The 226,672-nt window shown below is 60.0% G+C and carries 226 protein-coding genes, 2 tRNA genes and 1 pseudogene (1 of these 229 cut by a window edge); 118 read left to right on the plus strand and 111 right to left on the minus strand.

The genetic code is table 11. The features are described from left to right. Positions 1–53: 53 nt before the first annotated feature. The 7 genes from OOZ53_RS10880 to OOZ53_RS10910 all read left to right on the plus strand — a co-directional run bounded on the left by OOZ53_RS10880 (position 54) and on the right by OOZ53_RS10910 (position 12,446). Positions 54–407 (plus strand): nitrile hydratase subunit alpha, encoded by a 354-nt coding sequence (locus OOZ53_RS10880; RefSeq protein ID WP_271089547.1) that lies wholly within the window; start codon positions 54–56, stop codon positions 405–407. A 33-nt stretch (positions 408–440) separates the two neighbouring features. Continuing rightward, complete coding sequence (locus OOZ53_RS10885; RefSeq protein WP_271089548.1) at positions 441–794, plus strand: nitrile hydratase subunit alpha; 354 nt, start codon at positions 441–443, stop codon at positions 792–794. Between the two features lie 659 nt (positions 795–1,453). Then, positions 1,454–4,795, plus strand: coding sequence for a type 2 lanthipeptide synthetase LanM (gene lanM, locus OOZ53_RS10890; RefSeq protein ID WP_271089549.1), 3,342 nt, complete (start codon positions 1,454–1,456; stop codon positions 4,793–4,795). Positions 4,796–4,827: 32 nt separating this feature from the next. Continuing rightward, positions 4,828–6,003 carry a quinone oxidoreductase family protein gene (locus OOZ53_RS10895; protein WP_271089551.1) on the plus strand — a complete coding sequence of 392 codons (1,176 nt, stop codon included), beginning with the start codon at positions 4,828–4,830 and terminating at the stop codon, positions 6,001–6,003. A 152-nt stretch (positions 6,004–6,155) separates the two neighbouring features. Beyond that, positions 6,156–7,397, plus strand: a complete 1,242-nt coding sequence (locus OOZ53_RS10900) for an NHLP bacteriocin system secretion protein (RefSeq protein WP_271089552.1) — start codon at positions 6,156–6,158, stop codon at positions 7,395–7,397. Beyond that, entirely contained in the window at positions 7,394–9,535 is a 2,142-nt protein-coding gene (locus OOZ53_RS10905) for an NHLP family bacteriocin export ABC transporter peptidase/permease/ATPase subunit (protein WP_271089554.1), read from the plus strand. The genes OOZ53_RS10900 and OOZ53_RS10905 overlap by 4 nt, the downstream gene beginning before the upstream one ends. 151 nt (positions 9,536–9,686) lie before the next feature. Next, positions 9,687–12,446: an NHLP bacteriocin export ABC transporter permease/ATPase subunit gene (locus OOZ53_RS10910; RefSeq protein WP_271089556.1), complete on the plus strand. Its 2,760-nt coding sequence runs from the start codon at positions 9,687–9,689 to the stop codon at positions 12,444–12,446. A 108-nt stretch (positions 12,447–12,554) separates the two neighbouring features. Here OOZ53_RS10910 and OOZ53_RS10915 read toward each other — a convergent pair whose 3' ends face one another. The 3 genes from OOZ53_RS10915 to OOZ53_RS10925 form a co-directional block, all read right to left on the minus strand. Next, positions 12,555–13,466: a LysR family transcriptional regulator gene (locus tag OOZ53_RS10915; protein ID WP_271089557.1), complete on the minus strand. Its 912-nt coding sequence runs from the start codon at positions 13,464–13,466 to the stop codon at positions 12,555–12,557. Positions 13,467–14,401: 935 nt separating this feature from the next. Continuing rightward, positions 14,402–14,896 carry an invasion associated locus B family protein gene (locus OOZ53_RS10920; RefSeq protein WP_271089558.1) on the minus strand — a complete coding sequence of 165 codons (495 nt, stop codon included), beginning with the start codon at positions 14,894–14,896 and terminating at the stop codon, positions 14,402–14,404. A gap of 97 nt (positions 14,897–14,993) precedes the next feature. Beyond that, complete coding sequence (locus OOZ53_RS10925) at positions 14,994–25,751, minus strand: autotransporter outer membrane beta-barrel domain-containing protein (RefSeq protein WP_271089559.1); 10,758 nt, start codon at positions 25,749–25,751, stop codon at positions 14,994–14,996. Positions 25,752–25,988: 237 nt separating this feature from the next. Between OOZ53_RS10925 and OOZ53_RS10930 the strand changes: the two genes are divergently transcribed. Then, a complete protein-coding gene (locus OOZ53_RS10930) occupies positions 25,989–27,674 on the plus strand; it encodes a bifunctional helix-turn-helix transcriptional regulator/alpha/beta hydrolase (RefSeq protein WP_271089561.1) in 1,686 nt (561 codons plus the stop codon). A gap of 1,000 nt (positions 27,675–28,674) precedes the next feature. On the opposite strand, the gene OOZ53_RS10935 is transcribed toward OOZ53_RS10930, so the two are convergent. The 11 genes from OOZ53_RS10935 to OOZ53_RS10985 all read right to left on the minus strand — a co-directional run bounded on the left by OOZ53_RS10935 (position 28,675) and on the right by OOZ53_RS10985 (position 41,305). Further along, positions 28,675–28,854: a hypothetical protein gene (locus tag OOZ53_RS10935; protein ID WP_271089562.1), complete on the minus strand. Its 180-nt coding sequence runs from the start codon at positions 28,852–28,854 to the stop codon at positions 28,675–28,677. A gap of 13 nt (positions 28,855–28,867) precedes the next feature. After that, positions 28,868–29,746 carry an SMP-30/gluconolactonase/LRE family protein gene (locus OOZ53_RS10940; RefSeq protein ID WP_271089563.1) on the minus strand — a complete coding sequence of 293 codons (879 nt, stop codon included), beginning with the start codon at positions 29,744–29,746 and terminating at the stop codon, positions 28,868–28,870. 14 nt (positions 29,747–29,760) lie between these two features. After that, positions 29,761–31,266 carry an aldehyde dehydrogenase (NADP(+)) gene (locus tag OOZ53_RS10945; RefSeq protein ID WP_271089566.1) on the minus strand — a complete coding sequence of 502 codons (1,506 nt, stop codon included), beginning with the start codon at positions 31,264–31,266 and terminating at the stop codon, positions 29,761–29,763. A 10-nt stretch (positions 31,267–31,276) separates the two neighbouring features. Further along, complete coding sequence (locus OOZ53_RS10950; protein ID WP_271089568.1) at positions 31,277–32,431, minus strand: fumarylacetoacetate hydrolase family protein; 1,155 nt, start codon at positions 32,429–32,431, stop codon at positions 31,277–31,279. A 2-nt stretch (positions 32,432–32,433) separates the two neighbouring features. Beyond that, positions 32,434–33,921, minus strand: coding sequence for an aldehyde dehydrogenase family protein (locus OOZ53_RS10955; protein ID WP_271089570.1), 1,488 nt, complete (start codon positions 33,919–33,921; stop codon positions 32,434–32,436). Between the two features lie 3 nt (positions 33,922–33,924). Further along, a complete protein-coding gene (locus tag OOZ53_RS10960) occupies positions 33,925–34,890 on the minus strand; it encodes an ABC transporter permease (protein ID WP_271089572.1) in 966 nt (321 codons plus the stop codon). 2 nt (positions 34,891–34,892) lie between these two features. After that, positions 34,893–36,755 (minus strand): ABC transporter permease subunit, encoded by a 1,863-nt coding sequence (locus tag OOZ53_RS10965; RefSeq protein ID WP_271089573.1) that lies wholly within the window; start codon positions 36,753–36,755, stop codon positions 34,893–34,895. Then, a complete protein-coding gene (locus OOZ53_RS10970) occupies positions 36,752–38,260 on the minus strand; it encodes a sugar ABC transporter ATP-binding protein (protein ID WP_271089575.1) in 1,509 nt (502 codons plus the stop codon). Before OOZ53_RS10970 ends, OOZ53_RS10965 begins: the two co-directional genes overlap by 4 nt. 6 nt (positions 38,261–38,266) lie before the next feature. Further along, positions 38,267–39,454, minus strand: a complete 1,188-nt coding sequence (locus OOZ53_RS10975; RefSeq protein ID WP_271089576.1) for a CaiB/BaiF CoA transferase family protein — start codon at positions 39,452–39,454, stop codon at positions 38,267–38,269. Between the two features lie 56 nt (positions 39,455–39,510). After that, positions 39,511–40,296 carry an enoyl-CoA hydratase-related protein gene (locus OOZ53_RS10980; RefSeq protein WP_271089577.1) on the minus strand — a complete coding sequence of 262 codons (786 nt, stop codon included), beginning with the start codon at positions 40,294–40,296 and terminating at the stop codon, positions 39,511–39,513. Positions 40,297–40,369: 73 nt separating this feature from the next. Beyond that, a complete protein-coding gene (locus OOZ53_RS10985) occupies positions 40,370–41,305 on the minus strand; it encodes a substrate-binding domain-containing protein (protein WP_271089578.1) in 936 nt (311 codons plus the stop codon). 369 nt (positions 41,306–41,674) lie between these two features. Between OOZ53_RS10985 and OOZ53_RS10990 the strand changes: the two genes are divergently transcribed. Genes OOZ53_RS10990 through OOZ53_RS11005 form a run of 4 tightly spaced genes read left to right on the plus strand, consistent with a single transcriptional unit; the run spans position 41,675 to position 46,129 of the window. Continuing rightward, on the plus strand, positions 41,675–43,306 hold the full coding sequence (locus OOZ53_RS10990; protein ID WP_271089579.1) for a GMC family oxidoreductase: 1,632 nt from the start codon (positions 41,675–41,677) through the stop codon (positions 43,304–43,306). 8 nt (positions 43,307–43,314) lie between these two features. Continuing rightward, positions 43,315–44,373, plus strand: coding sequence for a LacI family DNA-binding transcriptional regulator (locus tag OOZ53_RS10995; protein WP_271089580.1), 1,059 nt, complete (start codon positions 43,315–43,317; stop codon positions 44,371–44,373). After that, on the plus strand, positions 44,354–44,926 hold the full coding sequence (locus tag OOZ53_RS11000) for a DUF1349 domain-containing protein (protein WP_271089581.1): 573 nt from the start codon (positions 44,354–44,356) through the stop codon (positions 44,924–44,926). Before OOZ53_RS10995 ends, OOZ53_RS11000 begins: the two co-directional genes overlap by 20 nt. 18 nt (positions 44,927–44,944) lie before the next feature. Further along, positions 44,945–46,129, plus strand: coding sequence for a glycoside hydrolase family 88 protein (locus OOZ53_RS11005; RefSeq protein WP_271089583.1), 1,185 nt, complete (start codon positions 44,945–44,947; stop codon positions 46,127–46,129). Between the two features lie 1,140 nt (positions 46,130–47,269). On the opposite strand, the gene OOZ53_RS11010 is transcribed toward OOZ53_RS11005, so the two are convergent. From OOZ53_RS11010 to OOZ53_RS11035, 6 genes are all read right to left on the minus strand, one after another. Then, positions 47,270–47,521 carry a hypothetical protein gene (locus OOZ53_RS11010; RefSeq protein ID WP_271089585.1) on the minus strand — a complete coding sequence of 84 codons (252 nt, stop codon included), beginning with the start codon at positions 47,519–47,521 and terminating at the stop codon, positions 47,270–47,272. Between the two features lie 112 nt (positions 47,522–47,633). Beyond that, positions 47,634–48,059, minus strand: coding sequence for a beta-barrel domain-containing protein (locus tag OOZ53_RS11015; RefSeq protein ID WP_484477144.1), 426 nt, complete (start codon positions 48,057–48,059; stop codon positions 47,634–47,636). 64 nt (positions 48,060–48,123) lie between these two features. Beyond that, positions 48,124–49,914 carry an NAD-dependent malic enzyme gene (locus tag OOZ53_RS11020; protein ID WP_271089587.1) on the minus strand — a complete coding sequence of 597 codons (1,791 nt, stop codon included), beginning with the start codon at positions 49,912–49,914 and terminating at the stop codon, positions 48,124–48,126. A 16-nt stretch (positions 49,915–49,930) separates the two neighbouring features. Then, the gene (locus tag OOZ53_RS11025; RefSeq protein WP_271089588.1) at positions 49,931–50,497 is read right to left on the minus strand and encodes an urea transporter; all 567 of its coding nucleotides are present in this window, start codon (positions 50,495–50,497) and stop codon (positions 49,931–49,933) included. A 25-nt stretch (positions 50,498–50,522) separates the two neighbouring features. Beyond that, positions 50,523–51,191 carry a cysteine hydrolase family protein gene (locus OOZ53_RS11030; protein ID WP_271089589.1) on the minus strand — a complete coding sequence of 223 codons (669 nt, stop codon included), beginning with the start codon at positions 51,189–51,191 and terminating at the stop codon, positions 50,523–50,525. 577 nt (positions 51,192–51,768) lie between these two features. Next, positions 51,769–52,440 (minus strand): response regulator, encoded by a 672-nt coding sequence (locus OOZ53_RS11035; RefSeq protein ID WP_271089591.1) that lies wholly within the window; start codon positions 52,438–52,440, stop codon positions 51,769–51,771. 608 nt (positions 52,441–53,048) lie between these two features. On the opposite strand from OOZ53_RS11035, the gene OOZ53_RS11040 reads away from it, so the two are divergent. Continuing rightward, a complete protein-coding gene (locus OOZ53_RS11040) occupies positions 53,049–54,701 on the plus strand; it encodes an acetolactate synthase large subunit (RefSeq protein WP_271089593.1) in 1,653 nt (550 codons plus the stop codon). 418 nt (positions 54,702–55,119) lie between these two features. On the opposite strand, the gene OOZ53_RS11045 is transcribed toward OOZ53_RS11040, so the two are convergent. Further along, positions 55,120–55,470: a hypothetical protein gene (locus OOZ53_RS11045; protein ID WP_271089594.1), complete on the minus strand. Its 351-nt coding sequence runs from the start codon at positions 55,468–55,470 to the stop codon at positions 55,120–55,122. On the opposite strand from OOZ53_RS11045, the gene OOZ53_RS11050 reads away from it, so the two are divergent. Further along, positions 55,457–56,488, plus strand: a complete 1,032-nt coding sequence (locus OOZ53_RS11050; RefSeq protein WP_271089595.1) for a helix-turn-helix domain-containing protein — start codon at positions 55,457–55,459, stop codon at positions 56,486–56,488. The genes OOZ53_RS11045 and OOZ53_RS11050 overlap by 14 nt on opposite strands. A 594-nt stretch (positions 56,489–57,082) precedes the next feature. Next, a complete protein-coding gene (locus OOZ53_RS11055) occupies positions 57,083–58,102 on the plus strand; it encodes a helix-turn-helix domain-containing protein (protein WP_271089596.1) in 1,020 nt (339 codons plus the stop codon). Between the two features lie 15 nt (positions 58,103–58,117). On the opposite strand, the gene OOZ53_RS11060 is transcribed toward OOZ53_RS11055, so the two are convergent. After that, the gene (locus OOZ53_RS11060; RefSeq protein WP_271089597.1) at positions 58,118–59,707 is read right to left on the minus strand and encodes an ATP-binding protein; all 1,590 of its coding nucleotides are present in this window, start codon (positions 59,705–59,707) and stop codon (positions 58,118–58,120) included. Positions 59,708–60,017: 310 nt separating this feature from the next. Between OOZ53_RS11060 and OOZ53_RS11065 the strand changes: the two genes are divergently transcribed. After that, positions 60,018–60,698, plus strand: a complete 681-nt coding sequence (locus OOZ53_RS11065; protein WP_271089598.1) for a TetR/AcrR family transcriptional regulator — start codon at positions 60,018–60,020, stop codon at positions 60,696–60,698. Between the two features lie 453 nt (positions 60,699–61,151). On the opposite strand, the gene guaA is transcribed toward OOZ53_RS11065, so the two are convergent. The 4 genes from guaA to OOZ53_RS11085 all read right to left on the minus strand — a co-directional run bounded on the left by guaA (position 61,152) and on the right by OOZ53_RS11085 (position 65,157). Then, the gene (gene guaA / locus OOZ53_RS11070) at positions 61,152–62,714 is read right to left on the minus strand and encodes a glutamine-hydrolyzing GMP synthase (protein ID WP_271089599.1); all 1,563 of its coding nucleotides are present in this window, start codon (positions 62,712–62,714) and stop codon (positions 61,152–61,154) included. A gap of 48 nt (positions 62,715–62,762) precedes the next feature. Beyond that, positions 62,763–63,401, minus strand: a complete 639-nt coding sequence (locus OOZ53_RS11075; protein WP_271089600.1) for a 5'-methylthioadenosine/S-adenosylhomocysteine nucleosidase — start codon at positions 63,399–63,401, stop codon at positions 62,763–62,765. Continuing rightward, complete coding sequence (locus tag OOZ53_RS11080) at positions 63,398–63,784, minus strand: PaaI family thioesterase (protein WP_271089874.1); 387 nt, start codon at positions 63,782–63,784, stop codon at positions 63,398–63,400. Before OOZ53_RS11080 ends, OOZ53_RS11075 begins: the two co-directional genes overlap by 4 nt. Positions 63,785–63,867: 83 nt before the next feature. Further along, on the minus strand, positions 63,868–65,157 hold the full coding sequence (locus tag OOZ53_RS11085) for an RsmB/NOP family class I SAM-dependent RNA methyltransferase (RefSeq protein ID WP_271089602.1): 1,290 nt from the start codon (positions 65,155–65,157) through the stop codon (positions 63,868–63,870). A 256-nt stretch (positions 65,158–65,413) separates the two neighbouring features. Between OOZ53_RS11085 and OOZ53_RS11090 the strand changes: the two genes are divergently transcribed. Next, on the plus strand, positions 65,414–65,764 hold the full coding sequence (locus OOZ53_RS11090; protein WP_271089603.1) for a hypothetical protein: 351 nt from the start codon (positions 65,414–65,416) through the stop codon (positions 65,762–65,764). A gap of 11 nt (positions 65,765–65,775) precedes the next feature. Here OOZ53_RS11090 and OOZ53_RS11095 read toward each other — a convergent pair whose 3' ends face one another. After that, entirely contained in the window at positions 65,776–66,192 is a 417-nt protein-coding gene (locus tag OOZ53_RS11095; protein WP_271089604.1) for an MAPEG family protein, read from the minus strand. 213 nt (positions 66,193–66,405) lie between these two features. Between OOZ53_RS11095 and OOZ53_RS11100 the strand changes: the two genes are divergently transcribed. The 7 genes from OOZ53_RS11100 (at position 66,406) to OOZ53_RS11130 (ending at position 73,730) form a co-directional block, all read left to right on the plus strand. After that, on the plus strand, positions 66,406–66,876 hold the full coding sequence (locus tag OOZ53_RS11100) for a hypothetical protein (protein WP_271089605.1): 471 nt from the start codon (positions 66,406–66,408) through the stop codon (positions 66,874–66,876). Between the two features lie 108 nt (positions 66,877–66,984). Continuing rightward, positions 66,985–67,749, plus strand: coding sequence for a helix-turn-helix transcriptional regulator (locus OOZ53_RS11105; RefSeq protein WP_271089606.1), 765 nt, complete (start codon positions 66,985–66,987; stop codon positions 67,747–67,749). 106 nt (positions 67,750–67,855) lie between these two features. After that, a complete protein-coding gene (gene iaaH / locus OOZ53_RS11110) occupies positions 67,856–69,265 on the plus strand; it encodes an indoleacetamide hydrolase (RefSeq protein ID WP_271089607.1) in 1,410 nt (469 codons plus the stop codon). A gap of 22 nt (positions 69,266–69,287) precedes the next feature. Then, positions 69,288–70,445, plus strand: a complete 1,158-nt coding sequence (locus OOZ53_RS11115; protein WP_271089608.1) for a substrate-binding domain-containing protein — start codon at positions 69,288–69,290, stop codon at positions 70,443–70,445. 21 nt (positions 70,446–70,466) lie between these two features. Next, positions 70,467–71,318 carry a branched-chain amino acid ABC transporter permease gene (locus tag OOZ53_RS11120; RefSeq protein WP_271089609.1) on the plus strand — a complete coding sequence of 284 codons (852 nt, stop codon included), beginning with the start codon at positions 70,467–70,469 and terminating at the stop codon, positions 71,316–71,318. After that, the gene (locus OOZ53_RS11125; RefSeq protein WP_271089610.1) at positions 71,296–73,041 is read left to right on the plus strand and encodes an ABC transporter permease subunit; all 1,746 of its coding nucleotides are present in this window, start codon (positions 71,296–71,298) and stop codon (positions 73,039–73,041) included. The genes OOZ53_RS11120 and OOZ53_RS11125 overlap by 23 nt, the downstream gene beginning before the upstream one ends. After that, complete coding sequence (locus OOZ53_RS11130; RefSeq protein WP_271089611.1) at positions 73,038–73,730, plus strand: ABC transporter ATP-binding protein; 693 nt, start codon at positions 73,038–73,040, stop codon at positions 73,728–73,730. Before OOZ53_RS11125 ends, OOZ53_RS11130 begins: the two co-directional genes overlap by 4 nt. On the opposite strand, the gene OOZ53_RS11135 is transcribed toward OOZ53_RS11130, so the two are convergent. Then, on the minus strand, positions 73,727–75,121 hold the full coding sequence (locus tag OOZ53_RS11135) for an MFS transporter (protein ID WP_271089613.1): 1,395 nt from the start codon (positions 75,119–75,121) through the stop codon (positions 73,727–73,729). The two genes, OOZ53_RS11130 and OOZ53_RS11135, sit on opposite strands and share 4 nt — an antisense overlap. Before the next feature lie 3 nt (positions 75,122–75,124). Further along, positions 75,125–76,627, minus strand: a complete 1,503-nt coding sequence (gene guaB / locus OOZ53_RS11140) for an IMP dehydrogenase (protein ID WP_271089615.1) — start codon at positions 76,625–76,627, stop codon at positions 75,125–75,127. Positions 76,628–76,969: 342 nt separating this feature from the next. Here guaB and OOZ53_RS11145 point away from each other — a divergent pair, with 342 nt between their 5' ends. Beyond that, complete coding sequence (locus OOZ53_RS11145; RefSeq protein WP_271089616.1) at positions 76,970–77,224, plus strand: FitA-like ribbon-helix-helix domain-containing protein; 255 nt, start codon at positions 76,970–76,972, stop codon at positions 77,222–77,224. Beyond that, on the plus strand, positions 77,221–77,634 hold the full coding sequence (locus tag OOZ53_RS11150; protein ID WP_271089618.1) for a type II toxin-antitoxin system VapC family toxin: 414 nt from the start codon (positions 77,221–77,223) through the stop codon (positions 77,632–77,634). Before OOZ53_RS11145 ends, OOZ53_RS11150 begins: the two co-directional genes overlap by 4 nt. A gap of 4 nt (positions 77,635–77,638) precedes the next feature. Here OOZ53_RS11150 and OOZ53_RS11155 read toward each other — a convergent pair whose 3' ends face one another. Together OOZ53_RS11155 and OOZ53_RS11160 are read right to left on the minus strand one after the other, a co-directional pair. Next, positions 77,639–78,334 carry an RlmE family RNA methyltransferase gene (locus tag OOZ53_RS11155; protein ID WP_271089619.1) on the minus strand — a complete coding sequence of 232 codons (696 nt, stop codon included), beginning with the start codon at positions 78,332–78,334 and terminating at the stop codon, positions 77,639–77,641. Continuing rightward, positions 78,331–79,869: a Ppx/GppA phosphatase family protein gene (locus OOZ53_RS11160; protein ID WP_271089620.1), complete on the minus strand. Its 1,539-nt coding sequence runs from the start codon at positions 79,867–79,869 to the stop codon at positions 78,331–78,333. Before OOZ53_RS11160 ends, OOZ53_RS11155 begins: the two co-directional genes overlap by 4 nt. 204 nt (positions 79,870–80,073) lie before the next feature. Between OOZ53_RS11160 and OOZ53_RS11165 the strand changes: the two genes are divergently transcribed. Continuing rightward, positions 80,074–80,147: transfer RNA gene (locus tag OOZ53_RS11165), tRNA-Gln, on the plus strand. 91 nt (positions 80,148–80,238) lie between these two features. Here the strand turns inward: OOZ53_RS11165 and OOZ53_RS11170 are convergent. The 8 genes from OOZ53_RS11170 to OOZ53_RS11205 all read right to left on the minus strand — a co-directional run bounded on the left by OOZ53_RS11170 (position 80,239) and on the right by OOZ53_RS11205 (position 86,680). Next, positions 80,239–81,312, minus strand: a complete 1,074-nt coding sequence (locus OOZ53_RS11170) for a tyrosine-type recombinase/integrase (RefSeq protein WP_271089621.1) — start codon at positions 81,310–81,312, stop codon at positions 80,239–80,241. Continuing rightward, positions 81,312–81,548, minus strand: a complete 237-nt coding sequence (locus tag OOZ53_RS11175) for a hypothetical protein (protein ID WP_271089623.1) — start codon at positions 81,546–81,548, stop codon at positions 81,312–81,314. Before OOZ53_RS11175 ends, OOZ53_RS11170 begins: the two co-directional genes overlap by 1 nt. After that, positions 81,549–82,409, minus strand: a complete 861-nt coding sequence (locus tag OOZ53_RS11180) for a DNA adenine methylase (RefSeq protein WP_271089624.1) — start codon at positions 82,407–82,409, stop codon at positions 81,549–81,551. It lies immediately after the preceding gene. After that, entirely contained in the window at positions 82,406–84,733 is a 2,328-nt protein-coding gene (locus OOZ53_RS11185; RefSeq protein ID WP_271089625.1) for a DNA cytosine methyltransferase, read from the minus strand. The genes OOZ53_RS11180 and OOZ53_RS11185 overlap by 4 nt, the downstream gene beginning before the upstream one ends. After that, entirely contained in the window at positions 84,724–85,338 is a 615-nt protein-coding gene (locus tag OOZ53_RS11190) for an MT-A70 family methyltransferase (protein ID WP_271089626.1), read from the minus strand. Before OOZ53_RS11190 ends, OOZ53_RS11185 begins: the two co-directional genes overlap by 10 nt. Continuing rightward, on the minus strand, positions 85,338–85,688 hold the full coding sequence (locus OOZ53_RS11195) for a helix-turn-helix domain-containing protein (protein ID WP_271089627.1): 351 nt from the start codon (positions 85,686–85,688) through the stop codon (positions 85,338–85,340). The genes OOZ53_RS11190 and OOZ53_RS11195 overlap by 1 nt, the downstream gene beginning before the upstream one ends. Before the next feature lie 29 nt (positions 85,689–85,717). Further along, complete coding sequence (locus tag OOZ53_RS11200) at positions 85,718–86,242, minus strand: hypothetical protein (RefSeq protein WP_271089628.1); 525 nt, start codon at positions 86,240–86,242, stop codon at positions 85,718–85,720. A gap of 66 nt (positions 86,243–86,308) precedes the next feature. After that, positions 86,309–86,680, minus strand: a complete 372-nt coding sequence (locus OOZ53_RS11205) for a hypothetical protein (protein WP_271089629.1) — start codon at positions 86,678–86,680, stop codon at positions 86,309–86,311. 164 nt (positions 86,681–86,844) lie between these two features. Here OOZ53_RS11205 and OOZ53_RS11210 point away from each other — a divergent pair, with 164 nt between their 5' ends. Further along, the gene (locus OOZ53_RS11210; protein WP_271089630.1) at positions 86,845–87,063 is read left to right on the plus strand and encodes a hypothetical protein; all 219 of its coding nucleotides are present in this window, start codon (positions 86,845–86,847) and stop codon (positions 87,061–87,063) included. Here OOZ53_RS11210 and OOZ53_RS11215 read toward each other — a convergent pair. Next, a complete protein-coding gene (locus tag OOZ53_RS11215) occupies positions 87,035–87,364 on the minus strand; it encodes a helix-turn-helix domain-containing protein (RefSeq protein WP_271089631.1) in 330 nt (109 codons plus the stop codon). The two genes, OOZ53_RS11210 and OOZ53_RS11215, sit on opposite strands and share 29 nt — an antisense overlap. A gap of 91 nt (positions 87,365–87,455) precedes the next feature. On the opposite strand from OOZ53_RS11215, the gene OOZ53_RS11220 reads away from it, so the two are divergent. The 6 genes from OOZ53_RS11220 (at position 87,456) to OOZ53_RS11245 (ending at position 90,515) form a co-directional block, all read left to right on the plus strand. Then, complete coding sequence (locus OOZ53_RS11220) at positions 87,456–87,716, plus strand: hypothetical protein (protein WP_271089633.1); 261 nt, start codon at positions 87,456–87,458, stop codon at positions 87,714–87,716. Positions 87,717–87,831: 115 nt separating this feature from the next. Continuing rightward, positions 87,832–88,698, plus strand: a complete 867-nt coding sequence (locus OOZ53_RS11225) for a hypothetical protein (protein ID WP_271089635.1) — start codon at positions 87,832–87,834, stop codon at positions 88,696–88,698. 86 nt (positions 88,699–88,784) lie between these two features. Next, positions 88,785–89,066, plus strand: coding sequence for a DUF2312 domain-containing protein (locus tag OOZ53_RS11230; protein ID WP_271089875.1), 282 nt, complete (start codon positions 88,785–88,787; stop codon positions 89,064–89,066). Between the two features lie 2 nt (positions 89,067–89,068). Further along, entirely contained in the window at positions 89,069–89,602 is a 534-nt protein-coding gene (locus tag OOZ53_RS11235; RefSeq protein WP_271089636.1) for a GcrA family cell cycle regulator, read from the plus strand. Next, complete coding sequence (locus OOZ53_RS11240; RefSeq protein WP_271089638.1) at positions 89,602–90,192, plus strand: terminase small subunit; 591 nt, start codon at positions 89,602–89,604, stop codon at positions 90,190–90,192. Before OOZ53_RS11235 ends, OOZ53_RS11240 begins: the two co-directional genes overlap by 1 nt. Positions 90,193–90,278: 86 nt before the next feature. Then, positions 90,279–90,515: a hypothetical protein gene (locus tag OOZ53_RS11245; protein ID WP_271089639.1), complete on the plus strand. Its 237-nt coding sequence runs from the start codon at positions 90,279–90,281 to the stop codon at positions 90,513–90,515. A 106-nt stretch (positions 90,516–90,621) separates the two neighbouring features. On the opposite strand, the gene OOZ53_RS11250 is transcribed toward OOZ53_RS11245, so the two are convergent. Beyond that, complete coding sequence (locus OOZ53_RS11250; protein ID WP_271089640.1) at positions 90,622–91,041, minus strand: hypothetical protein; 420 nt, start codon at positions 91,039–91,041, stop codon at positions 90,622–90,624. A 64-nt stretch (positions 91,042–91,105) separates the two neighbouring features. Here OOZ53_RS11250 and OOZ53_RS11255 point away from each other — a divergent pair, with 64 nt between their 5' ends. From OOZ53_RS11255 to OOZ53_RS11395, 29 genes are all read left to right on the plus strand, one after another. Next, a complete protein-coding gene (locus OOZ53_RS11255) occupies positions 91,106–91,540 on the plus strand; it encodes a hypothetical protein (RefSeq protein ID WP_271089641.1) in 435 nt (144 codons plus the stop codon). Continuing rightward, positions 91,537–91,752: a hypothetical protein gene (locus OOZ53_RS11260; RefSeq protein WP_271089642.1), complete on the plus strand. Its 216-nt coding sequence runs from the start codon at positions 91,537–91,539 to the stop codon at positions 91,750–91,752. Before OOZ53_RS11255 ends, OOZ53_RS11260 begins: the two co-directional genes overlap by 4 nt. Then, complete coding sequence (locus OOZ53_RS11265) at positions 91,745–91,933, plus strand: hypothetical protein (RefSeq protein WP_271089643.1); 189 nt, start codon at positions 91,745–91,747, stop codon at positions 91,931–91,933. Before OOZ53_RS11260 ends, OOZ53_RS11265 begins: the two co-directional genes overlap by 8 nt. A 20-nt stretch (positions 91,934–91,953) precedes the next feature. Beyond that, entirely contained in the window at positions 91,954–93,015 is a 1,062-nt protein-coding gene (locus tag OOZ53_RS11270) for a phosphoadenosine phosphosulfate reductase family protein (protein WP_271089644.1), read from the plus strand. 25 nt (positions 93,016–93,040) lie between these two features. Beyond that, a complete protein-coding gene (locus OOZ53_RS11275) occupies positions 93,041–93,274 on the plus strand; it encodes a hypothetical protein (RefSeq protein WP_271089645.1) in 234 nt (77 codons plus the stop codon). Next, on the plus strand, positions 93,271–93,633 hold the full coding sequence (locus OOZ53_RS11280) for a hypothetical protein (protein ID WP_271089646.1): 363 nt from the start codon (positions 93,271–93,273) through the stop codon (positions 93,631–93,633). Before OOZ53_RS11275 ends, OOZ53_RS11280 begins: the two co-directional genes overlap by 4 nt. A gap of 43 nt (positions 93,634–93,676) precedes the next feature. Continuing rightward, positions 93,677–95,227: a hypothetical protein gene (locus tag OOZ53_RS11285; protein WP_271089647.1), complete on the plus strand. Its 1,551-nt coding sequence runs from the start codon at positions 93,677–93,679 to the stop codon at positions 95,225–95,227. Next, positions 95,224–95,652, plus strand: a complete 429-nt coding sequence (locus OOZ53_RS11290; RefSeq protein WP_271089648.1) for a hypothetical protein — start codon at positions 95,224–95,226, stop codon at positions 95,650–95,652. Before OOZ53_RS11285 ends, OOZ53_RS11290 begins: the two co-directional genes overlap by 4 nt. Continuing rightward, a complete protein-coding gene (locus tag OOZ53_RS11295; RefSeq protein ID WP_271089649.1) occupies positions 95,645–97,861 on the plus strand; it encodes a portal protein in 2,217 nt (738 codons plus the stop codon). Before OOZ53_RS11290 ends, OOZ53_RS11295 begins: the two co-directional genes overlap by 8 nt. A 15-nt stretch (positions 97,862–97,876) precedes the next feature. Continuing rightward, positions 97,877–98,908 (plus strand): hypothetical protein, encoded by a 1,032-nt coding sequence (locus tag OOZ53_RS11300; RefSeq protein ID WP_271089650.1) that lies wholly within the window; start codon positions 97,877–97,879, stop codon positions 98,906–98,908. 3 nt (positions 98,909–98,911) lie between these two features. After that, the gene (locus OOZ53_RS11305) at positions 98,912–99,127 is read left to right on the plus strand and encodes a hypothetical protein (RefSeq protein WP_271089651.1); all 216 of its coding nucleotides are present in this window, start codon (positions 98,912–98,914) and stop codon (positions 99,125–99,127) included. A gap of 86 nt (positions 99,128–99,213) precedes the next feature. Next, positions 99,214–100,329 (plus strand): N4-gp56 family major capsid protein, encoded by a 1,116-nt coding sequence (locus OOZ53_RS11310; RefSeq protein ID WP_271089652.1) that lies wholly within the window; start codon positions 99,214–99,216, stop codon positions 100,327–100,329. A gap of 60 nt (positions 100,330–100,389) precedes the next feature. After that, complete coding sequence (locus OOZ53_RS11315; RefSeq protein ID WP_271089653.1) at positions 100,390–100,848, plus strand: hypothetical protein; 459 nt, start codon at positions 100,390–100,392, stop codon at positions 100,846–100,848. A 170-nt stretch (positions 100,849–101,018) separates the two neighbouring features. Continuing rightward, positions 101,019–101,621, plus strand: a complete 603-nt coding sequence (locus OOZ53_RS11320; protein WP_271089654.1) for a Rho termination factor N-terminal domain-containing protein — start codon at positions 101,019–101,021, stop codon at positions 101,619–101,621. 3 nt (positions 101,622–101,624) lie between these two features. Continuing rightward, positions 101,625–102,311 carry a phage adaptor protein gene (locus OOZ53_RS11325; protein WP_271089655.1) on the plus strand — a complete coding sequence of 229 codons (687 nt, stop codon included), beginning with the start codon at positions 101,625–101,627 and terminating at the stop codon, positions 102,309–102,311. Next, a complete protein-coding gene (locus tag OOZ53_RS11330; RefSeq protein ID WP_271089656.1) occupies positions 102,308–102,940 on the plus strand; it encodes a phage adaptor protein in 633 nt (210 codons plus the stop codon). Before OOZ53_RS11325 ends, OOZ53_RS11330 begins: the two co-directional genes overlap by 4 nt. Further along, positions 102,940–103,356 carry a phage tail fiber protein gene (locus OOZ53_RS11335; protein WP_271089657.1) on the plus strand — a complete coding sequence of 139 codons (417 nt, stop codon included), beginning with the start codon at positions 102,940–102,942 and terminating at the stop codon, positions 103,354–103,356. The genes OOZ53_RS11330 and OOZ53_RS11335 overlap by 1 nt, the downstream gene beginning before the upstream one ends. Continuing rightward, a complete protein-coding gene (locus tag OOZ53_RS11340) occupies positions 103,356–103,940 on the plus strand; it encodes a hypothetical protein (RefSeq protein WP_271089658.1) in 585 nt (194 codons plus the stop codon). The genes OOZ53_RS11335 and OOZ53_RS11340 overlap by 1 nt, the downstream gene beginning before the upstream one ends. Continuing rightward, a complete protein-coding gene (locus OOZ53_RS11345; RefSeq protein WP_271089659.1) occupies positions 103,937–104,224 on the plus strand; it encodes a phage fiber-tail adaptor protein in 288 nt (95 codons plus the stop codon). Before OOZ53_RS11340 ends, OOZ53_RS11345 begins: the two co-directional genes overlap by 4 nt. A gap of 10 nt (positions 104,225–104,234) precedes the next feature. Then, positions 104,235–105,608 carry a hypothetical protein gene (locus OOZ53_RS11350; RefSeq protein WP_271089660.1) on the plus strand — a complete coding sequence of 458 codons (1,374 nt, stop codon included), beginning with the start codon at positions 104,235–104,237 and terminating at the stop codon, positions 105,606–105,608. Between the two features lie 28 nt (positions 105,609–105,636). Further along, positions 105,637–106,647, plus strand: coding sequence for a hypothetical protein (locus OOZ53_RS11355; protein ID WP_271089661.1), 1,011 nt, complete (start codon positions 105,637–105,639; stop codon positions 106,645–106,647). Next, a complete protein-coding gene (locus tag OOZ53_RS11360; protein WP_271089662.1) occupies positions 106,647–107,234 on the plus strand; it encodes a DUF4376 domain-containing protein in 588 nt (195 codons plus the stop codon). Before OOZ53_RS11355 ends, OOZ53_RS11360 begins: the two co-directional genes overlap by 1 nt. 24 nt (positions 107,235–107,258) lie before the next feature. Further along, entirely contained in the window at positions 107,259–109,013 is a 1,755-nt protein-coding gene (locus tag OOZ53_RS11365) for a hypothetical protein (protein ID WP_271089663.1), read from the plus strand. Continuing rightward, positions 109,010–109,267 (plus strand): hypothetical protein, encoded by a 258-nt coding sequence (locus OOZ53_RS11370; protein WP_271089664.1) that lies wholly within the window; start codon positions 109,010–109,012, stop codon positions 109,265–109,267. Before OOZ53_RS11365 ends, OOZ53_RS11370 begins: the two co-directional genes overlap by 4 nt. 50 nt (positions 109,268–109,317) lie before the next feature. Continuing rightward, on the plus strand, positions 109,318–109,719 hold the full coding sequence (locus OOZ53_RS11375) for a GNAT family N-acetyltransferase (RefSeq protein WP_271089665.1): 402 nt from the start codon (positions 109,318–109,320) through the stop codon (positions 109,717–109,719). Between the two features lie 51 nt (positions 109,720–109,770). Beyond that, complete coding sequence (locus OOZ53_RS11380) at positions 109,771–110,940, plus strand: tail fiber domain-containing protein (protein WP_271089666.1); 1,170 nt, start codon at positions 109,771–109,773, stop codon at positions 110,938–110,940. Further along, the gene (locus OOZ53_RS11385; RefSeq protein ID WP_271089667.1) at positions 110,937–112,136 is read left to right on the plus strand and encodes a hypothetical protein; all 1,200 of its coding nucleotides are present in this window, start codon (positions 110,937–110,939) and stop codon (positions 112,134–112,136) included. The genes OOZ53_RS11380 and OOZ53_RS11385 overlap by 4 nt, the downstream gene beginning before the upstream one ends. Before the next feature lie 75 nt (positions 112,137–112,211). After that, positions 112,212–123,164, plus strand: coding sequence for a PLxRFG domain-containing protein (locus tag OOZ53_RS11390; protein ID WP_271089668.1), 10,953 nt, complete (start codon positions 112,212–112,214; stop codon positions 123,162–123,164). Between the two features lie 191 nt (positions 123,165–123,355). After that, positions 123,356–124,120, plus strand: a complete 765-nt coding sequence (locus OOZ53_RS11395) for a hypothetical protein (protein WP_271089669.1) — start codon at positions 123,356–123,358, stop codon at positions 124,118–124,120. Positions 124,121–124,452: 332 nt separating this feature from the next. On the opposite strand, the gene OOZ53_RS11400 is transcribed toward OOZ53_RS11395, so the two are convergent. Both OOZ53_RS11400 and OOZ53_RS11405 read right to left on the minus strand, forming a co-directional pair. Then, positions 124,453–124,725, minus strand: a complete 273-nt coding sequence (locus tag OOZ53_RS11400; RefSeq protein ID WP_271089670.1) for a hypothetical protein — start codon at positions 124,723–124,725, stop codon at positions 124,453–124,455. Positions 124,726–124,803: 78 nt separating this feature from the next. After that, the gene (locus OOZ53_RS11405) at positions 124,804–125,238 is read right to left on the minus strand and encodes a helix-turn-helix domain-containing protein (protein WP_271089671.1); all 435 of its coding nucleotides are present in this window, start codon (positions 125,236–125,238) and stop codon (positions 124,804–124,806) included. Positions 125,239–125,413: 175 nt separating this feature from the next. On the opposite strand from OOZ53_RS11405, the gene OOZ53_RS11410 reads away from it, so the two are divergent. After that, complete coding sequence (locus OOZ53_RS11410; RefSeq protein WP_271089672.1) at positions 125,414–125,752, plus strand: hypothetical protein; 339 nt, start codon at positions 125,414–125,416, stop codon at positions 125,750–125,752. On the opposite strand, the gene OOZ53_RS11415 is transcribed toward OOZ53_RS11410, so the two are convergent. Further along, the gene (locus OOZ53_RS11415) at positions 125,734–126,399 is read right to left on the minus strand and encodes a COG3904 family protein (RefSeq protein WP_271089673.1); all 666 of its coding nucleotides are present in this window, start codon (positions 126,397–126,399) and stop codon (positions 125,734–125,736) included. The two genes, OOZ53_RS11410 and OOZ53_RS11415, sit on opposite strands and share 19 nt — an antisense overlap. A gap of 249 nt (positions 126,400–126,648) precedes the next feature. On the opposite strand from OOZ53_RS11415, the gene OOZ53_RS11420 reads away from it, so the two are divergent. Together OOZ53_RS11420 and OOZ53_RS11425 are read left to right on the plus strand one after the other, a co-directional pair. Then, positions 126,649–126,725, plus strand: a tRNA-Met gene (locus OOZ53_RS11420). Positions 126,726–126,915: 190 nt separating this feature from the next. Further along, a complete protein-coding gene (locus OOZ53_RS11425) occupies positions 126,916–127,461 on the plus strand; it encodes a DUF7338 family protein (RefSeq protein ID WP_271089674.1) in 546 nt (181 codons plus the stop codon). A 2-nt stretch (positions 127,462–127,463) separates the two neighbouring features. On the opposite strand, the gene OOZ53_RS11430 is transcribed toward OOZ53_RS11425, so the two are convergent. The 5 genes from OOZ53_RS11430 to OOZ53_RS11450 form a co-directional block, all read right to left on the minus strand. Further along, the gene (locus OOZ53_RS11430; protein WP_271089675.1) at positions 127,464–127,787 is read right to left on the minus strand and encodes a hypothetical protein; all 324 of its coding nucleotides are present in this window, start codon (positions 127,785–127,787) and stop codon (positions 127,464–127,466) included. Between the two features lie 240 nt (positions 127,788–128,027). Then, on the minus strand, positions 128,028–128,672 hold the full coding sequence (locus OOZ53_RS11435; protein WP_271089676.1) for a hypothetical protein: 645 nt from the start codon (positions 128,670–128,672) through the stop codon (positions 128,028–128,030). A gap of 4 nt (positions 128,673–128,676) precedes the next feature. After that, positions 128,677–128,880: a hypothetical protein gene (locus OOZ53_RS11440; protein WP_271089678.1), complete on the minus strand. Its 204-nt coding sequence runs from the start codon at positions 128,878–128,880 to the stop codon at positions 128,677–128,679. A 10-nt stretch (positions 128,881–128,890) separates the two neighbouring features. Continuing rightward, complete coding sequence (locus OOZ53_RS11445; RefSeq protein ID WP_271089679.1) at positions 128,891–129,109, minus strand: hypothetical protein; 219 nt, start codon at positions 129,107–129,109, stop codon at positions 128,891–128,893. Beyond that, positions 129,109–129,495, minus strand: coding sequence for an HNH endonuclease (locus OOZ53_RS11450; RefSeq protein WP_271089680.1), 387 nt, complete (start codon positions 129,493–129,495; stop codon positions 129,109–129,111). The genes OOZ53_RS11445 and OOZ53_RS11450 overlap by 1 nt, the downstream gene beginning before the upstream one ends. A 150-nt stretch (positions 129,496–129,645) precedes the next feature. On the opposite strand from OOZ53_RS11450, the gene OOZ53_RS11455 reads away from it, so the two are divergent. The 7 genes from OOZ53_RS11455 (at position 129,646) to OOZ53_RS11485 (ending at position 132,941) form a co-directional block, all read left to right on the plus strand. Next, on the plus strand, positions 129,646–130,386 hold the full coding sequence (locus OOZ53_RS11455) for a peptidoglycan-binding protein (RefSeq protein ID WP_271089681.1): 741 nt from the start codon (positions 129,646–129,648) through the stop codon (positions 130,384–130,386). Next, positions 130,386–130,691: a ubiquitination-like system serine protease family protein gene (locus tag OOZ53_RS11460; protein ID WP_271089682.1), complete on the plus strand. Its 306-nt coding sequence runs from the start codon at positions 130,386–130,388 to the stop codon at positions 130,689–130,691. The genes OOZ53_RS11455 and OOZ53_RS11460 overlap by 1 nt, the downstream gene beginning before the upstream one ends. Next, the gene (locus OOZ53_RS11465; protein WP_271089683.1) at positions 130,691–130,942 is read left to right on the plus strand and encodes a hypothetical protein; all 252 of its coding nucleotides are present in this window, start codon (positions 130,691–130,693) and stop codon (positions 130,940–130,942) included. Before OOZ53_RS11460 ends, OOZ53_RS11465 begins: the two co-directional genes overlap by 1 nt. Continuing rightward, the gene (locus OOZ53_RS11470; RefSeq protein ID WP_271089684.1) at positions 130,942–131,382 is read left to right on the plus strand and encodes a hypothetical protein; all 441 of its coding nucleotides are present in this window, start codon (positions 130,942–130,944) and stop codon (positions 131,380–131,382) included. The genes OOZ53_RS11465 and OOZ53_RS11470 overlap by 1 nt, the downstream gene beginning before the upstream one ends. 243 nt (positions 131,383–131,625) lie before the next feature. Then, positions 131,626–131,961: a hypothetical protein gene (locus tag OOZ53_RS11475; RefSeq protein ID WP_271089685.1), complete on the plus strand. Its 336-nt coding sequence runs from the start codon at positions 131,626–131,628 to the stop codon at positions 131,959–131,961. Continuing rightward, the gene (locus OOZ53_RS11480; protein ID WP_271089686.1) at positions 131,961–132,251 is read left to right on the plus strand and encodes a hypothetical protein; all 291 of its coding nucleotides are present in this window, start codon (positions 131,961–131,963) and stop codon (positions 132,249–132,251) included. The genes OOZ53_RS11475 and OOZ53_RS11480 overlap by 1 nt, the downstream gene beginning before the upstream one ends. 228 nt (positions 132,252–132,479) lie before the next feature. After that, positions 132,480–132,941: a hypothetical protein gene (locus OOZ53_RS11485; protein WP_271089688.1), complete on the plus strand. Its 462-nt coding sequence runs from the start codon at positions 132,480–132,482 to the stop codon at positions 132,939–132,941. A 275-nt stretch (positions 132,942–133,216) separates the two neighbouring features. Here OOZ53_RS11485 and OOZ53_RS11490 read toward each other — a convergent pair whose 3' ends face one another. From OOZ53_RS11490 to OOZ53_RS11575, 18 genes are all read right to left on the minus strand, one after another. Beyond that, positions 133,217–133,564, minus strand: coding sequence for a hypothetical protein (locus OOZ53_RS11490; RefSeq protein WP_271089689.1), 348 nt, complete (start codon positions 133,562–133,564; stop codon positions 133,217–133,219). A gap of 3 nt (positions 133,565–133,567) precedes the next feature. Further along, positions 133,568–133,840: a hypothetical protein gene (locus OOZ53_RS11495; protein WP_271089690.1), complete on the minus strand. Its 273-nt coding sequence runs from the start codon at positions 133,838–133,840 to the stop codon at positions 133,568–133,570. Positions 133,841–134,286: 446 nt separating this feature from the next. Continuing rightward, positions 134,287–134,538, minus strand: a complete 252-nt coding sequence (locus OOZ53_RS11500) for a hypothetical protein (protein WP_271089691.1) — start codon at positions 134,536–134,538, stop codon at positions 134,287–134,289. Positions 134,539–134,550: 12 nt separating this feature from the next. Continuing rightward, on the minus strand, positions 134,551–134,889 hold the full coding sequence (locus OOZ53_RS11505; RefSeq protein ID WP_271089692.1) for a crAss001_48 related protein: 339 nt from the start codon (positions 134,887–134,889) through the stop codon (positions 134,551–134,553). Between the two features lie 13 nt (positions 134,890–134,902). Continuing rightward, positions 134,903–136,567, minus strand: a complete 1,665-nt coding sequence (locus OOZ53_RS11510; protein ID WP_271089693.1) for an SNF2-related protein — start codon at positions 136,565–136,567, stop codon at positions 134,903–134,905. Further along, the gene (locus OOZ53_RS11515) at positions 136,558–136,902 is read right to left on the minus strand and encodes a hypothetical protein (protein WP_271089695.1); all 345 of its coding nucleotides are present in this window, start codon (positions 136,900–136,902) and stop codon (positions 136,558–136,560) included. Before OOZ53_RS11515 ends, OOZ53_RS11510 begins: the two co-directional genes overlap by 10 nt. Then, positions 136,899–137,621, minus strand: coding sequence for a DNA N-6-adenine-methyltransferase (locus tag OOZ53_RS11520; protein ID WP_271089697.1), 723 nt, complete (start codon positions 137,619–137,621; stop codon positions 136,899–136,901). The genes OOZ53_RS11515 and OOZ53_RS11520 overlap by 4 nt, the downstream gene beginning before the upstream one ends. Next, positions 137,618–138,013 carry a hypothetical protein gene (locus OOZ53_RS11525; protein ID WP_271089699.1) on the minus strand — a complete coding sequence of 132 codons (396 nt, stop codon included), beginning with the start codon at positions 138,011–138,013 and terminating at the stop codon, positions 137,618–137,620. Before OOZ53_RS11525 ends, OOZ53_RS11520 begins: the two co-directional genes overlap by 4 nt. Positions 138,014–138,034: 21 nt before the next feature. After that, entirely contained in the window at positions 138,035–138,946 is a 912-nt protein-coding gene (locus OOZ53_RS11530) for a DUF5131 family protein (RefSeq protein WP_271089700.1), read from the minus strand. Continuing rightward, a complete protein-coding gene (locus tag OOZ53_RS11535; protein ID WP_271089701.1) occupies positions 138,924–139,166 on the minus strand; it encodes a hypothetical protein in 243 nt (80 codons plus the stop codon). Before OOZ53_RS11535 ends, OOZ53_RS11530 begins: the two co-directional genes overlap by 23 nt. Further along, on the minus strand, positions 139,163–139,762 hold the full coding sequence (locus tag OOZ53_RS11540) for a J domain-containing protein (RefSeq protein ID WP_271089702.1): 600 nt from the start codon (positions 139,760–139,762) through the stop codon (positions 139,163–139,165). The genes OOZ53_RS11535 and OOZ53_RS11540 overlap by 4 nt, the downstream gene beginning before the upstream one ends. Further along, positions 139,759–140,481: a hypothetical protein gene (locus OOZ53_RS11545; protein WP_271089704.1), complete on the minus strand. Its 723-nt coding sequence runs from the start codon at positions 140,479–140,481 to the stop codon at positions 139,759–139,761. The genes OOZ53_RS11540 and OOZ53_RS11545 overlap by 4 nt, the downstream gene beginning before the upstream one ends. After that, entirely contained in the window at positions 140,474–140,935 is a 462-nt protein-coding gene (locus OOZ53_RS11550; RefSeq protein ID WP_271089705.1) for a hypothetical protein, read from the minus strand. The genes OOZ53_RS11545 and OOZ53_RS11550 overlap by 8 nt, the downstream gene beginning before the upstream one ends. Further along, a complete protein-coding gene (locus tag OOZ53_RS11555; RefSeq protein WP_271089706.1) occupies positions 140,935–141,219 on the minus strand; it encodes a hypothetical protein in 285 nt (94 codons plus the stop codon). Before OOZ53_RS11555 ends, OOZ53_RS11550 begins: the two co-directional genes overlap by 1 nt. Beyond that, complete coding sequence (locus OOZ53_RS11560; protein ID WP_271089707.1) at positions 141,216–141,728, minus strand: hypothetical protein; 513 nt, start codon at positions 141,726–141,728, stop codon at positions 141,216–141,218. The genes OOZ53_RS11555 and OOZ53_RS11560 overlap by 4 nt, the downstream gene beginning before the upstream one ends. A gap of 32 nt (positions 141,729–141,760) precedes the next feature. Beyond that, on the minus strand, positions 141,761–141,988 hold the full coding sequence (locus OOZ53_RS11565) for a hypothetical protein (protein WP_271089708.1): 228 nt from the start codon (positions 141,986–141,988) through the stop codon (positions 141,761–141,763). After that, entirely contained in the window at positions 141,975–142,163 is a 189-nt protein-coding gene (locus tag OOZ53_RS11570; RefSeq protein ID WP_271089709.1) for a hypothetical protein, read from the minus strand. The genes OOZ53_RS11565 and OOZ53_RS11570 overlap by 14 nt, the downstream gene beginning before the upstream one ends. 253 nt (positions 142,164–142,416) lie before the next feature. Further along, entirely contained in the window at positions 142,417–142,788 is a 372-nt protein-coding gene (locus tag OOZ53_RS11575; RefSeq protein WP_271089710.1) for a hypothetical protein, read from the minus strand. A gap of 378 nt (positions 142,789–143,166) precedes the next feature. Between OOZ53_RS11575 and OOZ53_RS11580 the strand changes: the two genes are divergently transcribed. Beyond that, positions 143,167–143,535 (plus strand): hypothetical protein, encoded by a 369-nt coding sequence (locus OOZ53_RS11580; RefSeq protein WP_271089712.1) that lies wholly within the window; start codon positions 143,167–143,169, stop codon positions 143,533–143,535. A gap of 15 nt (positions 143,536–143,550) precedes the next feature. Here OOZ53_RS11580 and OOZ53_RS11585 read toward each other — a convergent pair whose 3' ends face one another. From OOZ53_RS11585 to OOZ53_RS11595, 3 genes are read right to left on the minus strand one after another with little or no spacing between them, the layout of a single operon-like run. Next, a complete protein-coding gene (locus tag OOZ53_RS11585; protein WP_271089714.1) occupies positions 143,551–143,898 on the minus strand; it encodes a hypothetical protein in 348 nt (115 codons plus the stop codon). Next, positions 143,895–144,455, minus strand: coding sequence for an RNA polymerase sigma factor (locus tag OOZ53_RS11590; protein ID WP_271089716.1), 561 nt, complete (start codon positions 144,453–144,455; stop codon positions 143,895–143,897). Before OOZ53_RS11590 ends, OOZ53_RS11585 begins: the two co-directional genes overlap by 4 nt. Positions 144,456–144,464: 9 nt before the next feature. Continuing rightward, a complete protein-coding gene (locus OOZ53_RS11595) occupies positions 144,465–144,908 on the minus strand; it encodes a hypothetical protein (RefSeq protein ID WP_271089718.1) in 444 nt (147 codons plus the stop codon). 125 nt (positions 144,909–145,033) lie between these two features. Between OOZ53_RS11595 and OOZ53_RS11600 the strand changes: the two genes are divergently transcribed. The 11 genes from OOZ53_RS11600 (at position 145,034) to OOZ53_RS11650 (ending at position 156,388) form a co-directional block, all read left to right on the plus strand. Beyond that, complete coding sequence (locus OOZ53_RS11600) at positions 145,034–145,966, plus strand: DMT family transporter (RefSeq protein ID WP_271089719.1); 933 nt, start codon at positions 145,034–145,036, stop codon at positions 145,964–145,966. A gap of 344 nt (positions 145,967–146,310) precedes the next feature. Further along, a complete protein-coding gene (locus OOZ53_RS11605) occupies positions 146,311–147,276 on the plus strand; it encodes a PDR/VanB family oxidoreductase (RefSeq protein WP_271089721.1) in 966 nt (321 codons plus the stop codon). Positions 147,277–147,293: 17 nt separating this feature from the next. Next, positions 147,294–148,625 carry an aromatic ring-hydroxylating dioxygenase subunit alpha gene (locus tag OOZ53_RS11610; RefSeq protein ID WP_271089722.1) on the plus strand — a complete coding sequence of 444 codons (1,332 nt, stop codon included), beginning with the start codon at positions 147,294–147,296 and terminating at the stop codon, positions 148,623–148,625. Then, positions 148,622–149,104, plus strand: coding sequence for an aromatic-ring-hydroxylating dioxygenase subunit beta (locus OOZ53_RS11615; RefSeq protein ID WP_271089723.1), 483 nt, complete (start codon positions 148,622–148,624; stop codon positions 149,102–149,104). The genes OOZ53_RS11610 and OOZ53_RS11615 overlap by 4 nt, the downstream gene beginning before the upstream one ends. A 9-nt stretch (positions 149,105–149,113) precedes the next feature. Next, a complete protein-coding gene (locus OOZ53_RS11620) occupies positions 149,114–150,745 on the plus strand; it encodes an AMP-binding protein (protein WP_271089724.1) in 1,632 nt (543 codons plus the stop codon). Continuing rightward, positions 150,742–151,917: a thiolase family protein gene (locus OOZ53_RS11625; protein WP_271089725.1), complete on the plus strand. Its 1,176-nt coding sequence runs from the start codon at positions 150,742–150,744 to the stop codon at positions 151,915–151,917. The genes OOZ53_RS11620 and OOZ53_RS11625 overlap by 4 nt, the downstream gene beginning before the upstream one ends. Continuing rightward, entirely contained in the window at positions 151,914–153,170 is a 1,257-nt protein-coding gene (locus tag OOZ53_RS11630) for an SDR family NAD(P)-dependent oxidoreductase (protein WP_271089726.1), read from the plus strand. Before OOZ53_RS11625 ends, OOZ53_RS11630 begins: the two co-directional genes overlap by 4 nt. After that, positions 153,167–153,976 carry a cyclase family protein gene (locus OOZ53_RS11635; RefSeq protein WP_271089727.1) on the plus strand — a complete coding sequence of 270 codons (810 nt, stop codon included), beginning with the start codon at positions 153,167–153,169 and terminating at the stop codon, positions 153,974–153,976. Before OOZ53_RS11630 ends, OOZ53_RS11635 begins: the two co-directional genes overlap by 4 nt. Beyond that, entirely contained in the window at positions 153,973–154,701 is a 729-nt protein-coding gene (locus OOZ53_RS11640) for an SDR family NAD(P)-dependent oxidoreductase (protein WP_271089728.1), read from the plus strand. Before OOZ53_RS11635 ends, OOZ53_RS11640 begins: the two co-directional genes overlap by 4 nt. 48 nt (positions 154,702–154,749) lie before the next feature. Continuing rightward, positions 154,750–155,508, plus strand: coding sequence for a L,D-transpeptidase family protein (locus tag OOZ53_RS11645; RefSeq protein ID WP_271089729.1), 759 nt, complete (start codon positions 154,750–154,752; stop codon positions 155,506–155,508). Positions 155,509–155,602: 94 nt separating this feature from the next. Then, positions 155,603–156,388 carry an SDR family oxidoreductase gene (locus OOZ53_RS11650; RefSeq protein ID WP_271089730.1) on the plus strand — a complete coding sequence of 262 codons (786 nt, stop codon included), beginning with the start codon at positions 155,603–155,605 and terminating at the stop codon, positions 156,386–156,388. Between the two features lie 28 nt (positions 156,389–156,416). Here OOZ53_RS11650 and OOZ53_RS11655 read toward each other — a convergent pair whose 3' ends face one another. Next, positions 156,417–157,340, minus strand: coding sequence for a sugar kinase (locus OOZ53_RS11655; protein ID WP_271089731.1), 924 nt, complete (start codon positions 157,338–157,340; stop codon positions 156,417–156,419). 146 nt (positions 157,341–157,486) lie between these two features. Here OOZ53_RS11655 and OOZ53_RS11660 point away from each other — a divergent pair, with 146 nt between their 5' ends. Continuing rightward, a complete protein-coding gene (locus OOZ53_RS11660) occupies positions 157,487–157,669 on the plus strand; it encodes a hypothetical protein (protein WP_271089732.1) in 183 nt (60 codons plus the stop codon). Between the two features lie 290 nt (positions 157,670–157,959). After that, complete coding sequence (locus OOZ53_RS11665; RefSeq protein WP_271089733.1) at positions 157,960–159,129, plus strand: M20 aminoacylase family protein; 1,170 nt, start codon at positions 157,960–157,962, stop codon at positions 159,127–159,129. 5 nt (positions 159,130–159,134) lie between these two features. On the opposite strand, the gene OOZ53_RS11670 is transcribed toward OOZ53_RS11665, so the two are convergent. Together OOZ53_RS11670 and OOZ53_RS11675 are read right to left on the minus strand one after the other, a co-directional pair. Continuing rightward, entirely contained in the window at positions 159,135–159,602 is a 468-nt protein-coding gene (locus tag OOZ53_RS11670) for a group III truncated hemoglobin (RefSeq protein WP_333780594.1), read from the minus strand. Positions 159,603–159,683: 81 nt separating this feature from the next. Beyond that, positions 159,684–160,874 carry a glycosyltransferase family 4 protein gene (locus tag OOZ53_RS11675; protein WP_271089735.1) on the minus strand — a complete coding sequence of 397 codons (1,191 nt, stop codon included), beginning with the start codon at positions 160,872–160,874 and terminating at the stop codon, positions 159,684–159,686. Between OOZ53_RS11675 and OOZ53_RS11680 the strand changes: the two genes are divergently transcribed. The 4 genes from OOZ53_RS11680 (at position 160,873) to OOZ53_RS11695 (ending at position 165,445) form a co-directional block, all read left to right on the plus strand. Beyond that, complete coding sequence (locus OOZ53_RS11680) at positions 160,873–162,468, plus strand: glycosyltransferase (protein ID WP_271089736.1); 1,596 nt, start codon at positions 160,873–160,875, stop codon at positions 162,466–162,468. The two genes, OOZ53_RS11675 and OOZ53_RS11680, sit on opposite strands and share 2 nt — an antisense overlap. A gap of 56 nt (positions 162,469–162,524) precedes the next feature. After that, positions 162,525–163,253: a glycosyltransferase family 25 protein gene (locus OOZ53_RS11685; protein WP_271089737.1), complete on the plus strand. Its 729-nt coding sequence runs from the start codon at positions 162,525–162,527 to the stop codon at positions 163,251–163,253. Positions 163,254–163,344: 91 nt separating this feature from the next. Next, the gene (locus OOZ53_RS11690; protein ID WP_271089738.1) at positions 163,345–164,136 is read left to right on the plus strand and encodes a 3D domain-containing protein; all 792 of its coding nucleotides are present in this window, start codon (positions 163,345–163,347) and stop codon (positions 164,134–164,136) included. A gap of 151 nt (positions 164,137–164,287) precedes the next feature. Then, positions 164,288–165,445 (plus strand): alpha-hydroxy acid oxidase, encoded by a 1,158-nt coding sequence (locus OOZ53_RS11695; RefSeq protein WP_271089739.1) that lies wholly within the window; start codon positions 164,288–164,290, stop codon positions 165,443–165,445. A gap of 3 nt (positions 165,446–165,448) precedes the next feature. On the opposite strand, the gene fumC is transcribed toward OOZ53_RS11695, so the two are convergent. After that, positions 165,449–166,852, minus strand: coding sequence for a class II fumarate hydratase (fumC, locus tag OOZ53_RS11700; RefSeq protein WP_271089740.1), 1,404 nt, complete (start codon positions 166,850–166,852; stop codon positions 165,449–165,451). A 231-nt stretch (positions 166,853–167,083) separates the two neighbouring features. Here fumC and OOZ53_RS11705 point away from each other — a divergent pair, with 231 nt between their 5' ends. Then, the gene (locus OOZ53_RS11705; RefSeq protein ID WP_271089741.1) at positions 167,084–168,136 is read left to right on the plus strand and encodes an MBL fold metallo-hydrolase; all 1,053 of its coding nucleotides are present in this window, start codon (positions 167,084–167,086) and stop codon (positions 168,134–168,136) included. 90 nt (positions 168,137–168,226) lie between these two features. Here OOZ53_RS11705 and OOZ53_RS11710 read toward each other — a convergent pair whose 3' ends face one another. The 8 genes from OOZ53_RS11710 to OOZ53_RS11745 form a co-directional block, all read right to left on the minus strand. Continuing rightward, positions 168,227–168,931, minus strand: a complete 705-nt coding sequence (locus OOZ53_RS11710; RefSeq protein WP_271089742.1) for a GntR family transcriptional regulator — start codon at positions 168,929–168,931, stop codon at positions 168,227–168,229. Positions 168,932–169,076: 145 nt separating this feature from the next. Beyond that, on the minus strand, positions 169,077–169,955 hold the full coding sequence (locus OOZ53_RS11715) for a dioxygenase family protein (protein ID WP_271089743.1): 879 nt from the start codon (positions 169,953–169,955) through the stop codon (positions 169,077–169,079). A gap of 12 nt (positions 169,956–169,967) precedes the next feature. Then, positions 169,968–171,281 carry a TRAP transporter large permease gene (locus OOZ53_RS11720; RefSeq protein ID WP_271089744.1) on the minus strand — a complete coding sequence of 438 codons (1,314 nt, stop codon included), beginning with the start codon at positions 171,279–171,281 and terminating at the stop codon, positions 169,968–169,970. Then, entirely contained in the window at positions 171,281–171,949 is a 669-nt protein-coding gene (locus OOZ53_RS11725) for a TRAP transporter small permease subunit (protein ID WP_271089745.1), read from the minus strand. Before OOZ53_RS11725 ends, OOZ53_RS11720 begins: the two co-directional genes overlap by 1 nt. An 18-nt stretch (positions 171,950–171,967) precedes the next feature. After that, the gene (locus OOZ53_RS11730) at positions 171,968–173,059 is read right to left on the minus strand and encodes a C4-dicarboxylate TRAP transporter substrate-binding protein (RefSeq protein ID WP_271089746.1); all 1,092 of its coding nucleotides are present in this window, start codon (positions 173,057–173,059) and stop codon (positions 171,968–171,970) included. Positions 173,060–173,113: 54 nt separating this feature from the next. Beyond that, the gene (locus tag OOZ53_RS11735) at positions 173,114–173,572 is read right to left on the minus strand and encodes an OsmC family protein (protein ID WP_271089747.1); all 459 of its coding nucleotides are present in this window, start codon (positions 173,570–173,572) and stop codon (positions 173,114–173,116) included. 11 nt (positions 173,573–173,583) lie between these two features. Beyond that, positions 173,584–174,216 carry a malonic semialdehyde reductase gene (locus OOZ53_RS11740; RefSeq protein ID WP_425499139.1) on the minus strand — a complete coding sequence of 211 codons (633 nt, stop codon included), beginning with the start codon at positions 174,214–174,216 and terminating at the stop codon, positions 173,584–173,586. Between the two features lie 44 nt (positions 174,217–174,260). Continuing rightward, on the minus strand, positions 174,261–175,145 hold the full coding sequence (locus OOZ53_RS11745; protein WP_271089749.1) for a fumarylacetoacetate hydrolase family protein: 885 nt from the start codon (positions 175,143–175,145) through the stop codon (positions 174,261–174,263). Between the two features lie 103 nt (positions 175,146–175,248). Between OOZ53_RS11745 and OOZ53_RS11750 the strand changes: the two genes are divergently transcribed. Next, on the plus strand, positions 175,249–175,623 hold the full coding sequence (locus OOZ53_RS11750; protein WP_271089750.1) for a YciI family protein: 375 nt from the start codon (positions 175,249–175,251) through the stop codon (positions 175,621–175,623). 463 nt (positions 175,624–176,086) lie between these two features. Then, entirely contained in the window at positions 176,087–177,370 is a 1,284-nt protein-coding gene (locus tag OOZ53_RS11755; protein ID WP_271089751.1) for an outer membrane protein, read from the plus strand. 146 nt (positions 177,371–177,516) lie between these two features. Here OOZ53_RS11755 and OOZ53_RS11760 read toward each other — a convergent pair whose 3' ends face one another. From OOZ53_RS11760 to OOZ53_RS11795, 8 genes are all read right to left on the minus strand, one after another. Beyond that, the gene (locus OOZ53_RS11760) at positions 177,517–177,828 is read right to left on the minus strand and encodes a (2Fe-2S)-binding protein (RefSeq protein WP_271089752.1); all 312 of its coding nucleotides are present in this window, start codon (positions 177,826–177,828) and stop codon (positions 177,517–177,519) included. 283 nt (positions 177,829–178,111) lie between these two features. After that, complete coding sequence (hmuQ, locus tag OOZ53_RS11765) at positions 178,112–178,444, minus strand: heme-degrading protein HmuQ (protein WP_271089753.1); 333 nt, start codon at positions 178,442–178,444, stop codon at positions 178,112–178,114. Between the two features lie 10 nt (positions 178,445–178,454). After that, positions 178,455–179,513, minus strand: coding sequence for an energy transducer TonB family protein (locus OOZ53_RS11770; protein WP_271089754.1), 1,059 nt, complete (start codon positions 179,511–179,513; stop codon positions 178,455–178,457). Positions 179,514–179,818: 305 nt separating this feature from the next. Further along, positions 179,819–180,259 carry an ExbD/TolR family protein gene (locus tag OOZ53_RS11775; RefSeq protein ID WP_271089755.1) on the minus strand — a complete coding sequence of 147 codons (441 nt, stop codon included), beginning with the start codon at positions 180,257–180,259 and terminating at the stop codon, positions 179,819–179,821. A 4-nt stretch (positions 180,260–180,263) separates the two neighbouring features. Then, positions 180,264–180,653 carry a biopolymer transporter ExbD gene (locus OOZ53_RS11780; protein WP_271089756.1) on the minus strand — a complete coding sequence of 130 codons (390 nt, stop codon included), beginning with the start codon at positions 180,651–180,653 and terminating at the stop codon, positions 180,264–180,266. Next, a complete protein-coding gene (locus tag OOZ53_RS11785) occupies positions 180,643–181,344 on the minus strand; it encodes a MotA/TolQ/ExbB proton channel family protein (protein ID WP_271089757.1) in 702 nt (233 codons plus the stop codon). The genes OOZ53_RS11780 and OOZ53_RS11785 overlap by 11 nt, the downstream gene beginning before the upstream one ends. Positions 181,345–181,361: 17 nt before the next feature. Further along, positions 181,362–181,799 (minus strand): hypothetical protein, encoded by a 438-nt coding sequence (locus OOZ53_RS11790; RefSeq protein WP_271089758.1) that lies wholly within the window; start codon positions 181,797–181,799, stop codon positions 181,362–181,364. Between the two features lie 5 nt (positions 181,800–181,804). After that, positions 181,805–183,895 (minus strand): TonB-dependent receptor domain-containing protein, encoded by a 2,091-nt coding sequence (locus OOZ53_RS11795; RefSeq protein WP_271089759.1) that lies wholly within the window; start codon positions 183,893–183,895, stop codon positions 181,805–181,807. A gap of 229 nt (positions 183,896–184,124) precedes the next feature. On the opposite strand from OOZ53_RS11795, the gene hemP reads away from it, so the two are divergent. The 6 genes from hemP to OOZ53_RS11825 all read left to right on the plus strand — a co-directional run bounded on the left by hemP (position 184,125) and on the right by OOZ53_RS11825 (position 189,051). Next, positions 184,125–184,310 (plus strand): hemin uptake protein HemP, encoded by a 186-nt coding sequence (gene hemP, locus OOZ53_RS11800; protein ID WP_271089760.1) that lies wholly within the window; start codon positions 184,125–184,127, stop codon positions 184,308–184,310. Between the two features lie 8 nt (positions 184,311–184,318). Beyond that, positions 184,319–185,413 carry a hemin-degrading factor gene (locus tag OOZ53_RS11805; protein WP_271089761.1) on the plus strand — a complete coding sequence of 365 codons (1,095 nt, stop codon included), beginning with the start codon at positions 184,319–184,321 and terminating at the stop codon, positions 185,411–185,413. 32 nt (positions 185,414–185,445) lie between these two features. After that, on the plus strand, positions 185,446–186,312 hold the full coding sequence (locus OOZ53_RS11810; RefSeq protein ID WP_271089762.1) for a heme/hemin ABC transporter substrate-binding protein: 867 nt from the start codon (positions 185,446–185,448) through the stop codon (positions 186,310–186,312). Between the two features lie 17 nt (positions 186,313–186,329). Beyond that, positions 186,330–187,424 carry a FecCD family ABC transporter permease gene (locus OOZ53_RS11815; protein WP_271089876.1) on the plus strand — a complete coding sequence of 365 codons (1,095 nt, stop codon included), beginning with the start codon at positions 186,330–186,332 and terminating at the stop codon, positions 187,422–187,424. Between the two features lie 12 nt (positions 187,425–187,436). After that, positions 187,437–188,234: a heme ABC transporter ATP-binding protein gene (locus tag OOZ53_RS11820; protein WP_271089763.1), complete on the plus strand. Its 798-nt coding sequence runs from the start codon at positions 187,437–187,439 to the stop codon at positions 188,232–188,234. A 145-nt stretch (positions 188,235–188,379) separates the two neighbouring features. Then, the gene (locus OOZ53_RS11825) at positions 188,380–189,051 is read left to right on the plus strand and encodes a GntR family transcriptional regulator (protein WP_271089764.1); all 672 of its coding nucleotides are present in this window, start codon (positions 188,380–188,382) and stop codon (positions 189,049–189,051) included. Positions 189,052–189,057: 6 nt separating this feature from the next. Here the strand turns inward: OOZ53_RS11825 and OOZ53_RS11830 are convergent, their stop codons facing one another. From OOZ53_RS11830 to OOZ53_RS11845, 4 genes are all read right to left on the minus strand, one after another. Continuing rightward, on the minus strand, positions 189,058–191,484 hold the full coding sequence (locus OOZ53_RS11830; protein WP_271089765.1) for a GcvT family protein: 2,427 nt from the start codon (positions 191,482–191,484) through the stop codon (positions 189,058–189,060). Between the two features lie 25 nt (positions 191,485–191,509). Then, entirely contained in the window at positions 191,510–191,743 is a 234-nt protein-coding gene (locus OOZ53_RS11835; protein WP_271089766.1) for a hypothetical protein, read from the minus strand. Positions 191,744–191,754: 11 nt separating this feature from the next. Continuing rightward, a complete protein-coding gene (locus tag OOZ53_RS11840; RefSeq protein ID WP_271089767.1) occupies positions 191,755–192,915 on the minus strand; it encodes an aromatic ring-hydroxylating oxygenase subunit alpha in 1,161 nt (386 codons plus the stop codon). Between the two features lie 113 nt (positions 192,916–193,028). Further along, positions 193,029–193,922: a LysR substrate-binding domain-containing protein gene (locus tag OOZ53_RS11845; protein WP_271089768.1), complete on the minus strand. Its 894-nt coding sequence runs from the start codon at positions 193,920–193,922 to the stop codon at positions 193,029–193,031. Positions 193,923–194,132: 210 nt separating this feature from the next. Here OOZ53_RS11845 and OOZ53_RS11850 point away from each other — a divergent pair, with 210 nt between their 5' ends. Then, positions 194,133–195,269 (plus strand): NADH:flavin oxidoreductase/NADH oxidase, encoded by a 1,137-nt coding sequence (locus tag OOZ53_RS11850; protein ID WP_271089769.1) that lies wholly within the window; start codon positions 194,133–194,135, stop codon positions 195,267–195,269. Between the two features lie 12 nt (positions 195,270–195,281). Here the strand turns inward: OOZ53_RS11850 and OOZ53_RS11855 are convergent, their stop codons facing one another. Continuing rightward, complete coding sequence (locus tag OOZ53_RS11855) at positions 195,282–195,989, minus strand: histidine utilization transcriptional repressor HutC (RefSeq protein ID WP_271089770.1); 708 nt, start codon at positions 195,987–195,989, stop codon at positions 195,282–195,284. Continuing rightward, entirely contained in the window at positions 195,990–197,366 is a 1,377-nt protein-coding gene (locus OOZ53_RS11860) for a formimidoylglutamate deiminase (RefSeq protein WP_271089771.1), read from the minus strand. It lies immediately after the preceding gene. A gap of 81 nt (positions 197,367–197,447) precedes the next feature. On the opposite strand from OOZ53_RS11860, the gene hutI reads away from it, so the two are divergent. From hutI to hutU, 4 genes are all read left to right on the plus strand, one after another. Beyond that, positions 197,448–198,644 carry an imidazolonepropionase gene (gene hutI / locus OOZ53_RS11865; RefSeq protein WP_271089772.1) on the plus strand — a complete coding sequence of 399 codons (1,197 nt, stop codon included), beginning with the start codon at positions 197,448–197,450 and terminating at the stop codon, positions 198,642–198,644. Continuing rightward, positions 198,641–200,191 carry a histidine ammonia-lyase gene (hutH, locus tag OOZ53_RS11870; RefSeq protein ID WP_271089773.1) on the plus strand — a complete coding sequence of 517 codons (1,551 nt, stop codon included), beginning with the start codon at positions 198,641–198,643 and terminating at the stop codon, positions 200,189–200,191. Before hutI ends, hutH begins: the two co-directional genes overlap by 4 nt. Beyond that, positions 200,191–200,994 carry an N-formylglutamate deformylase gene (gene hutG / locus OOZ53_RS11875; RefSeq protein WP_271089774.1) on the plus strand — a complete coding sequence of 268 codons (804 nt, stop codon included), beginning with the start codon at positions 200,191–200,193 and terminating at the stop codon, positions 200,992–200,994. The genes hutH and hutG overlap by 1 nt, the downstream gene beginning before the upstream one ends. 79 nt (positions 200,995–201,073) lie before the next feature. Next, on the plus strand, positions 201,074–202,747 hold the full coding sequence (gene hutU, locus OOZ53_RS11880) for a urocanate hydratase (RefSeq protein ID WP_271089775.1): 1,674 nt from the start codon (positions 201,074–201,076) through the stop codon (positions 202,745–202,747). A gap of 56 nt (positions 202,748–202,803) precedes the next feature. Here the strand turns inward: hutU and OOZ53_RS11885 are convergent, their stop codons facing one another. The 3 genes and pseudogenes from OOZ53_RS11885 to OOZ53_RS26540 form a co-directional block, all read right to left on the minus strand. Next, positions 202,804–203,625 carry a hypothetical protein gene (locus OOZ53_RS11885; protein ID WP_271089776.1) on the minus strand — a complete coding sequence of 274 codons (822 nt, stop codon included), beginning with the start codon at positions 203,623–203,625 and terminating at the stop codon, positions 202,804–202,806. A gap of 143 nt (positions 203,626–203,768) precedes the next feature. Continuing rightward, the gene (locus tag OOZ53_RS11890; protein ID WP_271089777.1) at positions 203,769–204,197 is read right to left on the minus strand and encodes a hypothetical protein; all 429 of its coding nucleotides are present in this window, start codon (positions 204,195–204,197) and stop codon (positions 203,769–203,771) included. Further along, positions 204,198–204,377, minus strand: a pseudogene (locus tag OOZ53_RS26540) (hypothetical protein); the annotation flags it as partial. It abuts the gene before it with no gap. Positions 204,378–204,671: 294 nt separating this feature from the next. Here OOZ53_RS26540 and OOZ53_RS11895 point away from each other — a divergent pair. Both OOZ53_RS11895 and OOZ53_RS11900 read left to right on the plus strand, forming a co-directional pair. Next, positions 204,672–205,310: an SRPBCC family protein gene (locus tag OOZ53_RS11895; RefSeq protein ID WP_271089778.1), complete on the plus strand. Its 639-nt coding sequence runs from the start codon at positions 204,672–204,674 to the stop codon at positions 205,308–205,310. Next, positions 205,307–205,639: an ArsR/SmtB family transcription factor gene (locus tag OOZ53_RS11900; protein WP_271089779.1), complete on the plus strand. Its 333-nt coding sequence runs from the start codon at positions 205,307–205,309 to the stop codon at positions 205,637–205,639. The genes OOZ53_RS11895 and OOZ53_RS11900 overlap by 4 nt, the downstream gene beginning before the upstream one ends. 281 nt (positions 205,640–205,920) lie before the next feature. Here OOZ53_RS11900 and OOZ53_RS11905 read toward each other — a convergent pair whose 3' ends face one another. Then, positions 205,921–206,490 (minus strand): DUF2087 domain-containing protein, encoded by a 570-nt coding sequence (locus OOZ53_RS11905; protein ID WP_271089780.1) that lies wholly within the window; start codon positions 206,488–206,490, stop codon positions 205,921–205,923. A 335-nt stretch (positions 206,491–206,825) separates the two neighbouring features. Next, positions 206,826–207,752 (minus strand): LysR family transcriptional regulator, encoded by a 927-nt coding sequence (locus OOZ53_RS11910; RefSeq protein WP_271089781.1) that lies wholly within the window; start codon positions 207,750–207,752, stop codon positions 206,826–206,828. Positions 207,753–207,870: 118 nt separating this feature from the next. On the opposite strand from OOZ53_RS11910, the gene OOZ53_RS11915 reads away from it, so the two are divergent. The 3 genes from OOZ53_RS11915 (at position 207,871) to OOZ53_RS11925 (ending at position 209,859) form a co-directional block, all read left to right on the plus strand. Then, positions 207,871–208,794 (plus strand): SDR family NAD(P)-dependent oxidoreductase, encoded by a 924-nt coding sequence (locus OOZ53_RS11915; protein ID WP_271089782.1) that lies wholly within the window; start codon positions 207,871–207,873, stop codon positions 208,792–208,794. 36 nt (positions 208,795–208,830) lie between these two features. Further along, positions 208,831–209,205 (plus strand): DUF4345 family protein, encoded by a 375-nt coding sequence (locus OOZ53_RS11920; RefSeq protein WP_271089783.1) that lies wholly within the window; start codon positions 208,831–208,833, stop codon positions 209,203–209,205. A gap of 264 nt (positions 209,206–209,469) precedes the next feature. Further along, positions 209,470–209,859: a nuclear transport factor 2 family protein gene (locus OOZ53_RS11925; RefSeq protein ID WP_271089784.1), complete on the plus strand. Its 390-nt coding sequence runs from the start codon at positions 209,470–209,472 to the stop codon at positions 209,857–209,859. Between the two features lie 167 nt (positions 209,860–210,026). Here the strand turns inward: OOZ53_RS11925 and OOZ53_RS11930 are convergent, their stop codons facing one another. From OOZ53_RS11930 to OOZ53_RS11945, 4 genes are all read right to left on the minus strand, one after another. After that, a complete protein-coding gene (locus OOZ53_RS11930; protein WP_271089785.1) occupies positions 210,027–210,236 on the minus strand; it encodes a cold-shock protein in 210 nt (69 codons plus the stop codon). Between the two features lie 198 nt (positions 210,237–210,434). Then, positions 210,435–211,466, minus strand: coding sequence for a DMT family transporter (locus OOZ53_RS11935; protein ID WP_271089786.1), 1,032 nt, complete (start codon positions 211,464–211,466; stop codon positions 210,435–210,437). Between the two features lie 146 nt (positions 211,467–211,612). Continuing rightward, entirely contained in the window at positions 211,613–213,796 is a 2,184-nt protein-coding gene (locus tag OOZ53_RS11940; protein WP_271089787.1) for a xanthine dehydrogenase family protein molybdopterin-binding subunit, read from the minus strand. 1 nt (position 213,797) lies between these two features. Further along, positions 213,798–214,259, minus strand: a complete 462-nt coding sequence (locus tag OOZ53_RS11945; RefSeq protein ID WP_271089788.1) for a (2Fe-2S)-binding protein — start codon at positions 214,257–214,259, stop codon at positions 213,798–213,800. Positions 214,260–214,306: 47 nt separating this feature from the next. Here OOZ53_RS11945 and OOZ53_RS11950 point away from each other — a divergent pair, with 47 nt between their 5' ends. The 5 genes from OOZ53_RS11950 (at position 214,307) to OOZ53_RS11970 (ending at position 220,203) form a co-directional block, all read left to right on the plus strand. After that, positions 214,307–215,020 carry a TetR/AcrR family transcriptional regulator gene (locus tag OOZ53_RS11950; protein WP_271089789.1) on the plus strand — a complete coding sequence of 238 codons (714 nt, stop codon included), beginning with the start codon at positions 214,307–214,309 and terminating at the stop codon, positions 215,018–215,020. A 188-nt stretch (positions 215,021–215,208) separates the two neighbouring features. Then, entirely contained in the window at positions 215,209–216,690 is a 1,482-nt protein-coding gene (gene xdhA / locus OOZ53_RS11955) for a xanthine dehydrogenase small subunit (protein ID WP_271089790.1), read from the plus strand. 2 nt (positions 216,691–216,692) lie between these two features. Continuing rightward, complete coding sequence (xdhB, locus tag OOZ53_RS11960; RefSeq protein WP_271089791.1) at positions 216,693–219,023, plus strand: xanthine dehydrogenase molybdopterin binding subunit; 2,331 nt, start codon at positions 216,693–216,695, stop codon at positions 219,021–219,023. A 3-nt stretch (positions 219,024–219,026) separates the two neighbouring features. Next, positions 219,027–219,830: a xanthine dehydrogenase accessory protein XdhC gene (gene xdhC, locus OOZ53_RS11965; RefSeq protein ID WP_271089792.1), complete on the plus strand. Its 804-nt coding sequence runs from the start codon at positions 219,027–219,029 to the stop codon at positions 219,828–219,830. Between the two features lie 217 nt (positions 219,831–220,047). Then, complete coding sequence (locus OOZ53_RS11970; protein WP_271089793.1) at positions 220,048–220,203, plus strand: hypothetical protein; 156 nt, start codon at positions 220,048–220,050, stop codon at positions 220,201–220,203. Positions 220,204–220,331: 128 nt separating this feature from the next. Here OOZ53_RS11970 and OOZ53_RS11975 read toward each other — a convergent pair whose 3' ends face one another. Further along, positions 220,332–220,601, minus strand: coding sequence for an usg protein (locus tag OOZ53_RS11975; RefSeq protein WP_271089794.1), 270 nt, complete (start codon positions 220,599–220,601; stop codon positions 220,332–220,334). A 329-nt stretch (positions 220,602–220,930) separates the two neighbouring features. Between OOZ53_RS11975 and OOZ53_RS11980 the strand changes: the two genes are divergently transcribed. After that, positions 220,931–221,593, plus strand: coding sequence for a hypothetical protein (locus OOZ53_RS11980; protein ID WP_271089795.1), 663 nt, complete (start codon positions 220,931–220,933; stop codon positions 221,591–221,593). Further along, positions 221,583–222,143 (plus strand): hypothetical protein, encoded by a 561-nt coding sequence (locus OOZ53_RS11985; RefSeq protein WP_271089796.1) that lies wholly within the window; start codon positions 221,583–221,585, stop codon positions 222,141–222,143. The genes OOZ53_RS11980 and OOZ53_RS11985 overlap by 11 nt, the downstream gene beginning before the upstream one ends. Before the next feature lie 116 nt (positions 222,144–222,259). Here the strand turns inward: OOZ53_RS11985 and OOZ53_RS26545 are convergent, their stop codons facing one another. Next, complete coding sequence (locus tag OOZ53_RS26545) at positions 222,260–222,472, minus strand: CDGSH iron-sulfur domain-containing protein (protein ID WP_425499137.1); 213 nt, start codon at positions 222,470–222,472, stop codon at positions 222,260–222,262. Positions 222,473–222,593: 121 nt separating this feature from the next. Continuing rightward, positions 222,594–223,226, minus strand: coding sequence for a CDGSH iron-sulfur domain-containing protein (locus OOZ53_RS11990; RefSeq protein ID WP_271089797.1), 633 nt, complete (start codon positions 223,224–223,226; stop codon positions 222,594–222,596). Positions 223,227–223,481: 255 nt separating this feature from the next. On the opposite strand from OOZ53_RS11990, the gene OOZ53_RS11995 reads away from it, so the two are divergent. Next, positions 223,482–224,903, plus strand: coding sequence for an amidase family protein (locus OOZ53_RS11995; protein ID WP_271089798.1), 1,422 nt, complete (start codon positions 223,482–223,484; stop codon positions 224,901–224,903). A gap of 185 nt (positions 224,904–225,088) precedes the next feature. Here OOZ53_RS11995 and OOZ53_RS12000 read toward each other — a convergent pair whose 3' ends face one another. From OOZ53_RS12000 to OOZ53_RS12010, 3 genes are all read right to left on the minus strand, one after another. Beyond that, the gene (locus tag OOZ53_RS12000; protein WP_271089799.1) at positions 225,089–225,751 is read right to left on the minus strand and encodes an HAD family hydrolase; all 663 of its coding nucleotides are present in this window, start codon (positions 225,749–225,751) and stop codon (positions 225,089–225,091) included. A 14-nt stretch (positions 225,752–225,765) separates the two neighbouring features. Then, a complete protein-coding gene (gene bluB, locus OOZ53_RS12005; RefSeq protein WP_271089800.1) occupies positions 225,766–226,389 on the minus strand; it encodes a 5,6-dimethylbenzimidazole synthase in 624 nt (207 codons plus the stop codon). A 114-nt stretch (positions 226,390–226,503) separates the two neighbouring features. After that, positions 226,504–226,672, minus strand: the 3' end of a protein-coding gene (locus OOZ53_RS12010) for a LysR family transcriptional regulator (protein ID WP_271089801.1). 746 nt of this gene lie beyond the right edge of the window; 169 of the gene's 915 nt are visible here — the last part of the coding sequence; its start codon lies off the right edge, out of view — the gene reads right to left on this strand; the stop codon is at positions 226,504–226,506.

The raw sequence follows: 226,672 nt of genomic DNA on the forward strand, positions 1-226,672 counted from the left end.
TCAGCGCCTTGACGAAGTAATCTGTAACCGCATTCCAGAAATGGAGAAATACCATGTCCAAATTGAATATCAATCCGAGAGAAGCCCACGCCGCACAGGCGGACTTCCTCAAAAGAGTCTGGACCGACGATGCCTTTGCAGACCGTCTGCAGAGCGACCCGAAAGCCGTCTTTGCCGAAATGGGCAGCCAGGTCGGTGACGATGTCGAGATCCGGGTCGTGCGCGACACCGAAAAGGTCAAGCACTTGCACATCCCGGCAGCGCCCTGGGAGGGCGAAATCGCTGACGGCGACCTTCTTAGTGCCCAGGGCGGCACATCAGGCCCCTTGTGCTACATCACCGTTGTCACCGTGCTCGCCACCATTGGTGCTGGTGCTTCGGCCGGTATCAGCGCCTTGACGAAGTAATCTGTAACCGCATTCCAGAAATGGAGAAATACCATGTCCAAATTGAATATCAATCCGAGAGAAGCCTCGGACGCACGTGTGGAACTGCTCAACAAGGTCTGGACCGACGATGCGTTCGCGGACCGTCTGCAGAGCGACCCGAAAGCCGTCTTTGCCGAGATGGGCGGACAGATCCCCGATGATGTCGAGATCCGGGTTGTCCGCGACACCGAGAACGTGAAGCACGTTTACATTCCGGCAGCGCCGTCGGAAGGTGAAATCGCAGACACAGACCTCCTCGGCGCCCAGGGTGGCACATCGTTCGTTTGTATTACGACCGCAACGTTGCCGCTCAGCTACGTCTTGTCGGGATCGGTATCTGCACTAACAGTACTCACGCCTAAGTGAACGAACTGAGACGTGTTTTCAGGACATTCGTTGGAATGGCCTCCTATCGGAGGGTTTGGGCGCATCCGTCCCAATCTCTGTCTGCAGGCCACACCGCCAGCGCCGCCGCCAGGCAGAGTTCATGGCGGCGGCATATCTGTGAGCGCATGCAATGTGCCCGCCAACCAATCAAACAATGATGGCCTCCACCAGCTTCGTGTCTTCTGCCGTAGTGTCGGCCCACCACTCGGCGAAAACTGCCTAATTCGGCGAAGCTGTCAGCGGCAGCCCGCCGGCGCAGCGGGTAACCATCACAAGGGCAGGCCAACGATGTCCCAGGCCGAAACCGCCTCGCCCGACGGGTGGGGCAAATGATCCAACCCAATCACATCCAGGCTGCCTGAACGCCCGTGACAAATGGCAATACCGCCGGCCCGCAGAGCCGGTGGTTTCACTGTGCGCAATGGCCTGTGGCAATGCGGCGCCGGAACAGCCCGGACGATAGCATTTCTTCTATCGGGTAGATCGGAACAAAAGATTGGTGCCACCTGCCTGCCCCACTTACATCCAGATTCATCCAGGGGACGCCAGCGTGCGGTAGACAACACCCCGCAGACACGACGGCGTCCACTAAAAAACACGCGGTTCACACCGCGACGCAATAACGCCGGAGACACGAAATGGCCAACCAAGCGAAAATGCCCGATCAGCTACAGGTTCTCGATAATACGCCGCACGCTGAAGCGTTCAGCGATGAGGAATTGCTGGCTCTCGCCGCGCGCGCCAGCACACTCGACGAACGCCTGTCAGGCAATTATGTGCCGATCGCGCCGGATCAATCCGACGCCAGAGCGGACGCGTCTTTTAATGCCTGGAGTTCGTCGGCGTCCGGCGGCGACCCGGGGCTGTTGGACAAGATCTGCGCGCATCGAGGACTTGATGCCGGTCGGATCAAACCCTTGTTCGGCGACGTTGCTCTGGCGCCGGCTCAACCACGGCCCGATTGGATCGATACCTTTGCATGGCTGTTTCCCGCCCTTCAGGCGGAACCTGCGCCACAGGACAGTGTCACGCCGGACGGTGAACCGCTGCAGCCTTTCGAGCAGCTGTTCTACCCGCTGGTCGCCGCAGCGCGACAACGGCGCGATGAGCAGGCCGACGACCGGTGGCTGTCGCTCTTCCATGAACAGGCGCTCCGCGATCTGGACCGCGCCCTGCTCAAGCCGTTGACTGATATTTGTGTGCGGGCATTAAACGACAGGTTCAGTCTGACACTTCACGCGGCCGAAGGCGGTCTCGGCCTCATGGCTTTTGCGGGCAACCATACATCGGCCAGCCTCGAGGAACGGGTCGCGGATTTCGCCGCGGACCTGCGAAAACAAGGACTCAAGGCCTTCTTTTCGGATCGTCCGGTGCTTGCCCGGCTGTTGTCGAGCGTCGTCGGGCAGTGGCAGTCGGTAACCCTGGAATTCATGGAGCGGCTGTATGGCGATCTGACCACGGAGATCGCCGCCATCAGCGGTGGAGCGGCGACTGACCGGGTCGCCCGCATCGGAGCGGGTCTTTCGGATCTGCACAATGGCGGCCGATCGGTTTACAAGGTCACATTCGAAAGCGGCCTTCGCATCGGTTACAAGCCGAAGGATCTCAGCATCGATCTGGCCTGGGCCGATCTTTTGGACTGGCTTGACAGCAACCAGGCGCCGGCATCGGCCGGCAGGCCGAAGGCCCGAGCCTGCGACGGCTATGGCTGGGTCGAGTGGCTGTCGCCGAAAGACTGTGCGAGCCTTGACGAGGCACGACGCTTCTTCCACCGCTCCGGCGCGACTCTGTGCCTTATCCGGATGCTGCAGGGTAACGATTTTCACTTCGAGAACGTAATCGCCTGCGGATCCGTACCGGTTCCGGTTGATCTGGAGACGATCATGGTGGCGCGAACGAAGGACGTGCCGGTGATCGACGACTCGGAACGGGCCCTGCTGGACGCCTTCAAACGCCTTGACGACTCCGTCTATTCGACCGGCTACCTGCCGGGTTGGATAGGCATTCCAGGCGGCGCAGCGGTTCTCATGGGCGGGCTCGATATCCATGAACCGCCGGCCACGGTGAAAGCCGCCAACGCCGCTGGAGAACAGGGCAAGTCGGGCAAGCCCGGCGCCGGCGGTTCGGATGCTCCGAGCAACGTGCCGAGCCTGGACGGCACACCCCTGCGGGTGAAGGATTTCGAGGGCGATTTGATTGCCGGCTACGAGGCGATGTTCGATTTCCTGTGTCGGCGCGGGGCCGACATCGCGGCGCCCGGCGGTCCCCTGGACAGCTTCGAGAATGTGACGTTCCGGCCGGTGTTAAGGCCGACCCGGATCTACGCCATGCTGCAGCAGCGCGCACTGGGGCGCAACTCGGTCTGCGACGGCGCCGCCTGGAGCCAGAACTTCGATTTCCTCTACCGCTCGTCGCTGACGCAGGATGTCGTGCTGCCTATCGCTCAAGTCTGCGCCTATGAGCGCACCTCAATGTCGGAGTTCAACATTCCCTTCTTTGAGGCACGCACCACGTCGAAGGATCTCATCTGTGGCGATGGTACCGTGGTCCGCGACTACTTCCGGGCGCCATGTCTCGACGAAGTGCGCCTGCGCCTGCGCTCTCCGGAGCGAGATCTTCTGCGTCGCGACCGCCTGATAATCGAGCAGGCGCTGAATGCCACCGCAACGGTCGCCAACGCCAGCGGACCGCAGATCGCGGCAGCGGACATTCCGTTGAGGTCGGCCTCGAAGGAACGACTGGTGGGCGCCGCGCTGGACCTTGCGGATTCTATCGAACAGGCGTCGATCTGCGCCGGCAAGGGTGTCACGTGGCTGGGCCTCGCACCGATTTCGTCGGATGAGCGAACGCTGCAGCTTCAGGCCCTTGGACCATCGCTCTTTACCGGAACCATGGGTATCTCCTTGTTCTATGCAGCGCTCTACCGCGCCACGGAAGATGACATCTACCGAACCCGTTCGCTTTCAACGATTGCCTCCTTGCTCGACGCCGCTGCTGACGATCCGCACAGGCTGCAGGCGGCGATGCGCATCGCACCGCTCGGGCTCGACGGTGGTGTCGGCGGACTGATTTACGGTCTCGTGAATCTCGCGACTTTGCTGGACGAACCACGACTGCTTGACACGGCCCTGACCTATGCCGGAAAGCTGACTGATGAGATCATCAAGGACAGCAAGGAATACGGGCTGTTCTCAGGAGTGGCCGGCGCGTTGATCGGCCTCGCGACCTTATACCGCCAGCACCCCCATGCGGCTATCGAAAGCCACATCCGAACCTGCGCTGACCTGATTGTGGCGCGCCGCACCAGCACCATGTTTGGCGGTCAGGCATGGCGGGACCGGACGTGGATGCTGCCGCAGGCGGGGCTGATGCACGGCGCAAGCGGGATTGCCCTGGCGCTCGGGCGGGCCGGGCAGCTTCTTGGCACATGCGCCTATAACGAGGCTGCGCGGCAGGGGCTCGATTACGAGCACGACCTGCTTGAACGCTGCGGTGGCTGGCCGGACCTGCGAAATGTTGCCGACAAGGAGATGGTTTCCGACGCCCCGTGCGTTCCCGACTACGCCAACGGTGCGGCCGGGGTGGGCATGGCAAGGCTGGAGCTCGCAAAGATCGACGGATTGTCGGACGGCTGTGCGAGGGATGTGGAGCGGGCGGTACGAACCGTACGTGATGCACCGATAACGCAAGTCGACGAACTGTTCTGCGGCAACATGGGCCGCGCCAGCTTTTTAATGGAAGCAGCACGGACGGCACAGGACAACGCTCTTCAGCGTGACGCCGACGCCCTGGTCGCCAAGGTTCTGTCGATAGCCGAAGACAATGGCACCTTCCAGTGGCGCGCCGGAAAGGACGGCGACAATCCGTGCTTCTTCAATGGAGCTGCTGGCATTGGTTGGGCACTGCTGCGGCTCGCCGATCCGAGCCTTGTACCGAATGTGCTGGCCGTGACGGCCAGCGACAGAAGCCTCGCAACGTAATCAGCAACGGCTTGATCAGAAAGGAAAGTCCAATGAGACAGCTTTGCATCATCGGCCCAGACTACACCGGCGGCCAAATTGTGGAAGGCACCGAGAGTATCTTCGAGCTGGAGGGCGTTCCTCTACGCAACGCCATCATCGAAACCGAAGCACTCCGTTTTGATCCGGATGCGGCGGAGAATGCGGACAGGGTGTTTTTCAAGGTTCACGCCTTTTCCTGCAACTACCGCGACCGGGCCCTGGCGCTTCATATGGCGAAACCGCAACACCGAAAGAACTACTATGTGATCGGGTCGGAATTCGTCGGCGAGGTTCTGGCCACGGGCCGTCAGGTGACGGACTTGAAACCCGGTGACCGTGTCATCGGTGATGGCGCCTATCCCGACAGCGGTGTTCAGGGAGTGATGCCCGGGCTGCCGACCAATCAGGGCTCGCGCGAACTGCAAATCATGCATCGGCGCAAGCTGATCCGGCTCCCCGAAGGCATCCCTGACCATATTGCAGCAGGTTTTACAATTGGAGGTCAGACGGCCTACAGCATGATCCGCCGCCTAAACCTTCAAGATGGCGACAAGGTGCTGGTGACCAGTGCAAAATCGAGCACCTCCCTGTTCGCCATCTGTGCATTGCAGAACCACCCGGTCGAGGTCTACGGCCTGTCCACGTCAGAATGCCATCGTGATGAACTTTTGGCGCTCGGCTTGCGCGAACTGATCGTCGTTGACCCCAGCCAGCGGGGATGGTCCGACAGCCCGGATCTCATGAAGCGCATCGGCGCATTCGGTGGCTTCAATGCGGTGATTGACCCGTTCTCCGACGTCTATGTCCCGGAAATCACCAACCTGATGGCCATGGGCGGACGCTATACCACCTGCGGCATCGCCGACCAGCACTCCTCGCTGATTGGCCGGGACTCCGATATTGCACCCATCAACCCGACTAATCTCATGGCCGGTCTTATGATGAAGAACATCACGATCATCGGTAACTGCCTTGGGCAAACCGGCGATCTGCAGGCCGCCTTGGACGACTGCGCGGCGGGCCGGCTGCCCGTTCCGGTCCACTCCCGCATTGCGCCAAGCGACACGGGAGCATTCCTGACGGACACCTATCTCAACAAGGACCGTTTCGGAAAAGTGATCTTCGAGTACGACCGCTCGCCCATGGTCTCCGCCGTTCAAGAAACGCGAACAATGGAGCCCGTGTAGAGGTCGAGAGGTCTGGTCCGGCGTCGGCAAGCCCGGGTGGTCGGTTTCAGCCGCAATGCGCAGACGCCGAGCCATCTCCCATCCTGGTCGGCCCGGTGAACAGTGTGACGTCAGAATTCGGCCGCCCGTGCGCCACCACAGTGGAGTGAACAATGTTGTATCGCCCTGAAGCACTCAAAAGGCTTTCATCGCCCGAGGAACTGAGAGAAGCCATCAAAGTCACGTCTCCCATGACATGGCTGCTTGTTGTGGTGCTGTTCTTCGGGTTTGGTGTCGTTCTTGCCTGGAGCGTTATGGGCACCATCCACACAAGCGTGCGCGGGCCGGCATTCATTATTTACGAGGACACCGAACTCACAGAGGTAGTGGCGGAGGGCAGCGGCACACTTGCCCGGCTCAATGTGCAGCAGGGCGACGTGGTCGCCGCCGGCGACGTCGTGGGCATCGTTTCGAACCCGGGACTGGCTGGTCGCCTGGAGGAGGCCCGGCGCCTCGCCGATGAAGCTCACAACGCGATCGACGACAACCTGACAACGAAAAGGACCGAGCTTGCCGAATATGACCGGCTGCAACGATTGCGCCGGACGGCGTTGGAAAGCCGCCTCGCCCAGGCAACCGAAATGGCCGAAGCCTATGAAAAGCGCCTGGCTGGCCAGGAGGAACTCCTGGAGCGCGGATATACGGTCGTCGCCAGGGTCGACGAGATCAGAACCGAGTACTTTCAGTCACAACAGGAAATGGAGGCTGTCCGGAACGAAATCGCTCAACTTTCGCTGGAGCGCGAAGAAAGGGTTACACAGTGGAACCAAAAAATCCTGGAGTTGGAGACTCGGCACTCCGAACGGCTTGCAAATGTTCATGAACTTGAAGATGAGCTTGAGCGGACCGGGACAATCCGAACTCCTGTCTCGGGCGAAGTGTCCACGATCATCGCAATCGAAGGCACGTACCTGAACGCCGGCAATCCGGTTCTGACGGTCATCATGCCCAGCGCGCACCTGGACACCCTGGCTTTCCTCAACGCAACGGATGCAAAACTGGTTGAACCGGGGATGCCAGTATGGATTTCACCTGCGACGTTCAAGCAGGAGGAGTATGGCACGATCATCGGCTCGGTGACCGAAGTCTCACGGTTTCCGATGTCGGCGGAAGCTTTGTTCGCAACCCTGCGGAACCGTGAGCTGGTTGACCAGTTCATGCAAGGGGGTGCGCCTCTTCTTGCGCATGTGGCAATGAAGCGCACGCCGGATGGAAAGCTCGTCTGGACCTCGGATAAGCCGACACCGGCTGCCGTTACAGCGGGAACGCTGGCCAGCGTGTCTGTGGTCGTCCGTGAGCAGTCACCGATCACCCTCGTACTGCCAACCCTCAAACGGTGGAGCGGTTTACAATGAGCCGCGTGCACACACCCACCGTCATCCAGATGGAGGCTGTCGAGTGCGGCGCAGCCTCGCTTGCGATCATATTGGAGTATTTCGGCAAATGGGTTCCACTGGATGAGCTGAGAGCCGTTTGCAATGTCTCCAGGGACGGCTGCAATGCAGCGGACATCGTTCGGGCAGCGCGTGGCTACGGGCTTGAAGCCAAGGGTTATCGCTACGACCTGGCGAAGACCTCCCGGCTTCGCGCACCGTTCATCGTCTTTTGGGAATTCCGGCATTTTCTTGTCGTCGAAGGTTTTGGCAGGGGATGTGTGCATCTGAATGACCCGGAATCCGGCCCGCGCACGGTCACGCTGGACGAGTTCAGCGGCTCCTACACCGGATTGGCGCTAGCCTTCGAGCCCACTACGTCATTTGAACGCTCAGGAAGACGTCCAGGAGTCACCCGCGATATCCTCTCGCGATTGCAGCAGGCCCGCGGCGGCGTGATCATGCTTATTCTGGTCAGCCTGCTTCTGATCGTCCCCGGTCTGGCGGTTCCCACCTTCTCAAAGATTTTCATCGACAACATCCTGATACAGGATGTCGACCAGATGCTGCGTCCATTGCTGTTGGCGATGATTGTCGCCGTGATCGCTTACGCGACAATGGCCTGGCTGCAAGAATGGTGCCTGATGCGCATCGAGAGCAAGCTCTCATTGACCGGGTCCGCGGATTTCATCATCCGGTTGCTGAAGCTACCGATTCGGTTCTTCACCCAACGCAATCCCGGCGACCTGGTGGCCAGGCTCCTGGCCAATGACTCGATCGCTCAATCGCTCGGCGGCCAGGTTGGGCGCATCTTTGCAAACTTCCTGAGCGTCGCTTTCTTTGCCGCAGTCATGCTGGCCTACGATGTCCGGCTCACGGTCATTGGTATTGGCATCAACGTGATTGCTGCGATCGCAAGCATCAAGGCAAGGCGCATATTGCGAAACACCAGCCTGAAACTCGAAACTGAGAATGGAATGCTGCTGGGTCTGGGGCTGCTTGGCATTCGCTCAATGGACACGGTCAAGGCCAGCGGCGGCGAGGATCAGGTTTTTTCGCGTTGGGCCGGCAACCATGCGAAAACGGTCAATACCGAGCAAAAACTGGGTCGGATCACAAACCTGATCGGCATCCTGCCAAGCATGGCTTTGACGTTGACGACTGCGATCATACTGGGCTTTGGCAGCTTCCGAATTGTCGAAGGCGCCCTTACGATTGGCGGTCTCGTCGCCTTTCTGGCGCTGATGACCGCCTTTTCCCGGCCTTTCGAAGGGCTGGTTCAGTTCATAAGTGAGTTGCAGAGCGTGAGCGCGTCACTCACCCGGGTCAATGACATCTTGAAACATGATGCTGCCCCGCGGTTCACGCGTCCGACTGTAAAAATGGCGGCGGACAAAACCAAATTGTCAGGCCGCGTCGAGCTGAGAAATGTGACTTTCGGCTTTTCGCAGTCAGGGCCTCCCCTCATAGAAAACCTGGACATGGTCATCGAGCCCGGCACGCGGGTCGCGCTCGTCGGCACCACGGGCAGCGGAAAATCAACGGTCGGACAACTTGTCGCCGGCCTTTACAGGCCGCTTGACGGTGAGATTTTGTATGACGGTATTCCCATTCATGAAATCCGACCGTCGCTTCGCGAGAGTTCAATTGGCTGGGTCTCGCAGGACATCTTCCTGATTGAGGGATCCGTCTACGACAATCTGACCCTCTGGGATTCGACGATCTCCCTGGAAACCGTCATCCGGGCGGCGAAGGATGCCGAAATCCACGATGTCATTGATCGCCGGCCGGGCGGTTATGGAGACCATCTCCTGGAGGGCGGATCCAATCTCAGCGGAGGCGAGGCACAGAGGCTTGAGATTGCGAGAACCCTGGCTTTGGAGCCGAGCCTCGTGATTCTTGACGAGGCCACCAGTTCGCTTGACGCGTTGGTCGAGCAAAGGATTGATCGAAACATACAAAGGCGGGGTTGCAGTTGCCTGATCATCGCCCATCGGCTGTCGACCATTCGCGACGCCGAAGAGATTCTGGTGCTTGATCAGGGCAATGTTGTCGAGCGGGGGACACACCGTTCATTGATGAAGGCAGGAGGCCGTTATCGCAACCTTGTTGAATACTGAGCGGCCGAAGATCGGTCTTCCGGAGACTGTCAGCTTGCGCTCGCTATGCATGCGCGAGGGGGTTCCGGTTTCGTCTTGTGGTGCCGGTCCCGTCTCCCTGATCGGTCCTTCGACTTGCTGGTATGTGGCTGAGGGCACGGTCGATCTTTTCGTGACAAAACTGAATGAGAACGGCAATCCAACCGGGCTGCGGACCTACGTCCTGACAGCGGAGACTGGCGATTTGCTATTCGGCATCGAACCGGGTGAAAACTGCGCCACAGGCGGCCTTATTGTACGCGGTCACGCGGATACGTCGCTCGTCACGCTGCCTCTCGCCAGGCTCGAAAGGGAAACGGGCATCACACCGGCACTCGTCAACGGCATTAATGGCTGGGTCGACGGCCTGACCGCGGCCATGTGCGCCTGCGCCTCACCAAAGCCGGTGATGGGTGAACATCTTTCGAGAAACCGCGCCGTCGTTGCCAAGCCTCAAAACCGCTACGCACCGGATGGAGAAACCCTGTGGATCCATGGCCTGGACAGATTTGTCTATTGCGACACGGTTGAGGTGACCCCTGGCGTTGATGTGTTTCCGGTATCCGGGAACGCCTGGATAATGCCGGAGACAGGAGGGCCGCTGGCGATCTTCACGACCAGGCAAGTGGTTGATGAGGGGCTGCTATGGCCGGCCCTCGCACAGTTTCACAGCAGCGTCCTCAAGGGCATTGCCAGGGGCATCGACCTGAACCGGGCTGACACGCTGGAACGCCAGCGCCGCCGTGAGCAACGGGACGATGAACTGCTCGGCAATGCCTTCAGCGACGCCCTTGTCGTCAACCGGCAAGCGAAATCGGTCGCACATGAACTCAGCTCGGCAGACGATCTGACAAAGGCTGTCGCGCATCTGGCGGCAATCCTCAACACCGGCGCGCCAAAAGGCGACATCAGTGCCGGCGCGACAGACGCACCACCGCGCTTGAGTCAATTGTTTGCATCCGCCAATCTGGCAAGCCGTGTAGTCCAATTGTCCGGTCAGTGGTGGAAATCAGCCGGTGCTCCCATGATCGCGTGGACCAAGACCGGGCAACCTTTGGCAATGTGGTCGGCAGACCGCAGCGGCTATTCCTGTTTCGACCCCGCAACCGGACAAACCGTTCGCGTCGACGGCAGGCTGGCCGAAGAGGTGTCGGAGTTGGCACGTGCCGTATATCCGACGCTTCTGAAAGACAGGATCGGGTTCCGCGATCTGGTCAAAACGGGAATGCGCGGTAGCAAGCGGGACCTTGCGTTCCTTTTGCTGTTTGGCGTGACCGGCGCGCTGGTTGGTCTCATAACCCCTTCTGTTACGGCGTTCCTGATCAATAGCGCGATACCACAAAGCGCTCAGCGGCTGGTCGTTGAGATGTCCGCGGTCCTAGTCTCCGTCGCGATCGTCGTGGCCATTTTCCAGTTCCTCCAGGCGACGGCCCTGCTGAGGATGGAAACGATCTTCGAGGCGCAGACACAGGCGGCGCTGTGGCATCGGCTCATGCACTTGCCCACAAGTTTCTTCCGAAGGTTCAATTCCGGTAATCTGGCGATGCGCGCCATGGGACTGTCGCAGATGCGGATGGTTTTGTCGCAGGGCGTGGTAACAGCCGCGCTGGGCGGCGTCTTCTCGTCATTGAATTTCGTGGTCATGATCGTTTATGGCGGCTGGCTGACCATCGCCGCCGTGTTGATAACCGTGTTGACAGTTACGGTGGCAGTTGTCGCGAACCTGCTGAAACTGCGGCAGTTACGCAAGGCGATCGCGGTGCAGGACAACCTCGCCGGGTTGTCGGCACAGGTCCTAGCGACGATAAAAAAACTCCGCGTGGCAGGCGCCGAAAATCGCATCGCATCCAAACTGATCAGCCTGCACAACCAGCAGCGCATACATGACTACAATGCACGCTCGATCGAGAACGTGCTGCGTGCCTTCAACATCGTTATCCCGTTGTTTGCAAGTGCGGTCTTTTTTGCCGTTGTTGAATTCCTGTTCAATGAACTGCCCGCGACGGGGCATTTTGTTGCCTTCACTACCGCTTTCGGCAGTTTTCTCGTCGGTATTACCGGGATGCTGAACAGCGTTCCATTAGGATTGATCGCCGTTGTTCTCTTTGAGCGATTGAAACCGATCCTGGACACACAGCCGGAAACCTCGGCCGAATCCCTACCGCCGGGCGAACTCCTCGGCCGCATTGAGTTAAATGGCGTCACCTCCGGCTATCTCGAGGAAGGCCCTGCCATCATCAACAACGTGTCATTGAAAATCGAACCCGGTCAGTTCGTCGCTATTGTCGGCCCTTCGGGCTCCGGCAAATCGACATTGCTTCGGCTGCTGCTCGGATTCGAGCAACCGCAGAGCGGAAGTGTCCTTTACGATGGCAAGGATCTCTTCAAACTTGATATCGGCGCTGTCCGGCAGCAATTCGGAGCCGTCCTGCAAAATGCAGAGGTTTTGGGTGGAACGATCTTTGAGAACATCGCCGGCTCGCGCCCGCTTAGCATGGAGGCCGCCTGGGAGGCCGCGAGGAAGGCTGGCCTCGATCAGACGATCAAGGCCATGCCGATGCAGATGCACACCGTTCTCAACGATAGCGGGACTATATCGGGTGGGGAGAGACAGCGATTGATGCTCGCGCGGGCCCTGGCCGGCAATCCGCGTATTCTATTCATGGACGAAGCGACCAGCGCTTTGGACAATGCCACACAGGCCATAGTTGCCGACTCGCTTGCGAGACTGGACCTGACGCGGGTGGTCATCGCGCACCGCCTTTCCACGATAAAGGATGCGGACGTGATCCTGGTCATGCAAAACGGCAGTATCGTCGAGTCCGGGAATGCCGAGACCCTGCTCAAGAAGGGCGGCCTGTTTTCGAAATTTGTTGAACGGCAGCGGTTCTGAACCCACTTGCACAGATGATGCATCGCCACGACATCGAAACATCGCGATGCGTGCAGCAAGGCAATTGGCCGACCGTCTTCGGAAAAGCGGTCCGCTGAGGCATTGTGCTTACAGCGTGCCCCTCATGTCTTCCAGTGTTTTATTGAACTGCTCAAACAGCTCTTCATATTGCGAACTGCGTACACAGCCGTCGCGCCACGCCAGGCCGACCGATCGGGTCAATGTCCTTCCTTCGACCTCCCGGAATACGATCCTGTTGTCGTCACAGAGGTTCGAAGTGATGTAGGATCGGGGAAGCAGCGCCATCCCTTTGCCGGTGGACACCAACTGGCTCAATCCGTCAAGCGTGGTGCCCTCATAGTCATGGTTTACCTCGGCGCCGATGGAGTCGTGGAATTGCCGTACGCTGGGCGGCATTCCGTGTTCCGATCCTAACGTCATCATCTGTTGACCCGTCAACATTTCGGGACGGATGATGGGCTCAGCGGCCAGCGGATGATCAGCCGGGATGCCGAGCCACATCGGATCGGAAACCAGTTCCCGAAAGACAAGGGTCCCCTGCTCTTCGGGCGCCCGTGTCAGGGCACAGTCAAAAGTGCCGGCAAGAAGTCCCTGCTCCAATTGCTGCGGCCGTTCCTCGCGGATGATAACTTCTAGTCCCGGATAGTCCTCACTCAACCGCGGCAACAAATACGGCAGGAAGTATGGCCCAACGGTCGATAAGGTGGCCAGCCTGATCAGCCCGCCCAGATTGTCGGCCGCTTTGCGGGTGACATTTTCGATCTCTTCAATCGTGGCCAGCGCATGGCGTGACAGTCCGACGACAATTTCCCCAAGAGGTGTTGGCCGCGCGCCGCTCGGTGAACGGTCGAGCAGCTTGGCATGAAGCCGGTCTTCCAGAAGTTGAATCTGCGCGGACAAAGTGGGCTGTGTAACATTGCAGCGGCGTGCAGCAGCACCGAAATGTCCGGTATCGGTGACCGCTACGAGGTATTCCAACTGACGGTGTGTGGGATGCATCGACATGGCTCCTAAGTACCTGTTTTTTATCGGACCAATCCGAAGTGCCCCACGTTTAGATATGCATGCCGAATCACCATTTCAAGTTGCAGTACAGGCTCAACTCACCCCGATATGCCAATCTTTACGGGCCAATAAGTCAAGCTGCCTCGCCGGGTCACACAGCGGATTTCCTTGATCTTGCTTTTCCTTTCAGATGCTTAATTTCTGGATCGGCGAGCATACGGCCTTCTTCGGCACAAAGGTACCGTCAGCCCTATTCGGGGCCGTTTTCACAATATTTCTTCAATGAGTTCAGCTCGATGGCACTCAAAGATACCGTCAAGAGCGACCATATCGGTGACGGTACCGGCAGGAGTCGCCAAAATCAGGGGCATGGAGGTCCGTCAAATATACCGTCAATATTTTTTGCTTCACCGCAATGTCCGCACATGGCGGACATTGGATGATGATGGAAAAATTCTTGATATCAATTGCTTGTGAGAACACTGGTCAACCGCGATCAACACGGATCCAAGTGCCATAGCGCCAGCCCTTCGAGCGCAGCTCTCAGGGCGTTCGTCGCTCGAAAAGGTCCACCGGATCTTTGCGTTGAAGTGCTGCGCGCTTCAACCGCTCCTCACTCCCATTCGATGATCAATTGGGCAGATAAGTCGCTGATTTCATGGCAATCTTGTCTGCGGCAATTCGCGCATACCGTCAGAAATACCGTCAATATTCTAAGCCTTTGAAATTGCTTACGCTAATTTCTCACACTGCTAATAAAAACATGTGGAAAATCACCAAACGCGCGACCGGAGACCTTCCAACCGTGTCGGGCAGGCATTGCAGGTTCAAATCACGGGCCAGTAACCAACGCGGTCAGGAGAGTCTTTTACAAGCGGCGGCCTGGTCGTCCGCGCCGATCTGGCCCATCTGTCAGTTTGCGCGTATCGCTAATCGATCCTCGCGTAAGCCGCCGTGAAACCCGCCAGCGTGAAATTGGCGTCGATCTTCTGTTTCTGAAGATCGAAAAAGCTCAGGACAAGCTGGCTGCCGGCGCGCAGGGCGGAAAGCAGTGCCTGATCGACGATATGTCCGCCGTAGCAGCCATTGGCGTCGCAGGTCTGGATGGGAATCGTGATCGGTGCGGCCTGGTCCACCTGCATGGACAGGCCGTCGACGATGGACAATCCCAGGGGAACCTGCAGCAGCAGCGATGCGAAACCGTCCTCGGCGGCTTTTGTCGTCTTGATCGTCAGGCGCGCCAGCCGCTGACCGGTCTCGCGGACAATGATCTGCTGTTCCATCGTGCATGCCAAGGTGTCCTCGCGGCCGGCGGACACGCAGACGACATTCCAGTTCCTGGCATTGTCCGGCGCGCCACCATCTTGGGCCTTTGCCGTGGAATTCAAGACAAACCCGGTTATCGAGACCAAGAGTGCAGCCATCGGCACTGCACTCCTGCCGTCACCAAATCTGAGAAACATGTTGTTCATCCCCCTTGTTGTCGCGGTTCACCGACGGATGTCCGCCACCCCGTCCGAATTAGTAGGGAACCGTCAATTTCAGCGAACCCTGCTTGTTCGTGGTGTTCGGGCCGAACTGGCCGCTGACATTCGCCTGCAGGCTGACGCCGTTGGCGGCGATCCAGTCCAGACCGGCGGCAAGAGTCAGCAGCGTATCATCCTGGCCGGCTTTGATAATGGCGGAGGGAACGCCGGCCGGGGTTCCGTCGATCCTGGCCGCGACCGCCGGCACCTCTCCGATATGCTGCAGCACGCCGACATTGGCCTTGGCCCGGAGCACCGACGCGCCGAGATCGAGTTCACCGCCCGCCTCCAGGTGCGGTGCGATCCACCCGTAGATCTGCGAGCTGCTGTCGATGGTCAGATTGGTGAGGCCGCCGCCGGTTTCGGTAAACCCCTTCTGGTGCATGTAGGTAGCCGCGCCGTCGACCGTCGGCATCAGATAGATGCCGCCGAAATCGTAGAGATGTGCCAGCCTGACATTGAGCGACAGATACCCCACCTTCTGCGTCGCCGTGGCAATGCCGCCCACCGTGCCGACATTGACAACGCGGCTCGTGTCGAAGGAACCGAGGCCGCCGATGAGCGATCCGGCCACCTTTGTGCCGCCATCGACATATTTCAAGACGAGGCCGGCTTGCGGACGCTCACCCTGCCCGCTGGCGTTGGAACCCGACCGGAATGAGGCCTGCTCGTAGGAGCCGGCCATGCCCAGATACAGTTTTTCATTGATATCGCCCTGAAACCCCGCGGCGAAGCCTTGGCTGGTCTCGTTGTAGGCGAAATTCTCAATGGTGCCGCGATAGTTCTGTTCGACTGCGGTGATCCGCGCCCAGGCGCAAGTGTGTTCGGCGATGAACCGGTACTTCCCGTCCCTGTCGCTGCAGCTCAGCATCGCGTCAGCGAAATTGCCGACACTGACGGTGGTCGTGGCCAGGCTCGTGGCATAGGGCTCCGGGCTGAGTGAATTGTAGGCCTCCTTCAGGCCATCAAGTGTTTCGATCTTGAAAACAGTCCCGACAAGATCGGCAAATTTGGAGGAGCCGCCGGCAAGCTGGACGTTGTTGATGTAATCGCCGAAGGAAGTCTGGTTCCGGTTCAGGCCGGCGGGCGAGAAGTCGATCACATATTCGAACTTCGCGTCCCGCAAGCTCGGATACAGGATGTCATACTCGGCGACGGCCGAAACCGGCGCGTTCAAAACCAGGTTCTGCGATGTCATATCCTGTTGCGTGGTGAAGAACGTGACCTCATGGGTGCCGGGCGCGGCGGCATTCGGATTGACCACGAACAAATCGAATGTGCCGTCGAGCGACGCCGAACCGGTCGCGTCGATGCGGTCGATCTTGCCGACCTTGGTGTCGCCCGAGACGAAGTCGAAATCGGCCATGATGTTGGCCGTCGCCGTCTGAACGAATGTGCCGCCGAGGCGGGTGGTGGACACCGTCTCGATCTTGCCCGTATCGGCGAGTTCGATGATCCCGTTGTTGAACAGCCGGTTGGAGGCCAGCCCCAGATCGACGGTCTTGCCCATGTTGAACCGGGCGGCGTCAACCCTGTTGTTGAACGCGTTGATGCCGCCGGCCAGTTCGATATTGCCCGTCACCCGACCGTTGTTCTCGATGGTGTCATTGCCAGTGGTTCCAGAAACAGCCAGGCCGTCAACCAAAGCGGTGGTGGTGATGAAACCGTCATTGGTGACGGTGTTGTCAGCGCCTTCCCTGAGGTCCACGCCAATGCCCTTCGCACCGCCGGCGATCAACCGGCCGGTCTTCAGGTGGATCGCAATGTTGCCGCCCGATGTTCCGGCGCTTTGAGCCAGGACAGCCGTCGATGTCTCGTGGCTTGTCTCGACATTGCCATCGAGCGTGAGACTGACCCCGGCGCCTGTCCCGCTACCACCGGCAGTGCCGGAAAAAATCCCGTCGATGAAGCCACCGCCGCCGCCAAGGCTCTGCAGCACGATGCCGAAAGATTCCCGGCCGCTGGTGGCGACATTGCCGCTCTGCACCAGTGTGACGGCGCCGCCGTCTCCGGAATTGGCACCACTGAGTGTCATGTTCACCTGGCTGGCATCGGCGTCGTGGAACGCAGTGCCGCCGCCGCCGCCGATGGATTGCAGGACAATCGCGTGCGAACGGCTGCCGGCGGTGGAAGCGATGCCGGTATTGTTCAGCGTCACCGCGCCGCCATCGCCGTTCGCGGCGGACTGGCCGCCAACCGTCACGTTCAGCTGCGCGCCGCCGGCACTCACCTGCTCGATGCCGCCGCCGGCGCCGATGCTCTGATGCACGAGTGCGCTGGAATTGTCGCCCGCCGTCGCTGTGTCGCCGAGCCTGGTGATATTGACGGCACTGCCGTCATTGCCGGTGCCGCCATTGGAGCCGAGCACGATATCGACGGGCGGCGGGACAGCGAGCGCGGCAGCGGCAAAGCCTGCCGGCGCCGGTGCGGCGGGTGCCGCCGCGGCGGACACGGAGGAAGGTGGCGGTGTCGTGTCGAAGGTCTGGTAGCCGCCGCCGCCGCCGATGGACTGCGCAAGGACGCCGACGGACTGTTCGCCGATGACGATAACGTCATCGTCAATCTGATAGGTCACCGTTCCGCCGGCTTCGGACGTGCCGTTGGTGCCGCCGGCCCTTAACGCCGATAGCCCGATCTCGCCGTCTGTCGTATCGACGGTGAATGTCGAGCGCCCGCCGCCGCCGCCGATGCTCTGCAGCAGGACACCCTGGGTATCCGCGCCAAGGGCAATCAGCCCGCCTGCGTGGCGTCCTGTGATGGCGGCGCCGTTGTTGTTCTTGCCGTTTTCGCCGCCAAGCGTGGATACGATTTCGATCGCGCCCGCGATCTGTCCGGCGGTCTGCGCGAGGACGAGCTGTGTGAGCGTCGTGCCGCCGCCGCCGCCGATCGCCTGGATGCTGCTGCCGGTATTGTGATGGCCGGTCAGGCCGAACGTTCCGGTCGTGTTGACGGATACCGCCGCGGCGACCGCGTTCTCCGTACCCTTGCCGCCGGCGATGATTTCGAGCGCCGGTTTGGAACTGACCGATGTGCTGCCCCCGCCGATTGGAATGAGCGAACCGGGTCCCAGCGCCGTGGCACGTTTCAGGTCCAGGACGAGACCGCCGCCGCCGCCATTGATGCTTTGCGCCTTGATCGCCTGCGAGCCCTGACCGGTGACCGTGATGTCGCCGGAGTGGTTGACCGTCACCTTGCCGCCCAGGCCACCGGACCCGCCGCCACTGCTTCCGACAAGCATCGAAAGGTTGTTCGCAATCAACGTTGAAATCGCGTTGCCGCTGCCATTGGCGACCGCCAGACCGAGCGAGGCGTTGCCGCCGCCGCCACCGATGGATTGGGCCAGAATGCCGTGGCTGCTCTTGCCTTCGGTGCGAATGGTTCCGGTGTTGTTGACGACGACATCGCCCGCGTCCTCACCGGACCCTCCCTTGCCGCCTATGGCAACCAGGGGGCTGAGGCGGTTTATGTCTTTTGCCAGCACGACGCTCCGTGCAATGCTGGTCCCGCCGTTGCCGCCGCCGCCGCCGATGGATTGGGCAAATATGCCGTGGGCCTGATCGCCCAAAGTCTGGACCGCCCCGTCATTGGTGACGAGCACGTTTCCGGATCTGCTGCCGCTGCCGCCGTCGCCGCCTATGCTGATTCCGGCAAGAATGCTCTTTTGTCCCGTCGCGATGTTCTGCGTGAATATAGCGCTGCCATTGCCGCCGCCGCCGCCGATCGCCTGTGCGAAGATGCCGTGGGCGTTTTCGCCGCCGGTATCGATGCGGGCGGAATTGGTGTTCGTGACCGTCACATTTCCGCTGCTGCCGCCGGTTCCGCCGCTGCCGCCGATATTGATGTCCAGCCTGTTGGCGGCCGATCCGGCCATCGGCTTGGATGTGGTGTCGTTGACCACCAGGCTGCCATTGCCGCCGCCGCCGCCGACCGACTGCGCCTGAATGCCATGGGACCGCTTGCCGGCGGTCTTGATATTGCCGGTGTTTTCGACCGTGACCGTCCGGCTCAGGCCTCCGGTGCCGCCGCTGCCGCCGATCCCCAGATTGGCGGCATTGCTATTCTGTCCGCCGACGAACGTCTCGTTGATGACGAGGCCGCCGCTGCCGCCGCCGCCGCCGATGGATTGGGCGACGATACCGGCAGACTGACCCGCTTTCGTCTCAATGGTCCCCGAACTGACGATTTTGACCTTTTCCGCCTCCGCGCCGCTGCCGCCGCTGCCGCCGACACCGACCGTGACGGAGTTGGACCCATTGGCCGATGCACTCCCGACAAGCGGCGCGAATGTCACGGCACTGCCGCCGGTGCCGCCAGCACCGCCGATGGACTGGCCGAGAATACCGTGCGAATCCGCTTTGTTTGTCACAATATCCGCGGTGCTGGTCACGTCGACCGTATCGGATTTGGCACCGGCTCCGCCGCTGCCGCCAACGCCGACTTTGGCAGAGGCACTTTCCCGGAACAGGATGTTGGTGACAAAGCCGCCGGTCCCGCCGCCGCCGCCGATGCTCTGGGCATGAATGCCATGCGAGGCCTGGCCGTTTGTGGAAACGACGCCATCCACCGTGACGATCACCTTGCCGCCCGTGCCGCCACTGCCGCCGTCAAGCCCCACCGACAATTGCGCGGCCGCTGATTTCTTGGTCTTTTCGGTGCCTGACTGAGCGCCGACGGCCACCGTTGTCGCCGTGCTTCTTCCGCCGCCATTGCCGAGGCTCTGCGCGATGATGGCGGTCGCCATGTCTCCCGCCGTTGTGAAAACGCCGTCCGCCGTCACCGTGACGTTCCCGCCGGCGCCGCCGGTCCCGCCTGTGCGTCCGATGGTGAGGTCCAGGGACTTGCCGGTGCCCGGATTGAGGATCAGGCTCAGAGCCGTGTTGCCGCCACCCCCGCCGATGCTTTGGGCGATGATTGCGGATGCGCCAAGACCAGCCGTCGTGATGTTGCCGGTCTGATCGACCGTGACGGCGCCGCCGGTTCCGCCATTGCCGGCGCCGCCACCGATGGCGAGGTTGACCGCCTTTGCGTCCTTGTTGAAGCCGGCGCCGATGTTGAAATTGGCATTGCCGCCGCCGCCGCCGATCGACTGGGCGAGCAGGCCGACGGACTGGTTTCCGGCGGTTTTGATTTCTCCCTTCTGGTTCACCGTGACCGTCGATGCCGAACCCGAGGCGCCGCCCGAGCCGCCCAACGCCAGGATCAGGGACTGGCTGCCGAGCGGATTGGCAAGGCTGGCGGCCAGGACAATATTGATTCCGGCATCGCCGCCGCCGCCGCCGACGGACTGGGCGGTCAGCGCATTGGCGTTGTTTCCAATGGTCTGCAGCAGGGCCTGGCTCGTCTGTCCTCGGTTGACCAGGACCGCGCCCGCATTGCCGCCCGCACCCCCGCTTCCACCGACACTGGCGGCCAGAGGGCTGCCGGACGGCGAAATGGCGCCCGCGACATTGACGCCGCCGGACCCGCCACCGCCGCCGACCGACTGGACCAGGATGCCGTTGGCGCGGTCCGCGAAGTTCGTACCGGCCGGTCCGAGAGGCGTTCCTCCAAACGGGTTGTTGGACGTGCGGGCACCATTGACCGTCACCGCGCCGTCGCTGGTCAGGGTGACCATTTTGGAATTGGCGCCGGCGCCGCCATTTCCGCCGATGCCGATCGTGGCGTTGTAACCGCTGCCGGCGGTCACATCGGCCGAGACGTTGAGGCCGCCGGACCCGCCGCCGCCAGCAACGGACTGAGCCAGGATGCCGATGGCCTCCACGCCGGTGGCAACGACGGTTCCGCTCTGCGTTGCCGTCACCGTGCCGCTGGCGTTGGCGCCGCCCCCGGCACCGCCCAGACCAAATACGAGTGAGGGCTTCGCCGATGCTTTGTTGGCCTGAATGCCGCCGCTGATGTTGATGGCGCCGTCACCGCCGCCGCCGCCGATGGATTGTGCTGCAAAACCACGGGACCGCGCACCAAACGCCGACACATCGCCGCTGACGGACGCAATCACCGTGTTGCCGATGCCGGCGCTGCCCCCCGATCCGCCGATGCCGGCCGTGATCCCGCCATCGATGCTGATGCCGCCCGACACATTGATGGCGCCATTGCCACCGCCACCGCCGAGGCTCTGTGCCAGGACGGCGGATTTTCCGAATCCTCTGGACTGGATAACCCCTTGCGCGACAACTGTTCCCGAAACTTCCTTTCGCTCGGCAAGGACCGCCAGGTCGACGGTGCCTGCATTGCCGCCCGCGCCGCCGAAGCCGCCCAGGCCGAGCGTCACCGCATAATTGCCGCCGCCGGCCGGTGAGCCGAGCGACAGGCCGCTCGCGATATTGACACCGCCATTGCCGCCGCCGCCGCCGACCGACTGCGCGACAACGCCGTTGGAGCCTTGCGCCCGAAGCAGCGCCAACATTTCCGACGGCACACCGGCCGGGATGTTGACGCCCAGGGCCAGGACGTCGCCCGTCACGCGGCCCTTGACATTGCCTGCGGCGCCGCCGTTGCCGCCAAAACCGCCAACGCCGATGTTCACGGCGGCGGACGTGCCCGATGTGGTCCCGGCAATGCCGCTGCTGATGTTCATGGCGCCGTTGCCGCCGCCGCCGCCGATGCTCTGAAACGTCACCGCGTCCGACAGCACGCCGGTGGTGACCGTGTTTCCGGTGCGGCCGAAATCGACATTGCCGCCGGTCCCCCCGATTCCGCCGAAACCGCCGATGCCGACCGACGCCGTTCCTGAGAGTTTGGTCGCGAGACTGAGTGTGCCGGAGATATTGACGCCGCCCCGGCCGCCGCCGCCGCCGACCGACTGCGCCAGGACGCCGAACGCATTGGCACCGGATGTGCGCACCGTGCCGTCAACCCTGCCATCGACGTTCTGGCCGCTGCCACCGCTGCCACCGAAACCGCCGACACCGGCCCCGATCGCTCCGCTGTTGCCGATCGACATGGAGACCGTTCCGCTGACGTTCAGGCCGCCGCTGCCGCCACCGCCGCCGAGACTCTGTACCAGCGCGCCATAGGCGTTGTCCTTCGTGGTGGTGATGTCGCCTGTCATCCGTAAGGTGGCAGCGCCCGCCTGGCCGCCGCCGCCGCCAAAACCGCCGACCCCGACACCGACCGTCGCGGCGCCCTGGCTCGATGCGGCAAGGCCGCCCGTCACGTTGAATGCGCCGTTGCCGCCACCGCCGCCAACTGACTGGACAAGTACCCCGTTGGCATCTTTGCCACCGGTGGCGATGTTGCCGGCAATGTCCGCGATGACACGCCCGCCGGATCCGCCACCGCCGCCGAAGCCGCCGACACCGACACCGACGGACGCGGCGCCCGTGCTGGTAGAAGCCGACACGGCCGACGAGACATTGAAGCCGCCATTGCCGCCGCCGCCGCCAATGGACTGGCTGACGAAGGCGCTGGAGGCGGCGCCCATGGTGGTTATGTTTCCGGTATGGTTCATGGTCACGGTGCCGCCGCTCCCGCCGCTACCGCCCGAACCGCCAACTCCGACGGATACGGCGCCCGCACCGGTGCCCGAGCCTGAAAGCGAGCCCGATACGTTGAATGCGCCGTTGCCGCCGCCACCGCCGACCGACTGTGCCACGATCCCGCTCGACCGGGCGGCGTCCGTTCGCACGCTGCCGCTAATCAGGCCGGCGACCAAACCGCCTTGACCGCCGCCGCCGCCGGAACCTCCCACACCGGCGGTGACCGCACCCGCGGCGGTGCCTGCGCCTGCGACGGCACCGGAGACATTGAAGCCTCCGTTGCCGCCGCTGCCCCCGACCGACTGCAGTAAAATCCCGGTCGAATCGGCCTGCCTGGTCGTCACGGTACCGGCATAGTGGACATCCACCACCCCGGCGCTGCCGCCATTACCGCCCCGGCCACCAATACCGACGGCCACGCCAACGGCGGCCGTGTCGGAGGCCGCGCCCGAAAGGGAGAGAGAGTATCCACCATTGCCGCCGCCGCCGCCGACGGATTGGGCGATCAGCCCGTCCGACATGACGCCGTTCGTTGTGATGGAGCCGCCGGAACGGATCTGAACCCTGTCGCCGATGCCGCCGGCGCCGCCCGAACCGCCGACACCGAAGGATGCGGACACCGCGCCGCCCTTGCCTGCCGCAACCGCGACGGAAGTCACCGAGCCGCCATTGCCACCGCCACCGCCGACGCTCTGCGCCAGAATGCCGTCAGCATTCACGCCCTGTGTCGTCACCGCGCCATTGCCGTTGATATGAACCTGGCCGCCGGCCCCGCCTGAACCGCCGGTACCGCCGACACCGACGGACAGCGCTCCGAACACCCCGGCCGCGATGGATGTCGAGAAGCCGCCATTGCCGCCGCCGCCGCCCACCGACTGCGCCAGAATTCCGTTGGACCGGTCACCTTCGGTCGTGATGAGCGGGTCGATCTGGGTCGGCACGCCATTGATGACGACCGTGCGCGGACCGAGATTGACCGTGGTTGTTCCACCGACCCCGCCATTGCCGCCGCTGCCGCCAATGCCGACGGACGCAAAAAGGCCGACGGCGAAGGAATTTCCACCGCTGCCGCCGCCGCCGCCGACGGATTGCGCGAAGATACCGTGCGAATCGTTTCCGCCGGTTGAGATGCGCCCGGAATTTGTCGCCGTGACAATGCCGCCATGACCACCCGCACCACCCGCCCCGCCGATCGATACCGGCCCCCCGACGGAACCACCATCGCCGCCGCCGCCGCCGATGGATTGAAGCTGAATGCCGTGGGAAACATTTCCGGAGGTGCCGATTTGACCGCTGTTGCTGACAATCACATTCCCGCCGCTGCTGGCGACACCGCCCGAACCCCCGAGAGCGACGGCACCGCCTGTATCTCCGCCGGATCCGCCGCCGCCGCCGATCGATTGCGCAAGGATGCCCCGCGCACGCCTGCCGGATGTCGCCAATGTGCCGCTGTTAGCGACACTGACCGTGCTCCCCGATCCGCCCTGTGCGCCCGAACCTCCCAACGCGACAAGGCCGCCGCTGGCGGCGCCCGAACCGCCGCCGCCGCCGATCGATTGCGCCAGAATCGCGTCGCTGCCGATTCCGCTGGTTTCGATGGCACCGGAGTTGTCGACCGTGACAACGCCCCCGTTGCCGCCGGACCCGCCGCCACCGCCAAGCGACATGACGCCACCGGTGCCCGAGGCCGAGCCGCCGCCGCCGCCGATGGACTGGGCGAAAATTCCTTTCGCTTCATGATTTCTCGTGATTATGAAACCGCGGTTTACGACGAGGATCTGACCGCCATGGCTGGCTGCTCCCCCACTGCCGCCCAAGGCAACCAAACCGCCCGCGGACCCGCCGGTCCCGCCGCCGCCGCCGATGGACTGCGCCAGGATGCCATGGCCGGATATCCCTTCCGTCTGTATGGAGCTCCCGGCCTGTGTCCGCACATCAACAGTGCCGCCATGGCCGCCGCGCGAACCGCCGGAGCCCAGCGCGAGAAAGCCGGCGGCGAAGCCGCCATTGCCGCCGCCGCCGCCGACCGACTGCGCGAAGATGCCCATTGAACCGTTGTTCTTGGCCAGAATGCGGCTCCCGGTATTGTTGCGAACGAAAACGGCACCGCCATTGCCGCCGCCGGCGCCGGGCGTCGACCCGCCAAGGGCGACAACGCCGATGGCATCACCCGCATTGCCGCCGGTTCCGCCAATGGACTGGGCTTGGATGCCGTGGGCGTCCAAACCGCGTGTCTCGATTTCGCCGGCGTTGGTGACGCTGACCGTATTGCCATGACCGCCGACACTGGCTGTACCGACATCGCCGACGATCCCGTAGCTGTTGCCGCTTGAACCGCCGCCGCCGCCGGTGGACTGGGCAAAGATGCCAACCGCACCATTGCCGATGGTCAGGATCTTGCCGGTATTCGTTACGGTGACGGTTCCGCCGGCGCTTGCCGGCCCGCCACTGCCACTTCCGGCGAAGATAAAACCGCTGCCGCCATTTCCGCCGCTGCCGCCGCGGCTCTGGGCGAAGATACCGTGCCCTCCGGCACCCTGTGTTGAAATATCGACGCTGGAGGCAAGGTTGACGGGGCCGCCCAGACCGGCCGCGCCACCGTGCTTGGCACTGATATTCGCCCCGTATGCGTCGCCGCCCTTTCCCCCGTTTCCGCCCTGGCTGATGACCGTGATGCCGGCCAGGCCCGGCGTTACCGATTGGATATTGCCATTATTTCCGACTGTTATGTTGCGCACGACTGCCGGCCCGTTATGGCCGGGATCGCCCGGATTGCCATCACGGCCGACGGTAAAGCAGGTCTTGAACTTCCAGGCTCCGATGCAGACACCGACGCCATAGCCATTGCGGCCGCTGGAGCCGCTCGGACCCGCTCGGTGGTCGTGGACGACATTGACATTGCCTGCCGGTATCGCGACCGAAACAGGACCACCCGGATCGCCGGGTATGATGCCTGCGGTTCCGCCATTGGGATCATCCACGAAGGGCTGCAGCACCGGCTGTGCAATCGTCGCGGTGCCGCCGCTTTCCTTCAGATTAAGGGTGACAATGTGCCCGGCACCGTTTTTCACGACGGAATCAACGGCGTAGCTGACGCCGTCGACATCGTATATTTCGCCGACCCCGACACGCGTGAAGATGACGTTGTTCTGGTTGGTCAGCACAGAACCGTCAGCCTGAACCTGTACCACGGTCTCAAAGGCGCCTGTGACCGGGTTGAGCACAGGATCACCGACGGAAATGGCGTAAGCGCTGGCCGGCAGGAGCATCAGCACAAGTAAAAGGAATCCACAAAATCGAGAAATGGTTCCTAGAGCGGAAAATTCTTTTCCGGTATCGACGCGCCCGGATGCATCACACATCGGATTCCCGAATGTTATTAAAGCGTTAATTTGCAACTATCGCGATAGGCTATAGGGGCGTTTCTTGCACCTGTCATGATGCGTGTGTACTATGAACCGCATATTCTTGCGCTAACTTGTTAAATACATTGAGAAACCCCGCGAGGTTGCATGAAGTCGCCCAAGGGCCTGTCGCCGAAGCAGGCCGACCTGCTGCACAAACATGATCTGGCGATGCGCAACCTGGACGACTACAGCGCGTTCCTGGAAGCCTGGCAGACACTGATTGACGAGAACGACACGGACGAATTGCCCGATCTCCAGGGGTTTGCGGATTTCGAACGCTATGCCACCTACGCTGTTCACAGCTTCCTGGAAACCGGTCACACATTATCCGGCGGCGATCTGGGGCAGCACGAATGTGGTGCCGCCCTGGTGACCGGTGAGGGCATGATCAAACAGGTCAATGCATTTGCGGGCCGGTCTCAAAAACTAACGCCGGGCCGCAGTCTGTCGAATTGCGGAATCATGTTCGAGGGCGACAGCGCCGTCGGAACGCTGTTGCAGAAAATGGAAAAGGACCGGCGATCGACCTTTCATCTGGTTCAGGCGGAGGACAGACGTTCAGGCACCCCGGTGGTTCTGGCGATATCAAGAATAGACGCGGATGGCGAAGACGCTTCCCTTTTTCTCGTACTTTTTATCGTTCCGCCCGACGTTCAGTCCACGGTCGCGATCATGGCCAACAAATTCGGTTTCACATCCGCGGAAGCGGAAATAGCGGAGGCGTTTCTGGAAGGGCGGGCCTTGCGCGACATCGCCACGCAACGCGGAAGATCCTATGTAACCATACGCAATCAGTTTCAGCGAATCCTGGAGAAATCCGGCTGTGCATCGCAGACAGAGCTGTTTCGGTTGTCGTTCAGCCTGTTTTCGCTGATCGGCAATCCGGTCGAGACGCGTCAGGGCAGCGGCCGTAAGGTGAGCCGGACAATGACGTTGCCGCGCCCCAATGGCCGAGTTGTGGAACTGACCCTGAGCGGTGACGAGGCGGGGCGACCGATCCTCAACCTGCCCAGCCTGTTCGGTCACGGTGTCACCCCCGAGATCGAAGACCTGTTGCGGGACCGCGGCGTCCTGTTCGTCAGCCTGATGCGCCCGGGATTTGGCGGCACCAGCCCGCCGGCGCAGGATCAGGACCTGTATAGCTGCCTGGCAGGGGATGTCCGGGCCATTCTCGACAGTCTGGAGATCCCACGCTGCCCGTGCGTCGCCCGCGCGTCGGCGGGGCGGCCATTCTATAACCTGGCGGCGCAATTGCCGGACCGCATCGACCGCGGGATTGTCGTCAACGGCTTGATCCCGCGCGAATACATAGAAGGCAAAAGCGTCGTCTCAAAATGGACGACCGCCTTGATGAGCGCCTCCATCGTCTCCTATCCGGTGGCCATGCTCATTTTGGGAACGGGCAACAGCCTGCTCACCCGGTCACACGGCGCGTCCTTCCTGAAGAGGATGTATCAGAATTCGGAATCCGATTGCGCGGCTCTCGATGATCCGGACGCGGTGGCCTGCATTCGGGCCGGCGTTCACCAGGTGACGCAACAGGGACTTGGTGCGGGCGTTCAGGAAATGGTTGACGCGTTCCAGAACTGGTCTGCGGAACTGCGGGCGTTGCGGACGCCGGTCACCGTTTACCACGGAGTGCACGACCCCAATGTACCGATCGCAGGTGTCCGCGAGTTCGTCAGCGACAATGCCCGTTGTCTGACGCTCGTGGAGGAAACCGAAGGGGGCGGACTGTTGAACCATTCCCACACGGCAAGGATCATCGATCTGGCGCTCGAGGATGAATGATGCCATTTGAACCGGGCATGCTTCAGTGAACCGGCAGATGCAAGAGGCCGACACTGCGCCGCTGTAGAGTTTCATGGCAGCAAATCCAGTTGCTCCCTGACCGGCTCATAAATGAGTTTATCATCGCTGGGCGAACAAACGGATTTGCTCTGCCAATGATCGCCGCATCGGGTCGCCGCCTCATTCAACAAGCTCGGCTTCAAACACATCCGATCGATCACGGGACAGCCTCTGACAATTAGTAGAGAACCATATTATTCACTTTGCGGACATTGGACGGCGATGAAAATTCTTTGATGGCAACCCCTTGCGGGAGCGCATGTCAATCGCCATCAACGCAGGTCCATCCCCCTACTCCCACTCGATGATCAATTGTGCAGGTAAGCGGTTGATTTCATGACGAATTTGTCTGCGGCAATTCGCGCATACCGTCAGAAATACCGTCAAATCGCTAAGCTTCTGAATTCGCTCAATAAATCCCCTCCCCTTGTGGAAAGAGCCGCGGATAAAAGCTGACATAAAATTGGATATCTCGTTAGCCTTGTCCACAGAGATTTTGGGTTCCAATCGCGGACTCGCAACTGGAGCCGTAAGCAGAGGTACTTCCAAAGGGCTGCGTGATGATCCCCTTCGATCCGATTTGATCTCCGGTAATGCGCGATGGACTTGCATATGCTGCACAGATGTCAGACGCGGGGAGCAGGCATGTCGCCGGGATCAAGGGGAAGATCGAACCCAAAGTGCACTTTTCCCAAGCCATGTATTCGGCTTAGTCGTGCCAGGAGTTTGAGATGATTATAATCTCCCGAGACGCAAATATCGATTGCGAACTTTTTTCAAATCGCCAAAGACTCAATAATCATCCACTCCAGCAAAAATTAGGAACGAGAATGGAACCTGCTCATTTCTTGCCCGGTGTTAGCACCTCTGCGATAGCTGTGTAGCACGCCGCCGCCAACGGTGATGGTGCCAAAAACCTACGGATATTCATCCAATAAAACTAGAATGGAGGTAGCATCAGATCTGCAACAACCTTCATTGTGGAGCGGTCGCCATCCCTTCCTTCTGCTTTTTCAGGGCTGGCATGAAGCGTTGTCTTTTCGGATTTTCCGAAGGGCGTTGAAGGTGGACGCACGAACGACTTCACAACATTACCCAGCAGAGCAAGCCACTCCTTCATTTTGTTGAGCCACCTATGTCCCGAATCTTGGCTCCGGCATTCCCTCAACGCCAAGGCCGGTAATTGCGAAGAGGCTGCCGCGCAACACGCCGTCTTCGGGAAAGCGCGGTAGTGGTGGCTTGGCCATGGAGGTGACATACAGAATGTCCATGTTCGGCCCTCCAAAATTCACACTGGTCACTTTCTTGACCGGCAGTTCGATAACGCGATCAACACAGCCGTCCGGTGTGAATCTGACCAGCTTGCCCGCATAAACCAGCGCGTTCCAAAGGAAGCCTTCAGCATCAACGGTTGACCCGTCTGCCGCACCACCATCGGATTGGTCTACATCCGCAAAGACCCGTCTGTCAGCGAGATTGCCGGTTTCCAGATCATAGTCGTAGGCCCAGATCTCGCCGGCCCAGGAATCATGGAAATAGAAGGTTCGGTCATCTGGAGAGAAACACGGACCGTTTGAGACGACGAATCCCCTGTCGATCTCGTGAACCGTAAAATCGCAGTCCAGCCGATAAAGGGCACCCGAGGCGCTCTCTTCGCTCATGTCCATCGAACCGGCAAAAAACCGGCCACGACGATCGGTTTTTCCATCATTCAGGCGGTTGTTCGGTTTGTCGCTCTCGATTTCGACAACTTTTTCGATTTCGCCGGTCCTGAAATCGAGCAGGCTGAATGTGTTGTCCAACGCGATGACTGCGCCGGATCCATCCTTGCGCAGTGCGATCGCACCGACTTTCCCGGGAACGTCCCATGCCCTGATTTCGGTTCCGTTCGCCGTGCAGGAGAAAATGCGGCCATCTGCCAAATCGACGAAAAAGAGACGCTGGAGATCGACGTCCCACAGCGGACCTTCTCCAAGCGTTGTTTTGACATCCAGTAAAACGTCGATCTTCATATTCTCACATTCCCCTAGCCGATTGCATCTTCCGGAAGCAGTTCTCCCGGCAACGCCTGATAGCAAACCGGACGCAACCAGCGGCGGATAGACAGTGTGCCGACCGACGTTGCCCCGAAATTCGTCGATGCCGGATAAGGACCGCCATGCACCATCGTGTCGCTGACTTCCACGCCAGTCGGAAATCCGTTGACCAGAATTCGCCCGGCCTTGCGTTCGACGATCGGAACCAGCGTTTTGGCGAGTGCGGTGTCGCCTTCGTCGACGTGCAGGGTGCAAGTCAATTGGCCGGCAAATGCGCGGGCAACATCGGCAAAATTTTCGGCTGACGGCACACGCACGACGATACCCAGTGGCCCGAAAACCTCTTCTGCCAGATGATGTTCGGCTGACCAGGTATCCAGCGTCGTTTCAAACAGATATGGCAGTGCATTGCGGCCTGGGCAGGCGCGCCCCACGATCTCATTCAGATTGCCGGTATTTTGAAGCCGCGCCGCCCCGCTGCGATACGCTTCGGCAATTCCGTCCGTCAGCATGATCTGTTCCGCTGTCTCGGAAAGTGCCCTTGCCGCGGCGCTGATGAATGCATCCGCACTGGCTGTTTCGACAAAAACGACGCCCGGATTCGTGCAAAACTGGCCGGCGCCCATGGTCAGGGATCCAGCCCAGGCTGCACCAATGTCTGCGGCGCGGTTCCTGGCTGCATCCGGCAGCACGAAAACCGGATTGATCGAGCCGAGTTCGCCAAAGAACGGGATCGGCTTCGGCCGCGAGGCACACAAGTCAAACAGTGCCCGACCGCCTCCATGCGAACCGGTAAAGCCGACGGCATTGATGAGCGGGTGCTGGACCAGCGCTTCTCCGACATCGCGGCGGCCGCCCTGAACGAGCGAGAAAACACCGGGGGGCATGGCGCAGGCGACAATCGCTGCCGCAATAGCTTGAGCGACGATCTCCGATGTGCCCGGATGAGCCGAATGGCCCTTGACAACAACCGGGCAACCGGCCGCCAATGCGCTGGCCGTGTCGCCACCGGCTACAGAAAATGCAAGCGGGAAATTCGAAGCGCCAAACACGGCGACCGGCCCGATTGGGCGCTGTATCATATGCAGTTCCGGTCGCGGCAGAGGCGCACGGTCCGGCAAGGCTTCGTCATAACGGCGATCCAGATAGTCGCCTTTGCGAATATGAGATGCGAACAGACGCAATTGGCCCACCGTGCGGCCGCGCTCACCTTCCAATCGTGCGACTGGCAGGCCAGTTTCCGCACTGCCTGTTTCGTTAATTGCTTCGCCGCGCTTATCGATTTCATCGGCAATTTTCTCAAGAAAATCCGCCCTGGATTCACGCGTGATGGAGCCATAGGTCTCAAAGGCCGCCTCAGCCGCCGCAACCGCCCTGTCGACCAGCGCAGGCGTTCCGATACAGAACTCGCGCGCGCCTCCCGTCACGGGTTGAGAGGAAAATTTTTCGTCACTCTCGACCCATTCCCCTGCGATGTAGTGCTTGCCTGTCAGCATTATTCGTTCCCTAGATCAGTTGGCGTTGCGCCAGATTGCGCATGAAAGCGGATGGTCCGAAGGTCCATGGCGGGCACTCGCTGCTCTTACGAACGAAATTGGTCAAAGTACCCATTCCGGTCGCCGTTATCTCGACTTTGTCACCCGTCTTGTGAGTAAATCCTTCGCCGGGCACATCCCGATCCTCCGTGGGAGCGAACAGCGTTCCCAGGTAGAGCATGAATCCATCCGGATATTGGTGGTTTTCGTTGATCGTCTCGGCAACGATGTCGGCAGGATCCCGGCTGATTTCCGCCATGGCCGAATGACCTTCAAGCACATAGCCGTCCGGCCCGGTGACCGTCATTGCAAGTTCCGCCTCACGAACGTCGCCCATGCTGAATTGTCCATCAAACAAACGGATGAGCGGACCTATGGATGCCGAGGCATTGTTATCCTTTGCCTTCGACAGCAGAAGAGCCGAACGGCCTTCGAAATCCCGAAGGTTCACATCGTTTCCGATTGTCGCGCCCTGGATTTCGCCGCGACTGTTGACCGCCAGGACGATTTCGGGCTCAGGATTGTTCCACACCGATTTGGGATGGAGGCCGACCGGCGCGCCCCAGCCAACCGCCGAAAGCACCTGAGCCTTGGAAAACACTTCGGCATCAGGGCCGATTCCAACTTCCAGATATTGCGACCAGAGACCTTCCGCGATCAGCGCTTCCTTGACCCGTTCCGATTTCGCCGAACCCGGCACTATGTTCGCAAGGCTGGCACCGATCAGGTCACCGATTCGCGCACGTATGGCATTGGCTGCCTGCGGGTCGCCCGCCGCTCGCTCTTCGATCACGCGTTCGACCATTGACCGGGCAAATGTAACGCCCGCGGCCTTGACCGATTGCAGGTCATTTGGGGCAAGGAAGTGTCGCTTGTGCGGATTGGACTGCGCATTCAGGCTTTCGGATTCAAGCGCGTTCAGGGTTGCAATCCAAGCGCCCGAAACATTTGCGACATAGTCTGCCGGATCATTGAGTTCCAGCAGGTCCCGCATGGTCGGCACATCACGCGAGGTGATATCAAAAAGCTCGCCATTGCGAAGCGCAATCAGGATGGGGCCCAGTTCGGGAACCCAGACCCGGCCGACAAACACACCATCGCTTGCAGCCAATCCCGTTGTCGCCATCCTCAATTCACCCAGTGTTCACGGTCACCCAGAACCACGTGAATCGACTTGGTTTCCATATACTCTTCCACGCCCATCATGCCGCATTCACGACCGGTTCCAGATCGCTTGAAGCCACCCATGGGCTGCTCCGGTCCGCCGACAATGGTTGTGTTGACCCAACACCGTCCGGCCCGCATTTTGCGGATGACACCGATGGCCTTGTCGATATTCTTGCTCCAGACCGAGGCGGCCAAACCGTATTCGGTATCGAGTGCCATATTGATGGCCTCGTCGGCGGTCTCGAAAGTCATGATCGAAAGGACCGGCCCGAAGATTTCATCCCTGGCGACAGCCATGTCGGCTTCAACTCCGGAAAACACCGTCGGCAATATGAATTCGCCGCCGCTGACCTCGGCAGACGTGCCGCCAATTTCCAGATTGGCGCCTTCCGCGGTGCCCTTCTCCACGTAACCAAGGATCTTGTTGAAGTGCTGGGGCGAGACAATCGCTCCCATCTGGGTCTCCGGGTCCAACGGGTCGCCCAGTTTCACCTTCGACAGCTTGTCGAGAATCTTCGCTTTGAGCGCGTCGGCTGCCGATGCCTCGACGATCAAGCGAGAACCGGAAACACAGCATTGGCCGGCATTGAAACACATGCCGAAGACGATCCCGTCCGCGGCATCATCAAGGTTGGCATCCGCAAACACGATCTGAGGATTTTTGCCGCCGAGCTCCAGGCCGACCTTTTTGAGGTTTGACTTTGATGCTTCCAGAACCCGTTCCCCGACCGCCGTCGAGCCGGTGAAGGAAATCATGTCTACATCAACATGATTGGACAATGCCTCACCGACCTCAGGTCCGACACCGGTCACAACATTGTAAACACCATTGGGCAATCCGGCCTCGGCCAGAATGTCTGCAAACATCAAGCTTGTGGTCGACGTCATTTCGGACGGTTTCAAGACCACGCAACAGCCAGCTGCCAATATGAACGGAAGGCGTTCTGCCAGGACGATGAACGGAAAGTTCCATGGCGTGATCAAGCCGACGACACCAATGGGCTGTTTGGTCACGAGACCTATCATGCCCTCGCCATAAGCATTGTGGGTCTCGCCCGTAATCAATCGGGCCATCCCGGCTGCCGCCTCATAATGATCGGCGGCGGCTTCGATCTCCGCCTTCGATTGACTGATGGGTTTTCCCGTTTCCAAAGTCTCCCAATAGGCCATCTCATCGAGTTGCGCTCGGATGCCCTGGGCGGCCTTCAACAGTATACGCCCACGCTCCGCGCCAGGCGTTTCGGACCAGAAGCCTTCAAAAGCCGTTCGGGCCGCGGCGACCGCCTTGTCGGTATCTTCCGCCGTGCACAGTGTAACAGAACTGACAACGGCGCCATGGCCGGGACTGACCCGATCCAGCCGCTTATAATCGGAACCGCTGTTCCAAACACCATCGACAAAGAAGCCATTGGCACGTGGTTCATTGGGCAAAGAGAGCTTTGACGACATCACTCAATTCCTTTGTTTCGAGAAGCGCAGCCGCTTGAGCATCTCGCGCAGATTACCGCTGGAGTAGCTGGCGACCGCAATCGCCAGCACGATGCCAATGACGATGCGCTGCCAATAGGGATTGACGCCCAGCAGGTTGAAGGCATTGGCCATCATTCCAATGATCAGGGCGCCGCAAAGGGTGCCGACAACGGTGCCGATACCACCCATCAGCGACACACCACCGATCGCGGCGGCTGCGATGGCGTCCAGTTCCCAGCCAACACCTGTTCTGACAGCCTCGCCGGACTGCATTCGCGCAACCAGCATCAGTCCGGCAAAAGCCGAGAGGAACCCGCTGATTGCATAGGTGACGATTTTCACACGCGCGACGTTGATTCCGGCAAGCCGCGCGGCCTCTTCATTGCCGCCCACCTGATAGATTTGCCGGCCGAGATTGGTGTATCGCAGGAACAGGGCAGCGATCGCGCAGGCCAGAAAGAAAAGCAGGGCTGGCACGGGCAGGCCGAACACAACGCCATCTGCCAGCAGGAACAATTCGTCAGGCAGTGTCCCGAAGATCGGACGGCTGTCCGAATAGGCCATCGCAATACCGCGCACGATCGCCATCGAAGAAATCGTCACGATTATCGGCTGAAAATTGAACGCGGTAACAAAGTAGCCATTTGCAACGCCGACCAGAATACCCGCCAACAATGCAACATGGATTCCCACAATCGGGGGCAAGGTCGCGGACAGACCCGCAATCAGCACCGAGGACAAGGCAACAACCGAGCCCACGGACAAATCCAGCCCGCCGCCGATAAGCACAAAACAGGTTCCCAGGGCAACGAAGCCAAGAAGCGATGCCTGCTTTAGAATGTTTGAAAGGTTGCCGGCTTCGAGGAATGTCGGCGAAAGGAAACCAAAGACCAAAGCCATCACGACCAGTACGACGATGAAGGGATAGGTCCTGAAAAATCCGGTCATGACTACTCCTCCACCGTGATCGACTTGACGATGCCATATTCCAGGACATCGAAACTGCGCTCGACATCCAGGTCGAAGTCGAATTTCCCCGGCTTGATTGCCTCAAGAGTCGCCTTGATCTCCAACGGCTCACTGATCTTGCCGTAGCTCCATGCTCGCTTGCCCCAGAACTCGGATATGGACCTTGGGTTGGGCGCTGCCTTGATCAGTTTGAAGCCGCGCCAAAAACTCAACGGCGACATGATGGAAAAGTCGGAGGCGTGATCCGCGTTCGGTTCGACCTTGATGATGACATCAAATCGGTCGCCGAGTTTCACTGTTTCAGGCAGGGTTACTCCATCAGCGACCACGATGACCGGTGCATTCTCGGGGATTTCGCCGGAACCGGCCGTATCTTGCGCCGCCTTTATCTGCTCCAGATAGATCCTGCCCTCACGTGTCGCATCGCTGTCCGGAAACCCCTCTTCCAGTAGCGCGAAAATCTCCTGGAATTTTTCGCTATCGCTCGTCTGCTGCAGCAGGGTTACATAATTCTTCAGAACATCGAATGAGAGGTTTTCCGACATCGCGCCGCTGGTGACCTCGGCCAACAGGTCCGCGTAAGATTCCTCGGCCCGTTGCAGGTCACCGCTGCCGCGGGCGGAATTGGCGATCCCGATCCGTGAAAGCAGCGCATACTCACTGTCGGGAAAGCGTTCGATTACGTCTTCATAAATCGGAATGGCGCGATGATAGACCCGCGTCAGTTCCAGGTTTTTTGCACGCGTGTAAGGCGCTTTGGCGAGGTCGATCTGAAACAGTGAGTTCGTTGTTTGGTATAAAACACCGTTCAGTACGACAAGGAGAACGCCGAGTGCCGCAAGCGGTTTCCACCATCCGACCAAGGAGCCGAACTGCGGAACCATGTTTCTCCAATCGATGCCGTCCTGCCCGCGATCGCTCAACGCCTGCAACATGACCGCAAGAATGATGATCGCCCCTTTGGCCACCTGCTGCCAGGCCGGTCCGACGCCCAGGAGATTGAACAAATTCGCAACGATCCCGATGATCAACGCGCCAACGAAAGCACCCCAGATAGAACCGCTGCCGCCGCGGATGGACGTGCCTCCGATGACCACCGCTGCAATGGCATCGAGTTCCCAGAAAATTCCGGCCTGGCCCGGCTCGCCAGACTCCATCCGACTTGTCAGGACCAGTCCTGAAATGCCGGCAAGCAAAGCGCAGTAGAGATAGGTTTTGAACTTCACGCCGGCGACGTTGATGCCGGACAATCGGGCGGCGGTTTCGTTTGCACCAACAGCGTAGACTTCGCGCCCAAACACGCGCCATCGCATGATGTACCAGGTGATCAACGCCGCCGCCAGAAACAGCACCGAGGGCACGGGAATGCCAAATACGTCACCCCGCGAAATCAACATGAACACATCGGGATAGTCGGCATAAACCGGTTGGCCACCGGTATAGACCAGGCCGGCCCCTCGAGCGACGGTCATCAGGACAAGCGTGGCTACGAATGGCTGCAGACCAAGCCAACTGACCAGCGCTCCATTCGCGAAACCGACGGACAGCGCAACGAGGATCGGCACCGCCAAAAACAAAAAGAAAGGTGCGCCGCTTACCCAGAACGTGGCCGCCACGGCGCCCGTCAGAGCAACGACCGACCCGACAGACAGGTCGATGCCGCCGCCTATGATAACCACGTTCATACCTATGGCGATGATACCGATCAACGAGGCCGCACGAATGACATTCAAGATATTTTCGGCAGTCCAGAAATGTTCCGAGACCAAGCCGGCGGCAATGACAAGCGCGGCAAGAATGACAAAGTTGCCGCGGGAGACAAATGATTTGACGGCTGCAATCATTGCACAGCCTCGATGTCTTCGGACGTCTTGCCCATGGCGTTCAACATGATGCGGCTAAGGTCAAAGTCACCGCGATCATAGGTTTGCGTCACACGGCCAAGATGGAGGCACATGATGCGATCGCACACGCGGATCAATTCCTCAATCACGGAGGAAATAATGATGACTGAATTGCCCTGAGCGGTCAGATCCCAGATCAAGTCAAAGATGGCTTCCTTTGCGCCGATATCGATGCCGCGCGTCGGCTCGTCCAACAGGTAGATGTCGGTTCCCGCTCCCAGGAGTTTCGCCAGGACCACTTTTTGCTGATTGCCGCCACTCAACGTACCTACCGCATGATTGATGTCGGCATATTTCACAAAAAGTCTCTTGCAGAGCTCCTCGGCAGCTCTGTTTTCCTTGGCAAGATTGATTCCGAGCGTGCCGCCATGACTCGCCAGCGAGGGCAGTGTCGTGTTCTGTCCTATGGACATCGAGAGAACCAGCCCCTGGATTTTTCGATCCTCGGGCGCCAAACCCAGACCATGATCCAACGCGGCGCGCGGCGAGCCGACATAGGTCAACTTGCCATTGATTGAAAGCTCTCCGCTGTCCAGAAGATCGGCCCCGTATATTGCTCGGACAAGTTCGGTTCGTCCCGCCCCCATGAGTCCGGCAATGCCGAGAACTTCTCCCCGGCGCAGGGTCAGATTGATGTTGTCAAGGTATGGTGATCGCGTGAGGTCTTTTGCATGCAATACGATTTCATCGCCGATCGCGGCTCTGTGCCGGCTGTCGTCCTCGGTTTCGACCTTGTGACCCAGCATCATCTCGACCAGCCCGGCTTCATCGATGTCCTTGATATTCGAAGCGCCGACATACTCGCCATCGCGCAGCACAATCAGCCGATCGCAAATCTCGAAAATCTCGTGAAGGTGATGGGTAATCAATACCACAGCGATGCCATCGGCCTTCAGCGAACGCACCAGCTCGAAGAGGTTCGCAACCTCCTCCTTTGAAAGAGATGCCGTCGGCTCGTCCATGATCAAAAGGCGAGACTTGCGGCTCAATGATTTCGCAATCTCGATCAATTGCTGTTCGGCGACACTAAGATCGCCGGCCTTTGCGTCGAGTGAAGCCGTAAGTCCCAAACGGTCCAGAATGGCCTGCGCTTCCTTGCGCATGACCGGCCAATTCAGAAATCCGCGTCTTTCCTTCAGGTGGCCCAGAAAAACGTTTTCCACGACCGACAATTCGGGAACGATCATCAATTCCTGATAAATCGTACAAATTCCACGCGATTGGGCCTCCAACGGACCAGAAAAACTGACCGGCTCATTATCGACAAGCAACTCCCCCTGGTTGGGTTGAATGGCGCCGGCGATGATCTTCATCAATGTGGATTTGCCGGCGCCATTTTCTCCAACGACCGCAACAACTTCGCCAGCATCTATGTTGAAATCCACACCCTTGAGAGCTTTGACACCTGGATAGAACTTGCTTACGCCCCTGACTTCCAAAAGCATGTGTTGCTAACCTTGTCCGATAGCGCCCTTTTCGAGCAGCCTTGCTTGTTCTTCGGTGGAAATACCCAAATCATTCAGGATTTCCGATGTCTGCGCACCAAGTTTCTGCGGCGCGAGGTGCACCGGGGCGGTTTGTCCGTCGTAGCGCACCGGGTTGGCCAGCAGGGTTATTTCCTCTCCATTCCATGCCTCGACCTTGACGAGGTCGCCATTGTGCAGAATCTGCGGATCGCGGGCGAGGTCCTCGTAATCGTTGACCTGAGTGAACCAGATGCCGCGCTCTTCGAATATCGAAGCCCAGTCCTCGAAGGATTTTTCGCGCAGCTTTTCGGCAAAGAATGCCGAAATCTCTTCGCGCCGGGCAAAAGCTTCGTTCTGTTCGGCGTGGAATTCACCCTCGGCGCCCACTGCATCCAGCATAAGGGGCAAATTGCCAAGCGACAGACCGATAAACTTATCGGAAGTCGCGTAGATCCCGTAAGGCGCTTCGTGATACCAACTTCCGACATGGCTTGGTTGCTGGGCGCTTTCCGGTTTCTCGCCATTGAAGTAGCAAACCAGCGATTCTGCCTGCAGGTTCAAAGCCGCGGAAAACAGATTGACATCGACACGCCCGCCTTTGCCGGTTCTGGCCTTCTTGACCAGGGCGCCCAGAATGCCGGCAGCAAAGATCATCGCACCATGATGATCGATGGCCGAGGTTCCGACCAGGCGTGGGATTTCCCCCTCCTTGCCCGTTATCCAGGCCAGACCGGAAAGAGATTGTGCGATCATATCCTGCCCGGGTCTATTGACGTAAGGGCCATCCGGACCAAAGCCGCTGGCAGAGGCAAATATGATTTCCGGATTGTCCTTCCTCAGCTCTTCGTAGCCGAGGCCCAGCTTTTCCATGACACCGGGCCGAAAGTTCTCTGCCACGATGTCGGCGCTCGCTGCCAATTTGCGAGCAATTTCGACAGCTTCCGGTTTCTTCAGGTCCAGGCAAACGCTTTTCTTGTTGCGGTTTGCCACAAGCTCCAGGGTCGTTTCGCCGCCGGCCTTCTTTGCGTCGCTGCCGCCCCAGTGTCGTTGAAATGCACCCTTCAGCGGCTCAATTGCGATTACTTCCGCACCAAGATCCGCAAGAAACTGGATTCCCAGGGGACCCATCAGGAAGTGATTGAAGCTGACGATTCGAATGCCTTCAAGCTGCATGGTGTGGTCCCTGTCGATGTCGCACCTTCAAAGTCGAAAATGCCGGTTCTGAAATCTTACTCATCCTTGAATTCCGGTTGCCGCTTCTCAAAGAATGCGGACATTCCTTCTGACTGGTCCTTGGTCGTAAAGGCCAATGCGATGTTGCGTCGTTCGCGTTCCAATCCAGCCGAAAGTGACAGTTCGTCCGATGCCCTGACCGCGTCTTTCGCGAATCCAAGCGCCTTGAGCGAATGTCGCGCGATCAAAGATGCAATCTCGAGCGCGCGATCTTCGCTGTTTTCTGCGGCGACGACTTCAGCCGCCAAGCCCAATTTCAGGGCTTGTTGCGCGTCAACGGTCTCACCGGTCAAAATCATTTGCATAGCCGCATACTTGCCCACAATTCGCCGAAGGCGCTGTGTTGCTCCATCTCCGGGAATGTGACCGAGTTTTATCTCCGGCTGGCCAAACACGGCTGTATTCGAGGCAATGACAATATCGCAAAGCATCGCGAGCTCATGACCGCCACCGAGACAAATGCCATTGACGGCCGCAATCATCGGAATTCGTGTAGTTTCCAAAACAGTCCAGTTTTCGCTGCGTGAGCGGTTTTGTATCGCTTCAATGCCGGCGTCGCGCATTTCCTTGATATCCGCACCGGCTGAAAAACAGGTCTCTCCGCCCGAGATAACGATGCATCGGACATGCTGGCTTTGCTCCGCGAAGCGGACCTGATCCGCCAAAACCTGGAGCATTTCGTTGCTGATTGCGTTTCGCTTGTCCGGGCGATTGAGCCGGAGCAGCCAAACTTTATCGCGCGACGTGTCAGCAAGCACTGGGGACGTGCCTTCAGCAACCATCAATCCGCTCCTTGGGAAATCGAGCAAGTAAGTCAGGCCCCCGATTATCGGAGGCCTGACAAAATCTCACATGTCACCGGACATACTGCGAGTTGGCGTCGTAGAAATCGTCTACGTTGTCCTTGGTGATCACAGGCGTCTCGGTGATGATCCGCTTGGGAACAGGCTCGCCTTTCAAAACGCGAACAGCCATGTCGAGGCCGAGCGCGCCGCCGGTCGCATAGATTGCCGTCGCTTGCAGCCAGCCCTCTTTGATGGCCTCGAAAGCCTCGCGCTGACCGTCAACGCCGACGAGGAAGACATCTCCCGGCTTGTAGCCGGCTTCCTTGAGCACATTGATGGCGCCCAGGATCATGGGGTCATTATGCGCATAGATCACGTCGAACTGGCCTTTGTATTTGGTGAGCCAGTCTTCGACGATCGGAATGGCCGGCGCCAGATCATAATTCGCAGGCTGGGCATCGAGGCGTTCCGTTTTTCCCTCGATCTGGGACGTAAAGCCCTCATGACGCTGGATTGTTGGCGTTGCGCCCGGAATTCCTTCAAGCTCCAGGTATTTGAAGCTGTCTCCGGCGTTGGCTTTGGTAAATTTACCGAGTTCTTCGCCAATCTGCAGATTGTTGCCGCCGATGAACACGTCGTAGTCTTCGCCGACGATCTCTCGGTCCAACACGACAAGCGGTATGCCAGCCTTCTTGATTGCATTGACCGCTGGCACCAGAGCCTGCGCCTCGCGAGGGCTCATCATGATCAGATCAACGCCGCGCGAAATAAGGTCCTCGACGTCGGCAATTTGTTTTTCATTGGAGCCACCGGCATCGGTGAAGATGAACTCTTTGATCTCGTCGGGATATTTCTTTGCCTGCGCTTCAGCCGACGTCACCATATAGGCGCGCCAGGGGTGGTCCATTGTGTCCTGACTAAATCCGATTGTCCAAGGCGGACCATCAGCCAAAGCCGGAGCCCCGACTCCAATACTCAACGCCACGGCTGATATCATCGACAGCATATCGCGTCTGTTAAACATCACATTCCTCCCTTTGAGGTTTAGGTTTCGCTGCTTCTCCCGGGCTCATGACCAGACCTTAAAAGACGGTTCTTTCGCAACCCAACAGGCCGATGGCTCGGCTGAACGGCAACACCATATTCAGTCGATCGCAAAAGTCAATTTTTTATTGAAAAATTTACTAAATGCGTCAATTTAGTGCAAAATCATCATATCATTAGCGGTTTTCCAAACCTGAAGGCGCGTAATCGGAATACGGACAATTGTTTTGGCTAAATATTTTACTAAATTTCTTGAATCGGCAACCGATGTGCACTATAGCTGACTCGCCATTCTATCTGGGGCCCGCAATGGCATGGGAGAGCATAGAACGTGTATGATTACATTATAGTGGGAGCAGGATCTGCCGGTTGTGTGCTAGCCAATCGCCTGTCGGCAAATTCCGAAGTTCGGGTGTTGCTTCTGGAGGCCGGCGGCCCGGACAACGACCCGATGATCCATGTGCCGGGCGGCTTTGCATTGCTGCAAAAACCAAGCGTCAACTATTGCTATACCACCGCGCCGCAGAAGCACCTCAACAATCGTGAGCTCTGGTTTCCGCTGGGCAAAACACTCGGCGGCTCAAGCTCGATAAACGGCATGATTTACATTCGCGGCCAAAAAGAGGACTACGACAGCTGGGCCGGCGACGGAAATACGGGCTGGTCCTATGAAAACGTTTTGCCTTATTTCCGCAGGGCAGAGAACAACAACACGATTGCCGACGCCTATCACGGCACTGACGGGCCGCTCCATGTTTCGAACCAGCGCTCGCCGCATATTATCTGCAAAGACTATATCCGTGCCGCCCAACAGGCGGGGTACAAACTCAATCCGGATTTCAACGGGGACGATCAACTGGGAACCGGTCTCTACCAGGTCACCCAGCACAATGGCCGCCGGGCATCGGCCGCGGTTTGCTATCTGAAACCCGCAATGAAGCGTCCCAATCTGACGGTGGTTACGCACGCCCAGAGCAAAAGGGTCATTATCGAACGCCGCCGCGCCGTTGGCATTGAATATGTCAAGGGCGGGAAAGTGGAGACGGTTCGTTGCGAACGTGAAGTTCTGGTGTCCTCCGGCTCCATCGGCACGGCCAAATTGTTGCTGCTTTCAGGCATAGGGCCCTCGGACGAACTGAAGGCGCTTGGAATAGACATGCAGCACCACATGGATGGGGTCGGAAAGAATTACCAGGACCATCTCAACACATATGTTGTTTGCGACTTGAACAAACCGATCTCCTATGATGGCCAGCACAAGTTTCCGCAGAACATTAAACACGGAATTCAGTATGCGCTCTATCGAACGGGAGCGCCAACATCACCCGTGGCCGAAGGAGGTTGCTTCATCGACGTTCATGGAACCGGACGGGCGGACCTGCAGACGCACATCCTCCCGGCTTATGTGGTCAACGGCGCCCGAACCTTTGTTCCCGGCCACGGGTTGACGATCAATACGTGCAACATGCGCCCCACAAGCCGCGGGAGCGTTACGCTGAGGTCTTCGAACCCGGAGGACATGCCGGTCATAGATCCGAACTATCATGATACGGAATATGATCGCGACATGTCGGTTCAGGCAGTCAAACATGTCCGCGAGATTCTGGCACAGCCTGCGATAGCGCAGCACATCAAGCGCGAACGATATCCGGGGGCCGACGCGAAGACGCCGGAGCAAATTCTTGAATATGCGAGAGAGTTTGCGTCCGTGGATTATCACCCCGTCGGCACCTGCAAGATGGGAACCGACGACATGGCGGTGGTCGACCCCGAGCTGAAGGTTCACGGCATCGAAGGATTGCGGGTGTGCGACAACTCGATAATGCCCTACCTGAACAGCGGCAACACGAATGCTCCAGCCATCATGATTGGTGAAAAAGCGGCAGCAATGATCCTGGAAGAACCGCCGCTGACCCAGAAGGTGCCGAAACGCACCTATTTTCCGCAAACTGCTTCTGCCTAGGACTTGATATGCCCAACTCGAAAAAAGTCACAATCAAAGACGTAGCGCAGCTGGCCGGGGTCTCTCCCGCCACCGTGTCTTTGGTCGTTCAGGGTAAGGGCAACCTCAAAACCGAAACCCGGCAACTCGTTGCCCAGGCGATCGAGGATACCGGTTACGCACGCAAGCCCTCGACCGCTCGTCACAGCAGAGGCCTGCAGTTCGCAATTATCGTCGATGACATCTCGAACCCCTACTTCCACACTCTTTACGAGGGCATGGAAACGGAGCTCGTGACGGCCGGGCATTATGCGACGCTTCTGTCGTCTCACGACTCGGTTGATCGTCAACGGCAATTGCTGCGGGATCTCTGGGAAACCGAGATTGGCGGTGTCGTACTGGTCCCGGCAACCGGTACCAAGCAATCTGATCTCAGCGAATTTGAGAATCGCAGAAGGCCGCTTCTGATGGCCGTTCGGCGGATCGGCAAGACGCCGTTCGACTACGTGGGAGCCAATCCCATGGTGGGTATGCAGATCGCCACCGAGCATCTGATATCACTCGGCCATACGGCAATCGGTTTTGTCGGCGGGTATCAGAAGAACTTTGCCTACGGCGAAAGATATGCAGGGTTTGCCTCCTCCCATATGAGCCATGGATTGACACTCAGGTCCGAACTGGTCGCCAATGGTGGTTCAACCCGCGAATTTGGAAGGGAGGCAGCCGAAAGGTTGCTTAACAAGTCTCGCAGGCCAACGGCGCTGATCGCCTATAACGATCTGGTGGCTATTGGGATTATGGATGCCATCACGAATGCCGGCCTGAAACCCGGTCGGGACATCGCGGTTATCGGATATGACGATATTCCCGAAGCAGAACTACAGCCTGTGCCACTTTCGTCCATTGCCACACCCGCGGGAAAACTCGGCGAGCTCATCGGACAAGCTCTGCTGAACTGGTCAACGGACGGTGCTGACCGGAGCCCGCTCGATATCACATATCCGCCACGTTTGGTGATGCGGGCAAGCTGCGGTGCGATTGACCGCGATCTTTCGGATGGAGACCTTGATGCAGTCGCTGATTTGTGAGGGCCAATGGCTTAACCCTCCTCCAAAATGGTCTCTGGAAAGGAACGCCCTGACATTGGAGACCGGAGACAAGACCGATTTCTGGCGCCACACGCATTATGGATTTGTTCGCGATGACGGTCATTTCTGGCATGTGCCGGCGCCTTCAAGCTTCACTGCAACGGTAACTTTTGCCGGCAAATATGAGACGCTCTACGATCAGGCCGGACTGATGCTGCGCGTCGATCCTGACAATTGGATCAAGCTTGGCATTGAACACTCGGACGGGATGACAAATTTCAGCATCGTCGTCACTCGCGGCCGCTCCGACTGGTCGGTGATCGCCCGGCCGTTGATCTCCGGCCCGCAGACCGTGCGACTCACGGTAAAAAACAACGCAGCCCTTGCGCATTTCAAGAATGAAAATGGATGGCAACTCATGCGCGTTGCTGACTTTCCGGCCTTTGACAAAGCCCATATTGGCCCGATGGCTTGTTCGCCGGAACGAAGCGGATTTGAAGCCAGCTTCAGCGAATTTCAGCTCACCGACCCTATCGAAAATCCGCTTCATTGACCGAATACAGGGGAACAGATGCCCGATACCGTTTCGCCAAATATCAAGTCTGCGCTTGATCTGATTGCAAAGAAGACCCTGGAAGACGAAACCACCATCGGTTCCGCATTTCCGTATGTCACGCATCCGGATGGGTCGTGGGATACGATGTCAGTGAGTATTTCAGCCGGCTATACCGGTGAGGATTGGAGCCACGGAAACTGGTTTTGCGGCTTTTGGGTCGGCATGCTCCTGACGAGCTATTTGCATACCGGCGATGAAACCTATCTGAAACTGGCCAGTGATCGCATGGTCCTGGTGGAGGAACGCGCCGGCGACGGCAACACCCATGACATCGGCTTCATCTTCCTCAGTTCAGCCATGCCTTTCTACCGGATCACCGGCGATATGCGCCACCGCGAAACAGCCTTGCGCGCCGCCGACAAGCTGCGTTCAAGGCTCGTTGTAACGGAACGGGGATCATACGTGTCGTCCTGGGGACCAATGACGGATCCACGCGGTCGCGCAGCGTCCGCCATTGATACGATGGCAAACATTCCCCTGCTCTACTGGGCAGCCAAAGAAGCGGATGACGCCAGCTTCCGCCTTGCGGCCGAAGAGCATGCAAAGATGACGATGCTGTCCTTCAACCGGTCCGACAACACGCAGTTCCACGCCGTTGAGTACAATACGACAACGGGAGAGCGAAAACGCGGATATACGTTCCAGGGAGCCCATGACGACAGCTACTGGTCCAGGGGTACAGGTTGGGCGGTCATGGGGTTGGCCGTGACGGCCGCAAACTCCGGAAACGCCGCGTATCTCGATCAGGCGATTGCAATTTCGGAAAAATGGTTTGAGGCACTCGGAGATAAAGTCGTTCCGCCATACGACTTTGATGCGAGCGGAAACAGTGTGCCCGAAGACTCTGCCGCCAGCGCTATCATGGCTGCTGGCCTGTTGGATGTTGCGGCTCTTCATCCTGACCGAAACGTTGCTGACGCATGGCAGAAAAAGGCTGAATGGTTGATCGACGGGCTTTGTGAGAGCTACCTTGCAACCGATCCGTCGCATCGAGGCATATTGATGCATGGTTGCTACTCTGAACCACATAATATCGGACCCGACGCGGCGGTGATGTTCGGGGATTACTTCTTCGCTGAAGCATTGTGCCGGATAGCATTCCCTGGAAAGTTCGTCGAGCAGTACGATAGGCTGTCATAGCTAAACCACAGCCTTGTGTCTGGTCTGATCTCGATAGGCTTCCGACACACAGTCTAATTGACCGCGGAGTCACAAAACGACAACCCTCCGATTTTCTGGAAAGGCCAGCGTTCAAAACTGGGAGTTTTATCTGATCACTTTTCAACTTACTAATGGTCTGCAATCACCTAGCGGCAATATCCAATCGGCAGAGACAAACGGGCATATTTCAACGATACTTGACTTCAGAGGCTGTCTCTCCGCTTTTGCGGAGATCGATGCTGAGAAGTAGGGCGGCAGCTTTACTGGCGAAGGATGCTTAGTCTCTAAGTCTATGAGCTTGCGGCCTTATTCGGCACAAAAGTACCGTCAGCCATTTTCAAGGAAAGTTTCACGACATTTTCGCAATGAATTCAGCTGGTTCGCTCTCGAAAAATACCGTCAAGAGCGACGACACCGGTATCGTTACCGGCAGAAATCGCAGAACTCAAGGGCGTGGAAGTCCGTCAAAAGTACCGTCAGATTATCTCGCTTCACCGCAATATCCGTATATGGCGGACATTGGACGGTGATAGAAAATTATTTGACATCAATTGCTTGTGAGAACACCGGTCAACTGCCTTCAACACGGATCCATGCGAATCCCTACTCCCACTCGATGATCAATTAGGCTGATAACCGACTGATTTCACAAGGAATTTATCTGCGACAATTCGCGCATACCGTCAGAAATACCGTCAAAATCCTAAGCTGTTGAAATTGTTGTATTATATTCTTCGCGCCGCAAAGGAAATGATGCGGATAATCGCCAGTCGATGGCCTTCTCCATGTGGTCGGCGGCAACGGAATTCATCAGATCGATCGAGACAACCCTGACGGCACTCCAGCATGCAGAGCAGAACGTCATGGATTGGGTCGAACATGACACTTCCACTCGACTCCGAGGCGAAATCGGTTTTGGCCTGGCCGGCCTCCAGCACGCTGCCTGAACGCACAATTGCGGCACAGCCAAACAGGATATCGAACTTGCGCGGACTCGGTCGCCAAACGCCCAACGCTTGCCCGTCCAATACTTTGGGCGGCAGATGTTGCGATGGCAGTGTTCCCGGTGGTGATCTTAAGCCTGGTTTTTGTGCATTTTGTTCTATTGCCCGCAGACACTCAGAAATGGATCGGCACGAATAAGTTCGTGACGGTCCCCGCGAGAAGCAGCAACAGAAACGAAACCGCGACCAGAATTATTTGCACAGCAAAAGGCAAGCTCTTCATTGACATTGAATCATGCACGCCGGAGTGCCCTTGATGAGACATCTGCTCGTCAAGATGAGCCTTGCTCACCGTCCCGGACATTTCCGGGTTTGTCTCGGGAGATCGATGACCCAGGTGGGGCACATCCTTGCCGGGAAGGGTCATGCAGCCGTGCAACGGAGGTCTTTTGGTGACTGCCGGCTACGTTCGCGCAACCCGGTTTCAACGGTCGACATTGCCGGGGGCCCTTCCCCCTTGTTCCTCAATTGCCTGCGCTTCAGCTCTCGCGCATCGCATGGGCTATCTGATCGACGATCGGTTCCGTAAGAAAACTCAGAACGGTGCGGTCCTCAGTCGTTACAAATGCCTCGACCGGCATTCCGGGCACGAGTTCTTGCCCAGCCAGTTTCTGCAGCTCATCCTTCGGTATCCCCAGCCTGATCCGATAATAGCGTTGCTGTGTGTTTTCATCATGCGTCTGGTCTGCGGCAACGGTCCGGACCCGCGCCGACAGTTTTGGTGTCGTGCGATGGTCAAGGCCCGGAAACCTGATTTCAGCTAACTGCCCCACCTGCACCTGATCGATGTCGGTCGGCGTCACCCTGGCATCGACAACAAGCGTGTCGTTCCTGGGTACAAGTTGCAGCAATGTAGCGCCAGGCGGCACCACCCCGCCGACGGTATGGGCGGCGAGTTGATGCACAAAACCTGCTTGCGGGGCCCGTATCTCCAATCGCCGGAGCTCATCCTGAGCCTTCACTTTGATGTCATATGGCAGACACCGGACAGTAGACCGGCCACCACTCGCTAATGCGCACCGCCTCGATAGGGTCGTCGATGTCGGCGGTGGCGACGCCCTGTTCAATCGCCATGCGGACAACAGCGGTCGCAACGACGCTCGAGGTGGTGCGCAGCGCGCCGTTCGACGGCAGAAGCGAAGCGCCCGGCTCAGCGAGATTGGCCTCGTCCGCAACCGCGTGCGCTGCGGCAAGGATCATTTCATCGGTAATTTTTGATGCCCGGGCAACGATTGCTCCGAGTCCCAATCCAGGATACAGCGCGGCATTGTTGGCCTGGCCAATCCGGTGGGTGACACCCTTGTGCGTCACGTCTTCAAAGGGCGAGCCGGTCGCGACCAAGGCATTGCCGTCCGACCAGGTCAGCAGCTGTTTGGGCGTGGCCTCGGCAAGATGGGTCGGGTTTGAAAGCGGAAATATGATTGGTCGCTCGACGGCGGCCGCCATCGTGCGCACAATGTCCTCGGTGAACATACCGGGGGTTGTGGAAGTGCCGATGAGTATCGTCGGCTTCACCCGCTCCACAACGGTGGCGAGGTCGATAATGCCGCCGCCGTTAGCAGCCTCGGCACGCAGACCCGCCATTGCCGGCCAGCGCAAAGCGGCCTTGCGGTTTTCGTCACATGGTGTGCGGGTCCAGTCGGCAACCTCGTCATCGGGCCGGACGTAGGGACGCTGGTAGTCAAGCAGTCGGTCGGACATTGAGGTGGTCAGCAGGCCCGGCAGGTCGACGATCCAGATTCGGGCCGTCGCATCGTCGGCGGACAGGCCATGGCGAACCATCTCATCGCGCGCCTGATCGACAATGCCGCAACCTGCCGTACCGCCGCCAAGCACGACGATACGCTGATCGCGCCACGTTGTCCTGCTGAGCTCTACGGCGTTAAACAGACCGGCCATCGTGATTGCGCCAGTACCCTGCATATCGTCGTTAAACATTGGGGCAGATCCGCGATACCGATCGAGAATGCGTCGGCAATTTGTGGATCCAAAATCCTCCCAATGTAACATCGCATTGGGGAACAACTTGCGGGCGGCGGCGACATATGCGTCAATCAGGGCATCATACTCTTTATTGGAAACCCGCGCGCGGCGCGCCCCTGTGTACAGGGGGTCGTGCAATAGTTTCTCGTTGTTGGTGCCGGCGTCGAGCATCACGGGGATGACGCGGTGCGGGTCAATTCCCGCGGCGGCCGAGTACACGGCAAGCTTGCCGATGGAAATGTCCACGCCATTTGCGCCCCAGTCACCGATACCGAGGATTTCCTCCGCATCGGTCGCCACGAGCAAGTCAATGTCGTCGGCCGACGCACCAAAGTTCGCCAAGCGCTGCTCAACCGTATCGATTGCGTCTACCGAGAGAAATACGCCGCGCGGCCGGGTCCAAATCTCGGAGTAATTCTCGATCGCCTCACCAACAGTGGGATCGTAAACGACCGGCAGCATCTCAAGCAGGTGCCGCTGAATGAGTGCGAAAAAAAGTACGGAATTGTTGTCGTGCAATCTCCATGCATAAATGTGCTTATCAAGATCGGTGGGTTGTGCGCAGTAATTGCGATAGGCCCAGTCGAGCTGAGGCTCCAGGTCAGTGACAACGGCATCCGGAAGCAGACCTTCCAGACCCAGTGCTGCGCGCTCTTCCGCGACAAAGGCCAATCCCTTGTTGAGCGCCGGGTCGCGAAGCACCTCGTAACCTCGGGCCGTCGTCGAAACCTTCCGGTTAGTTCCCCGCCCTGTGACCTTTGCAAGTCCGCTATACATTGTCACCTCTATGTGTCTATCTTGATTGGAATGGAATTGACCGCTGTTCGTTCAACGACCGCCGGCCGAACCGAACGTCAATACCGACTGCCCGGTGCGAAGCAGAGGACCAGCGCATTGTCCCTCGTTGAAAACCCATCCGGATTGATGACGTACTGAATATCAGGCTCGATATAGACGGCTGGCAGCAATTGCGCCCGATAGTTGATCTCCAGGATCGTTTCGGAACCTTGGTCGTCAAGCCGATCGCTAAAGACGCCGGCAGAGAAACAGCGATCAGCGATGGATTAAGGCCCGGCAACCCAGTCTCCAAACCTGCACCTCTGTCGCCCAGCAGCATGCGAGCGCTGGGAGCAATGATTGCCGCAGCCAGCATGTAGGCCGCGGCAATCGGCGATGCAACGAGGACAGCTGCCAGGAAAAACAGACCCGTAAGCTCATTGGACTGGAAACAAAGCTGGGAGCAACCGCGCAGCACCAGGCGCCAACAGGGCAACTGGCCGGGCTCGGCCGCCGGAAAAACGAAATCAACAGACGGCTTTTCCCTACTTCGAGATCGCAAGCCAATCGGTGTTTTGGCCATGGCAGGCGCTCCCGCAAGAAATGCGTCAAAGCGATTCAAGATATTCGAGTATCTTGTGCGACATGCAGGTCCAACCCACGATGCCGCCCTGTGCGACAACGGCCTTCAGGGTTGATTCCTTGAATTCTGGGAAGAAGCTGTCTGTCCCGTCTTCGACCAGCAGGCAATCGTAGCCGCGATCGTTTGCGCAACGCATTGTTGTCTGCACACAAACCTCTGTCGTCACGCCCGTTATTATGAGGTTTGTTATGTTTCGCTTCATCAGGTAAGCGTGAAAATCGGTGCCGTAGAAGGTATCCTTGCCTGGTTTTGCAACGACCAGCTCATGCTCCAATGGCATGCACTGCGGAATGAAATCCGACCCTTCCTCGCCATCGATCAATATACGCCCCATTGGTCCGGGATCGCCAATCTTTATTTTGGGATTGCCACGGTTGCGTTTCGCGGTGGGCAGGTCCGAGAGGTCCGGCCTGTGACACTCCTTGGTGTGGATAACGGGTAGCCCCGCCTTGCGGAATGCATCCTGAAGTCTGGCGATGACCGGGATGCATGGCTGTATGTTGCCGAGGTTGTTGCCCAATGACTCCGCGAACCCTCCCGGCAGGCAAAAATCGCGCTGCATATCGATGCAAACCAGGGCGATGTGATCGATATCGAATTCGTAGGCGAAAGGTACCGCATCTATGGTGACCATCGAGTTTGCTTCCTGTATCTAACAATCTATAGTTGTTTTTCTGGCGATTAACTCTGGAGCGTTCAATCCCATCTGCCCCAGATTCCTTCTGTGGTTCAGCGAACTCCGAACCAAATCAACCTCAGCTTTAGGATAACACAAAATACTTGGTAAGAATTTGAATTATATGCAAATAATGGAATGTGCGTATCGTTTTAATATAACATATGTCTCACAGCCGATTTTTCGCCAGACGCACCTCCGACTTGAGGACCTCGGTTAATGCTGTCCAACGAATTCGAATCGATGCAGTGTTGGCAACTTGAATACACTTTAAAAGTGCATACAAAGCCTGTGAAATGCCGACATGTCGATGTAACCGTCCGACCTGCTTCGGGCTACGCGATACCAAAAAATGGCGAGGTTCTTATAGGCGTACGGCTTGTTTTCAGTTTCGTTCGTCGGCTCGGCGTTCAAGTACTTCCGATCAACGCTGTGCACGGTCGCTTCGTCAAACGGGGAGCCGTTGTCCGGATACCTGCACCGGCAACGGTGTTCTCATCGTCAGATCAGGGGCGACCGAGACAGGCACGTTTGCTCAGAACACATACCCGACGCCATATATTGAACGGATAATATCGTCGTCGGCTCCGGCAGCTCTCAATTTGGAACGGATGTTCTTGATGTGGCTGTCGATTGTCCGGTCAAAAACATCGCTGTCCTCGGGAAACGCAAGCTCAATCAGTTGTGCACGTGAAAACACGCGTCCCGGCTGGCTCCAAAGAACATTCAGGAGTTGGAATTCACGGCGCGTCAAATCCAGTTTCCGGCTTTGAAATACTGCCGTCCACCGTTCTTTATCCAATCGAAGTCCGGATGAATTCGAACCGGGATCGTCTTGCCTTGTTCGCCTGAGAATTGCCTTGGCGCGGGCGACGACTTCCCTTGGCGACCACGGCTTGCAGATGTAGTCGTCGGCGCCAAGTTCCAGTCCGAACAGGCGATCCAATTCTTCCACTCGCGCACTTTCCAGAATAATTGGCACTTCGCTTTCTGCACGCAACGCCCTGCAAACCGCCAACCCGTCTTTTCCGGGCAAATTAATGTCAAGAATAACAAGGTCCGGCTTGGCCTCGAGTATCTTCTCAACGGCTCCGGCCCCGGTATGAAGAACGCTCGTTTTGGCACCTTCCCGAATAAAATAGCTGCTCAGCACAAACGCCAGCGGCGGCTCATCCTCCACAATGAAAATATGACGGTTGCTGAGCACTGAAACGAGGCCCCCTGGGGCATGGTTTGACTGGAAATATCGCCTATGCCGAAGTCAAGTGAGCAGTAAGCCGGCTTTCGTCAAACCAGGCGAGCGATCAGGTGTCCGTGTAACGGTTGAACCACCTGATATGCAATGCGATTGTCCCATCTGCATTGTGCAGATATCCAGACGCTTCTCAAGGCCGTCAAGTTCGCGCCGTGTATCCCGCCTGTCTCAAGCCGCAAACTACACATCGAGTTCGAAAAACGCCTTCTACAAGCAGCGAGACAGGGCCGAAAATACTTCTAATCTGTTCAAGGACTGGCGTCCGACCGCCATATAATATGGCCTATCTCCTCATTACAGCCAGACGCTGGCGACATTCATTATCTGCCGGTGCAAACAATCGCCCCTCAGGCCGGTAGGGTGATACAAATCACATGTTTTTTTGAGACAATGCTACATTGACGAAAAAGCGAATAACTTAAATAATACAAAGTAATACAAGAATTTTTCCCAGCATTTATAAGACATTGGCAAGATTTGGGCGATTATGAGAGCAATCCGCCAGTCGTGACCTTTTGGTCGAAATTCAGAACCCTCAACCTTACTGATATGGAACGGCAATGACATCCAAGCTGGTAGCTGAAATCCTTGTGGACTGTCTTGAGAATGAGGGCGTTGAGTTTGTTTTCGGCATTCCCGGAGAAGAAAACATTCGACTGGTCGACGCCTTGAACGGATCCCCCATCCGCTTCGTTCTTGCAAGGTCCGAGCAGGGCGCGTCATTTATGGCGGACATGTACGGCCGCGTGACCGGGCGTCCCGGTGTGTGTACGGCGACACTCGGGCCCGGCGCCATCAACCTCCTGCTCGGTGTGGCCGACGCACAAATGGACAGCACTCCACTCGTTGCCATTACGGCACAGGTTGGTCTCAACAGGATATACAAGGAGACGCATCAATTCGTCGATCTTCTCGGCATGTTCAAGCCGGTGTCGAAATGGGCCGATATGGTCCATACACCTTCAGCTGTTCCCGAGATGGTGCGCGCCGCGTTCAAGGCCGCCCAGGCAGAGCGCCCCGGTGCCGCTTATCTGGCAGTGCCCGAGGACGTCGAAGCAATGCACGCGCCGCGGGACATTCAGCCACTTGCCATAAACTCCGTGCGTCCCGACGCACCGTCTCCGAGCCAGGTCGAACGTGCTGCGGCAGTGCTCGACGCCGCCGAACGGCCAATCTTGCTCGTCGGCCATGGCGCGGCACGCGCCGGCGCGCAAGATGCGCTCGTCCGCTTCTCCGAAAGGCTCGGCATACCCGCCGCGACCACTTTTCACGGTAAGGGCGTCATGCCTGACGACCATGAAAACGCGCTCGGCGCGATCGGCTTCATGGTGCACGATTATACCAATTTCGGCTTCGATCGCGCAGATCTGATCATAAGCGTCGGTTACGAACTCCAGGAGTTTCCGCCCTCGCGGATCAATCCCGACGCGGACAAGCCGATCCTGCACATCCATCGTTTTCCCGCCGAGGTGGACGCCAATTACGGGCTCTCCGTCGGCGTTGAGGGCGACATTTCAAAAAGCCTCGATGCGCTGCGTGCCGCCTCGTCTAAGACATTTGCCGTTGACCCTACAAACTCATCCATCCGCAAGCTGGTTCAAAATGAGTTGGACAACGGACGCGCTGACGATTCGTTTCCCGTCAAGCCACAGAGGATCGTGGCCGATATCCGAGAGGCGATGGGGCGGAGCGACGTCGTGCTTGCAGATACCGGTGCGATCAAGATGTGGATGGCGCGGCTCTATCCGACATATGAGCCGAACACGTGCCTGATCTCGAATGGTCTGGCGACGATGGCCTTTGCACTTCCGGGCGCAATAGGCGTGAAGCTCGCCGATCCGCGGCGCAAGGTATTGGCGGTTATGGGTGACGGGAGCTTCCTGATGAACTCCCAGGAAATAGAGACTGCGATCCGCGAGAAAACGCCGATCGTGATTCTCATCTGGCTCGACGGAAGCTATGGCCTGATCAAGTGGAAGATGGACCTGGAGATTCAAAGACACTCGCACGTCGATTTCAACAACCCCGATTTTGTCGCATACGCGGAAAGCTTCGGGGCGAAGGGATACCAGGTGAGTGCTGCGCACGAGCTCTTGCCGACACTCCGCAAGGCTTTGGAAGACGACAGCGTCTCAGTCATCGTCTGCCCGGTGGACTACTCCGAGAACGACAAGCTGACCGGCCGGCTCGGAACGCTCACCCAGCCAATCTGAGCTTTTCGGTACGCCTCCTGCGCCTCGTAACGGCGAATGCGCCATGGCGCTGGCTGCGTTGGCGGCCAACCTAATTCAGGTGTCGGCCCCCTCCCCGGACCGCGACAGATGATCATGCTGCCATTAGACAGCCACTGGCAATCGTCCCCATATCGGAGATCGCCAATGGTCGACATTCTGTAAGACGCATGGTGATCTGAAATTCCTGTCGGGTGACCGCGATACGATTGACGAGAAGCATAACATCAGGCTCAGACAGCCTTGATCGCAACCTTCCTTGGGGAAACAAGCTCATGGCACTTTTCGGGAATGATACCAGCAGGGAAGCCGACGACTGAGGCCTACAGCTGAGACAAATCTACGACCCAAGTCGAGACAAAAGTCCATAGACAAAACAGCATTCTCGTAAAGAATGAGACTATGTCTGGCGATTGGTGTGACACCAAAGCTCAGCCTCTCTCGGACGATCGCACGTGAAATGCTGATCGTCAGACAATTCCCGACCCGCCATTGCTTCGTTGTGCGAGGCGGTGCGCAGGCAAGGCGAATACGAAAGCCAAGCAAGGAGAGACGTTACCCGTGCGGCCGGCATGCCTTTCAGCATTTCTCCTCGCGAAACGAAACTGCGCGCCTGCAAAACCGCTCGGCACAGCAAAGTGGAAAGGCAGATCTGCTGATAGGAGAAAAGTGGATCGCCGGCGATACCGGGTAGGTTTGAATATGAAATCATACCTTTGCCGAAAGATACATTCAAAATGACGACTGACAATTGCACGGTTCCGTCAATTCAGCTCGATGCGACTGTGGTTGGCGCGAAGCATTGTTACGATGCCTGGAGAGAATCCGTGCGCGCAGTTTATGACGTCGAGCCGGCCGCTGATGTCAAAAGCACCACCGAAAGCATCAAAGCCTGGCTTCTGAAGGAATTGATATTCTCAGATGTCAGCTTTTCGCCACAACAGTTCAGACACTGCAGGCGGCTGGCAAAAGACTCCAATTATATCTCGCTGCAGATCTATAAAAGCGGTCGCTGTCTTGGCACTGCCGGAGACCAGACTTGGCAAGTTGCTCCCGGTGATGTTCACATTTTTGATTTTTCGCGAGAATTTTCTTCCGTGGCATCCAAGTCCACGGTCATTGGCTGTCTGATACCTCATGAATTTGTCGGGTACGATCCGGCCAGACACCCAGCGCACATAATGTTCTCCGGCAGTACGCCCGTCGGGCAGTTTCTCGCCAGTACTATGTTCGCACTCCTGAGCCAATTGCCGCGGGTCGGAATCAGCGAAGCTGACGATCTATCAAACGGTTTTTGCAGTCTGTTACAGGGCCTGATCGAACCGCAACTGCCACCGAAGGAAAAGGAGCGGAATGCCGGCGAAGAGCGCCGAAATGACATGCGTTCGTATCTCGACAGGAATCTTTCCGATCCGAACCTGAACGTCAATCACTTATGCAGAGTTTTTAATATCTCCAGACCGTCCGTATACCGGTATTTTGCGGAACATGGCGGCGTCGCGCAATATATCGTGCAACGCAGGCTGAAGCGCGCGTATTTCCAACTTGCTTCCGTTCCGGAGTTCCACGGACGCGTCAAAGAGGTCGCGCATGGATTGGGCTTCAACGACGCAGCTCATTTCAGCAGATTGTTCCGTCGCAAATTTGGCGTAACCCCGAAACAAGCTGCAAATCTCAGCAGCGCAGGGAGACTGAGCCGCGACCGGAACCAGCTCCGCGAACAATCGATCAATTTCAGTCAATTGAGTGAATGGATCCAAAGTATCTAGGAAAAGCCGGTGAAGTGGGAGATCACGCGCCTCTTCGAAGTTTACGGAACTTGATACCCAAAAGTACAGTTACCGCGGGCCGTTGATATGCTTGACCAATATCGGATGTTAACCGATAGGCTCTGAACCCTTGGATACGGCGCATCCCTTATCAGCAAATGGCCAAGGGCTGGAAAGTCACCGACCTCGACCAACTTCGATTGAGCGCGATGGGTTTGCCCCGACAAAGACTCAAGATCCGCATCCTGTCAAACAGCGAATCATTATGTGCCGAATCGTCCGGAAACCCTCAATTAAAGTCGGGTAGAGGCAAAGATATGCCAGATTCGTTCAGTTCTGGATTGCCGGACTCAGCGAATTTCGATGTTGCCGTTCTTAGAAGCTCATCATAATTGTTATTTTAAATCAAAATATTATGGCCAGGGCGGCGATAACAATCATCGTTCGGCCCTCTACTCTGACGTGTCAAATCCATACTCGCTGCATATTTGCGTTCCATTTTGAGGACCATACGAGGTTGGCTGCGAAACTGTTGTAAAAAAAACGATTTTTCGCAGCCTGATGGTTCATGATTTTCGACGATTGGGGGCGGACATGTCGGCGAACAGGCTCGTAACAGACCTGGAAGAACATCAATCAGATGTTGGAAAAAAACATTGCTCAAGCAGCCTTTGGAAAGCGCTTCATGCTGTCTACAATGCCCATACAAGCGAAGATGAAACCGTAAGGTCGTCCATCCTAAAAGTTCGGACGCTGGACAATCTGATCTTTCTGGATCTCAGACTTTCCGGTCAGTCTCTCAGGCATGAGAGCAAACACGCCAAAGACGCAGACTTTCTGATCTTGCAGATATTCAAAAGCGGGCGTGCAACGGGGGTTCTAGGCGATCAGTCCTGGGAGATCAATTCTGGTGAAATTCATATTCTCGATTTTTCGAGAGAGCTATATTCGACCGCAACGCACGCTGAAATGGTGAGTGTCATAATTCCACACGACGCTATCGGATACAATCCGGACAAGCACCCTCCTCACATTCACTTGTCGGGGAAACCGTCCATCGCACAGTTTATCCTGAGTACCGTACTTTCGCTCGTCATGCAGCTTTCGGATGTCAGCGCCAAGGATGAAAGGAGCTTCTCGCAGGGTTTTTGCAATCTCATCCGCTGCGCGCTCCTGACTGAATCGGCAACTTTGTCGGTTAACCAAAATTATCGCAAAGAACGGCGTCAGCGCATGCAAACCTATATCAGCCAGCACCTTTCAGACCCCGAGTTGGACGCAGAGCACCTTTGCAAAACCTTTCATGTTTCCAGGCCAACCATATACAGGGACTTTGCCGAAGCGGGGGGCGTCGCCAAATTCATTACCCAGCGGCGCCTTGAAAGGGCCTATTATCGGCTTACTTCGTCCGGCTCTTCGCCCATTCGTGTAAGCAATGTGGCATTCGAACTGGGCTTTATGGACCCTGGTTATTTCAGCAGGATCTTTCGCCGAAGGTTCGGCATCAGCCCTAAAGAAGCGGCAAGCTCGAACTCCGACTTTCGGCAAAACAGTGTGACTTTCGAAGAACTTTGCGAGCATAAAGAACATTTGCGGCGTTCCGGGACAAGTTAAACTTCGTAGCAGGATTTACCGCCTTGAGAACAGCCGGGTGTGGCGGTCTGACTTGAATGGGTTCCGCCGTCGGAGGTCTCGCGTACCGGTGGCGGTCAACGTCACTTGTATAGCTTGGTCCCTTGGCACCGACGAGGGCATTGCTCGCTTCATTTTGATTGGAATACGCACGGTGACGCCAAGACCGCCCAACCCGGAAATCTCCGCCGTAATCGCGCCGCCGTGGTCTTTTACTATTGCCTGACAAACAGCCAGTCCGAGGCCGACACTTCCCAAGGCATGGGAATGGGTTTCTTCGACACGGTAAAACCTGTCAAAAAGACGCTTCAAATTGTCCTTGGGCGGTGAAGGCGCACTGTCGGCAACGGTGAGAACAATTTCATGGTCAGATCGGGTCAGCCGAATTTGAACAGTGCCCGGTGCTTCGGTGTAACGCCTGGAGTTTTCAAGAAGGTTACCGATCATTTGCCGAATTCGCATCGGATCGACATCGCCGATAACACCGGATTGAATGGAGACGTCCAGCGTAAGCCCGGCGTCCTCCATCACCGACCGGGTCATTTTGGTTGTTTCGCCAACAATCCTGGAGATATCCTGGTTTTCAATTTTTTGAACCAGTTTTTCTTCCCTTGCATAAGATAATAAACTCAACGCCTCAACGAGTTCGGATACGCGCATTACTGCGCAGTGGAGCGTGGCGTAGGTGCCTTGGCCCGCCAGACGCACACCGTCTTGCAAGGCCTCAATTTCAGCCCGTAGAATGGACAAGGGGGTTTTCAGTTCGTGGGACGTGTCCGAAATCCATTGTTTTTCGGCTTTTGCTGCCCGCTCCAGGTTGCGGGCAAGCAGGTTGAAGTCTTTGATAAGCTCTCCAACTTCATCAGTGCGCGCAGAGCGAAGCTGTATGCCATAGTCGCCATTTGCCAACCGTCTTGTACTTCCGGCAAGCATCTGCAAAGGAGCAATCAGCTGTTTCGAAAGAAACGTAGCAAAGAGGGTCGATGCTATAAGAGCGAACAAGGATGCCCAACCCAACGTTCTGAACTGACCGCACAAATAGATTGAATCGGCTAGAGTTCGACCCTCATTAGGAGATCGTACGCCAAAATAACCGACAACAGCTTCGCCTGCTTCACCCCTGTTAACAATGATGGGCTCAATCAATGCGCCTTCGACCAGGCCGGGTGCTCCACCCACTAGGTTGCGATCCGCATCGAGCAGAAAAGTTCTGGGACCAATTCCCAGTGGGTCATCGGTGGCCGGTTGAACCGGTCCGTCACCGATTTTTACGTCCGATGGCATCCCGCCTACCGGAGCGGAGGCAGTCAGCCGATCCGGCCTGAAGGGATCAAGCTCCATTCTGACATATTCCAGGAATCCAATGGGGGTGCCGTCAAATTGAGGCCAGCCGCCCGCCTCTTCGTCATAGTCTTCTGTCAGGGCAGTTTTGACCGGCCGCAACCGATCCATATCGGCAGCCAAAATATAATGGGTCAAGCCTTCGCGAAATGAAATCCCGACCATACCGGCCATGATGACTATGACCAGCATTGCGGTGACTGCAATCGCCAGGCAGAGCTTCCCTCTCATGCTAAGATGAAACAAGTTAATTTCCCGCCCCCGTCAGTCAGACCTTTGATTTTGAAGCCGTCTCGATGTCAATCGATCGATGCCCGGGACACATTTGAGGCTGTCATTCGGGCTAGAACATTCGGCTATTGGAAGCCGTTTGCCGGGGTTTTCTCATACTTGACGACAAGTACAGGCTGACATTGGAACTGCGGTTCCTCTTGCAGGCGGATACAAGGATTCACGGCAAACGCGATCACCTTCCTAATTCGAGAATGATCATTCCTGTTTATATGTTGTGGTTGTCGCATTGGTCAAGTACCCCTCAAGGAAGAAGGAGCCGTCGTTGAACAAAACCCGAGAAGGAAACACCGGTCGTATCGCTCAGAGGAGAATGGCTCTGAAGCGTCGCCTTATGGCCAGAGGCTTGGAATACTTTGCGAAAAAAGGCGTTGACGGGACCGGCATGAGCGAGCTTCTAGCCGCGGCCGAAACATCGCCCGGAGCATTCTACAAGCTTTTTGACAGCAAGGAGGCCTTTGTCCGCGCGCTGATCGAAGAAACCATAAACCCCATTGGAAACGTAATTGACGAAGCGGGCAAAGAAGCCGACGAATCCATACAGGCGATTGCCCTGGGCCTCAGAATTACACTTGAGATCGCCCGACGATATCCTGACTGGGGTCGGTTTGTGTCTCAGACGGCCTTGGTCGGCTTCGAGAGCCAAACAGGTTTTGCTCCTCGCGTCGCGCGCGACGTAAGCAAGGCGAAGTCGACAGGCGAAATTGACGACGCCGACGATCTTTTACTGAACGCCATTGCCCTGGGGGCTTTCCTGTCAGGCGTCGCAGCGGCCGGGTATGGCCTTCTTAATCCCGACATGATTTCCGGTCTGACGGAACGCGCGCTTGTGGCAATGGGAGCAGATCGTGAACGCGCCCATAGAGCAGTTAAACCTGAGATCGATGCCTATGTTGACGCGGCAATTGCAAAAGGGCGCACTCAAGGTATTTTTGAGGTGCAATAACCAGTCGTGGCAATCAAAAATTTCCTCAATTCACTATCGCCTCGATAACTAATCTTCTTCCACTTCAGCGCGGAGCCCTTGGTATTGGCCTCATCCGGCCTGGTCTTGTCGTGTCGTTGGAGACGTTCCACGATCCTTTACCTTCAGACAGGCGGCATCCTTCTGCATAATATACCGTCAGCCCACTGCAAGGCCGTTTTCACGACATTTTCCCAATGAATTCAGTTGTTTCGCTCTCGAAAAATACCGTCAAGGGCGCCGATATCGGTGACAGTACCGGCAAGAATCACCGAAATGAAGGGCGCAGAAGACCGTCAAATATACCGTCAATAATTTTTGCTTCACCGTCATATCCGCGCATGGCGGAACTTGGATGACAATAGAATATATTTTGATATCAATAGTTTGTGGGAAAACCGGTCGACCGCCATCAACACGGATCCACCGCAATCCCTACTCCCACTCAATCGTGCCGGGAGGTTTGGAGGTGACGTCGTAGACGACGCGGTTGATGCCGCGGACTTCGTTGATGATGCGGGTGGCGGCGCGGCCGAGGAATTCCATGTCGTAATGGTAGAAATCGGCTGTCATGCCGTCGACAGAGGTCACGGCGCGCAAGGCGCAGACATATTCATAGGTGCGCCCGTCGCCCATCACTCCGACGGTCTGGACCGGCAACAGCACGGCAAAGGCCTGCCAGATCGTATCGTAGAGGCCGGCATTGCGGATCTCTTCGAGATAGATGGCGTCGGCCTCGCGCAGGATGTCGAGCTTGTCGCGGGTCACACCCCCCGGGCAGCGGATGGCAAGGCCGGGTCCGGGAAACGGGTGCCGGCCGATGAAGCTTTCGGGCAGGCCGAGCTCGCGGCCGAGCGCCCGCACCTCGTCCTTGAAGAGTTCGCGCAGCGGCTCGACGAGTTGCATGTTCATGCGTTCCGGAAGGCCGCCGACATTGTGGTGCGACTTGATCGTCACCGATGGTCCGCCGGTAAAGGAGACGCTCTCGATCACATCCGGATAAAGCGTTCCCTGGGCGAGGAAATCGGCACCGCCGAGCTTCTTCGCCTCCGCCTCGAAAACATCGATGAACAGCCTGCCGATGGTCTTGCGCTTGGTCTCGGGATCGGCCTCGCCCTCCAGCGCATCGATGAAGGTGTCGGATGCATCGACGAGGGTGAGCGGGATGTTGTAGTGCTCGCGGAACATGGCCATCACGTCGGCGGCCTCATTCTTGCGCATCAACCCGTGGTCGACGAGGATGCAATTGAGCTGATCGCCGACGGCCTCGTGGATCAACAGCGCTGCAACGGAGGAATCGACGCCGCCGGAAAGCGCGCAGATGACTTTCTTGTCGCCCACCTGCTCGCGGATGGCGGCAACAGCCTGCTCGCGATAGGCGGCCATCGACCAGTCCCCTTCCAGCCCGGCGATCTTGTGGACAAAATTGCCCAGCAGCTTGGCGCCGTCGGGCGTATGAATGACTTCCGGATGGAACATCATGCCGTAGGTCTTGCGCTCGACATTGCCGAAGACGGCATAGGGCGCACCCTCGGAGCGGCCGAGAATTTCGAAACCGGGTGGCAGATCGATAACGCGATCGCCGTGGCTCATCCAGACCTGGTGGCGCTGGCCTTGCGTCCACACATCCTCGAAAAGCGGGCAATCCCTGAGCACCTCGACATAGGCGCGGCCGAATTCGCGGTGATCGGAGGATTCGGCCTTGCCGCCCATCTGCACGCACATGGTCATCTGGCCATAGCAGATGCCGAGGATCGGGACACCGGCTTCGAAAATCGCCTGCGGGGCGCGGGGCGAGCCGATGTCGCCGGTCGATGCCGGGCCGCCGGAAAGGATGACCGCTTTCGGCCGTATGCGTTCGAAACCGGCTTGCGCGGACTGGAACGGAACGATCTCGCAATAGACGCCGGCCTCGCGCACGCGCCGCGCGATGAGCTGGGTGACCTGCGAGCCGAAATCGATGATGAGGACGGAATCGGGATGGGACGGGCTGTTCATGGCAAGGCTTTAGTGATTCGTTGGCGCGAGCGCAAGGCTGCGACCGGATCAGACCTTGATGCGCCCTTTTTCGATGGCATTTTCAACCCGGTCGACCGCTTCGGCCAGCTTCTCGTCGATGATATGCAGATATTGCGTCCAGTCATCGACGTGCTTCAGGTCTTCCTTGCCGTCCGAAATACCGCGCAGGCCAATCATCGGGATATCGAAGTGGTGACAGGCCCTCAGCTTGGCGAAGGTCTCCATATCCACCATATGCGCGTCGATGCCCCGATAGGCGTCGCCCGAAACGATATTGGCGCCCGTCGAAAGGGAGGCTGACGGAACGTCCGGAACCGCAATCGGCATCTCCACGGTCACAGGCAGATCCAGAAACGGCGTCTGGCCCTTTTCGAAACCAAGGGCACTGGCATCCATGTCGCGATAGGAAACGGAAGAGACCTGATAGATGCCGGTCTGTTCCAGCTCGGCAGAACCGGCTGACCCCAGCGACACCACCAGATCCGGGCATGCCCCCGTCGCCTCCAGCTTTTCCAGCGCCGAGGTCAGTTTGACGGCCGCTTCCACCGGGCCAACGCCGGTGATCAGTGGCGAGAAGCGCTTCTTCAGCTCCGGTCCGTATTCCTGTTCGGCGGCCATGACGTAAAGCAGCCGACGGCCGGCGACGATTTTCGTAAGATCCTTCATCCCTCGATCCCTTCGCGGCCGGTGACGGCCATCATGGTTCCGGTCATGGTCGCCACAAGCTTTTCCGTGCCGTCTTCGCGCAGCGCGAAGGCCTTTCCGTCCGCAACGGTGATGGTGCTGCCGGGCTTGGTGACCTCGGCCCGGAAGATGAAGCGCTCGCCCCTTGCCGGCGAAAGCAGGTTGATCTTGAATTCGATGGTCAGCACGGCGGCGTCGGCCGGCATCAGCGAAAAGGCGGCATAGCCGCAGGCCGAATCCAGCGCTGTCGAAATGATGCCCGCATGCATGAAACCGTGCTGCTGGGTAAATTCGGGAAGGAACGGCATTTCCATCTCGACCCGGCCCGGACCGACGCTCACAAGCTTCATGCCGAGCGTTTCCATCGCCTTCTGGCGCTCGAAACTGCGTTTTGAACGAGCCTCGAAATCAGGGTTCTTCGGTTGAAAGTCAGGCAATGCAGCCTCCCCTACTGGCGCTTCTGCAACACGGAAAAGAAAAAGCCGTCCGTTTTTGTGGCGGCCGGTGTCAGCGTGACCGTCTTCATGTCCGCCGACCAGGGCTGCAGAGGGTTCTCGCCGAAAAGGTCCTGCCAGACCTCGCCGGCCGAAACCGGCTCGAAAGCGCCATTATCCTCGCAAAAGCCGTAGACCTGCGCTTCGTTCTCCTGCGGCAGGACCGAACAGGTGATGTAGATCAGGAAGCCGCCCGGCCGCACGAAAGGCGCGGCCGAGGCAAGCACTTCCTGCTGCTGATCGAGCCGTTCCTCGAGGTTCTTCTGGGTCAGTTTCCATTTGGTGTCCGGCCGGCGGCGCCATGTGCCCGTTCCCGTGCACGGGGCGTCGATGATGACCCGGTCCATGCGGCCGGCCAGCCCGCCGAGGTCCGAGCCTGCGTCATGGACCTGAACGTTGCGTGTCCCGGCGCGCTTGAGCCGCTCGAAGATCGGCGCAAGTCTTGCCTTGTCGATGTCATAGGCGTGAATCTGACCGCTGTTTTCCATTGCCGCCGAAAGCGCCAGCGTCTTGCCGCCACCGCCCGCGCAGTAATCGAGCACCTGTTCGCCACCTCGCGCAAAAATCAGGTCGGAGACGATCTGGCTGCCCTCGTCCTGCACCTCGAACCAGCCTTTCTGATAGGCCGGTTCGGCAGTCACGTTGGGCAGGCGGGCCGGCCCCTCACCCGGGGCAATGCGCAGGCCGTTTCGCGCCAGGTCGGTGCGGACCGCGCCGCTGCGCGTCAACGCCTTCAGGACCTTGTCCACCGACGATTTCAGCGTGTTGACCCGCAGATCGAGCGGCGGCCGTTCGCTCAGCGCCTGCGCTTCTGCAACCCACTCGTCGTCGAAATTCTCCTCGAAGGCGAAGCGGACCCATTCGGGAATGTCGGCCTGAACATGCGGCGGCGCCTTCTTCAGGTCACGGCCGGTGAAGGCTTTTGCGGATTTCTCGGACAATGGCTCGGGCGCGAAGCGATCGCCCGCCAGCAGCTCGCGCAACTTGTCGGGGTCGATGTTCCACTGGCGATGGATCACCGCATGGACCAGCGCCGACGGACTGTCATCGTCCATCAGCCAGGCATGCGAGAGCTTCTTACGCAGCGCGTCATAGACAAGATTGCCGATGGCCGCCCGGTCGCCGGAGCCGGCAAAGCGATGCGACAGGCCCCAATCCTTCAGCGCGTCGGACACGGGCCGTTTTCGCTGTTCGATATCGCCAAGTACCTCGATGGCCGCCGCCATCCGACCGCCAAGCCGCATATTCGCGTTCCTGTCTCATTCAATGGAGCCGAGCCATAACGCGGCCAGTCCTCAAAGGAAAGACGGCCGCGACCGAAATTGCCGGCTGCAATGCGAGCCACCGGTCTGACAAGTGACGCCTGCGACACAGTTCAGCCTTGCAAAATGCACATCCCTGCCGCACGGTCCAACCGGTTGTATAGATGCCAGAATCAACCCATATCGACGGTAACGGATTTGCGGTGGCCCGGCCGCCGCCAGAACAAGGAGCTTCAAAATGAGTGTTCAAGACAATCGGCCAAGCGACAAGGACATTGCCGACTGGACACAACGCCGCAACGAGCTCGCCGCCCGTCTCGAAGAATTCGAATATACGCCCGAGGATGTCTGGCTGAGGGACCTCGGCATTCGTCACACGGGGCCGATGGCCGCTGCCTCGAAGCAGCTGAAAAGCGGTGTGCCCGCCAATGACAATCTCGCCGCCGCCATGGAGGCCGCAGACCGGCATCTCAATGACAATGTCCTGGCCGTCGAAAAACAGGCGGAAGCCGACATTGCGCGGCTGCGCGACCTGATCAAGGGGTGCGTTACGGCGATCGACGACTGGATTGCTGCACACAAGGGCTGATACGGCCCCGTTCAGGCCCGCAGCAGTACCCAGGCCAGCCAAAGCCACAGGATTGCGTTGACGACATAGCCGAGAATGAACAGCGGCCGGCGCTTGCGCACATCATTGCTGGTGATGTGCACATAGGAATGGCAGATGCGGCTGACAACGAACACCCAGGCCAGGAAAAGCACCGGATAGTTGACGCCGTTGACCATGTAGAGCACGACGCAGACGATATAGAACAGGAACGGCAGTTCGAACTGGTTGATCAGGTTCCGGATCGCCGTCGCGCTGGGTTCAGGCTCGATCATCGGAACCTTGAATTCCGCCGCCCGCACCTTGCCGGCCCGCACCGCGCGTTGACGGCGCCCGGAGGCGATCACGTAGATTGCGTAGATCAAGCCGGTCTGAACGATCAGCGGCCAGAATATTGCGGTGTTGCTCATGGTTTGTCCCCGCTGCGAATCTCGTGCCAAACGGTAGAGCCATTCTCCCGGCGATGGAACAGCGTCCCTTGAGATAAAGCGGCAATAAAACCATATTTGAGTGATACGGAATGGTTGCACGGCGCAGGCGACCGTCCAGCACCCCGCTCAAGCGGCACCCTTCATGACGGCAGACCGGCGCTTGAGCACCCGACTGACAGGCGGAGATCCGGCATGTTCAAGAAGCTGTTTCAAGCAATCTTTTCCGCAGATCCGGTCAAGGACATGCACCGTTCCGTGCAAGCGAAGGATACGGCTGTACTCGATGGCGGCCTGACGCGAGAGGATTTCCTGCACCGCATGGAGGCATTTCAGGCCGAGTGCCAGAGCGTCTTCAATCTCGTGGGGCGCGCCAAGGAGCATGCGGCGACCGTCGCCGAAACCGGGCGGGTCGAACAGGCTTTCATCGATGAAGCCGAGAGCGCGCTCGAGGATGTTCAGGCGGCCGAGATAGAGATCGCCAATCTCAACGAATCCGCAGCCCATCTGTCGCAGACCCTGCTCGGCCGCCTCGACAAGACCGCCGACATGATCGCCGATGCCCACAGCGCGCTGGAAAGCGCGCTCAACGATATCCGCATGGCGAAAATCGATTTCAACTCCAACCGCGACGACGATGATGACGACGATTTCGACGGCGATTGACGCGCGGAAATCGCTTTCCGGCAAGGCCTCGTTCGGCCAGCAAACAAGCCGAATTTGAAAACCCGGACCGGTTTGCTAAACTTTGGCAGGCAAGTCCGGAGCAAACACATGGTGAGCCTGACAGCAAGGGAAAGCGACCTGGTTTTCCGCATTATGGGAGCGTTGTCCGCCGACCACTCCTGCGATGCTTTGCGCAATACGATCGGCCCGATGCTGCTCGACCTTCTTGGTGCGCAATATTTCGCTTCCTATGTCTGGAGCGAAAGCAGCAGCACATTCGGCCACCGCATCGCGCTCAATATGAGCGACGACAATCTGAAAACCTACGAAAACTACTTTCAGTTCCGCGATCCGATCACCCCCCTGCTGCAAAGAAAGCGTCGGGCGACCGCCGTCACGGAGGTCATTTCCCGGCGCGCGCTTGAACGCAGCGAATTCTTCAATGATTTCCTCGTCCGCGACGGGCTGCATTACGGAATCAACTACTACGCCTATTCCGCCGGCCAGAATATCGGCGACCTGCGCATCTGGCGGGGCCGCGGCAAGGAGGATTTCTGCCGCCGCGACCTGGAAATCGTCGACGCGATCGGCCCGGCTTTCACCCATGCGATGCGCCGCGCCCTGTCGCGGGATCAAAACGGTCAAACGCGTATCTCACTGACCAACGCCATCGAAAGCGAAAGCACCCGGGTCCACCTGACCAAGCGGGAAAAGGAAATCGCCGCTGCAGTGATGCTCGGCAAGACGGATCAGCAGATCGCCGCCGAACTGTTCATCTCGGTCGCGACCGTCAGGACGCATCTGAAACATCTCTTCCGCAAGCTCGATGTCTCCAGCCGCGCGCAACTGACGCGGCGCATCGCACTCCACTAAGCCGATTTTCGCAGACAGGCTGCGCGCCAATATCCTCATTTATGGGGATACCGGTTCTGCGCTTCACCGGACAGGATAGGACAAAACGCATGGAGGAGATGCCGTTTTGTCACGCCCCGAACCGGTCGACCTGACCATTTCCGAGGCCCTTGCCGAGATGCGCGAGGGGAAACTTTCCAGTGCCGACTATGTCGAGGCCCATATCGAAAGGTGCGAAAAGCACGCCGGCCTCAATGCCTTCGTTTCCCATGATTGGGACGGCCTGCGCCAGGCGGCGCGCGCGGCCGATGAGACGGGAAAAGCCGGCGAAGGCCTGACCGGCATTCCCCTGGTGCTGAAAGACAATATCAATACGACAACGCTGCCGACCAGCGCGGCCACCGGCGCTTTGCGCGGATGGACCGCCGCAAGCAACGCGCCGATTGCCGAAGCGCTCTTTGCGCAAGGCGCCCTGCTCGGCGCCAAGGGCAATATGCACGAGCTCGCATTCGGCATCACCACCAACAATGCGGTAACGGGCGCATCGCGCAATCCGTTCAACCCCGACATGATCCCCGGCGGATCGAGCGGCGGCGTCGGAACCGCGGTCGGTGCGCGGCTGATGCCCGGCGGCATCGGCACAGACACGGGCGCATCCGTACGTCTGCCGGCGGCGCTTTGCGGCATTGTCGGCTATCGCCCGACGGTCGGCCGCTACCCGGGGAGCGGGATCGTTCCGATCTCCCATACGCGCGACACGGCCGGCCCGATGGTCCGCAGCGTCGCCGATGCCCGGCTTCTCGACGCCGTGATGTCGGGCACCCGGTCATCCGGCGAAACGGCGGATCTGAAATCCCTGCGCATTGGCGTGCCGAAACCGCATTTCTACGATGACCTCGATCCGGGCGTTGCGAAAATCGCCGAACGGACGCTGGGCCTGTTGGAGCGCGCCGGCGCCCGGCTGGTGGACGTCGAATTGCCTGATATCGCCGCGTTGAACGATGCGGTCGGCTTCCCCGTCGCGCTTTACGAGTTCAAGGTCGATCTGGCGAACTATCTTGCCGAGAACGGTCTTTCGCTGACCCTGGAGGACATCCACGCCGGTGTCGCAAGCCCCGACGTCAAGGGCGTCATGGGCTCGCAGCTTGGCGACGAGGCCATTCCGGAAGCGCTCTACCGGCAGGTCATGAGCGTCGAGCGGCCGAAACTGCAGCAGGCCTACGAGACGTGTTTTTCCGAAAACGGGATCGACGTGCTCCTGTTTCCGACCGCGCCGCTGCCGGCCCGCCCCATCGGCGACGACGAGACGGTCGCGCACAATGGCGAGCGGCAGCCGACCTTCACCACCTTCATCCGCAATACGGATCCGGCCAGCAATGCCGGCATTCCTGGCATCAGTCTGCCGGCCGGCCTCGACTCAGACGGCCTGCCCGTCGGGATGGAGCTCGATGCACCGGCCGGTTCGGACGAAATGCTGCTCGCCATCGCCCAGGCCGTCGAAACGGTGCTCGGGCCGGGCGAAGCGCCAAAACTCTAAGAAAACAAGGGGAGTACAGATCATGGAACGCAGATTGTTCATCAAACTCGCGGGCTCCGCAGCCGCTGTCAGCGCCCTGCCCGCATTCGGCACCGCCTTGGCCGCCGACCCGGTCAAGGTCGGTGTGCTGCTGCCGCAATCCGGCCCGGGCGGTCTTTTCGGGCCGTCCTGCGAAAATGCCGCCAATCTCGCCGTTGCCGAGATCAACGGGGCCGGCGGTATATTGGGGCGCATGATCGAACCGGTTTTCGCCGATGTCGGCGGGCCGCCGTCCGACGCCAACCAGGCGGCGCTCAAATTGTGGAAGGGCGAGAAGGTCGAGGCCTTTGTCGGCATGCATGACAGCGCGGTGCGCGGCGCCCTCACCAATCTCTTCAAGGGCCAGGTGCCCTATATCTACACGCCGGTCTATGAGGGCGGTGAGTGCTCGGCGGGAACCTTCGTGCTCGGCGAGACGCCGGCGCAGCAGCTCGAGCCGGTCATTCCCTGGATGGCCGCCAACAAGGGCGCAAGCAAATGGTATCTGATCGGCAATGACTACAACTGGCCGCGCGATACGAATGCTGCCGCCAAGGGCTATATCGAAGCGTCCGGCGGCACGGTTGTCGGCGAGGAATACCTGCCGTTTACGGCGGACAATTTCGACAGCAACCTTGCCAAGATCAAGAGCAGCGGCGCCGATGCCGTGCTGATCACGCTTGTCGGCGGCGCCTCGGTCGGCTTCAACCGCGCCTTCGCCAGCTTCGGTCTGCCGGATACGGTCGTGCGCCTGGGCACGCTGATCGAGGAAAACACGCTCGCCGGTATCGGCGCGGAGAATTCGAAGAATCTTTTCTCGTCCGCCGGCTATTTCGCCAATATCGACACGCCCGCGGCGACCGCCTTTTCCGACGCCTATCACGGCAAGTTCGGCGCCGATGCGGCGGCGCTCAATTCGCTGGGGGAATCCTGCTATGAAGGCCTGAAGCTGCTGCAGGCGATGGCGGAAAAAGCCGGATCGCTTGACGTCGCGGAGCTGGAGAATGCGGCGGAAGGCACCAGCTATGACGGGCCGCGCGGCCGGGCGACAATGAGCGAACGGCACGTCTCAAGGGACATCTTCCTTGCCGAAGCGGATGGCGCCGGCTTCAAGGTCGTGGAGACTTTTCCCGCCGTCAGTGCCGGCAGGAACTGCTCGTAAACCGTTGGAAAGCCGACGCAATTGGACCTGATCCTCACAAACGGCATGAACCTCGTCTATGCCGTTGCAACCCTGGCGCTGATCGCGCTGGGGCTCGCGGTGGTTTTCGGTCTGCTGGGCGTCATGAACATGGCCCATGGCGAATTTGTCATGCTGGGCGCGTTCAGTGTCTATGTGACCCAGCAGGCCGGGCTTCCGATGCTGGCGGCTATCCCGCTGGCGATCGCGGTCTGCGCCATTGTCGGCTATCTTGTCGAATGGTCGATCGTCAGGCATCTCTACAGCCGCCCCTTCGATACGCTGCTCGCGACCTGGGGCCTTTCGATCCTGATGCGCAAGCTGGTCGAGGCCGGTTTCGGGCGGGACTACAAGAGCATCGACCAGGTGCTGCCCGGAACCGTCGATGTTTTCGGCATCGCCTATCCCTCCTACCGGCTGCTGCTGCTGGCCGTCATTGCCATCTTCTTCGGACTGCTTTTTGCCTGGTATCGCCGCAGCAATACCGGCGCGCGCATCAAGGCCATGGTTTCCAATCCGCAACTTGCTGCCGCCGTTGGCATCGACACGGCGCGGCTGGCGCGCATGACATTCGTCTTCGGCGTGTGCACGGCCGGCCTTGCGGGCGTAGCGCTTGCGCCGCTGGTACGGGTCGAACCCTATATGGGCATCGACTACCTCCTGTCGTCCTTCTTTATCCTCGTCGTCGGCGGGCTCGGATCGCTTGAGGGTCTCCTGATCGGCTCCTCGGTTATCGGCGGCACGGACACGGTGATCTCGACACTGTTCGCCAAGACCAGCGGCTATATGGCGGTGCTGCTGATTTCCATCCTGTTCCTGTGGCTGAGACCCGATGGCCTTTTCTCGCGCCGCTAGCGTTGTTGCCTTCGCGGCCCTTCTGGCGGTGCCTGTCGTCTTCGACATGTTCACCGCCTACCAGCTCGGGCTTTACCTGATCTTCGGCATGGTCGGTCAGGGGATCGCGCTGTGCTGGGGCCGGGCCGGCTTCCTGCCGCTCGGCCAGGCGCTGTTCTTCGGCATGGGCGCCTATATCGCAGGCGCCGCGCTCAAGAGTGCGGACGGCAACCTGGTGCTGCTTGCGCCACTGCTGGTGCTGGCGATTATCGTCCCGGCACTGCTGGCGGCGCTGGTCGGGCTTCTCGTCTTCAACCGGCAGATCGGCTCCGGTCCTTACTTTTCGCTGATCACGCTGGCGCTGGCCATGCTCGGCTTCCAGCTTGCCAACAGCGCCGACACGATCACCGGCGGCTTCAATGGCATGACCGGCATTCCGGGCCTGCCCGGCTTCGACAGTTACGGCAATCTCTATTTCGTCGTTGTCGGCGTGCTCGCTATTGTCAGCCTTGGCCTGTTCTGGCTCCTCAAGACACCCTTCGGGGTCCTTCTGTCCGCCACGGCGCAAAATGAGGAGCGGCTGCAATTTTTCGGTTTCAGCACCAGCGCCCTCAAGGCCGCGGCTTTCGGCATAAGCGCCGGCCTCGCCGGTCTCGCCGGCGCGCTCTACGCACCGCATCAGGGCATCGTCACGCCGCAATCGGTGGGATTTCTCCTGTCCGCCGAATTCGTCATCTGGACCGCGGTCGGCGGACGCGCCTCAATCGCAGGGCCGGTGATCGGCGCAGTGGTGATCGGGTTCCTTGCCTCCGAACTGCGCGACACGTTCCGCTACTGGGAAGCCGTGATCGGGCTGATTTTCATCGTCACCGTTCTGAAGTTCCCGCAGGGCCTGATCGGCCTTGCCGAACTGTTGAAGCGCCGGCTTTCGAAGGCCGACGGCAACACCGCCCGCATCCGCGATATCAACGCCCCCGCACGTGAAGCCGGAGGCGCTCCGGCGCTCGCGTTTGAAGACGTGCGCGTGACGATGGGGCCCGTGCGTATCCTTGACGGCCTCGATTTCCGCATCAACCGGCCCGGCATCCATGCGATCATTGGACCGAACGGCGCCGGCAAGACATCGGCATTCAATGCGATGACCGGCCGACTGCCGCTGACCTCGGGTGGCATCTCATGGCGGAGCCGTTCGCTTGCCGACCTCAAGCCTTTCCAAGTGGCACGCACCGATATCTCGCGAAAATTCCAGATCCCATCTGTTTTTCCGGAGCTCTCGGTCGATGAAAATCTGGATATCGCGCTTTGGGCCAACCGGACCGGCGTGAGCGACCTTTTCTCCATGCGGCCGCTGCGCTGGCGCAGCGATCTCTACGACACGCTGACCGAGCGCTTCCCGTTTCTGAAGGATGGTGGCGGCGGGATCGCCGGCTCCCTGTCGCTCGGCCAGCGCCAGATGCTAGATTTTTCCATGACCTACCTCACCGAGGCGCGCCTCGTGCTTCTCGACGAGCCCTGCGCCGGCCTTTCGGCGAGCGAGACCGGCGCGATGATCGATGCGATCGCCGCCATCAACAGCGATCTCGGTTCGACCGCGATCATCATCGAGCACGACATGCGCGTGGTCGAACGGCTGAGCGACCATGTCTTCGTCATGCATCAGGGACGGTTGCTCGCCGAAGGCGACATCGCCGCCGTGCGCGCCAATCCCGATGTGAAAGCGGTCTACAGCGGGGGCACGAAATGACGAGCCTCCTGAGGGTTGACGGGCTGGCGGGCGGTTATGGCGATGTGACGGTCGTGCGTGACGTGAGCCTTCGCGTCGATGGCGGTCAGGCCGTCTTCCTTGCCGGCCGAAACGGCGTTGGCAAATCGACGCTGGTCAAACTCATCGCAGGCCAGCTTGCCGCAACCGGCGGCACCACCACGCTGGACGGACGCGACATGACCGCCCTGCCCCAGCACGGAAGACGGCTGCACGGTATCGGCTACGCGCCGCAGGAGGGCGTCGTTTTCGACGATCTTTCCATCCTCGACAACCTGACGCTGCACTATCCGGACCGCGACCTTAACCGCTACGGCGACCTCTTCCGGCTGTTTCCGCGCATCGAGGAGCGCCTGCAGCAAATGGCGGGTACGCTTTCGGGCGGCGAGAAGAAGATCCTGTCCTTCTGCCGCGCGCTGGCCGAGGATACGCCGCTCGTCATCCTGGACGAGCCGTCGGAAGGCGTGCAGCCGGAAAACATCGACCGGATGGCGCGTGTGATCCTCGATCAGAAAGCCAGGGGCCGGGCGTTCCTGGTCGTGGAACAGAACCTGACGCTCGTCGAAGACGCCGCCGACCATGTCTATCTGCTCGACCACGGCGAATGCGTTTTCGAGACCGGCCGGAGCAATGACCTGCGGGAAGATCTGTCGAAGCGGCTGCAGATCTAACTGCGTGCACCGATAAACCGTATAGCGGCGAGCAGGCCGATCAGCGCCAGCGGCAGGCTCGCGATGAAAATCGTCCCGGCGGCAACCTTCAGCCGCTCCGGATCGTCGATGCCCGACGCATTGGCGACGATGCCGACAAAGGCTGCGCCAAGGGCAAATCCGAGCCGGTGCACGGTGGGCAATGCGCTGGAGACACGGCGGGTCTCCTCCTTCGGCGCGATGCCTGTCGCAAGGCGCAGAACGAATGTCCAGGCGGTGCCGAAGCCGAAACCGATCATGGCGGCGAAGACCGCCACAAGCCAGACCGGCCCCTCGGGCACCGCATAGATGAGGCCGGCAACGCCGGCCGTGATGATGGCCATGCCGGTCAGGATGAACATGCGGTCCCGCTGCGGCGGCTGGCCGGAAACGAGCAGCGCGGCGACGGTCCAGGCGATGGATTCCAGTGCAATGACATAGCCGGCGACCAGCACCGAAACGCCATGCAGGCTGGTGATCAGCAGCGGCACATAGATGGTGACGGCCGTCGTCGCGGCGGCGTAGCACATGATCATGACGATCGCGGCGCCGACCGGATTGAAGAAGCTGATCGGGCCTGGCGGCAACAGGCGGCTTTCGTCGTGACGCGAATCCAGCCACACGAAAAGCGCGAGACAGGCGATCCCCAGAAGCACGAAGATCGTGGTGCCGAGCGGCGCGACGTCGATGCCGGCATAGGCGACAAGCAGCACGCCGGCGCACAGCCAGGCCAGCCGCCGGATCGGAAAATGCTCCGCGCCCTCCTCGCGCGGCGCATCGCCTTCGTCCTTCTGCAGGAAGATCCAGGCGGCCAGGACCAGCGCCTGCAGGGCAAAGAACCAGAAACCGCCGCGCCAATGGGCAAACTCGACGAAAATGCCGCCGATCAGCGGTCCGGTGAAGGCCGAGACGCCCCAGATTGTCGAAATCGCAGCCATGACCCTTGGCACCAGACGCGGCGGGAACCGGACGGCCGCGAGCACGAAGGAGAACGCCATCAGGCCGCCGCCGCCGAGGCCCTGGAAAACGCGGCCAAGCAGCAGCACTTCCATTGTCGTGGCCAGCGCGCTGACCGCGCAGCCGAGCGTGAACAGCGCCCCGGCGAGCGCCATGGGCAGGCGGATTCCGTAGCGCATCGAAAGCAGGCCGCCTGCCGCGCCGACGACGATGGTGCCCATCTCGTAAAGGGCGAAGGTCCAGGGAACCAGCGCCAGGCCGCCAATATCGGCGACGATTGCCGGCGTCATGGTGGAGACGAGAAGCCCGTCGGCGGCGTGCAGCCACACGCCAAGGCAGGCGGCGATCAGCGGAGCGCGGTAGCCCGGCACGATAATCTCGCGCCAGCCGACACTCTCCTCCGCATTTTCAGACACGCGCTAGACGGCGCCCGGATAGTTTGGGCTTTCACGGGTAATCGTCACGTCGTGCGTGTGGCTTTCGCGCAGGCCTGCGCCGGAGATACGCACGAAGCGGGCACGCTCGTGCAGTTCGGCAAGATTGGACGCGCCGACATAGCCCATCGCCGCCTTCAGGCCGCCGCCGAGCTGGTGCAATACGGCAGCTACGGGCCCCTTATAGGGTACCTGGCCCTCAATGCCTTCGGGCACCAGTTTCAATGTGTCGCGCACCTCGGCCTGGAAATAGCGGTCCGCGGAGCCGCGCGCCATGGCGCCGACCGAGCCCATGCCGCGATAGGCCTTGAAGGAACGGCCCTGGTAGAGATAGACCTCGCCGGGGCTCTCATCCGTGCCGGCAAGGAGCGAGCCGATCATGACCGCCGATGCGCCGGCGGCGATCGCCTTTGCCATGTCGCCGGAATATTTGATGCCGCCATCGGCAATCACCGGGACGTTCCGCTCGGCCGCCGCCTCGACGGCGCTCAAGACGGCCGAAAGCTGCGGCACGCCGACACCGGCGACAATGCGCGTCGTGCAGATGGAGCCCGGCCCGATGCCGACCTTGATCGCGTCCGCACCGGCGTCGATCAGCGCCTTGGTGCCCTCCGATGTGGCGACGTTTCCGGCCATGATGCGCACGGAATTGGACAGCTTCTTGACCCGGGAGACCGCGTCGAGCACGCGCTGCGAATGACCGTGCGCCGTGTCGATGACCAGAAGGTCGATGCCGGCGTCGATCAGCCGCTCGGCCCGCTCGAAACCGTCCTCGCCGACGGTGGTGGCGGCGCCGACGCGCAGGCGGCCCTGCGCATCCTTGGAGGCATCCGGGTTGAGCTGCGATTTCTCGATATCCTTGACCGTGATCAGACCGACGCAATGTCCGTCAGGGTCGACGACCAGCAGCTTTTCAATGCGGTGCTGGTGGAGCAGCTTCTTGGCCTCATGCTGCTCGACATTCTCGTTGACCGTCACCAGCCCGTCGGCGGTCATCAGTTCGCTGATCTTCTGGCCGGGATCGGATGCAAAGCGCACGTCGCGGTTGGTCAGGATGCCAACCAGTCGGCCGGTGTTCTGGCCGCCGGTACCGCCGTTTTCCACCACTGGAATGCCGGAAATGCCGTGCGTCTTCATCAGCAGCTGCGCATCGCCGAGCGTTGCTTCCGGGCCGATGGTGACCGGGTTGACGACCATGCCGGATTCGAATTTCTTGACCTGGCGAACCTCTTCGGCCTGCTCTTCCGGGCTGAGATTGCGGTGAATGATGCCGATGCCGCCGGCCTGCGCCATGGCGATGGCGAGGCGCGCCTCGGTGACGGTATCCATCGCCGAGGAGATGATCGGAAGGTTCAGATCGATATCGTGGGCGATGCGCGTGCGGATGTCGGTCTCACCGGGCATCACCGTGGAATGGCCGGGCTGCAGCAGCACATCGTCAAAGGTAAGCGCCTCGTGTCCGGTCGCCGATTCGATAATGCGTACCATGGCCAATCCTCTAAGGTGTGGGAATGCGACGGCCCGCCGCTTCGGCGCCGCTGCAGTCTCGTTGATCGATCAGAAGTTGGCGTTGGCTGGTACCACGGAAAGGCGGCGAAGGGAACAGAAAAAGCAACACGATAGGTCGCCGGTCAGCAAGGCCGCACAGGTTTCATCGATCCGTCATATGCCGAGACGGCGCGGCCGCCGCAATAAGCGCAAATGAAACAAATGACGGATACGGAATCGCGTATTTCGAATCATGCAATCCATCTGCTGTCAAGTTTGATATTTGACTGCAATGAAAGCAACAGTATATATTGCCTTCGAAATCAGAGGAACAAGAAAGCAATGGCAACGCTGACTGTGCGAAATGTGCCGGATGAAGTCCATCGGGCTCTGCGTGTGCGCGCCGCCGAACATGGTCGGAGCGCGGAAGCCGAAGTGCGTGCGATCCTTGCGGAATCCTTGAAGCCACAGGAGCGTGTGCGCATGGGTGACGCACTCGCAACACTCGGCCAGAAAATTGGCATCGATGACGGCGAATCCAAGCTGTTCGACAAGCTCCGCGACAGAACGCCGGCAGAGCCGATACGGTTCGAATGATCGTTCTCGACACCAATGTCATTTCGGAGGCCATGCGACCGTCGCCCGAGCCAGCAGTACAAAACTGGCTCAATGAACAGACGGCGCAAACGCTTTACATGCCGAGCATCGTGCTTGCGGAATTGCTGTTCGGCATCGCGGCGCTGCCGGCGGGCAAACGCAAGAACAGGCTGGCCGACGCCCTCAATGGAATAACGGACCTCTTCGAAAAGCGGATTCTTCCCTTCGATGCGGATTGCGCAAAAACCTATGCCGATCTGATGGCCCGGGCGCGATCGCAAGGTTCGGCTGTCAGCGCTGCTGACGGGTATATCGCGGCGACGGCTGCCGCAAACGACATGACGGTCGCAACACGCGATTCCAGACCGTTCAATGCCGTGGGCGTCCCCGTCATCAACCCATGGGAGTGAACGCCTAAGTTCGCCCCTTGAACCCCTTGGCCAGCAGGTACATCTCGACCGATTCGGCGCGCGAGGCGGGGGGCTTGATGTGGATGACCTGCTTGAAATTCTTCTTCAGCATGTTGAGCAGATCGGCTTCCGTGCCGCCCTGGAAGGTCTTGGCGAGGAAATGGCCGCCTTCCTTCAACACATCGACGGCAAACCAGGCTGCAACCTCGCACAGATGCATGGTGCGCAGATGGTCGGTGCGGCGGTGGCCGGTGGTGGGCGCGGCCATGTCGGACATGACAAGGTCCGGTGCGCCGCCGCAGGCCTCGATGAGCTTTTCCGGCGCATCGTCGTCGAGGAAATCCATCTGCAGGAACTTCACGCCCGGCACCGGGTCCATCTCGAGGAAATCGATGGCGGCAACGCGCGGGTCCGCATCATTTGAATCGGTCACCTTGGCGGCGATCTGCGACCAGCTTCCGGGGGCCGAGCCGAGATCGACGATGCGCCTGGCCCCTTCGAGGATCTTGTGCTTGGCGTCGATCTCAAGGAGCTTGAAGGCGGCGCGGGCGCGGTAGCCCTCAAGCTGCGCGCGCTGCACATAGGGGTCGTTGATATGGCGCTCGATCCAGCGCCTGGAGGAAGCCTTGATCTTGCCGCGCTTCTTGACCTTCTGGCCGAGCTTGCGCCCGGTCCGGTTGCCGGAGGACGGTCCGCTCATGGGCGCTCGCTCCCCTCGCCCGGCCGCTCGCCGCGTTTCGGCCCCTGAGGGCGCTTGTAATAGTTGCGCCGGCCGCGGCCGCGGCGCCAGATGCCGTCGGCGGCCATCATCTCCGTCAGGAGCCCCTCGCGCAGGCCGCGGTCGGCAACGCGCAGACGCTCCGACGGCCAGCGGCGGCGGATTGCTTCCAGAATGGCGCAGCCGGCGAGCACCAGATCGGCGCGGTCGGAGCCGATACAGGGGTTCGACGAGCGGGCGTGGAAATCCCACGACAGGAGTTTTTCGGTCATGCGGTCGACATCACGGCTCGACAGCCACAGCCCGTCGACGCGCCGGCGGTCATAGCGCGGCAGGTCGAGATGCACGCCCGCCAGGGTCGTCACCGTCCCGGAGGTGCCGAGCAGGTGGAAAACACCCTGGCCGCCATTGCAGCCCGGAATCTCCGGGCAGGCGAAACCTTCAAGGAGGTCGGCGACTTCCTCGACCATATCGGCGAAAATCTTCGCGGTGACATCGCGGCCGCCGTGACGTTCGGAGAGCGTGACGACGCCGACGGGCAGCGATGTCCATGCGGCAATGTGGTTGGCCAGCCTGTTGGAGCGGCTGCCGGAAAGATCGATCGCGGCGATTTCGGATGAGCCGCCGCCGATGTCGAAGAGGACAACACCCTCGGTCTCGCGCCCGACCAGCGACGAGCAGCCGGAAACGGCAAGCCGCGCCTCGGTCTCGCGGTTGACGATCTCGAGATCGAGCCCCGTCTCCTCCTTGACCCGGTCGAGGAATTCCGAACCGTTCTTGGCCGCGCGGCAGGCCTCGGTTGCGATCAGCCGGTGACGGCGCACGGGCCGGTTCTTCATCTTGGTGGCGCAGACCTTCAGCGCCTCGACGGCGCGGTCCATGGCCGCCTGGGACAGTTCGCCGGTGGCCCCAAGTCCCTCGCCGAGCCGCACGATGCGCGAGAAGGCATCGACCACCCGGAACTGGCCGGGTTTCGTCGGCACGGCAACGAGCAGCCGGCAATTATTGGTGCCGAGATCGAGCGCGGCATAGAGCGGGCCCTTCGGATGGGGGCGCTTCTGCCGCCACGGATTTGAAGGCTGACGGGGACGTTCCTGCTGCCCGGCCGCCTGGTCGCGGCCATTGCCGCGCTTTGCCTGCGGTTGCGTGGATGGCTGCTTTTTCGGCCCGGCTTCGTGCCCGTCTCCTGCCGGCTTCCGGTCGCCCTCGGCGCGTCCGCCCTTGCCGCGGCGCGAGCGTCGACGCCGTCGGCGGTTTTTGCCCGATCCCTGACCAGATTCATTGCCGGATTCAGGCGCACCGTCCGGTGGCCGCGTTACAGCGGGGCTGTCATTGACCTTTTCGGAGCGCCGGGATTCGGAATCTGATCCGGTATCCCTCGCGGCGTCGGCGTCGCGGCGGTCTTCGCCTGCTGCGCCCTCGGCGCCGGGTCGAACGTTCAGTGCGTCCCCGGCCGCCTCGCCAGTTCTCAGCGCCCCTTCGCCGGACGCCAGTGCGTCCTCTTCGGGGTCTGTCACTTTATTTCCTGTCGCGCCGCGCCAGCAGGAATTGCGGCAGCAGGCGCTTATCTGTTGTGCGTTGCGGAAACTGTAACAGCGCTGTCATGGTTCGCCAAACGATTATTTGAATCGCCGTTAAAGCGGCGCGGAAATAAATTTTGCACCGCCATTTACATGGCGTTATAATTCTGGCTATAACGCCGCCGCGCCGGCGGCGCCTGCTGGGGAATAGGTTAACGGTAGACCCGCGGACTCTGACTCCGTTAGTCCTGGTTCGAATCCAGGTTCCCCAGCCAAGCCCTTCCAATTGATATTTCAGCGTATTTTCAAACGACATATTCAGTCCGTCTCAGGGGTTAGCCACTTCTGCCGCAAAGGTTAGCCAGTTTACTCGGCCCGTTTTTGCAGTTTCGTCCGTCTTCTGTTCACTTCCGTCTCAAAATCCTTGACCACTCCGGTCAGCTTGCGGGACCGGTTCGCACGCTTGGAATAGTGCTGCGCCATCGCCGTTGTGCGCTGCGCAAGCATGTCCGCAATCGTGCGATCGTCGTAACCCATCTCCGCAAGGATCGTCGCAACGGTGTGGCGCAGTCCTTTCAGCGTGAGGTCGGAGGGAATGAGCCCTTCCTCGACCATTTTGTTTCGCAGCTTCTGCCAGTTCTTGCGGAAGCCATCGACCGTGTATGGCTTGCCCTGCTGGTTCGCACCGACCGTGACGGCGGTATGCTCCTCCGCTTCGTCGATCGCCTCTTGCACCGGCGCCGGCAATGGTATCCAGACCGGCTCGCTGGTCTTTGCGCGTTTCGTGTCGATCATCCCGTCCTTGATCGCGGTGCGCGGCAACAGAACGGCATCTTTCGGGTCCAGCGCGCAGAACATCATCAAACCGAGGATTGGCTTCATATTTGCCGGGCAGCGTTTCCAGACAATTTCACGGGCTTCGTCCGGCCAGGGCCGGTTCGCCTGGGGCGCGTTCTTCGGCTGGCGCACTTTCTTGATCCGGAACGCCGGATTGCTCTGCATATAGTCGCGGTCCGCGCCCCAGCCGAACACCACCGACAGGACAGTCTGGGTGTAGTTGCCCCACTTGCGCCCCATCTTGGCAACGGCCTTGTCGCGGATCTTCGTCACCCGACCGCGCGTGAACCACCGCAGCGAGGTGTTCTGGATCGGCTTGAGATAGTCGAAAATCTTCTGGTAGTCGGCCTGTGTGCGCGGCGCAAGGTCGGTAAAGACGACGTCCTTTTTATAGTCTTCGATCAGCCGGCCGAGCGTGCCTGGCTTTGCATCGTCCTGGCCTTCATACAGGCGCCGGATTTCTTCACATCTCGCAAAAAACTGCGCCGATCCCATAGGGAACTTGTCGAGGTCGACGGGGATGCGCGACTTGCGGTGATAGCACCGTGGCTTTTTGTGGCGGTCCTTGTAGCAGTGGAACCCCTTGACGCGAACGAACGGCATCAGTTCAACCCCTTCAAGACATCTTCATCGCTGTCGGGCCGATCACCTTTCAGGCCCTCTATCCATGCGTCGAGATCACGCATGTCATAGAGTTTCTTACCATTTGGCATCTCAATGGGCGATATGCCCGTATAAACCGGGAACTGTCGGACGTTCAAACCGCAATACTCAGCCGCCTCGCGGACCGACAGCATGCGGCGCGGTGTGACTTTGACGTTGAGTGTTGCGGTTGCCATCTATCCGGTCCTCGTTTCTCCGAACAGTGGCATGTGTTCCGCTGTGAGCCGGTCCCATGCCAGCGGGTTGATCCAGAGCACTTCGACTCGCCGTTCTCCGCCCGTATGGGCGTCACGCTCGAGGCGGTGCCAGTCGGCAAGAAGATCGTCATATAGTGGGGACCGGTAGCCGCTGATAAGCACCATGCCTTCAACACCATGCAGAAAGTCGATCAGCCGCCCATGATCATCGTCGCTGTATTCGAACGAATACTGGTGGCGCGGTCTGCTCCGTGCATCCTTTCTGTCCCTTGTCGAGTGCAGATAAGGCGGGTCGCAGTAGTGCAGCGTCGTCGGACTGTCGTGCTGCCCCATGAGATCCAGTGCGTCCTTGTTTTCGATCACAACACCGCGCAGCCGATCGACAACTTCCGACAATCCCTTTGGCAGGTTCCGCCAGTCGTTTGCCGGTCCTGTCCCAGCGCGGTTCGAATTGGAACGAAAGCCGGACGAATTTTCGAGGTTGGAACCGGACCCGAAACCCATTGCACAGCGGACCACCATGCGCCTGGCACGCTCGAAACTGTCATCACAGGGCTGGTAGGCGCGATTGAATTCGACGCGAGCGTAAGGTGTCAGCGCCACGGCGCGTATGAGATCCTTGGCACGGTCCGAACGCAGGACCTCGAATAAATTCACGATCTCACCGTCGATGTCGTTCCAGACTTCGACATGACTACGCTGCTTTCGCAGCAAAACCGATCCACCACCGCCGAACGGTTCGACATAGCAACGGTGTTTCGGGAAATGATCGATGATCCATGGTGCCAGCAACCACTTGCCGCCATGCCATCGGACGACTGGGCGAGACGGTGCGTTCATGCTGCCTCCGCGAGATATTCTTCTGTCACCAGATGGGGACAGTTGGCAGCGACATGCGCCGCGGCCCATTGCGGAGACACAGAGTTTCCAGCACGGCCGATCTGATCGCTCTTCGTGAAACGGTTGCCATCATCGTCCTGGTCGATTTTGTAGGTGCGGGGAAATCCCTGTGCGTTAAACAGTTCGCGCGGCGTCAGCATGCGCAATCCGATATCGGCAATGACAAATGTGACACCCTGAATTTCGACGGTGACGAACTCGCCGCCGTTCCACACGCCGTGACTGCGCAGGAACTCGGCAACCTCCCGAGCGCGCGCCTCATGTTCCGGCCCGAACGGCGGGGCCTCGAGAGCAAGTTCCGCAAATCCGAACCGCGCCCGGTCCGTGGCAGTGTGGAGCGGTTCGTCGACCGCATGGCCAGCGGGCGCGGTGCCGTAATACTTCACCAGTGCCCCGGTAACCAGCGCCGACTGCCCGCCGCCGGCACAGACCGCCCGCGCCGGATCGTCTGCTGCACTAGCGCGGCGGCTGGAACCCTTGAGCGAAAGCATATGGGCAGCAACAATGCCTTGCGTGCATCCCTTCCCGACGATGGTCGATAGTGGCTTGCGCGCATCGTGGCCGGTAACCCCGGTGTTGTTCTGCACAAGGAAGGCCGAGGCCAGACACACGTCCGCCTTCGACGTCACCGTCGCCAGCGGTTCTTCACCGTTCCGTGGCCGACTTTGGGTAGCGCGGCCGCCGCAACCGACCAGGGTTGGAACAACGAGCGCCCGGTCCTGCGAATTGGTCACCGTGTTGTGCGGTTCGGTTACCGGATAGGCACGACGTCCGCCGCTGTCACCATGGGCAACACTCGCCATCAATGCGGTCACCAACGCGTGTTTCACGCCGCCGGCGACGACCGTGCCAAGCGGCTTCTCCGGATCAAGTGAACGCGGAGCCTGGCCTTTGCGCTCACCATAGCCGGTTTGCACAAGCGAAGCGGCAATGCAGGCCAGGCCAGCGCCGCCCGCCGTGACCGTGTGCGTCGGCTCTCCCGCACCCTGAAACGGCTTGGCGGCGTTTCGCATCGTCATCAGATGTGGCGCAATGACCTGGTTCTGATCTTTCGTGCTTGCCGTGATCGTATGAGCGGGGTCGGTCGCGGATCTGATACCACCACCCTGCTGTGCGTAAGCGAGTACAGCAGTCATCAAACTGCCCGGTGCATGACCACCAGCGGTCACCGTAGCAGCCGGTAGTTCCACCGACCGCACGCGTGGATCGTGACCCGGCTTTTCGAGATATCTCGGCACAAGCACAGGGGAAACCACCCCTAATGGGGCAGCCCCGCCCGGACGTTTCACGAATGAATTGGCCGTCACGGTGGGAACAGGTTCATCCACGGGGCTGCCCGTTGCGCCTGAATTGAAACGGGCGATGGACGGCACTGCAACCGCTTTCTCTCCCCGATTGGCGCCGGTGACGGTCCGCAGCGGCTCACTGACGCTTTCAGTTCTCGCGCCGTGGGTGAGCGTGACGATGTAGGGCTCGAGCGCGTCCAGCACATAGCGCTTGATACCGCGCGCCGTGCGGGCGCCGGTGTTGTGCGCCAATGGGCGCACCGCCCGAAGTCCGTGCTTTTCCCAGATCTGCTCCTTGGTATCGAAAATCGACGGGCAGATGATGGTCCAATCGATCACATCCTCGGCCGCAGTTCTCCATTCAAGCAGTTTGCCGGCCTGTACATCCCTTGTCTTCGGATCGCCATGTGTCGCCTTCGGGAACACGGGCTGTGCCAATCGGCTCGCGATGATTGCGAGGCGTTTGCGAATTGTCGGCGCACCGTAGCTAAATGCGCGGCTTTCCCGCCAGGCGACACGATATCCGGCTTTCTTGAGGCGCTTCACCCAGTCGTCAAACGTCTGTCCCGACAACTCCTTGATCGGCGTTCCGTCCTCATAGAGCGGACCCCATGTGCGGAATTCCTCGACGTTCTCAACCGCGATAACGTCGGGCTTGCGCTTTTCGGCCCAATCGACAACGACCCAGGCCAGATCACGAATGTTGCGCTCTTTCGGTTTGCCGCCCTTCGCTTTCGAGAAGTGCTTGCAATCGGGGCTGGCCCATAGAAGGTCGACAGGCTCACCGGGGCGCACATCTAGCGGATCAACGGCCCATATGTCGTTGCAGAAGTGCTCTGTATCGGGATGGTTCGCCTTGTGCATCGCAATGGCGATGGGATCGTGGTTGATCGCAACGTCCGGCGAGCGGCCAAGCGCCATCTCGATACCCAAAGAGGCACCCCCGCCCCCGGCAAACAGATCGACTATCAGGCCCATGCGTCCTCCGTCTTGAACTTTTCCAACTCATTGCCCCAGACCGACCAACCCGGACGTCTGGTACGTGAAAACAGGTCGCAGAGCCTTGCGTCTGGTCCTGCGTACTCCTCGCAGCGCTCGTAGAATTCATCGGGCTTGCGGCTATGCTCGCGCCTCGGTTCTATGATCTGCTGCCTGACTGCCTTGGAGTGGCGGCGTGGACTGCCACGCCGACCGAGAACCACATACTCGGCGTTCTGGCGGGTGGTGTGTCCCGGCCCCATGAAGAAGTCGAACGGTCCGATGGGCTGGAAGAACCGGCCCTGCAGGCTCTTCTTGTTGACCTTGAGCCAGACAAACGCCATCGACGATGGCTTGAAGCCCCAAGCCTTCAAAACTGGTAGATGCGCGCCCTGTACCAGCAAGGGACCCGTGATCCACAGCATCAGGTGGCAGTCCCGCGCGGCTATGTCCTTGACAGGGAGCGCGCAAATCTGGTCGAGCGTGAGTGTCTTGTAGTGGCGCTCCGGGGACCGTCCGAGCCCCTTCGCCGACCATGCCTTGAACATCCAGGCACAGTCGGCGGCAATGAGATCGAACGGTCCTTTTGGGAGCGGCGCGAACATCAGGCGGCTATCATCTCGACGGTCTTGATGACGGTGCCGCGCTGCTTCGGGTCCTTGATCCTTTCGAAGGCCGCGAGGAGCCGCTGGTTTTCCCGGCTGAGGACTGCGCCGCATTCCACCGGCGTGTCGATGCCGTCGTAGAACCTCTTGATGTCGACTTTCATTATCTCCGCGAACTCAAGAAGCCTGCTGGCTGAAATCCGGTTGGTTCCCTTTTCATATTTCTGGATCTGCTGGAACGTGATGCCGGTGCGTTCCGCCAGCTTCTCTTGCGTCAAGCTGCGCGCAAGTCTCAACTGGCGCAGGTTGTGGCCGACCCTGACGTCAACGGGATGGGGAGTCTTGTTCATGTTCGTTTCCTTTCTGATGCTGGGCGCGGTTAAGCCGCCTCACCCGTGTAGAGTTTGAGTGCTTTGTCGAACGGCTGATCGTTGAGAATGACGTGGCCTTCCTCGTTCCCGTAGCGCTTGCGGAAACCTTCAAGGACGGTCGGCGACAGCCGGTGAACCGACTCGACAACGCGGTTGTCCTTGGCACGGAACACCAGAACCTTGGACTTGAGCTTGCGCTTGAGGAGGCGGCGAAAGTGCCATTCCCAAACCAAGGCATGGCAGAGCCCTTCAAGCGATTCCTCAAGGCGCAGGGTTTCATCGCCAGCTTCAAAGGAATGCGGCGGATAGGTCTCAGCTATCCGCGCTTCCAGGTCCTGCAGTTTCTGGTGAAACTCGGCCCATTCACCGGACTTGGGCGGGTGGACGTTGTCTCCCCCGCCGTGCCCGGAGTTTTCAACGTTGGCGAAGTGTTTGCCATCCACGTAGACCTTAGCGGCGTAACATGGTGTCTCTTCTGATGCGCGGACGATCAACTCGACCGCCTTCAATTCGATTTTCGGTTTCTCAGTCATGTTGTCTCCTCTCGTGGGATGATGTGCGGCCCGGGACCCTGCGGCATTGTCCCGGGCCGCTGACGCTCAAACGACACTCTTGGGAAATGGTCGCGAGCGAGCCCGTTTTTGGGTGAGCTTCTTGTTGCGGATGTCGAACCACCATTTGAGCAGGACGCCGGTGTAAGCCTGACGCACTTCGTCAGACAGGCCCGACATCAGCTCGCTGGAAAGCCGCTTTTCGATCCAATGAAACTGCTTGTTGGTCGTGAGACCAATCAGGCAGCGGAAATCATCGGCCAACCGCCGGTCCGCCTCGTCACAATTGGTGACGTCACAGGGCGGTCGGTCGATGTTCCAGTGCCCCCACCGATCGAGGGCTTCCACAAGACACGCCGAATCGGCGGCGCTGGAATGTGTAGATTCTTCAGTGAAATCCGCAGGCTGTATCGAAAGCATATCCATTTCCCCAAGTGCAGGGAAACAATATTGGCATTTTGCCAATCTTTCAAGCCTCTTTATTGGCATTCTGCCAATATTTGCGTGCCAAGTTATCAACAGGTAGACTACTCGCGGAAAGTGTATCGCTGCCGACACCTTCAAAATAAGGCTGCAAACCGAGAATGGATGCTCAAAATGAAAAGCTGAAAAAGTCGATGCTAAACCGCTGGGCCGCGCGTATCGTCGCGGATCTGCCAGAGAACGACGATGACGCTACGAAGGTACTGGATATGGCGCGCGAGATGGTGCTGACCGTCGGAACGCATGCCGAGCCAATCGACAAAGACGATCCCCAGAAGCCAGGCGAGAACGTTACGCAGATTTACCCTGGAAATCGGTAAGGGCCGCCAGCAACTTTTCCCTGACTTCCCACGCCATACCGGCATCCGAGCCGAGATAGAGCCAGTCCAGGGATACGTGCCAGCGCCGGCGGATCTTGAGCGCCGCGCCCGATGGGAGCGATCGGCGCCCTTTTTCATACTTGTTGAAATCCGCCGGCTCGATGTCGCATTGCGTGGCAAACGCACGCTGCTGATCAAAGCCCATCGCCAATCGAAGAAGCAGCAGACGGTCCCCGAGTTCGCTCGGGTAGTCGGCCATTAAATTGGGCCGCGCAACGCTCTGATTCTTCTCGTTCGACATGGTGTGAGGATTCTGCATTGTCCGATCACCAATACCATTGCTTATATGCCTATTGCTTAATGTTGGCATTTTGCCTATTGATTTAAAGGCAATGGACAAAACTGAACTCAATTCCGTGAGAGAACTGGTCGACCACTTCGGTGGCCGGAAGGAGTTTGTCGCCGAAACCCCGTACACGCCGGGCGAGACGAGCGATGCGTTGCGGCGCGAGTATTTCCCCGCCGCCAACTTCAACCGTGACCAGCAATTTTTCGCCAGCCGGAACATCGTTCTTCCGCCCGATCTTTGGCGGCAGAAACCCGTCGTCACACCGGAACTGGCGAGCGAGCAAGGCGATACCGCAACTGTATGAGTGATTCGTCGCCCGAAGACCGCGAGGCGATGGCCATTGTCGAGGGGCGCAGGCCGCTCGCCAGGCCGCAGACACAAAGACCGAGGCGTAGGACATGCCGATAGTTCGACGGACGATGAGCAGCGGTTTTACGCCGATCTCCAACCTACTGGCTGATGATGAAGAGCTGCCATTCGATGCGCGTGGCATGATGCTCTACCTGCTGGCGAAGCCACCGGACTGGGAAGTCAACGTCAACAATCTCATCAATGCCGGTGGCAGAACCAGGACCGGTCGACCGAACACGGGCCGCGACCGGGTCTACAAGATCCTGAAACTGCTTTGTGAGCGCGGCTACATCAGCCGAGAGAAACGCCGAAGCAAGGGTGGCCAATTCACCGAGTTCGAATATGTCGTCTACGGCGATGCGATTCCCGGACTGTTGCCATTTGCGGATTACACGGAAGTGGACGGCCCAGTTACGGGAAATACGGAAATGGGTCATCCAGTTCCGGCTTCACCGGACGTGGGTTTGCCGGACGTGGGAAAGTCCGACACATACAAAAGAAACATCCCACCCAATAATAAAAATAACAAAACACACAATCTTAATCTGAGTGATTTCGAGACGATGTGGCGCGCGGTACCGCACCCATATCGCCCTGAACGCAAAGACATCGCCCGCAGCATCTTCGACAAACTTCCGTCAGACATGGATCGCGCCATGGCGACACAGTTCATCGCCACCTACGTCGAGCGATGCAAGCGCCAGGACCGGCTACCGAAACTGATCGTCTACCTGACCGAGCGGCTTTACCGCGATCTGAACGGCTGTCCTGAATTCGACAAGGACGGCTTGTTCGTCATCACCCCGGATCGCGAAGAGTGGGACGCCTGGCTTGAGCATACCCGCGCTGCGCTTGGCGAGGTGATTTATCGCAGCACGCTCGATTCCGGCGAAATCCGCCGTGATCGAAGGTTTCCACCATCGAGGGTCGCATAATGGCAAAGGCCAAGGCAATTCGCGCGGCAGCCGCATCGGCGGCGGCGGAGGCAACCGGCGAGGCACCTGCAGAGACCGGCACACCGATGTTCAAGGCAACCGAGACCGGTGAGGCGCAGGCCCACAGCGTGGCTCGCGATCAACTTCGGTCCTATGTCGAGCGCATAGAGCGCCTGGACGAGGAAAAGAAGACCATCGCCGAGGACATCAAGGAAGTCTACGGCGAGGCCAAAAGCTTCGGCTTTGACACCAAGGTCCTGCGCAAGGTCATCGCAATCCGAAAACTAGACCCGAACGAGCGGGCCGAGGAGGAAGCACTCCTCGATACCTACCTGCACGCGTTGGGCATGGCGCCAGAGGAGGGCTGAATATGGAAGTACAAAACTGGGACGAGAACCGCATCTCGCGCGCCGTCGAACTTCTCGACGCAGAAGGGCGGAGCGTTCCGGAGATCGCAGACGAGCTCGAGATCACGATTGCAGAGGTCCGGCGCCAGATAACAATCGGGCGTTCGTCCCATGCGACACGAAGAGTGCGGCAGCGCCTGGCGGAAACCCCGTCGCAAATACCGCACATCAGCAGTTTTCCGAAACCAGAACACACGATCAAACTGAACGCCATGGCCGGACCGAAGAACAAGAACGAGGACGCAGTCCTGGAGTCAAAGCCGGCCACCTTCCTGGAACTGATCAGCAACAGGGAGCGGCGCTGCCTTTGGCCGTTGGACAACAAGGTCGGCGCCGACATGATGTGCTGCGGCGCGTCTGTTCAAGAGCCCGATGCGGACAGGCTGCACGGCGCCGGCAATGGCGGCTCCTATTGCGCCTACCATCGCAAGAAAGCCGCCGGTACAGGAACGCACTCCGAACGCGCCGCGCTCGACGGATTTGTGAAGAGGTCCTGATGGCGAAAGCGGCGAAAAAACCGCTGAACGACAAGCAGAAGCTGTTCGTGACCGAATATCTTAAGGACATGAACGCGACGCAGGCCGCGTTGCGCACCGGTTACAGCAAAAAGACCGCCTATTCGCAGGGCCAGCGCCTGTTGAAAAATGTTGAAATCCAAAAAGCAATAGAGGAGGCGCAAGACGCGCGCCTAAAACGCGTCGACGCCGAGGCCGACTGGGTGCTGCAGCGTCTCCTTCAGGAGGCCGAGGCCGATATCGCCGATATCTACAACGAGGACGGCACGCTCAAGCCGGTGCACGAATGGCCGAAGATTTGGCGCATGGGTTTGGTGTCGGGAATCGAAGTCGAACACAAGGTGGCGCTTACCCAGGACGAAGAAGGTGGCGAGGTGACCGAAAAAGCGGTCCTAGGAACAGTCAAAGTCAGCAAGATCAAGATCTCCGACCGGATCAAGCGCATCGACATGATCGGCAAGCACATCAGCGTCGGTGCTTTCAAGGAGCGTGTCGAGCACGACGCGAGCGAAAAGCTGCGGCAGTTCTTTGAGCAGATCAGCGGCAAGTCAATCCGACCGAGCGAGGGATAATCATGGAGTGGCGAGCAAACGCGTTTTTATCAAGCCTGGACATCAACGGCCCAAAACTTCGGATCGCCAGGATCACCGGAAACACGATGTCGATCGTTACAAAAATCCAGTTTGAGGATCATCCCCGCGACAACTTCGTACCGGCCACGGAATTCAACACGGCGATCATCGGCCCGGATGCTGTCGGCTTCATGCAGGCCATCATGGATGCTGGTTGGGAATACGGCTTACGGCCGTCAAAGGCGCAGGACGAAAGACACCTGCAAGCGCATCTCGAGGACATGCGCAGCATCACCAGACACGTCCTCAAAATGAACCGATAGGAGAACGAACGTGGATAAAACTCCGGAATCAATCAACCTTGAAAACCTTCTCGCGCGGATCGATTGCGATGTTGACAGGTTGCAGTCCGAGACGAACCAGATCCGGTCAGCGGTTGACCGTATTGCAGGGCAACAGCCGCCGGCTGATGCGGAATCCGTCGGCCTGAAGGAAGTCGGTGACAGCAGTGTGCTGACGCGCCTCGACCGCGCGGCGGTTACGTTTAACCGCCTGATCCGCGATCTGGCTCACGAGAGAGTTCGGCTTGAGGCGGCCATCGAAAGGCCAGAACGGGCTGCTGTCCTCGCAACCGACGACGTAGCCTGATTCCTCGCCATGGATCTCAGAGCGAAAATCGTCAACGACCTCATACGCAAGCACGGCGATCAACCGGCGCATGAGGTCGATGAGATCATCCGAAAGCGCTTCGCACCTCTGGGCGGCGTCATCCTCGAAGAGTGGTTCAAGGAACCATTGCGACGCGCAGCCATGAAGCGCCAGGCGAAGCGCCGGAGGGCGGTGAAGCACTGGAACCGCCGCAGGATCCGGAACGGGAAACCGATGCGATATCACCCGACGAAAGGGTGGCGCTATGCCTGAGAAACGCAAGCCGATCCTTTGCCTGGACTTCGACGGGGTGATCCACAGCTACACAAGTGGGTGGACCGGAGCTCACGACGTGGCAGATCCGCCCGTGCCTGGCGCGCTTACCTTCATCCAAGAAGCGCAACAGGATTTCGATGTCTGCATCTTCTCTTCGCGGTCTGGGCAGCCAAACGGCATAGGCGCCATGAAAACGTGGCTACGCCTTCACTACCAGGAGTATTTTCAGAAGGCCGGTGTTCCCGGTGATCAGGCGTTCATCCGCTCTAAGAAGGCCGTGAAACGCATCGACTTCCCAACCGAAAAGCCACCCGCATTCGTGACGATCGACGACCGCGCGGTCCAGTTCGAAGGCGCATGGCCGGCGATTGAGGACCTGCTCTCTTTCAAGCCGTGGAACAAGCGTGAGGAGAAAACGCCGTGACGAGGTTCGTTGAACTTATGCCGGGCAAGTGGGTCGATCCGGCCTGTGTCACTGGCACGGTAGACGACCGCCAGGATAACGACGGACATATCCTGGGACAGGTGACGATTTTCACGGCGGCATACAACTATTACATCCCGGCGGATTCCGGTTGTTGTGATGTAGCACTCCGAGCCATCGGCATCGAACCGGAGAAGAAGTTCGATGGCTGAAATCAACGGAGAACTCATCGAGCGCGTCGCGCGGGCAATCGCAGATACAGAGTGCCAGTGGCCGGACTACGTCGACGAGGCGGCGAAGGCCATCAAGACCGTATTCGAGTACCAGGACGAGAACTACGAGGCGCCGCAGCGCGAAGAAGACTACCGGTACGCGCTGACCGGGAAGAGGTAGCGATTATGCGAACCGAAGCGATGAACATTGCATCAACTTCGGAAGTCGACGCGTTGCTGGCGTCGGGCGCACCGGTCGCCATCGGCGTGTCGGGCGGCAAGGACAGCCAGGCCGCGGCGCTCGCGACCATGCGCCATCTGGATCGCATCGGCCATTCCGGCCCGCGCGTTCTGGTTCACAGCGATCTCGGTTCCGTCGAGTGGCGCGACTCGCTTCCGGTGTGCGAACGCCTCGCCGAGCATCTGGGCGTCGAGCTGATCGTGGTGAAGCGGCGCGCCGGCGACATGATGGACCGGTGGGAAGGCCGCTGGGAATCGAGCGTCAGGCGCTACGCCAATCTCGAGACGGTGACGCTGATCCTTCCGTGGTCGACCCCGGCCCTGCGGTTCTGCACATCGGAGCTCAAGACCCATATCATCCGCGCCGAACTGCGCCGCCGCTTCAAGGGGCAGGCCTATGTCAACGTGACCGGCGTTCGCCGGCAGGAAAGCGCGGCGCGTGCCCGCCAGCCGGTCGCCAGCGCCGAGCCGGACGGCAAGTCATGGAACTGGCGGCCCATCGCCGACTGGACGGTCGAGCAGGTGTTTTCCTTCATCCACGACTGCGGCCTTGCCGCGCATCCCGCCTATCGTGAGTTCGGGCTGTCGCGCGTCTCGTGCAGGTTCTGCATCATGTCGAACCTGCAGGACCTGACAGCCGCCGCCGCACAAGAGGAAAGCCATCCGATCTATCGCCGCATGGTGGATCTGGAAATTCGCAGCACCTTCGCGTTCCAGAGCGGCCGCTGGCTCGGCGATGTCGCCCCGCATCTGCTTTCCGGGATGCAGCGGATCGGACTGGCCGCAGCAAAGCGCAAGTCCGAAAGCCGCGCGGCGGCGGAGGCGCGGATCACCAAGGAGATGCGTTATGTGAAGGGCTGGCCTGTCCGCATGCTGACCGACAGCGAAGCGGAAATCCTCGCCCACGTGCGCCGTCAGGTCTCTGCCCTCGTCGGCTTCGAGGCGGACTACAGGGACGCCGCATCCATTCATGCCCGCTACGCCGAACTCATGGCCGCCCGTGAAGCCAGGAGAGCCGCATGACAATCGTGAGTAGCGAGATGGTGCCATGAGCAAGACGCGCCCAATAGCCAACCGCCGCCACAGCCTCATCGAATGCAGGGACTGCATCGCCGGCATCATCGGCGAGAAGGCCGACAACATGCGCAAGATCCTGGGCGGCGTCATCAAGTCATCACCCGAAATGACCGAGTTGCGAAAGATGCAGCAGTCTGTCCTGGGCCAGATCCTGGACGACTACAAAGTGCTTATCGCAGCGGAAGATCAAGGAGAGTCGTCGTGAAACTGGACCAACTTGACCAAGTAAACCAGGCGGTGGAGGCGGCCGAGACCTGCGCGCGCGATTTGAAGAGGCTCACAAATCAGAACCGGCTCTTGGTCAGCGTCGTGATATCGCCTGCCTTTGATATCCCGATCGCCCCAGACATGCACGAATTGCAGAAGGAACTGCGCGACGTCCTCGAACATCATCTCTCGGCAAGCCTGGACACGGCCCTCGACCGGCTTTGCCGTTTGGGCGTGCACGGCGTGACGAGGGAATACTTCCTCAACGATGCAGAGCCCGACACTTGGGGAACGAGTGGCCAGCAGTTCGCTGTTCGCAGGGTGCCGCGTCATGTTCATGAAGGAATCAATTCGTGATTCGCGGAGGTTCCCACATAAGCCCAGGTCGCGAGTGTGTCTGATGGCCGTTACAGACCACGGCAGGATCAACCAGATCAAGGAAGGCAAGCTGCTCGAGTTGTGCAGCGATCCGATGTGGCGGCTGAATAACCTCTATTGGGTCCGCGACAAGGACGGCAATGCGGTTCCGTTTCACCCGTGGTCAGAACAACTGAAATTCCTCAACGAGATCTGGTACCGCAACATCATTCCGAAGGCTCGCCAGCGCGGTTTTTCCACCGTCGTGCAGCTTGTAGAACTCGATGCCTGCATATTTGTGCCAAACACAGCAGCGGCAATCATCGCCCAGGATCTCAACACGTCGACGAAGATCTTTCGCGACAAGATTAAATTCGCCTGGGACCGGATGCCAGGCGCGATACAAGAGGCCAATCCGCTCACCAAAAAGACCGAGTCGGAGTACAACTGGGCCAACGAGTCCTTTCTCTATGTCGCGACGTCGGCTCGCGGTGGCACGCTTCAATATCTTCACGTCTCCGAGCTCGGATCGGTGGCCAAGCGCTTTCCGCAGAAGGTGCACGAGATTGTCACTGGCGCACTGCCCACGGTCGACAAGAACGGTGTGATCGTCATCGAATCGACGGTGGAGTCGCCGGACGACGCGTTCTCCGAAATGGTCAAGGTGGCGCAGAAGCACCAGCAGTCCGGCCGGAAACTTCACAAGCAGCAATACAAATTGCATTTCGCATCGTGGTGGGACGCGCCTGAGTATGAGGCCGACCCGGAAGGCGTGCCGATCTCAAAGGCCGACAACGCATATTTCTACCGCATCGAAGGTTTGATCGGACGGAAGATATCGAAGCGGAAACGCGCCTGGTACGTCCTGACGCGCGACAATGCGTTTGCCGGCGATCAAAACAAGATGTTCTCGCAGTACCCCTCGACGCTCGAGGAAGCCTTCTCCGTCGCGTCAGAGGGCAAGTGGCTCGCGAAACAGATGGCCGCGGCGCGGAACGAAAACCGCATACTCAAATTGCCGTACCGGCCCGATCTTCCGGTCCTTACCGTTTGGGACATCGGCACCAACGACGACATGTGCATTTGGGTCGGTCAGGAAAACGGGCCCTGGGTGGATTGGATCAATTACTTCGAGGGATCCGGCGAGCACTATTCGTACTATGTCGGCTTGTTGATGCAGGAGGGATACCACGTCTACTCACACCATCTGGTCCCGCACGATGCCGACAACCGCATCCAGGGCGAGCACCGGATAAACACGGCAAAGGATATCCTCGAGGGTCTGAAACTCCGCAACATAATCACCGTGCCACGCATCGCCGAATACACGCAGGGTGTCGAGCAGTTGCGCACCGCGTTCCCGACCTACCGGTTCGACGAGGAGAATTGCGCTGACGGAATCAAGCACCTCGACGGCTATTCGAAGGTCTGGGACGAGAAGCACGGGCGCTACACGTCGATCTACGCAAAGAACGGCCACCAGCACGCCCCGGACGCCCTGCGACAGCACGCCCAATACAGACACAACCTGCGGCACAACCCGGACGGGCGCAGCCGCCCGAAACGCCGTAACAAGAGCGGTATGGCAGCATGAAACTGGATCTCGACGACTACCACACAAAGCGCGAACTCAGCGAGTTCACCTTGATCTTCACATGGCTGCATACGCAGGATGGGCCCGAGGAATGTCTTGTCCTCACCCGAAGCGGCGAAGAAACGAACGATCACACGGTGCCGGCGATCGTGTTTCAGCGGCACGCATACATCTTTGCGCCGGAGACCGGAGATCCGAGGGCCGCGGCCAGGGCCTGCTTCCAATTGTGCGAGGCATTGCGGATTAATCCCTACGAGGTTAAAAACATACTGCGAATTCAGGCACTGATCGACGATCATCTCGACGATCTGTTGCACATCCCACCTTTTTCGCGCCGCAAGCCCGGCAATTTGATCGCCGAAGTGACGATTACTGATCACTCGACGGGCAAGACGACTGAGGTGGAGATCGACGACGATGTTTGATCTGGAAGCCGACGACGGGTCGGTGCGCGTCAAACCAGCGCATGAGCCGCAACCTGCGGTCAATGACAACGCGACAGAGAAGAAGCCGCATCGCCTCGACAGCGGACGGATGGTGCGCCTCAAGAACCGCCTTCTCGATCATTACGAGCGCGAGATCGACCGCCAGCGGGAGAACCGCCTCGAGATGGCCCTCGACGCGGCGTTCTACGACAACAATCAGTGGCGCGAAGAGGATCTCGTTACCCTGAAGGAACGCGGCCAGGTGCCGCTGGTCTACAACGTCATCGCGACGTCCGTAGACTGGGTCACCGGCACCGAACGCCGGGCCCGGACCGATTTCAAGGTCCTGCCGCGACGCAAGGACCAGGGCGAGCCGGCCCAGCGCAAGACGCAACTCCTCAAATATCTGAGCGACGTCAACCGGTCACCGTTCGATCGGTCCAGGGCATTCGAGGACGCCGTCAAGGTCGGCATCGGGTGGATCGAAGACGGCTGGGAACCCGATTCGACGAAGGAACCGCTCTATTCGCGACACGAATCATGGCGCAACATCCTCTTCGACAGTTCCGCGAACGAATTGGACCTGTCCGACGCGCGCTACATCTTCCGTTCGAAGTGGGTGGATCTGGACGTCGCGATTGCGCTGTTCCCGGAACGGAGGGGTGCGCTCGAGCAATCCGCTGAGACCGACTCCAGTTACCTGCAACTCGACTATTACGGCGACGACGTGATGGACGAGAAAGAGGAGTCGCTCGACGAGCACGACTATTCCTACGCTCACAACCGCATGGGATTCGAGCGGCGCCGCGTCCGGCTCATCGAGGCATGGTACAGGACGCCCGAAAAATATGACCGACTTCGCGGCGGCACATTTTCCGGCGAGACCTTCGACGAGCACAGCCCGGGCCACCGCGAAGAACTGGACCGCGGCGAGGCAGAGCTTCGAAAGTCCGTCGGCATGCGGATGCGCGTGGCGATCTTCACGTCGTCGGCACTGCTCTATGAAGGGCCCTCCCCTTACCGCCACAACACGTTCCCGTTCACGCCAGTCTGGGGTCATCGCCGCGACAAGGACGGCTTGCCCTACGGCATGATCCGCCGCTTGCGGTCCATCCAGGAGGACATCAACAAGCGCGCGTCCAAGGCGCTCCACATCCTGTCGACGAACAAGACGATCATGGACGACGACGCGCTGGCCGACGACATGACTGTGGAGGAATACCTGGACGAGGTGTCCCGGCCCGACGCCGTCATTCGCAAGAAGAGAGGCTCCGAACTCACGATCAACGCCGACCGGGATCTAAGCCAGTACGAACTCGACTACATGTCTCGTTCTATATCGCTTGTACAGTCGGCCAGTGGCGTGACCGACGAAAATCTCGGCCGAAAGACCAACGCTGTATCCGGTATCGCGATCGAGCGCCGGCAGGACCAGGGCAGTCTCGCCACATCGCTTTACTTCGACAATCTGCGCTTCGCCAACCAGCTTCAGGGCGAGAAGCAACTCTCCAATGTCGAACAGTTCATGTCGGATAAAAAGGCGTTCCGCATCACCGATGAGCGCGGCAAGCCGGACTTTGTCGACGTGAATGACGGCCTGCCCGAAAATGACATCATTCGCTCCAAGGCCGATTTCATCATCGACGAAGCGGACTGGCAAAGCACCCTGCGCCAGGCAGCCGTCGCCGAACTTCTCGGCCTGTTGCAGACCATGCCGGCGGAGATCGGCATGACGCTGTTGGATCTCGTCGTCGAAGAGATGGACCTCCGGAACCGCGAGGAGATCGTCAAGCGTATTCGACAGGTGAACGGCCAGAATGATCCGGACGCGGAAGAAGACAGCGAAGACGCCATTCGGCAAAAAGAGGCGCAGGCCGCCGAACAGGAATTCAACGCGGCAATGTCGCAAGCCGCGCTCGAGAAGGCCATGGGAGAGGCGCGCGAGGCCATGGCCCGCGCCGAGAAGATCGCAGCGGAGGCGAGGCAGGTTCAGGGCCGCGAAGTCGCCGACACGATCAACGCACAGAACACAGCACTTGATGCGGCTGCCAAGGTTGTGGCGCATCCCGCCGTCGCCGACATTGCCGACCACATCACCCACGAAGCCGGTCTGGTTTCGCGCACCGACAAGGAGCGCCAAGCCGCCGGCATTGCCACACTCCCCGCACCGCACCAGACGCCACCCGAAACCATCCCACTAGCTGGGTAGACACGAGGCATCCCTATGAACACGAAGAGTGCTCTGAGCGAGGAAGATCGCAAGCAATTGACCGATCAGGAAATTGCGAATTTCGAAGAGATCGAGGCCCTTGAGGCCGGCGGTTCGGACGACGACGAGGCCGCCGCGGCCCAGAAGGCCGAGGAAGATGCAGCCAAGGCTGCCGCGGCGGAGGTTGAGAAAAAGTCGCAGGAAGCGGCGGAAGCCGCCGCCAAAGCGGAGGCAGAAGCCAAGGCAAAGGACGACGCCGAAAAGAAGGCCGCCGAGGATGCCGCTGCAGCGGCCGAGGCCACCAAGAAGGCCGAGGAAGACGGTAAGACCGGGGACGACGCCGAGAATAAGGGTGGCGACACCGACGAGGGGAGCGGCAGCGAAAAGGTTGCCCACCAGCCCGACCCCAAGCCTGCGGCGCAGGACCTGCCGGTCTTCAAGCCCCCCGAAGGCGCCGATGACCGGCTGCAGGAGATCGAGAAGAGCCTCGACGACCTTGCCGAGAAGTTCGACGACGGCGAGATCACCGCCAAGGAAAAGCGGGATCAGGAAAAGGAACTTCAGAAGGAACAGCGAAGCCTTGAGCGCCAGATCGATCAGGCCGCAATGTCCGAACGCTTCGCCGAAGGTCAGGAGGCGACGCGCGCCAAGGAATGGACCGACGCCTGCACAACATTCATGGACGAGCATAAGGACGACTACCCCCAGGGGTCCGATGCATACCTCATGCTCGACAGTTTCGTCCGCGCCATGAATGTCGACAGCGGGAATGCGCGCGATCCAAGGTTTCTGGAACAGGCCCACCAGAAGGTCCAGAAACTGCTCCATCCGCCCAAGGGCGATGACACGACCAACAAGGACGATCCCGACAAAAACAAGCAACGGGACGATCCGCCCCCCACCCTGGGCAACGTCCCGGCGTCGCAGATCAACGACACCGAGGACGGAAAATTCGCCCACATCGACCGGTTGTCCGGCGAGGAATATGAAAAGGCGGTCGCCGGCTTGTCTGACAAAGAGCGTGAAGAATACGCGGCGCGAGGATAGGCCATGCTTTCCAAAACACTGCGCATCGGTGAATCCCTGAAGATCGGCGACGCGGCACTGATCCGTGTCGCCGACAAATCGGGCCGAATGGTCAAACTGGCCATCGCGACGCGGCTGCCGATCGAGCAAATCGCGGCGGGCATCGATATCCGGCCAATAGCGGCGGGCATCACCGGTGAAACACGCCCCGTCCGGGTGCTTGAGCCGCGCTGCGCCTGACCGTTGCAAATCGGCAATGATCGTTGTATCTATTTGCCCATTCAATCTTGCGCAGGACGTGCTCCAACTAGACTTGGAGTCACGTCATGCCCACCACCATTGCCGCCGGCGATCCGAAAGCCGCGAAAAAGTGGTCCACCCTCCTCTTCCTCGATCTGGTCAAGCGCGCTTACTTTGAGCGCAAGTTCGTCGGTCAGGGCCAGAACAACGTTATCCAGCGTCTTACCGATCTGGAAACGGACGCGGGCGACACGATCGATTACGATCTGTCCGTCAAACTGCGCAACCGGCCGACGACCGGCGACGCGCGCCTCACCGGCAAGGAAGAATCGCTGCGGTTCTTCTCGGATGAGGTCAAGATCGACCAGTCCAGGCACGCCGTATCGGCCGGCGGCCGCATGACCCGCAAGCGCACGGTGCACAATCTGCGCACCATCTCCCGCGAAAAGCTGTCCGAGTACTGGTCGGATTATCACGACCAGCTCATGTTCATCTATCTCTCTGGTTCGCGTGGCATCAACGAGGACTTCTATGAGGCGGTGACCTACACGGGCCACGCCGGCAATGCGCTGGCGCAGCCGTCCACGGGCCACATCCTCTACGGCGAAACCGGCGGGACGCCGGCGACGGCCAAGGCCAACCTCACCGCCAACCACAAGATGAACAAGAACCTGATCGAGCGTGCCTCGACCCAGGCCGACATGATGCACTCGGTCGACCCGGAAAACGCCAACATGGTGCCGGTCGATATCAATGGCGAGGGCCATTACGTGGTCATCATGAACCCGTTCCAGGCGCACGACCTGCGCACCTCGGATACGACCGGCTGGCTGGATATCCAGAAGGCGGCGACGCAGGCCGAGGGCCGCAATAACCCGATCTTCAAGGGCGGATTGGGCATGATCAACGATGTTGTGCTCCACAAGCACAAGAACGGGATCAGGTTCAACGACTACGGCGCTGGCGCCAACGTCCTTGCGGGCCGTGCCCTGTTCTGCGGTCGCCAGGCCGGCGTTATCGCCTATGGCTCTGCCGACAAGCGCAACAAGGGCCGTTATTCCTGGAAGGAAGAATCGAAGGACTACGAAAATGAATTGACCGTCTCGGCGGGCTGCATTTTCGGGGCCAAGAAGGCCACCTTCAACAGCCGTGACTTCGGCGTGGTCGCGCTCGATACCGCCGCAGCCAACCCCAACGCCTAAACGCCAACCACTGAGTGACGGGGCCTTGTGCCCCGTCGCCTACCAACGGAGACCACCGATATGGCACTTCTTCAAGGGGACGCTGCAAAAGGCATTATTCCCGTCAACTATCCCTGCGCCGCCGGCGAAGTCGTCGCACAGCGTTTCGACTATGCCGCTCTGGCGGACCTGGCCGCCAACGACATCATCGAACTGGGCCACATTCCGCCGAATGCCAAGCTCGTCGAATGTGTCCTGATCTGTGACGATCTCGACTCCAATGTCACGCCCACACTGGTGTTCGATGTGGGCATCATGTCCGGCGACTGGCAGGACAACGACGCGGCCCGTACCTGCGGCAATGAAATCTTCGCCGCGTCCGATCTTGGTCAGGCCGGCGGTGTCGCGCGTCCCACGCTTCGTGGCGCCTACCGGATCGCCGCGGCCGAGAAGGCGCGCTCCATCGGCCTCAAGGTCACGACCGCCGCGGCGACCGCGCAGGCCGGCACCATTACGCTGATCACGAAAGTCATCGGCTGAATTACCGGATGCGCCGCACGTCGGCGCGTTCAGATCCTGAGCGCTCGTGTGGGATGCGGGCGATCGGACGGCGGCGGCTTACTGGCAAGTAGGCCGCCGCAACATCCCAATCCCAAGGAGACAATCACATGCCGTTGATTCAGTGCAAAGTTGGCCCGTCTGAAAACCCCATGCCCGGTAAGACCTACGTCTTTGAAAGGGACGATCAGGGCCGCTTCGTAGCCAAGGTCGATGACCCAGAACACGTCAGGCTCTTTCTGTGTGTCGAACACTTCTGCCTGGTCGAAGACGAGGACGCAGCGGAAGATACCGTGGCACCCGTAATTCCTGACGATGACGACGAGGATTTCCATGCAGGCGACCCTGATCCGGACGAGGGTGAAACAGATCCCGATGCACCGCCCAAGGCGATCGTTCCCGGTGCAGCGACCGATCCGGAGGGGGCCGACACGGAGAAGGAAGAACCTGATCCGTTCGAAGGCTTTACGAAAGCGCAGATGCAGGCCGAAGCAGCCTCGCGCGGAATCGCGTTCAAGAAGAACCAGAACGCCTTCGAATTGAAGAAACTCGTCCTCGAACACGATGAAGCGAACAAGCAACCGGCCGCTGCCGAAGGAGCCGGCGATCCGCAAGAGCCTGCCGAACAGGACCTGGCGTCGCTGACCAAGAAGGAACTTCTCGCCATGGCCAAGGGCCGCGGCCTGAAGGTGTCGAGCCGCGCGACCAAGGACGATCTCGTCGAGGCGATCCTGGAGGCGGAAGACGAGGAGTAGAATGTGTCGACCGGAAAGGAGATCCTGGACAACGCCTACCTGATCCTTTCCGATTCGGACAAGGTGCGCTGGCCGCTGGCCGAAATGGTCGCGTGGCTCAACGAGGGCATCAAACAGATCGTCCTCATCAAGCCGTCGGCCTCTTCTATGTCGATCGAGATCGACATGGTTGAAGGGACGCGCCAGGCCGTGCCGCAAAGCGGCACGCCGACACCGCTGCGCATCATCGACTTCGAGCGCAATATCACGACGACGGGCAACAACGGCAGCCAGGGCCGCATCATCACGCCGGTGAGCCGCGATATCCTCGACGCCGAGAACCCACGCTGGCACGACAAGAGCTATCGGCGTTTCAAGACCGAAGTCCGGCATGGGGTGTTCGACGAGGACAACCCGCTGCAGTTCTATGTCTTTCCCGGCAATGACGGTAACGGCAAGATCGCCGCGGTCGTTTCGCATCTGCCCGCTCCAATCACCGTCGCTGGCTATGAAAGCGAGGACACGGGTCTCGCGGCGACCTACGACCCGGTGCTGACCGATTACGTTCTGGCGCGGGCCTTCCTCAAGGATGACCTGACGTCCAATCCGTCGCGGTCCCAGTATCACTCGCAACTCTTCGGCGCGGCGCTTGGGCTCAAAATACAGGTTGAGGGTGCCACGAGCCCGAACCAGCGGAGGGGCGGATCATGATGCCGCTGGTCGACATCGACGACTTCCTGCCGCTGGTGAAACTCTATGCACGCACCGTGCCGGACGTTGTCGCGGAGCGGTTCATTCGCAAGGCCGCGCGCGATTTCTGCCGCAAGACGCGGATCTGGCATGACATCTACACGATGACCGTGAAAGAGACGCTGGACCAAACCGCCTGCTCGATCCCCGACGCGGAGATCCTTGAGATCGAACATGCCAAGATCGGCGATCAGGAATTGATTCCCAAAACGCCGGCGGAACTGGACGAGATGCTTTCGGATTGGTCCGATGCGACGGTCACAGCCGGATCCTCGAGCTACATTACACAGCTTGGCGCCAACTCGATCAGCCTTGTTCCCCGCCAGGCCGGCTCACTGCGCATGCGGCTTTTTCTTATCCCCACAAAGGATGCCTACAACCTGCCCGCAATTCTCCACGACGAGCACGGCGAAGCGATCGGCCAGGGCGCGGCGGCGGGCGCGCTCTTGGTGCCGGGCACCGAATACACGAACCCGGGCGCTGCGGCCGACCTGCGGCGCGAGTTCAACCGACTCTGCGCGACACAGAAATGGCGCGGTGCCAAGAACAAGGCAGGTGCGCGGCTTCGTTCGAAGGGGAGATACTTCTGATGGGCACGACAACCTTTCTCGGCGCCGCGATACTCAACGAGGTTTTCCGGGCCACCAACTACGCCCCGCCTTCGACGGTCTATGTTTCGCTGCATACCGCAGATCCTGGTGACAACGGCGCCAACGAGGTGACGGTCGGTGCTTTTCCGGCTTACGCCCGCGAGGACGCCGCACAGGGCGGCGCAGCGACTGCGGCCTGGGGTGCACCGTCTTCGAACCAGATTTCGAACCTGCTCGAACTGCTTTGGGAAATCCACAACGGCGCAGGCGCGATCACAGTCACGCATTTCGGACTTTGGGACGCGGCAAGCGGCGGCAACTGTCTCTATACCGGTGCGGTGACGGCATCGAAGACGCTCAATGTCGGCGACCAGTTTGTCATCCGAGTCGGCGATCTCGACGTGAGTGTGGCCTGATGACGATGGGTGCGATCAACGGGACGGAACTCAATGAACTGACCATCAACGACACCGGTATCGTTCGGGTCGCGTTGGCAGCATCGGTCGTCATGTCCCTGGCCGTTACGCCGGCGGCGTCCCTGCGCCAGGCCGGTGCAGCGCAGACCGTCACGGGTGTGACGGTCGCAGCGAAGGCAAGCCAGATCCACAGCGCCGCAGCGGCCCCGGCCCTATCGTTGACCATCGCCGCGCTTGCAACGAAGCGCGTTCCTCTTTCGGCCGCAGCATCTCTCACGCTTTCGGCTTCAGCAACGGGGCGCGTCGCCGTCCCCTTGACCGCATCGCCGACACTCACGCTCACGGTGAATGCGGATCTCAACCATGCGCGCCTTGCGCCGTTGGCGGACGCGTTGACCTGGTTCGTGCCGTCCGAGACACGCGAATACATGGTCCGGCCCGAAACCGCGCTCCATGACGACAGTCTGGTCAGGTTCATCGCATTTGAGGACCGCGAAGCCTTGGTCGAGCCGGAGGGCCGCGTCTATCTCGTGCCGCCTGACGACGAGTACAATGTCATCGCCGAACGGAGGTCGACGGTATGACCGGCCACCAGTTCATCAAGCAATCGGGCGATGCGCTCGACTATGAGATCTCGTTTGAGCGGTGGTTGGGCTCGTCAGACACCATCACGTCCGCCACAGCGATCGCCGAGACGACCGGCTCCGATTATCCAGCGGTCAGTGACGTCAGTTCTGACACCCAGCGGGTCAAGTTTCGGATGTCGGGCGGAACGGACGGCTTCCAGGTCGTCGTCAACGTCGCCGCGACGATCAGCACCGGAGAAGTCAAAACCGTGCCCGTCACGTTTTTGGTGAGGGATTGTTGAGAGTCGCGCGATGACCGACATCCTCTTCGCCAACAATGCCGCATCCACACTGGCAGCAGACATCAATAACAGCCAGACGACGCTGACGGTCCAATCGGCGGATCAAGACGAGTTTCCCGCGCCGACCGGAAACAAGTATTTCCTCGTTACGCTCGAGGACAGCGGCGGCAACCGCGAGATCGTGAAATGCACGGGTCGCACCACCAACGTACTGACGATCGTGCGCGGCCAGGACGGCACGGTCGCGCGTGCGTTCATCTCAGGCGACGCCGTTTCGATGCGGATGACCAAGGCCGGGATTGAAGCGATCCAGGCCGACAACACAAATGTTGCGGCGGCCGGCGCGGCGATGGCCGGGAACAATCTGAGTGACCTGGGAAATATCGCAACAGCGGTTGCAAACCTTGGTTTGACGATCGGCAGTCAGGTTCAGGCCTTTAGTGCGGTACTGGCCGCAACGACGGCGTCATTTACTTCCGCGCTAAAGGCCAAGTTGGACGGCATCGAGCCGGGGGCCGACGTGACCGATACCGCCAATGTCACCGCCGCAGGCGCACTTATGGACAGCGAGGTTGACGCTGACATAAAGACTTTGACCCTGCCGGCAAACACGACGATCAGCGCTGCCGGTGCAGCCTTGATCGACGACGCCGATGCGGCAGCGCAGCGAGCGACACTCGCTCTCGGTACCTCGGCGACTTACGACATTACCGACGGTTCGAGCTACTGGAACGGGGTCCCAGTCGTTCGAAGTGACGGGGTAATGGAGATCGGTCGCTACATCGATTTCCACAATTCTGATACGGATGTGAGTGACTACGCCTTCCGCATCGAAACGGGGGGCGGAAACACAAAGCTGGTCGCCAATCCTGGTTCGGGATCGGCGGGATACTTCTATTTTTCAAACGGACCGGATGACGTCGCGGTCGCAGATGGGGGAACCGGTCGCGGCTCCCACACGGCTTACGGTGTAATCTGCGGTGGAACGACCGCCACCGGTGCCCAACAATCTGTCGCAGGGCTCGGCGCAGCCGGCCAGCCATTGGTTTCCAACGGTGCAGGAGCTCTGCCGTCGTTCCAGCACCTTAAAGGTGTCCAGGCCTGGGTGAAATTCGACGACGCCGGCGTCATCTCCGCCAGCGAGAATGTCACGTCCGTGACCGACAGCGGTACCGGTGACTTTACCATCAATCTCGCCATCACGATGGCAAACGCAAACTACGTTGTCGCTGGCAGCATCCAGAAGGCAGCCGAACTCGACAACGTTTTATCTGTCGACGGCCAGACCACGACAACCGTCGGCATCGCCGTCGCCGATGTCGGAGCCGGCACCCGGGACGATCCCGATTACATCTTCGTCGCGATCATAGGGGAGCGCGCCTGATGATCTTTGAACCAATGCGAGGCACGTCATGACGGATGTTCTGTTTGCCAACAACGCAGCGTCAACGCTGGCAGCCGGTATTGATGCGGCGCAGCTCACGATTTCGGTGCAGGCCGGCGACGCCGGCGAGTTCCCCCAGCCGTCCGGTAACCAGTGGTTTCACGTCACGGTAGAGGATGGTTCCGGCAACATCGAAACAATGAAGTGCACCGACCGCACCACCAACGTACTGACGATCGTGCGCGGCCAGGACGGCACGACAGCAAAGGCATTTACCGCGGGCGCGGTGGTCGAAGCGCGGCTTACTAAGGGCGCGTTGGAGGATATGCAGCCCAACACGGCAAACGTCACTGAGGCCGGGGCGCTGATGGACAGCGAAGTCGATGCGAACCTCAAGACGTTGAGCCTTCCGGCCAACACGACGATCACACCGGCCGGGGCGGCCTTGATCGACGATGCGGATGCGGCAGCGCAAAAGGCGACACTCGGACTGAACAATGTCGACAACACAACGGACGCCAACAAGCCGGTCAGCAGCGCGCAGCAAGCAGCACTTGATCTCAAGGCAATCGTGGCACGCGCGGTCAACACGGGTGTCGGCTTGCAGGGTGGTGGCGATCTTTCGGCCGATAGAACGATCAGTGCGGTTCTGGCCAGCCAGGCAGAAGCGGAGGCCGGGGTACTCGACAACGTCCTCATGACGCCGCTGCGCGTCGCACAGGCGATTGCCGCGCTGCAAAACACTTATCCGCGCATGGCCTGGATTTCGTTCAACGGTACCGGAACGCCCGCGATCATCGCTTCGGAGGGTTTCACCTCGATCACGGACATCGGCACGGGACGATGGGACCTGAATTTCTCCACTGCAATGCCCAACGCGAACTACGCGGTGGCGGGCCTGTTCGACAATAATTCGAACACCCAGAACATGTATTTCTCGAACAAGACGGTAAACTCCGTGCGGGCAGAAATCACCCAGTCCGGCGCCAGCTATGTCGACATCTCTAACGTCACCATCATCGTCATGGGAGCGAACTAATGCCAGACGTCCTAGTATACAAAGACCCCGAAACCGACGTGCTGCGCGTCGTTCGCCCCGCGCCGGACTATGACGGCACCTGGAAGGATCTGGCGGAACAGGTTTTGCCGGAGGGTGTCACCGCTTACAAGGTCGTGCCATCCGAGAACCTTCCCAAAGACCGCCGCAATCGCGATCACTGGAAGGCCAGTTTCAGCCAGACCAAGGCGAACTTCACTGTGTCCGAGGACGCCCCCAGTGACGTCCGGCAGCAGCGCGTCAATGTCGAGCGCGAACGGCGAAAAACCATGCCGGTCACCGTGTCACTGTCCACCGGCAAGACGTTCCCGGTCGACATGGACAAGGGCGGCCGCGCGAACATTGCGGACCTGTGCCTGTTCGCTGTCGTCAAGAAGAGTGGCGGGGACAGTTCACCGTTCAAGTTCACGGACGCGAACAATGTCGATCATGCGCTTACGAATGACGAGATGATCGAGGTCGGCGTCCAGAGCGCTCAACAGATCACGACCATTCACGAGAAGGCGCGGGCCCTGAAAAAGATGGAAACCGTCCCGGACGATCCGGCCGATGACGCGCTCTGGGACTGAAACACCGGAAGGACCTGAACCGCCATGGTTGCGATCACGATCAACTCCTTCGTCGGCGAGCAGCCGCGCATCGTTCCGCGCAACATTCCCAACAACGCGTCGCAGAACGCGCAGAATACGCGGCTCGACGATGGTGCGCTGACACCGATTCGCACACCGCAGGAGGAGCACGACCCGTCACCAACCGACTGGTCGAGCAATCAGACGATCTTCAAGCATGGTTCGACCTGGTACAGTTGGGCCGGCGTCGTCAATGCCGCCCCCGGCCCGGTCGCCACCGATCGGCTTTATTTTACCGGCGACGGTGTGCCCAAGATGAAGGTTTCAGGCACCGATTATAACCTTGCGGTATCGAGATCGGCCGTCGCGCTGACCGCGACCCTCGGCGGTGTTGGATCCGGCGATGTGACGACCCGGGTCTATGTCTACACCTACGTCACCGATTATGGCGAAGAATCCGAACCAAATCCGGCGAGCAACGAGATCGACTGGCAACCAGGCAATACGGTAACCCTCTCCGGTTTCGAGGCAGCGCCGGCGGGCCGCAACATCACAAAGCAGCGGATCTATCGCTCGCAGACCGGACAGACCGGTACCTATTTCTATTTGATTGCGGAGCGCACCGCGTCGGCCTCGAACTTCGTCGACAACATTGCCGTCGATGCGTTCCAGGAAGTGCTGCCGTCGGCGGACTGGAACACGCCGCCCGACACTCTGACGGGCCTAACGCCGCTCGACAACGGCATGATGGCCGCGTTCACCGGCAACAAACTCTATTTCTGCGAACCGTACCATCCCCACGCCTGGCCGGAGAAGTATGTTCTGACCTTCGACTATCCGATCGTGGCGGTCCGCAAAGCTGGACCGCTGCAGGTGGTGATGACCGAGGGGACTCCATATCTCGTCACCGGTACCGCGCCGGAGAACATGCAGTCCAGGCAACTGGAGTACAATGCACCGTGCATCAACGCACGGGGCGTGGTCGATCTTGGTTATGCAATTGCCTATCCCACGCACGAAGGACTTGTGGTCGTCGATGCGGGCGGCGGTGTGAAAATCGCGACCCGCAAGCTGTTCAAGAAGGAAGACTGGCTGGCACTGTCGCCTTCGACCATCGTTGCCGCGCAACTCTCTGGCCAATATGCGATGTTCTATGACACAACCGATGCCCTCGGCACGACGGTTCAAGGTGGATTGTTCATCGACACGGTCGGGGAAGAATATCTCAGCCGATTCACGGAGATCGCAAAGGCCACGTTCTTCGATCGAACGGCCTCGAAACTCTATTATCTCGACACTGCCGGCAAGGTCCAAGAGTTCGACGGCGAACAGTCGCCGCGCCACAACATGAACTGGCGATCGAAGGAGTTCGTGTTTCCATTGCCGGTCGGAATGGCGGCGATCATGATCGATGCGGACTCCACGCTGACAGCACAGGAGACCGCTAACATTGCCGCGCAAAATACTGCGATCGCCGCCGCCAACGCAGCAGCTATTGCCGCCGGTCCGGTGCGCGGCTCTCTCAACAGCCGCGCCCTGAACACGACTCGGTTGAGCGGCAGCGACCTGACGCCTCTGGTCGCCGAACAATACGAGTCGATGACCGCGACGATCTATGCCGATGGACAGGCCGTTGCGACCATATCTGAAACCAACAAACAGAAACGGCTGCCGTCCGATCGCACCGCGCGCAAATGGGTCATCGACGTCTTTGGCACGATCCAGATCCAACGGATCGCGATGGCGAGCCGGGCCGACGAACTGAGGACCACGCCGTGAACTTCGATGATCGCAACAAGGAAATGCTCGAGGTGTTGGCCGGCGAGCGGTCCAAGAACACGGAGGTGCGGCGCCAACAGGCGGTCCGCATCAAAGACCTTGAGGGTCTGTTGCAACTCTCGTCACGGCTGCAAAGCGAGACGGTTTCCGCAGCCCCGACCCAGGCGGAACACAATGCGCTGGTAAGGGACGTTCATCTGATACACAAGCGGCTGATGGCCATGCAGGAGGCGCTTGTCGCGAAACTGCTTTGACATCCCACTATGTTTACGATCCGCACCGCCGTGAGGAGATACTGACCTGGATGGAAGCGCGCATCCCCGGGATGCGCTTCTATGACGACGCTCAGTGCATCGGGCACGAGCGCGACGGCGCCCTCGTCGGGGCTGTCGGTTACGACCATTTCAGCCACAACGCATGCATGGTGCATCTCGCATCCGACGGAACACGGCGTTGGCTGACGCGAAAATTCATCCGGCTCGCGATGGCCTACCCATTCAATCAACTCGGTTGCTCGCGCATCACATGCCTGGTCTCCTCCAAAAATACCGAATCGCTGAGGTTTACCCGCCATTTCGGGTGGATCGAGGAAGGCCGTATGCGGAGAGCGTCGCCGGACGGTGGTGATTTCGTCGTCTTTGGCATGCTGCGCGAGGAGTGCCGGTATCTCCCCGGCGCTGGCTTTTGGCTTTCGAAGGCAGTATAAGTAGGCCAACGCCGCGCAGGATGTGCGATCCGAAAAGATGGACGCACTGTCATGGTCTCAAAGGGCGGCAGCTCAGCACCAGCACCAGATCCCAATATCGGCCGCGCCGCTCTGAAGCAGGCGGAAACCGGCGAAGCGTGGCTGACCTTCGCCAAAGAGGCGTTTCAGGTATCGACCGAGCGCCAGGCCGAACTCGACGCGCTCACCAAGGAAGTCACCGATCTTAACCTTGCCGCGGCCAATGAGGAAATCGAGTTCGCCCGCCGAGCGCGGGAACGATACGAATCGACCTTCATTCCGCTCGAAGACGAGTTCATCAAGGAAGCGTCGGAATACGGCAGCAAGGAGCGCCAGGACGCTGCCGCGGCGGAAGCAAAAGCAGACGTCCAGAAGGCCTCCGCCGATCAGAAGGAGCAGCAGCAGCGCAGCGCGGCCGCCCTGGGTATCAATCCGACGAGCGGTCGGTATGCCGGCATCGACCGCGAGACGGACCTGAACACAGCCGCCGCTTCCGCCGGGGCGCAGAACATTGCAAGGCAACGACAGCGGGACATCGGTCTCGGCCTGAAGGCGGACGTCGTCAATATGGGCCGCGGCCTGCCGGCACAGTCTGCGCAGGCCGCCGGCCTCGGTCTGAGCGCCAATACGAGCACGGTGGGCCTCAATCAGGCGAACCAACAGATTTCGAACGCTGCGACCGGCATCGTGGCGCAGGGCTATTCCGGCGCGCAGGCGGGTTATGCCGGCCAGGCGCAGACACTGAACCAGCAGTATTCCAGCCAGTTGCGAGCCTGGGAGGCCGAACAGAACGCCCGGGCGCAGAGCGCGGCGGGCATCGGTTCCGCCATCGGCGGTATCGCAGGCCTCTTCATTTCCGACGAGGACAAGAAGGAAAACAAAAAGCCGATCAAAGAGGGTGAAGCGCTCGAGGCTGTCAAGGATATGCCCGTCGAAGAGTGGCAGTACAAGGACGGCGTTGCCGATGAGGGCACGCATGTCGGCCCCTATGCGCAGGATTTCAAGCGCGAGACAGGCATGGGCGACGGCAAGACCATCTCGGCCCAGGATGCGATCGGCATCACCATCAAAGCCGTCCAGGATCTTGACGAAAAGGTCGAGCAGATCGCCGATGCAGTTGGTGCGCAGACGTCGACGCCGAAGAAGAAAACGACAAAAACGGCTGAAAATTATTCCCAGGAATATTCCGGATTGGCAGCATGAGCCTTGGTATTGGAATCGGCGCCTTCGTAGATGGGCTGAACGCAGGGATACAGACCCGCGAAACCATCGATCGAACCCGTGAAAAACGGCAGCGCAAGCAGCGTCTCAGCGATATCACCGCCGAGACAGACCAGGCCTTCCAGCAGGCCGTCGCCAGCGGCGAAGCCAGCGAGGCGGACTATGACCGGTTCTGGATGACGTTCGCACTGCCGAAACTGCATGCCGAAATGTTGAAGGCCGGCGACTTCGAAGGTGCGCGATCGCTGATGGAGTGGGGTCACACCTCTGAAGCGCGTGAAGGTGCGCGCCTGTTCATGTCGAGCCTTGCCAAGGCTCAGACCGGCGATCCGGCTGGCGCGCTGGACGACGCGATCAGCGCGGCCAAGGTCAAAGGCTACGTCAGCACCGACTACAAGCTGAAATCGCAGGAAGAACTGCGCACCGAGGACGGCCAGCTCATCGGCTATCGGTTGACGATCCAGACCGACGAAGGTGAAGAAATCGAACAGGATGTTCGTCTCGAGGACATCCCGCAAATCGTATCCACCCTCGCCAACCCGCAAGCCGCGTGGGAAACCCAACTGGCCAAGCGCGAGAAGCAGGCCGAGAAGGATGAAAAGGAAACCGCAGCCGCCAAGCAGCGCGCCGCCGGCCTCGAGGATTACGAAGCGAAGAAGCGCATCGACCGGAAATACAAGACCGACGACAAGGATTATGAGAAGCAGTACCAGGCCGCCTTCAAGAACCGGATGGAAACCGATTTCGCGTTTCAGGAACTTTCAGACGAGGAGAAGGATCGTGTCGTTCGCGAAGATCTGCAACGCAGCCGGAGCTACGCCACTGAGCAGAAGGCCGGTGCAGGTGTTTCGGCCAGCGACACACCGATCACGCCGAAGAAGGCGCAGGAAAATCTGCTCGTCGACACGGTCACTGGCCAGCCCGTCGACCGCAGCCAGGCCAGCGGCTTGCGCCAACGTCCACGACCGCCCGCGCCATCGGCCGGACTCATGGAGGAACCCGCGGCCCCGGCAGCCGGTGTCGAAACCCAATTCGACAAGGAGGCAGAAATCCGGGCCTCTGTCCAAAGGCTCGAAAACGGTGCCAGCCTCGACGAAGAGCGCGACCGGATGATCGAACTGGGGATCTCGGCGGACGAAATCGAAGCCGTGAAAAACCGCATTCGATCATCAAGGTGACGATGCAAAACCGGTCCGCTATAGTGCGGCCACCGATTTTCTGCGCAGGACGTGCGGCATACAGGATGCCGAGTCATGCCGATCATCGTCGACAAGAATCACGACTTCCGTGATCCGCTGCGTCTTTTCAGGCGCACCGAAGCAGAAAAATCAAAGCGCGAAACGAAGCGGGACACCGTCCCGGAACGTCAGCCAGACGTACCCGACAAAAAGGTTCGCGGAAATCCGGATGCCCAGGGATTGGCCCGCCTTGTCCCCGCCGGCGAGAAACAACCGGCCTCGGCGAAGCCTGGCAGCCTGACCTTCGCGCATAAGGGGCAAGACGCCCTCACCCCCGAATTCACGGAAATCCTCGCCAGTACATCTTCCGCGATCGGCAGACCGCTCCACATACAATCGGGATACCGACCCAAGACGCACAAGGTCGAGAGGCGCAAGAAGTCCGGCGGCGGTGAGCACACACGGGGGCACGCCGCCGACATATCGATGGCGGGCATGTCGAACGGCGAGCGACAGCGCCTGATTTCCGAGTTGAGGAGCCGGGGCGCGAAGCGGTTCATCACCTATTCACGTTCGCCGGACCTCCTCCATGTCGACATGAAGGATCAACGCGGCGACGGAAGCGCATGGTTCATGTACGACCGCACCGCGCGCAAAATGAAAAACGCGCCGGAGTGGTACCGACAGGCGGCCGAGGACGCCACGGGCGTGAAAGCGACAACTTCCTCCAGCCCTGCACGCGTCCAGAAATCTGCAACGACGGTCGAGCCCGGCTTCGAGGGCAAGGATCCGATGGGGCTGTATCGCGGGCAAGACAATCCTATTACCGCCGCGGCGCGGCTCGACCTGCCCGATGAAGGCCCTATGCCCGATCCGCGTCCTCGACTGCGACCCTTGGGGCCCGGGGAGGGTGTCACGAATGAGGACGGAACGGTCTCAACAGAGCGAACCGTCACCATACAGGATCGGAACGGGAAATGGTTGAACGTCCCGACCCTGTGGAAGGACGGTGACGCGATCATCGATCTGGCCGGCGACGAAGGCCGCCTGAACAACGTTGTCGCCGAACATGAATCGTCCGGCGATCCCCTCCAGCGGTTCGCAACCGTCGAAGAGGCCGAACAAGCAGCCAGATCCCGGTCGGAAATGTTGGGCCGCCAGATAAGCGCCGAACAGCAGCACGCGGAGCTCGAGGCGGACGAACCAGGCCGCTACAAGGTCATGTCGCCCGACGAGTACTCGGCCTGGAAGCAGGACTTCGACGAAAAGCACCAGTCAACCGGCTACCTCGGCGATTTCAAGCGCTCGGTCATTTCCGGTATGGGCAGTGCGGACGAAGGTGCGGAATGGCTGCTCGAGCGAATCCCGTGGATCGGTCCGATCATCAACGATGCGATCGATGGCACACACAAACTGCTGTCCGGCAAGGAGTATCAGCAGAGCCGACAGGAGATGATGGACCGGGCGTGGGCAACCATGACGCCGGAGCAGCAGGAGGCGACCCTCAAGGAGTTCGTCAAGGAAGTCCCGAATCCGGACGGCTCGATCTCATACAGGGCCGGAAAGGCATGGTCAGATCCGCGCAGCTACATGCATCTCGTCGGCCAGAGCCTGCCGATCACGGTAATGTCAATGGCGCCGGGTGGCATTTTGGCGCGCGGCGCATATTCACGCGCCATCGCCCAGGGTTTGACAAAGCAGGTTGCTGCGAACAAGGCCGCCACGACCGCAATGCTCGCCGGTGGACTGACCGAGGGGCTGTTCGCCGGCGGCGAGACAGCGATAGCGATCCGCCGTGAATTCGAGGCTATGCCGGACTCCGTGTTCGAAACGAGCGACGCCGCGCGCGTTCTCATGGAAGGCGGAATGTCACTTCAGGAGGCCCGCGAGAAACTTTCGAGCGATGCGGAGACTCAAGGGTTTCTCATTGCCGGTTTCGCGACGTCCGTATTCGGCGGCCAGGGTGACCGCATCCTGACCAAGATCATCACGGCGCGACTCGACAAGAACGTTGTCCAGCGCATCTCATCCGGCGCGATCAAAAGCGCTGTCGCCGAAGGCCTTATCGAGGAAGCGCCACAGAGCGCCGCCGAGCAGATCGCCACGAATATCGGCGTGCAGAGCGTCGATCCGTCACGGCGCACGATGCAGGGCGTGCCCAACGCCGTCGCCGCCGGCACGGTCGCGGGCGGCATTACCGGCGGCGCGCTGGGCGGTACCGCCGGCGCGATCTCGCCTGGCAGCGAAGAGCAGGCCGATACGGGCGCGGCAGCGCCACCCGTGCCAGAAGCCGAGCAGCAGACGCCACAACCGGCGCAAGGAGCCCTTGGCCGTGCTAGGGACCACGGTGCCGCCCGGGAGACGGAGCGGGCCGGGACCGCGGCAACCCAGTTGCAGCAGAGCGAACTGGAACTTTCCCGGCAGTTTCCCCAGAACGCTACCGTGACGATCGATCCGGGCGATGGCGTTACCGAGCCGTTCATGGCGACCGTGCAGGGCTATGACGGCGGCGAAGTGCTTGTGCTGGATTCGACGACAGGCGAGTACCTTCAGATTCCACCCGAGGCCCTGACTGTCACCGCGCCGCCGCCGACCAGTGGCCCGGTTGAACCCGGGACGCCGGCACCGCCGCTGCCGGAGCCGCCCATCGAGGTCGACGCGCCGCCGCCGGTCGCCGATCCGGCCGAAGCAGAGCCGGCGCAAGACGGTGATGCCGATGCTGTAACCGCGCCGCAACCCGAACAGGACGGTGCCGTAACTGCCACGCCCGATGAGCAAGAGCCCGGGCCCACCGATGGGCTCACGCGTGCGGTCGGTGACCGTACCGCGCTGTTTGCAGATCCGGACCACACCGCGCTGTATGATCTCGGCGACAAGATCCAGCGCGGCCGCATCAATTCCGGCCAGTCCGGATCACGTCTTTCCCGTTTGCTCGAAAACGAGCGCCAGAACGTCGCGCAACGGTTCGGGCTGCCCATCGAAAGCGTGGACGAGATCGCCGACGACTACCGGTACCGGGTCCAGCGTGATGCGCGGACCGCCAAAGCGGCGGAATATACGGCGCCGCTGGTCAATGCGAAGCTCATCGCCCGCCGCCAGGTGGAGAAGATGGAGCAAGCCGCCGCCGAGATCGATGCGGCGGCGAAAGACGCTGCGACCTCGCCCGACAACGCCCTGCCCGAACCGACACAGGCCCAGAAGGAAGCAGGCAACTACAAGATGGGCCATGCCCAGATTGGCGGCCTCGATATCTCGATCGAGAACCCGGCCGGATCCACACGCAGCGGTACCGGCAAGGACGGTAACGAATGGTCGGTCGAGATGAAGAGCCATTATGGCTACATCAAAGGGACCGTCGGGCGCGACAAGGATCATATCGATGTCTTCATGCGCCCCGGGTTGGAAGCACTACCCGACACCGCGCCGGTCTTTGTGGTGGACCAGGTCGACGACAAAGGCGACTTCGATGAACACAAGGTGATGATGGGTTATGCCGACAAGGCTGCGGCGCGCCGGGCGTATCTCGAGAACTATGACGACGATTGGGACGGTCTGGGCGCGATCACCCGGGTTTCACACGGTGACTTCAAGGCGTGGCTTGCTTCCGGCAATACGAAAAAGCCATATGGCGCAACATCGGCGCCGTCAAAATCCGTCGAAAACCGTCAAAATCCGGCAAAATCCGCCAACACGAAGCCAACATCGAAACCAGACGAAGGCGAAGCACTGACACAGGACACGGTGACGAAGACCGTCCGCTCGAAGCAATGGAAGAAGGTTTTCGGCTCCACGACGAACATCAATGCTGATACGAAGCACTATGCCCACCACGAAAGCCCGGTCGCCTACGAACAGGTTCAGGGCTGGCTCGACGCCAAGGATGGCAAAGACCCTGCCCCGCTGAAGGACGGTAACGCCGGCGCTCGCGTCGCCTATCTCGAGGGATATATCGGTGGCCGGTTTGGCGTTGCGGTGGAGATACGGGGCAAGGACGCGGCACTGACGCGAGAAGCCATCATCAGCGGTGACAGCCGTTATGACCCCGAGAACATCAAGGCCGATGAAGAACTGCGCAAGCAGGTGGATCTTGACCGCGTGATCCCCCGCCCGCTCGAGCCGGAAACCTTCAAGGGCGATGCATATTCAGATCTCGGCATCAACAATGTCGTGCTGCAAGGCGATATTGGCGCGAATGCCCGTGACGTTGTCCTGGAGCGCGGCAGGGCAGACGGCATGGAGCATCTGATCGCGGTCGACGAACACGGCGACGTCATCGCCAATCTTCGCGGCACCAAAAGCACCACGGGTATGACCAAGCTGCTGATGAGTGCGTTCCAGGACCCCGATGAAAGTGTCGTTGTCCACCACAATCACCCACGCAGCACGTCCTTGTCGCACAGCGACCTGATCTACACCTTCCTGCCGGGGCTGCACGCGGTCTATGCACACGGCCATGACGGCGTTTCCTACCGCGCGACAATGACCGAGGACGCACGGCGTGCCGTTGCCGCCAAGCTTCCCATCAATTCCAGTGTCGAGAATATCCATGAGGTCGTGGTGAGCACGGTCCCGCGCCTCCGCGACACGCCCCTCGACGATATGATCCGCTTCAACATTGCGGACGCGGAGTTCATCGAAAAGGTCGCGTTGGATTTCAGACACATAGCCAACCAGGCATTGCACGACGCGGGCTGGATCATATATTCAACTGAGCGCGCGCCCAGTGCATTGCTCGACGATGCAAACATGAAGGCTGCCTATGATGCCACAGTCGAAAAGTACAAACAGCAGCTCGAAGAGAGCCGAGCAAAATCCACTGCCTTTCGGGTTGGTGGACGAGCCATCACCCTACGACACAAAGCAGACCTGGAAGACCTACATCCGGGAACTGGAAGCCCGCCCGCCGTCGGACCAGCGCAAACAACTGCTCAAACGGGCTCGCGAAGGCCTGCGCAACGCACCTCCCGATCCGGCCCGAAAGAAGACGGCGAACGACAAGGCAAACTGACCCTCGAAGAGGACAGGCCTGAAAACCTTCTGCGGCCAGTCTACTATTCCGCGCTGCTGCGCGCCGTCGAGGGTCTTACCCAGCCCAGGGCTCCGGCCGATCAATGGAAGGCGATGATCGCCAACCGCCCCGGTGTCAAGCCGGAGGAAATCGACTGGATGGGCCTCAACGAATGGCTCGACAGCCATGACGGGCCCATCACTCGAGACGCTATCGTCGATTTCATCCGGGCAAACCAGTTGCAGATCGGAGAGGTCCTGCGTGGTAACGGTGCCACTGCAGAAGTCACCATGTCCGACTGGTATGACGATGACCCTGTGGAATTCATCGAATCACGCGCCGAGGATGAGTTCATTACCCTGGCAACCGCCAAGGTCGCCGAAGAGCAAGATATTGACCTTGATGATGTGCCATATGAGAAGGCACTCGAACGAGCCATCGAAATGTCCCGTGAGGACTATTTCAGCGATCCGGATCGGACCCGGTTGCGGGACGTTACCGTGACGATCGATGACCACGACAAAGAAACATCCATGAGTCTCGATTTTCAACTGACAATGCGAGGTGGCTACGAGTTGGAAATCTGGTCGTCAGACATAGAGGACGGATCATCGCTCCACGATGGCCGGGTGATGGATGACGCGCGCATCCAGAACCTCGTGACCGAGGCGACCGCCGAATTCTACAACATTGACGTCGACGGGTTGACTGGCGCTCAATACGGTAACTGGACCATCGAAGGCGGCGACAAATACCGGGAGTTGCTGCTCACCCTTCCACCCGAATCGCAGCCGCGGCGGCCCTTCAGTATCCGTCCGCCCAAGGACCCGAACGGTCTCGTTTCGGAACAGGATTGGACTATTCATGATCCGGATGGTGTGTTGATCGAAAAAAGAGGCACCGAAGAAGCGGCAAAAGCCCGGGCCGAACAACTTGCAGATTACAACGCAAAACACGCCGCAAACTACTATAGCGACCATTTCAATGTACCCAACATTGTCGCGCACGTCCGGCTGACAGATCGTGCCGATGTTGATGGAAAGGCCACACTCTTTGTCGAGGAAATTCAATCCGATTGGCATCAAGAGGGCCGAAAAAAGGGGTACGGAACAAAAACTGTCTACGATCGCCTGGATGATGCGGGATTCATCACTGGCACACACGACAGCGAACTTGCCGCCGAAACCGCCCGCGACCTCAGTGGTACCCCGGACCAGAGAATTGTGGAGCGCACCGTCAAAACTGGCATTCCAAACGCCCCGTTCAAAAAAACCTGGGATGAACTGTCCTTCAAGCGTGTGCTGCGCGAAGCAGTGGAAAAGGGTTATGACCGCATCGCCTGGACCACAGGCACCCAACAGAACGAGCGCTACGACCTTTCGAGCTTTGTTCGCGAAATCCGGGTGAAGGCCGTGAAGGAACAAAGCCGCGGTCTCGAACTGATCACGACCGACGGCCGATACATCATCCTCTCGGTCGACAACGAAGGTGTATTGCACAAGGGCCGTTATGGCGACGAGGGTCTGGCGGGGCGGTCACTGGACGAAGCGTTCGGCAAAGACCTGGCCAAAAAAATCATGTCCGCAACCGAAGACACGGTGCTTGCCGGCAACGACCTCGAGATCGGCGGCGATGGCATGCGCGGGTTCTATGACCGCAAGCTGCCGAACATCGTCAACAAGCTGGTGAAGAAATGGGGCGCCAGGACCGGCAAGACGGAGATCACCGTCGGCGGACATCGGGAAACCGTACACTCGGTCGACGTCACCGAGCCGATGCGCGAAGCCGTCCTCGCTGGTCTTCCTATGTTCAGTGCCAAGGGCGGGTTCACGGTTGAGACGGATACGCCGCAGGGCAAAGCGCTGTCAGAGGAAGACCGCGCCAAGATCCTGGGCATTATTCAGGACGTGGCCGGCCTCGACGATGTGCGGTTTCAAGACGAGATCACGTTGCCTGACGGCGCGCGTGGCTGGGGGAAGAACGCACCATCGACCGCTGCGGGTGTGTACGACCCTGTCGCCGATGCTGTGACAATCGCGCTTGATAGCGGCACCGACAGAACCGCTTATCACGAGGCATTCCATCGCCTGCAGCGGTTGTTCCTGACCGAAGACGAGAAGGCCGTGTTGAGGGGTGACGCACCCCGCCTTCGTCGCATGGTCCGCAACGATGAATTCAGGCGCAGCCAGGTCGATGGCATGTCGCAAACCGAGATCGAGGCCGAGGCGTTCGCGCTCTACGCGACCGGTGCTGGTCGAAACCGGCCCCAGCAGGCACTACGGGCGGCGTGGGATCGCATCAGGCAAGCCTTGCACCGTGTCGTGAATTATCTCGCGGGCAAGGGATTCCAGACATCCGAAAGCATCTTCGCGCGGGCCTTGAGGGGCGATATCGCGGCTCGCGGCGCTGGCATCTCGACCCGATCGGGCGAGGTTCAGGCCGCCGCAGCGCCGTCGGGCGCCCGCAAGGGCGGACTGCCAAACACCGCAAAGGAGTTGACAAGGTGGCGAAACATCTCGCCCATGAAAGCGCATGCCGATTACACCGACGCAAAGGCGGGCGATCCGGACGCGGCCATGCGTCTCGTTCTCGACAGTGTCGGCAAGGACCGGCTGGTGCAGGCCAAGGACACGTTTGGCAGCGACGTGATTTACGTCCCCGTCGCGGCCCTCGAGGCTTCCGGCGCCAATGCGCTTCCCACGGCGATGGCTCTGCACTACGCCAAGGCGACCGGTGCGGCCTATACCGCGGACATCGTGCAGAGCAACAAGGCGTTCCACACCGGCGCCAATGCCATGGAGCGCCTGATTTCACGGGCCCGGTTCGACGGTCCGGTGCAGGCCGGCGCAAAATACGTGCTTGTCGACGACGTGACGGTCATGGGCTCCACCCTTGCGGACCTGGCGGATCACATTATATCTGGTGGTGGTGAAGTCGCCGGGGTTGTCACCCTGGTCGACGCCAGCCGTCCCGGCTCGCTGGTGCCGAAGAAGCAGCTCTTGAACCAGGTGAAGAGGAGGTTCGGCGATGAAATCGGACGCATCTTTGAAATCGAAGCCGAAGCGCTCACCGAGCCTGAAGCACGATACGTCCTCAACTTCCGAGACGTTGACGCCCTCCGAGCTCGAGCGGCTAAAGCGCAAGACCAAAGAAGACTTCGACTATCTGGAAAAGAAATACGACCGGAAGATCCCGAAGGTCTAGACCCGCAGTATTCGGCAAATCCTGATCCGGACGAGCCGATTCCTACGCCGGTATCGGAGAACCGCGTCGTTGAGACCATCGCGGGTGCGCTGACCGACCTGAAGCCGCACGCCCTGGCCACGGTACCGCTGAATTATTTCACGGATCTGGCACGGCCCAACATGGTGGCCGTCGGTCAGTATCTCGACGTGAAGCGCATGATGGACGCCTATCGCGGCCGAAAGCATGCGCAGTGGGACGAGATTGCCCAGCGATGGCTGAAATACGTCCGGCTGGGTTTCGGGCGCAACGGGAAGGCAAAGGCCAAAGTGCTCGCCGACCTGATGCACGATTCGACGCTTGCCGGCGTGGATCCGGCGTCAATCGCGAAGGACATGAAGGCCAGCCCCAAATACGCGGATCTGCGCAAACGGTTCACCGCCCTGCCCAAGGCGGCGCAGAAGGTCTTCATTGACGTCCGCAACGCCTATGAGGCGCAGGCCAAGGAAGTGGATGACATTCTGCTCCAGAACGTGCGTAAGGCCTACCACATCGCCGAGAAGCGCGCCGAGGAGGCGTACAACCGCGAGATGGAGAAGATCGCGGCGGCCGATATGAGCAAGCGGGACCGGCTCCAGGCCGAGAAGCAGGCCAGCGACACCTTCAAGGCACAACGCACCCGCGCCGGCTTTTCGATGAAGGCCCGGCTCACCCGGCTGCGCATGGCATTTGAATCGTCGCGGGTCCCGGCGCCGTACTTTCCACTAAAACGCTTCGGCCAGTACTTCGTGGTGGTCCGCGGCGCCGATGGAGCGGTGAAGTCGTTCTCGCGCCGCGAACGTGCCGCGTCCCGCGATCGCCTGGCGCGGCAGATGCGCAAGGCCTATCCCGATGCAAAGATCGAGGTCGGCGTCCTGTCCGACGCTGAGTCCATGCGCGACATGATGGACCCGACGCTGGTGGCCGACATCGAGGAGATCATCGGGAAATCCTCGATCGATCCGGATGTGGTGTCCGGCGTGCTCGACCAGATCTGGCAACGGTACCTCGAGACCATGCCGGATCTGTCGATCCGCAAGCGGTTCATCCACCGGCAGGGCACGCCAGGCTATGATGAGGACGCGTTGCGCGGTTTTTCATCGCACATGTTCCATGCCGCCCACCAGATGGCAAAACTGAAATATGGGATGGAACTTGCCGAGTTGACCAACGACATCGCCAAGCAGGGCCGCGAGGCCGACGATTCGACGCGCGGCGTGATCCTGGCCAACGAGATGCGCAAACGTCACGATTGGGTGATGAACCCGACCGGCGGGCAGACCGCGCAGATCATGACGTCGGCAGCCTTTGCCTACTACCTTGGCCTGACGCCGGCGGCCGCGTTGGTCAACATGACACAGACGCCGATGCTGGGCATTCCGATCCTGGGCGCTCGCTTCGGTTCCGTGACACGCGCCGCCGCGGCGATGCTGAAGGCATCCGGTGATACGATCGCCGGGCGTGGATCGTTGGAGAAGAGCAACCTGACGAACGACGAACGCGACGCGCTGGCCCGTTTCTACGATAGCGGGCTTATCGACCGGACACAGAGCCATGACCTTGCCGGGGTCGGAGACACTGGCGTGGAATACCGGCCGCTGCGGGCCAAAGTGATGGAGGTCATCTCCTTCATGTTCCACAAGGCGGAGGTGTGGAACCGCGAAGTCACCTCGATCGCGGCATACCGGCTGGCGCGCAAGGCCGGGCAAACGCACCTGGACGCGATCAACACGGCGCACGACCTGACCTGGAAGACGCACTTCGACTATTCCAACAGCAGCCGGCCGCGCATGATGCAAAACGATTTCGCGAAGGTCGCGCTGGTGTTCCGGGCCCACAACATCAACATGCTTTATCGGCTGTTCCGCGATATTCACCAGTCGTTCAAGGGCGAGTCGGCGCAGGCACGTAAAGAGGCTCGCATGCAGCTCGCCGGCATTGTCGGCATGATGTCTCTCCTCGCCGGCACCACCGGCACGATCGGCTTCAATCTGGTGATGACGCTGGCCGGGCTGGTGTTTGGCGAAGACGACGACCCGATCGACTTTCAGGAGCGGTTCAAGAAGGACGTGATCGACGCCCTGGGGCCTGAACTGGGCGGCGTGGTCCTGTACGGTGTTCCGGGCCACTACACCGGCGTTTCGCTGAGCAACCGCATCGGTATGCCGGATCTGTGGTTCCGTTCGCCGAACCGGGACCTGCAAGGCAAGGACGAGTGGCACTTCTGGCTGCAACAAGTCGCCGGCGCTTCGGTGTCGATGATCGGACAGGGTTTCAGCGGCGTGTCGATGATACGGGACGGCAACATGCGCCGCGGCGTCGAAACCATCCTGCCCAAGTGGGCGCGGGATTTGCTGCGCGCCCAGCGCTACGCGGAAGAAGGCGTGACAGACTATCGTGGCAACCAGATCGTGCCGGTCGAGGATCTGACCGCGCTGGACATCGTCACGCAGGCCGCCGGCTTCACTCCGGCCAAGGTCGCCGAGACATGGGAACGGAATTCGGCATTGAAGAACGCCGAGGCCCGCGTCATGCGCAAGCGGTCAAAACTCCTCGCCGAATATGCCCTGGCCGTCAAACTCGGCGACGAGGAAGCCGCCCGGAACGCCCTGAAACGCATCCAGGCGTTCAACGCGAGCCCGCATCATCGTGGTGTGGCCATCAGTCCGAAGACTGTCAGAAACTCGCTGCGCACCCGCCGGCGCAACGAAATCCGGCGCAAGGATGGCGTCCTGATCCAGAACGAATATCTCGGTCACCAACTACGGCAGCAGGTGCCGGACCTCATCTATCGCTGAACATCGGCGCCGATGGACTGCATTAACCTTTTACATGTATCGCGGCGTAACGGCGTTGAGGACGCGCGTGGCCTGTAATATAAATCTACAGACAGTTTTGTTCCCGGCTTAAACGATTGTTTACAAACGCCAATAACGATGGTGCGGCCGGTGACTGAAGCCAGGGCCTTGGCCCGGAAATGGAGCGCGTCATGAGCGAATTTTTCGATGATCTGACGACGGTGGCAGCGCATTACAAGACGAAGATGCTGGGCAAGGGCTTCGAAGTGCGGCATTCCACCGACTTTGAACTGCTCACCGTCGTATCCGAGACGATGGGAATGGCGATCACGCCGCATTTCTCGCCGCGGCACAATGCATTTTACCAGGGCGAAGCGTTCTGGATCGGGGTCTACGACAAGGATCGCTGTGTCGGCGCCCTTGCCGTCAAACGGCAGCCGCTTGGATCGGAATCGCTGGCGAGCTACGCGAAGCGCACCTGGACCATGCTCTACGGGCCCGGCTCCGACAACGCGATCATCTTCGATCGCGAGCAGCAGCCGTTCCTCGAGCGGACGTCGGGCAACCTGGTCTATGCCGGCGAGTTCCGGGTCGATCCGAAATACCAGAAGAGTGGTATTGGCGTCTTCCTGGCCGGCTACATGAAGGCGATGCTGTGGCAACAGTGGCCCGACACAGAGGCGGTTTACATCTATATGGAAGATAAGGACGTCAGGGCCGGCCTGCTCGCCGCAATCGAGATGTCCGTTCAAATAAAGAACGCTCTGCGATGGGTTTGTCCTCCGAGCCAAGCACAACCGGAGTACTGGCTAGGCGCGGAGACCCGAGAGGAGTTTGAGGGATGGCTAAGGGATTGTCTGTTGTCCATAGCCGCTTCAAATTCGAATATGTCGCAAGGTAGGAAGCCCCTCTCGGGGTCGAGCACCGCAAAACAAGCCGATCATATTCCAGGTTGACCAGCAAACCACTGCGGATCGTGCGGATCTTGATGTTCTCCAGAACGGGTTCGCCCTCGGCCGCTTTAAGATAGGCCGCGGTGTAGTTGTCGTCGTGTTCCACGTCGGTCTTCAATTGCTGCCGCCAGCCCTTGCCCATCGCTCGCGCCGCCAGTGACGCGCCGCCGATACTGGTGATTTCCGGTATCTCGTTGTGGAGAGGCATGCCGAATAGGACCATATGGTCCCACAGTTCATGAATGGTCTCTTCCATCTGACCGCGGCGCAGGTCCCAGTCCTGGAACAGCCTCAGCTGAGTCTCGCAGGCGCCGGGGTTCTCGAGTTCGCTGTCGTCAAGAAGTCTTGTTCGAACCTGCATAGGTGGTGCACTCGCTGGATAGGATGAATTGCGTGATGAACACGCTGTAGATCTTCTTGAAATAGGCCAGTTCGAAAGGATCGAACTTGCTGATGTCGGTATGTCCTGCGGCCTTGCACGCGCAGTTGTCCCGCATCATGTGACACCCGAATTTCTCGGTCATCGCGTCCAGATAGTCCAAGTCGGATGCGTATTCGTCGTCACCAGTAAGAATTTCGTTCTGTGCGTAGTTCCAGTCCGTCACCATGCAACCATCATTCACATCGATTGGCGCGAAAGCAACCAGAATAATATCGTGTAACTATTCGTGATCACTGTACCGATGCTATCCGTTTACGACCACATTTAGTGATCTGAGTTTCAGAAGATTGGCATAATGAAGCTTGATCAACCGGTCGCGTTTCTCCAACGATACTTCACCGCCATAGCCCGTTATCGTCAAATCGGCCGCTCGGATCGCTTGCTCCATCAGTTCGAAATCGATACCCCCCGCATTTGCGTCTGTATCTGTGATTGGTGCGTCGTTCATATCGTTTTCACCCGGTGTTGGTGGTTCCCCTTTTCCGGTCAGAAGCCATACCGGGTCGCAGCCAAAGGCTTCGGCGTATCTGTTGGCCCAGGACCGGTCGAATTTGTTCTGACCGTTTTCGTGAGAAAAATAGGTGGTCGTCTTCATGCCCATCCGCTCCGCCGCAGTCTTGGCAAAGCGAAATCCGGCGTTACGGCGGGCAAACTTTAAGCGTTCGTTCATCGTGTTCATATTTCCACCGTACACCACCTATAGGTGTCCTGCACCTATTTTTTGCACCAAATTATATTGACTAAGTATGAATTAGAATGTTTCATTACATCACATTACGTGTATGCGAAGCAAAGAATCAACGAAAAAAAGAGTCCAACGTCCTGGGGTGGGCGGCCTCAACCGGAGTTTTCACATGCCCGACACTGTTCAACAGCCACCGTGCACCAAAAAAGACCGGTTCGGGAGGCATTTGATTTCGTTGAAGGAACTGAACCAGCGGTACAACGCATCCGAATCCGATATGGCGGTCGAGGACCACGAGCGACAACTGTTGTACCTTGAGCGGGCGATGGCCTCAGAGCCGGTGCGGGACATCGCCGGCGCGGTCTGCCGACTCACTTTCGTGAAGGAACAGATCCAGAAGGAATACGAGCTCCAAGAGAGTGACGTCCTGATGCGACTGCTTCAAAACACGATCGACGGGCTCGACGCATTGACGAAATCCCACGACACTCAGCGGCACGCCGGATAGAGGCCAAGCGGGTCCTTGACCTTTTTCTTGTCCGGAAACGGACACTCCGTATCAGCTACCCGCGCAGGGCGGTGCTGCAGCCGATAGTCCCTGAGTTCGGCCCTTGAGTAGATGTGCATGGTTTCCGATGCGGTTTCCAGCGCGGCGGCAAGGGCCCGATGGTCGACACCCATCTCGGCGATGAAACGCACCATCTCTGCGACAGTGGCTTGTGTACTGGCGATGGCGTCCTCGGCGGTTTGGTCGGTGCCGTCCTCGTAGAACTGGTGCAGCCCAAGCCTGGCGCCGGTCGCAACATCCCGCTGCACACCCCCGGCGAAGGCAAAGAAGCAGGCCGACAGGCAATCGTCGCCGGCGGCAACCGCCGTCGAGAAACCGAGGCTGCGTATTGTGCGCCCCAGCTCGATGCTTTCCATGATGTAACCGCCATCGGACCGTAGCACGATCCATTCGACATCATCCTCAATGGCGTGGAACGCGTCGAAGAACCTGCGCTCGTCCCCCTTCTCGATCGAGCCGCGCGCTTCGATCCATCGTCTCTGGCCATCGTCCTCGATCGTGAATTCCAGGGCGCTCGCACCCGGCGCAGTTCCGATGAGGATGGCCATTGCGGCGCACGCAGCGCCAACTGTGCCTGTCCGTGTCATCTTGAGTTCTATCCCTGCCTTTGGCGGCAAGGCTATGCCCCTGATTACGTCCTGTCCATATGGGGACGCCTGGGCGCGAAAAAAGGGGCGACGCATGATGTGATCGGCGCCGCCCAAGTCCAGAGAGGAATACAGCCCCGACCGGAGATCAGGTCTTGGTCCGGTCGAGGCATGAAAACGATAGGCATATTGCCAATATTTCTCAATAGAGATGTTGCAAATTTCACAATCAAATGACATGTTCCGGGCTGTGGGGTGGAGCAGCCCGGTAGCTCGTCAGGCTCATAACCTGAAGGTCGCAGGTTCAAATCCTGCCCCCGCAACCAAATTCACGGGCGAGGCTGGGGAGCCGTGCCCGTCCCTGCCCTGGTCGAAGGCTCGCGTTCCTACGGGGCTGTTAACGTAGACCAGGGTGGGGTCGGAATTCACCGCGAGAGCGGGGCGGTCGAGGACAGAGACATCAGATTGCGGTAAGTCCGCACGGCCGCCCCAAAGCGTTCCGCAAGAGGGACTGTCATGCCGCCGGGACTGCTCACCTATCTTCGCCTGGCCCCGCTGGGGCTCTTCTTCACCCTCTTCTTCACTCTGCCGACCGCGCCGCTATGGGCCGCGCTGAGCGTTCTGATGGGTTGGAAAGTCCTGCCGGGTTTTCTGGCGTTGATCCACACCTCCAATGACGATCTCGACGGCGGTCAGCATCAACTGCACTGGCCGGAGGCGAGCGGCCTCGCTCTGATGTGGCAACGGACCCGCTGGATCTGGCGAAACCCGTCGAGTGGCTTCTTTGGTGAGATCCTGGGCATTCCGAAAGAAGGTACGACACTCGATTATCGCGAAGCGGGCCCGTTAAGCGGCCGGACCGCGACCCGGTTCTACAACTACACCGTATGGAGAACCGCTGACGGCCGCCTCTATTTCGGCTGGCGATGCAACTGGCCGCTGTTTGGTAAATGGTACATCAAGATGTGGTTCGGCTGGCGCTATTACGATAATCCCGACCAGTACAAGCACCCCAGATTTCATGATTTGTGCCTGGACGCGTGGGTCAAAACAACGACCTGAACCTACGACATCCCCTGCTCTTCCAGGAACCGGTCGAGACCTTCCGGCTGTTCGGGCCGATTGAAGTATTTCCAAATCCGGCGCCAGTTGGCGTCGCAGAGCTTTTCGCAGCGGATCACGTCGATCCTGTTGGTGTGATTGTCGATCTTGGCATAGCGTCGCTCGCAACTGCGAAGGAGCCGACGAAGCTTTTTGTATCGACGGGTCAGGTGGACCGGCAGAAGCTTCCAGCACTTGCCGCAACATATCTGTGAGCACGACCCGTCGTCCGGCCCCGTGCGGCCGCACTTCGGGTTGATGCAGGGAATGCGTCCGGGCTTTGTCATGCGCGCCTCAAAAGTCGCCAAATTCGGGCGGATCGGGATAAGTGCTCATCCCCCACCACTTTTCCATGCAGTCGTCACAGAACCGGGCGGTAAACCCCTGTTCGCTCGTCAGAATAAGAGGCACCGTCGTTTCCGGAATACCCGCGCTGCAGTATGAGCACAGTCTGGGTGGAAGGGAGTCCGGCCGACTCCAGCAGACGCGGTTCCAGTCGAATCCGGCTTTTGGAGCAATCGGATTGTTCATGCCGCTGGCAGATACTGATCGAATTTGGTGCAGGCCTGCTCAAGCGCCCGTACCGCATCCTCGCCCTGTGACTGGGCATCCTTGAACAAGATCGGTAGCCCCGTCTCAATCGAATTGCGGATCTCGCCCAGCGTTGCCTCCCTGCCCTCGCAGAACCACAGCACTTCGACCGGATCTCCGATATCGAACAGGATGCCGGCATTGCCGCGCCGCGGTCTGAACATCGACGGATGCTTCGATATCCAGACGCCGCACGCACCCGGGTTTCGGCGGATGGACTTTCCGGGCGCGTCCTTGCGTTCGTACGGCAAGCCGCGCTCATTGCGCTTCGCCATCGGGTTCGCCAGAAACGGACAGTTGCGGGCCGCAAAGATGGCGCAATCGCGGTGCTGGGGCGGTTCGGAGATGGTCCGGTTGATGCCACACATCGGACCGATAACGAAGGCCTTGTATTTTCCGACTTTCTCACCGCAGATCCAGCAATGATCGTGCTCGATGGCCTTGCGTAGTTTGTTCTCGTCGGCCACGCGAAAGTCCGGCTTGCCGTCGTAATAGGCAACGAAATAGGGAATTGGAAAGCCCCGTTCGTCGCGGCGCAGTTTGGCGATGCGGGGCGGCATGTCTCTGAATTTGCGGTCCATGGTGTTACTCCGAATTCACGGCAGCGCTGGTTATCTTGGCTTGTGCACGTGCCAGCGAGGCCATTGCCAGATGCTTCGGCACAGAATCCCCCGCGTCCTCGAGCAGTTTCTCCATCTTGGCTTCGTACGTCGCCGCGAGCTCCGTCATGGCGGCGATCATCTCGTCTGCATACTGGTCGACGATGCGGTCAAATTCTTCGGCGGTCATGGCGCAGCCCTCACAACTGCTTTTCAATGAAATCGGCAGCCAAGCGGAGACGGTGGACAATCGTTCTTGCTTCAAACTTTTGCCCGTCAAAAACCACCATCTGACCATTGATTTCATCAGTCACCGAAACGAGGGTTATCGGGATTGGCTGGGCCCCCGGCTTTGTTACATCAGCGACCGCGTGCACGAGCTCGCCGTGCGCATCGTGTATGTTCTGAAATTCGCTCATTATCGCTTATCCCTCCTTTGCGGCCTGCCCCTCATCGGCACGTACCAGCCCGAGGCCTTGGAGCCGGGTATCGGGTTGGCTGATTCGTAGCGAAGGCTGCAGTGGTTCTTGATCTTCTTCCGGTAGACGTCGGATTTCTCGGCGACGTCTCGCGCTGTCTTCGGCGGTTCGCACCAATCGCACAGCGGCTGGAGGTTGCCTTCCCGGTTCTCGCCGCCATTGATCAGAGCGTCCTTGTGGTCGCAGGTCCAGTGGTCTGTGCCGGTCAAGGGCCTGGTGCATCCCGCGCACTGGTAGCCATGACGCTCCAGGACGCGTAGGCGCACCCGCGGCGGTGGCCGCTGGTCATCTGTCTCTCCGGTCCACTCTTCAACGCTTCTTGCCATGATCGCTCCACAATATTGGCAAAATGCCAATTTATTATGTAGGCAATATGCCAACAATAATCCAGTCGCGATCTTTAAAATTTGCCGGTGCGATGATACAAACCATGCAATTGCGCAGGACGTGCTTCATCAACCGCCGAGGTCAGAAGCATGTCAAAAAATTCTCCCACCATGTCCTTTGAAATGTGGCTGCAAAGCCGATTGACCGCTCACGGCTACGCGCCTGGCGTGATCGACGGCATTGTCGGGCCCAACACGATCGCGGCGATCAAGGCATTTGAGAAGACCCACGGCCTGCCGGTCGACGGCAAGGCTGACGAGGTTGTCGTCAAGGCGCTGCGCGCCAGTGCCAGTGCGATTCCTCCGATCGACATGACGAAGATACCGAATCGTGATGAAGATCCGGACGAAGCCTCACCGGGCAAGACGACGTTCCCGCGGCAAAAGGACGTCCTGAAATTCTTCGGACCGGTTGGCCAGAACCAGACCCGTGTCGAAGTCCCGTTCGACATGGTGCTCGCCTGGGACACGTCCAAGCGGGTCCGCGCGATGACCCTGCACCTGAAGGTGGCCGAATCAGCGTCACGCGCCCTCGAGAAGATCAGCGAGGTCTATTCGGAGGATGAGCGGCGCAGTCTGGGTCTCCACCTGTGGGGCGGCTCGCTCAACGTGCGCCGGATGCGGGGCGGCAAGCGCTACTCGATGCACTCCTGGGGCATTGCCATCGACTTCGATCCGCAGCGCAACGCGCTGCGCTGGGGCCGCGATCGTGCGCGGCTTGCGGAAGACGATGCCGTTCCGTTCTGGCAAGCGTGGGAGAGTGAAGGCTGGTGCTCTCTCGGCCGGCTTCGGAACTTCGACTGGATGCATGTTCAGGCCGCGAGGCTCTGATGACCGAAATCAGAACAGAACCGGTCGAGGCGGAAGGGTTCCAGGACCTCAAATCCTTCCGCGACGCCCGAAGACCGGGTTCGTTCCATATAGCCGAGGACGGTGAAGACATTTACTTCTGGTCCTTTTGCCCATGCGGTTGTGGTGCTCAGTCCTCCATCCCGATCGGGCGAAACATCAAACCTGACGAAAGCCCGAGCTGGAATTGGAACGGCGATGAGGCGAAGCCGACGCTGGAACCCAGCATCAACCACGTCGGCCATTGGCACGGCTGGCTTAGAGACGGAATTTGGAGTTCCTGCTGATGTTTGTCCGACTTCTGCATTTACTTGGCGTGACGCCCAATGATGGCAAGACGGGAAAACGCGAGGCGTCCTGGGCCCTCGTCTTCATCGCCATCGCAATGACCGTCGGCGCGATGATCCATGGTGAGGGCATGGTCAGCGCCATGTCCGACATCCTCACCCTGACCTGGCTTGCCGCGATTGCCGCGGTTGGTGGCGCCTACAAGCTGGAGCATGACAAGGGCGCCTGGAACAAGATGGGAGAGAAGTAATGCTCGCATCCTTCCTCGCATCCCGGGTGGTCTCCATTCTCGGCGTGCCAGGCATGGTCGCCCTGCTCATCATCGGTTTCTACGAGGGCCTGCCCGGCATCAAGGCAATACCATTCATCGACCGAATTCCTCTTGTTGGCTACCTCACCACCGGGCGCGTCGATCGGCAAATTGCTCTTGCGACGGAGGCGATGGTTGCGAAGGCCGAGCTTGTAGCTGCACGGGAACGCGAGCGCGGACTGCAAATCATCATTGAGGAGAAGAATCGGCGTGAGGCGCTGACGCTAACGGCAAATGCCGAGTTTCGAGAACGGCTCGCCGCGGCAAACCGCGCGAACGAGGATTTGAACGATGAGATCAAGGAATATCTGGCACGCCCCGTTAACGGCGGTTGTGTCGTTACTGACGCTCTCTGGGAACTCATGCACAACGCTGAGTGACCGGCTTAACCAGGCGGAGCGAGGCAAGGCCGATGCCAGCCAGGTCGAACAGGCCATCGACGAGGCCTCAAAGATCCCAAACCTCCCAGCCGATTGTCGTGTGATGGAGCCGAGAGGGTACCGGAAGGGCGATCGGCTCGACCTTGCCTTGATCGGCTCCGATGCAGCTCGTAAGCGCGCCAATGCGCGCGTGAGCCGCTGCGCGGGTTGGCACGACAGCATTAGAGCCAAGGGAGATGGGACATGAAGCGCACCGTCGAATGGCTATTTTTCCTCGCGGCCATTGTCGTCATCGGAACTTTCTTCTACGCGGCCGCCAATCGTCAGGCACACGGCGCCGGCCTTGCTTGTGGCGACAGGATCGGCATCCTGAAGTCACTTGCCAGCAAATACAAGGAATCACCCCGGGCGCTTGGGCTTGCGTCGACCGGCAGAGCGGTATTCGAGGTCTATACGTCGAAAACCGGCACCTGGACGATCCTTATGACGACGACGACGGGCATGACCTGCATCATGGCCGCCGGTCGATCGTGGGAGGAATATGATCAGCATTACCATGTCCCAGGAAAGCCTATCTGATGCTCGGCCATGACTTGAAGTTCTGGATCGCGGTTGTTGGCGCCATCATAGTCAAACTGCTCTTGTCGAAAACGCAGTCCGTATTGAAAGCACTCGCGACTGTGGTCGCCGCGCTTTTCTTCGCCTGGATTTTCACAGATCCGATGCTGCACTTTATGGAGTGGGAGCCGGAAACCTATAAGGCTCCGTTGGCCGCACTTCTGGCGCTGACGAGTGAAGGTTTGCTGCGCTCACTTATGACGATCAATCTCGACAAGATCGTCGAGTACGTCAGGACGCTGCGCTCATGAACTGGATGCGTATATCGGACGCAAAATGGCTGCTTCTGATCGCGTTCGCGTGGGTTGCACTCATGATTGCCACGAAGGGCTGCTCGCCGGCCGCGGCGCTCCATACCATCGTACTTACTCAGTCGAATTGACAGACAACTTCTTTCGAAGGCCCTTCCATTTCATCTGAAATTCACTATCTTCCCGTGAGCGGCAGAATAGACATCGGCAGGGAAAGACAATGGAACCTTGCCGCCGAAATTTGCCGATCACATAAAATTCCCCCTCAAAGTCCGCCGAACGCGCTCGCACGTCTTCATCGAGGACGCGGACCGGCGAGCCCATTCGACGGTCGCCTACGACGCTCACAGGTCCTGCTCGCTGGACTATGCCACTTTCGTCTGCAAGACACTGGCACGGGCATTGACGGACGCGCATGACGGAAAGAGCGTTCAGAAGGACATCAAGACCAAGTCGGCGCCGGACGATTTGTCATTCAAGGTCGAGATCTGGTTCGAGGAAGATCGTGGAGTGCAACAGACACTCGCAGCCTTTGCCAAGGTCACCGATGCAAAGAGCTTTTTGATGATCGCGCGGAAGGATTACGCCGGCCGGAACATCAAACTGCGTCAGGGTATCCGGGTGATTTGGGAGGAGGGTATGGTGGCCAGAAAAGGCGACTGTAAGACCAACTTGGATTGTAGCCATTGACGTGGCTAACACCGAAGTTCCCGAAACGGGCGGCAGCCAGTAGCGCGCCGCAGCCTTCATCATACGGTTCTGGTGACCAAACGAAGGTATCTCCGAATGGATAAACTTCTCCAGGTTCAGGGAATTCAAACCGCATTGGGCGGTAAATTGGAGCACTCAAAAACGCCCTTTTGAAGTCTGGCCAAAGCGCCGGAGCATTACTTAGGGCCATCACCGGCATTACCACATATCCTCCGAGTTTAGCCCGACACCGGGCCACATGATCTCGTCTTTATTCATCTCGCGCCCCTTGGAGCCGACGGTGAGTCCTTTTTGCGTTCGATTATCTCGTCATTCGGATCGCGCCCGCGAAAAGGTTCCTCGTCGATCCATCGGCGCACAGTTTTAGTCCCATCATCGTTGCGGAAGACCACACTGTGTAGGAATCCTTGTGTTTCAGTCAGCACCGGCTCGCTGATTGGCTCCGGAACGCCTTGATGAACCAGTGGGTTGTCGATGCCAATGCCGCCATAACCGAGCTCTCCGCAAACCCACTCAAGGAACTGCTCTTTCGTGCAGTTGACGGGAACCTCGACAAAAAACTCGACCCTGACAATCTGAGACCGGATTAAGTCATCTGCCATGGATCACGGTTTCCACGGATTTGACGGCTGCGCATCCCGGATGAACCGGCTCAGTTCCTTCAATGCGCGCCGCGTGTTGGTCCGGCCCACTTCTCTGGCGAGATATTCCGCGCCGATCCGTATCCACATCTCAATCAGAAGCGCCCGCTCCGACTCGTCTGAGGCGTAGGCCAGTAGATCCTCCATGGCGCGATTTACGAGCGGTTGCTCGTCCGGATCCTGCTCAACGGCTTTCGCCGCAGTGGACATGATCATGTCGAAACCCGTGTTGGTCACGCTCTTCTCCTTCTCACGGAAACATCAATTGATAAATGTAGAGACCGAGCCGGTACGAGCCGCCGCCTATAAGTGTCACAGCGAGACCGATGATCACGATCCAGGCATATTTTTCGGCGTAGCGCATGCTGGCTCCTAACCTGATGGTGGCATTTCTTCCAGTTGGCGCTCTAAAGCGGTTACCGTGCGCCTGGCTGCCGATAGCTGCTTCTCTAGATCTTCACGTTTCGCTGAATTCCTGCGCGCACTTTCAACCTCCTCGCGACGAGACATGCATGCATCACAGCACGCAGTGAATACCGGCTCGCCGTTTTCAAGCTGCGCATATGAGCCATACCACGCCCAACCCGGCCCCCAGACGTCTTTGCGTCCGCAAGCGCTACATTCATGCACTCTCCCGCTTGGCGGATCGTATGGTTCGTCGTCGGGCACTGGGTGCGTCTCCTTCAAAACACGTCATCTGGAAGCGGGTCATATTTGGGCGGATCATCTAGGATCGCCCATGCAATCTTTTCGTATTCCTCGGCGGTAAGGCTCTGGCCTTCGGGAAGGCCGTACACCTTGTCGAATTCAACCTCGACATCATCGCCAGGCATCCAGCATCCGCCGGCGAAGTAATCACCGCCGCCACCCGAAATGCGATATGTGACCAGGACCTCCGTGCCGTCTTCACGGGTGAAATCGTAGTTGTACGACATAAGCCCGACTCCTCACTCAACCGGACCGCCAAAGCGGGCAATGCGGCAGTTGAGTGTTTCGAGATACAGCGTCATCACCTTCCGCTGATGGTTCAGCAAGATGGCATCAGCGTCCGGTAGCTCTTCGAACGTTGGTGTCAACGAAAATTCCTTAAGTTTCCGAAGCCGCTCAGCAAGCTCGTTCCGTTCGGCAATCACTCGTTCTTCGTGAGGTTGAAACGCGTCAGAGTTGGCCATGTTCTCGTATAATTGGTCGTGCTTTCCGCGTTTAATACCCTTCTCAAATGCTTCCTGGCGGATGTCGGCCAGTTCAAGTGATGTGAGAATGTGAACGTTCGAAGAGACAGTCATATTTTCTGCTTCCCTATTTGCGTTCCAGAAATCGTTCCGCCAGCAGTTTGATCCGGCTATCGTCGGTGTGGACAGGCTGAGCGCCTTTCAATGGATCGACGATCCCTTGCGACTGCGAGGCCTTCAGCCCCAGCATTTCGATCAGAAGCGGATCGCTGCCGCCATTCGTGTGGCAATAAATGGCGTCCACCTGCTTTTCCTGACCGGGCCGGCGCAAGCGGCCGATCAGTTGCTTGTGAACCTGCGGTGACCAGTCCAACTCGCCGATCACTGCCGTGTTGCAGACCTTTTGCAGACCATCGAGGCCGGCACCGGAGCGCAGTGAAATCAGCATCGGCCTTGCCGGGCCCTCGACAAAAGCCTGCTTCGAGCGCCGCTTCTGTGGCGTCGATTCGGAGCCCGTGTACATAACCGGGTCAAGGTCTGCCAGGCACTCATTCCAGATGTCGTAAACCTCGCGGTGCCAGGCGCCGACAAGCACATGCTCTCCGCTTTCAACCAGCATTCGCACGACCGCAGCAACGTGGCGTGCTTTGGCGACGCCGGTTACCTGTCGCGCTTTGAGATCAAGCTCGCGCGCTGCCTTCCCGCGTTCGGTAAACTCGCCGGACAAGACCTTGATGGCAAGCGAGCGAGCCACTTCGAGGAAATCGTCGACAATGTCCTGATCATAGGGCACCTCGTGCAAGAGCGTGTTGACCGGCGGCATCTGCCCGTCGACGTCTTCCTCCGTGCGGCGCAGTGTGATCGAATGGTCCTTCAGATAAGCACCCAGGGCGTCAGGGTTTGCGGCGACCCAGTGCGCGTTGCGCGAAACGCACCACTCGGTAATGAACTCGTTGACGCTGCCGAGCGCACCTTCGTTCAGCATGTCGACGATGTTGAAAATCTCCGATCCATAGTTGTAAATCGGAGTCGCCGTCAGGCCCATGCGATAACGCGTAAACTCACACAGGACCTTCGAGGCCTCGCCCTTCTTTGTGTAGACGCCGTGGCGCAGCTCCTGCATTTCATCGAAGACCGCAAACTGGAAGAACCGTGTCGTAAAGATATCCACCCATCCGGCGATGTTCGAATATTTGAAGATGTAGATGTCCGCTTCAGGCAGCTTGTAGGGCGTGCGGCCCTTGATGATGTGCGGACGAAACTCGGTGAACTCCTCTATGAATTCCCGCCACTGGTCGGCAAGGTGCGCCTGCACGACGATGGCCGCCGGCAGTGCCCGGGTTTCCGCGATCGCGGCCAGAGACGATATGGTCTTGCCGAGGCCGACGTCGTCCATGAGCAACAGGCTTCTCAGTGTCGCCGTCATGCGTCCGGCCTGCGCCTGGAATGGGTAAGGCGCATAGCCGTCGCGAAAGCCCTGCAGCAGCTTTGGCTGCCAGTTGGGCTTGAAGATAGCGTCGACGGCCTTCTCGCGCGCCAGGACCGCCTTGTGGCCGTCCTCAAGCCGCTGGCGCGCCTCCCTGTTCATCTTGAACGGGTAGCGCGTGCAGAACCACAGCAGGTCACTGCAAATGTCGTCGTTGTCGAACAAATGAAATTGTTCTGTCGCCGTGCTCGATATCTGTCGGAACACGCGTTTGAGCTTCATGGAAATGTAGGGCGGGAAGTCGGTGATCCACCAGGACCGACCACGCCAAATCAAGGTGCCATATGTGCGCGTCGTCAGATCCATGCGGCACCCAATGAAACGATGTGAATTGGCCGCCCATTGATCTGGTCGGGCATGCCGATCGCGACACCGGTCAGCAGAACGATTTCGGTGACCTCGTCGAATGCGCAGTAGCGCTTGATCTGGCGGTATATGCCGCGCTTCGCGCCCTTGATCTTGATCTCGATACCCGTTGATCCAGACAGGAAGTCGATGCGGTTCTTGCGATCAAGGCGGTGTTCGCGCGAGTAATCGATACCGGCGCCGTCCAAGACGCTCGCCACCTGGTTCTGTACGGTGGTTTCCGAGCCGATCAAAAAGCGATGCGGCTGTAGAAGTTTCACTATTTCGTGCGTCACAACAGCCTCCATATGCCTCGATCGACACGTTCGAACAGGCCGCGCTGCAGGACCTGCCGGATCTTGGCCTTGTAGTTGCGGTTCCGCGCGGACTTCGGGGACGCGGCCAGTTCCCGGTAGAGCGCGTCGAGTGTTGCGGTCCGACCCAGGCGGTCCAATGCCGCGGTAACCTCTTCGGCCCATGTCCCAGGATCTGGAAGAGCGATCATGAAGATCCGTGCGGTCAGCGGAACGAAACGCCCCTCGAGAGGGATATGAGCCAGAACGTCGGCATCGTCCGTTCCATAGGCGCACAGCACCGACGGCGCGCCGGCGTTCTTCTGTGAGAGCCGCCCGTCACCCAAATGAAACGTCAGGCGGCCCTCGAGGAAGAACAGGGCGTCGCACTGGTCCCAGACATAGCGCTGGAATGCTTCGGTTTCGGTTCGCGCGAAAATCAGCGCCAGGCCAACGCCATGACCCGTCATTCGGGCCAGCCAGGCACCGATCTTGTCGCGCCGATATGGCGGGTTGAGCCACACGCGGCCATGCCAGGGCTTGTGCAGCCCGTTGTCGACAATGGTGTAATGCTGCCGGGCTGTCGGCCAGGGCCGGTCGACCGGCGAGCACGGATCAAGATCGAAGGAACCCGGCCCACCGACGGCTTCAAGCACATATGGCGGTGTGAGCCAGTTCTCCGTGCGCGGCCGCGATGATTGGTGCCCGGTCATCGCTGTCATGACGGATCGCCAGTTTTCGCGTCCGCCGGTTGGATGAAACCCTGCGGGAAATCCGATTCCGCCTTATCTCCAAAGTGATAGATGTAAGGATTCGCGGCCTCTCTCTTCAGCCGCTGATCGCGCCGGTGTTCGACTGTCGTTTGGGTAACTCCCTCCGGCAGCGGAAAATCGTTCTTATTGGCGAATGTTACCGGCACCATGTTTCCATGCCCGCGCCAGCACGTCTCTCTGCCGGTAATCCGGTCGCGGAAACGCTGTTCACCACATTTCGGGCAACAGAGGATGAAGGAGCCCGCAGACCCGAGTCGATACTTAACGCCATCTACCTCGTAGTATGGCAATTCCAGATCGAGGTCGTACCCTCTTCTGGTGACTTCATTATATCGCGGCACGAGATGACCTTCCTTTGCACTTCATGCTGGCACCTTCATCAGTGGAAACTCGTCATGGGTCCGCCCGTCGAGGTGACGGCCGGACATCTGCTTGCCAACTCGCTTCATGACCTTGATGTTGAGTTCGACGCTCGTAGACACTGCTTCGACCAGTGCTGCCTCTACGTTTTCGAATATGCGCCCATCGTGGGCCAGCACGGTGGTCCGGCCTCTAAGACGACCCATTCCGTAAACCCACTCTCCCCATTGTTTGAAGAAGAACGAGACGCCGGCGTCTTTGCACTGATCGCGGATCGACCGCGCCCAGTCCAGGTGCATCGGCCGGGCATGCGCGCCCGTTTCGCCGCCAACAATCACCCAATCGATATCTTTGAGGTATTTGCGCAGATCGATGGCGCTAAGCAGCGGCTCAACGGATAGGCCGATCCACGGGATATTGAAGCGGCGTTTCAGCTTAATCAGGCGGGGAATGTCCCGGTCGGCTTCCTGCTGGTTCACCACCGTGATCATCAGTCCGACATTCTGTGGCCAGTTCTTGCGCCAAGCGTCGGGGATTCCCTTCTCGACGTTGCTGATGCGTTTTGTCAGCAACTGTATGTCGAGCCGGTCGCAGCGCTCCGCGTACATCAGCGCCTCATCCCGCCAAGACCACGGCACTTCCTTGTCGAATACGTCGCACATCGAGGACATAAAAACGCGCCGCCGGCGACCGTTCTTTCGCTCGAACGCGTCGGCGTCATCGTGCATCTTGCAGATCATCTTCGGCGCGCCAGCGATCTTGCGGCGCTTGACGCCGAGACCGAAAACGTCGTGGCCGCAACGCATCGCCCAGGTATCTGCGTAGCAATTTTCACACCCCGGCCCGACCGCGGTGCAACCCCACCAGAAATTCACAGTGGAGTCGGTCCATTCAATGGAGCTTGTTGCGGCCATCGCCCGTCCTCGTCTCTCGCATTATTGCCGCTTGGGCCTGCATCATGAGCTGGTTCGCGAATGCGGCCGCGTCGGCGGCACTCAGTTCAATGTCGGCGAAGGGATCGCCCTCGAAATCAATGATCGTGATGTGCACGTTGTTGCAGTTGTCGCAGACAAACGAATGGATCGACTTGGCGACTTCCAGTTCAGCAAGATCATCATCGTCTTCGTCGGTCATCGCAGGTTCTCCAATTCGGCAAGCGCGTCCTGCCTCGCGATGTTCAGTTCGGACATTGCTTCTTTGGACCCGGTCGGAGTATCGGGATGCCGTTTCTTCGACAGGGCTTTGTGACGCGCTTCAACACGGCTCTTGTCGACGATTTCGCCGTCCGAGAAATCCATCACCTGCCGCCATGTCCGCATCTTTGCCCCATTCGGCGCCGGAAGCGCCTGGAACCCGGTGAAGGTCGCTTTGACGATGTTCAGGCCACCGTGGCGTAACTCGGTGCGACGTGCCTCAAGGATGTGGTGGATGGCTTGGACGTTGTCTTGCAACTTCGGATAGCGATCGACGGCGATGCAGACCTGCCGTCCGTCCCAGACAAACCAGACCGCGACGCCAGGATCTGCGGGGTTCGTGACGCCAAGGGTGTAATTGCTCGAGATGATCACATTGTCGAGCTTGCGGCCCGAGTCCTCCGAAAACCGTCGAAGGGAATCACGCACGTTCTTCAGTGTGCCGTTGAGTGATGTCTTGAAGAGGGAAGTCGCCTTTCGCCCCGCGCGAGGCATGTTGTCCGGCCACGTCAATGGGTATTCAGCAGGCTTTGTCATGCTGCCTCCTTCATCGTGTCGATGTTCTGCCTGTGGACGGTGAACGTGTATGCCGCGACCCAAGGGTTTGCGTCCCAGCCAAGGCCGCGTTTTGCGTTCAGGCTGTCCCAAAGTTTTTGAAACTGACGGTCGGGCCCGTGGAGCGGTGACATCTCAATGCCGTTGACCATTTCCGTGTTGTCATTGTCGAAAAACGGTCGGCATCCTTCGGCTATCGCGGCATGTTCGCCGACGTCCTGAATGCGCTCAATCCGCACATCCGAAACAATCAGCGTCACCCGGCTGGCCCAGCGTGGCATAAAGATGTTCGGCTTCCACGGGCCGCGACGAGTGATCTGCTTTGGCGGGACCAATCCGTCGGCGCGATACCAAAGCCCGTTGCGATTCAGTAAACCGCCCTGCTCACGGCGCCAGAAGGACGGTGCCCATTCCGATGGCTTTGACGGTGCGCACGCACCGGCCGCAACGGTTTCCCGGACATAGAGCCGATCGCTCATGCGATACGGAAGACATCCGAGCAGGTCAAAATGCGTCATGTCGTTCCACACGGCGCGCTTGTCGCGAAAATGCCAAGTGTACCCGGGCGTTGTGGACGGCCCGAATTCGCTGACTTTGCCGAATCGCCGCAGTTTTGTGATCACCCGCCGCGTCTGGGTCTTCCTGCCTTCCAGCAGAGCCCGGACCATGGCGTCGGAAAAGAGGATGGGGAGATCAGCCATCGCATTCACCCTGTTTTGGATGGCCATCGGCAGTCTTCAATAGAGCCCAGTATTTTGCGCGAAATTGGTGGAGCATATGGGCAATTTTTCCCGCGTCCGTGTTGTAGCCATAATCGCCAGGCGCGCCGATCTTCTTCAGCATCTCGGCAAAATCGGTCTTAAACCGTTCCATCTCCGCACGACGCTGCACCGGTCGCTCGGCAGCAATTTCCTTCAAAACGGCGGGGACGCATTCCTCGGCACGCATCTTGGCGGCGTGCAGACTGCCCGCTTCACCACGGCGGACATCGCCGAAATCGAATCGGATGATCTCCCAAGAAAATGCACTCTCGCCGTCATCCACGATGCGCAGATCCAGCGGGCCATCGTCATCGGCGCAGGCAACAAACGCACGATGCAAAACCCAGTTGTATCCACGGTCGTCCTTCTGTGGCAGTTCTTCCCATTCGATCATCACGCACTCCCTGCTGTACTGCTTCGCAAGTCGTCGACAACGAGCCGGTTGCCGATCTCCATATTCTTGGCGACAATCTCGATTGCCTCGTCCGGTGTCATTGTCCGCTGATCTTGCAGCGCAATGACGGTTCCCACCGTCTGAGCCAGACACGCCAAAATCTCTTCCGCAGACAGGTTGTCGCTGTATTTGCGCAGGGTCTTTCGGATCTGCTTGACGAGTGTGATGTGTTCCGGTCGAAGCTCCGCCGGGCGCAAGCGCCTTTCTGCCCTTGGGTCGCTCATTTGACAGCCTTTGTGTTCTTGAGATCTGCCGGCAAAAGCCAGGCGGTGATCAGATGGTTGTCCTTGAAGATGAAAACGTGCCGGTGGCGCACCCGCAGCGTCGGGAGATCGGTTTCGGCGCGGTTCTTCCTGATCCAGTCGAGATACCGTCGAAGCCTGCCACTGAACGCCTCTGGCGCGGCTCCATGATCGAAAGCGTCGTTCGCCAGTTTCTCGACAGCCTTCATCGGCACGCCGAGGCGCTGGCGAACGCGCTTTGTTCCATGCCTGGTCAGGATCACGGCCATCAAAAGTCCGGTTCTCCGTAATCGTCGTCGGTGTGATCTTCGAGTTGAGACTGAGGCCGGGATGTCAATGCGCAGCATGACGCCGCCGGCGACGTTCTCTTCGAACGCGCGGCCGACGCGGGTGCGGTGCCCCATCACTTCCAGAATGACCCAGCCAAACTCCTTCAAGTCGTTCGGCGATGTTTCGATATGCTGGTCGATGGCGGCTTGTTCATTTGTCATGTTGAATCGTCTCTACAGTTGGGATGGAGGGTTCAGAACAGCACCAGCGCCATGACGGCGGAGGTGAAGCCGGCTATCGCCAGGAGCGATGATGCGGCGTGCGCGGCATAGCGATCGAACTGGATCAGGTATTGCGACGCGCACCCAAGCAGCGCGCTCAGCAAAGCGTAGATCCGCACTGTTTCGCTGCCGAAGATCACAACCAGTGCAATGAAGGTCACGGCGAACGCCATTGCGCACAAAGCGCTAATCGCTTTCATGGGCTTGGTCCTCACGATTGATGAATGTCTGGAAGTCGTATCCGGCCTTGCACCGGGTGCAGCGCATCGCCAAAAGGCGGTCGCAGTCGAGCGCCGCGTCCGGGTGTGGCTCGTCGTAGAAAAACCACTTGTGGCCGCACGCCAGGCACCGCATGGGCTCCTTTTTTCGGCCCATGGCACACACCTTATGAAACAGTCTCAGAAGTCCTCGGCGAAGGGCCCCGAGGTTAGCCAAAACGCGCGTAAGTATTTGATGTTTGACACGCGGTTCGCCACTTTTTAAAAATAAGTAGCTGAAAACAAAGGAATGTCTGCGGACTCTGACTCCGTTAGTCCTGGTTCGAATCCAGGTTCCCCAGCCAAATTTTTCAAAAATTATCTCAAGAGGTTCAGCCGGTTCAAGCCATGGCCTTTGCTTTGTTGAGCCGCTATTTGGATGCCCGGACCTCGCACTCGCCGGAATGGACGCGCTTCCATTTCCTGGTGCCGTTGACGCAGCCAGCCACGGCTCTTGCCTCGGCTTCCTGTGTCGTCCTGCGGTTGAGTGAATGACCGCAGATATATCCGGTCGAACCGAAACCGTAGATTGGTGTGGATGCATAGGCCGAGTGGCCCTTTGCCGCGACATATTCCTTGTAGGCCTTTGCGCACGGGCCGGTGCCGCGTGGCAGACGGCCCTGAACTTTTCCCTTTTGCCCGGAAAGGTCCTGGGCAACCGCGCCGGACAATTCCGGCGCAACCATGGCGCTTGTCGCAAGCATTTGCAGCGAAAGTACAGCAGACAGAAACAACCGGCTCACGTGATCCCCCAAAAGAATTGAACAACGGCATTGCCTGCAACTTATTCATGTATTTTTCATGATTCAACAACAATTTCAGCTTTTTAAACAATCACAGCAACGAAAAAGCTATACGCCAAAATCTTCTGACCGCCCTGCCAGGATAACTGCGGTCGATTGATCCTGTTTCGCGGTATCTCGCTCTAAACGCGAATATGTGATTGCGCTTAGAAAAGCTTTCCCAACGGAAATCTTTGTTGTATTGGCGGTATGTGACTATGAATTATCATGGATTTCCATGATAATTCATACAGAGAATACTGCTTAGATCGGAGAATTTACGCTCAAGGAAGTCAGTTTTCTCTGGTGCGGCCCGTATCAATACTACACAACGGAGAGATGAGTTTGACGCCGGCAAATCACTACCAACTGGAAGGTGCAAATTCCACAATCGTCTACGGTCCCGATATCGCGGGCCGGCCGCATATCGTGCTCAACGACAGGGTATTCGACGAGGTCTCGGTCGAGCCGACATCGGCGGGAGAACTGGCGACGGCGGTGATCGATCTCGCGCCGGACGTTTATACGAAAAGGATCACGGTGCTCATCCCGCCCGTGCATGTCAGTGCCGGCCCCCAGCCGGTCGAGACGATTGCCGTTTTCTCAACCCACCGCACGTCGGCACAGGGAACGCAGCCGCTTGTCGGACAACTGATCGAATACGAGATCGAGATAGTGAAGGGAACGGCGGATCACATCCTGACCTGACAGCCCCCCGCCAGCTCAGGGAAACAGGCGCCGGCGCAGCAACCGCAGAACCACCAGCGCCAGGAACAACGCCGCCGCGACATTGTTGAGCGGCAGCAGGATCTGAGACGGCAGCGGTTGCTCGAAACGGATGAGCGGTACCATCAGCCAATGCATGACGGCGGCCACCGCATCCTGGGCGGGCGCTGCCAATATCATTGCGCACAGAACAAGGGCAGCGGCAACGCCAATTCGCCTGACCAGCGCCCATCGCGCCTGTTTTTCAACACCCGTCATCACGGCGGAGACAAAATCGCGCTCCTCCAATTTCTCCTCGGCGGCGGCGAACAGGGATGTCAGTTGCGGATCGCGTTCTTCGGTCATGGGGCTTCCTCGGGCGATTGACTATATGGCGACAGGAGAGCCTTCAGGCGCCCGGTGCCGCGTCGTATGTGCGATTTGACGGTTCCGACCGGCAGGCCGGTCAGTTCGGAAATCTCGTTGTGCGTCATGCCCTCATGATAGGCGAGCACAACACAAAGCCGCTCCGGTCCGGAGAGCCGCGACAGGGCCCGGTCGAGGTCGGCCGATAGGCCGTCAATGTTCTCGCCGGCCGCATGGTGCGGTTCGATTTCATCGGCGTCCTCAAGGGCATCTTTCTTGCGCAAATGCTGCAGCCAGGCCGTCACGGCAAGGCGTTTCAGCCAGGGCCCGAAACTGCCCGGCCGGCGCAGGTGGCCGATATTGCGCCAGGCCTGCAGGAACGCCTGTTGCGCCAGATCGTCCGCCAGTACGGGATCCGCACACAGGCGCCGCATCAATTTGCGCAGCCAGGACTGGCGCCGCCGCACCAGTTCCTCGAAAGCAGCACGGTCACCCGTGCCTGCCAGACCGGCAAGCAGCGCCTCCTGGACCTGTGAATATCTGGCCCTTGCCCCCATTTGGCGTGCCTATCTGCCGCGCCGGTCACGCGGACCGGAAGCGCCCTCACCTGGCATGCGCCCCGCCACTTTCGAGGCAACGATGAGGCCGATGGCGATGAAGCCGACCAGCACGGCCGCGCCCAGAACCGGGTAGAGGGCCGGCGGGTATTGCAGGCTCAAAAACCATGCAAGGAGCGCGATGCCCGGGGCGACAAACAGGGTCACGAGCCCGTAGACCATCAATTCGCGCTGCAGACGCTCGCCGCCACCGGTGGTGGCTGAGAAGAGTTTGCCCAGCATGTCCTGATCGATCTTCTGACCGCTCGCGATCAGGCGGCGGAGGATCTCGTTCTGCGACCGTTTCCTGGCGATGTCGTACCACATGCCCGCAATGACGATCGCGGCGATGAACATCCAGAATCCGAACGCCGCGAGGCCGGTGCCCAGCCCATTCAGGCCCATATCCTGCATATCGATCTCCTTTGAATTTTCCGTTCCTGCAATAAGAGATGCATTGCGGGCAGGCTTGGATGCATGGGGCGAAAATTTTTCTGCCAAACACCCAATGCGCCCTCGCCCGTCGATTGCATTCAAGCATGCTTCGCTCTAACGTCGCGCCCATGATCTCCGACCGGCCGCTTCTCGGCATCCTCCTGATGATCGGATTCTGCATTCTAGCGCCGCTGGGTGATTCCATCGCCAAGGTGCTGGGCGATTCTGTTCCGCTTGGTGTGCTACTCGTCGTGCGTTTCGCAATTCAAGCCCTCTTGCTGATCCCGCTGGTTTTCATGACCGGTCGGAGCCTTGCCATGTCCGGCCGGGTGCTGCGGCTCACTGTTTTGCGGACCGTACTGCACATTATCGGCATTGGAGCAATGTTCGAATCGTACCGCTACTTGCCGCTGGCAGATGCCATAGCCATCGCCTTTGTGATGCCGTTCATCATGCTGCTTCTGGGCAAATATGTCCTGTCGGAGGAAATTGGGCCGCACCGGCTCATCGCCTGCGTGGTCGGGTTCTGTGGCACACTTCTCGTCATTCAGCCCAATTTTGCCGCGGTGGGCGCGCCAGCGCTGCTACCGCTGCTCGTCGCCGTCATCTTCTCGCTCTTCATGCTGGTGACCCGCCAAATTGCCAAGGAGGTCGATCCAATCTGCCTGCAGGGCGTCAGCGGCATCGTCGGAACCGCCGGCCTGGCCGTTGTCCTTCTGGTCTTCAGCAATGCCGAAATCGAACCGCTGATCCTGGTCGCCCCGAACAATTCGGATTGGGTGCTGCTGGCGCTTCTCGGCATTCTCGGCACCCTGGCGCATCTGCTGATGACGTGGTCGCTGCGCTTTGCCCCGTCCGCCACGCTGGCGCCGATGCAATATCTGGAAATACCGATGGCGACACTGATCGGCTGGCTGATATTCAGAGATTTTCCCAACACGCTTGCCTCGATCGGCATTGCCATCACCATCGGCGCCGGTCTCTACGTCATCCATCGCGAGCGGGTCACCGCAATGCGCATGGCGGCGGAAGTCTAGGACGATCCCGCCCGGGTTTGTTGTGACCGGCGCCACGTCGAAACACTTGCCCGGCCATGCTTTCCCGATCTTCGAAACGGGAATCGATTTACATGCAAATGCAATTATATCGAAGTTTTATCCGCACGATGGCCCTCAAACGCGGCGACGGATTTCCGATTTCAGTCATATTTCTGAGTGAAAATCTGCGAAAAGGCCGTTCTCCGCTGGACTGCTCCATAAATATGCAAATGAAATATTTTAGATTTAAATATTGACATGCGATTTTTCCTTCACGCATAGTCCCGAAGGGGAGAAGGAGCGCGTATCACGGTCCGGGAAACCGGACTCACGCGAGTAAATTCATGCCGGAGCTCAGGCTTGTCGTAACCAGCAGCGAGGCGGCCACACCGCAGATAAGGACCATCGAACTCGCGTCTGAGGACGGTGGCGCGCTGCCGCCCTATCGCGCCGGCGCCCATATCAAGGTGCAGCTTCCCGACGGCGGCGAACGCCCCTATTCCCTGGTCAACACCGATCCGTCGCACAACGCCACGCAGAACCCGCGAAGCTACCGGCTTGGCGTGCGCCTCGAGGAAGACAGTGCCGGCGGATCAAGCTTCATGCACACGCTCAAGGCTGGCGATGTGATCACGGCCGCCGGCCCTGAAAACCAGTTCGCGGTCAAGCAACAGGATGCCTCGATCGTCCTGATCGCCGGCGGCATCGGCATCACGCCGATCCTTTCAATGGCGAGCGAACTGACGGCCGCCGGGCGCCCGTTCGATTTTCATTATTGCGGCCGGACGCGGTCGGCACTTGCATTTGTGGAGCCCCTGCAGGCGATTTGCGGCGATGCGCTGACGTTGCATTGCGACGACGAGCCGGATACCGCGGTCGATCTCGGCGCCGTTGTCAGCGCCGCCTCGTCCGGCGCACATCTTTATGTCTGCGGTCCGCGCGGCATGATCGAGGCAGTGCGCGAACGCGCCCATGAGGCCGGCATCGACAAGGATCACGTCCATTTCGAGCTGTTCAGCAAGCACGACGAACAGGTGGCCGGCGGCTCCTTCGAAGTCGAGATCAGTTCCACCGGCGAGGTGTTTACAATCCCGCCGGACCGGTCGATCATCGAGGTTCTGGAGGAAGCCGGCGTCGATCTCATCTATGATTGCCAGCGGGGCGATTGCGGTATCTGCCAGACAGGTGTGATTGACGGCGTGCCCGATCATCGCGATGTGATCCTCACCGATGACGAACGCGCCGCCAATGATGTCATGCAGATTTGCGTATCGAGGGCGAAATCGGACAGGCTTGTCCTCGATCTGTAGACCGGGAGGAAGCAGCCATGGGCAGGTATAGCGGCAATGCGGCATCGATCGAAGCGCTGATCCGGCCGACTCAGGTGCATCGCGACGTCTATATCGACGACGAGGTGTTCGATCTGGAGATGAAGCACCTGTTCGCAAACACATGGGTGTTTGTCGGCCATGACAGCCAGGTACCCAACAAGGGCGACTATTTCGCCACCGAGATCGGCCGCCAGCCGGTGCTGATGGCGCGCCACACGGATGGCGACGTCTATGTGATGCACAATCGCTGCCCGCACAAGGGAACGAAGATCGTCATCGACCGGGAAGGCAATACCGGAAAGTTCTTCCGCTGCCCCTATCATGCCTGGTCGTTCAAGACCGATGGCTGCCTGCTCGCGATCCCCCTGAAGAAGGGCTACAAGGATACCGGGCTCGAAGACAGCGAGGCGGCCAGGGGCCTGGCGCCGGTCGGCGCGGTGAAGAATTATCGCGGCTTCATCTTCGCACGGCTCAATCCGGAAGGCCCCGGCTTCGACGAATTCTTCGGCGATTCGTTGAGTTCCCTGGACAACATGATCGACCGCTCCCCGGAGGGCCGGCTGGAGGTCGCCGGTCCGCCGCTGCGTTACATGCACCAGTGCAACTGGAAAATGCTGGTCGAAAACCAGACGGATACCTGCCACCCGATGGTCGCCCATGAGAGTTCGGCAGGAACCGCCGTCAAATTGTGGGAGTCACTGGACAAACCGGAAGGCACGACGAAACCGATGGCGATGGAGGTGATCGCGCCCTTCATGTCGCCTTACGAATTCTTCGAGGATATGGGCATCCGCACCTGGCCGAACGGCCACGGCCATACGGGCGTGCATCACTCGATCCACTCCGACTATTCTGCGGTGCCCGGCTATTTCGATCAGATGGTCGAAGCCCATGGCGAGGAACGGGCGAAAGCGATCCTCGGCGAGAACCGGCACAACACCGTCTACTTCCCCAACATCATGATCAAGGGGCCGATCCAGCAATTGCGGATCTTCATCCCGCTGGCCGCCAACAAGACGCTGGTGGAAAGTTATATCTACCGGCTCGTCGGCGCGCCGGACATGCTGCTGCAACGGACCGCCATGTACAACCGGCTGATCAACGCGCCGACCTCGGTCGTCGGCCATGACGACCTTGAAATGTACGAGCGGGCGCAGGAGGGCCTGCATTCGGACGGGCTGGAATGGGTCAATGTCCAGCGGCTTTACGCCGAGGGCGAGGACATGGACGAGACGGCGGTCGAAAACGGCACGACCGAACGGCAGATGCGCAACCAGTTCCACGCCTGGAAGAAATACATGACGATGACGATGGGGGCGGCGCAATGAGCTTTCCCTCCCGCGACGAGTTGATCGACTTCGTCTATGAAGAAGCGCGCATGATCGATGACGGCCGTTTCGACGAATGGCTCGATCTGTGGACCGAGGACGGCTATTACTGGATGCCGCTGGACTACAAGCAGGAAGACCCGCATCTGGTGACGTCGTTGCTCTACGAGGACGAATTCCTGCGCAAGCTGCGCGTCGAGCGCCTGAAGGGCGAGCGCACCTTCTCGCAAAAGCCGAAGAGCCGCTGCCATCACGTGCTGTCGCGGCCGTTCGTCGACGAGATGGACCGTGAGAAGGGTCTTTTCGTCACCCACACGCCGTTCCACTATGTCGAGACGCGGCTTGACGAGCAGTTCCTGCTTGCCGCCACTGCGCGCCACGAGCTGGTTCTCGTCGGTGAGGAACTCAAGATCCGGTTGAAGCGTGTCGACCTGCTGAACAGCGACGCCGCGTTCGGCAATATCCAGCTCTTCCTGTAAAACGGCCATATGAACGACAACCAGTTCCCAGTCCGAACGGTTTACGAGCTTTTTGCGGCAGCGGCCCGCCGCTGGCCGGAGCGGCCGTTCCTGAGCATTCTGCCGGAAACGGCGGATGCCTACGGTATCGAGGCCGGCGAGCGAAGCTATCGCGACATGCTCGACGCGGTCGACATGATCCGGGCCCAATATGCGAAGGCAGGATACCGCGCCGGCGAGCGCGTGATGCTGCTGCTGGAGAACCGCCCGTCCTATTTCCTGCACTGGTTCGCGCTGAATGCCCTTGGCCTTTCGGTGGTGCCGGTCAATCCGGATCTCCAATCGGCGGAGCTGGCCTATATGGCCGGCCACGCGGAGCCGGTTCTGGCGATCGCAACGGCCAACCGCATCGCCGACCTCGAACAAGCGAGCCGGGCTTCGGGCGTCGGCTTTCCGGTCATCAGCGGCGATATGGAGTTACCCGCCCTGCGGGCGGATGAGATGGGCGATGTCGAGCCTTCGCCTTCCCGCGAAGCTGCGATGCTCTATACATCCGGAACGACCGGCAACCCGAAGGGCTGCGTGCTCTCCAACGCCTATTTCCTGCATGCCGGGCACTGGTATGCCCATGCCGGCGGTGTCTGCGCTCTGCATGAAGAGGGCGAGCGCATGATCACGCCGCTGCCCATGTTCCACATGAATGCCATGGCCTGTTCGCTGATGGCGATGATCACCGTCGGCGGCTGCCTCATCGTGCTCGATCGCTTTCATCCCAAGAGCTGGTGGCAAAGCGTGCGCGACAGCCGCGCCACATGCCTGCATTACCTCGGCGTCATGCCCTCGATCCTGATGAAGGCGGAGGCATCTGCGCAGGATCGCGATCATTCGGTGCGATTCGGCTTCGGGGCCGGCATCGATCCCAGGCTGCATATACCCTTCGAGGAGCGCTTCGGCATCCCGCTGGTGGAGGCCTGGGCGATGACCGAGACCGGTGCGGGCGCGGTGATCGCGGCCAATCGCGAGCCGCGCCGCCGCGGCGAAAGCTGCCTCGGCCGCCCGGAGGCCGAAGTCGAGACGCGTATCGTTCTTGACGACGGATCGGAGGCTGCGGCAGGTGAGCCCGGCGAATTGCTTGTGCGGCGCGCCGGACCCGATCCGCGCTACGGCTTTTTTTCCGAGTATTACAAGGACCCGCAGGCCACCACTGATGCCTGGGACGACGGATGGTTCCACACCGGCGATATCGTCATGCGGGATGAGGCAGGCGATTTCTTTTTCGTCGACCGCAAGAAGAACGTGATCCGCCGCAGCGGCGAGAACATCGCCGCCGTCGAGGTGGAGACGGTACTGATGCAGCACTCGGACATCCGCGCGGTAGCGGCTGCAGCCGCGCCCGATGCGCTGCGCGGCGACGAGGTGCTTGCCTGCATCGTGACGGACGGAGCGCGCTCCGAGGAAGCCGCCCGGGCGATCGTGACCTGGGCGCTGGAGCGCATGGCCTATTACAAGGCGCCCGGATATGTCGCCTTTATCGACGCGCTGCCCCTGACGCCGACCCAGAAGATCCAGCGGGGCGAACTGAAGAAACTCGTGCCGTCGCTGCTCGCCGATCCCGCGACCGTGGATACGCGGACCATGAAGAAGCGCCTGGTGCCGTCGTGAGCGCAACGCGAAAGGGTTATGACGGGGTGGTTGCCGCCGTACCGGTGACAGTGCCCTATGAGCGTTTTTCGAAGGAATCCGCGCATTGGTGGATTGCCCGCGCATTGAGGCAGTTGTGTGCGCAGGCGGGCGTCAAACCGTCCGAAATCGACGGCTTTTGCGTGTCCAGCTTCACGCTCTTTCCCGACACCGCCGTGGGTCTCACCCAGCATCTCGGACTGACGGCACGCTGGCTCGACCATATCCCGTTTGGCGGCGCAAGCGGCATAACGGCCCTGCGGCGGGCAGCGCGCGCGGTACAGGCTGGCGACACACGCATGGTCGCCTGCCTTGCCGGCGATACAAACCATGTCGACAGTTTCCGGCGCACGCTTTCAAGCTTCAGCCGTTTCGCACAGGATGCTTCCTACCCTTACGGCTCGGGCGGGCCGAATGCCTGTTTCGCGCTTCTGACGGATCATTATATGCGTCATTATGGAGCAAAGCGTCAGGATTTCGGCGCCATATGCGTGGCGCAGCGACAGAACGCCCTGCGCAATCCGCATGCGATCATGAAGAAACCGCTCAGCCTTGAGCAATATATGGCTGCGCGGGCGGTCTCCGACCCGATCGCCCTGTTCGACTGCGTGATGCCGGTGGCCGGCGCCGAAGCCTTCCTGGTGATGCGCGAGGAAGATGCTCGGGCCGCCGGCCTGCCCCACGCCCATATCCGCTCGACCATCGAGCGCCACAATGCCTTTGCCGACGATCCGATCCAGATGCGCGGCGGCTGGGCGATGGATGTCGACGAACTTTACGGCATGGCAGGCTTGATGGCCGATGGAATTGACGTGCTGCAGACCTATGACGACTATCCGGTCATCGTGATGATGCAGTTCGAGGATCTCGGTTTTTGCGAGAAAGGCGAAGCGCCGCAATTCGTGCGCGCGCATGACCTGACGATCGACGGCGATTTTCCGCACAATACAAGCGGCGGCCAATTGTCCGCCGGACAGGCAGGCGCCGCCGGCGGCTATATCGGCTTGGTTGAGGCGATCCGTCAGGTGACGGGCATAGCAGGGCCGACACAGGTGAAAGACGCCGCGACGGCAATGGTATCCGGTTTCGGCATGATCAATTACGACCGTGGCCTTTGTTCCGGCGCGGCAATTCTCAGCGGTGGCACAGCATGACCGATCCGCTCAGCCCCCCGCCCCGCAAAAACCCGCAGAAACGCACCCGCGTGCCGACCCGGCCGTCGCATGTGCGCAGCCGCGCTGCACTCGGCTTTGCGGCGGCCGCGGCCGAGGGCCGTTTCATGCTGCAGACCTGCGCCGAATGCGGAGCCGTGCAATATCCGCCGCGCGATGCCTGCGGCTCGTGCCTGTCCGTTGAACTCAACTGGACGGATGTCTCGCCGGCCGGCCGGCTGATTGCCGACACCACCGTGCGCATCAGCACGAATGTCTATTTCCGCGAGCGCACGCCATGGCGTGTCGGAACGGTGCGGCTCGATATCGGGCCGTCGGTCATGTGTCACGTCCACGGCGATGTCGCCGTCGACGATCCGGTACGGCTTTCCATCAAGCTGGACAAGTCCGGCCAGGGCGTGATGTTTGCCCTGCCGCAGAAAGCGACGCCGAATATGGAGGACGATCCTCACATGCGCGAAATGACCTGCGATCCCAAGCACCGGCGCGTGCTGATCACCGATGCCCGCAACGAGAACGCACCGGCCCTGGCGCAGGCGCTTGCCGAAGCCGGGGCATCGCTCATCTTTGTCGGCGAGGCCGAAAGCTGGCACCCCTACCCGCACCGCGCGACGCTGGAAAAAATCGCCAATGTCGAAATCATGCCGCTCGACGTGACCGACACCGCGTCGGTGACCGAGCTTGCCGCCGAGATCGGCGGCAAGACCGATATTCTCATCAACAATGCCCGTTTCGTGCGACCCGGCGGCATCATGGACCGTGGCGACGTCATATTCTCGCGCGACGAGATGGAGGTGAATTTCTTCGGCATGATGCGGCTTGCCCAGGCCTTCGGGCCGGCAATGCGCGGCCGCGGCGCAGACGGCGACAACAGCGCCACGGCCTGGGTGAATATCCTGTCGGTCTATGCCTGGTCGAACATGCCGGAATTCGGCGCATTCTCTGCCTCGAATGCGGCGGCACTCTCGCTTTCGCAGTGCCTGCGCGCCGAATTGCTGCAGGGCGGGGTGCGGGTGATGAATGTGTTCACCGGCCCGACCGAGGATGAATGGCACCAGCCGCTGCCGCCGCCCAAGGTGCTGCCGGCGGCACTCGCCCGGGCCGTGGTCGGCGGGCTGAAGGACGGGCTTGAAGATGTCTTCGTCGGCGATGTGGCGAAGGATCTTATCGACCGCTGGCGGGCCGGCCCGAAAATCCTCGAACGGGAAATGCTCGACACAAGAGGCCAGGGATGACCACGACCGCTGATCCAGCCGCCCTGCTGACGGGCCTTGCGCAATCGCTGTCGTCCGGCGCGGTCAAGGTTGTGGACCTTACCCACACGCTGGACCCGGATTTCCCGGTCATCGTGCTGCCACCGGAATTCGGCCAGTGCGCCGGCTTTCGCATGGAAGAAGTCTCCGCCTATGATCACCGGGGACCGGCCTGGAAATGGAACAATTTTACCTGCAGCGAACATACCGGCACCCATTTCGACGCGCCGGTCCACTGGATCTCCGGGCGCGATCTTCCGAACAACAGCGTCGACACCATCCCGGCCGACAAATTCGTCGGTCCGGTGTGCGTGATCGACTGTTCGGAAGGCGCATCTCAAAATGATGATTTCGAGCTGACGCCGGAGATCATCACCGCCTGGGAGGCAAAGCACGGACGGATCCCCGAGGATTGCTGGGTGCTGATGCGCACCGACTGGTCGAAGCGGCGCGGCGACGCCTATCTCAACATGCGCGAGGACGGCCCGCATTCGCCCGGTCCGACGCCGGAGGCGGTTCGGCTGCTCGTCGAGGAGCGTAATGTTCGCGGCTTCGGCACGGAAACCGTCGGCACCGATGCCGGCCAGGGCATGCACTACACGCCGCCCTACCCGGCCCACTACATCCTGCATGGTGCCGGATGCTATGGCCTGCAGTGCCTCAACAATCTCGACCGTTTGCCGCCGACCGGCGCTCTGCTGTGCACCGCGCCGCTGAAGATCAAGCAGGGAACGGGCAGCCCGCTGCGTGTCATGGCGCTCGTTGCCGATAATGGAGCGGTGTCATGAGCGGGCAAATGACCGCCGTCATCACCGGCGGCAACAAGGGCATCGGCGCCGATATCGCCAGGCGCATGCTGGACGAAGGCTATGCTGTCATATCGGTGGCGCGACACGCACCGGACTTTGCCCATGAGCGGCTGTCTTCGGTGGAGGCCGACCTGCTCGATCCCGAGGCTGTCAGCGCGGCGGCAGCGGAAATCGCCGCAAACCACAAGGTCACGCATCTCATCCAGAATGCCGGCCTGATCTGGCCGAACCTGATCGAGGATGCAAAACCATCGGACATTACCGGCCTTGCGCAATTGCATCTCGGCTCGGCCCTCACCCTGCTCCAGGCGGTGCTGCCGGGTATGAAGGAGCGCCGCTTTGGGCGCGTGATCTTCAACGGCTCGCGTGCCGCGCTGGGCGTTGCCACCCGCACCGCCTACAGCGCTTCGAAGGCCGGTATGATCGGCATGGCGCGCACCTGGGCGCTGGAACTCGCGCCGCACCAGATCACCGTCAACGTGGTCGCGCCGGGTCCGATCCTGACCGACAATTTCTGGGGCATCATCCCGAAGGGTAGCGAAAAGGAGGCCGAGCTCGCGACGCGCATTCCCGTGGGACGGCTCGGCACGGTCGAGGATGTGGCCAACGCCTTCATGTTCTTTGCGGACGAGAAGAGCAGTTTCGTCACCGGCCAAACGCTCTATGTTTGCGGCGGCGCCAGCGTCGGCACGGCGATCCTCTGACTGCGGCAAACAAATTTCCGACGCAAACAGCTCCTAACGGTCGACCCCATGAGAGGATTGTTCAGCCGGCTTCCGATGACGATGCGAACAACATTGTTTTCCGCCGCCTTTGCCGCCGTCGTCATCGCCGGCGCATCGGTCTACCTGCTCCGGTCTCTGATACCCGGCACGGCCAATCTCGACGCGGTTCGTGAAATCGTCGTTCCGGAACTGGAAAGCCGGCTTGCCGAACAGGGTCTTCATTTCGGCGCGCCGATCTTCATCCGCATCTTCAAGGCGTCCAGCGAACTGGAACTTTGGGTGCAAGACGGCGCGCAGTATAGCCTCTTCAAGACCTATCCGATCTGCAGTTATTCCGGCGGGCTGGGGCCGAAACTGATGGAGGGCGACCGGCAGTCGCCGGAGGGCTTCTATTCGGTCTCGGCCCGGCAGCTCAATCCGAACAGCAGCTATCACCTTTCCTTCAATCTCGGTTTCCCCAACCGCTATGACCGGGCTCACGGGCGCACCGGCAGCTTCCTGATGGTGCACGGCAAATGCGTTTCGATCGGCTGCTACGCGATGACCGACGGGGGCATCGAGGAGATTTATCTCATCGCCGAGGCGGCGCTGAGCGGCGGACAGAGTGCATTCGACGTGCATGTGTTTCCGTTCCGCATGACGGAAGAAGCGCTTACCGACTATGCCGGTTCGCAATGGATTAGTTTCTGGCAGAACCTCAAGGAAGGTCACGACCTATTCGAGGCGACACGGGTGCCGCCCACCACCGGCGTGGTTGACGGGCGTTATGCCTTCAATGGCGGGTGAGGCGATCAGCTCAGCCTGAGGGCGATGTCCTTGCACTCATGCACCGGCACGCGGTAGAGCAGCCGAACGACGCATTTCAACGACGGGATAGAAAATGGATCTGGGAATTACCGGTAAGACGGCGCTTGTTCTCGGCGCATCGCAGGGCATCGGCCGCGCAATCGCCGACACGCTGGCGCAGGAAGGCGCCAATGTCGTGCTCGTCGCACGCAACGCGGAGGCACTCGAAGCGATTGCGGCTGACATTGCGCGCAAGCATGGCGTGACCGCAACGCCCTGCCCGGTCGACCTGTCGGACCCGCAGGCCGTCGCGGCCTTCTGCACAAGGGTGGAAAACGAATTCAAACCCGACATGCTCGTCAACAATGCCGGCGGGCCGCCGCCATCCCCATCGACCGGCGTTTCCGACGAGGTCTGGCACAATTCGACGCAGATGATGCTGTTCAGCATCGTGCGGGTCACGGAAGCCGCGCTTCCGGCCATGAAGGCGCGCGGCTGGGGCCGCATCGTCGCGGTCGGCTCCTCCGGCATCGTCCAGCCGATTCCGAACCTTTCCGTTTCGAACACCATCCGCGGCGCCGTCGCCGGCTTCTGCAAGTCACTGTCGGCCGAGGTCGCCGCCGACGGCATCACGGTCAACATGATCCTGCCCGGCAAGATCGACACCGACAGGCTCAGTCGGCTTGACTCCGCCAGAGCAGAGCGGGAGGGCAAATCCGTCGATGCGGTTCGTGCTTCGGCGCAGGCCGACCTGCCGATCAAGCGTTACGGCCGGCCCGAGGAATTCGCCAAGGTGGCGGTTTTCCTGCTTTCCGATGCCGCAGGCTACGTAACGGGCCAGATGACCCGCGTCGACGGCGGGCTGATCCGCAGCATCTGAGGGCCTGCGACCGGCGAAACTCCGGTGGTCAGCCGCTCTCCTGCCTCGGAACGATCGCCCCGCGGATGCCGATAACCTTTGCGGCGCGGTTATGCCCGGCCAGCATGGCCTCGCCGAGCGAATTCCCGGCCAGATAGGCAGCCAGGAACGCCCCGTTGAAACTGTCACCGGCGGCCGTGGTATCGACTACCTTCTGGGCGGGGTCGAAGCATAGCGCGGGGTCGGCCTCTCCGTTGATCGGCACCGGTCCGTCGGCGCCGCGCTTGAGCGCGCCGATGCCTATGCCGTAAGCCTCCAGCCGCGCCAACGCCGAGGATGCATCCTTGTCGCCGAAAAGCGCCATCTCGTCATCCACCGAGGGAAGGCCGATATCGCAGTTGCGCCAGGCCTGCGATACGGCCTGCCGCGCCGCCTCGACACTATCCCAGAGCCTGGGGCGGAAATTGGAATCGAAGGCAAACAACCCGCCCCGTTTACGAAAGCCGGATATCCAGTCGAGCAGCCCGCTTCTGATGGATAGTGGCAAGATGGCAAGCGTGATGGCCGAAAGATAGACGACGTCAAAGCCGTCTAGAGCGGAAAAATCGCGACCGCCGGCAGTCTGGAACAGCGTTCGCGCAGCGGAATTCTCGCGCCAGTAGGAAAACGACCGCTCGCCATTGGCATCCGTGCTGATGGCGTAAAGGCCCGGCAGGCGCGTGTCGTCGCGTGCGACCGCCGCGGTCGAAACGCCTTCGCTTTCGATGAAGGCCAGCATGTCACCGGAGAACCTGTCCGTGCCGACAGTGGACACGAAAGCGATATCGTGGACGCCGGGGCATTCCCGCGCCATGTAGATCGCGGTGTTCAGCGTGTCGCCGGCATAGCCGATGCGCGCGGTCTGGCCGGCGGTGTCCATTGAAAGCTCCACCATGGCTTCGCCTATGCAGGCGACGCGGCGTGCTTGGCCCATGGGTCGATCCTTCTATCTGCTTCTTGCCTTGCGCGATCGGCGCTGTGGCTGGATTACAAAAACGTAATGTTGCGTCAAGGTATCGTCCACAAATGCGCCCTACATCAGTGGTAATCCAACGGTTGGGAGAAAGGAGTGGATGTAACATGACCAAACACAATTTCCCAAATACAGCCGATCCGCTCGACATGATGGTCAAGGCCCGCCTGATCAGGTGGCGCTGCATGACCCGCGCCGCGGGTGCCGTCTCGCGGGCGGCAAGGTCCTATATTGCACCGGACCGCTCAAGCCCCAATCCACTGCAACTGCGTGGACTGGATGTCGGCTGAATGACACGTATGCCGGATCGGAGCTCCGCGCTTCCGGTCCGGAACAAGGGTGCGGGATCGTCGCATCTGCCCGAAAAGAATTTCCATAAAGACCAATCAACGACCTCCGACAGGATGGGCTACCCGGCTGCAGCCTTTGGCAGGCCGCCGATGTCGCCCCAGCGCTTGCCGTCTTTATGCGTCTCGAATAAATGTCGTGTGACACTTTTCCCGTTTACGCCCCGTGTCATGTCAATTGCGCGCAAGACGCATCGGACACGGCGGGCTCCACCAATCCCATAGGGTCAATAATGTACATAAAGAACAACCGCATCGCCGATCTTGTCCCGGAAGTAACCGAGTGGCGCCGCTGGCTGCACCGTCATCCGGAGCTTTTGTTCGATCTGCCGGAAACATCCCGCTTCGTCACCGAACGCCTTCGCGAGATCGGTGTCGACGAGATTTACGAGAACGTCGCCGAAACCGGTGTCGTCGCCATAATCAACGGTGCGGGCGACGGGCCGACAATCGGGCTGCGCGCCGATATGGATGCCTTGCCGATCGAGGAGGCCTCGGATGCCGGACATGCTTCCGAAACGCCCGGCAAAATGCATGCGTGCGGGCATGACGGCCACAGCGCCATGTTGCTGGGCGCCGCCAAGTACCTTGCGGAGACACGCAATTTTTCCGGAAAGGCCGTACTGATTTTCCAGCCCGCCGAAGAAGGTGGCCTGGGCGCCAAGGCGATGGTGGATACCGGCCTTTTCGAGCGTCTCGGACTTCACGAGATTTACGGCATGCACAACATGCCGAACATGCCTGTCGGCGAGTTCGGGCTGTGTGACGGCCCGACACTGGCCGCGACCGATTTCTTCTATATCGACATTGAGGGTCTCGGCGGACATGCATCCCAGCCCCATAAATGCGTCGATCCGCTGGCGGCGGCGAATGCCATCTATAACAGCTTCCAATCGATCATCACCCGCAACACCGATCCGGCAAAGAACGGGCTGATCTCGATCACCGCGCTTCAGGCGGGCGAGGCCAACAATGTGATTCCGCAAACGGCGACGATGAAAGGCACGGTCCGCAACCTGCACGAGGACACCCGCGACATCATCGAACGGCGCATGCACGAGATCGTCGCGGGCGTTGCCGAAAGCCACGGGGTGAAGGCGACACTCAACTATGAGCGGCTCTGCCCGGTAACGGTCAATCACAGCGACCAGGTCGATCGCGCGGCAGAGGCCGCCATCGGGGTGGCCGGTGCGGAAAATGTCGACCGCGAACAACCGGCACGGCTGGGCGGTGAAGACTTCTCCTACATGCTGCAGGAGCATCCCGGCGCCATCATATTTATCGGCAACGGGGACTCGGCCGGATTGCATCACCCGGCTTATGATTTCAATGACGACGCAATTCCGTATGGCATCGCCTTCTGGGCAAAGATCGTCGAGGACCGGCTGCCGCTGGCGCGATAGCGGCCTTAGCGCGTGGCCGGTTCCGGCGAGAGGATGGCGCCGTCGCCCAATCTCTCGCCGGGCGCCAGCAGGATGCCCCGGTGTTGCGCAACGCCCATTTCGAGGCTTTGGGCGATGTTGCGCGCCCTTTCGGCAAAATGCGCCGCCGCCTCGGGCGTACAGAGTTCGCGCGCCGTTTCTTCAAAGAGCGTCAGCCACCGGTCGAAATGCTCCGCCGATACGGGCAGCGGCGCGTGTTTCGGCATCGGACGTCCGTGATAGCGCCCGGTGAGGAGCGCGACGGACGACCAGAAGGCGAACATCTGCTGGAGATGCGGCTCCCAGTGCGTAATCCGCTCGGCGAAAATCGGCCCCAGAACGGGATCGGCCCGCACGCGATCGTAAAATCGGCGGACAAGGCGTTCGATCAGCGCCTCGGTAATGCCCGTCCGTTCCGAAATTTCCCGCGAAATTCTTGCACGTCGCTCGTTCATCGGTGACCCATCCTGTCTTCCCGACATGTGACGCCGAACGTGAGCTGCCGCAATCGGGTGAATTGCCGCAGGCCGTTGGGTTTAGGCCCTTTGCGGGTTCAGGTCGCGAATGATGGGCGCGAGCGTATCCGCCAGGGCCTTGTCGGTATAGCGCTCTGCGACAAGCGCCCTGCCCTCGCCAACAAGCCGCGCACCTAGACCGGGATCCCGGATGAGACGCCGGATCGCCGCGACATAGTCTTGCGCCGTTTCCGCTCGCAGCCAATGCCGGTCCGGCGTAAGGCCGAGACCTTCGACGGCCTTGGCCGTTGCGATCACCGGCATTCCGACCGCAAAGGCCTCCAGCACTTTCAGACGGGAGCCCCCGCCCTGGCGCAGGGGCATGATCGCCACATCGCAGCCATCATAGATGCCGTCGAGCGAGGATGGATCGGCGTGAAGTTCAATGTCCGTGCGCGAGCCGGCCCAGCGCCGAACGCGTCGCGCCGGATTGCGCCCGGCGATGACCAGCCGCATATCCAGGAATTCACCGCGCAATTGCGGCCAGATCCGATGGACGAGAGCGTCAACCGCCTCCACATTGGGCGTGTATCTGAGGTGACCGACAAACAACAGACGCCTGATCCCGCCCCGCTCATTTGCGACGGGCGCCGCCGCAAGTCGCCGCAGCGCCCAGGACGGTGCAATATTGGGAACCACCCTGATCTTGCCGGCCTGCTTCTCGTCGCCGACAAGGTCGGTCAGCCGCTGCCTGTCTTCGCCGGTCGGAACCAGGACCGCATCGCTGAGCCGGACAGCCTCGCGATCCGCGAGACGGACGCTTTCGCGTGCACCGACGACACGCCTTGCCTTCCACAGCCGACGCAATACGCCCATCCGCGCGAAGACGTTCTCTTCCCAAAGCGCGCTTTCGACATTGTGAAAATCCAGAACCAGCCTGGGTATTTTGAAGACACTTTGTGAAACCAGAGCTTCACAAAACTTTAATAGTCCGACGCCTTCGAACAACAGTATGTCCGGCCGTTCGTGGCCGATATACTTGACGAAATTCTGCACACATGTTTCATCTGGCGCCAGAAGAGTTGGGGCGCTCTTGTTACCGGTCAGCCGCTGGTTTGAGACGGCAAAGTCTTTCGGCGAGACGACCGTCACGTCGGTAAACGGCATCAGCGCCCTTTTGACAGCGTCGTTCCTGAGCTCGGCACCGGATACGGGCTGCTCGAACGGATCGATGACGAGCTGAACGGTTTTGGGTGGGCGATTCTGCTTCATGGTTCCGAAGATAATTCATCAAACCTGGCGCGATGAAAACATTCCCGGAGAATATTCGGAACTGGTGGATAGCTGGAAGAGGCTCAATCCCGACTGGGAATACCGGTTGTGGACCGATGAGGATCTGGATGAACTGGTCGGCAAGCATTTTCCGGAATTTCTGGAACAGTTTCGCGGTTACCCGAATCCGGTTCAACGCGCCGATGCCGGCCGTTATATGCTCCTTTACATTCATGGCGGCGTCTATGCCGATCTCGACACGCGGTGCAATGAATCATTTGGGTTGCTGGCTGACGAAGAGCGTATCGTCCTGGCGCACGAACCGGTCGAGCATCTTTACGACCATTGTGAAGTGCGGCAGTTGGACCACCTGCTGTTCAACGGCACGATGGTCAGCCCGAAACGCCATCCCTTCTGGTTGATCGTATTCGAGGCTCTCAAGCGCTGCCGTCATTCAAAGGATGTCATGGATTCGACAGGACCGGTGCTGCTGACCCAATGTGTCAGGCAGTATGACCGGCCTGAACAATTGAGCATCAACTCGTGCCAGCTGTTCAATCCGCTCACCAAGCTGAAGGTGGAATCGGAAGCCGACCAGTTCGGCGATTATGCGGGCCACCGCCTTTCCACGCACTATTGGTTCGGCACCTGGTATCAGGACTGGTACGAAACGCCGCTGCGCAGATTCAAGAAAATCATCAGGCGAACCCGCTACCGGCTGACACGCGGCGAATATCTTTCACGCGAAGAAGCGCGTTCGCGCGTCGATCGCGGTATTCTCGACCTGCCCTTGTGTCCGGACAAACCGTTCGAGGATCAGAATATCACTTGCCTTATACCGGTACGCGACGCGGAACCCTTCCTGGACCGCACCGTCGCCCTGCTGCGGGCGCTCGACTATCCGAAGGAGCGGATCCGGATCGCATTTTGCGAAGGCGACAGCGCGGACGGCAGTTGGGAAAAGCTGGAAGGCCTGTGCGACGAACTGCGTTCGGAGTTCTCCGAGGTTTTGTGCCTCAAGAAAGAAATCGGCATCGTGTTCCCTCGCAAGACGCGCTGGAAACCGAAGATCCAGAAGATGCGCAGAAGCGGTCTTGCGAAGGTCCGCAATCATCTCATCGACAATGCCATCGACGGACAAACGGACTGGGTGCTGTGGATCGACGCCGATGTCGACGACTATCCGCCGGACATTCTGAAGACGTTGCTGCGTGAGCGCGAGAAGATCGTGGTTCCCAACTGCGTGCTCGAGCCGGGCGGAGCGACCTACGACCTCAACAGTTTTACCGTCACCGACGAGCGGCGCGACAGTGGATACTACAAACATGTCCGCGGCGGCGTTTACATACCTCCGGGCAGAACCCCGCGGCGCCTGCATTTCAATGATCTGCGGGCCTGCGACAGGGTCGAGCTCTTCGGCGTCGGCGGCACGATGTTGCTGGTCCATGCATCGGTGCACCGTGCCGGGATACGATTTCCGGAGATACCGTATGTGGATCTGCTCGAGACCGAGGGGTTCGGCTACTGGGCGCGCGACTGCGGGGTCGTCCCGATCGGTTTGCCGAACACAGAAATAAGGCATGTGCGCTCGTGAGCCCCTGCTGCAAAAATATCGCGGCTTTCGTGCTGACATTCGAAGGTGCAGGTTCCGTGCGCCGTGAATCCGTAACCCGGCAGATGCGCCAGTTCCCGTCCGCGCTCGACTGGCAACTGGTGTCCGGCTACGGCGCCGACGATGCGGCGCTTGGCCGGCACTATGACGCCGCGCTCAACAGGCGATATTCCAAGCGGCCGCTCAGTGACGGCGAGATCGCCGTTTATGCCGGCCATCGCAAGATGATGCGTCAGTTCCTCGAGACCGGTCAGCCATTCGGATTGTTCCTGGAGGATGATTTCGCCTGCCGGGATGTTGCATCCCGCTGGCGGCACCTGTTCACCCATGTCGACGACATCATGGTCGGCAAGGACATGCTCAAACTGTTCGATTTCGGACCTCCGAAATCCGGATTTGCTGAACAGGACACACATGGGCCGATTGAAATGGTGAAACCGCTCAGCGTCGGTGCCGGTGCGGTCGGCTATCTGCTCAGCCGCGAAGGCGCGCAAAAGATCCTTTCCCGTCAGAGGGTCTTCCGGCAGATTGACGAGGACATCAAATATTTCTGGGAACTTGGTCTCGATATCTGGGCGGTCCGGCCGCAGATGGTTCGCGAGATCAGCGATGTGCTCGGCGGCAGTTTCCTCGAGGCTGAGCGCAATGCCATCAAACAACGCCACAAAAACATCGCAACCTCGATAAAGGGCAATTATCTGGCGCTCAGGAAAATGGCGCTCAATCGCCTCCACCGGACCGTTTCAGCTCAGCGTTCACGCAACTGAGGCGGCCAGGTTTGTGCAAATGGTGAAGCAATCGGATAAGCTCGCAACCGGATCGTCTTCCAGGGATGCGCCGGAGACAGGACCGCGGACCGTGAAATACGCCAGCTTCAAAGCCGCGATACTGATGATTGCCGCTGTCGCGGCTGCGCCGGCAGGCGCGTCGGACGATCCGCTGGAATTCTGCTACGAGGCCCCCAAGGATCTGTCAAAGCACCGTCACGTGAAGCTTTGGGGCACCTACTATCACACCAAGATCGCACAGGAGAGCAAGGACGGGTTTGACCTGCTCGACGCACATGACAAGCCGATCGGCCCGAAACTCGACCGCGAAGACTGGTGCAAGGCAGCGCTGGAAGGTGCGGCGGTCATCGCCATGCCGGACGGCAGCAATGTCATTGTCAATGTGCGCGACGCCGATGGCCCCTCGCAGGTCAATTGCGACAAATACTATCCCCACCTGCATGCCCGCGCACGGATCGGCATGCGCCATACGCGCTTCTTCAAGGTCACGTCGCCGAAGGTCAAATACGGCTACGGTATCGACAACATGCCGCTGGCGGCGTTTCGAACGATCGCGGTCGACCGACGCCAGTTTCCGATCCGATACAGGTCGCTGCTGTTCATCCCGAAGCTCAAGGGCCGCAAGCTGACGCTCCATGACGGGACAACCATTACCCATGACGGTTACGTCTTTGCGGCCGATACGGGCAGCGGCATCAGGGGCCACCACATCGATTTCTATACGGGCTTTGTGAACGAGAACCCATTTCCGGACCTGGCAGGCGGCGCCTCCCATACTTTCTCGGCCTATCTGGTCAAGGACGAGTCCATTCGCAAACAGCTTCTCGAACTGCATACCGACACTACGTCCGGCGACAAGTGACCTGAACAAAGCAACTGGTAAAGAAATTTGTCCAATCACTGCGGCAACGCTTGTCAGCCTGACCGGCATCGCTATGATGCGCGCAGATCGGCCACGGGGACCTTCTTGAGCGGCGGATCAGCACTGCAGGCATGGGTAATGGAGATCCGTAATGGGGCCAATTCTTGAAGTCGCGGACCTGAAGAAACGCGCCAAGCGGCGCGTGCCGAAAATGTTCTTCGACTACGCGGATTCCGGCTCATGGACCGAAAGCACCTACCGGGCCAATGAGAGCGACTACAATGAGGTAAAGTTGCGTCAGCGCGTTGCGGTCGACATGACCAACCGGTCGCTCGCAACCACCATGGTCGGCCAGGACGTCTCCATGCCCGTGGCGCTCGCCCCGGTCGGCTTCTGCGGCATGCAATGGGCGGATGGAGAAATCCTGGCGGCGCAGGCCGCCGAGGAGTTTGGCGTGCCCTTCACGCTCTCGACCATGAGCATCTGCTCCATCGAGGATGTCGCGGAAAACACGACCAAGCCCTTCTGGTTCCAGCTCTACGTGATGCGCGACCGGGACTTTGTAAACAATCTGATCGACAGGGCGAAGGCGGCCGGCTGTTCGGCGCTGGTCGTCACGCTGGATCTGCAGATCCTCGGCCAGCGACACAAGGATCTGCGCAACGGCCTGTCGGCACCTCCGAAATTCACGCCCAAACACCTCTGGCAGATCGGCACCTGCCCTTCCTGGTGCATGGCCATGGCGCAGACCAAGCGCCGCACTTTCCGCAATATCGTCGGTCACGCCAAGGGCGTCTCCAACCTGTCGTCGCTCAGCGCGTGGACGGCCGAGCAGTTCGACCCGACGCTGTCATGGAACGATATTGCGTGGATCAAGGAACGCTGGGGCGGGCCGGTCATCCTGAAGGGCATCCTCGATCCGGAGGATGCGAAAAAGGCGGTCGACAGCGGGGCCGATGCGATCATCGTCTCCAACCATGGCGGCCGGCAGTTGGACGGAGCGCCCTCCTCCATTCGTGCGCTGCCCGCCATTGTCGATGCGGTCAGCGACAAGATGGAGGTGCATGTGGATGGCGGCATCCGGTCCGGGCAGGACATTCTGAAAGCCGTGTGCCTGGGCGCCAAGAGCACCTATGTGGGCCGGCCTTTCCTTTACGGCCTTGGCACGCAAGGCAAGGCCGGCGTTGCCAGGATGTTCGAGATCATGCGCACCGAGCTCGACACGACGATGGCGCTGTGCGGCGAGCGCAAGGTCACCGAACTCGGCCGTTCCAATCTTTACAGCGCGTTCGGTGAAAAGTTCGGCTGATCGCTATGACGGCCCGATCATGTGCTCGGGCCGGACCGTCGCGTCGAATTCCTCCGCCGTCACATAGCCGAGCCGCAGGGCTTCCTCTCGCAAGGTCGTGCCGTTCTTGTGGGCGGCCTTGGCGATTTCGGTCGCCTTGTCGTAGCCGATCTTCGGGGCAAGCGCGGTAACCAGCATCAGCGAACGCTCCATCAGTTCCTGGATATGCTCCTTGTTCGCCTTGATGCCGACCACGCACCGATCGGCAAAGCTGCGCGATGCCTCGGCCAGCAGTTCGACCGACTGCAGCAAATTATAGGCGAGCAGAGGCTTGTAGACATTGAGCTCGAACTGTCCCTGGCTGCCCGCCATCGATACCGATGTCTGGTTGCCCATCACCTGGACGCAGACCATGGTCATGGCCTCACACTGCGTCGGGTTGACCTTGCCCGGCATGATTGACGAACCCGGCTCGTTCTCCGGAAGCGACAATTCGCCGAGGCCCGAACGGGGCCCGGAGCCGAGATAGCGGATATCGTTTGCGATCTTGAACAGCGACACGGCAATCGTGTTGAGCGCGCCGTGTGCAAAAACATAAGCATCGTGGGTGGCCAGGGCCTCGAACTTGTTGGGCGCCGTCTCGAAGGGCAGACCGGTCAGCTCCGCGACCGCTGCGGCGAACTTCTTGTCGAAACCCTTGACGGAGTTGAGCCCTGTGCCCACCGCCGTGCCGCCCTGGGCAAGATGGTAGAGGCCATCCATGGCCGGCGAAAGCCGTTCGATGCCGTTGGCGATCTGCGCGGCATAGCCGGAAAACTCCTGCCCCAGGGTGAGCGGCGTGGCGTCCTGCGTATGGGTGCGGCCGATCTTGACGATATCCGCAAACGCCTTCGATTTGCCGTCGACAGCGGCATGGAGATGACGCAGCGCCGGGATCAGCGTCGCACTGATCTCGCGCGCGGCCGCGATGTGCATGGCCGTCGGGAACGTGTCGTTGGAGGATTGCCCCATATTGACGTGATCGTTCGGGTGAACCGGGTCCTTGGAGCCGATCTTGCCACCCATGAGTTCGATGGCGCGATTGGATATGACTTCATTGGCATTCATGTTGGACTGCGTGCCGGACCCTGTCTGCCACACGACAAGCGGAAAATGGTCGTCGAAGCGGCCATCGGCGACTTCCCGCGCCGCCTGGGTGATCGCGTCGGCCCGCGCCTGATCCAGTTTGCCCAGGGCGAGGTTGACCTTGGCAGCGGCCTGCTTGATGACGCCAAGGGCCGAGATCAGCGGGCGGGGCATCGTCTCGCCGCCGATGGGGAAATTGATCAGCGATCGTGCCGTCTGCGCGCCATAATATTTGTCGGCCGGAACTTCCAAATTGCCGAAGGAGTCGGATTCAATCCGTGTCGCACCGTCTTTGTCAGCCATGATTCTCACCTGTTTTCTCTGCGCACCGGAGCCACGGTTTGCCGGGTGTCGTCGACCAATCTACGTCGGGTCAGACAAGAGCACAAAGGCGCATCAAGCATAGACCAAACTTTATCGCGTCCTTGCGCGTTCCACCCGATCCCCGGCTTCATATTTTCCCAATAATAATATCGATTTTTTTCTGCTCTTTCTTTATTATCTATTTTGGGAGGTATAACTATGAAATTATCGATGTTGAAAATTTGCGCCATTGCCGGTGCCGGTATGGCGCTTTCGCTGTCCGCCGCGGCGGCGGAGCCGTGCATGAAGGTGACGCTGACCGGAACGCAGGGCGGGCCGCCGCTGTTCAACGGGCAGGCCGGTGCCGGAACGCTCGTGCAATATGGCGACGAGACCAACGGATGCGGCGCGGTGAAGCTGCAGTTCGACACCGGCCGGGGAACCAATATGCGCCTGTCGCAAATGAAGGTGCCCGTCGGCAAGCTCGACGCGATCTTCTTTACCCATATGCACTCCGACCACACGGAAGGTCTGCACGACATTTTGCAACTGCGCTGGCACTTCAATTCCGGCGGTCCGAAAGTCGATGTCGTCTGCAGCGACGACGCCAAATCGCCATTGGGCCACACGCTGAGTTGCAGCCGTTACGTGACCCATATCGGCGATTCCCTGATCGAATCGGGCGAGATCGCGCAGCGGCTGGCCGAAAACAAGAAGCGGCTGCCCGGTGGCCCGGCCGATCTGGTCAATATCATGACCTTTTCACCCGGCGGCGATCCGATGGGCGTTTGGCAAAAAGGCGATGTAACCGTCTCGGCCATCGGCTCGAAACACATTCCCGGACACGCGTCCTACCGCGTCGACACACCGGCGGGAAGTGTTGTCGTGGGCGGTGATGCCGGCAATGACAAACCGGCACCGCCGCGTCCGTCTTCAACGTCCGAGCAGGTCGAAAAACTTGCCCAGGGCGCCGATGTTCTGGTGCACTCGACAATCCATCCGGTGATGGGTCCCGACAAGGAAAGCGGCTTCCCGCCGCCGATCTATTTCCGCCAGAGCAATGCATCGGACCTCGGTGCGCTTTCCAAGCGGGCGGGTGTCAAAAATCTGATGCTGACGCATCTGATTCCGCCCATGGGCGCCGCCAGGCAGGGCCCCTTCCCGATTCCCGGCGGAGCGCTCGATGAGGCGTCGTACAAGGACGCTGTCGCGGGCGGCGGTTACGAGGGCAATACGATTGTCGGCACGGATCTGGCGACGATCACCCTGCCGGCAAAGAATTAGAACATCCGTCAGGCACGTAAGTGAAACGGCCCGCCGAACGTCATGTTGCGGCGGGCCATTCCATGTGGGTAATGGAGTTGCGGCGGACGTTCAGCCGGTCATGGAATTCAGTCGCATGCGCAGAAATTCGCCGGTCGCCGTGTAGTGGTGAATCAGCAACTCGACGGCGCGGTCCGCCTCATGCGCGATGGCTGCCTCGCAGATCGCCAGGTGTTCGGCGGCCACGTTGCGGGACGGGTAGGCAACCGCGCCCGCCAGATTCCGGTAGCGGATGTTGAGATCGTAGAGCTGCTCGCAAAAGCCCACCAGGAAACCGGAACCACAGGCCGAAAGCAGCGACATGTGAAACAGCTTGTGAGCTTGCTCCCAGCCGGGACTTGCAGCATCCGCACCCGGTGCGGAGCGCGGTGTCCTGGTCAACCTGTGATGGGCAAGCAGGACGCCTTCCTCCCAGGCGGTCGATCCGGAGGCGATGGATTCGCGCAGCGCGCGTTCTTCCAGCCAGCAGCGTGTGCGCAGCAGCTCCTCGAAGGCCGTGACGGAGATATCCGAGACGCGGAAGCCGCGCTGATCCAATCGTTGGACCAGGCCCTCGGATGTCAGCATGCTGAGCGCCTCGCGAACGGGGCTGGCGCCCACCTCATAGTGCTCACGCAGCGTCTCGATTTTCAGCTTCTGCCCCGGCTGAAGCGCGCCGTTCAAAATGTCGTCGCGAAGGCGGTCGAACAGCTGGGCCGTTATCGACGCCCCACCCGAACCAGCGGCAACCGTTTCCAGACCCCGTTCAGCAGACATGTCCCTTCACCCCATCAGTTGCTTGCAGCACCCCAGAACAACGCCTCATACAGCCCATCTATATAATAAGCGGCTCCGGAATTGGTAAATTTTTTACCCAGTTACGCAGTTCCCGTTGATCGATCCACCCTCGCCCCGGCTTGCCCTACTCGGATGTATCGGCGGCCAGCACAAAGTCAAAGTCAACCGTATAATAGGGCGACGTCAGCCGGGGCTTTGCCTCGAAATCCTCCGGGACCAGATTACGATCGGTCTGCTCCACATAATTCATGATCAGGTCGGAACGCACCCCGAACACCGCATCTTCGTCGAGATAGGGATCGTCGCTCGGAAAGACTTCTGTGACGAGCGTGCGATATCCGGGCGCCATGACGATGAAATGCAGATGCGACGGCCGCCAGGGATGGCGTCCGGTGGCATGCAGCAACTCGCCGACCGGGCCGTCGTCAGGAACCGTGTAGGGCGCCGGCCGAACCGTGGTGAAGGCATAATCGCCATTGTCGCGTGCCGTCAGCCGTGCACGCAGGTTGTATTCCGGCTGCTGGGGATCCTGGTTCGAATAAAGCCCGTTGTCCGCCGTTTGCCAGATTTCGATCTCGGCGCCGCTGATCGGATTGCCGGCCGGATCGCGGACCGCGCCCTTCACGACCACGGTCGCCCCGTCATTGTCGTTTTTCAGATCGCCGCCATAGGCCAGGGGAGGCGCGCCGAGAATGTGGAACGGACCGAGCACGCTCGACGAAGTGGCATCCGGCTTCGAGTTGACCATGTCCACCAGGGACGACACACCGAGGACATCGGAGAACAGAACGAACTCGTTGCGCTCATCATCGGTTATCTCGCCGGTTTTGGTCAGCAGCTCGATCGCCTTGCGCCATTCGGCATGGGTCAGGCCGGTTTCCCGGACAAAGGTGTGCAGGTGCTTGGCCAGATGTTCCAGGAGAAAGCGCAGCCTCGGCGAAGTTTCCGGACCGCAATAATCCAGGAAGGTCTGTGTCAGCGTATCGGCGGTGACATGGCGCATGGCGCTCTCCAATCAATTCAGCAGATAAGTGGTCAGTATCGGGAACCGGATGATCACGATCAGGACGAGGAGCATCACGAAAGCGAACGGCAACGCGCCCAGGAAGACATCCTTCAATGATATTCGGTCGTCGTTCAGCGTCGCCTTGATGACAAAGCAGGATATGCCGAGCGGTGGCGTCAGCAGGCCTATTTCGGCGCCGATGACGGTAACCAGTCCGAACCAGATGAGGCTGAGACCCATGGGCTCGATCACATCGATGAAGAGCGGCACGACGATCAGGATGATCGATGCCGTGTCGAGAAGGGTCCCGAGGAACAGCATCAGCACCACATAGGCAACCATGATCCAGAAGAAGCTGAGATTCTGGCTGTCGAGGAACTCGCGCAACTCGTTCGGCAAGTCGACGAAACCGAGCATGCGGCTGTAGAATGACGCGGCGGTGATCAGGAACAGGATGCTGGCGGTGATGTGCCCGGTTTCAAGCAATGCCTCCCAGAAGGAGCCCGCCGTCATGCGCCGGCGCACAACCGCAATGATCAGGCCAGCCAGCGATCCGGCCGCACCGGCTTCCACCGGCGTCAGCCAGCCGGTGTAGATGCCGCCCAGCACGATGACGATGAGACCGACGATGGGCGCGGTCTTGCCGAACAACTCACCCCAGCCGAGCAGGTCTTCATCGGCAATCGGCTCGATGCGGCCCCCTATGGCCTGCGGGCGGACCTTTCCGGCGATGAAGATCGCGACAATATAGGCGAGCGCCAGCACGATGCCCGGGATGATACCGGCGATGAACATCTCGCCGACGGACACTTCGGCCACGAAGGAATAGATGATCAGCATCGCGCTCGGCGGGATGATCATGCCGAGCACGGAAGAACCGGCCACGACACCAACCGCGAAACGCCTGTTATAGTCGAGACGAAGCATCTCCGGGACGGACACTTTGGTGAAAACCGAGGCCGACGCGATCGACGAGCCGGTGACGGCGGCGAACACCGCGTTGGCGCCGACAGTGGCCATGCCGATGCCGCCGCGTATGCGGCGGAAGACCTGGTTCATGACGTCGTATACATCCTTGCCGAGCCCCGCTTTCGACACCACGAGGCCCATGAAGGTAAACAGCGGTATGGTCGCGAACTCATATTCGGTCACACTGTCGCCGATGGTCTGGCGCAGGAAGTTGATGGCGAGGATCGGACGTTCGCTGACGATCCAGAGCGTGACGAAGGACACACTGGCAAGCGCTATGGGAATGTACACGCCGAGATAGATCATCACGACGATGGCAACGACCGAGAGTATGCCGATTTCTACCGGGCTCATCAGCTTGTCTCCCCGGCGCTGTCGCGCAACTCTTCATCCGCGGTATGCGGCGGCTCTCCCGGAGCCTTCAGTTCATGGCCGAAAACGACCTTCAGGAAAAACAGCACCGTGCACAGGCCGGCGCTGCCGGTAATGACCGCATTGGCCGGCCACCAGGGCACGGTGAAGACGCCGAGCGTGCCGAAATAGTGGCAGCGTCCGGTGGCGGCGACGAAATCGGTCCACAAGTCACCGGTCGGTTTTGGGCCGAACTCCGGCGGCGTGAAATAGTGACAGGTTTCGAACGCCTCAACCAATGTCGGGAAAGTGGCGTAGGTAATCAGAGCCATCAACACGAAGGAAATGCCATCGATCACCCGGTAGAACGCGTCGGCAATTCGCGGATGGCTATCGCGAATGAGGACGAGAAACCCGTCCGAGCGCGTCAGCCGGTTGACGCGCACCACGTCGGGCAACTGCATGAACACGATGAAAATCATCGAGAAAATGACGATCTCGACGACGCCGAGGAACGGCGAGTGGAACACGCCGCGCGCAACGACATCGATGTTCATGACGATGACCAGCACCAGCACCGTCAGGGTCCCGACGGCGTTGGCGCCGATCGCCAGTGATTTTGCCAGACCGGTCAGTTTACGGGCGACCTGTATCCCGATTTGACTTTGCATAGCAGGCCGCCCGCAATCCTAGTTGGTTGCCGCCCAGTCGCGAACGGGCACCGAGCCCGCATCCTTCAGCTTCTGGACATAGGAGCCGAGCATGGCGGTTCCCGGTGCGCCTTTCGTGTCGAGCGCGCCGGCCCACTCTTCGGCGATGTTGGGCATAGCGTCGGCCCATGCGGCGCGCTGGTCCTCGGACAGGACAACGACGGTGCCGCCGGCCTCCTTGAAGGCATCCAGCGATGTGGCGGCGCGATCCATGGCGACGGCGGCAACACGGTCCCGATATTCGATCGCGACCGATTCAAGCACCCGCTTGACCTCATCGGGAAGCTTGTCCCACACGTCCTTGTTGACGGTGACCGTCTTGGAATTGACCGCGCCAAGATCGACCTTGAGCATATGCGGCGCGACTTCGTTGATCTTGAAGGTCATCGCCGCTTCCGGCCAGAGCATCGCGGCATCGACGACACCGGTCTGCAGCATGTTGTAGAAATTCGGCAGCCCGCCGCGCACGCCGGCCACATCCTTCAGCCCTTCCAGGTAGCGCAGATTGTATCCGGCGCCGGCCAGTTTCAGGCCGGTCAGGTCGTCAAGCGAATTGATCGGCGTCTTCGAAAAGATCTGGTAGCTGTCGAGAACCACCCCGGTCGCAAGATAAACCTGGTTTTCGGCAGCAAACTCAGCCTGCATCTGCGGGTATTCCTTGGCGATCTCGTCCACCGCCTTGGCGACGATACGCGCATCGGAAGAGACCATCGGGGTCGCGGCCGAGATTGCCTGGCTCGGCAGGGCCGAATTGTGGAAGATCGTCGTCACGATGCCGATATCGCCGAGGCCGAGCTTGATGCCCTCGAGAACCCCGCGCGGCTTGACGATCTGGCCGCCATAGGCCTGCTGCCAGTCGATCTTGTAGTTGCCCGTGCGGGCAAGTTCCTCGTCCACGCGCGGAATGAAGAAGCCGGAAAACTCCTTCACCCACATGGATCGCTCCGGATATCCGTCGATGGCGATCATCTTGATCGTCTCTGTCGCGGATGCAGGAACCATGGCCGTCGAGATGGTCACGCCGATCGCGGCAGCCGCGGTCAAGAAAGACCTGCGTAGCAATTTGTTCATTTCCTTCCTCCTTTGCGACGGTCAACCTCCCGCTGACCGGTTCCGACAGCGGCGCTAGTCCGCCGGCTGCCAAATTTCGACAATTTCCGTCCCGGCGCCCGTAAAGAGCTTGGAAAGCGGGCAGAACTTCCTGACTTCGGCGGCAAGGCGCGTCAGGTCGTCCGCGGACGCGCTTCCGTTGCTGGTGACGGTCAGCTCGATCCTTGTGAACGGCACATCGATCTCCTCTTCCAGCGTGACGCCACGCCGGTCGAATGCGCATTTGGCCGAGATATCCAGATGGCCGATATCGATCCCCAGGCGGTCGGCACATTTGTGGCCGATGACATTGGTGCACCCGATCAGCGCCGCCAGCGCCGTATCGGTGGGCGTCGGCCCGGCATTGGTGCCGCCGCGCTCCGCCGGCTCATCGATGGCGAATTCCAGGTCGCGGATGGCAATGTCCGAACGCGAATGGCTGGGGCATGTGGCAGTTGCCCTGAGCATGACTTCGGTTTTCATTCGAATGGCCATCAATCCCGTCCTCAGGCGAAGCTGCACACATCCTCGAAGTCGAAGCGCGGCAATTTGTGAAACAGAGCGCCTTCGTCGGCATAGCCCAGATTGCACAGAAAATTGGACCGCAGCGTCGTGCCGGCGAAGAACTCCCGATCGACGATCTCGTTCGAAAAGCCGGACATGGCGCCGACATCAAGGCCAAGCGCGCGCGCGGCAATCATCAGATAGGCGCCCTGGAGTGTGCCGTTGCGAAACGCCGTGTCTTCGGCAAATTCGGGCTTGCCCTCGAAATGCGGGCGCCTGTCCTCATGCGGGAAGAGAAACGGCAACTCGCGCCAGAACTCCAGGTCATGCGCGACGATGACGGTGACCGGTGCTGTCGCCATCTTCGGCACATTTGCCGGTTTCAGGGATTTGGCGAGTTTCTCGCGCCCCTCCGGCGAGCGCACGAAAACAAAGCGCGCCGGCGAACTGTTCATGCTGGTCGCGCCCATCTTCACGATGTCGTAGAGCTGACGCAGCGTTTCTTCCGCCACCGGGCGGTCCGTCCAGGCGTAGTGCGAGCGCGCGCCCGACAGGACCAGCCTGATCTCATCTTCGCCAAGTTGCCGGATGCGCTCGCGCAACTGCCGGACGTGGTCCTGGGCTTGCCTGCGCATCGCCTCCAGTTTCTCACCGGTCGGCGCTTCCTGTGGCGGCTTGATCATGCGGCGGCCTCGTTCTTGGCGGCATCAGCTTCGCTGACAACGGGATTGCTGCAGGTGCAAATGTTCTCGATCTCGACTTCGACCACGTCGCCCGGAAACATGAAAACCGGGGGTGTTCGGGCGTGGCCGACACCGGGCGGTGTTCCCATTGCGATAAGGTCGCCCGGCTCCAGCGTCATGAACTCCGAAACCGTCGCGATGGTCTTGGCGACCGGCCACATCATGTCGGAGGTGTTGGCGTCCTGCATGACCTGCCCGTTCAGGCGCGACTGTATTTTCAGACCGGCCGCGCCGGCCGGCAATTCGTCGGGCGTAACGATGATCGGCCCGAGAGAGCCGGTCGCGTCGAAATTCTTGCCCGGCGTCCACTGGTGCGTCTTGCGCTGATAATCGCGCACGGAGCCGTCATTGAAGACGGTGTAGCCGAAGACGTGGCCGAGCGCGTCCTCTTCCCTGATGTGACGCCCGCCCCTGCCGATGATGACCATCAGCTCGACTTCATAGTCAAGGCGGTCCGAACAGTCCGGCTTTATCATGGGCGCGCCAGCCGCCATCATGGAACTCGGCACGCGGATGAACATGGCCGGATAGCTGGGAATCTCGTAGCCACCCTCCTTGACATGGTCGACGTAATTCAGCCCCAGGCACAAGATCTTGCCGAACCGGTTGAACGGCAATGCCGGGCTCAGCGAGGCAGCAGGCACCGGCGCGCCCGATTTTGCCGCCTCGACGGCAGCGGCCGTCTGCGCCGGACCACCGGCAATAGTGCCGTAAAGGTCCGTCCCGTCCATGCCGCCCCGGCCGGTGACGCGATAGGCATCCTCACCCTCAACAACGTATAGTGCCGTATCCTGCCCGTCTCGGGCGACCATGAAGCGCATTGCATTCCTCCTTGCTCGCCTCGAAATAATCAATAATTTCTTGCTTTGTCAAATTATATCGATATTTTTATCCGAAATCACAATCACAACGCAGGACACCGCCATGCCCAAATGGGACGACTATGTAAAAGAAGCGCGTGAACGCGGTTCTCTCGCGGCTGAATTCTTCATGGTGCGCAGCAAACCCATCGCTCCGCCCGAGCGCGTCAAGGCGATCCTGCCGCGCCATCTGGCCTATCAGGTCGGCCTCCAGGAGCAGCATAAACTCGTCTTTGCCGGTCCCGTGTCGGACGAGAGCGGGGAGAACATGATGGGCGAAGGCATGATGATCTACCGTGCCGCCTCGGAAAAGGAAGCGCGGGCGCTCGCCGATGCGGACCCGATGCATGCCGAGGGCGGACGCAGCTACACCATGCGGCGCTGGCTGATCAATGAAGGCCACATCCCGCAAGAGCTGAAGCCTCTGCTCGACAACTGATGACCGCGTATTCGCGATATCGCATCCTTGCATGCGATAAATCGTAGCCGGCTACAAATTATCCCGGTGCCACGACGTGCACGGCAAGGTATCGGCGCCGAGCGGCTCACCAGCTCTGCTCCCTCCTCGCGACGCCGTCCGCGCGTCCCGTCAGCCGTTTGAGGCCGCCGTTGCGGAGAATCGGAGCCGCTCGCACAACCCGGCGTGAAGCAGGCTTTGCGGCCCCGGCGCACAGCAAGGGGCCGCTGTTTATCAGCGACAGCCTGGCCGGCCCGTTGAGCGAGGCCGCAAAAAGCCAGCAAAATCAGCACCGGGGCCGACAAAACCACCGCATGCGTTTGAGCCGTTAACGCTTTCTTTCATTTCCCGTTGTTGTTGCTCAATTGCCACAAAACCATCTTCTCCGTTAGGAAATTTTACGTTAGTTTTCGATATGTGAATTTTCTCAGTGGGGACTCAAGAAATGAGATATGCCGTTTCGGGCGCGGTTTTGGCTTTCGCGCTTTCAGCGCCGGCGATGGCCGCTGACGTAATTGTTGAACAGCCTCAGTCAATCGTTTCCGGCACATCGGTGTATGACTGGAGCGGCTTCTGGGTGGGCGCCGGCGGCGGCCGCGGGGCCGTTGTCCACGAACTCGGCCTTATTGGTTTTCCGGTCAGCTTCAACGGTGTCGGCGGTGACGGGTTCTTCGGCCAGCTCAGCGCCGGTTACGATCACGTTTTCGATAACGGTCTGGTTGCCGGCATCGCCGTTTCCGGACGCTACGGCAATATCGAAACGACACTGGATATCGCACCGGTTCCGTTTTTCGGTTTTCCCGGCTTCAACGCCGACGTGACCGCGGAATACGGCTTCGATGTTATCGGTCGCCTCGGATACACTGTCGCGCCCCGGACACTGGCCTATGTGCTTGGCGGATATACCTGGCAGCATTTCGATATCTCCACAAATTTCACCGGCTCCATCTATGACTGGAGCAGCAGCGGCTATGTCGTCGGCCTCGGCGTCGAGCACGCGGTTCGCGACAAGTGGACGGTGAGATCGGAGTACCGGTACTCGCATTACAGCAGCCACGATGTGGCCGGCGCCGGCTTCCTCAGCATCGATCCGTCCACGCACACTTTCCACACGACGTTGAACTATCGCTTCAATGGCGGGGATTCCGCCCGCACCATCGCACCGCTTTCCTATGACTGGACCGGCATCAAGCTCGGTGTCGCCGGCGGCGCCGGCGCGATCGTTCACGATGTCGATCTGATCGGCTCTTTCATCGAGTTTAACGGCATCGGCGGCGAAGGCGTACTCGGCGAAATCAACATCGGCTACGACCGCGAATTCGGAAACGGTTACCTGGGCGGTGTCGTTCTCGCGGCCCGTGTCTCGAACATTGAAACCTCGCTGAACGTTGGCGGCTTCAACGCCGACATCCAGGCGGACTACGGATTTGATGCCCTGTTGCGTGTCGGTAAGATTTTCGGCGGACGTACACTGGCCTATGCCATCGGCGGTTATACATGGCAGAGCTTCGACCTGAGCTCCTCGCCCGCCTTCGTGACCGGCGACTGGGATCTCGGCGGCTTCACGATCGGTACGGGTGCTGAATTCGCGATCACCGAGCGGATCACAGCCTATACCGAATACCGCTATACCTATTATGAGGACACGGAGTTCAACTCCGGCGGCTTTATTTCTCTGAAGCCTTCCACCCACACGGTCCGTGCGGGTGCAAAGTTCAAGCTCTACTGACCGCGTAACTAAAAGTTACTCCAGTTGAAGCCGGCAGTTGTCTGCCGGCTTTTTCTTTGCCGCGACCGCGCACGGCACAAGACGGCGCCGGCTGGGTGTGGAACTGTTACTGAGGAGTTGATGCGCCCGCCGAGAGAGCGCCGGGCCTATGCAGCCCTGACAGCTTTGCCCGGCAGTTGAACGGGATCGTCCGCATAATGGTCGCGCAGCTCAAGAAGCTTCAGGCGATAGGAAACCATATCGACTTCCGGCGTTTCATACCGGGCGTGATAGGCATCTGTGACACGGATGATGATATCCACGACATTCGGGAAGCAGCGGCAGCATTTGCCGCGTTTTTCGAGCGCGTGATAGACCTTGGCGGGGACGATCAGCTGCCAGCGGTCCTCGTCGAGCATGGACATGATGATCTGCTCGATATCGGCTTCCGTTATGATGTTGCAATGACAGGCGATCATCTGCTCTTACCGTGACCATCGCCGGGGACCATACTGCCCGACGGTATGCGACTGGGCCGAAAATGATTTCCGCAGTGCAAAATGTCAACAGGTAAATCGGAATTTTCGCAATAAAAACATATATTTAGAATAATTCTAAACTGTTTTTGCAGCGATTCCAGACCGTTGACGATCCACCGGGTTGGAATCACATTTGTGATTTATTGGTGACAGTATTGTCGGCCACCCAGGATTCCGGTCGCCGGCGGCCGCTCAGCGGCCGTCCCGGAGTCGCGAACGGTGCCTACGCGGCGGCTGCCACGAAGGTGCCCTCGACGGTGTCGAAGGTCTCAAGCTGCGGGTGGCCGAGATAATCGACCTTGCTTTTCCCGGCATTGGCGTGGGCCTTGCGGAACTGTTCGGATTTTGTCCAGGCCTCGAAATCGGCGCGCGTGTTCCACGTCGTGTGCGAGGCAAAGAGCGTAAAGCCATCCTCCTCGTCAAACGGCCCGCGCAGCAGCTTGAATTCAATGAAGCCCTTCATGCCCAGAAGATGCGACTCGCGGTTCTGCCAGACTTCCTCGAAAGCCGTCTCGGAACCCTCTTTAACCTTGAACCGGTTCATCACTACAAACATGGTTTTGTCCTTATCGTCTTGGATCGAATTCGATTGGAAATGTGAAGCTCCAGCTTCTTCGGTTTGCAGCAGCCGGAATTTTCGGAAATGGCGCCGCGCGCTTGACTACAGCAAGCGCTGCAGCGTCGAGAAGTGAGGAGCCTGAACTGCGTGCGACGCGCATCTTTGTTACATTGCCCCCGGCGCCGACCACAAAAACAACATGCGCCGTTCCACGTAGCTTCTTGGAGAGCGCTTTTTTCGGATATTTCATCGCACGGCGCAGCTTGCGGCGCACCTTTCCGGGATAGTTCGAGACGGCGGCGTTGCCGGCCACGCCCTTGCGATTGCCTTTCGCGGCATCGCCAGCAGAATCGCTGGCTCCGGATTTCTTCCCGTCGGCGCGCCCCTTTTTGGCATTCCTCTTGTTGCTGCCCTTGTTGCCCTTATTGGCGGATTTCTTATTTGAAGGCTTTTCGACACGTTTTTTTGCAGGCTTTTCTACCGGCTTTGCCACCGGCTCAACCGGCCGGATCAGAGCAGCGGTTTCAACGGGCTTGACTTCTTCGATCCTGACTTCAGGCGCCGCCTGTGCCGGCTGCGCGGTCACCGGCTTTACCGTCGTGGCGGTTTCAATCGCTTTCGTCGCAGGGCGCAATGGATCCGCAGTCTCGGCGGCCTGGACGACCGCTGTGGCAATAGCATCTTTCGCAACGGCGCGTTCCGGCTGCGCGGCATCCTCCCTGGCCGGTTCGGCCTGATCCTGCTGCTCGGTGGGGCGTGCCTTTTGAGTACTTGTTTCCAACGGTTTCGTTGCAGCGGTCTGCGACGGTGCCGCATCGGCAGCCTGCTTTGCAGCCTGCGCGGCACTGGCGGCTGGATCCGCCTGCACCGCCCTCTCGGGCTTTTGTTGCGCAGCAGGATTGGTGTCGACAGGCGCCGCATCGGCGGCCTTGAGCGTCGATGGTTCCGCCGCCTGCGCGGCCTCGGCGTTCGATATCTGCTCGGCGTCCGTGACATCGACCGGCGCAGCGGCGATGATCGGAGCGGAACTCTCGGATGCCGCCAGGTCCGCCGCCATGGAAACCATGGCTGCCCGCCGCGGCTGGACCGCGGCCTGGACCGCCTGCACCGGTGTCTCCGCCACCACGGGCCGGACCGCTTGCTGTGCAACCGGATTTGCCTGCGCGGCGGTGACCGGGGCTGCTTCGGCGGTCTCGAATTCACCGCCCTCCAAAAGCATGTCGGCGGTAGCGTTGCCGATGATGGCAATCTGCGCGTTGGCCGATCCGGCAACCTGGACCGGATCTTCCGCGTTGCTCAGCCAGGCATCGACGGCGCCGTGCAGTGCCAGCGAGACGACGAGCGCGATGCAGAACTGCCACCAGCGCAAATTCACTTCGCTTTCCTCTCGGTGATGACGGCGATCTTGCCGGCGCCAGCCGTCTTCAACTCGTCGATGACCTCGATCAGCCTGGTTGCCGGCAGGCGTCCATCCGCCGCCAGTTTCACCTCCGGACCCACCGGCGTATCGGCTGCGATGTCTGTCACGGGCTGCTGCGTGCCCGTGTTTTCAGACCTCTTTTTGTCCAGATAGGCCTGCGGCGTGACCTCCTCGCCTTCATATTTGAGCACACCTTGTTCGGTGACGAAGAGCGCGCGCGGCGGCTCGACGGATCTTGCATCCGCGGCCCGGATCAGTTCGACATCGCCATCCATCGGCGGTGCCAGCGTTCCGGCGATCAGAAAGAAGATCAGCATCAGGAAAACGATATTAATCAGGGCGATGGTGTTTTCGCCGCGTGGCTTGGGTGCAGGTCTCGGAAGTCTTCTCATCTGGCTACCCCGCAACCGCCACCTGGAGTTTGCCGGCCTTCGAAATGCGTTCGAGCGCGTCGACCAGTTCCTGGGACGTCACATTGTTGCGGACCACGACGATGGCTGTCTTCGCGCCCATCTGCTCCAGCCGATTGAGCTCGGCGATCGCGGCATCGGCGCCCAGCGCAGCACCATTGACCTTCCAGGAGCCGCCTTCTGCGAGCCTGATGAAGATATCCGGCGCCTTGCTCGTTTCCAATGGCTGGCCGGCGCGCCCCGCCGCGATATCGACCTCGGCAAAGCGCGTGAAGGTGGACGACAGCATGAAGAAAAGCAGCAGCAGGAAGATGACGTCGATCAGCGATGTCAGGGACAGTCTCCGGCGTTTCTTTCCGACAGGCTCAATGCGCATGGCTCGTCCGCTCGACGAGATTGACGATACGCCTTGCCGGTTCACCGCCGATCGAAAGGATCTGCTGCTGGGACATCAGTTTGGTCGTCATCGTCTCGATGGCGACGCGTTCGTTTTCGACGCGGCTTTCGAACCAGGTCAGGATCAGCGAAACGGGCATGGCGACGGCAAGGCCGGCCGCCGTTGTCAGCAGCGCCACCCAGATACCGCCGGCCAGGATCGACGGATCGACGGCGCTGCCGGCGCCCTGCAGCGTCTGGAACGCCTCGATCATGCCAAGCACGGTGCCGAAGAGGCCGAGCAGCGGCGCAACCTGGACGATGGCGTCAAGCGCGCGGAAGCCGCGCTGCAAGCCGTAGAGCCTTGCCAGTGCCACGCGTCCGGTCTCCTCCTCGACGATATCCTTGGGCATCGAAGCGTCCGTGCCAAGGCGCATGGCAACGGCCATGACCTCGGCGACTGCCGAGCGGTCCCCCTCAAGAAGCGACAGCGCCTCTGCCGTGCTTCCGTGCGCCCAAAGAAAGAAGGCCTTTTCCGCACGTCGACGGCGGCCGACGCGCAGATAGGCGAATTGCGCGAATTTCAGCAGGATGAGCGCCAGCGCGATGACCGAGACGCCAAGCAAAATCGCGACAACCGGCCCGCCGAGTTCGACAAGCGATGCGCCGGTGGAAAATATCTCTGAAATCATCTGTCCGTACCGGTTCACTAACTGCCGAATTCGACTTCAGGCCGCGCCGTCGTCTTCAAATTGTCAAGGCATGCGGTGGCCGGCAGCGCCTTGGCATCGCAGGCGGCGGCATCGTTGATGAGCACCCTGGAAATATCGGCGCAGTCGGCGCCGGCGAGATCGAACTGGCGCACCCGTGTCTTGCCGGTTGAAAGCGGGCTGAAATCGAGAACCATCAGCCGGTCGACGAGGCCCTGCGCGTTGAAGAGCACGATCTCGAAAGCGACCTTCTCCAACGGTTGCTCGAAGCCGTTCCTGACCATGAAGGTCGCCAGGCACCCGGCCTCGCTCCTGGCGAGGTTGTTCAGTTCGAGCGACAGGCCCGTGGCCTTGTCCTCGGCGAGGCCCGAGACCGGCGCCGCAGCGCCGGCCAGTGCGGTGACTGCCATCAAACAGTGGGCAGCGATTTTTCTCATGGCGATCAAGACCATCCGAATTGCTTGACGAGGGTGAATTTGAAGGTCCGGCCCTCGGCGTCATAGCCTTGCAGATATTCCCGGTACTGCTCGTTGAAGATGTTGTCGACGCGGAACCGCCCTTCCCAGCCGACAAGCGGCCCATCGACGGGAGTCCAGTTGAAATAGACGTCGTGAACATCGAAAGCCGCGGAGGGATCGCGTGTCACGGTTTCGTTCTGGGCCGCAACGAAGCGGCTCGTCCAGCCGAAATCGATACCGTGTTCGGGAAGGCTCTTGCCGACCGTGATGAAGAACTCGTGCGGCGCGACCGTGTTGAGATAGCCGCCATTCGTCTTGTCCAGACCACGGTTATAGGCATAGCCGGCATTTGAGTAGAACCAGTCGGACTGATAGGCCGCTTCAATTTCCGCGCCGTAGATAACCACGTGACCGACGTTGCGGTAGCGCGGCACGGCAAAACGACCGAAATCCTCAATGTAGTCCCGAATGTCGTTGTAGAAGCCGGTGGTCTTGAACTGCAGCGAGTCGCCGTCACTCAGCAGATCGTATCCGGAGACCGCGAAACCGGCCTCAAAATTGTTCGACTTCTCCGGCTCCAGGTCGAGATGAAATCCGGTGCCGGTCGTCTGATACACCTCGTCCAGCGTCGGCAGCCTTTCCGTGTGGGCGATCGAGCCGAAAATGGAGAGATCGTCGGTCACCTTGTAGAGCGCCGCGATTTTCGGCGAAAAGCCGAAATTGTCCTTGTCATCGGCACCGGACGTTATGGTGTTGTCCGCCGCCGAGAGCTGCTGATAGTCGAAGCGCGATCCGGTGATTACCGTAAGGCGATCATTCCAGATGAGCTCGTTCTGCACGAAGAAACCGGTTTGAAGGTCGGTCCCCTCCGCATGCGAGCTGGAATCGGACCCGTCGCGGGTACGCTCCTGATGGGCTGTCTGATTGCCGACCGTCAGATAGTTCTCGAAGTTCTCTCCGATATGCTCGAAGGTGTTGTCGATATTGAACTGGTAGGTCTCGTAGCCGTAGTCCGAATTGGCGTAGGAGGCGCATGACGGGTGGGTCACGCAGACCTGTTCGTTCAGCGTGTCCGAATAGGAGACCTGCATGTTGAGATCGAGCCACGGATTGTCCGTCGCCTCGTTGGAATAGGCGATGATGGCCGTCTTGTCGGTCAGGGTCCGCTCATCGAGTATCGGGAAAAACGACGCCCCGCCATTGAGCTGGTCGTATCGCGCGGGCGCGGCATGGGCGACATATTGCTGATAGGAGATGCGAAGCTCCTGCTCCATATTCTCACCGAACGTAAAGGTGCCCTTTGCAAGACCGCTCGGCTGATCGGCACCGGTTCCCGTTACTTCCGTGCCGTTGCCGCTGGTGTAGTCGCTGCTTGTCCGATAGTCGCCGACAAGCAGGAATTCCGCGTTGTCGTTGAACCGATGCGCGATCACGGTTGAGCCAAAATAGGCCTCGGCGTTGGTCTCATAGGCGCCCTTCAGCCGCAGGACCGTATTGTATTCATCGCCCAGAAAGTCTGATGCGTCCTTGGTGGTAAAGTTGATGACGCCGCCGAGCGCCCCGGAGCCGTACAGCGTCGAGGAGGCCGGCCCGCGCAATACCTCAACCTGCTTGTAGAGTTCCGGGTCCGAAAAGAATCCGCCCATGCGGTACTGCTCGAAGAACTTGTTGACCCCGTCCACGTTGAAAATGATGCGCCCTTCTTCCCCGCCGGATTCCGACGCGCCAATTCCGCGGATATTGAAGTTCTGGCCGAAGGCCCCCGTCCCGCCGGTCGCGTTGACGCCCGGCACATTCTCGACGATATCGGTGATGACGGTCGCCTGGAGATTGTCGATATCGGCCTGGTCGACAACCGTAACGGCCTGCGGCGTATCGATCGCGACCTTCTCGACGCCCGCGCCGACCACCAGCCGGTCGAGCCGCGTCACGCGTCCTTGCTTGTCTTCTTCGTTAACAGAGGTTTCTTCTGTCTGCCCGTCGGCATCCTGTGCCAGAGAGCCATGTGTCCCCATAGACAGGGTTAACGCAACACTTCCGAGCAGAAGCGTCGCCCTGCGCCCAACCAAACCCATTTGTCCTTTTCTCCGTATTACTCATCGGGCTGGCTAGCAGTCAGGCTTGCTCGCTAATGCATGGATCAATCCGGAACATTTGATCTCGCTAAATCTTGACAATCGCGCTCCGGTATTGCACTTCCGTAGTTAACATGATTGCGATTGTCAAGTTAATTAAACCGCTGTTGAGAACGCCTCTAAGGCAATGACTCGAAAGGCGGAATAGTGAGTAAGGAAGGTTATTGCGTTGCCTGAGCAAACACGAGAATCAAACACAGACCGGGACCGCCGAAACGATGCCGGGAAAGCCGACGTCAAGACACTGAAGAGCCAGGATCTCTTCCAGGGCGCGCGGGAACTGGGAATCGACCACCACGGCGCCCTCTACCGCCTCAAGATAACCCGTCAGGGCAAACTTATCCTCAACAAATAGGCGCAAGCATGACCAACGACATGATCGAAACCGCGTTGTCCCGGGATTCGAAATTGCCCCTCTCACCTGAGGCAATCCGGCAGGCCCGTCTCGACAACCCCAAAATGCGCGAACGCGAGCTTGCGACACAGCTCGGCATTTCCGAAGCGGAATTCGTGGCCGCATGGTGCGGTGTCGGGAATACCCGTCTCAATGTGCGGGTCAACGACCTGCTGAACGGCATGGAGGCGCTGGGCGAAGTCATGGCGCTGACCCGCAATGAGAGCGCGGTGCACGAGAAGGTGGGTGTCTATGACGGCGTGCGGACGAGCCAGCGCGGCGCCATCGTTCTTGGCGAGGATATTGACCTGCGGATCTTTCACAACAATTGGGCTCACGGTTTTGCAGTCGAAAAACGCGACGGCGAGCGGATCAGCCGCAGCCTTCAGTTCTTCGACAAACACGGCACCGCCGTTCACAAGATCCATCTGAGGCCCGAATCGAATGTCGAGGCCTATGAGCAGCTCGTGACAATGCTGAAAAGCGATGCCCAGACACCAACCGTCAAAGTGGAGGAGCCGGCGGAAGAACTCGAGCTCCCGGCTTCATTGAGCGATGTGGATCTCGCCGACATGCGCGACCGGTGGGCGGCTATGAGCGATGTCCATCAGTTCGTCGGGATATTGCGGAAATTCAATGTCTCGCGGCACCAGGCCGTCAGCGCGATGGACGAGGAATTCGCCTGGCGCCTCGACGACAGCGCGCTTGTGGCAATGCTCAATCTCGTCTCCAGCGAAGACATACCGATCATGTGCTTCATCGGCAGCCCGGGCGTCATCCAGATTCACAGGGGACCGATCAAACAGATCAAACCGATGGGTCCGTGGATCAATATCCTCGATCCCGGTTTTCACATGCATCTGCGGCTCGATCACATCTCTGAGCTTTGGGCCGTGCGCAAACCGAACCGGGACGGGCACGTAACATCGCTGGAAGCCTACAACTCCGAAAAGAAGCTGATTATCCAGTTCTTCGGTGATCGCCGCGAAGGCTCAGACGAGCGCAGCGACTGGCGGATGCTGATGGAAAATCTCCCGAAACGACCGGGACACGCAGCCGCCTGAAAAATTCATTCATATCTTACCAGAGGCCAGAAATGCTCAAAACAACCAGGAGATTTGCGCTGGGCGCCATTGCGGCGCTGGCAATTCTTGCAACACCAGGCGCTCACGCCGAATTGAAAGCCAACAAGATCGTCGCAATTGGCGGTTCGGTCACGGAGATCGTTTACGCGCTGGGCGAGGAAGAACGGCTCGTTGCGCGCGACACCACCAGCACATTTCCACAAGAAGCAGCAAAGCTTCCCGATGTCGGCTACATCCGCGCGCTATCGCCTGAGGGTGTTCTGTCGATCGATCCGGACCTGATCCTGGCGCTCGAAGGTTCGGGGCCGCCGGAAGCGTTCGAGGTCCTGAAAAAGGCGAGCGTGCCGGTGGTTACCATTCCGGCGGACTTTGACAGGGACGGCATCGTCAAAAAGATCAAGGCGATCGGCTCTGCTCTGGGTGTCGACGACAAGGCCGCGGCTCTTGCCGAAAGCGTCAATGCCGACATCATGGCGGCAGAAAAACAGGCCATGGGCCGTTCCGATCCCAAGCGTGTGCTGTTTCTGCTCAGCCTGAGCGGCGGCAAGATCATGGCGGCCGGAAGCGATACCAGCGCCGCCAGCATCATTGAAATGGCCGGCGGGAAAAACGCCCTGTCCGACATTGCGGGCTTCAAGCAGATCACAGACGAGTCGGCGATGGACGCAGCGCCCGATGTCATACTGGTCATGACCCGGACCGGCGATCACGGAATTAGCGCGGAGGACATCAAAAACCATCCTGCCCTGTCGGCAACCCCGGCGGCTCAGAATGACCGTATCGTGCGTATGGGCGGTTTGTACCTGCTCGGATTCGGGCCGCGGACGGCGCACGCCATCCGGGATCTGTCCGACGCAATCAACGATGAAAGCCGATAACGGTGCTTCAGCGGGTAGTGGAAACCGGTGCATCGGCTGATGCTGTGCGCCCAAGCGAAGGCGACCGCTCTCGAAGGGCAAGGCTGGCGATTGGGGTGCTTGTGCTGCTGCTGGCCGCGGCCGCGGTTCTGAGCCTGGCGACCGGCGCTTCCGATGCCTCCGTTGCCGCCGTCGTGCGGGCATGGGTCACGGAGCTGCTCGGCGGCCATGCGGATCTCAGCGCCCGCAATCGCATCATCATCAACGATATCAGGCTTCCGCGAATGGTGCTCGGCGTGCTGGTGGGTGCAAGCCTTGCGGTATCCGGCGCCGTGATGCAGGGCCTTTTCCGCAATCCTCTGGCCGACCCCGGCATTGTCGGCGTATCCGCAGGTGCCAGCCTGGGCGCTGTCTCGGTGATTGTCCTGGGAGGCACCGTCCTTTCGCCCGTTACCGCATTCGCCGGCATCTACGCGCTGCCCTTCGCGGCCTTCCTCGGCGGCCTTGTTTCCACGTTCCTTCTTTACCGGGTTTCGACCCGCCAGGGGCGAACCTCGGTGGCGACCATGCTGCTTGCCGGCATCGCCCTTGGAGCGCTTGCGATGGCGCTGACCGGCATCCTGATCTATCTGGCGGACGATCAGCAGCTCCGTGACCTGACGTTCTGGAACATGGGTTCCCTGGCCGGCGCCACATGGTCCAAGGTGCTCGCGGCTGGCCCGATCATTGTGGTGGTGCTGGCAAGCACGTCGCTGCTTGCATCGGGCCTCAACGCCATGACCCTCGGCGAGGCGACGGCGCGGCACATGGGGCTGGCGGTGCAGCGGTTCAAGACGACGGCGATTGTCGTCGTGGCCGCGGCGACCGGGGCGGCTGTCGCGGTCAGCGGCGGCATCGGATTTGTCGGTATCGTCGTGCCACACCTGCTGCGTCTGCTGATCGGACCTGACCACCGCTATCTGTTGCCGGCCTCCGCCCTCCTGGGTGCCAGCCTTCTTCTGTCCGCCGACGCAGTGGCGCGCACGATCGTCGCGCCGGCCGAACTGCCGATCGGCATCATAACCGCTGTCGTGGGCGCACCGTTTTTCCTCTGGATCCTGCTTCGCCGCCGCGGCGTGCTGGACATGCTTTGAGAACGATGAGCCATGATTGACGTCAAGAACACGACCATCCGGATCGGGAAAAAAGAGATCGTAACCGATGCGGACTTCCACGCGGTGCCTGGTGAAATCACCACCATCATCGGACCCAATGGCAGCGGCAAGACAACGCTGCTCAAAGCGATTTCGGGGGACCTCGCCTATTGCGGCTCGATCCGGCTGCATGGCCGCGAAATCGCATCGCTTCTGCCCTGGGAAATGGCAGAAATGCGGGCAGTACTGCCGCAAAGCTCGAGCCTTGCCTTTCCCTTCACCGTGCGCGAAGTCGTCCGGTTTGGACTGACAACCGGCCGTTCGGGCAACGCCGGGAAATTGTCGGAAGACCTCGTGGAGATGGCCCTCGACCGGGTCGACCTTGCCGGGTTCACGGGCCGGTTTTACCAGGAACTATCGGGCGGCGAACAACAGCGCGTGCAGCTCGCCCGCGTGCTTTGCCAGGTGTGGGAGCCTGTTGCCGGGGACACGCCGCGATATCTTTTCCTGGATGAGCCGATCTCCAGCCTCGATATCCGTCACCAGTTGATCATCATGGATATCGCACGCGCCTATACACGCAGCGGCGGCGGCGTCATCGCGGTCCTGCACGATCTCAACCTGACATCCATGTATTCCGACAAGGTGCTGGTTATGCAGCATGGCCGGTGCCAGGCATTCGGCGCGCCGCAGGACGTCATCGAAGACACTTTGCTTCAAAGCGTGTTCGAATGCGGTTTGCGCGTCGGCGCAGTCCCGGCTGCTGGCGGCGCCTTTGTGCTGCCGCAATCCGCACAACCCTCGCAGTAGATCGCGCATTCAAGCTTTTGCCACCGGCCCAATAGTGAACGGGCGGCGCTTGCCTTATCGCTTCCGATGGACTTTTATCTACGCGGTGGAGGCGGATCGTTTAAGCAACAGCATCGATCCGGCGAGAATAAGTTCGGATTTTGGCTTGAAAAACGGGAAGTCAGAGCTATTTCGCGATCTCCAGCAACGCATCCTGACGCTTGAGCTGGCGCCGGGTACGGATCTGGACGAGAAGCAGCTGAGTGAGGAGTACGGAATATCGCGTACGCCGCTGCGCGACGTGTTCCGGCACCTGGCGGGTCAAGGCTATCTTTCCATTGAAAGCAATCGGGGCGCGCGCGTGTCTCCGCTGTCGCACAAGTCACTTCGGGATTTTTTCCTTGCGGCGCCTATGATCTACGCTGCGACCGGGCGGCTGGCAGCGCGCAACGCGACCGTCAGTCAGCTCACCGAGCTGGAGGAGAGCGCCCGACTCTTCGACCAGGCATTGGTCGATAAATCGACCGGCGGCGTTGCGCTCCATAACAACCGCTTCCACGAGCTTATCGGCCTGATGGCCGACAATGAGTTCCTGTTGCCGAGCCACAATCGCCTTCTCATCGACCATGCACGCATTTCGATGACATTCTATCAGGCGGACGATCCTTCCCTGACGGACAATCTTGCCCGCGCCAGCGAGCAGCACTGGCAGATGGTCGCCGCCATCCGCGAGCGGGACGAGGAACGCTCCGAGGCGCTGATCTACGAGCACTGGGGCCTGTCGCGCGAATTCATCGAACCGAATATTACACCGGACAGCCTTAACATCGGGCTTTGAAGACGCTCAGGATCGCATCCGCTCGGCATTCGCATCGAATAGCGGATGCGGTTGAATGCGCGCAGCAAGGCTTTCGCCGAGGATCTCGATCCGCCAGCCATCGATCCGGTCCGCCAGCTTGCGCGGCACATAGCCAAGCGCGACGGAAACGCCGGATGCATGCGCATAGCCGCCCGACGTGACCCAGCCGCACACAGCGCCGTCGTGGCTGATCGGTTCATCGCCGATGACATCGGCGTCGCGCGCGTCGACAACAAAGCTCACGAGGCGTAGCGATCCGCCTTCGGTGCGCTCGGCCAGCGCCGCGTCCTTGCCGATGAAATCCGCTTCCTTGCCATAGGCGACAAAACGGTCCAGCCCCGCCTCGACCGGCCCGTAAAGCGGCCGGTATTCGCGGGCCCATCCGCCGTAGTTCTTTTCCAGACGCAGGGCGTTCAGCGCGCGGCTGCCGAACAGGCGCATGCCATACGGGCGGCCCGCTTCCATCAACTGCTCGAAGATATGGCGCTGATTGTCCGGCGTCATCCAGAGTTCATAACCAAGATCGCCGGTGAACGAGACGCGGCCGACCATGGCCTCGGCCAGACCGATATCCATGCGGCGAATGTCCATGAAGCGAAACGCCGCCGCCGAGACGTCGCAGCGGGTGACGGCGGCAAGCACATCGCGGGATTTCGGCCCGGCGACGGACAGGCCGACCAGGCCGGTGCCATAGGCCGAGACGGTCACCGAACCATCGCCCGGCAAACGGTCTTCGAACCAGCGCAGATGGTAATTCTCGGCAATGCCGGAGCCGGCAATGAACCAGCCCTCTTCGCCGAGATTGGCGAGTGTGAAATCGCCGATCAGCTTGCCTGCTTCATTCAACATCGGGGCCAGTGTCATGCGGCCCTGCCCCGGCAGCCGGCAGGCAAGCAGACGGTCAAGCCATTCGCCGCTTGCCGGCCCTGCCACCCTGTACTTGGCAAAGCCGGAGATTTCCATCAGGCCGACGCTTTCGCGCACGGCCCTGGCCTCCTCGCCGACATGGTCGAAATCGCTGGAGCGGCGCCAGGAAAAGCGCTCCTCGACACCCTCTGGCGCGAACCAGAGCGGGACTTCCAGCCCGTAAGCAGCGCCGAACTGCGCGCCGGCCTGTTTGAGTTCGGCATAGACCGGTGTCGTGCGCAGCGGCCGCGCGGCGGGCAGCTCCTCGTTCGGAAAGCGTATGGAGAAGCGCCGCGAATAGTTCTCGCGCACCTTCTCGTTGGTATAGGCCATGGTGGCGAAATCGCCATAGCGCGCGATGTCCATGGCGAAGACATCGAAGCCCGGATCGCCCTCGATCATCCAGTTGGCCAGCGCCAGTCCGACGCCGCCGCCCTGCGAGAACCCGGCCATGACGGCGCAGGCCGACCAGTAACCGGGCAGGCCACGCACAGGCCCGACCAGCGGATTGCCGTCCGGCGAGAAGGTGAACGGCCCGTTGATGATCTGCTTGATGCCGGCATTGTTGAAGGCCGGGAAATGCCGGAAGCCCACCTCCAGGGACGGCGCGATGCGATCGAGGTCCGGCTCCAGCAATTCGTGGCCGAAATCCCACGGGGTTTGCGTTTCCGACCAGGGGCGCCCGTCTTTCTCGTAGGTCCCCATCAGCATGCCGCGGCGTTCCTGGCGCAGGTAAAGCTCGCCGTCGAAATCGACGACATGCAGCATTTCCTTGCCGGCAGCCTCGTTGAAGGCCGTGACCTCCTGCATGTCCTCGGTGATCAGATACATATGCTCCATGGCAAGCACCGGCAGTTCCAGCCCGACCATGCGGCCGACCTCGCGCGCCCACAGCCCGCCGGCATTGACGATGTGCTCGGCGACGATCTCGCCGTGGTCGGTGATAACGCGCCAATGGCCGTCCTTGCGCTGGATCAGGTCCTCGACCTTTGTGCCGGTATGGACCTGCGCGCCGTTCTTCTTCGCCGCGCGCGCATAGGCGTGGGTGACCCCGTAGGGATCGACATGGCCTTCCACCTCGTCAAAGAGCGCGCCGACAAACTGGTCCGGATCGAGCAGCGGCATCAGTTCTTGGGCCTCGGCCGGTGTGATGATCTCGGTCTCAAGACCCATATAACGGCCTTTCGCCGAGATCGATTTGAGCCAGTCGAAACGCTCCGGTGTCGCGGCCAGCATCACGCCGCCGGTCATGTGCAGGCCGATATCCTGGCCGGAAAGCGCCTCGATTTCGCGATAGAGATCGACCGTGTATTTCTGCAGCTTGGCGACATTGGGATCGCCGTTGATCGTGTGCATGCCGCCGGCCGCGTGCCAGGTGGAACCGGAGGTAAGCTCCGAGCGCTCGAGCAGTACGACATCGGTCCAGCCGAAGCGTGTCAGGTGGTAGAGCACCGAGCAGCCGACAACGCCGCCGCCGATGACCACGACCTTTGCATGTGATTTCATTGCGTATCCCTGCGTCCTTGAGACCTTATTGTTCGCGACCGAGGCGCTTGAGCCGCGCATGGATTTCGTTTGCGAGCGCCATGCCCTCTTCCAGGGCATAGACATAGGCGTGAACCAGGAAAAAGCCGGCCTTGTCGGTGTCCCCTTCGGCCTCGGCCGCCTCGCCCGCTTTCAGATAAAGCTCGGCAAGCCGGCCGGCATCCTCATTGCGATGTGCCTCGAGAAGCGCCGGTTCCAGTTCTGCCCATTGCGTGGCCATCGGGCCTTTACTCAGCCGGCTTGCGAAGCGGCGAACTGGCTGGCTACCCAGTGGTGGAAGAGATGCGTGGGACTGTCCATCACCGGCGAAAAGCGCCCGCCGTCGAATTTCGAACCGCGGCGACCCTTCTGCATGCCTTCGACCACGAAAATGTCCTCCTCGAAGACGGTCTTCCACAGCGCCGTATTGGCGGCGCGCATGTCGGACCAATCCGAACCGGTAATCGCCTCGTCGGCATAGTAGATCTCGATATGCTCGACGGTCTTTTCGTTGGAGAGCGGCTGCAGGATGATGGCGAATGCATGGTCGCGGTGAACGCCCAGAAGCACATTGGGAAAGAGCGCGATATATTCCGCGCCCGCATCCCATTTGTCGCTGAGGCCGGCAAAGTCCGGGAACCGGTCGCCCTGATCGTTGATCATCGGGCGGTAGACGAGCGTGCCCTGGCCGGAAAAGCGGCCCGGCTCCTCGATATTGTAGTGATCCTCCAGGCGCGAATAGCTGTTGAGGCCGGGATGCACCCAGGGAAGATGGTAGCTCTCGCAATAGTTCTCGACGGCCAGCTTCCAGTTGGTTTCCACCTCAAGGCGAAAGGAGCTGTCTTCGCCCGAATGATGGAGCGGTTTTTCGAACTCCGCCCAGCGCCCCATCAAATCGGCCGCGTATTCCTCGAATGGCGGCGCATTGCCCGACACATTGACGAAGATGATGCCGCGCCAGATATGCGAGCGGATTTCGATGAGGCCGAGGGTCGTCCGGTCGACGGCGTCGTGGATGTTGTTTCCCGGACCGCCGACATGCGGCGTCGTCTTGAGCGCGCCGTCATGGTCGTAGCACCAGGAATGGTATGGACAGCGGATGGCGCCGCGCAGTTTCGTGCGGTTTTCGACGAGGATCATCCCACGGTGCCGGCAGGTGTTCTGGAAGACGCGGATGCTGCCGTCGCGACCGTGCACGATCAACAGCGGCTGTCCGAGCATGTCGACGGGCAGCGCGTCGCCCGGCTCGGGCACATCCTTGGCAAAGCCGAGGCCGGCCCAGTTTTCGAAGAAGACAGCCGATTTCTCGCGTTCGAACAATTCTGCATCGACGTAGAACTCATTCGGCAGGCCCTGTGCCCGCTCCACCGGACGCATGACCTTCTCAAGATGTGCCTGCTCAGCCGAACGCATCGCAACCTCCCTGCCGCGCGGTGACCAACTGCAGATTCATGGCGCAAAACGGCCACGTTGTTCAATCCGGATAAGTTTCGCTTTCGATTTAGAATAATTCAACCGAAAAACAGTCAGGCAGCCTCCACAAGCCAGTCGCGGACCAGTTCCACGGAGGGATCGAGCACCTTGCGGCTGTTCCATGTCAGGTGAAAGGCGCCCGGCGCCGGCACGAAGAAATCCCCTAGGGGAACAAGCCTTCCGGCGGAAAGATAGGCGCCAATCAGCCTGCTCCACCCGAGCACCACGCCGGCCCCTTCCTCGGCGGCCTGGAGGGCGATGCTGTAATTGTTGAATCTCGGACCGTTGACCCGCGCGGTGCTGATGCCGTTCAGCGCAAACCACTCCATCCAGGTCATCCAGCCGGTGTCGATGGCCTCGAGCTGCAGGAGCGGCAGCGAAGGCAGTTCCCGGATTGTCCGTATCGCGTGATTTCCGGCAAATTCCGGGCTGCACACGGGACCGACGGAATCGGTGAAGAGCTGGATCGCCGTCTCGCCGTCCCAGCGGCCGTTTCCGTAGCGCACGACAAGGTCGATATCGGAGCGGTCGAGATCGTGAAGCCGGTCGGAAACGCGGTGGTTGATGCGCAGCTCGGGATGCGCCTGCCAGAGCCGCCCGATGCGCGGCATCAGCCACAGGCTGGCGACGGCCGCCGATGTGCCGATGGTGATCGTCGCGTCGCTCGGGGCGGAACTGATCTTTTCGAGCACCGAGGCCGTCTGCGAGAAGGACGAGGCCAGCACGGCAAAGAGCTCGCCGCCGGCGGGCGTCAGTTCGACACCGCGGTGCAGGCGCTCGAAAAGCGGAACGCCGATTTCCTTCTCCAGCGCCTTGATCTGATGGCTGACGGCGCCGGGCGTGACGTTAAGCTCGGCGGCGGCCTGCTTGAAGCTCAAATGCCGCGCGCAGGACTCGAAAGCCGCCAGCGTGGTCAGAGACGGCAGGCCGTAATAGCGTTTGCTCAAAATTCTCCCCGCATGCCTTATCGCGCGTCAGACAAGGTGTTCGTTTCGGCGCGGCGCGTCAATGACGTTGTTTCAGGACGGCGCGTTGCGGCAGCCTGCACAACGATTGACGCGCGAACAATTTGACGTCCGGACGCCGCACCGATATCCAAAGTGCAGCGGGCCGCCATGTCAGGGCGGCCCGATTTCATGAGCGGAAACGGAGCGATCTTGGCCAGTTTGTATTCCCCCTTCGAATTGCGCGGCGTCGCGTTCAAGAACCGCATCGCGGTCTCGCCGATGAGTCAGTATCGATCCGTCGACGGGTATGCCAACGACTGGCACATGGTGCATCTGGGGCGTTTCGCCATGGGCGGCGCGGGCCTCGTCTATGCGGAAGCGACCGCCGTGGAAAAAGACGGCCGCAGGACGCATGGCGATCTGGGGCTGTGGGAGGATGCGCAGATCGATTCCCTGCGACCGATCGCACGGTTCATCGAGCGCGAAGGGGCTGTGCCCGGCATCCAGCTTGGCCATGCGGGCCGCAAAGCGTCGGAGCGCCGTCCGTGGCATGGCGAAACGCCGGTCGACGATGAGGATGTCGCCTCGCGCAACGAAGCGCCGTGGCAGGCAATCGCACCATCCCCTCTTCCATACGCCGATGGCTGGCCGGCACCGGACGAGATGTCGGAGGACGATATTCGGCGGGTCATCCGCTCTTTCGGGGACGCGGCCCGCCGCTCGCGGGAAGCCGGTTTCAGGATGATCGAAGTCTATGCGGCGCACGGATTTCTTGTGCATCAGTTCCTGTCACCGATATCGAACCGGCGTCAGGACGGCTGGGGCGGAAGTCCTGAAAATCGCAGACGGTTCGCGACGGCTGTCGCCCGCTCGATCCGGGCCAACTGGCCGGAGGACTATCCGCTTGCGTTTCGCCTGTCGGCGACGGACTGGCTCGATGGCGGGATCGAAATCGACGAGACCGTGGCGACTGCGAGAGCGCTGAAGGCCGAGGGCGTCGACATGATCGACTGCTCGACCGGCGGTATCGGCGGCAAGGAACGCCCGCGCCGGATGGTCATCGAGGAGGGCTTCCAGACCCCTTTCGCGGAGCAGGTCCGCAGGGATGCCGAAATCGCCACCATGGCCGTCGGCTTCTTGTGGAACGCGGAGGCTTGTGCGGACATCATCGCGTCGGGAAAGGCCGACATGATCGCAATGGCCAGGGAACTGCTGGACGATCCGAACTGGCCGCTGCGCAACGCTGAAAAGCTCGGAGCTGATGAAAATCATGCGATGTGGCCCATCGAATCGGGCTGGTGGCTTATGAAACGCGAACGCCTGTTAAAGAAACTCGGCCTTCGCTAGGCGTCCCGCGGTTCACAACGCCGTGCCATGCTGGTCGCGAGTCACCAGCCGGAAACTGTCGGCGGGATGAACGAGCCGGACATGGGTGACGGCGGCATCGGACAGCCAGGTGGTGCGCTCGATGACGAAGACGGGCTCGCCCTCGCCCAGATTGAGATAGTCGCTTTCCTTCGGCTCCGGCCGGGCGGCCCGGAAAACATGCTCGGCGTTGGTATAGGGAATCTCACGCAGCAGCCACTCATTGGGGCTGAGCGTATCGAACGGCTCATGTCGCGCCTGCGGCACGGTTTCGAGGCTGATCCAGCGGTCCTCGATCTGGTAGGGCGCGCCATCGGCGAAATGCAGGCTCAGCACATGGAGCAGCGTTTCCTCGCCCGACAAGCCCATCTCGGCGCGGACCTTTTGCGGCGGCACCTCCTCACTCCGGCCGATCAGCAGATATTTGTAGCTGCCGCCGCGCTGCTCGATCTCGTGGCGCACGATCTGTATCTCGAAGACCGCATTGCGGGTCATGCGCTGCACCACACGGGTGCCGGCCTTGCGGCGGCGCTCGATCAGCCCTGAATCGGCAAGCGCCTGCATGGCGCGGTTGACTGTGACGCGGGTGCAGCCGAATTCGAGCGCCAGATCGGCCTCGGACGGCACCAGCGAACCAGGCGCCCATTCGCCGTCCTTGATGCGCTCAAGAAGGATGTTGTGGATGTCCTTGTAGGAGCGCATCTAGAGCGATTCCATCAGTTGCACCATCGCGCTGCGGTAGCGTTGTACGACCCTGTCGCGGCCGACGTGCCGCCCTTCCCGCACGCAATGGCGGCCGGCCGACCAGACATCGCTGACAACGCCGTCGTCGGCGGCAAAGATCCAGCCGTCGAGAAGCTGATCGTCGCGCAGGCCGGCAAAGGCCAGGTGACGGGCATCGAGCGCGACGATATCGGCGAACCGCCCGGCTTCCAGCACCCCGCTGTCGCGTCCGATGGCCCGGGCACTACCTGCGGCCGCCCGCTGGAACAGGTTCCGCCCGGTCGAGACGCCCTGCCCGGCCAGGACGTTGCGCGCCTTGTGCCTCAGGCGCTGGCTGTATTCGAGCTGGCGCAGCTCCTCCGACAGGGAGATGCGGATATTGGAATCGGAGCCGACGCCGAACCGGCCGTCAGCGGCAATGAAATCGCGCGCATTGAATGTGCCGTCGCCGAGATTGGCCTCGGTGATCGGGCAAAGGCCGGCAACGGCGCCCGAAGCGGCGAGGCCGCCGGTTTCGGCGTCCTTCATCTGCGTTGCGTGGATCAGGCACCAGCGCCGATCAATGCCGGCCTCCCCGAGCAGCCACTCGACCGGGCGTGCACCGAGCCAGGCTTCGATCTCCGCCACCTCGCGGTCCTGCTCGGCGACATGGATGTGGACCGGCCCGTCGGAGAATACGCCGGCAACCTGCCTCATCTGATGTGGATCGGTCGCCCGCAAAGAATGCGGCGCGACGCCGATGGCGCAATCGGCGGGCAGTTCGCGCAGCAGCCCCGCCCTCGCGGCGGCATGCAATCTTTCGAACCGCTCACTGTCGCAGCCGAATCGAAGCTGGCCGCCGGCAAGCGGTTTTTTGCCGGCGCCGCCATAGGTGTAGAGCACCGGCAGATGCGTCAGGCCGATTTGCGTTTCGGCGGCGGCGACAAAGATCCGCTCCGAGGTCTCGGCGATGTTGTCGTAGGCTCCGCCGCCCGGACGGTGATGGACATAATGGAACTCGCCGACCGAGGCATAACCGGCCTCCAGCATTTCGACATAGACAAGCGCTGCAATCGCCTCGATCTGGTCCGGCGTCAGCACGTCGAGAAACCGGTACATGAGTTCCCGCCAACTCCAGAAATCATCATCTGTTGCCGAGCGGTATTCCGTCATGCCGGCCATGGCGCGCTGAAATGCATGGCTGTGCAGATTGGCCGGCGCCGGGAGCAGGATGCGGTTTCCGAGATTCATATCCCGCGCCTCCGGCGCTGCGTCCCGGACGACATTTTCGATGCGGCCATCGGCGCCGATTGTTATGCGGACATTGCTTTGCCAGCCTTCGGCAAGCAAAGCGCGTTCTGCAAAAAGCGCGGTCATGGGCGCTCCAAATTCGTTGACATAATTTTATTATGAATATACATAATAATCATCGTAAGCCAATAGCGAAAGTGTTCCATCATGGCCGGGTATGTCCTTGCAAACGCCTCCGTTGCGACCATGACCGATGGTTACGGCCTTGAGGAAGATGGCGCATTGGCCGTTGAGGATGACCTCATTTCCTGGATCGGGAAACGTGATGAACTTCCTCATAAATATGCGAAATATCGAACTGAAAATCTTGAAGGCAGACTGATCACCCCGGCGCTGATCGACTGCCACACCCATATCGTCCATGGCGGCGACCGGGCGCGCGAATTCGAAATGCGGCTGGAAGGCGCGTCCTATGAGGCGATCGCGCGGGCCGGCGGCGGCATCGTCTCCACGGTCAGCGCGACACGCGAGGCCAGCGAGGCTGCCCTGCTCGATTCGGCACTGGCGCGGGTCGATCACCTGATCGCCGAGGGCGTCGCGACCATCGAGATCAAATCCGGCTACGGGCTCGATATCGACACCGAACTTCGAATGCTGAAGACGGCCCGGGCGATCGCAGGCATGCGGGACGTGCGGGTGCGCACGAGCTTCCTTGGCGCCCACGCGGTGCCGCCGGAATACAAGGACCGGGCGGATGCCTATATCGACGAGGTGTGCCTGCCCGCGCTGGAGGCCGCGCATGCACAAGGGCTAGCCGATGCCGTGGACGGCTTCTGCGAGGGCATCGCCTTCTCGCCCGACCAGATCGAGCGGGTCTTCAAACGGGCCCGCGAACTCGGCCTGCCGGTCAAACTGCACGCCGAACAGCTCTCCGATCTCGGCGGCGCGAAACTCGCGGCTCGTTACGGCGCCCTTTCCGCCGATCACCTGGAATATCTCGACGCCGAGGGCGTTGCCGCAATGAAGGCGGCGGGCAGCGTTGCCGTGCTGCTGCCGGGCGCCTTCTACACGCTGCGCGAGATGCAGATCCCGCCCATTGAACTCTTCCGCGACCAGGGTGTCGGCATGGCGATTGCGACGGACTGCAATCCCGGCTCATCGCCCCTCACCTCGCTGCTTCTGGCGATGAACATGGCCTGTACGCTGTTCCGCATGACGCCGGAGGAAGCGCTCGCCGGCGCAACGCGCGAGGCCGCGCGCGCGCTGGGGCTTGATGACACCGGCATCATAGCGACCGGCAAGAAGGCCGAGCTCGCCATCTGGGATGTGGCGCATCCGGCCGAACTTTCCTACCGCATCGGCTACAATCCGCTCTACCGGCGTATCGTAGGAGACCTTTCATGAGCGCCGTCGTCCTGCAGCCCGGTGACATGTCGCTGGCACAGCTTGAAGATATCTACTGGCGCGAGGCGGAAGTGACGGTCGACCATTCCTGCCGCGCCGCCGTCGAGGCAGCGGCGAAGCTCATCGGCGAGACGGCGCGCGGCGAGGAGCCCGTCTATGGCGTCAATACCGGCTTCGGCAAGCTCGCCAGCATCAAGATCGCGCCGCGCCATACTGCGACGCTGCAGCGCAATCTCATCCTTTCGCATTGCTGCGGTGTCGGACCGCCGATCCCCCGGCGCATCACGCGCGTGATGATGATCCTCAAGCTCCTATCCCTGTGCCGCGGCGCCTCCGGCGTGCGCTGGGCGTTGATTGAGCTTCTGGAAAAGATGCTGGAGCGGAAGGTAACGCCCATAATCCCGGCACAGGGCTCGGTGGGCGCGTCCGGCGACCTTGCGCCGCTTGCCCACATGACCGCCGTCATGATCGGCGAAGGCGAAGCGGAGTATGACGGCAAGGTCATGCCGGGCGGTGCGGCACTCAAGGCAGCCGGGCTGGAGCCCGTCCCGCTCGGCCCCAAGGAAGGGCTGGCCTTCATCAACGGCACCCAGTTTTCGACCGCCTTCGCCCTTGCCGAACTTTTCGAGACCTGGCGCTGCGCCGAAAACGCGCTGCTGATCAGCGCCCTTTCCACCGACGCCATCATGGGTTCGACCGCGCCGACGCGGCCCGAGATCCACGCATTGCGCGGCCATCGCGGCCAGATCGAGGCGGCCGCCGCCATCCGCTTGCTGATGGATGGCTCGGAAATCCGGGAAAGTCACCGCGAGGACGACAGCCGCGTGCAGGATCCCTACTGCATACGCTGTCAGCCCCAGGTTACCGGCGCCTGTCTCGATCTTCTGCGCCAGGCGGGAACGACACTGGAAATCGAAGCCAATGCAGTGACCGATAATCCGCTGGTGATGACGGAAACCGGGGACGTGATCTCCGGCGGCAATTTCCACGCCGAGCCGACGGCCTTCGCGGCCGACCAGATCGCGCTCGCCATTGCCGAGATCGGCGCCATTTCCCAACGCCGTATTGCGCTGATGGTCGATCCGACGCTCAGCTTCGATCTGCCGCCCTTCCTGACCCCGGAACCCGGTATCAATTCCGGACTGATGATCGCCGAGGTGACGAGCGCCGCGCTGATGAGCGAGAACAAGCAGCGCGCCAACCCCTGCTCCACCGACAGCACGCCGACCAGCGCCAACCAGGAGGACCACGTATCCATGGCCGCGCATGGCGCGCGCCGCCTCGCCGACATGAACGACAATCTGGGCCGCATCCTCGGTATCGAACTGCTGTGCGCCGCCCAGGGGATCGAGTTCCGCGCGCCATTGAAGACCAGCGCGCCGCTGCAGGCGGCGATGACCGGGCTGCGCGAGCAGGTCGAAGCGCTGGGCGAAGACCGTTTCCTGGCCGGCGATCTGGAAAAGGCGGCCGTTCTGGTGCGCAACCGGTCGCTGGTGGACCGCTGCGGGATCGAACTCATGCCGCCCCTCGGCTCGGAGGCAGCGTGATGGATCCGGTCGAAATCGTCCGCGGCGACAGCCCCGTCATTCTCGGCCTGCCCCATACCGGCCTTTATGTGCCGGAAGCCATAGAGGCCGGTTTCAATCAGACCGGCAAGGCGCTGAGCGACACGGACTGGAACGTCCACCGGCTCTATGACGGCGTCCTGCCCGGCGCAACACAGGTGCGCGCCACGTTCCACCGCTATGTCATCGACGCCAATCGCGACCCGAGCGGGCAAAGCCTCTACCCGGGTCAGAACACGACGGCGCTCTGCCCGCTGACCGACTTCGACGACAATCCGCTCTACCTGCCCGGCAAGGAGCCGGAGGCCGCCGAGATCGAGCGACGACTGGAGACCTTCCACGCACCCTACCACGCGGCGCTGGCGGAAGAGATCGAACGTATCCGAAACCGGCACGGCATCGCCATCCTCTATGACTGCCACTCGATCCGATCGGAGTGTCCGTTCCTTTTCGATGGCGTTTTGCCGGACTTCAATATCGGCACTAATGACGGCGCCACCTGCGATCCGGAGATCGAGCGGATGACCGCCGAAATCTGTGCGCTGGCAGAGGGTTACACCAGCACGCTCAATGGCCGATTCAAGGGTGGCTGGACAACGCGCCACTATGGAAGACCGGAAACGGGTGTGCATGCGATCCAGATGGAACTGGCGCAAAAGACGCATCTGATGACCGAAAGCCACCCCTTCGAACTCGACCCGTTGAAAGCCGGGCGACTGCGCGGCGTGCTTGCCACGATCCTGTCGTCGCTCGAACAATGGGCGCTTGAGCGGGCCGGAAGATGAGGCCGACATGCGCGCCGGATCGCCGAGAGACCGTTAACTTCATCCTGCCGAAGACGCAGTAAATTCAAAGGGCACTGACATGACCGATCCCCGCCACAATATCCGCGACATCTTTCCGCCCACAGGCCCGGAGCTCAACGCGAAATCCTGGCTGACGGAAGCGCCGATGCGCATGCTGATGAACAATCTGCATCCGGACGTCGCTGAGAATCCGCATGAGCTGACCGTCTATGGCGGCATCGGCCGGGCGGCGCGCAACTGGGACGCCTTCGACAGGATCGTCGAGAGCCTCAAGTCGCTCGAGGACAATGAGACATTGCTCGTTCAGTCCGGCAAGCCGGTCGGCATTTTCCGCACCCATGCGGATGCGCCGCGGGTGCTGATTGCCAATTCGAACCTCGTGCCGCACTGGGCCAACTGGGACCACTTCAACGCGCTCGATAAGAAGGGCCTGATGATGTACGGCCAGATGACGGCCGGCTCGTGGATCTATATCGGCAGCCAGGGCATCGTCCAGGGCACCTACGAAACCTTCGTCGAGGCTGGCCGCCAACACTTTGGCGGCGACCTGAAAGGCAAATGGATCCTCACCGGCGGCCTCGGTGGCATGGGCGGCGCCCAGCCGCTGGCGGCGACCATGGCCGGCGCCTGCCTGCTTGCCGTCGAATGCGACCCGGACCGGATCGATTTCCGTCTGCGCACCCGCTATGTCGACGAGAAAACGGATTCACTCGACGAAGCGCTTGCGATGATCGAACGCTGGACGGCCGCCGGCGAGGCGAAATCGGTTGGCCTGCTCGGCAACACCGCCGACATCGTTCCCGAACTGGTGCGCCGCGGCGTGCGGCCCGACATGGTCACAGACCAGACATCGGCGCATGACCCGGTCAACGGATATCTGCCGCAGGGATGGAGCCTTGCCGAGTGGCACGAAAAGCAGAAGAACGATCCGAAAGCGGTGGAGCGAGCCGCACGCGCCTCCATGAAGGTCCATGTCGAGGCGATGGTGGAGTTCTGGAACCGCGGCGTCCCGACGCTCGACTATGGCAACAATATCCGCCAGGTCGCCTTCGACGAGGGCTTCAAGGATGCCTTCGCCTTCCCCGGCTTCGTGCCGGCCTATATCAGGCCGCTCTTTTGCCGCGGCGTCGGCCCGTTCCGCTGGGCGGCGCTGTCGGGCGATCCGGAGGACATCTACCGGACCGATCAGAAGGTCAAGGAACTGATCCCGGACGATCCGCACCTGCACAACTGGCTCGACATGGCGCGCGAGCGTATCGCTTTTCAGGGCCTGCCGGCGCGCATCTGCTGGGTCGGCCTCGGCCAGCGTGACCGGCTGGGCCTTGCCTTCAACGAGATGGTGAAGAATGGCGAGTTGAAGGCGCCCGTCGTGATCGGCCGCGATCATCTCGATTCCGGCTCCGTCGCCTCGCCCAACCGGGAAACCGAAGCGATGAAGGACGGCTCGGACGCCGTCTCCGACTGGCCGCTGCTCAATGCTCTGCTCAACACCGCCTCCGGCGCGACCTGGGTCAGCCTGCATCACGGCGGCGGCGTCGGCATGGGCTTTTCCCAGCACGCCGGCATGGCGATCTGCTGCGACGGCACCGACGCGGCCGCAGAGCGCATCGCAAGGGTTCTGTGGAACGACCCGGCCACCGGGGTCATGCGCCACGCCGATGCCGGCTACGACATCGCCATTGACTGCGCGAAGGAGAACGGGCTGAGACTGCCGGGAATCCTGGGGGACTGACGGGGAGTCGGCTGCAGTCGAACAGGCTGGTCGGTTAATGCGGAGGCTGCCTCCGCCTAACCCTGCTTCACTTCCTCGATGCGCGCCAGCGCTTCTTCCCTGGTCGCCACGATATTGGGATTGAAATCGTCCGTAAGGGCTCGTTCTTCGATTTCCGCCCTGGTTTTCTCATTCGGATCGAACCGAACGGTTCCGAGCGAGTATGAAATGTTCAGCCGCTCGCCGCGAACCGCCCAACTGTGCCAGGCATCGGGAAGGATCTCGGTCCCCTTGTAGTTGACCATGAAGTACCATTTTTGATTGGTCGCCGAGATCTGCCTGTCGATCTCGTCATAGAAGGCGTTCACATCGGCACTTCTGGCGAAAACGCAATCGGAAAAATCGACTTCCATGATCTGCAGATCGGGATGGAAGATCACGCGCTCGGAGATTTGCCTTGTCTCTTTCGGGAGCGAAGGAACCAGCCTTTGTTCGAATTCATCATCCGGGATTTCGCTGCGCAATTGCGCCAGATAGGCAAGGGCATCGTCGCGCGTTCGGAAAAGGTTCGGGTCGAATTTTTCCTGTCTCGCGCTTTCCAGGATTTCATCGCTGGTGTCGCCTGTCGCGGCATAGCGCGCACTGCCCAGCGAATAGGCCAGATTGACCATCTTCCCGCGATGGGCAAAGGCAATCCAGGCTTCCGACATGATCCGGCAGTTCTGGTAGTTCACGAGAAAGAACCACTTTTTTCCGGTTTCGTGCAATTTGCGATCGATCGCGTCATAGGCGTTGTGAACCTTTGACGACACGTCGAAGGTCATGTTCGAAAAATCGACCTCCATGACCTGGTTTTCGGCGTGAAATGTGACACGATCTTCGAATGCGTTTGCGCCCATATCGCCCTCCAGCGCGGAAAAACTTCGGCGCTGTTACCTACCGCTGCCGGGGGTTCAATACCAGCCTCCGGTGCATTGGAAATAAGTCCTACAACCAAGGGATAAGTTGGATAAGCGCACCCCTGACCATGGGGAAATGGGACCTACGGTTTAAAATGGCGTTTCCATGCCGCGTAGGTCTTCGGCGCGTCGATCTCTTTCAGGGCATGCCAGGCCGCGAGCGCGTCATCGCGCGATGCGTCACCATGGTTTTCCATAAATTCTGAAAGAAAATTTATGTAGCGCCCGGACGGAATCTTCTCGAACGCGCCATCCTGCCGGTTCAGCCGCATATATTCCGCCAACAGATCGCCATAGGTGATGTTATTGCCCGCCTCGATCTGCGCCTCCCGCCAGCGGTTAAGCCGATAACGCGATCCTGACCTGAGCTTGAAATCGGGATCGATCTTTTTGGCTTGCTCGAACAAAAAGGTCTTTGTGATCCGGTTGCTGGTGTAATGAACAATCGGCAGATCAAGCCGTAACCCGCGCTGATAATCCGGCGCCCCGTCCTTGGCCAGTTTCTTTCGCAACGGCTTCCTGATTTCGCCAGTCGTCAGATAATGCCGAATAATGACCTCCAGCTCGTCCTTGCGCAGCTTCGCAACCGAAGAGACGCCGATCTTCTTGGCAAAGGCCCTGATATCGGTGGCATACCAATAGCCATTTTCGAAGTCTTCGAGCGACATTGACGATGAGAGTTTTTGCGGCATCGGGCTCCAAACGAAATGGCCTGTCCAGAATATCCGTTTTGATGTTTAGCTTCACCTCTCGCGACAGGACAAGGGATGAAGTGCCCGTTGGAGACGCAGCTCTTGGGCTGGCTTTCCGCATTCATACGCGTTTTTCCCGGCCGAGCCGCTTGCGATGCCGCAAACGCCCGCTTCGAGTCCTCTTTTCCATAATTCCGCACCGCAGCGAATGTCGCCTCTCTGAAAATTCATTGATATTAGCCAAGAATCATATTAGTAGTGACTAATACATTTGAGTCTGGTGAGGACAAGGAGATGGAATTTATCGAAGCTCTTGGAGCGTCCTTTCGGGAGGTTGTTAGCGGTGAACGCGAAGGGGCCCGGACCTACATCGTGCGTGCAAGTCGCCACTACCCTACGACCCCGGCAGATTTGTGGAGTGCTTTGACGGACAAGGAGCGCTTGCAGCGCTGGTTCGCGAAGGTTGCTGGCGATTTCAAACAAGGCGGGCGCTTCTCAATAGAAGGAAATGCGGACGGTGATATTGTCGTCTGCGAACCGCCCAGACAATTGGCTCTTACTTGGGAGTTCGGGGGAAATACCAGTTGGGTCAATATCACAATCCAACAATCAGACGAAGGCGCACTTTTGACGCTCGAACATGAGCATCCGACGGATCTGGAAAGCCAGGCGCATTGGGATCAGTATGGCCCCGGTGCGACCGGCGTAGGGTGGGAGCTGGCGATGCTGGGGCTGGAAATGCACCTGTCCGGCGAAGGGACATCGACCATCGAGGCCGGAGAAGCCTGGTCCGTGAGCGCGACAGGCAAGGCCACATTGCGTGGATGGGCCGAAGCCTGGGGCAAGGCCCACACCGAGGCCGGAACAGACGCGCAGATTGCTATGGAAACTGCAAAACGCACCGCTGCGTTCTACACCGGCGAGGAACAATGAACGCCTTTGACGTGCTGTCCGACCCCGTGCGCCGGAGAACCCTGGAGCTGATCTCACAGAAGGAACATGCGTCAGGTGAAATCGTTGCGGTCGTTGAGGCCGAGTTTGGCATCTCTCAATCCGCTGTTTCACAGCATCTTCGCGTCTTGCGCGACACCGGCTTTGCCAAAGTGCGCAAAGACGGTGCCAAACGCTGTTACGAAATTGATCCGTCCGGATTCGACGACGTCAATGATTGGCTTGATCAGCTTCGGCATTTCTGGGCATCCAAAATGGACGCTCTGGCCACAGAGATAGAACGCGGCAAGCGATCCGGCAACAGCACCTAGCTGATGTTCATCGTAAATTTGGGAGCGGCGGCCTTGTTCAGCTCAGCCGCCATTCACAAAGAACTCTCAAACAGCGACTTCGCCCGAATTCCCGACCTTCGTCACGTGTTTCTCCAATTCGGGTCCGTTGCACTGCCGCAAAGTGCAGTTTAGAGCCCAATGCGACAGTTTTGGCGACATGCCTCCCGGTGGAACATGCAGTAATGGTTGCGCGGAAGACCGGTGCGACGGCAATTCTTTTGGCTGGCGAGGAGGATCGACAACCCTATAGTTCTGGATCGCTAGACATGCCGCGTTGAGGTGCTGGCCCCGGTGCGCGTGCGACGTCGGGCACTTAAGGCACGGATGACAGCTTTCGCATCGGCCGGAGGCTTCTGTTCGACCCTTCGATAGTCCGTTCCATCGTTTTTCCTGGTCAGCAAACCACAAGCAATCATTGTCCGGCGCAACGTGGCTGCATCCTTGAAAAGATGCTCATTTGCAAAGTGATCGCTCAGTGCCCTTTCGTCCAGCGAGTGGTTCGCAGGCAGGGTCGACCAAAGCGCCCAAAGCGCCAGGGTCTGGATCGAACGTTTGGATGGCCACCGGCACAATCGTGCGAATTCATCAAATTGATGGAGCGTTCGCTCGACCGTTCGTGCGTCGGCGATCAGCTTGTCCTCCTGATTTTTCAAGCGCCTCCCGGCTGCCGAAGCAGAGCGCATGTGTTGCACATTCTGGAAGCCGGACGCGCGGGCGATCATATTCATCAACGTCAAATGGGACGGGCTTGAGTCGCCGAGTTGCCGTGAGAGCGCGCGTGCAAAAACGGTCAGATCGTGCGCATGCAAAGATATCGGTGTTTTTGTCATGATGCATCCAAGTCGGGCGCTGTGCTGGTTCGCCGGTCACTGACTTGACGAAACGACGCCCTACTCAATGCGATGTCGAATCTCGTTTCCTGGCAGGTTTAGCACTCCGGATGGAGCAGTGACGCCTGGGTTTCTGCCGACCACATTCTGTAAATAAACATAAACCGAGATTCCCGCAATGGCGCGACGTTACCCTACGGAACGTCATTGGCAGCTTTGTCCGCACCCCCGTCCGGCAAATACTGTCGCCAACCGCGACTGGATGCGGGGCATATTTGCCGGGATGTGAGGCCTAGCGGACCTGGTCCTGAAATGCGGTTGCCGCGCGACGCGCTTTACAAGTCAGTGCCCTGCACGGTTCCGGTGACCCAGAACTCGTTTCGACGTGACTTCACCTCCGCAGCCAGGAAATCCACGAACAGCCTGACCCGTGCGGTGTTTCGCAGGTCCCGGTGCAGCAGCAGCCACAGGCTTCGATAGGCCAGCGGTTTCTGGAAGGGCGCACGAATGAGATCCGGGTGGCGGTCTCCGAGATTGCAGGCGAGATAAGCCATACCAAGCCCGGATGCGGCCAGCGTGATCAACGGGACAAGCTCGGAAACCCTGTGACGAAGCCGCGCCCTCGGATAGTAGCTGTCCCGCAGCCACCTTGCCGTTGTGTCGCCCTCAGGCTCGTGCCAGCCGATGAAGTGCAGGCCGTCGCCGCGATTGTCTTCGATCTTTCGCGCATAGTCCCTGGTGCAGTAGGCCGCCTGCGACATTTGCACGAGCTTGCGTCCCACGACATCATCGGTGACCTCATGCGCGACGCGCAGTGAAACATCCGCTTCGCGACGCGTCAGGTCGGCGACGTCATTGGTGAATGTCATATTCAGCGTAATGTCCGGATAGAGACCAGCGAAGGCGGTCAGATCATCCATGATCGATGTCATGGCCAATCCATGCGGCATGGTGACATAGACCGTCCCCTTTGGATTCGCGTCACGTCCGACAATCACCCGGGATGCGGCCGCCATCTCGTCTTCCACTCTTTGCGCATGCGGCATCAGATCTTCACCAAGCTGCGTCAGAACCAGGCCTGCCTTTGACCGGTCGAAAAGCCGGCTGCCGAGTCGCTCCTCCATGACCGTTATCCGCCGCGTAAGAGTGGTGTGGTTGACGCGAATGCTGTCGGCGCCTCCCCTCAAGGTACCGGTCCGGGCAACCGCCAGGAAATATTTCAGGTCATCCCAATTCAGCGAATGGCTTTCAGGCAAGGTCATCGGGGCATCCTTGTGCTTCAAAATTGAAACATCATGTCCATTCTTTCCTATCTACAGTTCAATTTTAAACCGCATTAGCTTTGGTGCACAAGACGCAACCCACTCAGAGAGCCAGCACATGAAACCGATTCAATCCGTTCTTATCACCGGAGCAAATGCCGGACTGGGCCGTGAGGCAGCCCGACAGCTTGCCCTCCACAAGGGGATCGAGAAGATCTATCTTGGATGCCGCAACGAAACGAAGGCACAGGCGGCTAAATCAGCGCTCGAAGCCGAAACCGGACGGGATATCTTCCAGATCCTCCTGATCGACGTTTCGAATCCCGTGTCGGTCCGTGAAGCCGTGGCAGGCCTTCACGCGCCCGTCGACGCGGCCATCTTGAACGCAGGCGGCACCGGTGGGCGCGCACCCAACAACCTGACCGCGAGCGGTGTCACCAACATCTTCGCATCCAACGTCCTCGGCCATGCGGTCCTGGTCGACGAATTGCTGGAACGCCAGCTTGTAACGTCAACCGTGCTATATGCCGGATCCGAGGCGGCGCGCGGAATACCGAAAATGGGTATCGCGCGACCCGAGCTCGAGACATCGTCTGTCGAGGAGTTCGCATCGATCGCGAATGGCAGCAAGTTCGGGCCTGATGGCGATCCGCTGGAGATCTACGCCAACGTCAAGCTGACCGCGGCGCTGTGGATGGGATCCATGGCCCGCCAACACCCGCATATCCGCTTCGTCACCATCAGTCCGGGCGGCACAACCGGGACGAACGGGATGGACGATCTCCCGTTCCTGAAGAGACTCTTCTTCAAGCATGTTGGCGGCATCCTGATGCCGGTTCTCGGCATGATGCACGGCGTGGAAACAGGCGCCAAGAGGTATGTCGACGGCTTGCTGAACCCGAAGTTCGAGAGCGGTCGCTTCTACGCCAGTGCCGGTGGTTCGCCAACCGGGCCGGTGATCGATCAGGCCACCATCGTCTCTGATCTCGCCAATCCGGTCTTCCAGGACAACGCCAATCGCGCCGTTCACCAGTTTGCATAAGCCTCTCTTCCCGAACCTCATACAAGGAGAAATCAAATGGAACTCACTTTTCAAATCCTCGTTGGCGCCGCCGCACTCATGCTGGCCGGTCTCGGCACCATGTCCATGTTCGCACCCAAGCGAATGGTCGGCAATTTCGCGATCGAACCCATCGGCACCGCCGGCCTGAGCACGATCCGCTCCGTCATTGGCGGGCTCTTCCTGGCGAGCGTTGCGTTGCTTGCGATCGGCCTCGCAACAGGTCAAACCTTCGGCTTCCTGGCCGTGGCCATTCTCCTTGGCGTCGTCGCATTCGGGCGGATTGTCGGGATCGTATCAGACGGTTTTGACAAGGCCGTTATCCCACCACTCGTCGTCGAGATCGTCATGATCGGCGTTCTGGTCAGTGCTTACCTACAGCTCGCGGGCTGAATCCACCCGCAAACGACGTGTCGGACGCAGCGGTGGCAGAAATGCCACCGCGGTTTTTGTGCCGTTTGGCTGGATAAAACCCATGTCCGCTGTTTACGCGGGCTGTGCGGGATCCCAAATATGGTTGCTCCGGTTGCCGAGCCAGACATTGCCAGGCATTGAAGCGACGGGCCAGCCCCGCCACATAGGGGCGACCGACGAATTCCGGGCCTCTTGAAGGCCGGTTCACATCCGCGCCGCGCGGCGAATTCAACAGGAGTAACGATGCCTAGTGAAAAAGCGGCCACCATCCGCCAATATTTCGAACGCATGACAGCCGGCGATATCGAGGGGATCATCGGCATGTTTGCCGATGACGGCTTCGTGGTATCGCCCTTTCTGGGGACCGTTCCGACACGGCCGTTCTTCGAAAAGCTCGGCAACGCGTCAAGCAACAGCGTGCTGACGGTCCATGATGTTTTGATCGGCGAGGACGGCAGCACCGGGGCGGGTCACTTCCGCTACGACTGGACACTGGCCGACGGCAGCCAGCTCACTTTCGAGGGTGTCGACCATTTCACCTTCGACGATGATCGGAAGTTCAAGTCGATGAAGATCTATTACGATACGCATCCGCTGCGCCGGGAAGTCGGCGACAAATACGCCAACGCCTGACGCGCCGGAACCGGCGCCGAAAAGGCCGGCGCTGCCATGCCGGCAGGCCCGGGAATCAAAAAAGGCGGAGCCAGGCCCCGCCTCTTCCTTCGCGCCGCGCGCATTCCCGTTTTCCGCGGCCTGCCCGCCAGTACATCCGTGACTTGGCAGGCGCGAACGGGAGCGCGTCAGGCAGCGCTCAGATTGTCAGCCGACGATTTGCCGGAACGCTGATCCTGAACAACTTCGTAGTTGATCTTCTGGCCTTCCGCCAGGGATCCCATTCCCGCGCGCTCGACGGCGGAGATGTGAACGAAGACGTCGTTGCCGCCTTCATCGGGCTGGATAAAACCATAGCCCTTGGTTGCGTTGAACCATTTTACAGTACCGGTAGCCATTGCGTCTCTCTCCTTGCAATTGCTGTGCTTGCCCCCAAAAGCCCATGTGCAGAGGGACGACGAACTCGAAATTTGGGAAGAAGGAACGTTAGCAAGCGCATTCAGCGCGGGCCATGTCAGTCGGCCGAAATATCGATATCGCCTATATCGATGCTAACGTTGTCAAAATCAAGATCATAGTTCAAATAATCTCGTCGACTAATGCTCGTCAATGTCCGCATGCAATGAAATGGGCGCTGTCGGGTTGCCGGGCGCGACAGTCGCTTCGGCGACCGGCAGCGGATCGATATGCGCGCGGTTGCTGCGCAGTTCCCGGTATCCGAGGTAGAGTCCGCTTGCGGCAATGAGGCCCATGCCGATGAGCGTGGTCTGCCTCGGCACCTCGTCCCACACAATATAGGCCATCAGCGCCGCGAGCGGCAGATAGGTATAATCGAACGGCGCCACGAGGCTGGCGCTGGTTACCTGATAGGCCCGCGAAATCAGCAGATAACCCACCATGCCGACGGTTCCGAGCAGCGCGAACATGACCAGATTGCCGGCGGTGAACGCCGGAATCTGCCAGCGCAGGTGGTTGAGTTCCGGTCCAAAATCAACAAGGCGGTTCACGGCCCAACCGAAGGCCAGAAGCATGATGCTCGACAGCACAACCGTGTAAAGGCCGGTCGTCAGCGTACTGTCGCGATCGCCGATCTGCCGCGCAAGGATCTGCGATACGGCATAGCAGAACGCGCAAGCCAAAGGCAGCAGCGTCGCCCAGCGGAAGGAATCCACCTGTGGGTTCATGGCAATGACGACACCGACAAAACCGAAGATGAGTGCGCTGATCCTGTGGATTCCCACCTGCTCGCCGAGAAACAGCGCGGCGAGCAGCGCAATCATCAGCGGCGCTGAAAAGAAGATGGTCGACACTTCCGCGAGGCTCATGAAGGGAAAGGCCGTGTAAAACAGCGAAAAACCCAGTGCAAACATGAAGGCGCGCAGCAGGTGCAGCGGCCAAACCGGCGTGAACAGCCGATGCGGCTGGCCCAGAATGACGATCATCGGCAGGAGTATCAACAGCGATATCAGGCCGCGCACGCCCATCAATATCCAGATCGGATAGGCGCCGATCAGCGTTTTCATCAGCCCGTCCTGGACGACGAAGAACATCATGCCCAGAACAATGCAGGTGATCCCCTCGGCAGCGCGAGGATGGAGCCCGTATGAATGCCGTGCGACTTCCGACATAGCGAACCACCAAACTGACGCGGGCCGCCACCCGCTACCGGTCATATGCTGGCCAAAATCGGATTTCGATGCGCGCTCAGGCGCGACAAAAGCGTCGTTTTTGGACGCAGCCGGAGGGCGGATAACCCGCCCTCCGGCATCTCAAATCACGCGAAGGAAACGCCGTTTTCAGCCATCGGCAGGCTGGAAACCCGCAGGTTGTTGCTGGCTGCCGAGATCGCATTGGCGAGCGCCGGCGCCGCCGGTGGCGTGCCCGGCTCTCCGACGCCGGTCGGCATTTCCTGCGAGGCGACGATATGCACATCAATCGCCTGAATATCGCTGATGCGCAACGGCTCGTAGTCGGGGAAGTTGAACTGATCGACCTCTCCGCCCGTGAGCGTGATCTGGTCGCGCATCACATGGCCGATGCCATAGCCGATCCCGCCCTCCATCTGCGCCTTGACGATATCGGGGTTGACGGCAATACCGCAATCGACCGCACAGGTGACATTCTCGATCCTGACCCCGTCTTCGGCATTGCCCGATATCTCGAGCACCTCGGCGACGTAGCTGCCGAAGGATTTGTGCACGGCGACCCCTTGCGCGCGGCCTTCCGGCACCCTGCCCCAATTGCCCTTCTCGGCAGCCAGTTTCAGAACCCCGGCCATGCGGTCCTGGTCCTTCTCGCCGTTGAGATGAGCCAGCCGGAATTCGACCGGGTCCCTGCCGGCCGCCTTCGCAGCAAGGTCCATCATCACTTCCATGACATAGGCTGTGTGGGTGTGGCCGACCGAGCGCCACCACAGCAGGCTCGTCGCCTTTTGCGTGTCGGTCAGTCCGACAAACTGTCCCGGTATCCGGTACGGCGTATCCGAGACACCTTCGACCGAGCTGTGATCAACGCCGTCATGAACGGTCAGCGCCTCAAAGGGTGTGCCCTTCATGATTGACTGACCGGCAATGCGGTGATCCCAGCCGACAATATTGCCGTCACCATCGAGGCCGACCCTTACCTTGTGGCCAAATGCCGGGCGGTAACGGCCGCCCTTTATGTCATCCTCGCGCGACCAGACCAGCTTTACCGGCCGCGACCGGTCGGTCATGACGAAGGCAAGCGCAGCCTCAACCTGATAGTCGGCGTCCGGGGTGGCGCGCCAGCCGAAGGAGCCGCCGGCGAGCATGGTGTTGATCCGGATCTTTTCCATCGGCAACTGGAAAATCTGAGCCAGCGCCATGTGCGGTCCGGTTGGGAACTGACAGCCATCATGCAGCAAGATGCCGCCATCTGCGGTTGCCTCGATTGTGCAGTTAAGCGGCTCCATCGGCGCATGGGCCAGCAGCGGGAAGTAAAAGGTCTCTTCCACAACCGTTGCAGCCCCATCGAGCGCCGCGTTGATCGCGCCATGGTCGTTTTTCAAAACGTTGAATTCCGGCTCGGCACTGAGCGCCGCAATGATCTCGGCCTTGATCTCGTCGGAACTGCGGCTTTCCGCCTGGCTCATGTCCCATTCCACGTCCAGCGCCTCGCGGGCCTGAAGCGCGGCCCAGGTGTTTTCCGCATAGACGGCCACACCGGCCTTGTTGGGCAGGATCGCCGCATTGATGAATCCCTTGATCGCCTTCGCGCCGCTGTCATCCATGCCGACCGCCATACCGTCCTTGCGCGGCGGCCGCTTGATCACGGCGATCATCTGGTTGGGAAGGTGGAGGTCCATGGCGAATTTGGCCGTGCCATTCGACTTGATCTCGGTATCGAGACGGCGAACATCGGGATCGCCAATCAGTCTGAACTCGCCCGGATCCTTCAGCTTCGGTTCAGCGGGCGGCTCGAGTCCGGCAGCGCCAGCGGCGAATTCGCCGATCGGCGCGGATTTGCCGGCACCGACCACCATGCCTTCCTCGATCCTGAGACCCGCTGCATCGACGCCCCATTCATCGGCGGCGGCGGAAATCAGCATCTCGCGGGCGGCAGCGCCGGCCTTGCGGTACTGCATGAAGGAGTTCGCCATGGCGGTCGAGCCGCCGGTACCCTGGAACTGGCCGAACAGGAGATTGCTGTAAACTTGCGGATTGGATGGAGCAAATTCGTAGTCGATCTGGTCCATACGCAGTCCGAGTTCTTCGGCTATGAGGGTGGGAAGACCGGTTGCAGGCCCCTGTCCCTTCTCGAAATGCTTGACGATGGCGGTCACGCTTCCGTCCGATCCGATCTTGACGAACGGGTTGAACATCTTGCTTTCGGCGCTCGCGGCAGCAAGAACGCCATTCGGACGGACACCGACCATGAAGACGGCCGTGGCGGCGGCAGCGCCCTTGAGGAAGCCGCGGCGGGATGAATGTACGGTCATATCAGGCCTCCATGATCTCGGATGCGCGCTGGACGCCGGCGCGGATGCGTTGATAGGTGGCGCAGCGGCAGGCATTGCCCCACATGTAGTCGTCGATCTCCTCGGCGCTCGGCTTGGGATTTTCCTTCAGCAGTCCGGCGGCCGACATGACCTGGCCAGACTGGCAATAACCGCACTGAACGACATCGAGCTCGACCCAGGCCTGCTGAACGGCTTTGGCCTCGGGCGATTCCAGCCCTTCAATGGTGGTGACTTCCGATCCGCCGACATCCTCGATCAGGGTCTGGCATGAACGCACGGGCTCGCCGTCAAGGTGTACGGTGCAGGCGCCGCAGGAGGCGACGCCGCAGCCGAATTTCGTTCCGGTCAGTTTCAATTCATCGCGTATGACCCACAGGAGCGGGGTGCCGGGTTCGGCTTCGATGCTATGGGTTTTTCCGTTCAATTGCAGCGAATATTGCAAGACGTTTCTCCTAAGCGGTGTCCAGATTTGCGTGGGGTGCGGAATGGGTGTGGCGGATCCGCCCGATCGAATTTCTCCCTCGTATGAATGGCGGTATTCCATGGCCGCCCTTACAATTTGACTTTTCGACAACAATAGTAGATTTGTCCAAAATTGACAATATCAAACTTTTTGTCAATAAAAAGACCATGAAGAATCGCGAGCAGATCATCGAGGCGGCGATCGGCGTCATTTCGCGCTACGGCGTGAAACGGACGACCATGAGCGACGTTGCGGCAGAGGCCAAAATCGTGCGCCAGACGCTCTATAATCTTTATGCGAACAAGGAAGATCTGCTGCGCGCGATGATGCGCCATATAGGCGAGCAGTCCGTCGCTTCAATACGATCTGAAACGGAAGAAGCGGACGACCTTGCAACAAAGCTGGACATCTTCTTCCTGCATTTCGTGGTCAAGCCGTATGAATGGCTGCAGTCGTCCCCCGACGCCAAGGACATTGTCGATGGCTTCAATGACGCAGCGCGCGACGAGCTTGCAAAATCCTACGAAAACCACCGTGCCGTGTTGCAGGACCTCCTCAAACCCTACAAAGACCGGATTGAACAGGCCGGCCTGAAGCTGCCAGCCCTTGCGGACACCATTCAAACCGCCGCCAAAGGCGCAAAAAGCAGCGCACGGGACAAACGGCACCTGAAAGCTCTGCTCGATTCGCTCAAGATCATGGTGCTGACCCTGGTGGGGGAAGATCCGCCGCGACGATGACCGGCCGCGACCGTCCGGCAGACCGCCTGGAGCCTGGCGATTTTTCGGCGGTTTATTTTCAAACAAACCTTGACGCGTGCGGGTGATTTCCCAGCTTTCATTGAAAGTCTTTTTGCGCCTGCGCTGGTTTTTTTTCGGCGCGGCGCGATAGGATAGTTCAGAATAATTATAACGAGGGAGACGACGGCATGCCTGACACGGTCCGCCATGAGCTTCGCTTCATTCTGAACAGTGAAGTCGTGCATCTGGGCGACGTTTCGCCGACCCTGACCCTGCTTGACTATCTGCGTCTGCGGCGGCGCCTGACCGGCACCAAGGAAGGATGCGCGGAAGGCGATTGCGGCGCCTGCACCGTGCTGGTCGGCCGGCTGGGGCCGAAGGGCCTCGTCTATGAGAGCGTCAATGCCTGCATCCGCTTTGTCGGCTCGCTGGATGCCTGCCACGTGGTCACGATCGAACACCTTGCCGAAATCAACGGCAATCTGCATCCGGTCCAGCAGGCAATGGTCGATTTCCACGGCTCGCAATGCGGCTTCTGCACGCCGGGCATCGTGATGTCGCTCTACGGCCTTTGGCTGGAAACGCCGAAGGCGAACGCAGAGCGCATCGAAAAGACCCTGCAGGGCAATCTGTGCCGCTGCACCGGCTATGAAGCCATCCTCAACGCGGCCGAGGCGATGGCGCAAAGCGACAATAGCGGCGACAAGCTGATTGTCACCCATGAGGCCATCAGCGGAAAACTGGCGGAGCTGCGCGACGGAAACCGCGTCGAGATCGACTCGCCTTCGGGCAAGACGATCGTGCCCGGCTCGGTCGACGATCTCGGAGCCGTTCTGGAGGCCTATCCGGGTGCGACGGTCGTCGCCGGCTCCACCGATGTCGGGCTGTGGGTGACCAAGCATATGCGCGATATCGCGCCGGCCGTGTTCATCGGCAATCTCGTCGAGCTGCAGACCATTTCCGAGGACGAGAGCGGCATCACAATGGGCGCGGGCGTAACCTATACGGACGCGTTCGAGGCGCTCTCCCGCGGCATTCCGACCATGGGCGATCTGTGGGACCGCATCGGCGGCGAACAGGTGCGCAACATGGGAACCGTCGGCGGCAACATCGCCAACGGTTCGCCCATCGGCGACACGCCGCCGCCGCTGATCGCGCTGGGCGCAAAACTCACCCTGCAGAAGGGCAGCGCGACACGCACGATCGACCTGGAAGACTTCTTCATCGATTACGGCAAGCAGGACCGCGCGCCGGGCGAATTCGTCCGCTCCGTCTTCATCCCCAAGCTTCCCGACGGCGACAAATTCGCCGTCTACAAGATCTCCAAGCGCCGCGACGAGGACATCTCGGCGGTTTGCGGCGCGTTCCGCCTTCGCCTGTCCGCCGACGGCACCGTCGAAAATGCACGCTTCGCCTTCGGCGGCATGGCGGCGACGCCGACGCGAGCCAAGGCGGTCGAGCAGGCGCTGATCGGCCAAGACTGGAACGAGGCGAATGTCGAGCGGGCGATGGAGGCCTTCGAAGGCGATTTTACGCCGCTCACCGACTGGCGGGCTTCGGCGCGGTACCGGATGATGACGACAAAGAACCTCCTGAAGCGGTTCTATCTTGAAACACAGGGCCAGGCGGTTCAGATCGCACGGCACCAAAAAGCGCTGGCGGAGGCGTGATCATGGGCGAAACCGTCACCCGCAGTTCCTCTGAGATCACCGGCGGCGTCCACACGCCGCGCCGGCACGATTCCGCCCACAAGCACGTCACCGGCAGCGCCGAATATATCGACGACATGGTGGAGCCGGCCGGCACGCTGCACGCCTATCTCGGGCTTTCCGAGCGGGCGAACGCCATCGTCACGTCGATGGACCTTGAAGCCGTGCGCAATGCGCCGGGCGTTATCGGCGTGCTGACGGCGGCCGACGTTCCGGGCGAGAACGATCTCAGCCCCACCCACCGCCATGACGAGCCGGTGCTGGCAGACGACCAAAGCGCTTTCTACGGCCAGCCCATCTTCGCCGTGATCGCCGAAACGCGCGAGGATGCGCGCCGCGCAGCGACGCTGGCCCGGGTCGACTACGAAGAGCGCCCCCACCACACCGATGTGGTCAGCGCCATGGAGGCTGGCTACCCGCATGTGACCGAACCGCTGCAACTTCGCAATGGCGATGCGGAAACGGCGCTGGCCTCGGCGACGAACCGGCTTTCCGGCGAAATGCGCATAGGCGGCCAGGACCATTTTTATCTCGAGGGCCAGATTGCCATGGCCATACCCGGCGAGGACGACGAAGTGACCGTCTATTCCTCGACCCAGCATCCGAGCGAAATCCAGCACATGGTGGCACAGGCGCTCGGCACCGTCTCGAACGCGGTGACCGTGCATACGCGCCGCATGGGCGGCGGTTTCGGCGGCAAGGAAACGCAGGGCAACCAGTTCGCGGCAATCGCCGCCATCGCGGCAAAGCGCTGGAACCGCGCGGTCAAGATCCGTCCCGACCGGGACGATGACATGATCGCCACCGGCAAGCGGCACGATTTCCACGTGGCCTACGATGTCGCCTATGACAATGACGGACGCATCGAGGCGCTCGACGCGGTCTTCGCGGCGCGCTGCGGATTCTCCTCGGACCTGTCGGGTCCGGTCACCGACCGGGCGCTGTTTCATTGCGACAATTGCTATTTCCTGCCGAATGTGCGGCTGCGCTCGCGGCCGATGAAGACCGACACCGTCTCCAACACGGCATTCCGCGGCTTCGGCGGCCCGCAGGGCAAGCTCGGCGGGGAGCGCGTCATCGAGGAGATCGCCTATGCGCTCGGCAAGGACCCGCTTGAGGTGCGCAAGGCGAATTTCTACGGCATCGGCGAGCGCAATGTGACGCCCTATCACCAGGTGGTCGAGGACAACATCATCCACCGCATCGTCGAGGAGCTGGAGGAATCCTCCAATTACCAGGCCCGTCGCGAGGCCGTGCTCGCCTTCAACGCGGCCGGCGGCGTGCTGCGCAAGGGCATCGCGCTGACGCCGGTGAAGTTCGGCATCTCCTTCACCGCCACCTGGTTCAACCAGGCCGGCGCGCTCGTTCATATCTACCAGGACGGCTCGATCCACCTCAATCATGGCGGCACGGAGATGGGCCAGGGGCTCAACACCAAGGTGGCGCAGGTCGTCGCCGACGAGTTCCAGGTGGATATCGAGACGATCCGCATCACAGCAACCAACACCGGCAAGGTGCCGAACACGTCGGCCACCGCCGCCTCTTCGGGTTCGGACCTCAACGGCATGGCGGCGGCCAATGCGTGCGAGCAGATCAAGGCCCGGCTGGTCGCCTATGCCTCGGAGCATTTCGGGGTTCCGGAAGAACAGGTGGCCTTCGTTCCCAACCATGTGCAGGTGGGCAACCAGCTCATCCCTTTCCACGAACTGATCCGGCAAGCCTATACGCACCGCGTGCAGCTCTCAGCTGCGGGCTTCTACAAGACGCCGAAAATCCACTGGAACCGCGAGACAGGCCAGGGGCGGCCCTTCTTCTATTTCGCCTATGGCGCTTCGGTTTCGGAAGTGACCATCGACACGCTGACCGGCGAATACCATGTCGACCGGGTCGACATCCTGCAGGATGTCGGCAAGTCGCTGAACCCGGCGATCGATCTCGGTCAGGTCCAGGGCGCCTTCGTGCAGGGCATGGGCTGGCTGACGACGGAAGAACTCTGGTGGGACGACAATGGCCGGCTGCGCACCCATGCACCCTCGACCTACAAGATCCCCCTCGCCTCGGACAAGCCGAAGGAATTCAACGTCGAGCTCGCCAACTGGTCGACCAACAAGGAACGCACCATCCGCCGCTCCAAGGCGGTGGGCGAGCCGCCTTTCATGCTCGCCAATTCGGTGCTGGAGGCGCTTTCCATGGCCGTCGCCAGCGTCGCCGATTACCGCGAATGCCCGCGCCTCGACGCGCCTGCAACACCGGAGCGTATCCTGATGGCGGTCGACCGGCTGAAACAGGCCTGAGCGATGCAATCGCGCGTCGCCCGACTGTCGCAATTCTTCAACGCGAACACCCCGATCGCGCGTGTCACCGTTGCCGAGGCGCTGGGTTCGACGCCGCGCGAGACCGGCGCATGGATGCTCGTCTCCGAAAACGGAATGTTCGGCACCATAGGCGGCGGACAGCTTGAACTGATGGCCATCGGCGAGGCACGATCGCTGCTCGCAAACGACAAGCAGACAGCCGAGATGAACATTCCGCTCGGCCCTGAAATCGGCCAGTGCTGCGGCGGCCGGGTCAAGCTGGACATCGACCTGCTCGACGAGCGGGCGGCCGACGATCTTGTGGCCGAAGCGCGCAAGGAAGAAGCGGGCCTGAGTCAAGTCTATATCTTCGGGGCCGGCCATGTCGGCAAGGCGCTGGCCGAGGCGCTGAGCCTTTTGCCGATCCGGGCGATCCTGGTCGAGACCCGTCAGGGCGAACTCGATTCCGCTTCAGCCGATGTCGAAAAGCGTCTCTCCGCCATGCCGGAAAGCCTCGTCGCCGAGGCAGCGCCGGGCTCCGCCTTTGTCGTGCTGACCCACGACCATGCGCTGGACTTTTTGATCGTGCAGCAGGCGCTCGCGCGCACGGATGCTGCCTATGTCGGCATGATCGGCTCGAAGACCAAGCGGGCGACCTATCTTTCCTGGCACGAGAAGGAAGGCGGTGCGCGCGCCGATTGCGACCGTCTCGTCTGCCCGATCGGCGGCAATGCTGTAAGGGACAAGCGTCCGCAGGTGATTGCGGCGCTGGTCGCCGCCGAGGTCGCGACCGCCCTGTTGAGCTAGACGTGTCTGGCTTGGTTTGGCGGCTTGCCACAAATCGGTCATCAGTGTGACAGCCGCGCCAGGCGCACTACGGTCATTAGATTAATGAATTCAGATATTTAAGAATTATTCGAACATTAACGCGAATTAATTTGCGCGTTTTCGAAGCATCACCAAATGCAAGGTATGAGAGGTTCCCGCGAGTGTGCGGGATACCCCGGCATTTAAGGAGGTTGTTATGTTCAACACCTACGCAGAGCGCAGGATGAATGCGATCAACACGGATATCCGCTCGCTGGTCGACCGTCAGGACACGCTGAGCGACCGCCAGTGGAACCGCCTGCAGCGGCTCGACCGCGCGCATCATTTCTGGAAACGCATCGCCGATTCCTGATACGGATGCGGGCACGCCGACCAATCCGGAACTGCATGTCCCCCACACGTTCCGGACGGCGGGCCCGCAGACGGCCTGTCAGCCGTTCATTTCCCGGACCTTACCAGGCCCAAACCAATCATCTCGATCTAATGCAGGATGATTTCGTGATCGACGCGCCGCCACTCGCCGGGGCGGATCAGGTGCCGATGCGTGAACTGCACCGAGTGGATCGGACCGTCCAGGTTCTCATGCCAGAAATCCAGAAATCCGTGGAGCTTCGGAAAATCCGGAGCCGTGTCGTATTCCTGCCAGAGATAGGACTGAAGCATCGTCCTGAAATCGGGTATCCGGTAAAAGATTTGTGCCGTCGTCAGCCCGTGACCGGACAGCATCAGCTCCATTTCCGTTGCGCTCATCCATTCCCTCCAGTTCCAACGAATCACGATTGTCCACCGGTTTGCCGAGCAAGGCAACTCGGCAAATGTATTTTGTGTTTAAAAACAGATTGTTAGCACTCACTGGCAGGAAGTGCTGATTGTGGAGCGGATCTATTCATACAGAGCAGATTCAACAATCAATGCTGGTTACTTTGGAACCGATCCGGCTGGTTATCTGGGTCCGAAATTCCATCAGAAAACTGCTGCAGCGCTACACACATCTGATTGTGGATATTTCCACAGATGCAACCTCAGGGGCGGCATAACCTCGGCCTCAACAACAATGCGCGCAATGTCGGGGAATACAGATGATCAAAAATGTGGAGTTACGTCCGTCGGGCGGTCGAATGATTTCAAATCAAGCCTTTGAAAACATGTCTGACAACTGTGTGTTAGCTCACCCCCGACAAAAAGTTAAATGGGTGATGTGGTCTACCATTATCGCGCTAGCTGCAATCGTCTACGTTACGCCCGTGCGAGCGGAATCTGCGTGCAAAGAACACTTTGCGCTTGGCCAATCCATGTCTGACCGAGACAAATTCTGCGAAGTAGTAAACACTGCTTCGAGGAAGGGTACGGTCATAGTAATGCGCAAGCCTAAGTGTCCGAAATCCGGCCCTTCATCAAAATGCAATCCATCATCAATGCCGGTGCCTGATGACATCGAAGGAGCTTTGATTTGGTTTAATCGAAATGGTGGGTATGGAATGCGCCCACTCATTCGCGACAACGCCGCGGACTCCCGACGAGTATTCGAAGATGCTTTGTCAGACTACGACCAGTACAAAACCTTGCCAGCCGGCGACTTCGGTGTTTATGGAGGTGAGTGGTCTGTAGTCGATCCAACACAGATGCAATCATCTGATGCATTTCAAAACACTCTGCGCCAGGCGGCTCCATGGGTGCAGCATTCGCTGAGTAGTGGGGATGTGGTGATATACTTGCAGCAAGTTGACGGCAATGGACAGTGAAGACCCTGACACTCGTTTTTTCGATGTTTACGTCGTACCTTGGGAGCACTTTGAGTGGGGTCTGAAATCAGGCGCCTCGGTCGCTTTTGTTGCGGTAGCAGCGGCGTTTGTTTGTATGTTGCCAATATACAAGATCGCTCGCGAAAACAACGAAGCAGGCCAAGTTCTGGGCGCATTGTTTGTGGTGGCCATTTTTGGGGGGCTTGTTGGCTACCATGGTGGCAATAGCCGTGTCGGCGTTGTCGGCGACCTTATTCCTGCGGTTTTAACCTTGGTTGCTGGTTTCGCAGCCTATTTGTTTGGAGTTCCTGACAAGAAACCGGGCCCATATATGATCCCACTGCTCGGCAGCTTTATTGTCACCGTATTCATTACTTGGGGAATGGGCGCGTCCAACAGCGGTGCCAACGATGATATCAAAGCCTATGTTGAACGCTGCTTTGCAATATACACGAGCGCTTTGGAGGCCGACGATGGCATCAGCGCCTTAGATACAAAGCTGGGAGACTATTGCGACTACGCCTTTGATATTTCGGAAACACAACGCTGATCTTTTTCAACTTTTGTTTTCTCATCTCGCAGAACGGCAACGGCAATCATCAGGGAAGCACCCAATAACGTATACAGGTTCAAACCAGCCAGTTGCTGCCGTGTAACTTCAGTTGGTCAGCTTAATTGCGCGTAAAGTAAACTCGCGAGTTTGCATCTTCGGCAGGATTCGCCCGAACTCGCGTTGCCAAAAACCATGCCAAATTGTGTTCCATCACAGAAAGGCTTGTTGGCGGATTTGCGGCAACGGCACAGGCGCCATTTCTTTTCCAACTGCCCTTCGGCCCAATAGCCAACTCCGGCAGTGATGTCAGACCCGGTAGGGACCATCCTTCTCAACTGTCAATTTGACGGCATTGTCGAGCGGGCTGCCGCCGAGACCTGACCGCCGGAGCAGTTAAAGGCTTGAGAAGATCAGGCGGGCGGAGACAGACACCCTGCTGCATCCACCCTATTCGCCGTCGCTCCAGCCCTCGTCCGAGTGCGTTCCATCGCAGAAGGGCTTGTTGGCGGATTTGCCGCAGCGGCACAAGACGTACTTCTTTTCCGACTGCCCTTCGGCCCAGTAGCCCGCCTCGACTGGAATGTTGCAGACCCGGTAGGGACCATCCTTTTCGACCGTGACGCTGACGGCCTCCTCGGAGACAAGTTCGCCCGCGCCGCCGGTCTCGCTGTAGCGCAGCGCGCCGGACGGGCAGGCCCGCATGACCTCGCGGATCTCCTCAAGGCTTCCATTGTCCGGCTGTATCCAGGGCTTCTGCCTGGTGTTGAAGACGGATGCCGCATGGCGTCCGCACTCGCCGGCATGGGAGCACAGGAGCGGGCTGTAATAGATGGTGACGTCCTTGCCCTGATAGGCCCGGACCTTGTCCTTGTCCGTCACATTCGACTCAGCGCTTTCGAAGCCGATCTCCTTGTGCGTTCCGTCGCAGAACGGCTTGTTCGAAGAACCGCCGCACCGACACAATGCCATCACGGGCTTGCATTCGGCCGCCGTGCCATCAGCAAGGCGCAGGTCTCCGAGATTCTTGACCACAAGCGGCCCGTTTTCGCGCTGTTCGATTGTTACCTTGCCGTCGCTCACTGCCTTGCCTCCCTGTCAGCTGGGTGTGATGACCGAATAACGGCGAAGCCGGCCGTGCTATCGGCACGGAACCCTCGCCCGCACCGATCATATACCGCGAAGCGACCGCAATGACAGTCTTGCCGGCTGCATTGTCGATCCGTCAGCGATCCTGCGTTGCTGTCGGCAACCACCTGCTCTAATACCAACATGATGGATTTGGACTCCACGGGCGGCCGGCAAGGCGGATATGCCGGCTGAAAAAAGGCTCTGCGCATGACGAATACACCCCTTTGGCAAATGAGCGCGGACACAGTCGCGCAACGCATTGCAAGCCGCGAGCTAACGGCTGAAGATGTCGTGACGGAAACGGTGGATCGCATGCGGGCCGTCAACGGCCATCTCAATGCGGTGGTTGATGACCTTGGCGACGAAGCCATTGCCCGGGCGCGCGAACTCGACAGCGTTTTTGAAAGCACCGGGCCGGTCGGCCCATTGCACGGCGTGCCGGTCACCATAAAGGAAAATGTGGACCAGAAGGGCAAGACAACACCGAACGGCGTCAAGGCGTTCGCGGATGTCATCGCGCCTGATGACGCGCCGATCGTCAAGAACCTGACCAGGGATGGCGCCATCGTCATCGGCCGCACGAACACGCCGGAATTCTCGTTTCGTGCAACGACCACCAACGAACTGCACGGGCGCACGTTGAATCCATGGAACGACTGGGCGTCTTCCGGCGGATCGTCCGGTGGCGCTTCGAGCGCCGTCATGAGCGGCATGGGTCCGATCGCCCATGGAAACGATATCGGCGGTTCTTTGCGGTTTCCGTCCGCCGCCACCGGGGCAGTCACAGTCAAGCCGGGGCTCGGCCGCACGCCGGCCTGGAATCCTTCACAGAAGGCGGAGCGTGGCCTGCTCGCGCAACTCATGTCGGTACAAGGGGTGATCTGCCGCGAGGTGCGCGACGTGCGCCTCGCCATGCGGTCCGCCATCGCATATGACCCGCACGATCCGTGGCAGGTGCCTGTGCCCTTTGATGGTCCGGCCCTGGAAGGGCCCGTAAAAGTCGCCTTCACAAGAAATACCTACCGGTTCGAGACACATCCGGCGATCGTCACGGCGCTGGAAACGGCTCGCGATTGCCTGACGGACGCGGGCTATGAGGTCGTTGAGGTGGAGACGCCCGATATCTGCGAAATCGGCGAAACGGGCTACCGGGCGTTGATGGGCGAGATCAGTGTTCTGATGCTGGACGATATCCGCAAGCACGGCAGCACCGAAATCAACCGGATGTTCGATGAGTATTTCGAACTCTTCCCGCCGTTTGAAAAAGATGAACTGTTGCGCCAGATGGCAAGGCGTTCCCATTTCATACGCCAATGGAACCTTTTGCTTGAGCAATACCCGATGGTTTTGACCCCCTTCCTGCCGTCACCGACCTATTCGTGGAATCGCGACGCGGATGGCAAGGACGGCATCATGGACGTGCTCGGATGCGGCATCTGGTCATTTGCCATCAACTATATGGGCTTTCCCGCGGGGATCGTGTCATCGTCAGTCCATGACGGGATGCCGGTCGCGGTTCAGGTCGTCGGACGGCGCTTCCGTGAGGACATGATCCTCAACGCGCTTGAAGCCGTGGAGGAACGTGTCGGCGTGATGGCGAAAAAGCTGTTCGAACGGGAGCTGTTCTGACCGGTCCGCCCTGCTCCGGACCGAAGACCTGGTGCCTTGCCTCAAGCCGGCCTGTTACGGCTGATACGGCAAACGAGGATTCGGGCGGTCCGATCGCACAAAATGACTACACAATCTGCCTGGAGCGTGTGCGATCTCAGCGAACGATGTCGCTTAAACAACGCACTGCCGAGGCGCTGTAAGTGTCAGAGTGATTTCCGAACGTCAGCGTGGCTCGAAAACACGTCATGCGCGCCGGCCTCGCGCAACCTTTCCGCCAACCCGTCATCGGCATGACCGCCGCCGGTGAAGCCCCAGACCGTCATGCCGGCGGCGCGGCCGGCGCGCACGCCGTTGGCACTGTCCTCGATCACCAGGCAGCCGGCGGGGTCCGCGCCAAGCTTTTGCGCCGCCATCAGGAAGAGATCGGGCGCCGGTTTGCCATGCGCCACCTGCCCGGCATGATAGACATGCGGGTCGAAATGGCGCCTGAGGTCAGTGACGCCCAGCTTGATCTCCAGCGTATCGGGAGCGCTGGACGTGGCGACCGCCTGTGGACCGTCAAAGCCGGCGATCACGTCTTCTATGCCGTCAATTGCCCGAACCTGCGTTTTCAGGCGGGCGATGGCATCCTCGCGCAGGGCGCGCCCGAAATCCGCGGGCAGCGGCACGCCCTTCCTTGCCCGAAGATCGCGGTCGATCTCGGCGAGATAATCGGCTGCATTGAGCCCCATGAAACGGCGCTGATATTCGACCGGGTCATATTCGAGGCCGATGCGCGACAGGTGTTCGCGCTCGACCCTGTAGTAGATGATTTCGGAATCAACCAGCACGCCGTCGCAGTCGAATATGATCGCGGCAAACGCCATATCAATTCCCCCTTCTAACGATCGATCCACACGGTGGAGCAGTTCTCCTGCCAGCCGCGCATGTGCAGCTCCGGCACATCGCGGCGCTCCACCGGATAGCCGACGCACAAATAAGCAATGAAAGTCCATTCACACGGGACCTCCAGCGTCTCGTTCATGATCGCCGGGTTGAGGATCGAGACCCAGCCGACGCCGATATTACGCGCGCGGGCGGCCAGCCACAGCGTATGGATCGCCATCACCGTCGAATAGGCCAGTGTTTGCGGCATGGTCCGGCGGCCGAGCCCGCGGCCCTCCGCGGGATCGGGATCGCAAAAGAAAGCGTAATGCACCGGCGCCTCGCGCAGACCGGCCAGTTTCAGCGCAAGATATTCGCAGCGCGTGTCGTCCCGGTAGGCGCGGCTGGCAGCCAGGTTTTCCCTTTCGAAAGAGTCGCATACGGCGCGGCGTTTATCTTCATCCATCACGCGAACAACGCGCCATGGACGGCTATTGCCGACGGACGGGGCAAAGTCGACGGAAGCCTCGATCCGGGCCAGCACATCGGGCTCGACCGGGCGGGTATTGAAGTGTCGCACGTCCCGCCGCCATCTGAGGATGTCGTCCAACCGGGCGCTGTGATCTTGCGAAAGTTCCATGCTGCTGATTTGTTCGCTCGGGTTTCGGAATCGCCCCGGCTCGACTTGGCAGCATGACGGCTTTGCGCGCAACCGTTTTTTTTGCGTTGCGTTTCGAGAGAAACGGGATAGCCGCTACTGAAGCGCCGCGCGGATCATCTTCTGGCAGCGCGCCGCCATGAAATCGATGAAGAGGCGCAGCTTCGGGTCCTGGAAATCCTTGTGCGGAAAGATCACCGCCAGCTTTGCCGGCACCGGCGGATTGTCCGGCAGGACGGTCACAAGCTGGCCCGAATTGATGAAG

Origin of the sequence: Allohoeflea poritis (assembly GCF_027889715.1) — a bacterium.
Classification (GTDB): domain Bacteria; phylum Pseudomonadota; class Alphaproteobacteria; order Rhizobiales; family Rhizobiaceae; genus Hoeflea_A; species Hoeflea_A poritis.

Excerpts from the sequence above, each read along its gene's own strand:
- OOZ53_RS10880 (WP_271089547.1), top strand. The coding sequence starts at position 54 with ATGTCCAAATTGAATATCAATCCGAGAGAAGCCCACGCCGCACAGGCG.
- OOZ53_RS10885 (WP_271089548.1), top strand. The coding sequence starts at position 441 with ATGTCCAAATTGAATATCAATCCGAGAGAAGCCTCGGACGCACGTGTG.
- lanM (WP_271089549.1), top strand. The coding sequence starts at position 1,454 with ATGGCCAACCAAGCGAAAATGCCCGATCAGCTACAGGTTCTCGATAAT.
- OOZ53_RS10895 (WP_271089551.1), top strand. The coding sequence starts at position 4,828 with ATGAGACAGCTTTGCATCATCGGCCCAGACTACACCGGCGGCCAAATT.
- OOZ53_RS10900 (WP_271089552.1), top strand. The coding sequence starts at position 6,156 with ATGTTGTATCGCCCTGAAGCACTCAAAAGGCTTTCATCGCCCGAGGAA.
- OOZ53_RS10905 (WP_271089554.1), top strand. The coding sequence starts at position 7,394 with ATGAGCCGCGTGCACACACCCACCGTCATCCAGATGGAGGCTGTCGAG.
- OOZ53_RS10915 (WP_271089557.1), bottom strand. The coding sequence starts at position 13,466 with ATGCATCCCACACACCGTCAGTTGGAATACCTCGTAGCGGTCACCGAT.
- OOZ53_RS10920 (WP_271089558.1), bottom strand. The coding sequence starts at position 14,896 with ATGGCTGCACTCTTGGTCTCGATAACCGGGTTTGTCTTGAATTCCACG.
- OOZ53_RS10930 (WP_271089561.1), top strand. The coding sequence starts at position 25,989 with ATGAAGTCGCCCAAGGGCCTGTCGCCGAAGCAGGCCGACCTGCTGCAC.
- OOZ53_RS10935 (WP_271089562.1), bottom strand. The coding sequence starts at position 28,854 with ATGAAGGAGTGGCTTGCTCTGCTGGGTAATGTTGTGAAGTCGTTCGTG.
- OOZ53_RS10940 (WP_271089563.1), bottom strand. The coding sequence starts at position 29,746 with ATGAAGATCGACGTTTTACTGGATGTCAAAACAACGCTTGGAGAAGGT.
- OOZ53_RS10945 (WP_271089566.1), bottom strand. The coding sequence starts at position 31,266 with ATGCTGACAGGCAAGCACTACATCGCAGGGGAATGGGTCGAGAGTGAC.
- OOZ53_RS10950 (WP_271089568.1), bottom strand. The coding sequence starts at position 32,431 with ATGGCGACAACGGGATTGGCTGCAAGCGATGGTGTGTTTGTCGGCCGG.
- OOZ53_RS10955 (WP_271089570.1), bottom strand. The coding sequence starts at position 33,921 with ATGTCGTCAAAGCTCTCTTTGCCCAATGAACCACGTGCCAATGGCTTC.
- OOZ53_RS10960 (WP_271089572.1), bottom strand. The coding sequence starts at position 34,890 with ATGACCGGATTTTTCAGGACCTATCCCTTCATCGTCGTACTGGTCGTG.
- OOZ53_RS10965 (WP_271089573.1), bottom strand. The coding sequence starts at position 36,755 with ATGATTGCAGCCGTCAAATCATTTGTCTCCCGCGGCAACTTTGTCATT.
- OOZ53_RS10970 (WP_271089575.1), bottom strand. The coding sequence starts at position 38,260 with ATGCTTTTGGAAGTCAGGGGCGTAAGCAAGTTCTATCCAGGTGTCAAA.
- OOZ53_RS10975 (WP_271089576.1), bottom strand. The coding sequence starts at position 39,454 with ATGCAGCTTGAAGGCATTCGAATCGTCAGCTTCAATCACTTCCTGATG.
- OOZ53_RS10980 (WP_271089577.1), bottom strand. The coding sequence starts at position 40,296 with ATGGTTGCTGAAGGCACGTCCCCAGTGCTTGCTGACACGTCGCGCGAT.
- OOZ53_RS10985 (WP_271089578.1), bottom strand. The coding sequence starts at position 41,305 with ATGCTGTCGATGATATCAGCCGTGGCGTTGAGTATTGGAGTCGGGGCT.
- OOZ53_RS10995 (WP_271089580.1), top strand. The coding sequence starts at position 43,315 with ATGCCCAACTCGAAAAAAGTCACAATCAAAGACGTAGCGCAGCTGGCC.
- OOZ53_RS11000 (WP_271089581.1), top strand. The coding sequence starts at position 44,354 with ATGCAGTCGCTGATTTGTGAGGGCCAATGGCTTAACCCTCCTCCAAAA.
- OOZ53_RS11005 (WP_271089583.1), top strand. The coding sequence starts at position 44,945 with ATGCCCGATACCGTTTCGCCAAATATCAAGTCTGCGCTTGATCTGATT.
- OOZ53_RS11010 (WP_271089585.1), bottom strand. The coding sequence starts at position 47,521 with ATGACCCTTCCCGGCAAGGATGTGCCCCACCTGGGTCATCGATCTCCC.
- OOZ53_RS11020 (WP_271089587.1), bottom strand. The coding sequence starts at position 49,914 with ATGTATAGCGGACTTGCAAAGGTCACAGGGCGGGGAACTAACCGGAAG.
- OOZ53_RS11025 (WP_271089588.1), bottom strand. The coding sequence starts at position 50,497 with ATGGCCAAAACACCGATTGGCTTGCGATCTCGAAGTAGGGAAAAGCCG.
- OOZ53_RS11030 (WP_271089589.1), bottom strand. The coding sequence starts at position 51,191 with ATGGTCACCATAGATGCGGTACCTTTCGCCTACGAATTCGATATCGAT.
- OOZ53_RS11040 (WP_271089593.1), top strand. The coding sequence starts at position 53,049 with ATGACATCCAAGCTGGTAGCTGAAATCCTTGTGGACTGTCTTGAGAAT.
- OOZ53_RS11050 (WP_271089595.1), top strand. The coding sequence starts at position 55,457 with ATGACGACTGACAATTGCACGGTTCCGTCAATTCAGCTCGATGCGACT.
- OOZ53_RS11055 (WP_271089596.1), top strand. The coding sequence starts at position 57,083 with ATGTCGGCGAACAGGCTCGTAACAGACCTGGAAGAACATCAATCAGAT.
- guaA (WP_271089599.1), bottom strand. The coding sequence starts at position 62,714 with ATGAACAGCCCGTCCCATCCCGATTCCGTCCTCATCATCGATTTCGGC.
- OOZ53_RS11075 (WP_271089600.1), bottom strand. The coding sequence starts at position 63,401 with ATGAAGGATCTTACGAAAATCGTCGCCGGCCGTCGGCTGCTTTACGTC.
- OOZ53_RS11080 (WP_271089874.1), bottom strand. The coding sequence starts at position 63,784 with ATGGAAACGCTCGGCATGAAGCTTGTGAGCGTCGGTCCGGGCCGGGTC.
- OOZ53_RS11085 (WP_271089602.1), bottom strand. The coding sequence starts at position 65,157 with ATGCGGCTTGGCGGTCGGATGGCGGCGGCCATCGAGGTACTTGGCGAT.
- OOZ53_RS11090 (WP_271089603.1), top strand. The coding sequence starts at position 65,414 with ATGAGTGTTCAAGACAATCGGCCAAGCGACAAGGACATTGCCGACTGG.
- OOZ53_RS11095 (WP_271089604.1), bottom strand. The coding sequence starts at position 66,192 with ATGAGCAACACCGCAATATTCTGGCCGCTGATCGTTCAGACCGGCTTG.
- OOZ53_RS11100 (WP_271089605.1), top strand. The coding sequence starts at position 66,406 with ATGTTCAAGAAGCTGTTTCAAGCAATCTTTTCCGCAGATCCGGTCAAG.
- OOZ53_RS11105 (WP_271089606.1), top strand. The coding sequence starts at position 66,985 with ATGGTGAGCCTGACAGCAAGGGAAAGCGACCTGGTTTTCCGCATTATG.
- OOZ53_RS11115 (WP_271089608.1), top strand. The coding sequence starts at position 69,288 with ATGGAACGCAGATTGTTCATCAAACTCGCGGGCTCCGCAGCCGCTGTC.
- OOZ53_RS11125 (WP_271089610.1), top strand. The coding sequence starts at position 71,296 with ATGGCCTTTTCTCGCGCCGCTAGCGTTGTTGCCTTCGCGGCCCTTCTG.
- OOZ53_RS11130 (WP_271089611.1), top strand. The coding sequence starts at position 73,038 with ATGACGAGCCTCCTGAGGGTTGACGGGCTGGCGGGCGGTTATGGCGAT.
- guaB (WP_271089615.1), bottom strand. The coding sequence starts at position 76,627 with ATGGTACGCATTATCGAATCGGCGACCGGACACGAGGCGCTTACCTTT.
- OOZ53_RS11145 (WP_271089616.1), top strand. The coding sequence starts at position 76,970 with ATGGCAACGCTGACTGTGCGAAATGTGCCGGATGAAGTCCATCGGGCT.
- OOZ53_RS11150 (WP_271089618.1), top strand. The coding sequence starts at position 77,221 with ATGATCGTTCTCGACACCAATGTCATTTCGGAGGCCATGCGACCGTCG.
- OOZ53_RS11155 (WP_271089619.1), bottom strand. The coding sequence starts at position 78,334 with ATGAGCGGACCGTCCTCCGGCAACCGGACCGGGCGCAAGCTCGGCCAG.
- OOZ53_RS11170 (WP_271089621.1), bottom strand. The coding sequence starts at position 81,312 with ATGCCGTTCGTTCGCGTCAAGGGGTTCCACTGCTACAAGGACCGCCAC.
- OOZ53_RS11175 (WP_271089623.1), bottom strand. The coding sequence starts at position 81,548 with ATGGCAACCGCAACACTCAACGTCAAAGTCACACCGCGCCGCATGCTG.
- OOZ53_RS11180 (WP_271089624.1), bottom strand. The coding sequence starts at position 82,409 with ATGAACGCACCGTCTCGCCCAGTCGTCCGATGGCATGGCGGCAAGTGG.
- OOZ53_RS11185 (WP_271089625.1), bottom strand. The coding sequence starts at position 84,733 with ATGGGCCTGATAGTCGATCTGTTTGCCGGGGGCGGGGGTGCCTCTTTG.
- OOZ53_RS11190 (WP_271089626.1), bottom strand. The coding sequence starts at position 85,338 with ATGTTCGCGCCGCTCCCAAAAGGACCGTTCGATCTCATTGCCGCCGAC.
- OOZ53_RS11195 (WP_271089627.1), bottom strand. The coding sequence starts at position 85,688 with ATGAACAAGACTCCCCATCCCGTTGACGTCAGGGTCGGCCACAACCTG.
- OOZ53_RS11200 (WP_271089628.1), bottom strand. The coding sequence starts at position 86,242 with ATGACTGAGAAACCGAAAATCGAATTGAAGGCGGTCGAGTTGATCGTC.
- OOZ53_RS11205 (WP_271089629.1), bottom strand. The coding sequence starts at position 86,680 with ATGCTTTCGATACAGCCTGCGGATTTCACTGAAGAATCTACACATTCC.
- OOZ53_RS11210 (WP_271089630.1), top strand. The coding sequence starts at position 86,845 with ATGGATGCTCAAAATGAAAAGCTGAAAAAGTCGATGCTAAACCGCTGG.
- OOZ53_RS11215 (WP_271089631.1), bottom strand. The coding sequence starts at position 87,364 with ATGTCGAACGAGAAGAATCAGAGCGTTGCGCGGCCCAATTTAATGGCC.
- OOZ53_RS11220 (WP_271089633.1), top strand. The coding sequence starts at position 87,456 with ATGGACAAAACTGAACTCAATTCCGTGAGAGAACTGGTCGACCACTTC.
- OOZ53_RS11225 (WP_271089635.1), top strand. The coding sequence starts at position 87,832 with ATGAGCAGCGGTTTTACGCCGATCTCCAACCTACTGGCTGATGATGAA.
- OOZ53_RS11230 (WP_271089875.1), top strand. The coding sequence starts at position 88,785 with ATGTTCAAGGCAACCGAGACCGGTGAGGCGCAGGCCCACAGCGTGGCT.
- OOZ53_RS11235 (WP_271089636.1), top strand. The coding sequence starts at position 89,069 with ATGGAAGTACAAAACTGGGACGAGAACCGCATCTCGCGCGCCGTCGAA.
- OOZ53_RS11240 (WP_271089638.1), top strand. The coding sequence starts at position 89,602 with ATGGCGAAAGCGGCGAAAAAACCGCTGAACGACAAGCAGAAGCTGTTC.
- OOZ53_RS11245 (WP_271089639.1), top strand. The coding sequence starts at position 90,279 with ATGTCGATCGTTACAAAAATCCAGTTTGAGGATCATCCCCGCGACAAC.
- OOZ53_RS11255 (WP_271089641.1), top strand. The coding sequence starts at position 91,106 with ATGCCTGAGAAACGCAAGCCGATCCTTTGCCTGGACTTCGACGGGGTG.
- OOZ53_RS11265 (WP_271089643.1), top strand. The coding sequence starts at position 91,745 with ATGGCTGAAATCAACGGAGAACTCATCGAGCGCGTCGCGCGGGCAATC.
- OOZ53_RS11270 (WP_271089644.1), top strand. The coding sequence starts at position 91,954 with ATGAACATTGCATCAACTTCGGAAGTCGACGCGTTGCTGGCGTCGGGC.
- OOZ53_RS11275 (WP_271089645.1), top strand. The coding sequence starts at position 93,041 with ATGAGCAAGACGCGCCCAATAGCCAACCGCCGCCACAGCCTCATCGAA.
- OOZ53_RS11285 (WP_271089647.1), top strand. The coding sequence starts at position 93,677 with ATGGCCGTTACAGACCACGGCAGGATCAACCAGATCAAGGAAGGCAAG.
- OOZ53_RS11290 (WP_271089648.1), top strand. The coding sequence starts at position 95,224 with ATGAAACTGGATCTCGACGACTACCACACAAAGCGCGAACTCAGCGAG.
- OOZ53_RS11295 (WP_271089649.1), top strand. The coding sequence starts at position 95,645 with ATGTTTGATCTGGAAGCCGACGACGGGTCGGTGCGCGTCAAACCAGCG.
- OOZ53_RS11300 (WP_271089650.1), top strand. The coding sequence starts at position 97,877 with ATGAACACGAAGAGTGCTCTGAGCGAGGAAGATCGCAAGCAATTGACC.
- OOZ53_RS11305 (WP_271089651.1), top strand. The coding sequence starts at position 98,912 with ATGCTTTCCAAAACACTGCGCATCGGTGAATCCCTGAAGATCGGCGAC.
- OOZ53_RS11310 (WP_271089652.1), top strand. The coding sequence starts at position 99,214 with ATGCCCACCACCATTGCCGCCGGCGATCCGAAAGCCGCGAAAAAGTGG.
- OOZ53_RS11315 (WP_271089653.1), top strand. The coding sequence starts at position 100,390 with ATGGCACTTCTTCAAGGGGACGCTGCAAAAGGCATTATTCCCGTCAAC.
- OOZ53_RS11320 (WP_271089654.1), top strand. The coding sequence starts at position 101,019 with ATGCCCGGTAAGACCTACGTCTTTGAAAGGGACGATCAGGGCCGCTTC.
- OOZ53_RS11330 (WP_271089656.1), top strand. The coding sequence starts at position 102,308 with ATGATGCCGCTGGTCGACATCGACGACTTCCTGCCGCTGGTGAAACTC.
- OOZ53_RS11335 (WP_271089657.1), top strand. The coding sequence starts at position 102,940 with ATGGGCACGACAACCTTTCTCGGCGCCGCGATACTCAACGAGGTTTTC.
- OOZ53_RS11340 (WP_271089658.1), top strand. The coding sequence starts at position 103,356 with ATGACGATGGGTGCGATCAACGGGACGGAACTCAATGAACTGACCATC.
- OOZ53_RS11345 (WP_271089659.1), top strand. The coding sequence starts at position 103,937 with ATGACCGGCCACCAGTTCATCAAGCAATCGGGCGATGCGCTCGACTAT.
- OOZ53_RS11350 (WP_271089660.1), top strand. The coding sequence starts at position 104,235 with ATGACCGACATCCTCTTCGCCAACAATGCCGCATCCACACTGGCAGCA.
- OOZ53_RS11355 (WP_271089661.1), top strand. The coding sequence starts at position 105,637 with ATGACGGATGTTCTGTTTGCCAACAACGCAGCGTCAACGCTGGCAGCC.
- OOZ53_RS11360 (WP_271089662.1), top strand. The coding sequence starts at position 106,647 with ATGCCAGACGTCCTAGTATACAAAGACCCCGAAACCGACGTGCTGCGC.
- OOZ53_RS11365 (WP_271089663.1), top strand. The coding sequence starts at position 107,259 with ATGGTTGCGATCACGATCAACTCCTTCGTCGGCGAGCAGCCGCGCATC.
- OOZ53_RS11375 (WP_271089665.1), top strand. The coding sequence starts at position 109,318 with ATGGAAGCGCGCATCCCCGGGATGCGCTTCTATGACGACGCTCAGTGC.
- OOZ53_RS11380 (WP_271089666.1), top strand. The coding sequence starts at position 109,771 with ATGGTCTCAAAGGGCGGCAGCTCAGCACCAGCACCAGATCCCAATATC.
- OOZ53_RS11385 (WP_271089667.1), top strand. The coding sequence starts at position 110,937 with ATGAGCCTTGGTATTGGAATCGGCGCCTTCGTAGATGGGCTGAACGCA.
- OOZ53_RS11390 (WP_271089668.1), top strand. The coding sequence starts at position 112,212 with ATGCCGATCATCGTCGACAAGAATCACGACTTCCGTGATCCGCTGCGT.
- OOZ53_RS11395 (WP_271089669.1), top strand. The coding sequence starts at position 123,356 with ATGAGCGAATTTTTCGATGATCTGACGACGGTGGCAGCGCATTACAAG.
- OOZ53_RS11400 (WP_271089670.1), bottom strand. The coding sequence starts at position 124,725 with ATGGTGACGGACTGGAACTACGCACAGAACGAAATTCTTACTGGTGAC.
- OOZ53_RS11405 (WP_271089671.1), bottom strand. The coding sequence starts at position 125,238 with ATGAACACGATGAACGAACGCTTAAAGTTTGCCCGCCGTAACGCCGGA.
- OOZ53_RS11410 (WP_271089672.1), top strand. The coding sequence starts at position 125,414 with ATGCCCGACACTGTTCAACAGCCACCGTGCACCAAAAAAGACCGGTTC.
- OOZ53_RS11415 (WP_271089673.1), bottom strand. The coding sequence starts at position 126,399 with ATGACACGGACAGGCACAGTTGGCGCTGCGTGCGCCGCAATGGCCATC.
- OOZ53_RS11425 (WP_271089674.1), top strand. The coding sequence starts at position 126,916 with ATGCCGCCGGGACTGCTCACCTATCTTCGCCTGGCCCCGCTGGGGCTC.
- OOZ53_RS11430 (WP_271089675.1), bottom strand. The coding sequence starts at position 127,787 with ATGACAAAGCCCGGACGCATTCCCTGCATCAACCCGAAGTGCGGCCGC.
- OOZ53_RS11435 (WP_271089676.1), bottom strand. The coding sequence starts at position 128,672 with ATGGACCGCAAATTCAGAGACATGCCGCCCCGCATCGCCAAACTGCGC.
- OOZ53_RS11440 (WP_271089678.1), bottom strand. The coding sequence starts at position 128,880 with ATGACCGCCGAAGAATTTGACCGCATCGTCGACCAGTATGCAGACGAG.
- OOZ53_RS11445 (WP_271089679.1), bottom strand. The coding sequence starts at position 129,109 with ATGAGCGAATTTCAGAACATACACGATGCGCACGGCGAGCTCGTGCAC.
- OOZ53_RS11450 (WP_271089680.1), bottom strand. The coding sequence starts at position 129,495 with ATGGCAAGAAGCGTTGAAGAGTGGACCGGAGAGACAGATGACCAGCGG.
- OOZ53_RS11455 (WP_271089681.1), top strand. The coding sequence starts at position 129,646 with ATGTCAAAAAATTCTCCCACCATGTCCTTTGAAATGTGGCTGCAAAGC.
- OOZ53_RS11460 (WP_271089682.1), top strand. The coding sequence starts at position 130,386 with ATGACCGAAATCAGAACAGAACCGGTCGAGGCGGAAGGGTTCCAGGAC.
- OOZ53_RS11465 (WP_271089683.1), top strand. The coding sequence starts at position 130,691 with ATGTTTGTCCGACTTCTGCATTTACTTGGCGTGACGCCCAATGATGGC.
- OOZ53_RS11470 (WP_271089684.1), top strand. The coding sequence starts at position 130,942 with ATGCTCGCATCCTTCCTCGCATCCCGGGTGGTCTCCATTCTCGGCGTG.
- OOZ53_RS11475 (WP_271089685.1), top strand. The coding sequence starts at position 131,626 with ATGAAGCGCACCGTCGAATGGCTATTTTTCCTCGCGGCCATTGTCGTC.
- OOZ53_RS11480 (WP_271089686.1), top strand. The coding sequence starts at position 131,961 with ATGCTCGGCCATGACTTGAAGTTCTGGATCGCGGTTGTTGGCGCCATC.
- OOZ53_RS11490 (WP_271089689.1), bottom strand. The coding sequence starts at position 133,564 with ATGGCAGATGACTTAATCCGGTCTCAGATTGTCAGGGTCGAGTTTTTT.
- OOZ53_RS11500 (WP_271089691.1), bottom strand. The coding sequence starts at position 134,538 with ATGTCGTACAACTACGATTTCACCCGTGAAGACGGCACGGAGGTCCTG.
- OOZ53_RS11505 (WP_271089692.1), bottom strand. The coding sequence starts at position 134,889 with ATGACTGTCTCTTCGAACGTTCACATTCTCACATCACTTGAACTGGCC.
- OOZ53_RS11510 (WP_271089693.1), bottom strand. The coding sequence starts at position 136,567 with ATGGATCTGACGACGCGCACATATGGCACCTTGATTTGGCGTGGTCGG.
- OOZ53_RS11520 (WP_271089697.1), bottom strand. The coding sequence starts at position 137,621 with ATGACAGCGATGACCGGGCACCAATCATCGCGGCCGCGCACGGAGAAC.
- OOZ53_RS11530 (WP_271089700.1), bottom strand. The coding sequence starts at position 138,946 with ATGGCCGCAACAAGCTCCATTGAATGGACCGACTCCACTGTGAATTTC.
- OOZ53_RS11535 (WP_271089701.1), bottom strand. The coding sequence starts at position 139,166 with ATGACCGACGAAGACGATGATGATCTTGCTGAACTGGAAGTCGCCAAG.
- OOZ53_RS11540 (WP_271089702.1), bottom strand. The coding sequence starts at position 139,762 with ATGACAAAGCCTGCTGAATACCCATTGACGTGGCCGGACAACATGCCT.
- OOZ53_RS11545 (WP_271089704.1), bottom strand. The coding sequence starts at position 140,481 with ATGGCTGATCTCCCCATCCTCTTTTCCGACGCCATGGTCCGGGCTCTG.
- OOZ53_RS11550 (WP_271089705.1), bottom strand. The coding sequence starts at position 140,935 with ATGATCGAATGGGAAGAACTGCCACAGAAGGACGACCGTGGATACAAC.
- OOZ53_RS11555 (WP_271089706.1), bottom strand. The coding sequence starts at position 141,219 with ATGAGCGACCCAAGGGCAGAAAGGCGCTTGCGCCCGGCGGAGCTTCGA.
- OOZ53_RS11560 (WP_271089707.1), bottom strand. The coding sequence starts at position 141,728 with ATGACAAATGAACAAGCCGCCATCGACCAGCATATCGAAACATCGCCG.
- OOZ53_RS11565 (WP_271089708.1), bottom strand. The coding sequence starts at position 141,988 with ATGAAAGCGATTAGCGCTTTGTGCGCAATGGCGTTCGCCGTGACCTTC.
- OOZ53_RS11570 (WP_271089709.1), bottom strand. The coding sequence starts at position 142,163 with ATGGGCCGAAAAAAGGAGCCCATGCGGTGCCTGGCGTGCGGCCACAAG.
- OOZ53_RS11580 (WP_271089712.1), top strand. The coding sequence starts at position 143,167 with ATGAGTTTGACGCCGGCAAATCACTACCAACTGGAAGGTGCAAATTCC.
- OOZ53_RS11585 (WP_271089714.1), bottom strand. The coding sequence starts at position 143,898 with ATGACCGAAGAACGCGATCCGCAACTGACATCCCTGTTCGCCGCCGCC.
- OOZ53_RS11590 (WP_271089716.1), bottom strand. The coding sequence starts at position 144,455 with ATGGGGGCAAGGGCCAGATATTCACAGGTCCAGGAGGCGCTGCTTGCC.
- OOZ53_RS11595 (WP_271089718.1), bottom strand. The coding sequence starts at position 144,908 with ATGCAGGATATGGGCCTGAATGGGCTGGGCACCGGCCTCGCGGCGTTC.
- OOZ53_RS11600 (WP_271089719.1), top strand. The coding sequence starts at position 145,034 with ATGCTTCGCTCTAACGTCGCGCCCATGATCTCCGACCGGCCGCTTCTC.
- OOZ53_RS11605 (WP_271089721.1), top strand. The coding sequence starts at position 146,311 with ATGCCGGAGCTCAGGCTTGTCGTAACCAGCAGCGAGGCGGCCACACCG.
- OOZ53_RS11610 (WP_271089722.1), top strand. The coding sequence starts at position 147,294 with ATGGGCAGGTATAGCGGCAATGCGGCATCGATCGAAGCGCTGATCCGG.
- OOZ53_RS11615 (WP_271089723.1), top strand. The coding sequence starts at position 148,622 with ATGAGCTTTCCCTCCCGCGACGAGTTGATCGACTTCGTCTATGAAGAA.
- OOZ53_RS11620 (WP_271089724.1), top strand. The coding sequence starts at position 149,114 with ATGAACGACAACCAGTTCCCAGTCCGAACGGTTTACGAGCTTTTTGCG.
- OOZ53_RS11630 (WP_271089726.1), top strand. The coding sequence starts at position 151,914 with ATGACCGATCCGCTCAGCCCCCCGCCCCGCAAAAACCCGCAGAAACGC.
- OOZ53_RS11635 (WP_271089727.1), top strand. The coding sequence starts at position 153,167 with ATGACCACGACCGCTGATCCAGCCGCCCTGCTGACGGGCCTTGCGCAA.
- OOZ53_RS11640 (WP_271089728.1), top strand. The coding sequence starts at position 153,973 with ATGAGCGGGCAAATGACCGCCGTCATCACCGGCGGCAACAAGGGCATC.
- OOZ53_RS11645 (WP_271089729.1), top strand. The coding sequence starts at position 154,750 with ATGAGAGGATTGTTCAGCCGGCTTCCGATGACGATGCGAACAACATTG.
- OOZ53_RS11650 (WP_271089730.1), top strand. The coding sequence starts at position 155,603 with ATGGATCTGGGAATTACCGGTAAGACGGCGCTTGTTCTCGGCGCATCG.
- OOZ53_RS11655 (WP_271089731.1), bottom strand. The coding sequence starts at position 157,340 with ATGGGCCAAGCACGCCGCGTCGCCTGCATAGGCGAAGCCATGGTGGAG.
- OOZ53_RS11660 (WP_271089732.1), top strand. The coding sequence starts at position 157,487 with ATGACCAAACACAATTTCCCAAATACAGCCGATCCGCTCGACATGATG.
- OOZ53_RS11665 (WP_271089733.1), top strand. The coding sequence starts at position 157,960 with ATGTACATAAAGAACAACCGCATCGCCGATCTTGTCCCGGAAGTAACC.
- OOZ53_RS11670 (WP_333780594.1), bottom strand. The coding sequence starts at position 159,602 with ATGAACGAGCGACGTGCAAGAATTTCGCGGGAAATTTCGGAACGGACG.
- OOZ53_RS11680 (WP_271089736.1), top strand. The coding sequence starts at position 160,873 with ATGGTTCCGAAGATAATTCATCAAACCTGGCGCGATGAAAACATTCCC.
- OOZ53_RS11675 (WP_271089735.1), bottom strand. The coding sequence starts at position 160,874 with ATGAAGCAGAATCGCCCACCCAAAACCGTTCAGCTCGTCATCGATCCG.
- OOZ53_RS11695 (WP_271089739.1), top strand. The coding sequence starts at position 164,288 with ATGGGGCCAATTCTTGAAGTCGCGGACCTGAAGAAACGCGCCAAGCGG.
- fumC (WP_271089740.1), bottom strand. The coding sequence starts at position 166,852 with ATGGCTGACAAAGACGGTGCGACACGGATTGAATCCGACTCCTTCGGC.
- OOZ53_RS11705 (WP_271089741.1), top strand. The coding sequence starts at position 167,084 with ATGTTGAAAATTTGCGCCATTGCCGGTGCCGGTATGGCGCTTTCGCTG.
- OOZ53_RS11710 (WP_271089742.1), bottom strand. The coding sequence starts at position 168,931 with ATGTCTGCTGAACGGGGTCTGGAAACGGTTGCCGCTGGTTCGGGTGGG.
- OOZ53_RS11715 (WP_271089743.1), bottom strand. The coding sequence starts at position 169,955 with ATGCGCCATGTCACCGCCGATACGCTGACACAGACCTTCCTGGATTAT.
- OOZ53_RS11720 (WP_271089744.1), bottom strand. The coding sequence starts at position 171,281 with ATGAGCCCGGTAGAAATCGGCATACTCTCGGTCGTTGCCATCGTCGTG.
- OOZ53_RS11725 (WP_271089745.1), bottom strand. The coding sequence starts at position 171,949 with ATGCAAAGTCAAATCGGGATACAGGTCGCCCGTAAACTGACCGGTCTG.
- OOZ53_RS11730 (WP_271089746.1), bottom strand. The coding sequence starts at position 173,059 with ATGAACAAATTGCTACGCAGGTCTTTCTTGACCGCGGCTGCCGCGATC.
- OOZ53_RS11735 (WP_271089747.1), bottom strand. The coding sequence starts at position 173,572 with ATGGCCATTCGAATGAAAACCGAAGTCATGCTCAGGGCAACTGCCACA.
- OOZ53_RS11740 (WP_425499139.1), bottom strand. The coding sequence starts at position 174,216 with ATGCGCAGGCAAGCCCAGGACCACGTCCGGCAGTTGCGCGAGCGCATC.
- OOZ53_RS11745 (WP_271089749.1), bottom strand. The coding sequence starts at position 175,145 with ATGCGCTTCATGGTCGCCCGAGACGGGCAGGATACGGCACTATACGTT.
- OOZ53_RS11750 (WP_271089750.1), top strand. The coding sequence starts at position 175,249 with ATGCCCAAATGGGACGACTATGTAAAAGAAGCGCGTGAACGCGGTTCT.
- OOZ53_RS11755 (WP_271089751.1), top strand. The coding sequence starts at position 176,087 with ATGAGATATGCCGTTTCGGGCGCGGTTTTGGCTTTCGCGCTTTCAGCG.
- OOZ53_RS11760 (WP_271089752.1), bottom strand. The coding sequence starts at position 177,828 with ATGATCGCCTGTCATTGCAACATCATAACGGAAGCCGATATCGAGCAG.
- hmuQ (WP_271089753.1), bottom strand. The coding sequence starts at position 178,444 with ATGTTTGTAGTGATGAACCGGTTCAAGGTTAAAGAGGGTTCCGAGACG.
- OOZ53_RS11770 (WP_271089754.1), bottom strand. The coding sequence starts at position 179,513 with ATGGTTTCCATGGCGGCGGACCTGGCGGCATCCGAGAGTTCCGCTCCG.
- OOZ53_RS11775 (WP_271089755.1), bottom strand. The coding sequence starts at position 180,259 with ATGAGAAGACTTCCGAGACCTGCACCCAAGCCACGCGGCGAAAACACC.
- OOZ53_RS11780 (WP_271089756.1), bottom strand. The coding sequence starts at position 180,653 with ATGCGCATTGAGCCTGTCGGAAAGAAACGCCGGAGACTGTCCCTGACA.
- OOZ53_RS11785 (WP_271089757.1), bottom strand. The coding sequence starts at position 181,344 with ATGATTTCAGAGATATTTTCCACCGGCGCATCGCTTGTCGAACTCGGC.
- OOZ53_RS11790 (WP_271089758.1), bottom strand. The coding sequence starts at position 181,799 with ATGAGAAAAATCGCTGCCCACTGTTTGATGGCAGTCACCGCACTGGCC.
- OOZ53_RS11795 (WP_271089759.1), bottom strand. The coding sequence starts at position 183,895 with ATGGGTTTGGTTGGGCGCAGGGCGACGCTTCTGCTCGGAAGTGTTGCG.
- OOZ53_RS11805 (WP_271089761.1), top strand. The coding sequence starts at position 184,319 with ATGACCAACGACATGATCGAAACCGCGTTGTCCCGGGATTCGAAATTG.
- OOZ53_RS11810 (WP_271089762.1), top strand. The coding sequence starts at position 185,446 with ATGCTCAAAACAACCAGGAGATTTGCGCTGGGCGCCATTGCGGCGCTG.
- OOZ53_RS11820 (WP_271089763.1), top strand. The coding sequence starts at position 187,437 with ATGATTGACGTCAAGAACACGACCATCCGGATCGGGAAAAAAGAGATC.
- OOZ53_RS11830 (WP_271089765.1), bottom strand. The coding sequence starts at position 191,484 with ATGAAATCACATGCAAAGGTCGTGGTCATCGGCGGCGGCGTTGTCGGC.
- OOZ53_RS11835 (WP_271089766.1), bottom strand. The coding sequence starts at position 191,743 with ATGGCCACGCAATGGGCAGAACTGGAACCGGCGCTTCTCGAGGCACAT.
- OOZ53_RS11840 (WP_271089767.1), bottom strand. The coding sequence starts at position 192,915 with ATGCGTTCGGCTGAGCAGGCACATCTTGAGAAGGTCATGCGTCCGGTG.
- OOZ53_RS11855 (WP_271089770.1), bottom strand. The coding sequence starts at position 195,989 with ATGCGCTCCTACAAGGACATCCACAACATCCTTCTTGAGCGCATCAAG.
- OOZ53_RS11860 (WP_271089771.1), bottom strand. The coding sequence starts at position 197,366 with ATGACCGCGCTTTTTGCAGAACGCGCTTTGCTTGCCGAAGGCTGGCAA.
- hutI (WP_271089772.1), top strand. The coding sequence starts at position 197,448 with ATGGCCGGGTATGTCCTTGCAAACGCCTCCGTTGCGACCATGACCGAT.
- hutH (WP_271089773.1), top strand. The coding sequence starts at position 198,641 with ATGAGCGCCGTCGTCCTGCAGCCCGGTGACATGTCGCTGGCACAGCTT.
- hutG (WP_271089774.1), top strand. The coding sequence starts at position 200,191 with ATGGATCCGGTCGAAATCGTCCGCGGCGACAGCCCCGTCATTCTCGGC.
- hutU (WP_271089775.1), top strand. The coding sequence starts at position 201,074 with ATGACCGATCCCCGCCACAATATCCGCGACATCTTTCCGCCCACAGGC.
- OOZ53_RS11885 (WP_271089776.1), bottom strand. The coding sequence starts at position 203,625 with ATGGGCGCAAACGCATTCGAAGATCGTGTCACATTTCACGCCGAAAAC.
- OOZ53_RS11895 (WP_271089778.1), top strand. The coding sequence starts at position 204,672 with ATGGAATTTATCGAAGCTCTTGGAGCGTCCTTTCGGGAGGTTGTTAGC.
- OOZ53_RS11900 (WP_271089779.1), top strand. The coding sequence starts at position 205,307 with ATGAACGCCTTTGACGTGCTGTCCGACCCCGTGCGCCGGAGAACCCTG.
- OOZ53_RS11905 (WP_271089780.1), bottom strand. The coding sequence starts at position 206,490 with ATGACAAAAACACCGATATCTTTGCATGCGCACGATCTGACCGTTTTT.
- OOZ53_RS11910 (WP_271089781.1), bottom strand. The coding sequence starts at position 207,752 with ATGACCTTGCCTGAAAGCCATTCGCTGAATTGGGATGACCTGAAATAT.
- OOZ53_RS11915 (WP_271089782.1), top strand. The coding sequence starts at position 207,871 with ATGAAACCGATTCAATCCGTTCTTATCACCGGAGCAAATGCCGGACTG.
- OOZ53_RS11920 (WP_271089783.1), top strand. The coding sequence starts at position 208,831 with ATGGAACTCACTTTTCAAATCCTCGTTGGCGCCGCCGCACTCATGCTG.
- OOZ53_RS11925 (WP_271089784.1), top strand. The coding sequence starts at position 209,470 with ATGCCTAGTGAAAAAGCGGCCACCATCCGCCAATATTTCGAACGCATG.
- OOZ53_RS11930 (WP_271089785.1), bottom strand. The coding sequence starts at position 210,236 with ATGGCTACCGGTACTGTAAAATGGTTCAACGCAACCAAGGGCTATGGT.
- OOZ53_RS11935 (WP_271089786.1), bottom strand. The coding sequence starts at position 211,466 with ATGTCGGAAGTCGCACGGCATTCATACGGGCTCCATCCTCGCGCTGCC.
- OOZ53_RS11940 (WP_271089787.1), bottom strand. The coding sequence starts at position 213,796 with ATGACCGTACATTCATCCCGCCGCGGCTTCCTCAAGGGCGCTGCCGCC.
- xdhA (WP_271089790.1), top strand. The coding sequence starts at position 215,209 with ATGCCTGACACGGTCCGCCATGAGCTTCGCTTCATTCTGAACAGTGAA.
- xdhB (WP_271089791.1), top strand. The coding sequence starts at position 216,693 with ATGGGCGAAACCGTCACCCGCAGTTCCTCTGAGATCACCGGCGGCGTC.
- xdhC (WP_271089792.1), top strand. The coding sequence starts at position 219,027 with ATGCAATCGCGCGTCGCCCGACTGTCGCAATTCTTCAACGCGAACACC.
- OOZ53_RS11970 (WP_271089793.1), top strand. The coding sequence starts at position 220,048 with ATGTTCAACACCTACGCAGAGCGCAGGATGAATGCGATCAACACGGAT.
- OOZ53_RS11975 (WP_271089794.1), bottom strand. The coding sequence starts at position 220,601 with ATGAGCGCAACGGAAATGGAGCTGATGCTGTCCGGTCACGGGCTGACG.
- OOZ53_RS11980 (WP_271089795.1), top strand. The coding sequence starts at position 220,931 with ATGATCAAAAATGTGGAGTTACGTCCGTCGGGCGGTCGAATGATTTCA.
- OOZ53_RS11985 (WP_271089796.1), top strand. The coding sequence starts at position 221,583 with ATGGACAGTGAAGACCCTGACACTCGTTTTTTCGATGTTTACGTCGTA.
- OOZ53_RS26545 (WP_425499137.1), bottom strand. The coding sequence starts at position 222,472 with ATGGTCCCTACCGGGTCTGACATCACTGCCGGAGTTGGCTATTGGGCC.
- OOZ53_RS11995 (WP_271089798.1), top strand. The coding sequence starts at position 223,482 with ATGACGAATACACCCCTTTGGCAAATGAGCGCGGACACAGTCGCGCAA.
- OOZ53_RS12000 (WP_271089799.1), bottom strand. The coding sequence starts at position 225,751 with ATGGCGTTTGCCGCGATCATATTCGACTGCGACGGCGTGCTGGTTGAT.
- bluB (WP_271089800.1), bottom strand. The coding sequence starts at position 226,389 with ATGGAACTTTCGCAAGATCACAGCGCCCGGTTGGACGACATCCTCAGA.